This window comes from Streptomyces sp. NPDC051913 (assembly GCF_044593635.1).
Classification (GTDB): Bacteria; Actinomycetota; Actinomycetes; order Streptomycetales; family Streptomycetaceae; genus Streptomyces.
In genome coordinates this window covers 57,672-284,695 of sequence record NZ_JBIUCI010000001.1, presented here as the reverse complement: position 1 = coordinate 284,695, position 227,024 = coordinate 57,672, and the positions used below count along the sequence as shown (strand labels likewise).

Annotated in this window: 209 protein-coding genes, 3 tRNA genes, 2 pseudogenes and 1 riboswitch (2 of these 215 cut by a window edge); of the genes and pseudogenes, 117 read left to right on the top strand and 97 right to left on the bottom strand. The window is 70.4% G+C overall.

Features of this window, described 5'->3' with window-relative positions:
- From ACIHIX_RS01305 to ACIHIX_RS01290, 4 genes are all read left to right on the top strand, one after another.
- Positions 1–1,446: the end of a UPF0182 family protein gene (locus tag ACIHIX_RS01305; RefSeq protein WP_399950003.1), read on the top strand. 1,518 nt of this gene lie to the left of the window's left edge; the window shows 1,446 of its 2,964 coding nt (coding positions 1,519–2,964); the start codon falls outside the window, past its left edge; the stop codon is at positions 1,444–1,446.
- Between the two features lie 55 nt (positions 1,447–1,501).
- Positions 1,502–1,575 (top strand) — tRNA-Met (locus ACIHIX_RS01300).
- A 218-nt stretch (positions 1,576–1,793) separates the two neighbouring features.
- Positions 1,794–3,614, top strand: coding sequence for a sel1 repeat family protein (locus tag ACIHIX_RS01295; RefSeq protein ID WP_399948474.1), 1,821 nt, complete (start codon positions 1,794–1,796; stop codon positions 3,612–3,614).
- A gap of 90 nt (positions 3,615–3,704) precedes the next feature.
- Positions 3,705–3,778 (top strand) — tRNA-Met (locus ACIHIX_RS01290).
- 58 nt (positions 3,779–3,836) lie between these two features.
- On the opposite strand, the gene ACIHIX_RS01285 is transcribed toward ACIHIX_RS01290, so the two are convergent.
- The 6 genes from ACIHIX_RS01285 to hisN all read right to left on the bottom strand — a co-directional run bounded on the left by ACIHIX_RS01285 (position 3,837) and on the right by hisN (position 8,613).
- Positions 3,837–4,979, bottom strand: coding sequence for an ABC transporter substrate-binding protein (locus ACIHIX_RS01285; RefSeq protein ID WP_399948472.1), 1,143 nt, complete (start codon positions 4,977–4,979; stop codon positions 3,837–3,839).
- Positions 4,976–5,836, bottom strand: a complete 861-nt coding sequence (locus tag ACIHIX_RS01280) for an ABC transporter permease (RefSeq protein ID WP_399948471.1) — start codon at positions 5,834–5,836, stop codon at positions 4,976–4,978. Before ACIHIX_RS01280 ends, ACIHIX_RS01285 begins: the two co-directional genes overlap by 4 nt.
- Positions 5,833–6,600 (bottom strand): ABC transporter ATP-binding protein, encoded by a 768-nt coding sequence (locus ACIHIX_RS01275; RefSeq protein ID WP_399948469.1) that lies wholly within the window; start codon positions 6,598–6,600, stop codon positions 5,833–5,835. Before ACIHIX_RS01275 ends, ACIHIX_RS01280 begins: the two co-directional genes overlap by 4 nt.
- Positions 6,601–6,734: 134 nt before the next feature.
- The gene (locus ACIHIX_RS01270; protein ID WP_399948467.1) at positions 6,735–7,151 is read right to left on the bottom strand and encodes a Fur family transcriptional regulator; all 417 of its coding nucleotides are present in this window, start codon (positions 7,149–7,151) and stop codon (positions 6,735–6,737) included.
- Positions 7,152–7,241: 90 nt separating this feature from the next.
- Complete coding sequence (locus ACIHIX_RS01265; RefSeq protein ID WP_399948465.1) at positions 7,242–7,640, bottom strand: cyclic nucleotide-binding/CBS domain-containing protein; 399 nt, start codon at positions 7,638–7,640, stop codon at positions 7,242–7,244.
- A 172-nt stretch (positions 7,641–7,812) separates the two neighbouring features.
- The gene (gene hisN, locus ACIHIX_RS01260) at positions 7,813–8,613 is read right to left on the bottom strand and encodes a histidinol-phosphatase (protein ID WP_399948463.1); all 801 of its coding nucleotides are present in this window, start codon (positions 8,611–8,613) and stop codon (positions 7,813–7,815) included.
- A 275-nt stretch (positions 8,614–8,888) separates the two neighbouring features.
- Here hisN and ACIHIX_RS01255 point away from each other — a divergent pair, with 275 nt between their 5' ends.
- Positions 8,889–9,497, top strand: coding sequence for a TetR/AcrR family transcriptional regulator (locus ACIHIX_RS01255; RefSeq protein ID WP_399948461.1), 609 nt, complete (start codon positions 8,889–8,891; stop codon positions 9,495–9,497).
- 10 nt (positions 9,498–9,507) lie between these two features.
- Here ACIHIX_RS01255 and ACIHIX_RS01250 read toward each other — a convergent pair whose 3' ends face one another.
- From ACIHIX_RS01250 to ACIHIX_RS01235, 4 genes are all read right to left on the bottom strand, one after another.
- Entirely contained in the window at positions 9,508–9,831 is a 324-nt protein-coding gene (locus ACIHIX_RS01250; RefSeq protein WP_059192440.1) for a multidrug efflux SMR transporter, read from the bottom strand.
- Positions 9,832–9,907: 76 nt separating this feature from the next.
- On the bottom strand, positions 9,908–10,918 hold the full coding sequence (rsgA, locus tag ACIHIX_RS01245) for a ribosome small subunit-dependent GTPase A (protein ID WP_399948459.1): 1,011 nt from the start codon (positions 10,916–10,918) through the stop codon (positions 9,908–9,910).
- A gap of 12 nt (positions 10,919–10,930) precedes the next feature.
- Positions 10,931–12,256 carry a 3-phosphoshikimate 1-carboxyvinyltransferase gene (gene aroA, locus ACIHIX_RS01240; RefSeq protein ID WP_399948458.1) on the bottom strand — a complete coding sequence of 442 codons (1,326 nt, stop codon included), beginning with the start codon at positions 12,254–12,256 and terminating at the stop codon, positions 10,931–10,933.
- 98 nt (positions 12,257–12,354) lie between these two features.
- Positions 12,355–13,068 (bottom strand): M50 family metallopeptidase, encoded by a 714-nt coding sequence (locus tag ACIHIX_RS01235; protein WP_399948456.1) that lies wholly within the window; start codon positions 13,066–13,068, stop codon positions 12,355–12,357.
- Positions 13,069–13,118: 50 nt separating this feature from the next.
- On the opposite strand from ACIHIX_RS01235, the gene ACIHIX_RS01230 reads away from it, so the two are divergent.
- The 10 genes from ACIHIX_RS01230 to ACIHIX_RS01185 all read left to right on the top strand — a co-directional run bounded on the left by ACIHIX_RS01230 (position 13,119) and on the right by ACIHIX_RS01185 (position 23,200).
- Positions 13,119–13,934, top strand: coding sequence for an SOS response-associated peptidase (locus ACIHIX_RS01230; protein WP_399948454.1), 816 nt, complete (start codon positions 13,119–13,121; stop codon positions 13,932–13,934).
- Position 13,935: 1 nt separating this feature from the next.
- Complete coding sequence (locus ACIHIX_RS01225) at positions 13,936–14,574, top strand: alpha/beta family hydrolase (protein ID WP_399948452.1); 639 nt, start codon at positions 13,936–13,938, stop codon at positions 14,572–14,574.
- Positions 14,575–14,819: 245 nt separating this feature from the next.
- Positions 14,820–15,503 (top strand): RNA polymerase sigma factor SigR, encoded by a 684-nt coding sequence (gene sigR, locus ACIHIX_RS01220; RefSeq protein WP_399950000.1) that lies wholly within the window; start codon positions 14,820–14,822, stop codon positions 15,501–15,503.
- Positions 15,500–15,811, top strand: a complete 312-nt coding sequence (gene rsrA, locus ACIHIX_RS01215; RefSeq protein WP_399948450.1) for a mycothiol system anti-sigma-R factor — start codon at positions 15,500–15,502, stop codon at positions 15,809–15,811. Before sigR ends, rsrA begins: the two co-directional genes overlap by 4 nt.
- 108 nt (positions 15,812–15,919) lie before the next feature.
- Complete coding sequence (locus ACIHIX_RS01210) at positions 15,920–17,212, top strand: HD-GYP domain-containing protein (RefSeq protein ID WP_399948448.1); 1,293 nt, start codon at positions 15,920–15,922, stop codon at positions 17,210–17,212.
- A gap of 77 nt (positions 17,213–17,289) precedes the next feature.
- Positions 17,290–18,564 (top strand): HD-GYP domain-containing protein, encoded by a 1,275-nt coding sequence (locus ACIHIX_RS01205; protein WP_399948446.1) that lies wholly within the window; start codon positions 17,290–17,292, stop codon positions 18,562–18,564.
- A gap of 105 nt (positions 18,565–18,669) precedes the next feature.
- The gene (locus ACIHIX_RS01200; protein WP_399948445.1) at positions 18,670–19,650 is read left to right on the top strand and encodes a tetratricopeptide repeat protein; all 981 of its coding nucleotides are present in this window, start codon (positions 18,670–18,672) and stop codon (positions 19,648–19,650) included.
- A gap of 150 nt (positions 19,651–19,800) precedes the next feature.
- Positions 19,801–20,451, top strand: a complete 651-nt coding sequence (def, locus tag ACIHIX_RS01195; protein WP_399948443.1) for a peptide deformylase — start codon at positions 19,801–19,803, stop codon at positions 20,449–20,451.
- A gap of 290 nt (positions 20,452–20,741) precedes the next feature.
- The gene (cyc1, locus tag ACIHIX_RS01190) at positions 20,742–21,827 is read left to right on the top strand and encodes an epi-isozizaene synthase (protein ID WP_399948441.1); all 1,086 of its coding nucleotides are present in this window, start codon (positions 20,742–20,744) and stop codon (positions 21,825–21,827) included.
- Positions 21,824–23,200, top strand: coding sequence for a cytochrome P450 (locus tag ACIHIX_RS01185; RefSeq protein WP_399948439.1), 1,377 nt, complete (start codon positions 21,824–21,826; stop codon positions 23,198–23,200). Before cyc1 ends, ACIHIX_RS01185 begins: the two co-directional genes overlap by 4 nt.
- 9 nt (positions 23,201–23,209) lie before the next feature.
- Here the strand turns inward: ACIHIX_RS01185 and ACIHIX_RS01180 are convergent, their stop codons facing one another.
- A complete protein-coding gene (locus ACIHIX_RS01180; RefSeq protein ID WP_399948437.1) occupies positions 23,210–24,175 on the bottom strand; it encodes a helix-turn-helix domain-containing protein in 966 nt (321 codons plus the stop codon).
- 92 nt (positions 24,176–24,267) lie between these two features.
- On the opposite strand from ACIHIX_RS01180, the gene ACIHIX_RS01175 reads away from it, so the two are divergent.
- Complete coding sequence (locus ACIHIX_RS01175; protein ID WP_399948435.1) at positions 24,268–24,480, top strand: hypothetical protein; 213 nt, start codon at positions 24,268–24,270, stop codon at positions 24,478–24,480.
- 73 nt (positions 24,481–24,553) lie between these two features.
- Here ACIHIX_RS01175 and ACIHIX_RS01170 read toward each other — a convergent pair whose 3' ends face one another.
- From ACIHIX_RS01170 to ACIHIX_RS01140, 7 genes and pseudogenes are all read right to left on the bottom strand, one after another.
- On the bottom strand, positions 24,554–25,567 hold the full coding sequence (locus tag ACIHIX_RS01170; protein WP_399948433.1) for a ribonucleotide-diphosphate reductase subunit beta: 1,014 nt from the start codon (positions 25,565–25,567) through the stop codon (positions 24,554–24,556).
- On the bottom strand, positions 25,567–27,933 hold the full coding sequence (locus ACIHIX_RS01165; protein WP_399948431.1) for a ribonucleoside-diphosphate reductase subunit alpha: 2,367 nt from the start codon (positions 27,931–27,933) through the stop codon (positions 25,567–25,569). The genes ACIHIX_RS01170 and ACIHIX_RS01165 overlap by 1 nt, the downstream gene beginning before the upstream one ends.
- A 123-nt stretch (positions 27,934–28,056) precedes the next feature.
- A riboswitch (cobalamin riboswitch) is annotated at positions 28,057–28,217 on the bottom strand.
- 22 nt (positions 28,218–28,239) lie between these two features.
- Positions 28,240–28,743 (bottom strand): GNAT family N-acetyltransferase, encoded by a 504-nt coding sequence (locus ACIHIX_RS01160; RefSeq protein WP_399948429.1) that lies wholly within the window; start codon positions 28,741–28,743, stop codon positions 28,240–28,242.
- 73 nt (positions 28,744–28,816) lie between these two features.
- The gene (gene mctP, locus ACIHIX_RS01155) at positions 28,817–30,445 is read right to left on the bottom strand and encodes a monocarboxylate uptake permease MctP (RefSeq protein WP_399948427.1); all 1,629 of its coding nucleotides are present in this window, start codon (positions 30,443–30,445) and stop codon (positions 28,817–28,819) included.
- Complete coding sequence (locus ACIHIX_RS01150; protein WP_329334890.1) at positions 30,442–30,696, bottom strand: DUF3311 domain-containing protein; 255 nt, start codon at positions 30,694–30,696, stop codon at positions 30,442–30,444. The genes mctP and ACIHIX_RS01150 overlap by 4 nt, the downstream gene beginning before the upstream one ends.
- Before the next feature lie 321 nt (positions 30,697–31,017).
- Positions 31,018–31,179, bottom strand: a pseudogene (locus tag ACIHIX_RS01145) (carbon starvation CstA family protein); the annotation flags it as partial.
- A 150-nt stretch (positions 31,180–31,329) separates the two neighbouring features.
- A complete protein-coding gene (locus ACIHIX_RS01140) occupies positions 31,330–32,094 on the bottom strand; it encodes a GntR family transcriptional regulator (RefSeq protein ID WP_329334889.1) in 765 nt (254 codons plus the stop codon).
- 308 nt (positions 32,095–32,402) lie between these two features.
- Between ACIHIX_RS01140 and ACIHIX_RS01135 the strand changes: the two genes are divergently transcribed.
- From ACIHIX_RS01135 to ACIHIX_RS01120, 4 genes are all read left to right on the top strand, one after another.
- Positions 32,403–33,683 (top strand): extracellular solute-binding protein, encoded by a 1,281-nt coding sequence (locus ACIHIX_RS01135; RefSeq protein ID WP_399948424.1) that lies wholly within the window; start codon positions 32,403–32,405, stop codon positions 33,681–33,683.
- Between the two features lie 72 nt (positions 33,684–33,755).
- Positions 33,756–34,736, top strand: a complete 981-nt coding sequence (locus tag ACIHIX_RS01130) for a carbohydrate ABC transporter permease (RefSeq protein ID WP_399948422.1) — start codon at positions 33,756–33,758, stop codon at positions 34,734–34,736.
- On the top strand, positions 34,733–35,563 hold the full coding sequence (locus ACIHIX_RS01125) for a carbohydrate ABC transporter permease (RefSeq protein ID WP_399948420.1): 831 nt from the start codon (positions 34,733–34,735) through the stop codon (positions 35,561–35,563). Before ACIHIX_RS01130 ends, ACIHIX_RS01125 begins: the two co-directional genes overlap by 4 nt.
- A gap of 9 nt (positions 35,564–35,572) precedes the next feature.
- Positions 35,573–37,060, top strand: coding sequence for a glycoside hydrolase family 3 protein (locus ACIHIX_RS01120; RefSeq protein WP_399948418.1), 1,488 nt, complete (start codon positions 35,573–35,575; stop codon positions 37,058–37,060).
- A gap of 73 nt (positions 37,061–37,133) precedes the next feature.
- Here the strand turns inward: ACIHIX_RS01120 and nagB are convergent, their stop codons facing one another.
- The gene (gene nagB, locus ACIHIX_RS01115; protein WP_399948416.1) at positions 37,134–37,919 is read right to left on the bottom strand and encodes a glucosamine-6-phosphate deaminase; all 786 of its coding nucleotides are present in this window, start codon (positions 37,917–37,919) and stop codon (positions 37,134–37,136) included.
- A 332-nt stretch (positions 37,920–38,251) separates the two neighbouring features.
- Here nagB and ACIHIX_RS01110 point away from each other — a divergent pair, with 332 nt between their 5' ends.
- Positions 38,252–39,328, top strand: coding sequence for an SIS domain-containing protein (locus tag ACIHIX_RS01110; RefSeq protein ID WP_399948414.1), 1,077 nt, complete (start codon positions 38,252–38,254; stop codon positions 39,326–39,328).
- A 37-nt stretch (positions 39,329–39,365) separates the two neighbouring features.
- Here ACIHIX_RS01110 and ACIHIX_RS01105 read toward each other — a convergent pair whose 3' ends face one another.
- The gene (locus tag ACIHIX_RS01105) at positions 39,366–40,118 is read right to left on the bottom strand and encodes an SDR family oxidoreductase (protein ID WP_399948413.1); all 753 of its coding nucleotides are present in this window, start codon (positions 40,116–40,118) and stop codon (positions 39,366–39,368) included.
- A gap of 96 nt (positions 40,119–40,214) precedes the next feature.
- On the opposite strand from ACIHIX_RS01105, the gene ACIHIX_RS01100 reads away from it, so the two are divergent.
- Positions 40,215–40,844 carry a TetR/AcrR family transcriptional regulator gene (locus ACIHIX_RS01100; RefSeq protein WP_399948411.1) on the top strand — a complete coding sequence of 210 codons (630 nt, stop codon included), beginning with the start codon at positions 40,215–40,217 and terminating at the stop codon, positions 40,842–40,844.
- Between the two features lie 422 nt (positions 40,845–41,266).
- Complete coding sequence (locus tag ACIHIX_RS01095; protein ID WP_399949997.1) at positions 41,267–42,733, top strand: sensor histidine kinase; 1,467 nt, start codon at positions 41,267–41,269, stop codon at positions 42,731–42,733.
- 200 nt (positions 42,734–42,933) lie between these two features.
- Here ACIHIX_RS01095 and ACIHIX_RS01090 read toward each other — a convergent pair whose 3' ends face one another.
- Positions 42,934–43,191 (bottom strand): WhiB family transcriptional regulator, encoded by a 258-nt coding sequence (locus ACIHIX_RS01090; protein WP_006142322.1) that lies wholly within the window; start codon positions 43,189–43,191, stop codon positions 42,934–42,936.
- A 319-nt stretch (positions 43,192–43,510) separates the two neighbouring features.
- Complete coding sequence (locus tag ACIHIX_RS01085; protein WP_399948409.1) at positions 43,511–44,479, bottom strand: diacylglycerol/lipid kinase family protein; 969 nt, start codon at positions 44,477–44,479, stop codon at positions 43,511–43,513.
- Positions 44,480–44,647: 168 nt separating this feature from the next.
- Between ACIHIX_RS01085 and ACIHIX_RS01080 the strand changes: the two genes are divergently transcribed.
- A complete protein-coding gene (locus ACIHIX_RS01080) occupies positions 44,648–45,097 on the top strand; it encodes a hypothetical protein (protein WP_399948407.1) in 450 nt (149 codons plus the stop codon).
- 45 nt (positions 45,098–45,142) lie between these two features.
- On the opposite strand, the gene ACIHIX_RS01075 is transcribed toward ACIHIX_RS01080, so the two are convergent.
- The 3 genes from ACIHIX_RS01075 to ACIHIX_RS01065 all read right to left on the bottom strand — a co-directional run bounded on the left by ACIHIX_RS01075 (position 45,143) and on the right by ACIHIX_RS01065 (position 47,219).
- Positions 45,143–46,267 (bottom strand): RNA polymerase sigma factor SigF, encoded by a 1,125-nt coding sequence (locus tag ACIHIX_RS01075; RefSeq protein WP_399948406.1) that lies wholly within the window; start codon positions 46,265–46,267, stop codon positions 45,143–45,145.
- Complete coding sequence (locus tag ACIHIX_RS01070) at positions 46,264–46,677, bottom strand: anti-sigma regulatory factor (protein WP_004925829.1); 414 nt, start codon at positions 46,675–46,677, stop codon at positions 46,264–46,266. Before ACIHIX_RS01070 ends, ACIHIX_RS01075 begins: the two co-directional genes overlap by 4 nt.
- Positions 46,678–46,958: 281 nt before the next feature.
- A complete protein-coding gene (locus tag ACIHIX_RS01065) occupies positions 46,959–47,219 on the bottom strand; it encodes a UBP-type zinc finger domain-containing protein (protein ID WP_194079752.1) in 261 nt (86 codons plus the stop codon).
- Between the two features lie 87 nt (positions 47,220–47,306).
- On the opposite strand from ACIHIX_RS01065, the gene ACIHIX_RS01060 reads away from it, so the two are divergent.
- The gene (locus ACIHIX_RS01060) at positions 47,307–48,902 is read left to right on the top strand and encodes a Na+/H+ antiporter (RefSeq protein ID WP_399948403.1); all 1,596 of its coding nucleotides are present in this window, start codon (positions 47,307–47,309) and stop codon (positions 48,900–48,902) included.
- A gap of 19 nt (positions 48,903–48,921) precedes the next feature.
- Here ACIHIX_RS01060 and ACIHIX_RS01055 read toward each other — a convergent pair whose 3' ends face one another.
- Positions 48,922–49,824 carry a 1-aminocyclopropane-1-carboxylate deaminase/D-cysteine desulfhydrase gene (locus ACIHIX_RS01055; RefSeq protein WP_399948401.1) on the bottom strand — a complete coding sequence of 301 codons (903 nt, stop codon included), beginning with the start codon at positions 49,822–49,824 and terminating at the stop codon, positions 48,922–48,924.
- A 10-nt stretch (positions 49,825–49,834) separates the two neighbouring features.
- Complete coding sequence (locus tag ACIHIX_RS01050; protein ID WP_399949994.1) at positions 49,835–50,425, bottom strand: N-acetylmuramoyl-L-alanine amidase; 591 nt, start codon at positions 50,423–50,425, stop codon at positions 49,835–49,837.
- A 301-nt stretch (positions 50,426–50,726) separates the two neighbouring features.
- Between ACIHIX_RS01050 and ACIHIX_RS01045 the strand changes: the two genes are divergently transcribed.
- On the top strand, positions 50,727–52,133 hold the full coding sequence (locus ACIHIX_RS01045) for a family 2B encapsulin nanocompartment shell protein (protein ID WP_399948399.1): 1,407 nt from the start codon (positions 50,727–50,729) through the stop codon (positions 52,131–52,133).
- 249 nt (positions 52,134–52,382) lie between these two features.
- Positions 52,383–52,997: a GNAT family N-acetyltransferase gene (locus ACIHIX_RS01040; RefSeq protein ID WP_399948397.1), complete on the top strand. Its 615-nt coding sequence runs from the start codon at positions 52,383–52,385 to the stop codon at positions 52,995–52,997.
- 18 nt (positions 52,998–53,015) lie between these two features.
- On the opposite strand, the gene ACIHIX_RS01035 is transcribed toward ACIHIX_RS01040, so the two are convergent.
- Positions 53,016–53,606, bottom strand: a complete 591-nt coding sequence (locus tag ACIHIX_RS01035) for a TetR/AcrR family transcriptional regulator (RefSeq protein ID WP_399948395.1) — start codon at positions 53,604–53,606, stop codon at positions 53,016–53,018.
- Positions 53,607–53,748: 142 nt separating this feature from the next.
- Here ACIHIX_RS01035 and ACIHIX_RS01030 point away from each other — a divergent pair, with 142 nt between their 5' ends.
- From ACIHIX_RS01030 to ACIHIX_RS01010, 5 genes are all read left to right on the top strand, one after another.
- Positions 53,749–54,333 carry a dihydrofolate reductase family protein gene (locus ACIHIX_RS01030; protein WP_399948393.1) on the top strand — a complete coding sequence of 195 codons (585 nt, stop codon included), beginning with the start codon at positions 53,749–53,751 and terminating at the stop codon, positions 54,331–54,333.
- 26 nt (positions 54,334–54,359) lie between these two features.
- On the top strand, positions 54,360–54,605 hold the full coding sequence (locus tag ACIHIX_RS01025; RefSeq protein WP_399948391.1) for a hypothetical protein: 246 nt from the start codon (positions 54,360–54,362) through the stop codon (positions 54,603–54,605).
- A gap of 99 nt (positions 54,606–54,704) precedes the next feature.
- Positions 54,705–55,118 (top strand): YciI family protein, encoded by a 414-nt coding sequence (locus ACIHIX_RS01020; protein WP_399948389.1) that lies wholly within the window; start codon positions 54,705–54,707, stop codon positions 55,116–55,118.
- A 5-nt stretch (positions 55,119–55,123) separates the two neighbouring features.
- The gene (locus ACIHIX_RS01015; protein ID WP_399948387.1) at positions 55,124–56,329 is read left to right on the top strand and encodes an RNA polymerase sigma factor; all 1,206 of its coding nucleotides are present in this window, start codon (positions 55,124–55,126) and stop codon (positions 56,327–56,329) included.
- A 9-nt stretch (positions 56,330–56,338) separates the two neighbouring features.
- Entirely contained in the window at positions 56,339–56,677 is a 339-nt protein-coding gene (locus ACIHIX_RS01010; protein ID WP_399948385.1) for a DUF952 domain-containing protein, read from the top strand.
- On the opposite strand, the gene ACIHIX_RS01005 is transcribed toward ACIHIX_RS01010, so the two are convergent.
- The 5 genes from ACIHIX_RS01005 to sodN all read right to left on the bottom strand — a co-directional run bounded on the left by ACIHIX_RS01005 (position 56,664) and on the right by sodN (position 61,014).
- Positions 56,664–57,395: a VOC family protein gene (locus ACIHIX_RS01005; RefSeq protein ID WP_399948383.1), complete on the bottom strand. Its 732-nt coding sequence runs from the start codon at positions 57,393–57,395 to the stop codon at positions 56,664–56,666. The genes ACIHIX_RS01010 and ACIHIX_RS01005 overlap by 14 nt on opposite strands.
- A gap of 15 nt (positions 57,396–57,410) precedes the next feature.
- A complete protein-coding gene (locus tag ACIHIX_RS01000) occupies positions 57,411–57,821 on the bottom strand; it encodes a VOC family protein (protein WP_399948382.1) in 411 nt (136 codons plus the stop codon).
- A gap of 27 nt (positions 57,822–57,848) precedes the next feature.
- On the bottom strand, positions 57,849–58,241 hold the full coding sequence (locus tag ACIHIX_RS00995; protein WP_329334842.1) for a helix-turn-helix transcriptional regulator: 393 nt from the start codon (positions 58,239–58,241) through the stop codon (positions 57,849–57,851).
- 37 nt (positions 58,242–58,278) lie between these two features.
- Positions 58,279–60,435 (bottom strand): N-acetylmuramoyl-L-alanine amidase, encoded by a 2,157-nt coding sequence (locus tag ACIHIX_RS00990; protein ID WP_399948381.1) that lies wholly within the window; start codon positions 60,433–60,435, stop codon positions 58,279–58,281.
- Positions 60,436–60,618: 183 nt separating this feature from the next.
- Positions 60,619–61,014 carry a superoxide dismutase, Ni gene (sodN, locus tag ACIHIX_RS00985; RefSeq protein WP_059192389.1) on the bottom strand — a complete coding sequence of 132 codons (396 nt, stop codon included), beginning with the start codon at positions 61,012–61,014 and terminating at the stop codon, positions 60,619–60,621.
- Between the two features lie 145 nt (positions 61,015–61,159).
- On the opposite strand from sodN, the gene sodX reads away from it, so the two are divergent.
- Positions 61,160–61,597, top strand: coding sequence for a nickel-type superoxide dismutase maturation protease (gene sodX, locus ACIHIX_RS00980; protein WP_399949991.1), 438 nt, complete (start codon positions 61,160–61,162; stop codon positions 61,595–61,597).
- Here the strand turns inward: sodX and ACIHIX_RS00975 are convergent.
- On the bottom strand, positions 61,480–62,130 hold the full coding sequence (locus ACIHIX_RS00975) for a CGNR zinc finger domain-containing protein (RefSeq protein WP_399948380.1): 651 nt from the start codon (positions 62,128–62,130) through the stop codon (positions 61,480–61,482). The genes sodX and ACIHIX_RS00975 overlap by 118 nt on opposite strands.
- An 87-nt stretch (positions 62,131–62,217) precedes the next feature.
- Here ACIHIX_RS00975 and ACIHIX_RS00970 point away from each other — a divergent pair, with 87 nt between their 5' ends.
- The gene (locus ACIHIX_RS00970) at positions 62,218–62,982 is read left to right on the top strand and encodes a class I SAM-dependent methyltransferase (RefSeq protein WP_399948378.1); all 765 of its coding nucleotides are present in this window, start codon (positions 62,218–62,220) and stop codon (positions 62,980–62,982) included.
- A gap of 59 nt (positions 62,983–63,041) precedes the next feature.
- Here the strand turns inward: ACIHIX_RS00970 and ACIHIX_RS00965 are convergent, their stop codons facing one another.
- Genes ACIHIX_RS00965 through ACIHIX_RS00955 form a run of 3 tightly spaced genes read right to left on the bottom strand, consistent with a single transcriptional unit; the run spans position 63,042 to position 65,762 of the window.
- Positions 63,042–63,803 (bottom strand): amino acid ABC transporter ATP-binding protein, encoded by a 762-nt coding sequence (locus tag ACIHIX_RS00965; protein WP_399948376.1) that lies wholly within the window; start codon positions 63,801–63,803, stop codon positions 63,042–63,044.
- Complete coding sequence (locus ACIHIX_RS00960; RefSeq protein ID WP_399948374.1) at positions 63,800–64,765, bottom strand: amino acid ABC transporter permease; 966 nt, start codon at positions 64,763–64,765, stop codon at positions 63,800–63,802. Before ACIHIX_RS00960 ends, ACIHIX_RS00965 begins: the two co-directional genes overlap by 4 nt.
- A gap of 31 nt (positions 64,766–64,796) precedes the next feature.
- Positions 64,797–65,762: an ABC transporter substrate-binding protein gene (locus tag ACIHIX_RS00955; RefSeq protein WP_399948372.1), complete on the bottom strand. Its 966-nt coding sequence runs from the start codon at positions 65,760–65,762 to the stop codon at positions 64,797–64,799.
- 617 nt (positions 65,763–66,379) lie between these two features.
- Between ACIHIX_RS00955 and ACIHIX_RS00950 the strand changes: the two genes are divergently transcribed.
- The 4 genes from ACIHIX_RS00950 (at position 66,380) to ACIHIX_RS00935 (ending at position 69,624) form a co-directional block, all read left to right on the top strand.
- Positions 66,380–67,603: an NADP-dependent malic enzyme gene (locus ACIHIX_RS00950; RefSeq protein WP_399948370.1), complete on the top strand. Its 1,224-nt coding sequence runs from the start codon at positions 66,380–66,382 to the stop codon at positions 67,601–67,603.
- 165 nt (positions 67,604–67,768) lie between these two features.
- The gene (locus ACIHIX_RS00945) at positions 67,769–68,734 is read left to right on the top strand and encodes a zinc-binding dehydrogenase (protein ID WP_399948368.1); all 966 of its coding nucleotides are present in this window, start codon (positions 67,769–67,771) and stop codon (positions 68,732–68,734) included.
- A 108-nt stretch (positions 68,735–68,842) separates the two neighbouring features.
- On the top strand, positions 68,843–69,052 hold the full coding sequence (locus tag ACIHIX_RS00940) for an HTH domain-containing protein (protein WP_059192380.1): 210 nt from the start codon (positions 68,843–68,845) through the stop codon (positions 69,050–69,052).
- A complete protein-coding gene (locus tag ACIHIX_RS00935; protein ID WP_399948366.1) occupies positions 69,052–69,624 on the top strand; it encodes a Clp protease N-terminal domain-containing protein in 573 nt (190 codons plus the stop codon). Before ACIHIX_RS00940 ends, ACIHIX_RS00935 begins: the two co-directional genes overlap by 1 nt.
- A 342-nt stretch (positions 69,625–69,966) precedes the next feature.
- Here the strand turns inward: ACIHIX_RS00935 and ACIHIX_RS00930 are convergent, their stop codons facing one another.
- Positions 69,967–71,049 carry a helix-turn-helix transcriptional regulator gene (locus ACIHIX_RS00930; RefSeq protein WP_399948364.1) on the bottom strand — a complete coding sequence of 361 codons (1,083 nt, stop codon included), beginning with the start codon at positions 71,047–71,049 and terminating at the stop codon, positions 69,967–69,969.
- A 1-nt stretch (position 71,050) separates the two neighbouring features.
- A complete protein-coding gene (locus tag ACIHIX_RS00925; RefSeq protein WP_399948362.1) occupies positions 71,051–72,202 on the bottom strand; it encodes a DUF4097 family beta strand repeat-containing protein in 1,152 nt (383 codons plus the stop codon).
- A gap of 169 nt (positions 72,203–72,371) precedes the next feature.
- On the opposite strand from ACIHIX_RS00925, the gene ACIHIX_RS00920 reads away from it, so the two are divergent.
- The 9 genes from ACIHIX_RS00920 to fxsT all read left to right on the top strand — a co-directional run bounded on the left by ACIHIX_RS00920 (position 72,372) and on the right by fxsT (position 85,327).
- On the top strand, positions 72,372–73,205 hold the full coding sequence (locus tag ACIHIX_RS00920; RefSeq protein ID WP_399948360.1) for a hypothetical protein: 834 nt from the start codon (positions 72,372–72,374) through the stop codon (positions 73,203–73,205).
- A gap of 190 nt (positions 73,206–73,395) precedes the next feature.
- Positions 73,396–73,575, top strand: coding sequence for a DUF6104 family protein (locus ACIHIX_RS00915; RefSeq protein ID WP_329334820.1), 180 nt, complete (start codon positions 73,396–73,398; stop codon positions 73,573–73,575).
- Positions 73,576–73,715: 140 nt separating this feature from the next.
- Positions 73,716–74,120: a CU044_2847 family protein gene (locus ACIHIX_RS00910; protein WP_399948357.1), complete on the top strand. Its 405-nt coding sequence runs from the start codon at positions 73,716–73,718 to the stop codon at positions 74,118–74,120.
- Positions 74,117–76,249, top strand: coding sequence for a trypsin-like peptidase domain-containing protein (locus ACIHIX_RS00905; protein WP_399948355.1), 2,133 nt, complete (start codon positions 74,117–74,119; stop codon positions 76,247–76,249). The genes ACIHIX_RS00910 and ACIHIX_RS00905 overlap by 4 nt, the downstream gene beginning before the upstream one ends.
- A 153-nt stretch (positions 76,250–76,402) precedes the next feature.
- Positions 76,403–77,419, top strand: coding sequence for an AAA family ATPase (locus ACIHIX_RS00900; RefSeq protein WP_399949989.1), 1,017 nt, complete (start codon positions 76,403–76,405; stop codon positions 77,417–77,419).
- Positions 77,420–77,426: 7 nt separating this feature from the next.
- Positions 77,427–80,591 (top strand): SAV_2336 N-terminal domain-related protein, encoded by a 3,165-nt coding sequence (locus tag ACIHIX_RS00895; RefSeq protein ID WP_399948353.1) that lies wholly within the window; start codon positions 77,427–77,429, stop codon positions 80,589–80,591.
- Positions 80,592–80,682: 91 nt separating this feature from the next.
- A complete protein-coding gene (fxsA, locus tag ACIHIX_RS00890) occupies positions 80,683–80,958 on the top strand; it encodes an FxSxx-COOH cyclophane-containing RiPP peptide (RefSeq protein ID WP_399948352.1) in 276 nt (91 codons plus the stop codon).
- Entirely contained in the window at positions 80,955–82,247 is a 1,293-nt protein-coding gene (locus ACIHIX_RS00885) for an aKG-HExxH-type peptide beta-hydroxylase (RefSeq protein ID WP_399948350.1), read from the top strand. Before fxsA ends, ACIHIX_RS00885 begins: the two co-directional genes overlap by 4 nt.
- 77 nt (positions 82,248–82,324) lie before the next feature.
- Positions 82,325–85,327, top strand: coding sequence for an FxSxx-COOH system tetratricopeptide repeat protein (gene fxsT / locus ACIHIX_RS00880; RefSeq protein WP_399948348.1), 3,003 nt, complete (start codon positions 82,325–82,327; stop codon positions 85,325–85,327).
- 69 nt (positions 85,328–85,396) lie between these two features.
- Here the strand turns inward: fxsT and ACIHIX_RS00875 are convergent, their stop codons facing one another.
- The 4 genes from ACIHIX_RS00875 to ACIHIX_RS00860 form a co-directional block, all read right to left on the bottom strand.
- Positions 85,397–89,197: a multifunctional oxoglutarate decarboxylase/oxoglutarate dehydrogenase thiamine pyrophosphate-binding subunit/dihydrolipoyllysine-residue succinyltransferase subunit gene (locus ACIHIX_RS00875; RefSeq protein ID WP_399948346.1), complete on the bottom strand. Its 3,801-nt coding sequence runs from the start codon at positions 89,195–89,197 to the stop codon at positions 85,397–85,399.
- A gap of 291 nt (positions 89,198–89,488) precedes the next feature.
- Complete coding sequence (locus ACIHIX_RS00870) at positions 89,489–90,625, bottom strand: ATP-binding protein (protein WP_399948344.1); 1,137 nt, start codon at positions 90,623–90,625, stop codon at positions 89,489–89,491.
- Positions 90,622–91,362 (bottom strand): response regulator transcription factor, encoded by a 741-nt coding sequence (locus ACIHIX_RS00865; protein WP_399948342.1) that lies wholly within the window; start codon positions 91,360–91,362, stop codon positions 90,622–90,624. The genes ACIHIX_RS00870 and ACIHIX_RS00865 overlap by 4 nt, the downstream gene beginning before the upstream one ends.
- Before the next feature lie 132 nt (positions 91,363–91,494).
- Positions 91,495–92,172 carry a spermidine synthase gene (locus ACIHIX_RS00860; RefSeq protein ID WP_399948341.1) on the bottom strand — a complete coding sequence of 226 codons (678 nt, stop codon included), beginning with the start codon at positions 92,170–92,172 and terminating at the stop codon, positions 91,495–91,497.
- Positions 92,173–92,342: 170 nt separating this feature from the next.
- On the opposite strand from ACIHIX_RS00860, the gene ACIHIX_RS00855 reads away from it, so the two are divergent.
- The gene (locus tag ACIHIX_RS00855) at positions 92,343–93,071 is read left to right on the top strand and encodes a rhomboid-like protein (protein WP_399948339.1); all 729 of its coding nucleotides are present in this window, start codon (positions 92,343–92,345) and stop codon (positions 93,069–93,071) included.
- Here the strand turns inward: ACIHIX_RS00855 and ACIHIX_RS00850 are convergent.
- The 4 genes and pseudogenes from ACIHIX_RS00850 to ACIHIX_RS00835 form a co-directional block, all read right to left on the bottom strand.
- Positions 93,034–93,564 (bottom strand): toll/interleukin-1 receptor domain-containing protein, encoded by a 531-nt coding sequence (locus tag ACIHIX_RS00850; RefSeq protein ID WP_399948337.1) that lies wholly within the window; start codon positions 93,562–93,564, stop codon positions 93,034–93,036. The genes ACIHIX_RS00855 and ACIHIX_RS00850 overlap by 38 nt on opposite strands.
- Positions 93,565–93,835: 271 nt before the next feature.
- A complete protein-coding gene (locus ACIHIX_RS00845; RefSeq protein WP_399948335.1) occupies positions 93,836–95,263 on the bottom strand; it encodes a sulfatase in 1,428 nt (475 codons plus the stop codon).
- 231 nt (positions 95,264–95,494) lie between these two features.
- Positions 95,495–95,614: pseudogene (locus ACIHIX_RS00840) on the bottom strand (GNAT family N-acetyltransferase); the annotation flags it as partial.
- 139 nt (positions 95,615–95,753) lie between these two features.
- Positions 95,754–96,404 (bottom strand): GNAT family N-acetyltransferase, encoded by a 651-nt coding sequence (locus ACIHIX_RS00835; RefSeq protein WP_399948333.1) that lies wholly within the window; start codon positions 96,402–96,404, stop codon positions 95,754–95,756.
- A gap of 175 nt (positions 96,405–96,579) precedes the next feature.
- Here ACIHIX_RS00835 and lon point away from each other — a divergent pair, with 175 nt between their 5' ends.
- Positions 96,580–99,000 carry an endopeptidase La gene (gene lon, locus ACIHIX_RS00830; protein WP_399948332.1) on the top strand — a complete coding sequence of 807 codons (2,421 nt, stop codon included), beginning with the start codon at positions 96,580–96,582 and terminating at the stop codon, positions 98,998–99,000.
- A gap of 434 nt (positions 99,001–99,434) precedes the next feature.
- On the opposite strand, the gene ACIHIX_RS00825 is transcribed toward lon, so the two are convergent.
- Positions 99,435–100,247: a lysozyme gene (locus tag ACIHIX_RS00825; RefSeq protein WP_399948330.1), complete on the bottom strand. Its 813-nt coding sequence runs from the start codon at positions 100,245–100,247 to the stop codon at positions 99,435–99,437.
- 239 nt (positions 100,248–100,486) lie between these two features.
- On the opposite strand from ACIHIX_RS00825, the gene ACIHIX_RS00820 reads away from it, so the two are divergent.
- The gene (locus tag ACIHIX_RS00820; protein ID WP_399948328.1) at positions 100,487–100,981 is read left to right on the top strand and encodes a MarR family winged helix-turn-helix transcriptional regulator; all 495 of its coding nucleotides are present in this window, start codon (positions 100,487–100,489) and stop codon (positions 100,979–100,981) included.
- Positions 100,982–101,033: 52 nt separating this feature from the next.
- Entirely contained in the window at positions 101,034–105,266 is a 4,233-nt protein-coding gene (locus ACIHIX_RS00815; protein WP_399948327.1) for a tetratricopeptide repeat protein, read from the top strand.
- Between the two features lies 1 nt (position 105,267).
- On the opposite strand, the gene ACIHIX_RS00810 is transcribed toward ACIHIX_RS00815, so the two are convergent.
- Complete coding sequence (locus ACIHIX_RS00810; RefSeq protein WP_399948325.1) at positions 105,268–106,053, bottom strand: hypothetical protein; 786 nt, start codon at positions 106,051–106,053, stop codon at positions 105,268–105,270.
- A gap of 368 nt (positions 106,054–106,421) precedes the next feature.
- Here ACIHIX_RS00810 and ACIHIX_RS00805 point away from each other — a divergent pair, with 368 nt between their 5' ends.
- The 5 genes from ACIHIX_RS00805 to ACIHIX_RS00785 are packed head-to-tail and all read left to right on the top strand — an operon-like array spanning position 106,422 to position 111,881.
- Positions 106,422–109,097, top strand: coding sequence for a nitrate- and nitrite sensing domain-containing protein (locus ACIHIX_RS00805; RefSeq protein WP_399948323.1), 2,676 nt, complete (start codon positions 106,422–106,424; stop codon positions 109,095–109,097).
- Positions 109,094–109,600, top strand: coding sequence for a roadblock/LC7 domain-containing protein (locus ACIHIX_RS00800; RefSeq protein ID WP_399948321.1), 507 nt, complete (start codon positions 109,094–109,096; stop codon positions 109,598–109,600). Before ACIHIX_RS00805 ends, ACIHIX_RS00800 begins: the two co-directional genes overlap by 4 nt.
- Entirely contained in the window at positions 109,597–110,004 is a 408-nt protein-coding gene (locus ACIHIX_RS00795) for a DUF742 domain-containing protein (RefSeq protein WP_399948319.1), read from the top strand. Before ACIHIX_RS00800 ends, ACIHIX_RS00795 begins: the two co-directional genes overlap by 4 nt.
- Positions 109,985–110,608: a GTP-binding protein gene (locus ACIHIX_RS00790; protein WP_399948317.1), complete on the top strand. Its 624-nt coding sequence runs from the start codon at positions 109,985–109,987 to the stop codon at positions 110,606–110,608. The genes ACIHIX_RS00795 and ACIHIX_RS00790 overlap by 20 nt, the downstream gene beginning before the upstream one ends.
- 25 nt (positions 110,609–110,633) lie before the next feature.
- On the top strand, positions 110,634–111,881 hold the full coding sequence (locus ACIHIX_RS00785; RefSeq protein WP_399948315.1) for a styrene monooxygenase/indole monooxygenase family protein: 1,248 nt from the start codon (positions 110,634–110,636) through the stop codon (positions 111,879–111,881).
- On the opposite strand, the gene ACIHIX_RS00780 is transcribed toward ACIHIX_RS00785, so the two are convergent.
- The 4 genes from ACIHIX_RS00780 to ACIHIX_RS00765 form a co-directional block, all read right to left on the bottom strand.
- The gene (locus tag ACIHIX_RS00780) at positions 111,860–112,930 is read right to left on the bottom strand and encodes an NlpC/P60 family protein (protein ID WP_399948313.1); all 1,071 of its coding nucleotides are present in this window, start codon (positions 112,928–112,930) and stop codon (positions 111,860–111,862) included. The two genes, ACIHIX_RS00785 and ACIHIX_RS00780, sit on opposite strands and share 22 nt — an antisense overlap.
- A 103-nt stretch (positions 112,931–113,033) precedes the next feature.
- On the bottom strand, positions 113,034–113,348 hold the full coding sequence (locus ACIHIX_RS00775) for a hypothetical protein (protein ID WP_399948311.1): 315 nt from the start codon (positions 113,346–113,348) through the stop codon (positions 113,034–113,036).
- Entirely contained in the window at positions 113,341–113,988 is a 648-nt protein-coding gene (locus ACIHIX_RS00770; protein WP_399948309.1) for a TetR/AcrR family transcriptional regulator, read from the bottom strand. Before ACIHIX_RS00770 ends, ACIHIX_RS00775 begins: the two co-directional genes overlap by 8 nt.
- A gap of 167 nt (positions 113,989–114,155) precedes the next feature.
- A complete protein-coding gene (locus ACIHIX_RS00765) occupies positions 114,156–115,094 on the bottom strand; it encodes a diiron oxygenase (protein ID WP_399948307.1) in 939 nt (312 codons plus the stop codon).
- Between the two features lie 89 nt (positions 115,095–115,183).
- Here ACIHIX_RS00765 and ACIHIX_RS00760 point away from each other — a divergent pair, with 89 nt between their 5' ends.
- Positions 115,184–116,287: a ferritin-like domain-containing protein gene (locus ACIHIX_RS00760; protein WP_399948305.1), complete on the top strand. Its 1,104-nt coding sequence runs from the start codon at positions 115,184–115,186 to the stop codon at positions 116,285–116,287.
- A gap of 22 nt (positions 116,288–116,309) precedes the next feature.
- Here ACIHIX_RS00760 and ACIHIX_RS00755 read toward each other — a convergent pair whose 3' ends face one another.
- From ACIHIX_RS00755 to ACIHIX_RS00725, 7 genes are all read right to left on the bottom strand, one after another.
- On the bottom strand, positions 116,310–116,816 hold the full coding sequence (locus ACIHIX_RS00755) for a DUF3291 domain-containing protein (protein ID WP_399948303.1): 507 nt from the start codon (positions 116,814–116,816) through the stop codon (positions 116,310–116,312).
- Between the two features lie 44 nt (positions 116,817–116,860).
- Positions 116,861–118,318 (bottom strand): peptidoglycan D,D-transpeptidase FtsI family protein, encoded by a 1,458-nt coding sequence (locus ACIHIX_RS00750; protein WP_399949986.1) that lies wholly within the window; start codon positions 118,316–118,318, stop codon positions 116,861–116,863.
- 14 nt (positions 118,319–118,332) lie between these two features.
- Positions 118,333–119,694 carry an FtsW/RodA/SpoVE family cell cycle protein gene (locus ACIHIX_RS00745; RefSeq protein ID WP_399948302.1) on the bottom strand — a complete coding sequence of 454 codons (1,362 nt, stop codon included), beginning with the start codon at positions 119,692–119,694 and terminating at the stop codon, positions 118,333–118,335.
- A gap of 43 nt (positions 119,695–119,737) precedes the next feature.
- A complete protein-coding gene (locus tag ACIHIX_RS00740) occupies positions 119,738–120,145 on the bottom strand; it encodes an SH3 domain-containing protein (protein WP_399948300.1) in 408 nt (135 codons plus the stop codon).
- Positions 120,146–120,242: 97 nt separating this feature from the next.
- Entirely contained in the window at positions 120,243–121,493 is a 1,251-nt protein-coding gene (locus ACIHIX_RS00735; RefSeq protein ID WP_399948298.1) for an ATP-binding protein, read from the bottom strand.
- A complete protein-coding gene (locus tag ACIHIX_RS00730) occupies positions 121,493–122,191 on the bottom strand; it encodes a hypothetical protein (protein WP_399948296.1) in 699 nt (232 codons plus the stop codon). The genes ACIHIX_RS00735 and ACIHIX_RS00730 overlap by 1 nt, the downstream gene beginning before the upstream one ends.
- Positions 122,192–122,325: 134 nt before the next feature.
- The gene (locus tag ACIHIX_RS00725; protein WP_399948294.1) at positions 122,326–122,832 is read right to left on the bottom strand and encodes a dual specificity protein phosphatase family protein; all 507 of its coding nucleotides are present in this window, start codon (positions 122,830–122,832) and stop codon (positions 122,326–122,328) included.
- 111 nt (positions 122,833–122,943) lie between these two features.
- Between ACIHIX_RS00725 and ACIHIX_RS00720 the strand changes: the two genes are divergently transcribed.
- Positions 122,944–123,750, top strand: a complete 807-nt coding sequence (locus ACIHIX_RS00720) for a nuclease-related domain-containing protein (RefSeq protein ID WP_399948292.1) — start codon at positions 122,944–122,946, stop codon at positions 123,748–123,750.
- Between the two features lie 205 nt (positions 123,751–123,955).
- On the opposite strand, the gene ligD is transcribed toward ACIHIX_RS00720, so the two are convergent.
- Entirely contained in the window at positions 123,956–124,846 is an 891-nt protein-coding gene (gene ligD / locus ACIHIX_RS00715) for a non-homologous end-joining DNA ligase (protein WP_399948290.1), read from the bottom strand.
- A gap of 62 nt (positions 124,847–124,908) precedes the next feature.
- Between ligD and ACIHIX_RS00710 the strand changes: the two genes are divergently transcribed.
- Positions 124,909–125,967 carry a Ku protein gene (locus tag ACIHIX_RS00710; RefSeq protein WP_399948288.1) on the top strand — a complete coding sequence of 353 codons (1,059 nt, stop codon included), beginning with the start codon at positions 124,909–124,911 and terminating at the stop codon, positions 125,965–125,967.
- A gap of 142 nt (positions 125,968–126,109) precedes the next feature.
- On the opposite strand, the gene ACIHIX_RS00705 is transcribed toward ACIHIX_RS00710, so the two are convergent.
- Together ACIHIX_RS00705 and ACIHIX_RS00700 are read right to left on the bottom strand one after the other, a co-directional pair.
- Positions 126,110–127,912: a beta-ketoacyl-[acyl-carrier-protein] synthase family protein gene (locus tag ACIHIX_RS00705; RefSeq protein WP_399948286.1), complete on the bottom strand. Its 1,803-nt coding sequence runs from the start codon at positions 127,910–127,912 to the stop codon at positions 126,110–126,112.
- Between the two features lie 263 nt (positions 127,913–128,175).
- Positions 128,176–128,247, bottom strand: a tRNA-Arg gene (locus ACIHIX_RS00700).
- Between the two features lie 106 nt (positions 128,248–128,353).
- Between ACIHIX_RS00700 and ACIHIX_RS00695 the strand changes: the two genes are divergently transcribed.
- The 26 genes from ACIHIX_RS00695 (at position 128,354) to ACIHIX_RS00570 (ending at position 156,237) form a co-directional block, all read left to right on the top strand.
- The gene (locus tag ACIHIX_RS00695) at positions 128,354–128,878 is read left to right on the top strand and encodes a response regulator (RefSeq protein WP_399948284.1); all 525 of its coding nucleotides are present in this window, start codon (positions 128,354–128,356) and stop codon (positions 128,876–128,878) included.
- Positions 128,879–128,998: 120 nt separating this feature from the next.
- Positions 128,999–130,078 carry an ArgS-related anticodon-binding protein NrtL gene (gene nrtL / locus ACIHIX_RS00690; protein WP_399948282.1) on the top strand — a complete coding sequence of 360 codons (1,080 nt, stop codon included), beginning with the start codon at positions 128,999–129,001 and terminating at the stop codon, positions 130,076–130,078.
- Positions 130,079–130,106: 28 nt separating this feature from the next.
- The gene (gene lysA / locus ACIHIX_RS00685) at positions 130,107–131,498 is read left to right on the top strand and encodes a diaminopimelate decarboxylase (RefSeq protein WP_399948280.1); all 1,392 of its coding nucleotides are present in this window, start codon (positions 130,107–130,109) and stop codon (positions 131,496–131,498) included.
- Positions 131,499–131,668: 170 nt separating this feature from the next.
- Complete coding sequence (locus tag ACIHIX_RS00680; protein ID WP_329334697.1) at positions 131,669–132,961, top strand: homoserine dehydrogenase; 1,293 nt, start codon at positions 131,669–131,671, stop codon at positions 132,959–132,961.
- A 6-nt stretch (positions 132,962–132,967) separates the two neighbouring features.
- Positions 132,968–134,026 (top strand): threonine synthase, encoded by a 1,059-nt coding sequence (gene thrC, locus ACIHIX_RS00675; protein ID WP_399948277.1) that lies wholly within the window; start codon positions 132,968–132,970, stop codon positions 134,024–134,026.
- Positions 134,027–134,276: 250 nt separating this feature from the next.
- Positions 134,277–135,206 (top strand): homoserine kinase, encoded by a 930-nt coding sequence (gene thrB / locus ACIHIX_RS00670; protein WP_399948275.1) that lies wholly within the window; start codon positions 134,277–134,279, stop codon positions 135,204–135,206.
- A gap of 408 nt (positions 135,207–135,614) precedes the next feature.
- Positions 135,615–137,633, top strand: coding sequence for a transcription termination factor Rho (gene rho, locus ACIHIX_RS00665; protein WP_399948273.1), 2,019 nt, complete (start codon positions 135,615–135,617; stop codon positions 137,631–137,633).
- 170 nt (positions 137,634–137,803) lie between these two features.
- Positions 137,804–139,573, top strand: a complete 1,770-nt coding sequence (locus ACIHIX_RS00660; protein WP_399948271.1) for a trypsin-like serine protease — start codon at positions 137,804–137,806, stop codon at positions 139,571–139,573.
- 205 nt (positions 139,574–139,778) lie between these two features.
- Positions 139,779–140,915, top strand: coding sequence for an LCP family protein (locus tag ACIHIX_RS00655; RefSeq protein WP_399948269.1), 1,137 nt, complete (start codon positions 139,779–139,781; stop codon positions 140,913–140,915).
- 138 nt (positions 140,916–141,053) lie between these two features.
- Positions 141,054–141,272, top strand: a complete 219-nt coding sequence (rpmE, locus tag ACIHIX_RS00650; protein WP_059192332.1) for a 50S ribosomal protein L31 — start codon at positions 141,054–141,056, stop codon at positions 141,270–141,272.
- A 104-nt stretch (positions 141,273–141,376) separates the two neighbouring features.
- Positions 141,377–142,453 (top strand): peptide chain release factor 1, encoded by a 1,077-nt coding sequence (gene prfA, locus ACIHIX_RS00645; protein WP_399948267.1) that lies wholly within the window; start codon positions 141,377–141,379, stop codon positions 142,451–142,453.
- 76 nt (positions 142,454–142,529) lie between these two features.
- Complete coding sequence (gene prmC / locus ACIHIX_RS00640) at positions 142,530–143,375, top strand: peptide chain release factor N(5)-glutamine methyltransferase (protein WP_399948265.1); 846 nt, start codon at positions 142,530–142,532, stop codon at positions 143,373–143,375.
- A gap of 52 nt (positions 143,376–143,427) precedes the next feature.
- Positions 143,428–144,075: an L-threonylcarbamoyladenylate synthase gene (locus ACIHIX_RS00635; protein WP_399948263.1), complete on the top strand. Its 648-nt coding sequence runs from the start codon at positions 143,428–143,430 to the stop codon at positions 144,073–144,075.
- On the top strand, positions 144,072–144,743 hold the full coding sequence (locus tag ACIHIX_RS00630) for a protein-tyrosine-phosphatase (protein WP_399948261.1): 672 nt from the start codon (positions 144,072–144,074) through the stop codon (positions 144,741–144,743). The genes ACIHIX_RS00635 and ACIHIX_RS00630 overlap by 4 nt, the downstream gene beginning before the upstream one ends.
- A 69-nt stretch (positions 144,744–144,812) precedes the next feature.
- Entirely contained in the window at positions 144,813–146,078 is a 1,266-nt protein-coding gene (glyA, locus tag ACIHIX_RS00625) for a serine hydroxymethyltransferase (protein ID WP_399948259.1), read from the top strand.
- 138 nt (positions 146,079–146,216) lie between these two features.
- Positions 146,217–147,551 carry an MraY family glycosyltransferase gene (locus tag ACIHIX_RS00620; RefSeq protein ID WP_399948257.1) on the top strand — a complete coding sequence of 445 codons (1,335 nt, stop codon included), beginning with the start codon at positions 146,217–146,219 and terminating at the stop codon, positions 147,549–147,551.
- Between the two features lie 310 nt (positions 147,552–147,861).
- Positions 147,862–148,293 carry a hypothetical protein gene (locus ACIHIX_RS00615; RefSeq protein ID WP_109496059.1) on the top strand — a complete coding sequence of 144 codons (432 nt, stop codon included), beginning with the start codon at positions 147,862–147,864 and terminating at the stop codon, positions 148,291–148,293.
- A 216-nt stretch (positions 148,294–148,509) separates the two neighbouring features.
- The gene (gene atpB, locus ACIHIX_RS00610) at positions 148,510–149,349 is read left to right on the top strand and encodes a F0F1 ATP synthase subunit A (protein WP_165951172.1); all 840 of its coding nucleotides are present in this window, start codon (positions 148,510–148,512) and stop codon (positions 149,347–149,349) included.
- 78 nt (positions 149,350–149,427) lie between these two features.
- Positions 149,428–149,658 carry an ATP synthase F0 subunit C gene (atpE, locus tag ACIHIX_RS00605; protein ID WP_006381669.1) on the top strand — a complete coding sequence of 77 codons (231 nt, stop codon included), beginning with the start codon at positions 149,428–149,430 and terminating at the stop codon, positions 149,656–149,658.
- Between the two features lie 43 nt (positions 149,659–149,701).
- The gene (locus ACIHIX_RS00600; protein WP_399948254.1) at positions 149,702–150,253 is read left to right on the top strand and encodes a F0F1 ATP synthase subunit B; all 552 of its coding nucleotides are present in this window, start codon (positions 149,702–149,704) and stop codon (positions 150,251–150,253) included.
- Positions 150,250–151,065: a F0F1 ATP synthase subunit delta gene (locus ACIHIX_RS00595; RefSeq protein WP_399948253.1), complete on the top strand. Its 816-nt coding sequence runs from the start codon at positions 150,250–150,252 to the stop codon at positions 151,063–151,065. The genes ACIHIX_RS00600 and ACIHIX_RS00595 overlap by 4 nt, the downstream gene beginning before the upstream one ends.
- A gap of 126 nt (positions 151,066–151,191) precedes the next feature.
- Positions 151,192–152,781 carry a F0F1 ATP synthase subunit alpha gene (gene atpA / locus ACIHIX_RS00590; RefSeq protein WP_399948252.1) on the top strand — a complete coding sequence of 530 codons (1,590 nt, stop codon included), beginning with the start codon at positions 151,192–151,194 and terminating at the stop codon, positions 152,779–152,781.
- A 21-nt stretch (positions 152,782–152,802) separates the two neighbouring features.
- Positions 152,803–153,717 (top strand): F0F1 ATP synthase subunit gamma, encoded by a 915-nt coding sequence (locus ACIHIX_RS00585; protein WP_399948250.1) that lies wholly within the window; start codon positions 152,803–152,805, stop codon positions 153,715–153,717.
- A complete protein-coding gene (gene atpD / locus ACIHIX_RS00580; protein ID WP_399948248.1) occupies positions 153,717–155,153 on the top strand; it encodes a F0F1 ATP synthase subunit beta in 1,437 nt (478 codons plus the stop codon). The genes ACIHIX_RS00585 and atpD overlap by 1 nt, the downstream gene beginning before the upstream one ends.
- Before the next feature lie 134 nt (positions 155,154–155,287).
- Positions 155,288–155,662: a F0F1 ATP synthase subunit epsilon gene (locus ACIHIX_RS00575; protein ID WP_046262507.1), complete on the top strand. Its 375-nt coding sequence runs from the start codon at positions 155,288–155,290 to the stop codon at positions 155,660–155,662.
- Between the two features lie 128 nt (positions 155,663–155,790).
- Positions 155,791–156,237 (top strand): DUF2550 domain-containing protein, encoded by a 447-nt coding sequence (locus ACIHIX_RS00570; RefSeq protein ID WP_329334657.1) that lies wholly within the window; start codon positions 155,791–155,793, stop codon positions 156,235–156,237.
- A gap of 11 nt (positions 156,238–156,248) precedes the next feature.
- Here the strand turns inward: ACIHIX_RS00570 and ACIHIX_RS00565 are convergent, their stop codons facing one another.
- The 3 genes from ACIHIX_RS00565 to ACIHIX_RS00555 all read right to left on the bottom strand — a co-directional run bounded on the left by ACIHIX_RS00565 (position 156,249) and on the right by ACIHIX_RS00555 (position 160,004).
- Positions 156,249–158,078, bottom strand: coding sequence for a glycosyl hydrolase family 18 protein (locus ACIHIX_RS00565; RefSeq protein WP_399948245.1), 1,830 nt, complete (start codon positions 158,076–158,078; stop codon positions 156,249–156,251).
- Positions 158,079–158,196: 118 nt separating this feature from the next.
- Positions 158,197–158,838: a response regulator gene (locus tag ACIHIX_RS00560; protein ID WP_399948243.1), complete on the bottom strand. Its 642-nt coding sequence runs from the start codon at positions 158,836–158,838 to the stop codon at positions 158,197–158,199.
- A complete protein-coding gene (locus ACIHIX_RS00555) occupies positions 158,835–160,004 on the bottom strand; it encodes a sensor histidine kinase (RefSeq protein WP_399948242.1) in 1,170 nt (389 codons plus the stop codon). The genes ACIHIX_RS00560 and ACIHIX_RS00555 overlap by 4 nt, the downstream gene beginning before the upstream one ends.
- Before the next feature lie 161 nt (positions 160,005–160,165).
- Between ACIHIX_RS00555 and ACIHIX_RS00550 the strand changes: the two genes are divergently transcribed.
- On the top strand, positions 160,166–160,699 hold the full coding sequence (locus ACIHIX_RS00550; RefSeq protein WP_399948240.1) for a hypothetical protein: 534 nt from the start codon (positions 160,166–160,168) through the stop codon (positions 160,697–160,699).
- Here ACIHIX_RS00550 and ACIHIX_RS00545 read toward each other — a convergent pair.
- The 3 genes from ACIHIX_RS00545 to ACIHIX_RS00535 are packed head-to-tail and all read right to left on the bottom strand — an operon-like array spanning position 160,696 to position 162,824.
- Complete coding sequence (locus ACIHIX_RS00545) at positions 160,696–161,268, bottom strand: cob(I)yrinic acid a,c-diamide adenosyltransferase (RefSeq protein WP_399948238.1); 573 nt, start codon at positions 161,266–161,268, stop codon at positions 160,696–160,698. The two genes, ACIHIX_RS00550 and ACIHIX_RS00545, sit on opposite strands and share 4 nt — an antisense overlap.
- A 13-nt stretch (positions 161,269–161,281) precedes the next feature.
- Entirely contained in the window at positions 161,282–162,031 is a 750-nt protein-coding gene (locus ACIHIX_RS00540; protein WP_399948236.1) for an ABC transporter permease, read from the bottom strand.
- Between the two features lie 10 nt (positions 162,032–162,041).
- Positions 162,042–162,824: an ABC transporter ATP-binding protein gene (locus tag ACIHIX_RS00535; RefSeq protein WP_399948234.1), complete on the bottom strand. Its 783-nt coding sequence runs from the start codon at positions 162,822–162,824 to the stop codon at positions 162,042–162,044.
- 80 nt (positions 162,825–162,904) lie between these two features.
- Here ACIHIX_RS00535 and ACIHIX_RS00530 point away from each other — a divergent pair, with 80 nt between their 5' ends.
- The 4 genes from ACIHIX_RS00530 (at position 162,905) to ACIHIX_RS00515 (ending at position 167,829) form a co-directional block, all read left to right on the top strand.
- Positions 162,905–163,546, top strand: a complete 642-nt coding sequence (locus ACIHIX_RS00530; RefSeq protein WP_399948232.1) for a TetR/AcrR family transcriptional regulator — start codon at positions 162,905–162,907, stop codon at positions 163,544–163,546.
- 136 nt (positions 163,547–163,682) lie between these two features.
- A complete protein-coding gene (locus ACIHIX_RS00525) occupies positions 163,683–164,531 on the top strand; it encodes a 3-hydroxyacyl-CoA dehydrogenase family protein (RefSeq protein WP_399948230.1) in 849 nt (282 codons plus the stop codon).
- A gap of 184 nt (positions 164,532–164,715) precedes the next feature.
- The gene (locus ACIHIX_RS00520) at positions 164,716–165,039 is read left to right on the top strand and encodes an STAS domain-containing protein (protein ID WP_059192313.1); all 324 of its coding nucleotides are present in this window, start codon (positions 164,716–164,718) and stop codon (positions 165,037–165,039) included.
- 276 nt (positions 165,040–165,315) lie between these two features.
- Positions 165,316–167,829 carry an ATP-binding protein gene (locus tag ACIHIX_RS00515; RefSeq protein WP_399948228.1) on the top strand — a complete coding sequence of 838 codons (2,514 nt, stop codon included), beginning with the start codon at positions 165,316–165,318 and terminating at the stop codon, positions 167,827–167,829.
- A 78-nt stretch (positions 167,830–167,907) separates the two neighbouring features.
- On the opposite strand, the gene nucS is transcribed toward ACIHIX_RS00515, so the two are convergent.
- Positions 167,908–168,579: an endonuclease NucS gene (gene nucS / locus ACIHIX_RS00510; protein ID WP_399948226.1), complete on the bottom strand. Its 672-nt coding sequence runs from the start codon at positions 168,577–168,579 to the stop codon at positions 167,908–167,910.
- 254 nt (positions 168,580–168,833) lie between these two features.
- Between nucS and ACIHIX_RS00505 the strand changes: the two genes are divergently transcribed.
- Positions 168,834–169,226, top strand: a complete 393-nt coding sequence (locus ACIHIX_RS00505) for an SCO5389 family protein (protein ID WP_059192310.1) — start codon at positions 168,834–168,836, stop codon at positions 169,224–169,226.
- Positions 169,227–169,308: 82 nt separating this feature from the next.
- Here the strand turns inward: ACIHIX_RS00505 and ACIHIX_RS00500 are convergent, their stop codons facing one another.
- Entirely contained in the window at positions 169,309–170,343 is a 1,035-nt protein-coding gene (locus ACIHIX_RS00500; protein WP_399948224.1) for an LLM class flavin-dependent oxidoreductase, read from the bottom strand.
- Between the two features lie 223 nt (positions 170,344–170,566).
- Here ACIHIX_RS00500 and ACIHIX_RS00495 point away from each other — a divergent pair, with 223 nt between their 5' ends.
- Positions 170,567–170,896, top strand: a complete 330-nt coding sequence (locus tag ACIHIX_RS00495; protein WP_399948223.1) for an ATP/GTP-binding protein — start codon at positions 170,567–170,569, stop codon at positions 170,894–170,896.
- 16 nt (positions 170,897–170,912) lie between these two features.
- Here ACIHIX_RS00495 and ACIHIX_RS00490 read toward each other — a convergent pair whose 3' ends face one another.
- From ACIHIX_RS00490 to mce, 7 genes are all read right to left on the bottom strand, one after another.
- Positions 170,913–171,800 (bottom strand): ABC transporter permease, encoded by an 888-nt coding sequence (locus ACIHIX_RS00490; RefSeq protein ID WP_399949983.1) that lies wholly within the window; start codon positions 171,798–171,800, stop codon positions 170,913–170,915.
- Between the two features lie 47 nt (positions 171,801–171,847).
- Complete coding sequence (locus ACIHIX_RS00485) at positions 171,848–173,263, bottom strand: ABC transporter ATP-binding protein (protein ID WP_399948221.1); 1,416 nt, start codon at positions 173,261–173,263, stop codon at positions 171,848–171,850.
- A 103-nt stretch (positions 173,264–173,366) separates the two neighbouring features.
- The gene (locus ACIHIX_RS00480) at positions 173,367–174,137 is read right to left on the bottom strand and encodes an ABC transporter permease (protein ID WP_399948219.1); all 771 of its coding nucleotides are present in this window, start codon (positions 174,135–174,137) and stop codon (positions 173,367–173,369) included.
- A gap of 2 nt (positions 174,138–174,139) precedes the next feature.
- Positions 174,140–175,093, bottom strand: coding sequence for an ABC transporter ATP-binding protein (locus tag ACIHIX_RS00475; RefSeq protein WP_399948217.1), 954 nt, complete (start codon positions 175,091–175,093; stop codon positions 174,140–174,142).
- Between the two features lie 118 nt (positions 175,094–175,211).
- Entirely contained in the window at positions 175,212–176,150 is a 939-nt protein-coding gene (locus ACIHIX_RS00470; protein ID WP_399948215.1) for a cellulose-binding protein, read from the bottom strand.
- A 203-nt stretch (positions 176,151–176,353) separates the two neighbouring features.
- Positions 176,354–180,265 carry a polarized growth protein Scy gene (gene scy / locus ACIHIX_RS00465; RefSeq protein WP_399948213.1) on the bottom strand — a complete coding sequence of 1,304 codons (3,912 nt, stop codon included), beginning with the start codon at positions 180,263–180,265 and terminating at the stop codon, positions 176,354–176,356.
- Positions 180,266–180,475: 210 nt separating this feature from the next.
- Positions 180,476–180,916, bottom strand: coding sequence for a methylmalonyl-CoA epimerase (gene mce, locus ACIHIX_RS00460; RefSeq protein ID WP_126274402.1), 441 nt, complete (start codon positions 180,914–180,916; stop codon positions 180,476–180,478).
- Positions 180,917–181,063: 147 nt separating this feature from the next.
- On the opposite strand from mce, the gene ACIHIX_RS00455 reads away from it, so the two are divergent.
- The 3 genes from ACIHIX_RS00455 (at position 181,064) to ACIHIX_RS00445 (ending at position 184,668) form a co-directional block, all read left to right on the top strand.
- Positions 181,064–182,260 carry an acetyl-CoA C-acetyltransferase gene (locus tag ACIHIX_RS00455; RefSeq protein ID WP_399948211.1) on the top strand — a complete coding sequence of 399 codons (1,197 nt, stop codon included), beginning with the start codon at positions 181,064–181,066 and terminating at the stop codon, positions 182,258–182,260.
- A gap of 40 nt (positions 182,261–182,300) precedes the next feature.
- Positions 182,301–183,257: a methylmalonyl Co-A mutase-associated GTPase MeaB gene (gene meaB / locus ACIHIX_RS00450; protein WP_399948209.1), complete on the top strand. Its 957-nt coding sequence runs from the start codon at positions 182,301–182,303 to the stop codon at positions 183,255–183,257.
- A gap of 151 nt (positions 183,258–183,408) precedes the next feature.
- A complete protein-coding gene (locus ACIHIX_RS00445) occupies positions 183,409–184,668 on the top strand; it encodes an MFS transporter (protein ID WP_399948207.1) in 1,260 nt (419 codons plus the stop codon).
- Here the strand turns inward: ACIHIX_RS00445 and ACIHIX_RS00440 are convergent, their stop codons facing one another.
- Positions 184,669–185,223, bottom strand: coding sequence for a PepSY domain-containing protein (locus tag ACIHIX_RS00440; protein WP_399948205.1), 555 nt, complete (start codon positions 185,221–185,223; stop codon positions 184,669–184,671). It lies immediately after the preceding gene.
- 131 nt (positions 185,224–185,354) lie between these two features.
- Here ACIHIX_RS00440 and ACIHIX_RS00435 point away from each other — a divergent pair, with 131 nt between their 5' ends.
- Positions 185,355–186,026, top strand: coding sequence for a response regulator transcription factor (locus ACIHIX_RS00435; protein WP_399948203.1), 672 nt, complete (start codon positions 185,355–185,357; stop codon positions 186,024–186,026).
- Complete coding sequence (locus ACIHIX_RS00430) at positions 186,023–187,432, top strand: sensor histidine kinase (protein ID WP_399948201.1); 1,410 nt, start codon at positions 186,023–186,025, stop codon at positions 187,430–187,432. Before ACIHIX_RS00435 ends, ACIHIX_RS00430 begins: the two co-directional genes overlap by 4 nt.
- 8 nt (positions 187,433–187,440) lie before the next feature.
- Here ACIHIX_RS00430 and ACIHIX_RS00425 read toward each other — a convergent pair whose 3' ends face one another.
- From ACIHIX_RS00425 to ACIHIX_RS00410, 4 genes are all read right to left on the bottom strand, one after another.
- Entirely contained in the window at positions 187,441–187,917 is a 477-nt protein-coding gene (locus tag ACIHIX_RS00425) for a MarR family winged helix-turn-helix transcriptional regulator (RefSeq protein WP_399948199.1), read from the bottom strand.
- Between the two features lie 95 nt (positions 187,918–188,012).
- Entirely contained in the window at positions 188,013–188,810 is a 798-nt protein-coding gene (locus ACIHIX_RS00420) for an AIM24 family protein (RefSeq protein WP_399948197.1), read from the bottom strand.
- Complete coding sequence (locus tag ACIHIX_RS00415) at positions 188,807–189,457, bottom strand: AIM24 family protein (RefSeq protein WP_399948195.1); 651 nt, start codon at positions 189,455–189,457, stop codon at positions 188,807–188,809. The genes ACIHIX_RS00420 and ACIHIX_RS00415 overlap by 4 nt, the downstream gene beginning before the upstream one ends.
- A gap of 1 nt (position 189,458) precedes the next feature.
- Positions 189,459–190,091, bottom strand: a complete 633-nt coding sequence (locus ACIHIX_RS00410) for an AIM24 family protein (protein WP_399949980.1) — start codon at positions 190,089–190,091, stop codon at positions 189,459–189,461.
- Between the two features lie 239 nt (positions 190,092–190,330).
- Here ACIHIX_RS00410 and ACIHIX_RS00405 point away from each other — a divergent pair, with 239 nt between their 5' ends.
- The 8 genes from ACIHIX_RS00405 (at position 190,331) to ACIHIX_RS00370 (ending at position 198,656) form a co-directional block, all read left to right on the top strand.
- The gene (locus ACIHIX_RS00405) at positions 190,331–190,678 is read left to right on the top strand and encodes a DUF3817 domain-containing protein (RefSeq protein WP_399948193.1); all 348 of its coding nucleotides are present in this window, start codon (positions 190,331–190,333) and stop codon (positions 190,676–190,678) included.
- Positions 190,675–190,968 (top strand): MTH1187 family thiamine-binding protein, encoded by a 294-nt coding sequence (locus tag ACIHIX_RS00400; RefSeq protein ID WP_399948191.1) that lies wholly within the window; start codon positions 190,675–190,677, stop codon positions 190,966–190,968. The genes ACIHIX_RS00405 and ACIHIX_RS00400 overlap by 4 nt, the downstream gene beginning before the upstream one ends.
- A 157-nt stretch (positions 190,969–191,125) precedes the next feature.
- Positions 191,126–191,887 (top strand): hypothetical protein, encoded by a 762-nt coding sequence (locus tag ACIHIX_RS00395; RefSeq protein ID WP_399948190.1) that lies wholly within the window; start codon positions 191,126–191,128, stop codon positions 191,885–191,887.
- Between the two features lie 617 nt (positions 191,888–192,504).
- Positions 192,505–193,239 carry a DUF4166 domain-containing protein gene (locus tag ACIHIX_RS00390; RefSeq protein ID WP_399948188.1) on the top strand — a complete coding sequence of 245 codons (735 nt, stop codon included), beginning with the start codon at positions 192,505–192,507 and terminating at the stop codon, positions 193,237–193,239.
- Positions 193,236–193,886, top strand: a complete 651-nt coding sequence (locus ACIHIX_RS00385; protein ID WP_399948186.1) for a TetR/AcrR family transcriptional regulator — start codon at positions 193,236–193,238, stop codon at positions 193,884–193,886. The genes ACIHIX_RS00390 and ACIHIX_RS00385 overlap by 4 nt, the downstream gene beginning before the upstream one ends.
- 31 nt (positions 193,887–193,917) lie before the next feature.
- The gene (locus ACIHIX_RS00380; protein ID WP_399948184.1) at positions 193,918–194,826 is read left to right on the top strand and encodes an SMP-30/gluconolactonase/LRE family protein; all 909 of its coding nucleotides are present in this window, start codon (positions 193,918–193,920) and stop codon (positions 194,824–194,826) included.
- A 104-nt stretch (positions 194,827–194,930) separates the two neighbouring features.
- Positions 194,931–196,697, top strand: coding sequence for a glycosyltransferase family 2 protein (locus ACIHIX_RS00375; RefSeq protein ID WP_399948182.1), 1,767 nt, complete (start codon positions 194,931–194,933; stop codon positions 196,695–196,697).
- Between the two features lie 3 nt (positions 196,698–196,700).
- Positions 196,701–198,656 (top strand): galactose oxidase-like domain-containing protein, encoded by a 1,956-nt coding sequence (locus ACIHIX_RS00370; protein ID WP_399948180.1) that lies wholly within the window; start codon positions 196,701–196,703, stop codon positions 198,654–198,656.
- A 1-nt stretch (position 198,657) separates the two neighbouring features.
- On the opposite strand, the gene ACIHIX_RS00365 is transcribed toward ACIHIX_RS00370, so the two are convergent.
- Both ACIHIX_RS00365 and ACIHIX_RS00360 read right to left on the bottom strand, forming a co-directional pair.
- On the bottom strand, positions 198,658–199,668 hold the full coding sequence (locus ACIHIX_RS00365; protein WP_399948178.1) for a glycoside hydrolase family 6 protein: 1,011 nt from the start codon (positions 199,666–199,668) through the stop codon (positions 198,658–198,660).
- 77 nt (positions 199,669–199,745) lie between these two features.
- On the bottom strand, positions 199,746–200,747 hold the full coding sequence (locus ACIHIX_RS00360; RefSeq protein ID WP_399948176.1) for a DUF5937 family protein: 1,002 nt from the start codon (positions 200,745–200,747) through the stop codon (positions 199,746–199,748).
- A gap of 84 nt (positions 200,748–200,831) precedes the next feature.
- Here ACIHIX_RS00360 and ACIHIX_RS00355 point away from each other — a divergent pair, with 84 nt between their 5' ends.
- The 3 genes from ACIHIX_RS00355 to ACIHIX_RS00345 all read left to right on the top strand — a co-directional run bounded on the left by ACIHIX_RS00355 (position 200,832) and on the right by ACIHIX_RS00345 (position 203,258).
- Positions 200,832–202,037, top strand: a complete 1,206-nt coding sequence (locus ACIHIX_RS00355) for an MFS transporter (RefSeq protein WP_399948174.1) — start codon at positions 200,832–200,834, stop codon at positions 202,035–202,037.
- A 69-nt stretch (positions 202,038–202,106) separates the two neighbouring features.
- Positions 202,107–202,616, top strand: coding sequence for a MarR family winged helix-turn-helix transcriptional regulator (locus ACIHIX_RS00350; protein WP_399948172.1), 510 nt, complete (start codon positions 202,107–202,109; stop codon positions 202,614–202,616).
- Between the two features lie 162 nt (positions 202,617–202,778).
- Positions 202,779–203,258 (top strand): hypothetical protein, encoded by a 480-nt coding sequence (locus tag ACIHIX_RS00345; RefSeq protein WP_399948170.1) that lies wholly within the window; start codon positions 202,779–202,781, stop codon positions 203,256–203,258.
- A gap of 3 nt (positions 203,259–203,261) precedes the next feature.
- Here the strand turns inward: ACIHIX_RS00345 and ACIHIX_RS00340 are convergent, their stop codons facing one another.
- Positions 203,262–203,603 (bottom strand): DUF3817 domain-containing protein, encoded by a 342-nt coding sequence (locus tag ACIHIX_RS00340; RefSeq protein ID WP_399948168.1) that lies wholly within the window; start codon positions 203,601–203,603, stop codon positions 203,262–203,264.
- Between the two features lie 65 nt (positions 203,604–203,668).
- Here ACIHIX_RS00340 and ACIHIX_RS00335 point away from each other — a divergent pair, with 65 nt between their 5' ends.
- Positions 203,669–205,369, top strand: coding sequence for a methylmalonyl-CoA mutase (locus ACIHIX_RS00335; protein ID WP_399948166.1), 1,701 nt, complete (start codon positions 203,669–203,671; stop codon positions 205,367–205,369).
- 66 nt (positions 205,370–205,435) lie between these two features.
- Here the strand turns inward: ACIHIX_RS00335 and ACIHIX_RS00330 are convergent, their stop codons facing one another.
- Entirely contained in the window at positions 205,436–206,059 is a 624-nt protein-coding gene (locus tag ACIHIX_RS00330) for a TetR/AcrR family transcriptional regulator (RefSeq protein ID WP_399948164.1), read from the bottom strand.
- A 219-nt stretch (positions 206,060–206,278) separates the two neighbouring features.
- On the opposite strand from ACIHIX_RS00330, the gene ACIHIX_RS00325 reads away from it, so the two are divergent.
- The 4 genes from ACIHIX_RS00325 to ACIHIX_RS00310 all read left to right on the top strand — a co-directional run bounded on the left by ACIHIX_RS00325 (position 206,279) and on the right by ACIHIX_RS00310 (position 210,530).
- Positions 206,279–207,259: a tetratricopeptide repeat protein gene (locus ACIHIX_RS00325; protein WP_399948162.1), complete on the top strand. Its 981-nt coding sequence runs from the start codon at positions 206,279–206,281 to the stop codon at positions 207,257–207,259.
- Positions 207,260–207,917: 658 nt separating this feature from the next.
- Complete coding sequence (locus ACIHIX_RS00320) at positions 207,918–208,550, top strand: DUF6230 family protein (protein ID WP_329334577.1); 633 nt, start codon at positions 207,918–207,920, stop codon at positions 208,548–208,550.
- 137 nt (positions 208,551–208,687) lie between these two features.
- Positions 208,688–209,254, top strand: coding sequence for a DUF6114 domain-containing protein (locus ACIHIX_RS00315; protein WP_399948160.1), 567 nt, complete (start codon positions 208,688–208,690; stop codon positions 209,252–209,254).
- Positions 209,244–210,530, top strand: a complete 1,287-nt coding sequence (locus ACIHIX_RS00310; RefSeq protein WP_399948158.1) for a hypothetical protein — start codon at positions 209,244–209,246, stop codon at positions 210,528–210,530. The genes ACIHIX_RS00315 and ACIHIX_RS00310 overlap by 11 nt, the downstream gene beginning before the upstream one ends.
- Positions 210,531–210,624: 94 nt before the next feature.
- On the opposite strand, the gene pyk is transcribed toward ACIHIX_RS00310, so the two are convergent.
- The 3 genes from pyk to pta all read right to left on the bottom strand — a co-directional run bounded on the left by pyk (position 210,625) and on the right by pta (position 215,448).
- A complete protein-coding gene (pyk, locus tag ACIHIX_RS00305) occupies positions 210,625–212,049 on the bottom strand; it encodes a pyruvate kinase (RefSeq protein WP_399948156.1) in 1,425 nt (474 codons plus the stop codon).
- A gap of 82 nt (positions 212,050–212,131) precedes the next feature.
- Positions 212,132–213,346 carry an acetate kinase gene (locus tag ACIHIX_RS00300; protein WP_399948154.1) on the bottom strand — a complete coding sequence of 405 codons (1,215 nt, stop codon included), beginning with the start codon at positions 213,344–213,346 and terminating at the stop codon, positions 212,132–212,134.
- The gene (pta, locus tag ACIHIX_RS00295; protein ID WP_399948152.1) at positions 213,343–215,448 is read right to left on the bottom strand and encodes a phosphate acetyltransferase; all 2,106 of its coding nucleotides are present in this window, start codon (positions 215,446–215,448) and stop codon (positions 213,343–213,345) included. The genes ACIHIX_RS00300 and pta overlap by 4 nt, the downstream gene beginning before the upstream one ends.
- Before the next feature lie 182 nt (positions 215,449–215,630).
- Here pta and ACIHIX_RS00290 point away from each other — a divergent pair, with 182 nt between their 5' ends.
- Positions 215,631–216,656: an ATP-dependent 6-phosphofructokinase gene (locus ACIHIX_RS00290; RefSeq protein WP_399948150.1), complete on the top strand. Its 1,026-nt coding sequence runs from the start codon at positions 215,631–215,633 to the stop codon at positions 216,654–216,656.
- Positions 216,657–216,683: 27 nt separating this feature from the next.
- On the opposite strand, the gene ACIHIX_RS00285 is transcribed toward ACIHIX_RS00290, so the two are convergent.
- From ACIHIX_RS00285 to ACIHIX_RS00260, 6 genes are all read right to left on the bottom strand, one after another.
- Positions 216,684–217,397, bottom strand: coding sequence for an XRE family transcriptional regulator (locus ACIHIX_RS00285; RefSeq protein WP_399948148.1), 714 nt, complete (start codon positions 217,395–217,397; stop codon positions 216,684–216,686).
- A gap of 368 nt (positions 217,398–217,765) precedes the next feature.
- On the bottom strand, positions 217,766–218,605 hold the full coding sequence (locus ACIHIX_RS00280) for a carbohydrate ABC transporter permease (RefSeq protein ID WP_399948146.1): 840 nt from the start codon (positions 218,603–218,605) through the stop codon (positions 217,766–217,768).
- 4 nt (positions 218,606–218,609) lie between these two features.
- On the bottom strand, positions 218,610–219,470 hold the full coding sequence (locus ACIHIX_RS00275) for a carbohydrate ABC transporter permease (RefSeq protein ID WP_399948144.1): 861 nt from the start codon (positions 219,468–219,470) through the stop codon (positions 218,610–218,612).
- 7 nt (positions 219,471–219,477) lie between these two features.
- On the bottom strand, positions 219,478–220,851 hold the full coding sequence (locus ACIHIX_RS00270) for an extracellular solute-binding protein (RefSeq protein ID WP_399948142.1): 1,374 nt from the start codon (positions 220,849–220,851) through the stop codon (positions 219,478–219,480).
- Positions 220,852–220,960: 109 nt separating this feature from the next.
- Positions 220,961–221,659 (bottom strand): response regulator, encoded by a 699-nt coding sequence (locus ACIHIX_RS00265; protein WP_399948140.1) that lies wholly within the window; start codon positions 221,657–221,659, stop codon positions 220,961–220,963.
- The gene (locus tag ACIHIX_RS00260) at positions 221,656–223,362 is read right to left on the bottom strand and encodes an ATP-binding protein (protein ID WP_399948138.1); all 1,707 of its coding nucleotides are present in this window, start codon (positions 223,360–223,362) and stop codon (positions 221,656–221,658) included. The genes ACIHIX_RS00265 and ACIHIX_RS00260 overlap by 4 nt, the downstream gene beginning before the upstream one ends.
- 121 nt (positions 223,363–223,483) lie before the next feature.
- Here ACIHIX_RS00260 and ACIHIX_RS00255 point away from each other — a divergent pair, with 121 nt between their 5' ends.
- Both ACIHIX_RS00255 and ACIHIX_RS00250 read left to right on the top strand, forming a co-directional pair.
- Positions 223,484–224,914: a cation:dicarboxylate symporter family transporter gene (locus tag ACIHIX_RS00255; RefSeq protein WP_399949977.1), complete on the top strand. Its 1,431-nt coding sequence runs from the start codon at positions 223,484–223,486 to the stop codon at positions 224,912–224,914.
- A 167-nt stretch (positions 224,915–225,081) separates the two neighbouring features.
- A complete protein-coding gene (locus tag ACIHIX_RS00250) occupies positions 225,082–225,846 on the top strand; it encodes a DUF2127 domain-containing protein (RefSeq protein WP_399948136.1) in 765 nt (254 codons plus the stop codon).
- On the opposite strand, the gene ACIHIX_RS00245 is transcribed toward ACIHIX_RS00250, so the two are convergent.
- Positions 225,843–226,283, bottom strand: a complete 441-nt coding sequence (locus ACIHIX_RS00245) for a MarR family winged helix-turn-helix transcriptional regulator (RefSeq protein WP_399948134.1) — start codon at positions 226,281–226,283, stop codon at positions 225,843–225,845. The two genes, ACIHIX_RS00250 and ACIHIX_RS00245, sit on opposite strands and share 4 nt — an antisense overlap.
- A 107-nt stretch (positions 226,284–226,390) precedes the next feature.
- Between ACIHIX_RS00245 and ACIHIX_RS00240 the strand changes: the two genes are divergently transcribed.
- Positions 226,391–227,024 carry the 5' portion of a maleylpyruvate isomerase family mycothiol-dependent enzyme gene (locus ACIHIX_RS00240; RefSeq protein WP_399948132.1) on the top strand. 5 nt of this gene lie beyond the right edge of the window, so the window shows 634 of its 639 coding nt (coding positions 1–634); the start codon lies at positions 226,391–226,393; its stop codon lies beyond the right edge, outside the window.

Sequence of the window (227,024 nt, the reverse complement as noted above, 5' to 3'; positions counted from 1 at the left end):
GACAACGGCGAGAAGACCTTCAGCTACACCGGCGACAGCGGGGTCAACCTCTCCAACCCGATCAACCGGGCCGCGTACGCGGTGGCGTTCAGCGAGCCGCAGATCCTCTACTCCGGCGCGATCGGCGAGGGTTCGCGGATTCTGTACAACCGCACGCCCAAGGAGCGCGTCGAGGCGGTGGCGCCCTGGCTGACGATCGACGGTGACGCCTACCCGGCGGTCGTCGACGGCAAGATCCAGTGGATCGTCGACGCGTACACGACGACGAACGGCTACCCGTACTCGTCCCGCACGACCCTCGGTGACACCACGGCCGACTCGCTGACCGCGACGAACAACTCGCGCGCGGTGGTGGCCCAGCAGAACCAGGTCAACTACATCCGCAACTCGGTGAAGGCGACCGTCGACGCGTACACCGGTCAGGTCAAGCTCTACCAGTGGGACACCCAGGACCCGGTCCTGAAGACCTGGATGAAGGCGTTCCCGGGCACGGTGAAGGACAAGAGCGAGATCTCGCAGTCGCTCATGGACCATCTGCGCTACCCGCAGGACCTGTTCAAGGTCCAGCGCGAGCTGCTCAGCCGCTACCACGTGAAGGACGCCACGACGTTCCTGTCGGGCTCCGAGGTGTGGCAGGTGCCGGACGACCCGACCAACACCTCGGGTGACGCGGTGCCGCCGTACTACCTCAGCATGAAGATGCCCGACCAGTCGTCGCAGGCGTTCTCGCTGACGACGACGTTCACGCCCAACGGCCGGGACAACCTCAGCGCGTTCATGTCGGTCGACGCCGAGGCGGGAACCGGTGGGTACGGCAAGATCAGAATCCTGAAACTGCCGACGAACACCACCGTCCAAGGTCCCAAACAGGTACAGAGCCAGTTCAACTCCGAACAGGAGATCGCCGAGACCATCAGCCTCCTCAACAGAGGCGATTCCAAGGTGGAGTACGGCAACCTGCTGACGGTGCCGCTCGACGGGGGACTGCTCTACGTGGAGCCGGTCTACGTACGCGGGGGTGGACTGAAGTACCCGCTGTTGCGGAAGGTGTTGGTGACCTACGGAGGCAACACCGCCTTCGAGGACACCCTCGGCGAGGCCCTCAACAAGGTCTTCGGCGCGGAGGGCGACACCACCACGCCACCGGAGGACGGCGGCGGGGACACCACGACGAAGCCACCGACGTCCGACAACCCGACGGTCCAACAGGCGCTGGACGACGCCCAGAAGGCCTTCGAGGACGGTCAGGAAGCCCTGAAGAAGGGCGACTGGGAGGCGTACGGCGTGGCGCAGAAGGACCTGGAGGACGCGCTCCAGCGAGCCGAGGAGGCGCAGTCCAAGCAGGACAAGACCACGCCGAAGCCCGGCGCGAGTCCCAGCGCCAGTCCGAGTTCCAAACCGAGTTCCAAACCGAGCTCCAGCCCGAGCAGCAGTCCCAGCGGCTGATCAGCTGTTGATCGAATGACCGCCCCCGCGCCGTGATACGGTTGCTGCACAACGGCGCGGGGTGGAGCAGCTCGGTAGCTCGCTGGGCTCATAACCCAGAGGTCGCAGGTTCAAATCCTGTCCCCGCTACTGAAAACGAAGGCCCGGATCCTGATCAAGGATCCGGGCCTTCGTGATGTGCGAACGGTCTACGAACGCGTGTGCCGCAAGGAGGGATGGACGTGCCGCCGTGGGGAGTTGGGGGAACTGTGTTTGACTTGTCTCTCTGTGGGCATGTCGACAAAACGCTGAAGTGACCTCACTGGCTGCGGTATACCAGGTGTACCCAGGTTGCAGGTGGTGCGACGATGGATGTTATGGGGGACAAGGCAACTCTGTACGGGACAGGGCGATTTGCGCAGCCCTCCGATCGCGACGGGGCGGTGGAGGGCGCCGAGGAAGCTGCCGAGGAAGTGCGTCGGCGCCTCGCCGCGGAAGCCGGCGACGTCGAGGCGATGAGCGTCCTCGGGGCCATGCTGCTGCGCCGCGGTGATCTCGACGGAGCCGAGCCCCAGTTGCGTGCCGCCACGGCCGCGGGCGACCGGGCCGCGGCCAACAACCTGGGTGTCCTTCTCCATCAGCGTGGTTACGCCGACGAGGCCGCCGGATGGTGGCGGATCGCCGCCGTCGCCGGCTCCGCCGCAGCCGCGCACGCCCTCGGCCGGCACCACCGCGAGCGGGGCGACGAACCCGCCGCCCAGTACTGGCTCCAGCAGTCCGCCGAGCAGGGCCACGCGCTCGGCGCGTACGCCCTCGCCGACCTGCTGGAGCACCGCGGGGACGCCGGGGCCGACCAGTGGATGCGCGCCGCGGCCGAACGCGGGCACCGCGAGGCGGCGTACCGGCTCGCGCGCGCCCTTGATCGACAGGTGTCGAGCGCGGACGACGACGGGGCTGACAACGGTGTCTCCGCGGCGGAGGCCGAGAACTGGTACCGGCAGGCCGCCGCGCGCGGACACCAGCGGGCCGCGCTGCACCTCGGCGCGATCCTGGAGAAGCGCGGTGAGCTCAAGGAGGCCGGGCGCTGGTACCTGACCTCCGCCAAGGACGGCGAGGCCCGGGCCGCCTGTGCGCTCGGGTTCCTGCTGCGTGACGCCGGGGACACCGAGAGCGCCGCCGTGTGGTGGCTGCGGGCCGCGCAGGACGGTGACGGCAACGCCGCCAACGCGCTGGGCGCGCTGCACGCCGAGCGGGGCGAGACCCAGACCGCGGAGCGCTGGTACCGGGCCGCGATGGACGCCGGTGACGTGAACGGCGCGTACAACCTCGGGCTGCTCTGCGCCGAGCAGGGGCGGACCGCCCAGGCCGAGCAGTGGTACCGGCGGGCCGCGTACGCAGGGCACCGCGAGGCGGCGAACGCGCTGGCGATCCTGCTGCTCCAGGTCGGGGACGCGACCGGGGCCGAGCCGTGGTTCTCCAAGGCGGCCGAGGCCGGGAGCGTGGACGCCGCGTTCAACCTCGGCATCCTCTTCGCCGGGCGGGGCACCGTGGAGGACGACGTCGTCGCGCTGCGCTGGTACGAGCGGGCCGCCGCCGCCGGGCACACCGAGGCCGCCCTCCAGGTCGGTATCGCCCGGCTGCGGGACGGGGACGAGCCGGAGGCCGAGCGGCATCTGCGGTGCGCCGCCGGAGGCGGCAGCGCGGAGGCGGCGTACCGCCTGGCGACCGTGCTGGACGCCAGGCGGCCGCCAGCGCCCGCGCACGAGCTGGGCGAGTCCGTGCACCTGTCCAAGACCGAGTGCGAGGAGTGGTACGAGCGGGCTGCCTCTCAGGGGCATCGGCGGGCACAGGTGCGGGTGGGCATGCTCGCGGCGGCTCGGGGCGATGTCGTGGAGGCGGCTCGGTGGTACCGGGAGGCGGCGGAGGCGGGGTCGCGGAACGGGGCCTTCAATCTGGGGCTGCTGCTGGCGCGCGAGGGGAGTGAGCCGGAGGCCGCCGTGTGGTGGACGCGGGCCGCTGACGCCGGGCACGGGCGGGCGGCGTTGCGGTTGGCCCTGGTCTACGCGCGTCGGGGGGAGCTGGCGGAGGGGCAGCGGTGGGCGGACCGGGCGGTGTCGCTGGGGCCGGCGGAGGTTTCGGAGCGGGCGACGCGGTTGCGGGACGCGTTGCGGGAGGAGCTGTCGGCGTGACGCCGCGGTGGCGGGCGGGCTGGGCGCTGGGGCCTCGTGCCTATTGATTTGCCTCCGCTCTTGTCCTTGACGTAGTGTTCAGTTCATCGACGCGGGGTGGAGCAGCTCGGTAGCTCGCTGGGCTCATAACCCAGAGGTCGCAGGTTCAAATCCTGTCCCCGCTACTGAAGGCTGAGGGCCGGAATCCGAAAGGGTTCCGGCCCTCGGTGCGTCCAGGTGTGCTCAGGGTGTCTGGCCCACGGCCTCCTCGTAGAAGGAGCGGTCCACCGTCCTGGACTCGGGCAGGGCCGCCCCCTCCGTCACACCCTGCGCCTTGTACGCCGCCTGGAGGCGGTCCGTCGTGCCCTTGCGGATCTCCCAGTCCATGCGGAGGGGCGGGGTGGCGGCGAGGATCGCCTTGTCGGTCTTCAGGAGCTTCGCCAGATAGGTGACGAAGGTCTCGTCGTGTTTGTAGTCCGTGGCGAAGTACGAATTGACCGTGCGGATGTACGCCCGCAGCAACGCCACGCCCGCGTCCACGTCGTCCTGGAGCAGGCTGCGGCCGTACAGCATGCCGCCCAGGGGCTCACCCGCGGGCTGGCCGCCCAGGAAGGCGTAACCCGGCTCACCGTCGACCTTGCGCCACACCGGGTCGAGGAGCCAGGCGGAGTCGACCCCGCCGTTCTGGAGGGCGGTGAGGACGTCGGCGGAGCCGAGCTGCTGGTAGGTGATCTTGTCGAGGGCGCCGCCGTGCCGTTCCAGGGCCTTCTCCATGGGGTACGCGATGACGGAGCCCTTGCCGATCATCGTGCCGAGCTTGCGGCCGGCCATCGACACGGCGTTCGCCGTCTCGCCGTCCTTCAGCCGCACCCACAGGCCGCTCTTCGACCCCGGGTCGGGTGAGAAGTTCCCCGCGACCCACCGGATGTCGAAGCCGCCCCTGATGCCGTTCATCACGGCCGCTTCGGGCGCCGCCCAGACCGCGTCGACATCGCCCTTGGCGAGGAGGGGGAGCGCGTCGGGAGTGGGGAGGACCTTCAGGGTGACGTCCAGTCCCTCCTTCTCGAACTCGCCCTTGTCGAGGGCCACTCGTAGCGGCGCCACGTACTCGGCGCTCAGCGTGCCCGTCGCGATCGTCAGCTTGCGCCGCTCGGTGAGGGGTCGCGCGGGCGGGGCGCCCTGCTGGCAGCGGGCCGGTTCCCGGGTCGGGGAGAGGTCGGCGGGGTCCGTCAGGGCCGTGTCGCCACAGCCCTCCACCGGGCTGATCGTGCGGTGGCCCGCCCTGGTCCCGGGCCGTGTGTCCGAGTCGTACGGCGATCCGCCACAGGCCGATGCCGTCAGGAGTACGGCCGTCGCGGCGGCCAGCGCGCAGGCGTGCTTGCTCATGACTGCCCCCGGCCACGGTCCCGCGGTGCCCATGGCGTGAGCAACCGGCCCACCACCCGCACCAGTTCGGAGAAGACGACGCCGAGCACGGCCACGCACACGATGCCGACGAACATCACGTCGTTCTGGAACAGGGCCCGTGAGTCGAAGATCAGATGGCCGAGGCCGTTCGTCGCGGCGATCTGCTCCGAGGCGACGATCACCAGGACCGCAACGCCCGCCGCGATCCGCGCGCCGACCAGGACGGCGGGGAGGGAGGCGGGGAGCAGGACATGGCGGAACATCTGCCAGGGAGAGGCGCCGAAGACCTGGCCGGCGTCGCGGTGGCCGGAGGGGATCGCCATGACCGCGGACATCGTCGAGATCCAGACGAAGAAGAAGACGGTCGTCGCCACCAGGGCCACCTGCGGGCCCTCGCCCAGGCCGAACATGTTCAGGAAGATCGGGAGCAGGGCGAGTTTCGGGACCACGTACAGAGCGTCCAGGAGCGGTTCCAGGGCTGCTCGGAGCAGGGAGAGGGAACCCATCAGGAGGCCCAGCAGACAGCCCGCCGCCGTGCCCAGCGCGTAGCCGGCGAGGACGCGTTTCAGGGTCGCCCACACGTCCGGCCACAGGTCGCCCGCCGCCGCCCGGTCCCAGCCGTCCGCGAAGATCGTGGACGGTGCCGGGTAGACGCGGGCGTCGATCCAGGACCGGGTGGCGGCCAGTTGCCACAGGAGGAGCAGGAGCAGGGGGACGGCGGCCGCGAGGGACAGTTCAACGGTCCTTCGGCGGCGGTGGGTTCGTGCTGGGTGGAGCTCCCGTGGGCCCGGGGCGCGGACCAGCACCGACTCCCGGTCGGGGGCGAGCGTCGTCATGCCGGTACCGCCTCCTTGCGCAGCAGGTCCCACAACTCGCTCTTCAGGGACGTGAATTCGGGGGTGTCACGGATGTCGCCGGTGCGAGGGCGGGGGAACGGCGGGCGGTGCTCGGCGATGACACGGCCCGGGCGGGCGGACATCACCAGCACCCGGTCGCCGAGGACGATCGCCTCCTCCAGGCTGTGCGTGATGAAGAGGGTGGTCGTGCGCAGTGCTTGGGTCAGCTCCAGCAGCTCGTCCTGGAGGATCACGCGCAGTTGGGCGTCCAGCGCGGCGAACGGCTCGTCCATCAGCAGGAGTTCGGGCTCCACCGCGAGCGCCCTGGCGATCGCCACGCGCTGGCGCATGCCGCCCGACAGCGCGGCCGGATAGGCGTCGGCGAAATCGGCCAGGCCCAGCCGGGCCAGCCAGGCGTCGACGTGGGCGTTCGCTTCCGGGCGGGGGACGCGTTGGACGTCGAGGCCGAAGCGGACGTTGGCGCGGACCGTCTTCCAGTCGTGGATGCCGTAGTCCTGGAAGATCATGGCGGCCGGGTGGCGGCTGGTGGTGCGGATCTCCAGGCGGCCCGTGCTCGGGCGCAGCAGGCCCGCCGTGATGCGCAGCAGGGTGGACTTGCCGCAGCCCGACGGGCCGACGACACAGACGAACTCACCGGCGGTCATGGACAGGTCCAGCGGGCCGAGCGCGGCCACCGCGCCAGGGCCCCGGCCGAAGGTTCGGGTCAGGTCATGTGCGTGGAGTTTCGGATACGGCTCTCCCACGGGGTCTCCTCGCGGAGTGCGGAACGGACTGGTGGGTGCCGTAGACCATATGACGGTCCGTCAGATCCGGGAAGCCCGTGGGCAGCACAAAGCCCCGGTGCCGCGGAGGGCGCCGGGGCCTTGCGTGTGCTCGCTTACACCGCCGCGCAGTTCGGGCAGATGCCGCGGTACGTCACCTCGACGTCCGAGACCTTGAAGCCGAAGCGCTCGGAGTCGGGGAGGTCCGCCAGCGGGTTGCCGCCGGGGTGGACGTCCTTGATCGCGCCGCACTGGGCGCAGACCAGGTGATGGTGCGGACGGTGCGCGTTGGGGTCGTACCGCTTGGCGCGCTTGTCGGTGGCGACCTCGAGGACCTCGCCGAGCGAGACCAGCTCGCCCAGCGTGTTGTAGACGGTGGCGCGGGAGATCTCGGGCAGCTTGGCGACGGCCCGTGAGTGGACCTCGTCGGCCGTCAGGTGGACGTGATCGCCGTCGAGGACCTCGGCCACGACGCGCCGCTGCGCGGTCATCCGCCATCCACGTCCGCGAAGCCGTTCCAGAAGGTCACTCATAGGCGCCAGCCTAACAGAAGGGGACCAGGTCGCGAATGAGTTTGACTTTGGACTTTGTCTAAGTTGGCGGCCTCGATGGGTTCGGTGGGTTCAGTGGGAGAGGGTCATCTGCTGTCGCGCGGGCGCCCAGCAGCGGATGATGTCGCGTACCGAGACGATGCCGATGGGCTCGCCCCGGTCCAGGACGATGAGGTGGCGGAAGCCGCCGTGGGCCATCGTCCGGGCCGCCTCTTCCAGGGTCCAGGACGGCGCCGCGAAGACGACGTCGGTGGTGGTGTGGGCGTGGCTGGGTTCGCTGTCCGGGTTCTGGCCCAGGCCCACGGAGTTGAGGACGTCGCGTTCGGTGAGGATGCCGATGCCGGTGCCGTCGGGGTCGAGGACCACGGCCGCACCGACGTGCCGGGCGGACATCAGGGCGGCTGCCTGGCGGAGGGTGTGGGTCGGGCCGATGGTGAGGACGACGGTGCTCATGGCGTCGCGAACGAGCATGGGTGCGGAGTCACCTCCTGAGGAATCGCTGACTTGGTTCAGCGATTCACAAGTTCACAAATGAGGGTCTCCCCAGAGTCGCAGGTAAAGCGAGGGTCAACAAGGGGGCGCGTGCGGCCAATTGAGGGCGCACGCGGTCATCTGCGCTTTTGGGTGAAGAGGGACGGAACGATCAGTACCGCTGGTTCAGGTAGCCCAACAGCTCGTCGTGCAGGAGCCCGTTCGAGGCGGCCGCGTTGCCGCCGTGCGGGCCGGGGCGGCCGTCGAGGCCGGTGAAGCTGCCGCCGGCCTCGGTGACGATGATCGCGTTGGCGGCCATGTCCCAGAGCGAGAGCTCCGGTTCGGCGCAGATGTCGACGGCGCCCTCGGCGACCAGCATGTAGGGCCAGAAGTCGCCGTACGCGCGCGTGCGCCACACCTCGCGGGTCAGGTCGAGGAAGCCGCCCAGGCGGCCCTGCTCCTCCCAGCCGGAGAGGGAGGAGTAGGAGAAGGAGGCGTCGGAGAGCTTGGAGACCTGGGAGACGCGCAGCCGGGAGGCCGAGGAGAGGCTGCGGCCGGTAAAGGCGCCGTGGCCCTTCGCGGCCCACCAGCGGCGGCCCAGGGCGGGGGCGGAGACCACGCCGACGACGGGCTGGTAGCCGCCTTCGCCCGCCTCCATCAGGGAGATGAGGGTGGCCCAGACAGGGACGCCGCGGACGTAGTTCTTGGTGCCGTCGATCGGGTCGACGACCCAGCGGCGGGGGCCGGTGCCCTGGAGGCCGTACTCCTCGCCCAGGACCGCGTCGCGCGGGCGGGCGCGCTGGAGATGGGTGCGGATCAAGTCCTCCGCGGCCTTGTCCGCCTCGCTCACCGGCGTCATGTCCGGCTTCGTCTCGACCTTGAGGTCGAGGGCCTTGAAGCGGTCCATGGTGGCCGCGTCGGCCGCGTCGGCGAGGACGTGGGCGAAGCGGAGGTCGTCGAGGTAGTCCGGCATGCGACGAACGGTATCTGCCGGGTGAGGTACGGGGCTACAGGGGCCGGAGTGTGGACAGTGTGCGCGCAGTGGACGGAACCTGGCCGACCGGCGACCTCCGCTCCCCGCGGGCCCGGCGGACCGGAGGCCGTCGCCCACCTGCGGAGCCCGGTGGAGCGGCGGGGGTGCGGCGGCGTACGGCGGATCAGGGGCGCCCCCTCGTGCCCTCGCGAACCCTTGACAGTGCCATCACGCGCGTCAAATCTGGGCGCAGAGCCGCTCGCCCCTAGGAGGCGATGATGCCTGCAGCGAGGGAGTCCCTGCTGGACGCCGCGTACACGGCGCTCGCGCGCCGGCCGTGGTCCGCGGTGCGGATGGTGGACGTCGCCGCGGCGGCCGGGGTGTCCCGGCAGACGCTGTACAACGAGTTCGGGAGCAAGGAAGGGCTGGCCCGCGCGCTCGTCAGAAGGGAGGCCGACGGGTATCTCGCCGGCGTCGAACGCGCGCTCGCCACCCACGCCGACGCCCGTGACCGGCTCACCGCCACCGCAGAGTGGACGGCCGGCACGGCCCGCGAGAACGCGCTCGTACGGGCCATGCTCACCGGCTGCTGGAGCGAGCGCCTGCCCGCGCCGGCGCTCACCGCGGTCCCGTCCTCCTCCGCGGTGCCGGCCCAGCGCCGGGCCGACGGTCCGCTGCCCTCGCCCGGCGACTTCGTGGCGCTGGTGCGCGACCGTGCCGTGGCGGCACTGGGCGGACCCGGCGCGGCCAAGCAGGACACCGCCGAGCTGGCCCGCTCCTGCGAACTCGTCGTACGGCTCGCCCTCTCCTGTGTGTCGGCACCGCCGGGGGAGGGCGGCGTCACCGACCTCGTGCGTGCCGCGCTGTATCGGCAGCCGGTCTAGCGAGCGGCCTTCAGTGCGCCGAGCCCGACAGCTGGAGGCCGATCACTCCGACGATGACGAAGCTGATCGAGACGAGCTTCAGGGTCGAGACCAGGTCGCCGAGGAAGATCATTCCGTAGATCGCCGTCCCGGCCGCGCCGATGCCCGTCCACACCGCGTACGCCGGGCCCACGTCGAGCTTCCTCAGCGACAGCGTCAGCAGACCGAAGCTGCCGAGGGCGAAGATGCAGAAGGCGACCGTGGGCCAGAGCCGGGTGAAACCGTGGGAGAGCTTGAGACACACGGCGAATCCGGTTTCCAGCAACCCGGCCACCACTACCAGCAGCCACGCCATGTGCTGTCCTCCCGTAGGTCCGGCTCGGTGCGATTATGCACTTACCGGACTCGCGGGCCCACAAACAACGCGGAGGTCAGTCGCCTTCCTTCCGCTCCCGGGTGGCCAGCAGCCGACGCAGCGAGTAGAGGCGGGCGGGATCCGCGTGGCCGTCCGCCACCCACTGGTCGAGCGCGCAGTCCGGCTCATCATGACTGCACGCGCGCGGACAGCCCTCGGTTCCCGGTTCCAGGTCCGGGAACGCGTGGATCACCCGGGACGGGTCCACGTGGTGCAGACCGAACGACCGGACACCCGGAGTGTCGATCACCCAGCCGTCGTCGCCGTCCAGGGGAAGCGCCAGCGCCGAGGTCGTGGTGTGCCGGCCGCGGCCGGTCACCGCGTTGACGTGGCCCGTCAGACGGCGGCGGTCCTTCGGCACCAGCGCGTTCACCAGGGTCGTCTTGCCGACGCCGGAGTGGCCGACGAACGCCGTGATCTTGCCGTCGAGCTGCTCGCGCACCCGGCCCGCCGCATCGCCGTTCTCCAGCTCCTCGCGGCTGGTGACGACGTAGGGGATGTCGAGGTCGCCGTACAGCTCAAGCAGCTTGTCCGCCGGGGCGAGGTCCGACTTCGTCAGGACCAGGAGCGGTTCCAGGCCGCCGTCGTACGCCGCGACCAGGCAGCGGTCGATCAGGCGGGGGCGGGGTTCGGGGTCGGCGAGGGCGGTGACGATGGCGAGCTGGTCCGCGTTGGCGACGACCACCCGCTCGTAGGGGTCGTCGTCGTCCGCCGTGCGGCGCAGCACCGAGGTGCGCGGCTCGATCCGGACGATCCGGGCCAGGGTGTCCTTCTGGCCGGAGAGATCGCCGACGATGGCCACCCGGTCACCGACGATCGCCGCCTTGCGGCCCAGCTCGCGGGCCTTCATGGCCATCACGACCCGGTCCTCGACCAGACAGGTCAGCCGGCCCCGGTCCACGGTGAGGACCATGCCCTCGACCGCTTCCTCGTGCTTCGGGCGGATGTTCGTACGCGGCCGGTTGCCCTTGCGGTTGGGGCGGGAGCGGATGTCGTCCTCGTCGGTGTGCTTGCCGTAGCGACGCATGGCGGTGTGTCCCTACGCCCCGTCGCTCCCGAGCATCCCGGTCCACAGGTCGGGGAAGTCCGGCAGTGTCTTGGCGGTCGTCGCCACGTTCTCGATCTGCACGCCCTCGACCGCGAGGCCGATGATCGCGCCGGCCGTCGCCATGCGGTGGTCCTCGTAGGTGTGGAAGATCCCGCCGTGCAACCGGCGCGGACGGATGTGCAGACCGTCGGCGGTCTCGGTGACGTCACCGCCGAGTTCGTTGATCTCCTTGGTGAGCGCGGCCAGCCGGTCCGTCTCGTGCAGTCGGAGGTGGGCCACCCCGCGCAGCGTCGAGGGGGAGTCGGCGAGGGCGGCGACCGCCGCGATACCGGGGGTCAGTTCACCGACCTCGCTCAGGTCCACGTCGATGCCGTGGATCGCACCCGAACCGGTGAACACCAGCCCGTACTCGGTGAGTTCGCAGGAACCACCCATCTCGGTGAAGATCTCCCGCAGCTTGTCGCCGGGCTGTGTGGTGCGGGCCGGCCAGTCCGGGACGACGACCTTGCCGCCGGTCACCAGGGCCGCGGCCAGGAACGGCTGGGCGTTGGAGAGGTCAGGCTCGATGGTGAGGTCCCGGCCGAGCAGCGCGCCCGGCGTCACCCGCCACACGTTCGGCTCGCCGCCCGACTCCGGGGTGTCCACCTGGGCACCGACCGCGCGCAGCATGTCCACGGTCATGCGGATGTGGGGCATGGAGGGCAGCGTGGCGCCCACGTGGCGGACCTCCACGCCCTGGTTGAAGCGGGGGCCGGAGAGCAGGAGGGCGCTCACGAACTGGGACGAGCTCGACGCGTCGATCTCCACCGGACCGCCGTCCAGCGCGCCGCCGCCGTGGACCGTCAGCGGCAGGGCGCCACGGCCGTCGTCGTCGATACGGGCGCCGAGGACACGGAGGGCGTCGATCACGCCGTTCAGGGGGCGCTCGTACGACCTCGGGTCACCGTCGAAACAGATGGGGCCGTCGGCCAGGGCGGCGACGGGCGGCAGGAAGCGCATGACGGTGCCGGCGTTGCCGACGTTGACGGTGGCCGGGCCGCGCAGCCCCGCGGGGAGCACGCGCCACGTCTCGCCGGTGCCGTCGGGACCCACGCCCTCCTCGATGCCGACGCCCATCTCGCGGAGCGCGGCGGCCATGAGGAGGGTGTCGCGGGAGCGGAGGGGGCGGCGCAGCCAGCCGGGTTCCGAGGCGAGGGCGGCCAGGACGAGGGCTCGGTTGGTGACGGACTTCGACCCCGGGACGTGGACCGTTGCGTCGACGGCTCCGCGCGCGTGGGGGGCGGGCCAGAGGGCGGTTTCTGCGGGGTTCAAAGCCATGGGGTCCACTTTAGTGGTGGGCGGTCTTTCGGGTGCGCCGCCGTTGTGGCTGGTCGCGCAGTTCCCCGCACCCCTGACGCCTGCCCCTCCGGGGCGCGTCACACCTCCAGCAACCACCTGCCGCCACCTATCAACGAACACAGGCTCACCGCGTGGAACAGGAACAACCACAGGCCCGCCGGTACATGCGTCAGCCTCGACAGCTGGTCCGCGTCCGAGTCGCCCGCGCCTCCGCGCGACCGCTTCGCCTGCAACTCGAATGCCGGTCGAACTCCACCGAGCAACAAGAACCACACGACCGCGTAGGCGAAAGCGGCCTGCACCTGAGGGCCCGCGAGCCACGACACCACCACGAACGTGCCGCCCGTGAGCACCACCGTCAGGGCGCCGTACGCGTTGCGGATCATCACCAGCATCGCCACCAGGAGCGCCGTGGCCAGCCACAGGAGCAGGGTGATGCGGCCGGCCGCGAGGAGGGCCGCGCCGCCCAGGCCCAGCAGCGGGGGAGCGGTGTAGCCGGCGGACGCGGTGAGGATCATGCCGATGCCGTACGGCTTGCCCTTGCTGACGGTCAGGCCGCTGGTGTCGGAGTGCAGCCGGATGCCGGTCAGCGTGCGGCCGGTGAGCAGCGCGACCAGCCCGTGGCCGCCCTCGTGGGCGATGGTGATGGCGTTGCGCGAGACACGCCACAGGGTGTGCGGGACGACTATGGCGAGCGCCGCGCCCATGGTGGCGAGGACCACCCACAGGTCGGGGTCGGGCTGGGTGCCGATCAGCTCGTCCCAGAGAGAGGTCGCGGTGTTGGCGTCCATGTTCGGTGGTGGCTCCCTCTGGTCGTACGGAGTCTGGCAGTGTGGCACGTATGTGCGGACGGTATGCAGCTAGTCGTGGGCCCGAGGATCTCGCAGGAATCTTTGAGATCGAGAAGTGGGAGCCCGAGGAGACCCTGGCCCCCGACTACAACGTGGCCCCGACCAAGGAGGTCTACGCCGTCCTCGACCGTCCTCTTAAGGACGCCGAAGATCCGCGCCCGGTTCGGCAGCTCCGCAAGCTCAAGTGGGGACTGGTGCCGAGCTGGTCGAAGACCCCCGAGGGCGGCGCCCGGATGATCAACGCCCGCGCGGAGACCGTCCACGAGAAGCCCTCCTACAAGCGGGCCTTCTCCTCGCGTCGCTGCATCATCCCCGCCGACGGCTACTACGAGTGGGTCACCGCCGCGGCCGAGCGGGATCTGGAGGTCGAGGGCAAGAAGAAGCGGCCGCGCAAGCAGCCGTACTTCGTGCTGCCCGCCGACGGGTCGGTGTTCGCGATGGCCGGGCTGTACGAGTTCTGGCGCGACCGGACCCTGCCCGACGACCATCCGCAGTCCTGGTGGGTGACCTGCTCGGTGATCACGACCGAGGCCGAGACGAGCCCGCTGGCCGTGGCCCCCGCCGACGGACCGCACGCGCTCGCCGACATCCACCCCCGGATGCCGCTGATGCTGACACCGGACCGCTGGGACTCCTGGCTGGACCCGTCCCGCACCGACGTCGAGGACCTGCGCTCCCTGCTCGCGCCGCCCCCGCCCGGGCTGATGCGCGCCTACCCCGTCTCCACCGCCGTCAGCAACGTCCGCAACAACGGGCCGGAGCTGCTGAAGGAGCTGGAGGGGCCCGAGGAGGGCACACTCTTCTGACGTGACCACCACTGAGATCGTCAGCACGGACGCCGGGGACGCCCGCATCACCTGGCACGAGGCCAAGAAGCAGGCCCGCCTCGTCCTCGCCGTCAGCCATGGGGCGGGCGGCGGCATCGAGGCGCGGGATCTCCAGGCCCTCGCGCAGACCCTCCCGGCGCACGGCGTGACCGTCGCCCTCGTCGAGCAGCCCTGGCGGGTGGCGGGCAAGAAGCTCGCCCCCGCGCCCAAGACCCTCGACATCGGGTGGCGCGGGATCTGGCCCGCCGTCGCGCAGCCGGGGCTCCCCGTCGTCTCCGGTGGGCGCAGTGCCGGAGCCCGGGTGGCCTGCCGTACCGCCGTGGAGCTGGGCGCCGCCGCCGTGCTCGCCCTCAGCTTCCCGCTCCACCCGCCGGGCAAGCCGGAGAAGTCCCGCGCCGAGGAGCTGCTCGGGTCCGGGGTGCCCACCCTCGTCGTACAGGGCGGCAACGACCCCTTCGGGAGACCGGACGAGTTCCCCGCCGGGGGCGCTTACGAGCTGGTCGAGGTGCCCTGCGGCGATCATGGATTCGCGGTGCCGAAGAGGGCGGAGATCGGTCAGGACGAGGCCGTGACGGTCATCACGGACGCGGTCCTGAAGTGGGCCCAGTCACTCGGGTAAAGAGCCGGGAATGTTGTGCGGCGGACCTCTGTTGAGCGGGACAGAAGTGCTCACACGTCTGAGGAGAGGAAGTCCGCCGCATGGGTTCGACCTTCTGCCCGACCCGCAGCAGCCGCGCTGACCTGGACTGGACGGTGCTGCACGCGGGCAAGACCACGCCTATTCGAGGCGCGGCGGGCACGGGTAGTCGTCTATCCTCCGATTCTGGTGGCATCGGCTTCGAGGCCGCCCAGAAACTTGAGGAGGTGGGTCCGGTTCCCGGTACCGACGCAGGGACCGAACACGGCCAGGCGGAGCAGCCCGAGGGCCAGGGCACGGGCACGGAGTCCACGACGGAGCGCAGCGCGCGCTTCGAGCGGGACGCGCTCGAATTCCTCGACCAGATGTACTCGGCCGCCCTGCGGATGACGCGCAACCCGGCCGACGCCGAGGACCTGGTGCAGGAGACCTACGCCAAGGCGTACGCGTCCTTCCACCAGTTCCGCGAGGGCACCAACCTCAAGGCGTGGCTGTACCGGATCCTGACCAACACGTTCATCAACTCGTACCGCAAGAAGCAGCGTGAACCCCAGCGCTCCGCGGCCGAGGAGATCGAGGACTGGCAGCTGGCGCGCGCCGAGTCGCACATGTCGACCGGTCTGCGCTCCGCCGAGTCGCAGGCGCTGGACCACCTGCCCGACTCGGACGTGAAGGAAGCGCTCCAGGCGATCCCCGAGGAATTCCGTATCGCCGTGTATCTGGCGGACGTCGAGGGCTTTGCCTACAAGGAGATCGCGGACATCATGGGGACACCCATCGGTACGGTGATGTCCCGGCTGCACCGGGGCCGCCGTCAACTGCGCGGCATGCTCGAGGACTACGCCCGTGAGCGCGGGCTGGTCCCGGCCGGCGCCGGGGAGTCGAACGAAGTGAAAGGTTCGGGCTCATGAGCTGCGGAGAGCCGCACGAGACGGACTGCAGTGAGGTACTCGACCATCTCTACGAGTTCCTCGACAGCGAGATGCCGGACGTCGACCGGGACAAGTTCAAGCAGCACTTCACCGAGTGCTCGCCGTGCCTGGAGAAGTACGGGCTCGAAGAGGCCGTGAAGAAGCTGGTCAAGCGGTGCTGCGGACATGACGACGTCCCCACGGACCTGCGTTCCAAGGTGCTCGGTCGGCTCGACCTGATCCGCTCCGGACAGGCCGTGCCGGACCACGACGTCGCCGCCGCCCCGACCGCCCCGCAGGAATCCTGAACGCACGGTCGTCACTCGAACGTGCTAATCCACGGGTCATAAGCCCGCGGACCTCCCCCTCACCGCCCTAGGCTCCCGTGCTGGAAGCGCGTGCCCGGGGAGGGGTGTATGGAGGCGATACCCGCACGGGCCCGTGTGTACCTCGGCTGTGTGGCCCTCGCCGCCCTGTACTGCCTGCACCTGCTGCCGGCGGTACGTGCCCCGTGGTGGGCGGTGGCCCTGCTCGCCGTCCTCTACGCGGGCGGCGAGCGGCTCTCCGGCTCGTTCTACCCCGTGCTGCTCGCCGGTGCCTTTCTGCTGCCGCCGCCCGCCGCCGCGCTCGTCGCGGTGCCGGGGGCGCTGCTCTCCCCGGTCGTCCGACGGCCACGGCTGCCGCGCCGGATCTGGCGGGCCTCCCAACTGGCCCTCGCCGCCTGGGTCGCGTCCCGGGTGCACTGGGCGCTGGACGGTCGCGACGCCGTCGTGCACTCCGACTTTCCCTACGCGCTCGTCCCGGCGGGGGCGGCCGTCGTCGCCTTCTGCCTGGTGCTGACCGTGCTCGACGGCGGCATCCTGGCGCTCGCGGACGGCGTCCCGGCCCGGCTGGCCTGGCGGGGGCTCTTCGTACGGTCCCTCGCGCCGATCGCCGTGCACGGGCTCGCCGGGCTCATGATGGCCGTCCTGTGGCGCAGCCCGTACGGGCCCGTCGCCGCGCTGCTCGTGCTGCTGCCGATGTGTGTGTCCTGGTGGGCGTTCGCGCAGTACCACCGGGAGCGGGCCGCCCACCAGGCGACCATCCGCGCGCTGGTGCAGGCCGTCGACATCAAGGACGAGTACACGCGCGGACACAGTGAACGCGTCGGCCAGGCCTCGATGATGATCGCCCGTGAGCTGGGGATGGACGAGGGCCGCATCGAGGTCCTCCGCTTCGCCGGCATCCTGCACGACGTGGGCAAGCTGGGCGTTCCGACGCGGCTGCTGCGCAAGGACGGGCCGCTGACGCCCGAGGAACGCCGGATCATCGAACTGCATCCCGAGTACGGGCACGAGATGGTGCGGGGCATCTCCTTCCTCGGGGAAGCCCGGGCGGCCGTACTGCACCATCACGAACGGCTGGACGGCAGCGGGTACCCGTACGGGCTGGTCGGGGCGCAGATCCCCGAGTCGGCGCGGGTGGTCGCGGTCGCCGACGCCTTCGACGCGATGACGTCCACCCGGTCCTACAGCAGGGCGCGGCCCGTGGGGACGGCGCTGGAGGAGCTGGAGCGGTGCGCGGGGACGCAGTTCGACCCACGGATGGTGACGGCACTCGTCCGGGCGCTGGGACGGCACGGCTGGCATCCCGCGGTGACGGCGGACGAGGCGACTCCGCTGCCGGCGCCGCGACGGCCGACGGGCACCCGATCCGGGGCACGGCGATGAGCGCGGCGGTGCCGGACGGTGCTGGTCCGGCGAGGAACGCGCCTGTGCCGGGTGGGTCGGATGTGGCGATGGGTGCTGTGAGTGATGTGCCTGTGGTGGGTGCGGCTCGGGTGTGCCGGGCGCCGCTGCTGTTGAGCCTCGTCCACACCTCCGCCGCCCTGGTCGCCGGTGTCTCCCTCGCCGTCACCCTCTGGAGCGGCCTGGAGGAGCGGGGCGTCGCGGTCGCCTTCGGGGCGCTGATCGGCGTGGGGGAGCTGACGCGGTGGACCGGCGCCCAGGTCAGGGAGGCCGCGCCGCTCGGGGCCGCCGGGGCGCTGTCGTACGCGCTGCTCGGGGCGGACGCCGGGCGGGCCACGCAGCACGGGGTGGCCCAGGTGGTGGCGGTCGTCGTCGCGGCCGGGCTGCTGGGCAGCGTGCCGCACATCTGGCGGGGCAGCGGACGGGCACCGGACCATCTCGCGCGGCGCGTTCTCAGCACCGGCTTCGCCGCCGTCTGCTTCCAACCCCTCTACAACCAGGGCGTGTTCACCGCCTGGGGCGGGCCGGCGTACGCCCTGCTGCTGATCGCGATCCTCGCCCTCACCGCCCTGTGCGACGCCGTGCTCGCCGCCGCGCTACGGCACTCCCGCACCCGCTGGCCCTTCGGCCCCCTGCTGCGCGACGAGCTGCGGGCGCTGCTCGGCATCGGCTCCGCCGTCTGCGCGACCGGCGCCGTCATGGCCCTCGCGGTCGCCGTCATCGGCCTGTGGGCGCTGCCGGTGTTCTGTGTGCCCCTGCTGCTCACCCAGCTCTCCTTCCGGCGCTACGCCGCCGTCCGCACCACCTACCGGCAGACCATCGCCTCCCTCGCCCGCGCCACCGAGATCGCCGGATACACCCCCGCCGGACACGCCCGCCGCGTCGCCGCGCTCAGCCGTGCCGTCGGCCGGGACCTGGGGCTGTCCGGGCGGGACCTCACCGTCCTGGAGTACGCCGCCCTCATGCACGACATCGGACAGCTCAGCCTCGTCGACCCGGTGCCCGCCGGGGCCACGGCCGCCCTGCCCGCAGCGGAGCAGCAGCGGATCGCGCTGCTCGGCGGGGCCGTCGTACGGCAGACCGGGGTGGACGGCGCGGTCGCCGTCGTCGTGGAGCGGCAGGCCGACCCGTACCGGCAGCAGCCGGTCGCCGCGCGCATCGTACGGACGGTGAACGCCTATGAGGAGAAGGCGCGGGACGCCGGGCCCGGCGGGCCCTTCACCGCACTGGAGGAGCTGCGCCTCGCGACCGCGGGGGATTACGCGCCGGAGGTCGTGGAGGCGCTGGCCAGGGTGCTGGCGAGAGACTGTCTGACCCTGCCCTCGGCTGGGTAACCCATGGGTAATGAGCGCCCCTCCAGCCGCACGTGGTTGGATGCGAAGGAGAGGGATTCCGGGGGCAGTGGCGAGGTCACTGAGGGCAACTGGCAGGCGGGAATCGTGAGGATCTTCGGCAAAGGACGGCACCGGCCCTCCGCCTCCTGGCGGCAGGCCACCGACCGCGCGTTCACGCTGATCGGCGACGGTCGGTACGAGGACGCCGGCGCGCTGCTGACGCGCGCCGCCGATCTGGAACCGTGGCTGTCCGAGTCCTGGTTCAACCTCGCCCTGCTGCACAAGTTCCGGCACGACTGGGAGCAGGCCCGTGCGGCCGGGCTGCGTGCGGTCGCCCTCCTCGACCGGGAGACGGGCGCACCCGACTGGTGGAACGTCGGCATCGCGGCCACCGCGCTCCAGGACTGGCCGCTGGCCCGGCGTGCCTGGCAGGCCTACGGGCTGCGGGTGCCGGGCGGCGCGGCCGACCCCGGTGAGCCGGTCGGCATGGACCTCGGGAGCGCGGCCGTACGGCTGTCGCCCGAGGGTGAGGCCGAGGTGGTGTGGGGGCGTCGGCTGGATCCGGCCCGGATGGAGGTTCTGTCCATTCCGTTGCCGTCGTCCGGGCGGCGATGGGGTGAGGTCGTGCTGCACGACGGGGTGCCTCATGGGGAGCGGACGACCGCCGCCGGGCACTCCTATCCCGTCTTCGACGAGATCGAGCTGTGGGCGCCTTCGCCGGTGCCGACGTGGGTCGTGCTCCTTGAGGCCGCCACGGAGGCGGATCGGGACGCGCTGGAGCAGCTCGCGGCCGACGCGGGGTTCGCGGCGGAGGACTGGTCTTCCTCGGTGCGGCTGCTGTGCCGGATGTGCTCGGAGTCGCGGATGCCGTCCGATGAGGGGGACGGGGAGCATCTGGATCCGCACGATCACAGTGAGCCGGGGCATCCGGGGCCGCTCGGGCATCGGACCGATGGGCAGATGTGGGTGCCGGAGCGGGAGTGTGGGGTTGCGGCGCCGGCTTCGCTGGTGCGGGGGTTGTTGGACGGGTGGGTTGCCGACAGCCCTGATTCTCGGGACTGGCGGGATTTGGAAGAGGTCTGTTAGGTCGTCTTTCAGCTGCGGGCCGGTGAGGGCTGGTCGCGCCCACGTGGCGGAGCCGCATATCGGACACGGTCCCGCGCCCCTGAAGGGGCGCGTCCACGTACCCTGTATCAGCAACTTCACCCCTGATTGTTTAGGAAGGCATCGTCGGTCATGGCGCAGCAGGACACCGATCAGCAGCACGCGGGCGTGCTTCCCGTGGACGACGAGGGTTTCGTCATCGACACCCAGGACGCCGAGGAGCGCGAGAACGCGTGGCGTGAGCGGGGCACCTCGCGGCCCATCACCGTCGTCGGGAACCCGGTGCTGCACAAGGAGTGCAAGGACGTCACCGAGTTCGGCGCGGAGCTGGACCAGCTGGTCGCGGACATGTTCGCCTCGCAGCGCACCGCCGAGGGCGTGGGCCTGGCCGCCAACCAGATCGGGGTCGATCTGAAGGTCTTCGTCTACGACTGCATGGACGACGAGGGCGCCCGGCACGTCGGTGTCGTCTGCAACCCCAAGCTCGTCGACCTGCCCGCCGAGAAGCGTCGTCTGGACGACAGCAACGAGGGCTGTCTGTCGGTGCCGACGGCGTACGCGCCGCTGGCGCGCCCCGACTACGCCGAGGTGACCGGGCAGGACGAGAAGGGCAACCCGATCAAGGTGCGCGGCACCGGGTACTTCGCGCGGTGTTTGCAGCACGAGACCGATCACCTGTACGGGTACCTCTACATCGACCGGCTCTCCAAGCGTGAACGCAAGGACGCGCTGCGGCAGATGGCCGAGAACGAGCCCCGCTACCCTGTCGTCGCGAACGACTGAGAGCAACCGGGGCCCCACAAGTCCCTTCCGTACGGCGTCTGTTCAGGAACCCCTTCCTGAACAGGCGCCGTTCGTCTGTCCGTCGTACGTTCGATCGCTTGTGCTCCCTTACTGATCCAGAATCAGTCACACAAGGGGAGATTCTCGGCACTGTGGGGTAGTGAATGGTGCAAATCCGTTCCCAGACCGGTCAGTTGTAGGGCTGAATGGGAAGTGCGGGGATACGCAACGGCGCACGCCCGGTACAGCGGGAGGGGCGTGCGCAACTGGCGGCTGAGAGGGGTTAGTTCGTGCATGCTTTCTCACACGGCACCACATCGACACCGACAGCGGTCGCGGTCCCACCCTCGCTCCATCTCTCGGTGATCGAGGCGGCGTTTCCCCGGCAACTCCACCCGTATTGGCCCCAGCTCCAGGAGAAGACACGCACCTGGCTGCTGGAAAAGCGGCTCATGCCGGCGGACAAGGTGGAGGAATATGCCGACGGTCTTTGCTACACGGACCTCATGGCGGGCTACTACCTGGGCGCCCCCGACGAGGTCCTCCAGGCGATAGCGGATTACAGCGCGTGGTTCTTCGTCTGGGACGACCGGCACGACCGCGACATCGTCCACGGCAGGGCCGAGGCCTGGCGGCAGCTCAGGTTCCGGCTGCACGCGGCCCTCGACGCCCCCAGGGACCATCTGCACCACGAAGATCCGCTGGTCGCCGGGTTCGCGGACAGCATGGTGCGGCTCTACTCCTTCCTGCCGCGAACGTGGAACACCCGATTCGCCCGGCACTTCCACGAGGTGATCGAGGCGTACGACCGGGAATTCCACAACCGCACCGAAGGCGTGGTGCCGACCGTCGAGGAATACCTCGCCCTGCGCCGCCTCACCTTCGCGCACTGGATCTGGACCGATCTGCTGGAACCGAGCGCGGGCCGAGAACTCCCCGACCGGGTCCGGAAACACCCGGCCTATCGGCAGGCGGCACTTCTGAGTCAGGAATTCGCCGCCTGGTACAACGACCTCTGCTCGCTGCCGAAGGAAATAGCCGGTGACGAGGTCCACAATCTCGGAATAAGCCTCATCAAACACGAGGGAATGAGCCTCAAACAGGCGGTCCGCGATGTCAGGCGGCGGGTGGAGGAATGCATCGACGCATTCCTCGTCGCCGAGAACGACGCCTTACGGTTCGCGGATTCCCTCGCCGACGGAACGGTCCTGGGAAAGGAGCTGAGTCACACCGTGCGCGCCTGCGTCGGCAATATGCGCAACTGGTTCAGCACCGTCTACTGGTTCCACCACGAGTCCGGCCGCTACACGGTCGACAGCTGGGACGACCGGTCCACGCCCCCGTACGTCAACAACGAAGCGGCAGGTGAGAAATGACCGTCGAGTCTGTGAAGCCCGAAGCGCCGGCGACCCCGGCGTCCGGGCTGCGTGAAGCACCCCTGGCGGGCGGCGGCGTCCCGCTCCTCGGACACGGCCTGAAGCTGCTGCGCGACCCGCTGGCCTTCATGTCCCAGCTCCGCGACCACGGCGACGTCGTACGGCTCAAACTGGGCCCGAAGGAGGTCTACGCGCCGACCACGCCGGCCCTCACCGGAGCCCTCGCGCTCAACCCCGACTTCGTCATCGCCGGGCCGCTGTGGGAGTCCCTGGAAGGCCTGCTCGGCAAGGAGGGCGTGGCCACCGCCAACGGCCCGCAGCACCGGCGTCAGCGGCGCACCATCCAGCCCGCCTTCCGGCTCGACGCGATCCCCGGGTACGGGCCGATCATGGAGGAGGAGGCGCACGCGCTCACCGAGCGCTGGCAGCCCGGCGAGACCATCGACTGCACCACCGAGTCCTTCCGGGTCGCCGTCCGCATCGCCGCCCGCTGTCTGCTGCGCGGCGACTTCATGGACGAACGCGCGGAGCGGCTCTGCGTCGCCCTCGCCACCGTCTTCCGCGGGATGTACCGGCGGATGGTCGTGCCCCTCGGGCCGCTCTACAACCTGCCGCTGCCGCCCAACCGGAAATTCAACGCGGCCCTGGCCGATTTGCATCTCCTCGTCGACGAGATCATCGCCGAGCGCCGCGCATCTGGTCAAAAGCCGGACGATTTGCTGACGGCATTGCTGGAGGCGAAGGACGACAATGGCGACCCCATCGGGGAACAGGAGATCCACGACCAGGTCGTCGCGATAGTCACCCCGGGCAGCGAAACGGTGGCGTCCACGATCATGTGGCTGCTCCAAGTCCTCGCGGAACATCCGGAACACGCGGACAGGGTGCGCGACGAGGTCGAATCCGTAACGGGCGGCCGTCCCGTCGCATTCGACGACGTCCGGTCGCTCCGGCACACCAACAATGTCGTCGTCGAGGCCATGCGTTTGCGTCCCGCGGTGTGGATATTGACGCGCCGCGCGGTCACCGACACGGAACTCGGTGGCTATCGCATTCCGGCCGGTGCGGACATCGTCTACAGCCCGTACGCGGTCCAGCGCGACCCGAAGTCGTACAAGGACAGCCTCGGCTTCGACCCCGACCGCTGGCTTCCGGAACGGGTGAAGGAGGTGCCGAAATACGCCATGAGCCCGTTCAGCGTCGGCAACCGCAAGTGCCCGAGCGACCACTTCTCGATGGCGCAGCTGACGCTGATCACGGCGGCGCTCGCCACGAAGTACCGCTTCGAGCAGGTGGCGGGGTCGAACGACGGCACCCGGGTGGGCATCACGCTCCGCCCGCACAGGCTGCTGCTGCGGCCGGTGGCGCGGTGAGCGGGCGGATCAGGCGGCTTCCGGCCCTCTGAACGTCCTTCGATAGGCGTTCGGGGTGGTCCCCAGCGCCCGTACGAACTGATGGCGCAGTGCGGCCGCGGTGCCGAACCCGGTTCGGCCCGCGACCGCGTCCACCGTTTCGTCCGTCCCTTCCAGCAACCGCTGGGCGAGCAGGACGCGTTGTCGCAGGATCCAGCGGTAGGGCGTGGTCCCGGTCTCCTGCTGGAAGCGGCGGGCGAAGGTCCGCGGGGACATGTGCGCACGCTCGGCGAGCTGCTCGACGGTGACCTCCTCGTCGAGATGGCGCTCCATCCAGACGAGGACCTCGCCCACGGTGTCGCAGCGGTCCTTCGGCAGCGGCCGCTCGATGTACTGCGCCTGTCCGCCGTCCCGGTGCGGCGGTACGACCATCCGCCGGGCGATCTTGTTGGCGACCTCGGGGCCCTGTTCCTTGCGGACGATGTGCAGACAGGCGTCGATACCGGCGGCGGTGCCGGCGGAGGTGATCACCGGGTCCTCGTCGACGTAGAGCACGTCCGGTTCGATGATCGCCCGTGGATTCCTGACGGCCAGCTCGTCCGCCTGCCGCCAGTGGACGCTGCACCGCCGCCCGTCGAGCAGTCCGGCGGCGCCCAGCACGAAGACGCCGGAACAGACGCTGAGGACCCGGGCGCCGCGGTCGACGGCCCTGCGCAGGGCGTCGAGCAGCGCGGGCGGATACTCCCGTACGACGTAGTCCGCCCCCGCCGGTACGGCGATCAGGTCGGCCTCCTCCAGCCGCTCCAGGCCGTACGGCGTGGAGACGCTGAGCCCGCCGACATGGGTGCCGAGCGTCGGCCCCTCGGCCGAGGCGACGGCGAAGTCGTACGTCGGCAGCCCCTCGTCGCTGCGATCGATGCCGAACACCTCACAGACGACACCGAGTTCGAAGGGATGCACTCCGTCGAGCAACACGGCGACCACGTTCTTCAGCATGCTTCCAGTGTGCCTCGCCTATGGCAGTAAATCGAGGGTGTGCGGCAGTCCTGCCACTGTTTGTAAGGAGTGTTCAGCGTGAGAGTGGTGTCATGACTACCGCACAGACAGAAGGACTGATCGGAATGCTGACCGTGCTGGCCATCCTGTTCGTGCTGGTCCTGCCGTCGGTGATCGGCATCGCCCGCGACCGGCGCATCGACCGCGAGATCAGGGAGGCCGAACAGAGCCGCCCGAAGAGCGCCGCCCCCCAGGCACAGCCGCGGCGCCGCTACGTCACCGCCACGGTGACCCACCGCTCCTGAACCCCCTGGCACGCGACGGATCCCTCCTCGCCGCACGACGTACCGGCGGCGAGAAGGGATCCGTCGCGTCGGGCTAGAAGTCCTCGTCCAGGTCGACCGTGCCCTCCACGGCCACCTGGTACGCGGACGGGCGGCGCTCGAAGAAGTTCGTCAGTTCCTGGACGCCCTGGAGTTCCATGAAGGAGAAGGGGTTCTCCGAGCCGTACACCGGGGCGAAGCCCAGGCGGGTGAGGCGCTGGTCGGCGACGCACTCCAGGTACTGACGCATCGAGGCGGTGTTCATGCCCGGCAGACCGTCACCGCACAGGTCGCGGCCGAACTGGAGCTCCGCCTCGACCGCCTCCCGCATCATGTCCGTGACCTGCTGCTGGAGCTGCTCGTCGAAGAGCTCCGGCTCCTCCTTGCGGACGGTGTCGACCACCTCGAACGCGAAGCTCATGTGCATGGTCTCGTCGCGGAACACCCAGTTGGTGCCGGTGGCGAGACCGTGCAGCAGACCCCGGCTGCGGAACCAGTAGACGTACGCGAAGGCACCGTAGAAGAACAGGCCCTCGATGCACGCGGCGAAGCAGATGAGGTTGAGCAGGAAGCGGCGGCGGTCGGCCTTGGACTCCAGGCGCTCCAGCTTCTCGACCTCGTTGATCCACTTGAAGCAGAACTCCGCCTTCTCGCGGATCGACGGGATGTTCTCCACCGCCGCGAAGGCCGCCGTCCGGTCCTCCGGGTCGGGGAGGTAGGTGTCGAGGAGCGTCAGGTAGAACTGGACGTGGACTGCCTCCTCGAACAGCTGGCGCGACAGGTACAGGCGCGCCTCGGGGGAGTTGATGTGCTTGTAGAGCGTCAGCACCAGGTTGTTGGCCACGATCGAGTCGCCCGTCGCGAAGAACGCGACCAGGCGGCCGATCAGGTGCTGCTCCTCCGGCGTCAGCTTGGCCAGGTCGGCGACGTCCGAGTGGAGGTCGACCTCCTCGACGGTCCAGGTGTTCTTGATGGCGTCCCGGTAGCGCTCGTAGAAGTCCGGGTAGCGCATGGGACGCAGAGTCAGCTCGAAGCCCGGGTCGAGCAGGTTCTTCTGGGTGGAGCTCATTACTGGCAGGCCTCGCAGGACTCGGGGTTCTCAAGGGAGCAGGCGATCGCATCGGGGTCAGCGGCCTGCTGTACGGGGACAGTTGCCTGTGCGGCGCGGGCGATCCTCGTCGCCGGGCGCGAACGCAGGTAGTACGTCGTCTTCAGGCCCTGCTTCCAGGCGTACGCGTACATCGAGGAGAGCTTGCCGATGGTCGGCGTCTCCAGGAACAGGTTCAGCGACTGGGACTGGTCCAGGAACGGGGTGCGCGCGGCGGCCATGTCGATGAGGCCGCGCTGCGGGATCTCCCAGGCCGTGCGGTACAGGTCGCGGACGTCCTGCGGGACCCAGGTGAAGCCCTGCACCGAGCCGTTGGACTCGCGCAGCGCCTCCCGGGTCTGTGCGTCCCAGACGCCGAGCTTCTTCAGCTCGGCCACCAGATAGGAGTTGACCTGGAGGAACTCGCCGGACAGCGTCTCGCGCTTGAAGAGGTTCGAGACCTGCGGCTCGATGCACTCGTACACGCCCGCGATCGAGGCGATCGTGGCGGTGGGCGCGATGGCGAGGAGCAGGGAGTTGCGCAGGCCCGTGGTGGCCATCCGCTCGCGCAGCGCCGCCCAGCGCTCCGGCCAGGTCAGCTCGACGCCGTAGTGGTCGGGGTGCAGGACGCCCTGGGCGGTACGGGTCTTCTCCCATGCCGGGAGCGGTCCGTTGCGCTCGGCGAGGTCGGTGGAGGCCTCGTACGCGGCGAGCATGATGCGCTCGGCGATGCGTGTGGAGAGAGCCTTGGCCTCCGGCGAGTCGAAGGGCAGCCGCAGCTTGAAGAAGACGTCCTGGAGGCCCATCGCGCCCAGGCCCACCGGGCGCCACTTCGCGTTCGACCGGCCGGCCTGCTCGGTCGGGTAGAAGTTGATGTCCACCACGCGGTCGAGGAAGGTGACGGCGGTACGGACGGTCTCGTCGAGCCGCTCCCAGTCGAGGTCGCCGGTCCTCTGGTCGACGAACGCGCCCAGGTTCACCGAGCCCAGGTTGCAGACCGCCGTCTCCCCGTCGTCCGTGACCTCCAGGATCTCCGTGCAGAGGTTGGAGGAGTGGACCACGCTGCCGGGCAGCGCCGTCTGGTTGGCGGTGCGGTTGGCGGCGTCCTTGAAGGTCATCCAGCCGTTGCCGGTCTGCGCCAGGGTGCGCATCATGCGGCCGTAGAGGTCACGGGCCGGGATGGTCTTCTTGGCGAGCCCCGCCGCCTCCGCCTTGCGGTACGCGGCGTCGAACTCCTCGCCCCACAGGTCGACCAGCTCGGGCACGTCGGCCGGGGAGAACAGCGACCACTCGGCGTCGGCGTTCACGCGGCGCATGAACTCGTCCGGGATCCAGTGCGCGAGGTTCAGGTTGTGCGTACGCCGGGCGTCCTCACCGGTGTTGTCGCGCAGCTCCAGGAACTCCTCGATGTCGGAGTGCCAGGTCTCCAGGTACACCGCGGCCGCACCCTTGCGCCGACCGCCCTGGTTCACCGCGGCGACGCTCGCGTCCAGCGTCTTCAGGAACGGCACGATGCCGTTGGAGTGCCCGTTGGTGCCCCGGATGAGGGAGCCGCGGGAACGAATCCTGCTGTACGACAGCCCGATGCCACCGGCGTGCTTCGACAGCCGTGCCACCTGGTGGTAGCGGTCGTAGATGGAGTCCAGCTCGTCCAGCGGGGAGTCGAGGAGGTAGCAGGACGACATCTGGGGGTGCCGGGTGCCGGAGTTGAAGAGCGTGGGGGAGGACGGCAGGTAGTCGAGGCGGCTCATGAGCCCGTAGAGCGCGGCGACTTCGTCCAGGGCGCGGGTCGTGTCGTCCTCGGCGAGGCCGGAGGCGACGCGCAGCATGAAGTGCTGGGGCGTCTCGATGACCTGGCGGGTGATCGGGTGCCGCAGGAGGTAGCGGCTGTGCAGGGTGCGGAGCCCGAAGTAGCCGAAGCGGTCGTCGCCGGCCGGGTCGATCAGCGCGTCGAGCCGCGCCGCGTGGACCCGTACGAACTCCGCCGTGCGGTCGGCGATCAGGCCCTCGCGGTGGCCGACCTCGACCGACTCGGTGAAGGACGTGACGCCCTGGGAGGCGGCCTCGGCGGCGATGCTGATGGTCAGCAGCCGGGCGGCCAGCCGGGAGTAGGCGGGGTCCTCGGAGATGAGACCGGCGGCGGCCTCCGTCGCCAGCTCGCGCAGCTCCGCGCCGCCATCGGAGTCCGCCCGGCCGGAGCGGCCGCGCAGCGCGGCGGCGGCGACCCGTCCGGGGTCGGCGTCGGGCAGGTCGGCGGTCAGCTCGGTCAGGGTCCGCAACAGGGCGGTACCGGCACCGTCGTTCTCCGCCTGGACCGCTGAAGCCGGATCGGCTGGCGCGATGGTCACTGGGGGGCTCTCCCTCGCTCGGCACGGGGCCTGGCGGAGAGCAGGGGGCAGCACGAGCGCACACGGCGTCGCGTCCACCGGCCCACTCCACGAGGCCCGGACGTCATGGCACCCGGGCCACGGCGGCCTGGGCACGCTGTCGGCAGGTCCTCGGACTGACTCCCGTACACGCACAAGACATGCACAAGTACACCGTTGCGGGACAGTTCCGGATTCGCACCGGATTCCCCTGCGGCGACAGCGAGCATGAGCATACATCTTGTGCCGGGTTCGGGTGGCACCCCTAGATGTTGTGTCGCGGCGACTTCAGAGCGTCAACTCATAGGTGAGAAGCGTGAACTCCGCACCCGGGATCGGCTGCCAGTCGCGCTCGGGTGCGCGGACGAAGCCGAGGCGTTCGTAGATGCGGTGGGCGGCGTACATGATCTCCTGGGTCGACAGCACGATGCCCGTGCAGCCGTCCGCCGCCCTCGCCCGGTCGACGCAGGCGCGGACGAGGGCCTCGCCGGCCCCTCTGCCACGCGCCGCGCGGCCGACGGCGAGCATGCGGATCACGGCCTCGTCGGGCCGGGCGTGCTCGGCCATGGCACCGCCGGCGGCGACGTAGGTGACGGTGCCGACGGGCTCGCCGCCCAGGGTGGCCACGAGTACCTCGGCGGAGGCGGCCCGCTTGGCGACGTCTCTCAACTCGCCCAGATACCAGTCGCTCTCACCGAAGGCCAGGAGGTCGTCCAGGAGATAGGCCTGGGCCGTGATCTCGCCGATGGTGTCGTATTCGCCGGGTTCCGCTGCCCGGATCTCGATGTCCATGGGAGCGAGTGTGCCCGACCTGCACGACAACGGGCCGCCGGATGTTCCGGCGGCCCGCTGATCAGGGAAACACTCAGTGCGAGGTGCCCGCGGTCGCCGGCGGCAGCTCGACCTGGACGCCGGGGTCGCCCGCGTCCGCCGTGTAGTCCTCCGGCTTGGTCTCGTCGACGCCCTCGGGGGCCTTGAGGGCCTTCAGGACGAAGGTGAGGACCACCGTGACCACGACGTTGAGCACGAAGGCCGTCAGGCCGATGTAGCCGATCTCGCCGATGCCCGGGATCTCCTTCGACGAGCCGCCGAAGTGCTTCTGGGTCGGGGAGGCGACGCCGTACGCGGCGACCGTGCCGTAGATCATGCCGACCGCCCAGCCGGCGAGCAGGGCCCAGCGGTGGAACCAGCGGGTGAACAGACCGCCGACCAGGGCCGGGAAGGTCTGGAGGATCCAGATGCCGCCCAGGAGCTGGAAGTTGATGGCGACCGTCTTGTCCATGGTCAGGACGAAGACCAGCGCGCCGACCTTCACCAGCAGGGACACCAGCTTGGAGACCTTGGTCTCCTGCTCCGGAGTCGCGTCCGGCTTGATGAAGTCCTTGTAGATGTTGCGGGTGAAGAGATTCGCCGCCGCGATCGACATGATGGCGGCGGGCACGAGCGCGCCGATGCCGATCGCCGCGAAGGCCACGCCCGCGAACCACGCCGGGAACATGTCCTCGAACAGCTGCGGGATCGCCAACTGGCCGTTGGTGACCTTGACCCCGGCCGCGATCGCCATGAAGCCCAGCAGCGCCAGCAGACCCAGCATCAGCGAGTACAGGGGCAGGATCGTGGTGTTGCGGCGGATCACCTCACGGCTCCTGGAGGAGAGCGTCGCGGTGATCGAGTGCGGGTACATGAAGAGCGCGAGCGCGGAGCCCAACGCCAGGGTGGCGTACGTCCATTGGCCCGGCTCGCCCGGCACCAGCGCACCGCGTGGCGCGCCCGTCGCCGGGTTGGTCTGGCTGTACGCCTCGCCCGCCTTGGCGAAGATCTCGTCGAACCCGCCCAGCTTGATCGGGATGTAGATGATCGCCACCGCGATGACGATGTAGATCAGCGTGTCCTTGACGAACGCGATCAGGGCGGGGGCCCGCAGACCGGACGAGTACGTGTACGCCGCGAGCACGCCGAACGCGATCAGCAGCGGCAGGTCCTTCACGAACCAGTTGGTGTCCTCGCCGCCGCCGACGCCCATGACGTCCAGAACGGCCTGGATACCCACGAGTTGGAGGGCGATGTAGGGCATCGTCGCGAGGATGCCGGTGACGGCGACCGCGAGCGACAGGCCCTTCGAACCCCAGCGTCCGCGCACGAAGTCGGAGGTCGTCACATAGCCGTGCTTGTGCGAGACCGACCACAGGCGGGGCAGGAAGGTGAAGATCAGGGGGTACACGAGGATCGTGTACGGCACCGCGAAGAAGCCGGCCGCGCCCGCGGCGTAGATCGCCGCCGGGACGGCCACGAAGGTGTACGCGGTGTAGAGGTCGCCGCCGAGCAGGAACCAGGTGACCCAGGTGCCGAACGACCGGCCGCCCAGGCCCCATTCGTCCAGCGAGTGCTCGTTCTCGGCCTTGCGCCAGCGCGCGGCGAGGAAGCCCATGACCGTGACGGCCAGGAAGAAGAAGATGAAGACGCCGAGCGCGACGCCGTTCACGCCGTCGTTCACTTGGTACCTCCACGACGGGCGCGCTGGTCACGCTGCCAGAGCTTGTACGCGGTCATCGTCAGCGCGGTGGAGATGAGCACCCACAGCATCTGGTACCAGTAGAAGAACGGGATGCCGATGAAGGTCGGGTCGACCTTCGCGTACGACCCCACCCACAACATCGCCACGAAGGGCGCGAAGAGGCACAGGGCGATGACCACGCGGACGGGTGTCACCACCGGTGGTCTGGCCTCGGGCGAATCTGATGACATGCGGCGGCTCCATCCCCTCACTGATCACCGTGTAACGCGCAGGCAATCTAGGTCACGGTGTAACAGGAGTGGAAGACCTCGTCCGCATATCGGTATGTCGATTCGGTGAAGGTCCGACATCGGTGTCGACGGCGGCCTTCAGCGGCAGCGGAAGCCCTGACGCGGGTCCTCCTCCCGCCGGTCCGTCCGCATCCCTTCTCGTCCCGGGTCGGGAACAGCCCGGCCGGGTCGACGAGTTTCGACTCGACGTACGGCGGCGATCACCACCACGATCAGCAGGGCCAGCACCGCGGTGAGCACGCCGTCGACCGTGGAGTTGGTCTGGACGGCACCCGCGAGGACGACGCCCGCGATGATCCGGACGGTGCCGGGCAGGTACCCCGTCTGCGCGGCCAGTACGGGGCCGACGAGCGGTCCCGCGCCGGCGATCGCGGCGAGGACGAGGGTCCAGATGACGGTGGTTCGGACGTTCGCGGTAAGCACAGGGCGGTCCTCCCGTCCATACGGAGACGGGAGGACCGTAGAGCAGGATGTGCGCTTTCGCTGCACCGTGTGCACTAGGTCGTGTCCGGCGCCTCATCGACGCCGGTGAGGCGCCGCGGCTTTCCTGTGACCTGATCCGCCCAACGCGACCTAGTCGAGGGGCCGCTTCAGCCGCGCCACGAACTTGTACCGGTCGCCCCGGTACACCGAGCGCACCCACTCCACCGGCTCCCCGTCCTTGTCGATGGAGTGGCGGGACAGCATCAGCATCGGCAGGCCCACGTCGGTGCCGAGCAGGCCGGCCTCGCGCGGGGTGGCCAGCGAGGTCTCGATGGTCTCCTCGGCCTCGGCGAGATGGACGTCGTAGACCTCGGCCAACGCCGTATAGAGAGAGGTGTACTTGACCAGGCTGCGCCGCAGCGCGGGGAAGCGCTTCGCGCTGAGGTGGGTCGTCTCGATGGCCATCGGCTCGCCGTTCGCCATGCGCAGCCGCTCGATGCGCAGCACCCGGCCGCCGGCGGTGATGTCGAGGAGCTCGGCGAGGCGGTCGTCGGCGGTGATGTAGCCGATGTCGAGGAGCTGCGAGGTGGGTTCGAGGCCCTGGGCGCGCATGTCCTCGGTGTAAGAGGTGAGTTGCAGCGCCTGGGAGACCTTCGGCTTGGCGACGAACGTGCCCTTGCCCTGGATGCGTTCGAGGCGGCCCTCGACGACGAGCTCCTGGAGGGCCTGGCGCACGGTGGTGCGCGAGGTGTCGAACTCGGCCGCGAGCGTGCGCTCGGGCGGGACGGGCGTGCCGGGCGCCTGGGTCTCGGTCATGTCGAGCAGGTGCTTCTTCAGGCGGTAGTACTTGGGCACGCGCGCGGTACGGACGGTCGCCCCACCCTCGTTCTCCGCGCTGCTGACCTCGGTGCTCATGCCTCTGCCTTCCCGGCTCCGGATGCGGATCACATCGTGATCCCCTCTGTATACCGTCGCCGACTCTTTTGGTCTAGTCCATAGCCTCAAGTGGTCTAGTGGAAGACAGTACTCCGGCGGCGCTGTTTTCGCTGGCTTCTTACTTAAAGGTTCCTGCATATGTAGGTCGGATAACGGCTGGTCAGAGGCTGTTCGGACGCCCTTGACAGGCCCCGTGGTCTGGTCCAAGCTCCCGGTACTGGTCTACACCATTGGTCCAGGGCCCCAGCTTCGTGGGCGGGGGGTGTGGGCATCCTGAGGAGGATGGCGTGAAGCGCAAGCTGATTACCGCGATCGGTGTCGCGGCCATGTTGGTCTCCGTCGCGGCGTGTGGGGGCGACGACGGCGGCGACAGTGGTGACAAGGCGGGGGCGGACGGTTACGCCGGCCAGACCCTCACCGTCTGGGTCATGGACGGCTCCTCGCCGGACCAGTGGCAGAAGGACGTGCAGGCCGCCTTCGAGAAGAAGACCAAGGCCAAGGTCAAGTTCGAGATCCAGCAGTGGAACGGCATCCAGCAGAAGCTGACCACCGCCCTGTCGGAGGAGAACCCGCCGGACGTCTTCGAGATCGGCAACACCCAGACCCCGGCCTACGCCAAGACCGGCGGCCTCGCCGACCTCGCCGACCTCAAGTCGTCGATCGGCGCCGACTGGACCGAGTCGCTGAACAAGTCCTCGATCTACGACGGCAAGCAGTACGCGGCGCCCTGGTACTTCGCCAACCGCGTCGTCATCTACAACAAGAAGGTCTGGGCCGACGCCGGCATCAAGGACACCCCGAAGACCCGGGACGAGTTCTACACCGACCTCAAGCAGATCGGTGAGAAGACCAAGGCCGAGCCGATCTACCTGCCCGGTCAGAACTGGTACCACTTCGTCGGTCTCACCATCGGTGAGGGTGCCGAGCTGGTGAAGAAGGACGGCGACAAGTACGTCTCCAACCTCGACGACCCGAAGGTCGCCGCCGCCATGGAGACCTACAAGAAGTTCCAGGCCCTGTCCAAGGCCCCCAAGGACAAGGACGAGGCCACCCCGCAGCAGGCCGAGGTCTTCGCCAAGGGCAACGTCGGTGCCTTCATCGGCATGGGCTGGGAGGCCGGCACGGCGATCGCCGCCAACAAGAAGATCGAGTCGGACATCGGCTACTTCACCATCCCGGGCGCCACGGCCGACAAGCCCGAGGGCGTCTTCCTCGGCGGTTCCAACCTCGCGGTCGCCGCGGGCAGCAAGAAGCAGGCGCTCGCCAAGGAGTTCCTGAAGATCGCGCTGTCCGACAAGTACGAGGGCGAGCTGGCCAAGCTCAACGGCGTCATCCCGAACAAGGAGTCGCTCCAGACCAACCTGACGGGCAACGCCGTCGCCGAGGCCGCGGCTCCCGCCGCCGCCGGCGGTGGCACCACGCCGCTGATCCCGGAGTGGGCCGCGGTCGAGAACGCGCCCAACCCGGTCAAGACCTACATGACCGCCGTCCTCAACGGCAAGACGCCGGCCGAGGCCGCCAAGCAGGTCGAGAGCGAGTTCAACAAGCGCCTCGCCCAGCAGCAGTAAGGGCATCGGGGCGGGGGCCGGTCAAGGGTCCCCGCCCCGCGTTCCGGTAGGTCGAGTAGAGAGAACGCGAGCATGACCGTGCAGACCGAACGGCCGCCCTCCGGTCCGGTGGACGTGACGAAAGTGGACCAGCGAGGGCCAGGTGAGCAGCGACCGGCGTCCCGCGCGGGCGCGCTCGCCCCGTACCTCCTGCTGCTGCCCGCCTGCGCGGCCACCGTGCTGCTGCTCGGCTGGCCGCTGCTGAAGGACCTCCTGCTGTCGTTCCAGAACCTCAACATGGGACAGCTGATCCAGCATGTCACCGAGTGGAACGGCATCGAGAACTACAAGCAGGCCCTCACCGGCGAGGACTTCTGGCGCGTCACCGGCCGCTCGATCCTCTTCACGCTGGTCAACGTCGTCCTGACCATGTTCCTCGGCGCCCTGGTCGGCCTGCTCCTGGCCCGCCTCGGCAAGCGGATGCGGGTCACCCTGATGATCGGGCTCGTGCTGGCCTGGGCGATGCCCGTGGTCGCCGCGACCACCGTCTACCAGTGGCTCTTCGCCCAGCGCTTCGGCGTCGTCAACTGGGTCCTGGACAAGCTCGGTTGGCACTCCATGGCCGACTACAGCTGGACCAGCAGCCAGCTGTCGACGTTCTTCGTGGTGACGGTGCTGATCGTCTGGCAGTCGATCCCGTTCGTCGCCATCAACCTGTACGCCGCCACGACCACGATCCCCGGCGAGCTGTACGAGGCCGCGGCCCTGGACGGCGCGGGGGCCTGGAAGAGCTTCACGACCGTGACGCTCCCCTTCCTCCGCCCCTTCCTCTACGCCACGACGTTCCTCGAAGTCATCTGGATCTTCAAGGCGTTCGTGCAGGTCTTCACCATCAACGGCGGCGGCCCCGACCGGCTCACCGAGATCCTGCCCGTCTACGCCTACATCGAGGGCGTCGGCAACCAGCACTACGGCATGGGCGCCGCGATCGCCGTCCTGACCATCCTGATCCTGCTGGTCATCACCGCGTACTACCTGCGGATCGTGCTCAAGCAAGAGGAGGACGAGCTGTGAAGCGCTCGCTGTTCAGCCGCATCTGGCCCAACGCGACGGCCGTCATCCTGTTCATCGGCTTCGTCTTCCCCGTGTACTGGATGTTCGCCACGGCCTTCAAGCCGACCGGCGACATCATCTCCGAGGACCCGGTGTGGTTCCCGACCCACATCACCCTTGAGCACTTCAAGACCGCCACGGGCGTCGACCACTTCTGGACGTACGTCTCCAACTCGCTGATCGTCACGGTCTGCGCGGTGGCCCTGTCCCTGACGGTCGCCCTGCTCGGCTCCTTCGCCCTCGCCCGGATGCGGTTCAAGGGGCGCCGGGGTTTCATCATCGGGTTCATGCTGGCCCAGATGGCGCCCTGGGAAGTCATGATCATCGCGATGTACATGATCGTGCGGGACGCCTCCATGCTGAACAGCCTGGTCCCGCTGACCGTCTTCTACATGATGATGATCCTGCCCTTCACGATCCTGACGCTGCGCGGCTTCGTCGCCGCCGTGCCCAAGGAACTGGAGGAGGCGGCGATGGTCGACGGCTGCACGCGCAGCCAGGCCTTCCGCAAGGTGATCCTCCCCCTGCTCGCCCCGGGCCTGATGTCCACCTCGCTCTTCGGCTTCATCACCGCGTGGAACGAGTTCCCGCTGGTCCTGGTGCTGAACAAGGAGGCGGAGGCACAGACCCTGCCGCTCTGGCTGGGCAGCTTCCAGACGGCCTTCGGCGACGACTGGGGCGCGACGATGGCCGCCTCGTCCCTCTTCGCCGTCCCGATCCTGATCCTCTTCGTCTTCCTGCAGCGCAGGGCCGTCAATGGTCTGACGGCCGGCGCGGTGAAGGGATAACGCCACCCGATGACGACTTTCGCCAAGGGCACCGACACCCTCACGCGCGACGCGCTCACGGTCCTCCAGCCCGGCTTCACCGGCACCACCGCCCCCGACTGGCTGCTGCGCCGCCTGGGCGAGGGCCTGGCCTCGGTGGGCCTGTTCGGCCGCAACATCGCCTCGCCCGACCAACTCTCCGCCCTCACCGCCCAGTTGCGCGCCGAACGCGACGACGTCCTGGTCGCCATCGACGAGGAGGGCGGCGACGTCACCCGTCTGGAGGTGCGGACCGGCTCCAGCTTCCCCGGCAACCACGCCCTGGGCGCGGTGGACGACGTGGAGCTCACCCGCGAGGTCGCCTTCGAACTCGGCCGCCGCCTCGCCGCCTGCGGGGTGAACCTCAACTGGGCCCCGTCGGCCGACGTCAACTCCAACCCGGAGAACCCGGTGATCGGCGTCCGCTCCTTCGGCGCCTCCGCCGACCTGGTCGCCCGGCACACGGCCGCCTATGTCACCGGCCTCCAGTCGGCGGGCGTGGCGGCCTGCACCAAGCACTTCCCCGGCCACGGCGACACCGCGACCGACTCCCACCACGCGCTGCCCCGCATCGACGCGGACGCCTCGGTCCTGCCGGAGCGCGAACTGGCCCCGTTCCGCGCCGCGATCGCCGCCGGCAGCCGCGCGATGATGAGCGCCCACATCCTGGTCCCGGCGCTTGACCCCGACCACCCGGCGACCCTGTCCCGCAAGGTCCTGACGGACCTGCTCCGCGGCGACCTCGGCTACGACGGCCTGATCGTCACCGACGGCATGGAGATGCAGGCCATCTCCGCCACCTACGGCATCGAACGCGGCAGCGTCCTCGCCATCGCGGCCGGCGCGGACGCGATCTGCGTCGGCGGCGGCCTCGCCGACGACGAGACCGTACGGCGCCTGCGCGACGCGCTGGTCGCGGCCGTCCGCTCCGGCGACCTCCCCGAGGAACGCCTCGCGGACGCCGCCGAACGCGTCCGCTCCCTCGCCCGCTGGACGGCGGCGGCGTCCGCGGCGGACGCCTCGGCCACCGGCGACCCGGACGTCGGCCTGCGCGCGGCCCGCCGCGCCCTGACCCTCACCGGCGCCGCCGCCTTCACCCCGCTCACGGAGGCCCCGTTCGTCGCCGCCTTCACCCCGGTCGCGAACTTCGCGGTCGGCGACGAGACCCCGTGGGGCGTGGCCGCGGAACTGACCCGCCTCCTCCCCGGCACCGACACCGGCAGCTTCGCGGGCGACGGCGCCGGCATGGCCGCCCTGGCCGCCGCGGGGCGCCGCCGCATCGTCGCCGTCGTCCGCGACGAACACCGCCACCCCTGGATGACCTCGGCCCTCGACTCGGTCCTGCGCACCCGCCCGGACACGATCGTGGTCGAGATGGGCGTCCCGCAGGCACCGCCCCGAGGCGCCCTGCACATCGCCACGCACGGCGCGGCCCGGGTCTGCGGCCGGGCGGCCGCGGAGGTCATCGCGGGGGAGTAGGACGTCGTACGACGGAACAGGCGCCGGTTCCCACGAGGGGACCGGCGCCTGCGACGTATTCCTGACCCGGCGGCTAAATCCCCTGCCAGTCAGGCTTGTTGACGTACGTGTGCCGGAAGTAGTCCGCCAGCTTCAGCTTGGAGGCCGCTGCCTCGTCCACCACGACCGTGGCATGCGGATGCAGCTGCAACGCCGACGCCGGGCACACCGCCGCCACCGGCCCCTCCACCGTCGCCGCCACCGCGTCCGCCTTGCCCTCACCGGTGGCCAGCAGCACCAGGTGCCGGGCCTCCAGGATCGTCCCGATGCCCTGCGTGATCACGTGATGCGGGACCTGCGCGATGTCCCCGTCGAAGAACCGCGCGTTGTCGATTCGGGTCTGCTCGGTCAGCGTCTTGATCCGGGTCCGGGAGGCCAGCGAGGAACACGGCTCGTTGAACCCGATGTGCCCGTCGGTCCCGATCCCGAGCAACTGCAGATCCACGCCACCGGCCGCGGCCAGCGCCGCGTCGTACGCCTCGCAGGCCCCCGGGATGTCCTCCGCGGTCCCGTCCGGCCCCATGAACGCGTCCATCCCGACCCCGAGCGGCTCCAGCACCTCACGGCGCAGCACCGAGCGGTACGACTCCGGATGCTCCGCCGGCAGCCCCACATACTCGTCGAGCTGGGCGATCCGCGCCCGCGAGGCATCCACGGCACCGGACCGCACCTTGGCCGTCAGCGCCTGGTAGATGGGCAGCGGCGTCGAGCCGGTGGCCACCCCGAGCAGGGCGTCGGGCTTGCGCCGCAGGAGTTGCGCCATGGCCTCGGCGATGAGCTCGCCACCCGCCTTGGCGTCCGGAACGATGACAACTTCCACGCTGGGCCTGCCGATCTGAGAGACGGTCTGTGAGAGGGCTCGACTGGACCCGAAATGGGCCATGTGGTTTAGACCAATCTAACAGAATCAGGCCAACGGGCCCAGGGGTCCAAGGGGTGGGCGGAGCCGCCGGCGACGAGGGCCGGACGGCGCCCCACCAGCCGAACGCCGACCCTGCGTCACCCGGAGGACAGGCGCCGTTCCGCCTCGGGGAGTGAAATGGGACTGCCGGTGCACTGCCCGTGCACGGCCGGTCCACTGCCGAACCCGTACGCACCCCCGTACAGAATCCCTACGCACCCCCTACCTCACGCCCCGGGAGGCCCCCCGCGATGACCGCCCCGACTCCGCCCCAGGCCCCCCAGGACGACCTCCCCGGCCGGATCATGGCCCGCGAGATGGCCGAGCAACCGGCGGTGCTGCGCCGCATCCTGGAGCAGGGCGCCCCCGGCATCCGGCGGACCGCCCAGGAGATCGCCGCCCGCCGCCCCCGCTTCGTGCTGCTCACCGCCCGCGGCACCTCCGACAACGCCGCCCTCTACGCCAAGTACCTCCTGGAGATCCGCCTCGGCCTGCCCTGCGGCCTCACCTCCATGTCCACGACCACCGCGTACGGCGCCCACCCCGATCTCACCGACGTCCTCGTCGTCACCGTCAGTCAGTCCGGCGGCTCCCCTGACCTGGTGGCCTCGACCCGGGCCGCCCGCGAGGCCGGTGCGATCACCCTCGCCGTCACCAACAACCCCGACTCACCGCTGGCCGGCGTCTCCGAGTACCACCTCGACATCATGGCCGGACCGGAGAAGGCGCTCCCCGCGACCAAGACCTATACCGCCTCCCTTCTCGCGCTCTATCTCTTCGTCGAGGGACTGCGCGGCGGCGACGGGGCCGGCGCCAAGGCCCTGCCGGACCTCGCCGAGCAGCTCCTGGCCCGGCAGGACGAGATCCGCGCCCTCGCCGCCCGCTACCGCTTCGCCGAACGCATGGTGATCACCTCGCGCGGCTACGGCTATCCCACCGCCAAGGAAGCCGCCCTCAAGCTGATGGAGACCAGCTACATCCCCGCCCTCTCCTACTCAGGCGCCGACCTGCTGCACGGCCCCCTCGCCATGGTCGACAACGTCTCCCCGGTCATCGCGGTCGTCACCGACGGCAAGGGCGGCGAGGCGCTCCAGCCCGTCCTCGACCGGCTCCGCGGGCGGGGCGCCGACCTGGTCGTCATCGGGCCGCGCGGCCAGGTCGAGCAGGCCTCCGCCGGTTTCGTACTGCCCACCGAAGGCGTCCCCGAGGAACTCCAACCCGTGCTGGAGATCATCCCGTTGCAGCTCCTGGCCTACGAGGTCACCATCGCCCGCGGCCAGGACCCGGACGCGCCCCGCGCGCTGGCCAAGGTGACGGAGACGCGATGAACACGGGGTGAGTGAGGGGCGAGGAGGCGGGAGACTCCTACGTCAGGGAACCTCCCGTCGCATCGACCCAGCTCCCCGTCACCCACCGGCCCGCGTCCGACGCCAGGAACGCCACCACGTCCGCCACGTCGGCCGGCTCGCCCACCCGGCCCAGCGCGGAGTAGGCCGCCGCCTGTGCCCACGCCTCCTCGCTCGCGTGCAGCAGCTCATGCGTGTTGTCGGTCGCGATGATGCCCGGGGCCACCGAGTTCACCGTGATGTTCCGCGGGCCCAGCACCTTGGACAGGTCCCGGGAGAAGACGTCCAGCGCGCCCTTCGTCATCGCGTAGGCCATGTTGTCGGGCATCGCGGCGGTGCGGGCGAGGCCCGAGGAGATGTTGATGACGCGGCCGCCGTCCCGCAGGCGGGTGATGCCGTGCCGGACGAGGAAGAAGGGTGCCTTCACATTGACGGCGAAGACACGGTCGTACTCCGCCTCGTCTATCTCCTCGATCGGGCGGGACACCCCTATCCCCGCGTTGTTCACCAGGATGTCCACCCCGTCCGCGTGCCGGTCGAACTCCTCCCACAGCGCCTCGGCGTCACCCGGCCGCCCCAGCTCCACCCCGATCGCGAACGCCGAGCCGCCCGCCTCCTCGATCGCGGCGACCGTCTCCTTCGCCGCCGTCTCGTTCGTGCCGTAGTGCACGGCGACCCGCGCCCCGTCGCGCCCCAGCCGCTCGGCGACGCCCCGCCCGATACCCCTGCTCGCCCCCGTGACGAGAGCCGTCCTGCCTGCAAGCACGCCCATGTCGGCGCCCCCTTCGCATTTGCCTAGCGGTCGCTACAGAAAGACCGTACAACAGCCCGCCGACATTTCTCTAGCAGCCCCTATAGAATTCACCCCATGGAGCGCATCGAGGAGATGAACCCGCAGGTCAAGCAGGCCAAGCCGCGTGGCCGACCCCGCTCCTTCGACCGTGCCACCGCCCTGGAGAAGGCGATCCTCGCCTTCTGGGAGCACGGCTACGAGGCGACCTCCGTCTCCGACCTCACCCGTGCCATGGGCATCGGCGCCCCGAGCCTGTACGCCGCGTTCGGTGACAAGCGGGCCCTGTTCGAGGAGGTCGTCCTCGAGTACGGCAGGCGCTACGGCTCCTTCGGTGACCGGGCCCTCGCCGAGGAGCCCACCGCCCGGGCCGCCGTCGAGCGGATGCTGCGCGAGGCGGCCGTCGAGTACACCGCCCCCGGCCGCCCGCACGGCTGCCTCGTCATCCACGCGGCCACCAACTGCACCAGCGCCGAGGTCGAGGAGTCCCTGCGTGACCGGCGCAACGCGAACATCGCCGCCTTCGAGAGCCGTATCAGGGCGGACGTCGCCGCGGGGGAGCTGCCGGCCGACACCGACGCCGCGGCCCTCGCCCGGCATGCGGGGGCGATGATCCAGGGCATGTCGCAACAGGCGCGGGACGGGGCGAGCCGGGAGGAACTGGAAGCGCTCGCGGAAATTGCCATGGCCATCTGGCCCCGCACATGAACCCACACGGGTTAGGCTGCGTGGTGGATGCTAGGGCGTCCCAGTAGTTCTCCAGCACGGGTCGAGGCGCTCGCGGGACCCTCGGGGAACTGACAACAACAAACAGCCTCCAACGCATGGACACACCGAGTGGTCTAGTCCACAATGCGTGAAGAGAGTTGAAAACAGAACACGACAGACTTCCGCCCTCCCCGCACAGGAAGGCGGACCGAGGAACCGGTGCTCTCTGCCCTGACTGCCCCGGATCCTCATCCTTCGGCCGTCCGGGACCGCACACCCCGTGGCCGATATTGCTCCGGGCTGCGGTGCCGGGAGGGCTGAGGGTCCCTCCCAGGCGCCGCGGCCCGCGGGTGTTCTCAGGGCCGGGTGACTGATTTCCGGCCTTGTCCGTACCGCCAGGTACGCTCGCACACGTGCCCTCCATGAACGAACTGGTCCGCCAGCACACCGCCCTCGACGACTCCGACCTCGAGTGGCTCCATCTGCTGGTCTCGGAGTGGCAGCTGCTCTCCGACCTCTCCTTCGCCGACCTCGTCCTGTGGGTCCCCACCCGGGACGGCGCCCGCTATGTGTCGGTGGCCCAGATGCGGCCCAACACCGGCCCCACCTCCTACCAGGACGACATGGTCGGCCACCTCGTCCCGCGCGGCCGCCGCCCCCTGCTCGACGCCGCCGTCGACGAGGGCCGGATCGTGCGCGAGGGCGACCCCGAGTGGCGCGAGGAGGTGCCGGTCCGGGTCGAGTCGATTCCCGTACGACGAGAGGGCCGCGTCCTCGGTGTCATCGCGCGCAACACCAACCTGCTCACCGTGCGCACCCCGAGCCGTCTCGAACTGACCTATCTCCAGAGCGCGTCGGACCTCGCGCAGATGATCGCGGCCGGCTCCTTCCCGTTCGCGAACCAGCAGATGGACATGGACGCCGCCCCGCGCGTCGGCGACGGCCTGATCCGCCTCGACGCCGACGGCGTCGTCCAGTACGCGTCGCCGAACGCACTGTCCGCCTACCACCGCCTCGGCCTCGCCTCCGACCTCGTCGGCCACCACCTCGGCATGACCACCGCCGAACTCGCCCCGACCCGAGGCCCGGTGGACGAGGCGCTCGCCAAGGTCGCCAGCGGCTGGGCCCCGCGCGAGTTCGAGATCGAGTCGGGTGACGGGGTCATCCAGTTCAGGGCCATTCCGCTCAAGCCCAAGGGCACCCGCATCGGTTCCCTGGTGCTGCTCCGCGATGTCACCGAACTGCGGCGCCGCGAGCGCGAGTTGATCACCAAGGACGCCACCATCCGGGAGATCCATCACCGGGTGAAGAACAACCTCCAGACGGTCGCCGCCCTGCTCCGCCTCCAGGCCCGCCGGATCGACTCCGACCGGGGCCGTGAGGCCCTCGAAGAGGCGGTCCGCCGGGTCGGATCGATCGCGATCGTGCATGAGACGCTGTCCCAGAACCTGGACGAGCGGGTGGAGTTCGACGAGATCGCCGACCGGGTGCTCGCGATGGTCGCGGAGATCTCGCCCGGCAAGGTGACCGGTCGGCGCACCGGACGCTTCGGCATCCTCGACGCCGAGGTCGCCACCCCGCTGTCGATGGTCCTGACCGAGATCCTCCAGAACGCCCTGGAACACGGCTTCCGCGAGGGCGAGACCGGCACGGTCGAGGTCTCGGCGGTCCGCGGGGGTACGACGAAGGAGGCCCGCCTGCTCGTCACGGTTCAGGACGACGGGGTCGGCCTGCCCGAGGGCTTCGACCCGCACACCGCGGGCAACCTCGGTCTCCAGATCGTACGGACGCTGGTGGAGGGGGAGTTGGGCGGCACGTTCGACATGGTCCCGGCGCCCGGGCGCGGCACGCGGGTCATCCTCGACGTCCCGGTACGCGCCAACAAGTAGGGCCGGAGTCGGCAACTCAGAGTGAAACAGCCTGTGTTCAGAACAAGGGCACAGCAAGAAGCCCCGGACCAGAATCGGTCCGGGGCTCGAATGCTCGTTGCCAGCTTGTGCTGCGCACCGGGGGTACTGCGCGCTGCGGCTCGGGGGCGGGAGATGCGTACTCGCTGTACGCGCCGCCAAGCTCAGGCGGGGTGGGTGGGTCAGGCAGAAGCCTGACGGGCCCGGTTGCGGGCGGCGCGGCGCTTCATCGCACGACGCTCGTCCTCGCTGAGACCACCCCAGACGCCGGAGTCCTGACCGGACTCGAGCGCCCACTGCAGACACTGATCCATAACGGGGCAGCGACGGCAGACGGCCTTGGCTTCCTCGATCTGCAGCAGCGCAGGACCGGTGTTGCCGATGGGGAAGAAGAGCTCGGGGTCTTCCTCGCGGCAAACGGCGTTGTGACGCCAGTCCATGGCTGCTACCTCTCCTTGGTATTACGTGCAAGTTGCTTGTGAATGTGAACGCTTTCACGAATCCCTCAACAAGTGAAGGGCCGCCCGTCAGGTTTCCCTGGCGAGGTCCTGTGAAGTGAAGAGGGGTTCCGGTGATCTGTGGAGCCGGTGTTGCGGGCTGTCCCGATCGCCACGTAGAGACTCGCAAACCTCAGCGGCGGATACAACCCCTTCTGGAAAGTTTTTTTTGATTCCTCGGTGTCGACTAGGTCACAGCCGTACTTCCATGGGGTGGATGCTGGCCTAAACGTTCGAGTGAAAGGACTTCAGCCCTTTCTGCTCACACAATCACACGCAGTGCATGGCGTACGCCTGTGAACGTCACGCTCGTACGCAGCCCGAGGTGGTCGCCGTCCATCTGAAGGGGCAGAGGGACCTTCGAATGCAAGGTGAACTGGTCCAGGTCGTGCAGGGACACCGCGTGCTTGCCATGGGGTCCACGCTCGGGGGACGAAGTGAGCAACTGGGTGCCATACCGGGCGACAGCGGTCGTCGTCATACGGCTGAGACCGAGTACGTCGAGGCCTTTATCGAACGACGCCTTAGGTGATGCGTACATCGGGTGATTGCCCAGGAAGGTCCACGGAGACGTGTTCGAGACTATGGAGAGGACCAGATCGGTCACCGGCTCCGCGTCCGGACGCTCCAGGGTGATCGTCCCGTGCCGGCGGTGGGCCTCGCCGAAGAACTGGCGCAATGCCTGGCGGACGTAGAGGGCGTGTGTGGATTTCCTGCCGCGCTCACGCTGCTGCTCCACCCGCCCCACCACGCCGGCGTCGAATCCGAGCCCCGCGTTGAAGGTGAACCAGCGGCCCGGGACGGCCTCGTCCTCGGTGCCGGGTGTGCCGGAGGTCAGCCCCAGGCCGACCGTGCGCTCGCTGCCCTCGCGCAGGGCGTCGAGCAGGGCGCCGGTCGCCTCCACCGCGTCGTTGGGCAGGCCCAGGGCGCGGGCGAAGACGTTGGTGGAACCGCCGGGGACCACGGCGAGTCCGGGCAGGTGCTGGGGGTTCGGGCCGGCGTGCAGCAGGCCGTTGACCACCTCGTTGACCGTGCCGTCGCCGCCCAGGGCCACGACCAGGTCGATGTCCTCGCTCTCCGCGGCCTGCCGGCCGAGGTCGCGCGCATGGCCGCGGTACTCGGTGGTGACCGCCTCGAGTTTCATCTCGCTCGCGAGCGCGTGGATCAGGACATCGCGCGTACGTGCGCTTGTGGTGGTTGCCGCCGGATTGACCACGAGAAGTGCACGCATGAGTTGCAGCGTACCTACTGGGGGGTACCGGGCACAGGCCGAGGTAGGGATCACGTAAGACTTCGGTGCGTGAATCTTGCCACGGGCGGGCCGGGCAACCCCGGCGAGCGGCGGTGCGTCGCCCCGCCTGGCCGGGGGAGCCGGAGGGGCGACGGATACCCTTCAGGGGTGACCAGAGAGCAGACGCCAGCCCCCGAGGAAACCGCAGGACCGCGCCCGCGGCGCCTGATCTACGCCGCCGCCCTGGCCGCACTGGAGGGGCTCGCGCTCGTCGTCGGCGGGGTCTGGATGCTCGTGGAGGGCTTCACCGGCGACCCCGACGACCGGCAGACCGCTGTCACCGGCGGTATCACGCTCGTGGTCCTCGCCCTGCTGCCGCTGCTCGCCGCGCGCGGTCTGCTCGCGCTGCGGAGCTGGAGCCGGGGGCCCGCCGTCATCACCCAGATCCTGGCGCTGCCGGTGGCCTACAACCTGCTCCAGGCCGACAGCATGGCGATCCCGGCGGGCATCGCGCTCGCGGTCGTCGCGGTGACCGCGCTGGTCCTGCTCGTCAACCCGGCGACGACCCAGGCCCTCGGGATCAAGGGGCCGGGTCGCGCACAGGACGGGGAGCGGTAGTCGGTCGTACGGCGTCACGGGCGCCGGAGAACCCGGACCGGACCGTCACTCCTCCACGAGGAGCTTCTCCCGCAGCTGGGCCAGGGTGCGGGCCAGCAGACGGGAGACGTGCATCTGGGAGATGCCGACCTCCTGCGCGATCTGCGACTGGGTCATGTTGCCGAAGAAGCGCAGCAGCAGGATCCGTTTCTCCCGCGGCGGCAGGTCCTCCAGGAGTGGCTTGAGGGACTCGCGGTACTCGACGCCCTCCAGCGCCTCGTCCTCGGCGCCGAGGGTGTCGGCGACCGCCGGGGACTCGTCGTCGGTGTCGGGGACGTCCAGCGAGAGGGTCGAGTAGGCGTTCGCCGACTCCAGGCCCTCCAGGACCTCCTCCTCCGAGATGGCCAGCTTCTCGGCCAGCTCGTGCACGGTCGGGGAGCGGCCGTGCTGCTGGGAGAGCTCGGCGGTGGCCGTCGTCAGCGCGAGGCGCAGCTCCTGAAGCCTGCGCGGGACGCGGACCGCCCAGCCCTTGTCGCGGAAGTGCCGCTTGATCTCGCCGACGACCGTCGGGGTCGCGTACGTCGAGAACTCGACGCCGCGCTCCGGATCGAAGCGGTCGACCGACTTGATCAGGCCGATGGTGGCGACCTGGGTGAGGTCGTCCAGCGGCTCGCCACGGTTGCGGAAGCGGCGCGCGAGGTGCTCGACGAGCGGCAGATGCATCCGGACCAGCCGGTTGCGCAGCTCCGCGTACTCCGGGCTGCCGTCCTGCAGCTTGCGCAGTTCGATGAACAGCGCGCGCGCTCCGCTGCGGTCCTGAGGGTGATGCTGGGTGGCCTGGCCGCTCTGCTCGCCCTGCTGATCGTCTCGCTCGTGCTCGCTCATCGTCCTGCCCGTCGCCCTTCCCCGAGCCGGCGTCTCCGCTCGGACAGGGGAGACCCCGATCCGTCCGTCCAGAGGCGTGCTCCGCACGGCACCTTCCTGATCCCGCTGCCCGTCGTCCAGGAAGCCGGCCCCGGGGGAGCCGTCCTCCGGATGCGGCCGGGCCTGTTCGGGGATGCCGGCGACTCCGGCCGCATCGACAGCGCCGTCGATGGAATCCCCCGTGTGTCGGGACCCGCCTGTGCCCTCGGCCGGCAGCTCCCGTGTGCCGCGCTCTTCGTCACGCACCGGCCCGTCCCCTGTCCTCACGCCGGCCCGGGTCCCGCGCCGCGCTGTTTGTAGAGGCTGATCGAAACGGTTTTGTCCTCGTCCACCGCGGAGGAGACCTTGCCCGCGAGCGCGGACAGCACGGTCCAGGCGAAGGTGTCCCGCGAAGGGGCATGACCGTCCGTGGTCGGCGCCGAGACGGTGACCTCGAGCGAGTCGTCGACGAGGCGGAAGACGCAACTGAGCACCGAGCCGGGCACGGCCTGCTGGAGCAGGATCGCGCAGGCCTCGTCCACCGCGATGCGCAGGTCCTCGATCTCGTCGAGGGTGAAGTCCAAACGGGCCGCGAGGCCGGCAGTCGCCGTACGCAGCACCGACAGGTAGGCACCCGCAGCCGGCAGCCGGACTTCCACGAAGTCCTGGGTCGCGGGCTCGCCTGCGATCTGGGACACCCTCACCTCCAAGGTGGTACAAGCTTTTCGGGGCCGAGGGTCGCCCCCCGGAGTAACGCGAAGTGTGGTTCAGCGGTGACGCTATCGCGCTCTCAACTTTCCTGTCCCCGGGACCCCGACCCCTTGCCGTCACTCACAGTAAAACTGTGGACACGCTCCGTGTCTAGGGGTCTGCGGCTCCAATTGGGAAGAACGCGCGCCGGGTTGACGTACCCAGACGTCAGACCGTCGAACCGTCCGGAAACGGAGTCGGTACCGGCCTGGTCGCGACCCGGACCCGGTCACACGAGAACGTGGTCCTCGAAGCACCAGCGCCAGTCCTCACCGGGCTCGAACGTGCGCATGATCGGGTGGCCGGACTCCTTGTAGTGCGTGGTGGCGTGTCTGCCGGGCGAGGAGTCGCAGCAGCCGACATGACCGCAGGTGAGGCAGAGCCGCAGCTGCACCGGGTGGGTACCGTCGCGCAGACACTCGGGACATGTGTCGTTGAGCGGAGCGGGTTCCGGGTGCGGCAGCGCGTCGGCGTGCGTGCACTGTTTCATGATTGCCAGGTTACGACGGGTGTGCGGACGGCCGCGCGGAAAATCGACGGCGGGGCGGATGACGATGGACGAGGGCGGGCGAGGGTCATGGACGTGATGCCACTGCTGTTGCTGGTGGCGGGGAGCGCCGCGATCGCCGCGGCGGCCCGGCGCACCCCGGTGCCGGCGCCGCTGCTGCTGGTCGCCGCCGGGCTGGTCTTCTCGTACGTCCCAGGGGTCCCTGAATACACGCTCGACCCGGATGTGGTCCTGCCTTTGGTCCTGCCCCCGCTGCTGCACTCGGCGGCCACCGACAGCTCGTACCTCGACCTGCGGGCACAACTGCGGCCGGTGGCGTTGCTGTCCGTCGGGTACGTGCTGTTCGCGACCCTCGTGGTGGGCTGGGCCGCGTACCGGATCGTGCCGGGCCTGTCGCTGACCGGGGCGCTCGTACTTGGCGCGGTGGTGGCGCCGCCGGACGCGGTCGCGGCGACGGCGGTGGCCCGCCGGGTCGGACTGCCCTCCCGGATCACCACGATCCTCCAGGGCGAGTCCCTGGTGAACGACGCGACCGCGATCACCGCCTACCGGGTCGCCCTCGCGGCGGCGGTCGGCGAGGGCGCGTCCTGGGTGGGCGGCATCGGCGAGTTCCTGCTCGCGGCGATCGGCGGTGTGGTGGTCGGCCTGGTCCTGATGGTGCCGATCCACTGGCTGCGCACCCACCTGAAGGAGCCCCTCCTCCAGAACACCCTCTCCCTCCTGATCCCCTTCGTCGCGTACGCGGCCGCCGAGCAGTTCCACGCCTCCGGGGTCCTCGCGGTCGTCGTGGTGGCGCTCTTCCTCGGACACCGCGCGTGGGAGGTCGACTTCGCGACGCGCCTCCAGGAGGACGCCGTGTGGAAAATGGTTGCCTTCGTTCTCGAATCGTCGGTGTTCGCGCTGATCGGACTCCAGTTGCCGGTCGTCCTCAAGGGCCTTGGGGAGTACGAGGGGGTCAGCGCCGCCTGGTACGCGCTCGCCGTCTTCCTCGTGGTCGTCGCCTCCCGGTTCATCTGGGTCTATCCGGCGACGTTCCTCCCGCGCGCCCTGTCCGCGCGGATCAGGGAACGCGAGGAGAACCCCACCTGGAAGGCCCCGTTCGTGATCGCCTGGGCCGGCATGCGCGGCGTGGTCTCTCTGGCCATCGCCTTCTCCATCCCCGAGCAGCTGGACGGCGGTGAGCCCTTCCCCGGCCGCAACCTGATCCTCTTCCTCACCTTCACGACCGTCATCGGCACGCTCGTGGTCCAGGGCGTCACCCTGCCCCCGCTCATCCGCCTCCTCAAGCTCCCCGGCCGTGACGCCCAGGCCGAGACCCTCGCCGAGGCCAACGCCCAGGCGCAGGCCTCCCGGGCCGCCGAACGCCGCCTGGACGAGCTGCTGTCCGACGAACGCAACGCTCTCCCGCCCCCGCTCGCCGACCGCCTCCGCACCGTCCTGGAGCGCCGCCGCAACGCCGTCTGGGAGCGTCTCGGCGCGGTCAACCCGGTGACCGGCGAAACCGTCGACGACACCTACCGCCGCCTCTCCCGCGAAATGATCAGCGCCGAGCGCACGGTCTTCGTGAAACTCCGGGACGGCCGCTACATCGACGACGAGATGCTGCGCACCTTGCTGCGCCGGCTGGACCTGGAGGAGGCGGCGGCTTACCGGGAGGCGGAGTGAGCCGGAGGCGACGGCCGGGTCAGTCCGCGAACGGGGCCCCGGTGATCACCGCGGCCACCCGGGCACCGGGCGGGAACGCCCCTTCCCCGGCCAGGGTGACAAGTCCGTACAGCAACTTGGCGACATAGAGACGTTCCACCGCCACTCCGTGCCGGTCCTCGAAGTCCTTCGCGAAGGCGTCGAGTTCGGGGGTCGTGCGGGCGTAGCCGCCGAAGTGGAAGCGGTCGTCGAGGGACCAGTCACCGCGGGGTTCCCCGAAGGCGGCCTCCTGGAGGCCCCGTATGTCGGCGGTCAGGAAACCCCCCTTGAGCACCGGTATTCCCAGGGCCCGCTGCCCCGCCCCCAGTCCCGCCGCCAGCCCCGCGAACGTGCCTCCGGTGCCGCACGCGACCGCGACCACCTCCGCCCGGTCCCGCAGCTCCTCGCCGAGCGCCCGACACCCTCGTACCGCGAGGGTGTTGCTGCCGCCCTCGGGGACGACGTACGCGTCCTCCGCCCCCGCCGAGCGCAGGATCTCCCCGAGCGCCGGCGGCTCGCCTTTGCGGCGGTACGTCGATCTGTCGACGAAGTGCAGACGCATGCCGTCGGACACGCAGCGGGCCAGGGACGGGTTGAGGGGCCGGTCCGCCAGTTCGTCGCCGCGTACGACCCCCACCGTCGGGAGGCCGAGCAGACGGCCGGCGGCGGCTGTGGCGCGGAGGTGGTTGGAGTAGGCGCCGCCGAAGGTCAGGAGGGGGCGGCCGGCCGCGGCGGCCAGGTTCGGGGCCAGCTTGCGCCACTTGTTGCCGACCAGGTCCGGGTGGATCAGGTCGTCGCGCTTGAGGAGCAGGCGGACGCCGTGGCGGGACCAGCGGTCGTCCTCGATCTCCCGCAGCGGCGACGGGAGCCGAGGGCGCAGAGAGGCGAGGTCGAGGCCGGTCACACCCCCATTGTCACCGGAGGCGGTCTGCGATGCGCTCCCGCATCGACGCCATGGTGAAACCGCGGGGATCCACCTTGCCGGGCTGCCACTCCAGGTGGCCGATGACCGACCGCTCCGTCCAGCCGTGGTGGCGGCAGATCGCGGCGGCCACCCGTTCGATCGCCTCCAGCTGGGCGTCCGGCCAGGGGTCGTGGCCGTCGCCGAGGTTCTCGCACTCGAAGCCGTAGAAGTGACGGTTGCCGTCGGTGTTCGCCTCGTTGTCCGGCGGGAGGCGCTTCTCGGCGATCACCGCGCGGAGGACGTCGTCGTCGCCGAGGCCGGCGTGGTTGGCGCGGCCGTAGCCGACCAGGTGGACCCGGCCGTCCTTGGTGATGACGCCGTGGCAGAGCGGGCCGGGGAGCTCCGCGTAGCCGTCGCGGCAGAGTTCGACCGTGTGTTCGCTGCCCTGCGTGACCGTGTGGTGGATCATCACCCCGTGCACCGGACCCCACGGGCCCTTGTGGTTGCGGTTGTGATGTCTCCAGTCGCCGACCTCTACGACGGTGACGCCCTCGTCCCTCAGGGCGTCCAGGAAATCCGCCGCGGACATGGGTGGGGCCATGGCCGCCTCCTTCACCTGCGCGGCGACGGCCGCCTGCCGCGGACGTCTCGTCACGGTGCTTGTACCGAAAGCGGACGGCCGGGACTCCTTGTTCGTACGGCGTGCGAGCCGTTTCGGACAAAGGCCGTGGAGTCGACCGGAAAAGTACGCATGTGCGAGAGCTGCATCAATGCCCAGCAATCGAAGATCCAGTCCCCCTCTTTCGGGTAATACCACCGCCACGCTCCGTGAGGAAGGCTTGCGCGTACAGATGCCCCGGCGCAGACCGGCGCCCGGGCATGTACGGGAGGGCGTTTCTCATATGTCGGTAGGCGAAGAGGTCCGTGCGGAGCAGGGCCGTCCGCAGCAGAGTCTCGGTACGGCAGCCGCGCGGAACCTGGCCACCACGACCAAGTCCGCACCCCAGATGCAGGAGATCAGCTCCCGCTGGCTGCTGCGCACGCTGCCATGGGTGAACGTCCAGGGTGGTACGTACCGCGTCAACCGCCGACTGACCTACGCCGTGGGGGACGGCCGGGTCACCTTCGTCAAGACGGGCGACCGCGTCGAGGTCATCCCGGCCGAGCTGGGCGAACTGCCGGCACTCAGGTCGTACGAGGACGAGGAGGTGCTCGGCGAACTCGCCCGGCGCTGCCAGCAGCGTGAGTTCGCGCCGGGCGACGTGATCGCCTCCTTCGGCAGCCAGGCCGACGAGGTCTATCTGCTGGCGCACGGCAAGGTGGAGAAGATCGGCACGGGCCCCTACGGCGACGACGCCGTGCTCGGAGTCCTCGCCGACGGCGCCTACTTCGGCGACCAGGCCCTGCTCGACCCCGACGCCATCTGGGAGTACACCGCCCGCGCGGTCACCGCCTGCACGGTGCTGGTCCTGGCGCGGGGCGATGTCGACCAGGTCGCCGAGCGCACCGACACCCTGCGCGAGCACCTCCAGGAGCTGCGCTCGATCCCGGAGCAGAGCACCAACAAATACGGCGAGAAGGAGATCGCGCTCGCGGCGGGCCACAGCGGTGAGCCGGACATCCCGCACACCTTCGTCGACTACGAGGCCCGGCCGCGCGAGTACGAACTGAGCGTCGCCCAGACCGTCCTGCGCATCCACTCCCGCGTCGCCGACCTCTACAACCAGCCGATGAACCAGACCGAGCACCAGCTCCGGCTGACCGTCGAGGCGTTGAAGGAACGCCAGGAGCACGAGCTGGTCAACAACCGTGAGTTCGGACTGCTCCACAACTGCGAGTACGACCAGCGCCTCCAGCCGCACGACGGTGTGCCCAGCCCCGACGACCTGGACGAACTCCTCAGCCGGCGGCGCGGCACCAAGCTGCTGCTCGCCCATCCGCGCGCGATCTCCGCGATCGGGCGTGAGTTCAACAAGCGCGGACTCGTCCCCGAGACCATCGACGTCGGCGGCAACCGCATCCCGACCTGGCGCGGGATCCCGATCTACCCGTGCAACAAGATCCCGGTCACCGAGGCCCGTACGACCTCGATCATCGCCATGCGTACCGGTGAGGCCGAGCAGGGCGTCATCGGACTCCAGCAGGCCGGCATCCCGGACGAGATCGAGCCGAGCCTGTCCGTCAGGTTCATGGGCATCAACGAACAGGCGATCATCAAGTACCTCGTGACCGCCTACTACTCCGCGGCGGTCCTCGTACCGGACGCGCTCGGCGTCCTGGAGAACGTCGAGATCGGCCGCTGGCGCTGACCCCGCTCCACTGCTGGACCTCGCGGAGTACGTGACACGGCGCGGCGGACTCAGGCGTCCGACCCCAGACCCCGGAACCCCCGGGGCCGCGCGGCTCCTGACCCCGCACGGCCCCGAGGGGCTCCGGTCCGGCGGGTCCCGCACATCCCCACGGCGTGCGGGCCCCGCCCCTTCGGCGCGCCCGCCACACCCTCCCCGATAGAGTCAACGGCCGGACGATCTCGGCCAGTTGAGAAAAAGGGGCGGACCATGGGTGGGGCGATACGGGCGGCGGGCCAGGACGACCGCGATCTGGTCGTACGGCTGCTGGACAGGGCCTTCCAGAACGACCCCGTCAGCCGCTGGGTCTTCCCGGGCGAGGAGTACCGCCGCGCCACCCACCACAAGCTCATGGCGGCCTTCACCGACATCGTGCTGGCCGACGGCCGCATCGACATCGCCGAGGACGGCGCGGCCTGCGCGCTGTGGCTCCCGATGCCGGCCGAGGCGCACGGCGAGGGCGGTGACATGGAAGGCGAGGGTGACGACGGCCCCGCCCGGATGCGCGCGAGCATCGACCCCGCCAACGAGCGGATCGAGCTGATCGCCCGGCTCACGGAGGACATCCACCCCGTCGGCCGCGCCCACGAGTACCTCTGGATGATCGGCGTGAGCCCCGACCGCCAGGGTGAGGGCCTCGGTACCGCCCTCATCGGCTCCGTCCTCGACCGCTGCGACCGTGAAGGGCTGCCCGCCTACCTGGAGGCCAGCAGCGCCCGCAGCCGCGTCCTCTACGAACGCCTCGGCTTCGCCCTCCAGAACCGCCCACTGGACCTCCCCGACGGCCCCCGGATGTGGCCGATGTGGCGCGAACCCCGCCCCTGACCGAGCGGCCGTCACCCCTCACCCCTCCGGTACCACCGTCTCCACGATCCGTTCCACCAGGCCCTCCGGTACCCCCACCCCCGGCAGTACCCCCTCCAGTACGCCGGGCAGGGTCAGATGTTCCAGGAGCAGGCCGAGCATCGCGAGATAGAGGACGGTGACCGTCTCGTCGCCGCCGGGCAGCCCCGCGGCGCGGTGGAACTCCATGCCCTGCTCCAGGTCGGCGCGTACCGAGCGGGTGTAGGACTGCCGGAGGTCGGGGCGGCGGGTGGCCTCCAGGCGCATCTCCAGGAGGGCCAGATAGCCGGTGCGGTCGGCGGTCGCGCGGGACATCAGGTCATGCATGAACGCCGTCACCAGCGCCCGGTCCTTCGGTCTCGCCAGCAGCCCGGCGAGCACCTCGGGATCGGGCGCCAGCCGCACATGCAGCCGCGCGTCGATCTGCCGCAGCAGCTCGTCGCGCCCGGTGAAGTAGTTGGAGGCCGTGCCCACCGGCACCCCGGCCTCGGCGTCCACCGCGCGGAACGTCAGCCCCCGCGCCCCCTCCCGGGCGAGCACCGTGACCCCGGCGTCGACCAGCGCCGCCCGCCGCTCCGGATTGCCGGCCATGCGGAATCACCTCTCCTCTTTCCAGTACTTCCACCCACGCACGGAAAAACCCTTGCAACCACTACAAGTGAAGTACTACAAATGAAGCACTACATCTGGAGTGGTTCTCACGACAGAGCGCAGCCTACGAAAAGAGACCAGCTTGCGAAAGCTCACGTACTTCGTCGCCTGTTCGATCGACGGCTTCATCGGCGACGAGAGCGGCGACGCCTCCTTCATGTACCCGTTCGTCGACGAGGAGTTCATCGCGTTCCTCACCGCCGAGTACCCGGAGACCATGGCCGCCCACGGCCGCAGGGCCCTCGGCGTCCACGACCTGCCGCCCAGGCGGTTCGACACCGTCATCCAGGGCCGCGGCAGCTACGACGTCGGCCTGAAGGAGGGCTTCACCAGCCCGTACGACCATCTGCGCCAGTACGTCGCCTCCCGCACCCTCACCGAGTCGCCCGACCCGCACGTCGAGATCGTCGCCGCCGACCCGCTCGGAAAGGTCCGCGAACTCAAGGCGGAGGAAGGCGAGCTGGGGATCTACCTCTGCGGCGGCGCACAGCTCGCCGGCCAACTGCGCGACGAGATCGACGAGCTCGTCATCAAGACCTACCCGGTCGCCCTCGGCACCGGCATGCCGATGTTCGCCGCCGGCTTCTCGGTCGCCGAGTTCGCCCTCGACGAGGTCCGCGTTTTCAAGAACGGCGTCGTCGTGCGCGCGTACAGCAGGAAGCGCTGACGCCCGGGCCGCCCTACCCTGAAGGCATGGGCAGCGAAGAACGCGTCTGTCCCGTCTGCGGACAGCCTGTCGAAACAGTCGTCCACCGTCACAAGACGCTGGGCGCGTGGGTCCCGGTCTGGTTGGCAGGGCCCTGTCGCAATCCGGACTGCGCGGCGTACGCCGAGGAGGGCATCGAGCCCGACGACGAGCGGGCGAGGAGGGCGGCGGGGAAGGCGGCAGGGAAGTCCGCCGGCCAGGTCGGCGGAGGATCCGCCGGAACGAACTCCTGAACCCGTGTCGTGAAACTGTCGAGAACCCCGGCCCGGCTCCGACGTCCCCGATGAGAAGCCGCCCACGGAAGGCGCGGCCGGAGCCGAGGGAGCGGACCCATGAAGTACCTGATGATGGTGCAGGGCACGCAGCAGGACTACGAGGCCATGCGCGGCAAGGCCTCCGAGAACTCTCCCGCCTGGAACGAGGGCGAGATCCAGGCGATGTACGCCCACATGTCCGCGATCAACGACGACCTCGCCGAGACCGGTGAGTTCATCGACGCACAGGGCCTGGCCGAGCCCGCGAAGATCCGTCACGTCACGCTCGGCGCGGACGGCAAGGCCGTGATCACCGACGGGCCGTACAGCGAGACCAAGGAGCTGATGGCCGGCTACTGGGTGCTGGACTGCGCGAGCCTGGAGCGGGTCACCGAGATCGCCGACCGGGTCACCCGCTGCCCGCAGCCCGAGGGCGCGCCCGTCTACGCGGTGGTGATCCGTCCCATCCTGGACGGCGCCGGCGACATCTGAGCCCCGTGCGAGGGACGACCGAGGTCGAGGACCTGCTGCGCCTGCACGCGCCGCAGGTCCTCGGCGCGCTGATCAGGCGGTACGGCCGTTTCGACGCCGCCGAGGACGCCGTACAGGAAGCGCTGCTCGCCGCGGCCGGGCAGTGGCCCGCGGCCGGGATCCCGGACAACCCGCGCGGCTGGCTGATCCGGGTGGCCTCGCGGCGGCTCGTGGACGTGCTGCGGGCGGAGGACGCCCGGCGGGCGCGGGAGGAGCGGGCGGCGGCGCTCGGCGAGCGGCTGGCATCCGGCCCGGACCGGGCACCGCGCGAGGACGACACCCTCACCCTGCTCTTCCTGTGCTGCCACCCCGACCTGCCCCAGCCCGCCCAGATCGCCCTCACCCTGCGCGCGGTCGGCGGCCTCACGACGGCCGAGATCGCCCGCGCGTACCTGGTGCCCGAGGCGACCATGGCGCAGCGGATCAGCCGCGCCAAGCAGAAGGTGCGGGGCGTGTCCTTCGGGCGGCCGGACCACTGGGAGGCACGGCTGCCGGCCGTCCTGCAGACCCTGTATCTGATCTTCAACGAGGGCTATACGGCGACCTCCGGACCGGCCCTGCAACGCCGTGACCTCGCCGGTGAGGCCGTCCGGCTGACCCGCGCGGTCCACCGGCTGCTCCCCGGCACCGGCGAGGTGACCGGGCTGCTGGCCCTGATGCTGCTCACCGACGCCCGCCGCGAGGCCCGCACCGACCCGGACGGCGACCTCGTGCCCCTCGACGAACAGGACCGTGAGCGCTGGGACAAGGCCGCGATCGAGGAGGGCGTCGCCCTGATCACCGCGGCCCTCGCGCACGGCCCGGCCGGCCCCTACCAACTGCGCGCGGCCATCGCCGCCGTCCACGACGAGGCGCCGTCCGCGGACACCACCGACTGGCGGGAGATCCTCGGCCTCTACGACCTCCTGGTCCGCCTCGTCCCCGGCCCCGTCGAACGCCTCAACCGCACGGTCGCCGTCGCCATGGTCCACGGGCCGGCGGCGGGCCTCGCGGAACTGGACGCGCTGGAGGGCGGGTTGGGGCATCGCCGGGACGCCGTACGGGCGCACCTGCTGGAGCGCGCCGGGTCGTACGACGAGGCCCGCGCCGCCTACGAGTCGGCCGCCGCGCAGACCCTGAGCCTGCCCGAGCAGCGGTATCTGCGGAGGCGGGCCGCCCGGCTGAGGCCGTAGCGTGGCGGCATGTCCCAACGCATCGTGCACCTCACCGAACGCTCCCTCTGGGAGGAAGCCCGCGCCCGGGGAACGTACGAGATGTCGACCCGTGGCAAGACCCTTCAGCAGGAGGGCTTCATCCACTGCTCGACCCGCGCCCAGCTCCCCAAGGTCGCGGCCTTCCTGTACGGCTCCTACGACGGTCCCGACGAACTGGTGCTGCTGGTCATCGATCCCGACCGGCTCGGAGTTCCCCTGAAGTGGGAGGCCCCGGAGCCCGGAGCCGACGAGTTCCCGCACATCTATGGGCCGCTCGCGGTGGACGCCGTGGTCGACGTGGAGCCGTGGGAGGTCACCCCGCGCTAGGCAGCCCGCCGGTCTCGGGGTCCCGGCCGGTCAGGCAGTACGTGCCGCCGGCCGGGTCGCGCAGCACCGTCCAGTGCCGGCCGTGGGCGACGGTCTCGGCGCCCAGCTTCTCGTGCCGCAGCCGAGTCGCCTCGATGTCGGCGCAGGCCAGGTCCAAGTGGGCGGAGACGGGGCGGTCCTCGCCGAGGCGCTGGAGGAGGATACGGACCGGGAGACCGGGTGGTGGCGCGAGGACGTGGAACTCGGGGAGGGAACCGGCGCGGGACCGCCACTCGGGCAACAGGGCGGTCCAGAAAGCCACTTCGGTGTCGTAGGCCGAAGGCGCGAGGTCCAGGCAGACCTGGTCGAGGCGGGAGCCGTCGACCACGGGCGGGCGGACGGACTCGCCGTGCCAGGGCACCACGCAGAACAACTGCCCGGCGGGGGACCGCAGTACGGACCACCCCTCGTGCTCGGCGGCCGTCGACGCCCCGAGCCGGAGCGCCGAGCGCACGAACTCCGGTACGCCGTCCACGCAGAAGTCCAGGTGCGCCCCACCCGCGCCCGAGTCGACGCCCTGCACCTTGACGCACGGGTCGGCGCCGGACGGCATCAGGGTCACGAACTCGCCCCGGAACGGGGAGAGTCGCGTGTCCGTGACCGTCGTCCAGAACTCATGGGCGCGGGCGACGAGTTCGGCGGGGCGGTCGATGAAGGCGTACGTCCAGCGGATGCTCATGCCGGGGATCGTAGGTCAGGGGGCCTGCATGAACCGCAGCATATTTCCGGCGGGGTCACGGAACGCGCAGTCGCGCACGCCGTACGGCATGTCCGTCGGCTCCTGGAGCACCTCGGCGCCGGACTCCTGGACGCGGGCGAAGAGGGCGTCGCAGTCGGCGGTGGTGAAGTTGACCCCGCGCAGCACGCCCTTGGCCAGCAGCTGCTCCATCACGTCCCGGTCGGCGGGGGAGAGGTCGGGGTTGGCGGCCGGCGGCTCCAGGACGATCGACACGTCCGGTTGCAGCGGTGACCCGACGGTCGTCCAGCGCATCCCCTCGTACTTGACGTCGTTGCGGACCTCAAGGCCCAGGACGTCGCAGTAGAAGGCGATCGCCTTGTCGTGGTCGTCGACGGCGATGAAACAGGTGTGGAGTCTCAGGTCCATGGGGCCAACCTATGGCCGACACCGTCCTCACGCCCGTCTCGGCCGGGTGTACGCCCGCACCACACAGGGCGGGATCTCCGCGCTCTCCTCGTGCGACCGGGCCCGGTAGGAGCTCGGTGTCTCGCCCACGAGCTCGGTGAAACGGGAGCTGAACGAGCCGAGGGACGTACAGCCGACGGCCATGCACACCTCGGTGACGGTGAGGTCACCGCGGCGCAGCAGCATCTTCGCGCGCTCGACGCGGCGGGTCATGAGATAGCCGTACGGGGTCTCTCCGTAGGCGTCCTTGAAGCTGCGCTGGAAGTGGCCCGGGGACATCAGCGCGGTGCCCGCGAGGGCCGCCATGTCGAGCGGCTCGGTGTACTCGCGGTCCATACGGTCACGGGCCTTGCGCAGTCGCACCAGATCCTCACGGTTCACCCGGCCAGCATCGCACGGTCGTGCGGGCGCGGTCAGCTCACTTCAGGTACACCAGGCCGTCCGTCGTCACCGTCGGACGGCCACTGGTGGCGGCGACCACGATCTTGACGGTGTGCTTGCCACTGCTCGACCAGGTCTTCGCCCAGATCGCGTTCCGGTACGAGGTCGTCGTCGACCTCAGATCGACGGTGGCGACCTTCGTGCCGTCCACGTAGACGTACGCCTGCCCCGAGGCCGAGGTCCGCGAGACCACCCAGGCCGCCGAACGGCCGGTGAACGTCCAGCTGAGCGAGGAGTTCCTGGTCCTGCTGGTGTACGACTTGCCGCCCAGGTAGCTGTACGAGGACTTGGCGCTCCAGGTGCCGGACCTGGTCGCCGAGGTCTCCTGGAGGATCACCGGGGTGCCGCTGACCGAGGCCGTGGCGGTGTTGCCGGCCTGGTCGTAGGCCTTCAGCGACCAGGTGGTGGCCGTACCGGACCTGGCGTTCTGGAGGGTGCTGGTCGTCGTGGGGCCGTAGGTCGCGGTGGCCGGGGCGGTCAGTCTGACCTCCTTCAGCGCGGCCGAGTCCGTGGCCTTCCACTTCAGGGTGAGGGGGACGGCCGTGGCGCTCACCGTGCCGGTGCGAAGGGCGGGGGCGGGCTTGCTGGAGAACGTGGGCGCGGTGGTCTCCGCGACGACCGTGGCCGTCGCGGAAGTGGTCGACCTGCCGGACTGGTGGACGGCCCGTACGGCGACCTTGTGCGTCCCCACGGCCAGCGTGACCTTGGCCGAGGTGGCGGTGCCGGCGGTGGTGGCGGCCACCTCGCCGTCGACCAGCACCTCGTACCGGGAGACGAAGGCGGCCGGGCTGGTGATCGACCAGTTCAGGGTGACCGAGGCATTGGTGTACGCCGTCGAGCCGACCGTGCCCGAACCGGTGACCGACTTCAGGGCGAGGCCGGTGACCGGGCCCGCGGCCCAGGAGCGGATCGTCGGCAGCTCGGCGTAGAAGGCGGTGCCGGGGCACTCGGTGTTGAAGCCGTCGCGGTGGCCGATGATCGTCGGGAACTCCAGCCGGGTGCCCAGCGCCCAGGTCTTGCCCGAGAAGTTCCCCCCGGTCGCGCCGGCCGTCAGCGTGGTCGTGCCGTTCGGGTCGACGCCGTACAGGCCCAGCTTCCACGCGGCGATCCGGGCGACGGAGGTCATCGCCGCCGTGCTCGGGGCGGTGTCCGTGTAGGTGCCGAGGACGGAGACGCCGGCCGTCTGCGTGTTGAAGCCGTAGGTGTGCGCGCCCAGCACCGGCTGGTCGACGCCTCCCTTGCGGCCCTCGTAGACGGTGCCGCACTTGTCGACCAGGAAGTTGTAGCCGATGTCCCTCCAGCCCAGTGTCTTCACGTGGTACGCGTAGATGCCGCGGACGACGGCCGGGGCCTCGGCGCACGTGTAGGCGTTGGAGCCGACGGTGTGATGGACCGTCACCGCCTTGATCCTGCCGCTCGGCAGATACTCCGGCTCCTGCGGGCTGATCGACTCGTCGGCGCCCCAGCCGGCCCGGGAGGTGATCGCGGGCCGCGGGACCGTGGACGCCGGGGCGCCGGCCGACGCGGTGGGCGTCGCCGAGGCCGAACCGGCGGCCGGGGCGGCGGGTGACGGCGTGGCCGTGCCCGGCGAGGAGCCGTTCGTCGGGGTGGCGGCGGTCGACGACGCGGTGGCGTCCGGTTCCACGTCGGAGCCGGTGGCGGAGCCGGGGTCGATCATGTCGAGGCGCAGGCCCGCGGGCAGCTTGGCGGAGGCCTTGCCGTCCACGCGTACCTCGACGCCGTCGGAGGGCCCGACCCAGGCCGGTTCCGTACCGCCGCGCGTGGCTCCGTCCTCGCCCGGCCCGTTGTCGGTGTCCAGCGTCAGCCACTGGGACCAGGTGCCGGTCCTCGCGTCCCGGGCGCGGGCCTCGATCCTCGCGGCCACGCGCGCGGACGGGTCCGACCAGCTGAGGCCGAGCAGGCTGAAGTCCGCGGTGTCCCGCTGGGCGAGCCGGGCCGAGGTGCCGTCGGCGGCCACGGTCAGCTCGGCCGCGCGGTCGGTGCTTCTGACGGGCCGTGACTTGCCGTCGTCCGCGGCGCTGTCCGACGAATCACCGGGCACGCCCTGGACGACCAGTGCCCCGGTCACCGTCGCCGCCGTCAGCGCGGCCGCACACCACCAACGACGTCTCATCGCGACGCGCACACCTTTCGCAGCAGTGTTCCCAGGGACATCACAGGTGTGACGCCAAGGGAAAGGTATGCGGAACGTAAACGATCAAAAGGCCATAGAACCGGATGAACACGCCCGGTTACGCACGACGGCGGCGCAGTGATCTGCATCACTGCGCCGCCGTACGGCGAGACTTGGCGAGGCTCAGGCCTTCTTGGTCTCCCAGAAGATCTTGTCGATCTGGGCGATGTAGTCCAGCGCCTTCTGGCCGGTGGCCGGGTCGGTGGACGCCTTGGCGGCCGAGAGGGCCTTCAGGGTGTCGTTGACCAGCTGGTGCAGCTCCGGGTACTTCTCGAAGTGCGGGGGCTTGAAGTAGTCGCTCCACAGCACCGACACGTGGTGCTTCGCGAGCTCGGCGCGCTGCTCCTTGATGACGGTGGCGCGAGCCTGGAAGTGCGGGTCGTCGTTGGCGGCAATCTTTTCCTGGACGGCCTTCACCGACTCCGCCTCGATGCGGGCCTGGGCCGGGTCGTACACGCCGCAGGGCAGGTCGCAGTGGGCGCTGACCTTGACCTTGGGGGCAAACAGGCGGGAAAGCATGGAGCATTCCTTCCTCGTGATCGTCTTCTCAGGTGGGACATTACTCCCTGCGAGACGGGTTTTCGCGAGTGCCCCCATGGGCTTAGGACAAAAGTCCGGGGTCAGACTGAGACTGGTGGATGAACGTACCGGGGAGGTGCCGGGGATGCCGGAGCTGTCGCAGGAGACCGAACACGGAGCGCCGCTCCCGCCCTTCGGGTGGGTGGAGGTGACCGGACCGTCGATGGTGCCCACGCTCTATCACGGGGACCAGCTCCTGATCCGCTACACGGGCCGGGTCCGGTCCGGCGACATCGTCGTGCTGCGTCATCCCCTCCAGCAGAACCTGCTCGTGGTGAAGCGGGCGGCGGAGCGTCGGCCGGGGGGCTGGTGGGTGCTGGCCGACAACCCGCTGGGCGCGACCTCCGACAGCAATGACTTCGGCGTCGTGCCCGACGACCTGATCCTCGGCAAGGTCCGCTTCCGCTACCGCCCGCCGGAGGCAGGCCGGCGCTCGCCGCTCGCGCTGGCCCGCTGGGTGCTGTCGGCGGCCAGGCCCGTCTTCTCCGACCGGTCCGCCTCCAGGCGCTTGCGGGCGCGGTAGGCGGCCACGTTGGCGCGGGTCGCACAGCGGTCGGAGCAGTAGCGCCGGGAGCGGTTCGTGGAGGTGTCGAGGTAGGCGTTGCGGCAGGGCGCTGCCTCGCACAGGCCGAGGCGGTCCACGCCGTACTCGGTGAGGTGGAAGGCGAGCCCCATCGCGGCGATGGCCGCGTAGCCGGCGGTCACGTTGGACGGGTGGTCGGCCAGGTGCATGTGCCACAACGGGCGGCCGTTGTCGTCCCGGTGGTCGTGCCCGGAGATCTGCGGGCTGACCGGGAACTCCAGCAGGAGCGCGTTGAGCAGGTTGACCGCCAGGCTCTCGTCGCCGGAGTCGGCGGCCTCGAAGACCGCGCGCAGCCGGCCGCGGACCGAGCGGAAGCGGGTGACATCGGAGTCGGTGGCCCGCCGGGCCGCCTCCTGGCTGCCGCCGAACAGCTCGCGGATGGCCTCGACCGAGGTCAGCGTGTCCTTGCCCCGGGCCGGGTCCTCGCTGTTGACGAGCCGCACGGCGTAATCCGAGTAATAGGCCAGTTCCACTTGTAGTCCTTACGAGGGTGAACTAGGGTCGGTAACAGCTGATCGTGCTTCCAGGGTATTACGTATGCACAGGAAGAGGGGGATCCCTTGACGACCGGAACCGGAACCCACACCGACTGGCAGGCCTGGCAGGAGAGCTGGGACCGGCAGCAGGAGTGGTACATGCCCGACCGCGAGGAACGCTTCCGGATCATGCTCGACATGGTCGAGGCCCTCGTCGGACCCCGCCCGCGCGTGCTGGACCTGGCCTGCGGCACGGGAAGTATCACGGCCAGGCTGCTCGCCCGGTTCCCGGAGGCCACCAGCACCGGCGTCGACCTCGACCCGGCGCTCCTCGCCATCGCCGAGGGCACCTTCGCGGGCGACGACCGGGTCACCTTCGTGACCGCCGACCTCAAGGACCCGCACTGGCCGGCGAAGCTGCCGTACGACGCGTACGACGCGGTCCTGACCGCCACGGCCCTGCACTGGCTGCACAGCGAACCCCTCGCGGCCCTCTACGGTCAGGTCGCGGAACTCGTCCGCGACGGCGGTGTCTTCATGAACGCGGACCACATGATCGACGAGACGACGCCCCGGATCAACGCGGCCGAGCGCGCCCAGCGTCACGCCCGCATGGATCAGGCCAAGGCGGACGGCGCCCTCGACTGGGCCGAGTGGTGGGAGGTCGCCGCCCAGGACCCGGTCCTCGCCGGCCCGACCGCCCGCCGCTTCGAGATCTACGGCGAGCACGCCGACGGCGAGATGCCCTCCGCCGCCTGGCACGCGCGCGTGCTGCGGGAGCGGGGCTTCGGGGAGGCCCGGCCGGTGTGGGCCTCGCCGTCGGACACGCTGCTGCTCGCGGTCAAGTGACCATATGACGAAGGGGCGGTACGGGAATCCGTACCGCCCCTTCGTCGTCGTACGACCCGCTACAGGACCTTCGACAGGAACGCCTGCGTCCGCTCGTGCTGCGGGTTGGTCAGGACCTCGCGGGGGTTGCCGGACTCGACCACCACACCGCCGTCCATGAAGACCAGGCTGTCGCCGACCTCGCGGGCGAAGCCCATCTCGTGGGTGACGACGACCATCGTCATGCCCGACTCGGCGAGGTCGCGCATGACGTCGAGGACATCACCGACCAGCTCCGGGTCGAGGGCCGAGGTCGGCTCGTCGAACAGCATCAGCTTCGGGTCCATGGCGAGGGCCCGGGCGATCGCGACGCGCTGCTGCTGGCCGCCGGAGAGCTGCGAGGGGTAGTTCTTCGCCTTGTCGGCGAGGCCCACCTTCTCCAGGAGCTCGCCCGCCCGCTCCCTGGCCTGGGCCCGGCTCGCGCCCTTGACCTGGATCGGGGCCTCCATGACGTTCTCCAGCGCCGTCATGTGCGGGAACAGGTTGAACCGCTGGAACACCATGCCGATGTCCCGGCGCTGGAGCGCGACCTCGCTGTCCTTGAGCTCGTAGAGCTTGTCGCCCTTCTGGCGGTAGCCGACGAGCTGGCCGTCGACGTACAGCCGACCGGCGTTGATCTTCTCCAGGTGGTTGATGCACCGGAGGAACGTGCTCTTGCCGGAACCGGAGGGGCCGATGAGGCAGAACACCTCGCCCTGCTTGACCTCCAGGTCGATGCCCTTGAGGACTTGCACCGGGCCGAAGGACTTGTGCACGCCCTCGGACTTCACCATGGCGGTCATGCCGTGTTACCCCTCTCGCGGCTGAAGGCCATCATGTTGACCTTGATCTTCTGCCACGGTGTGGGCGGCAGGTTCCGGGACGAGCCGCGGGCGAAGCGCCGCTCCAGGTAGAACTGGAAGACGCTGAACACGCTGGTCATGACCAGGTACCAGATGCACGCCACGAACAGCATCTCCATGACGGCGTACGACGTGGAGCCGATCGTCGACGTGGCGCGCAGGAGTTCGTTGTACGTCACCGCGTACACCAGCGACGAGGTCTTGAGCATGTTGATGAACTCGTTGCCGGTCGGCGGCACGATCACCCGCATCGCCTGCGGGATCACGATCCGGCGCAGCGTCTTGGCGTGGCTCATGCCGAGCGCGTGCGAGGCCTCGGTCTGGCCCTCGTCGACGGCCAGCAGACCGGCGCGGCAGATCTCCGCCATGTACGCGGCCTCGTTCAGACCCAGGCCGAGGAGCGCGGCCATGAACGGGGTCATGACGTCGACCATCTCGTCCTTGTAGATCGGACCGAGATTCAGCATGGGGAAGATCAGCGCCAGGTTGAACCAGAGCAGGAGCTGGACGTAGACCGGGGTCCCGCGGAAGAACCAGATGTAGACCCAGGCCACCCAGCTCGTCACCGGGTTCTTGGAGAGCCGCATGACGGCCAGGATCACGCCCAGGACCACGCCCATGATCATCGCGAGCACGCTGATCAGCAGGGTGCGGCCGGCACCCTGGAGGACCGTCTTGTCGAAGACGTAGTCGCCGACCGCGGACCACTGGATCTTGTCGGCCGTGGCGAAGGCGTTGACCAGCAGGCCGACGAGCGCCAGCACGACGACCGCGCTGACGTAGCGGCCCCAGTGGCGCACCGGGACGGCCTTGATCGCCTCGGGGGCGACGGAGGCGGTGGAGGCCTCCTTGGACACCGGCGGCGTCGCGTCCGCCGGCTCCTTCTCGAACTTGTCAGTCACCGTGACTGCCCTTCAGTGGTGCTGAGGTCCGTCACTTGCCGCCGTTGATCACGGCCTTGTCGATGGCGCCGGACTGGGCACCCCACTTGTCGAGGATCTTCTTGTACGTGCCGTCCTCGATGATCGCGTTGACGGCCGCCTCCAGCGCGGAGGTGAGCTCCTTGTTGTCCTTGTTCACGGCGATGCCGAACGGACCGGCGTCGACCTGCTCGCCGACGACCTCGAAGGCGTTGCCGCCGTCGGCCTTGCGGGCCAGGTCCACCGCGACCGGGTAGTCGTTGACACCGGCGACGGCGCCGCCCGACTTCACACGGGTCTGGGCCTCGGTGTCGTTCTCGAACGACTCGATGTTGATCTTCTTCTTGCCGTCCTTGGTGCAGGCCTTGGACTGCGCCTGGAGGGCGGCCTCGTACGTCGTGCCGCGCTGCACGGCGGCGGTCTGGCCGCAGAGGTCCTCGATGGACTTGATGCCCTTCGGGTTGCCCTTGGCGACGTAGACGGCGGTGCCGGCCTTGAAGTAGTCGACGAAGTCGACACCCGGACCGAGCTTCTTGCCCTTGTCGTCCAGGCCCTCCTGACGCTGCTTGGTGTCCGTCATGGAGGACATCGCGAGGTCGTAGCGGCCCGAGTTCAGGGCGGTGATCAGGCCGTCGAAGGAACCGGAGGTGAACTTGAACTCCACGCCCAGCTGCTCGCCCAGGGCGTTGGCGATGTCGATGTCGACACCGACGATCTTGCCGCCCTCCTGGTACTCCATGGGCGCGTACTCGGCGTTGGTTCCGGCCTTGATGACGCCGGCCTTCTGGATGTCCGCGGGCAGCTTGTCGAAGAGCGGCGCCTTGCTGGAGGACGCGCTCTCCTTCGAGCCGCTGTCGTTGCCGCTGTCCGTCTGGTCACCGCAGCCGGTGAGAATCAGGGCGCCTGCGACCGCGATCGAGCCGACCGCTGCGAGCCGGGAGCGGGCGGCGGTCGTACGACGGGTGGAGCTTGCGGTCATGGTGGGTTCCTCCGGCGGATGGGTGGAGTTGCCGATGGGGCGGGCTTCTGCCGATGGGGTCGGCAGGGGCCTTGGTTTCCTAGGTCGACGAGAGCACACGCCTTCGAGTGCCGCGACCTCGTGTGATTACGGCATCTTGCCATTCGGACTGCGCCATTCAGGGGGCCAGCCATGTCAAAATCGGATAACGGGTTACCCCCGAACCGCATCAGGTCGGACATCATGACGGCACCTCTTGCGGGAATCCATCCTTCCGGCCGAAGGATCTCCGGCGCATCTCACGATGTGAGCGCCAACCTCCCGGCGTGAACCGCGGCTCGACTCGCTGTCAAGAGGGTGTCGAGCGTGTGTCCACATATTTGTTCATGATTCATGTCACCGATATGTGATGTGCGCGGTCCGTCATGTGACCTTGCACGTATTGGACTCGTCGCAGGTGCCGTCCGTCCGGTAAGAAGGTTCTTTACACCCCTCATCCGGGGCTCAGGGCGCGTGTGCGGCGCGCCCGTCGTGTACGGCCCGTACGCATCACCGACACAGGGCCGTACGCGGTGCCCGCCCACTTCTCAACCAGGAGTGGCCACCCTCAAACCATGAATATCTAAGGGGTAGAACAAGTGGCAGCGGAGATCGTCAATCCTCGCAGCGACAGCGATACGGGCCAGGACGGAGGGGCGGAGCCCCTCGATTCCTTCGACCCCGCGTTCGCGCTGCACCGCGGCGGCAAGATGGCAGTGCAGGCCACCGTGCCGATCCGTGACAAGGACGACCTGTCCCTCGCGTACACGCCCGGCGTGGCGAAGGTGTGCAGCGCCATCGCCGAGCAGCCCGAGCTCGTCCACGACTACACGTGGAAGTCGTCCGTCGTCGCCGTCGTGACCGACGGCACGGCGGTCCTCGGACTCGGTGACATCGGGCCCGAGGCCTCCCTTCCGGTCATGGAAGGCAAGGCCATCCTCTTCAAGCAGTTCGGCGGCGTGGACGCGGTGCCGATCGCGCTGGACTGCACGGACGTCGACGAGATCGTCGAGACCGTGGTCCGCCTCGCTCCCTCCTTCGGCGGGGTCAACCTGGAGGACATCTCGGCGCCGCGGTGCTTCGAGATCGAGAAGCGCCTCCAGGAGCGCCTCGACATCCCGATCTTCCACGACGACCAGCACGGCACGGCCGTCGTCACGCTGGCGGCGCTGCGCAACGCGGCGCGGCTGAGCGGGCGGGAGATCGGGCAGCTCCGCGCGGTCATCTCGGGCGCTGGCGCGGCCGGTGTCGCGATCGCCAAGATGCTGGTCGAGGCCGGCATCGGGGATGTGGCGCTGGCCGACCGCAAGGGCGTCATCTCGGCGGGTCGTGCGGACCTGACGGACGTCAAGCGCGAGGTCGCCTCCTTCACCAACAAGGCCGGGCTGACCGGTTCCCTCGAGGACGCCCTCGCCGGCGCCGACGTCTTCATCGGCGTCTCCGGCGGCACGGTGGCCGAGGAGGCGGTGGCGTCGATGGCCGAGGGCGCGTTCGTCTTCGCCATGGCCAACCCGAACCCCGAGGTGCACCCCGACGTCGCGCACAAGTACGCGGCGGTCGTGGCCACGGGTCGTTCCGACTTCCCGAACCAGATCAACAACGTCCTCGCGTTCCCCGGCATCTTCGCCGGCGCGCTCCAGGTGCGGGCCTCCCGGATCACCGAGGGCATGAAGATCGCGGCGGCGGAGGCACTGGCGTCGGTGGTCGGCGACGACCTCGCCGCGGACTACGTCATCCCGTCCCCGTTCGACGAGCGGGTCGCTCCGGCGGTCACCGCGGCGGTCGCCGCCGCGGCTCGCGCGGAGGGCGTGGCGCGCCGCTGAGGCGGGTGAATGTGCGGGTGACCCCGTTCGGCTCAATGCCGGGCGGGGTCACTTCTTTACTCGGGGGCGGGGCCGTTCGGGTGGTGGTGAGGGCGATGGCAAGAGGGTGTGTGTCACAGCGCCCCACGGTTCCGTCGGGACGCCGCGGACCCTATCGTCACCTTCATGTTCGCCGCCTACGCCGCCCGCATCGACCGTGACCAGCCGCTGACCGGCCTTGAGTTGGGAGAGCGCCCGGCTCCCGAGGCCCGCTCGGGGTGGAGTGTCATCGACGTCAAGGCCGCCTCCCTCAACCATCACGACCTCTGGTCCCTGAAGGGCGTCGGCCTGTCCGAGGACAAGCTGCCGATGATCCTCGGGTGTGACGCCGCCGGTGTCGACGCGGACGGCAACGAGGTCGTCCTGCACTCGGTGATCGGCCAGAGCGGCCATGGCGTCGGTCCCAAGGAGCCGCGCTCCATCCTCACCGAGCGCTACCAGGGCACGTTCGCCGAGCAGGTCGCCGTGCCGACCTGGAACGTGCTGCCCAAGCCCAAGGAGCTCTCCTTCGCGGAGGCCGCCTGTCTGCCCACGGCCTGGCTGACGGCGTACCGGATGCTCTTCACCAACGCCGGTGTGCGGCCCGGTGACTCGGTCCTCGTCCAGGGCGCCGGCGGCGGGGTCGCCACGGCCGCGATCGTGCTCGGCAAGGCGGCCGGCCTGCGGGTCTTCGCCACCAGCCGTGACGAGGCCAAGCGCAAGCGGGCGCTGGAGCTGGGCGCCGTGGAGGCGGTGGAGTCCGGGGCGCGGCTGCCGCAGCGCGTGGACGCCGTCATCGAGACGGTCGGCGCCGCCACCTGGTCCCACTCGGTGAAGTCCCTGAAGCCGGGCGGCACGCTCGTCATCTCCGGCGCGACCAGCGGCGACCGCCCCTCGCACGCCGAACTGACCCGGATCTTCTTCCTCGAACTCAAGGTCGTCGGCTCCACGATGGGCACCAAGGACGAGCTGGAGGACCTGCTGTCCTTCTGTGCCGCGACGGGGGTCCGTCCGGTCATCGACGAGGAACTCCCGCTGGACCGGGCCCGGGAGGGCTTCGAGCGGCTGGCCTCGGGGGAGCAGTTCGGGAAGATCGTGCTGACGAACGCCTGAGTTCGCGGGAGACGGTGGAGGCGGGTCCGGTCGGCCGGGCCCGCCTTTCTCGTGCCGGGGTTGTCAACTCTGGTTGACATCACCCGTGTGTCAACGTAGGTTGACATCATGACCGAAGCAACGGATCTCGCCGAGCGCGCGGGCGACCGCGACCCCAGGGTCGGTCTGCGGGCCGTCGCCGCACTGCGCCGCCTCCTTGAGCAGTTGGAGTCCGTGCAGGTGCGCAGCGCGCGCAACCAGGGCTGGTCGTGGCAGGAGATCGCCGCGGAACTCGGTGTGACCAGGCAGGCCGTGCACAAGAAGTACGGGAGGCATTGATGTTCGAGCGGTTCACGAAGGACGCCCGTGCCGTGGTGACCGGTGCGGTCGCGCATGCGGAGCGGGGTGGGGCGGAGACCGTCGACGCCGAGCACCTGCTGCTCTCGCTGCTCGACCGGGAGGGCGGCCGGGCGTCGTTCGCGCTCGCCTCGGTCGGCGGTGCGGGATGGCTCGACTCGGTACGGCGGGCGCTTGATGAAGCCCGGCGCCGCGGCGGGCTGTCCCAGGCCGACACCGACGCGCTGGCCGGCCTCGGGATCGATGTGTCGGAGATCGTCGCCCGGGTGGAGGAGGTGCACGGTGCCGGCGCGATGTCCGGCGACCGGCCGGGAGCGGGACGGTGGTCGGGGTGGTCGGGGCGCCGTCCGTTCAGCCGGAGCGCCAAGGACGTGCTGGTACGTGCTCTGCGCGTCGCCGTCGGCCGCAAGGACCGGCATGTCGGCGACGAGCACATCCTGCTGGCCCTCGCCTCGGGCCCCGGCGTGCCCGCCGAGGTCCTCGCCGATCAGGGGGTCACGTACGGGGCGCTGATCCGTGTCCTCTACGGCGGGGGAGAGGCGAAGGCCGGCTGAGCCGAGCGGCTCGCAGGCTCAGCGGCCCGGCGATCCAGCGAGCCAGTGGCTGGCGGTCCGGCGGCTCAGTGGTCCGGCGGTCCAGCGAGCAAGCGGTCCGGCGGTCCGGCGGCTCAGTGGTCCGGCGAGCTAGTGGCTGGCGGCCCAGTGGCTCAGCGGCCCAGTGGCCCAGTGGCTCAGCGGCCCAGTGGCTCGGCGGCCCAGTGGCTCGGCGGTCCGGCGGCCCAGTGGCCCAGTGGCCCGGCGGCCCGGCGAGCAAGCGGCCCGGCGGTCCGGTGGGCCGGCGTTGTCCGGTGGCGTCGGCGAAGTCGACGGCGCCACCGGAGGTGACCTCACCGGTTCTCAGGCCTTCGGTGTCCGCAGCAGCGCTCCGATGTGGGCCGCCGCCGCCGACAAGTGGCGGCGCGCGTCCCGGAGTTGGTCCGACGTGACGCCGTGGTCGCGAGCCGCGTCCCGGATGTCGTCGCGGAAGCGGTCGAGGAGGCGGTCCAGGTCGCGGGCCGGGTCGCCGGTGCCCGTCTCGTGGGCCCAGGACGGCTCGTGGTCGGCCGGGAAGTCCTCCGGGGTCTGGCCGTACTCGGGCTCCGGTGCCGACTTCGCCGACTTCCGGCCGTGCCCCGTGTCACCGCCCCGGCCGAACCCGAAGTCCTTGCCGAACCCCTTGCCGTAGTCCTTCCCGAACTCGCCGAACTCCTTGGCCAGTTCCGTCAGCCCCTCACGCACCCCCGTGGGCCAGTCGCCCCGCGCGAAGTGGTCCTGCACCTGCTCCTGGACCCGCCGGGCGATCCGCTGCACCTCCTCCTGGGCCTGCTCCCGCGCCCGCTCCTGCGCCTCCTTGGCCTGGCGCCGGGCCCGCTGGGCCTCCTCACGGGCCCGCCGGCTCTCGTCCTTGGCGCGCCGGGCCTGCTCCTTCCACTCCTGCTTGACGCGGCGCATCTCCTCCTTGGCGGCACGCCACGACTCGTTGTCGGTGTGCTCCGCGAAGTCCCCGGGGGCGCCGTCCGGTACGCGACCGCTGTCACCGCCCGCGCCGCCGCGCCGGGCCTCGGAGGCGGCGGCGCGCATCTCGCGGCGCAGATCACCCGCCGCGCCCCGCACATCGGCCCGGATCTCGGCGGCGAGCTCCGCGACCGACTCCCGGATCTCCAGTTCCAGGTCGGCCAGTTCACCGCTGCGGTCCGCCAGTTCGGCGCGGCCGGCGTCCGTGATGGCGTACACCTTGCGGCCGCCCTCGGTGGTGTGCGTGACCAGGCCCTCGGCCTCCAGCTTGGCGAGCCGGGGATAGACGGTGCCGGCCGAGGGCGCGTACAGCCCCTGGAAGCGCTCCTCCAGCAGCCGTATCACCTCGTAGCCGTGCCGCGGGGCCTCGTCGAGGAGCTTCAGCAGGTAGAGGCGGAGGCGGCCGTGAGCGAAGACGGGGGGCATGTCAGAGCACCTTCTTGTCGGTCGTGCCGTCGGCCGGGGCGGGGGCGGGGGCCGCGGCGTCCGTGCTGTCGATGCCGTCCGTGCCGTCACCCGGGCCGGAACCGGAATTGTCCCCCGAGGCGCCCCGTGGCCCGTCCACCGGGTCGGCGGTGTCCGTCGTGCCGCCGCTCTCCGGCCCGGCGTCCGTCTCCGCATCCGGTTCCGAGTCCACCACGAGGTGTTCCACCCGGCGGTCGGTGTGATCTCCCGCGCGGTCCTCCGTCACGCGCTCGACCCGGTGCTCCGCGTGGGCGTCGAAACCGCGCGTGTCCTCCCGGCCTCCGTCCGCCGCCGCCTCCTCCTCGTCCTCCCGGGCCGGCCGGTGCAGCAGGGCGATCGAGCCGGAGACCGTGGTCGCGCGGAGCTTTCCGGTGCCGGCGCCGAGGCGGCCGGTGACCTTGTGGGCACCCCACTGGCCGTGGACCCGGAGGCCGTCGAAGGCGTTGGAGATGGTGCCGCTGGCGGTGTTGGCCTCGACGTCGGCGTCGGCCGGCTGGGGCAGCCGGATGGCGATCTCGCCCGAGACGCTGGTCAGTCGGATGTCGGTGGGGCCGTCGGGATCGAGGTCCACGATCATCGAGCCGCTGACCGAGTCGGCCTTCACGGAGGAGCCCGAACCCTCGACGACGGTGAGGTCGCCGGAGACGGAGTTGAAGCGCAGGTCGCCGGTGACGGCCTGGGCCTCCAGGTTCCCGGAGACGGTGTCCGCGCGGACCGGGCCGGAGAGGCCCACGAGCGTGGTGTCGCCCGTGACACCCTTCACCGTCGAGGGGCCGCGGATGCCGGAGACGACGGCCCCGGCGCCGACCACCCCGAGTTCGACGCGGGTGGCGGCCGGCACGGCCAGGGACACCACGGCGCTGCGCCGCCAGCCCTTGCGGTCGAGCCACTTGAGGAAGCCCTTCCAGGGCAGGTCGTCGTAGGCGACCGTGAGGGTGCCGGCCTCCTGGCGCACGACCAGGGGTGGGCCCTCCAGTTCGGAGACCTCCAGACGGGCGGAACCTTCGTCCGTCCCCACCACGTTCACCGTTCCGTTGACGATGCGTACATGGAGCTCGCGCACCGGCTCGTCGAACGAGAGCTTCCCGGGCTCTGAGACGGACCACTCGGACATGGCACTGACCTCCCCGTGACAACGACACACGACATCACGCCACACACGCCATATCGCGTCTTCTGTCATTCACGATATATCGCGGACCCGGAAAGTCAAGACACCCGTTTCGGGCACGCCCGGCGCCCCGGAAATGCCCAAACCGCACAAACCCCCCTAGCGTGTGAACATGCCGACGGATCGCTCCGCTCCCACCCCCGCCCCCGGTGCCCTGCTCCTGTGCCGTGCGGAGCCCGAGGCCGTCGCCCCCGTCGCCCAGCTGCTGCGCGAACCCATGCTGCTCACGCGCGCGGGCCGGGACTGGAGCGTCCTCGTCCCCGAGGGCAAGCCCTGGCGGGACGGCGCCGAACCGGTCGACCGCGTCCTCACCGGCTGGGCCGGGGCCCTCGCCGTCGGCGCTCCATGGCCGGTCCTCGCCCTGTGGTGGGACGCCGACCGCGGCGGCTACACCCTCGCGTCCGGCTTCCGCCGCCCCGTCGGCTACGTCTGGCTCGCCAACGGCACCCCGGCCGGCGAGGACGAGGCGATGCGCACCTTCGCCGCTCGTCTCGGCCTCGACCCGGTCCTGGACGTGCAGTCCCTGGACCAGCTGACGAAACCGGACTCCGCCGCCGACGCCCGCGCCCGGCTGACGGGCCTGCTCGCCGTCCTCGCGCGCGCGGGTCTCACCCTTCCCGCCGGCCTCGCCCCCGGCGAACCCGCCGACCGGCTCCGCGAGGCCGCCCGCGCCCAGCCCGACACCCGGCCCGTCGAGTGGGAGGGCTGGCGCGAGACGGTCCGCGGCGAGCTCGAAGCCGTCGCGGGCCACCGCCTGGCGCCATGGCTCCCCTGGTCCGGCGACCCCAGGGCCCGCGCCCTCGCCCTCGCCCAGGTGGCCGTCGGCCTCCCGGTCACCGCCCTCGGCCTACGGCGCCGCAGCGGCGGCTGGATCGCGGCGGGCGCCCTGCTGCTGGCGCACGGGACGCTGGGACTGGCGTACGACCTCAGCCACCCGCGCGACTGAGGGAGCCCGCCGCGCGACCGGCGCACGCGCGCGTGCGGAGCGCGGCCCCCGGCCGGGCGCCCCCCGCACCGGGCCCGGCGTCCTGGCCCGCGCGGCTTGCATAGGCTGTCCACGGAACCCGAGACAGGGAACCCGGCACCGGCGTCACGGAACCCGGAACCCGGAACACAGACGTACGCAGGAGAACCCCATGTACTTCACCGACCGCGGCATCGAGGAACTGGAGAAGCGGCGCGGCGAGGAAGAGGTCACCTTCGAGTGGCTTGCCGAACAGCTGCGGACGTTCGTCGATCTCAACCCCGACTTCGAGGTGCCGGTCGAGCGGCTCGCGACCTGGCTGGCCCGTCTCGAGGACGAGGACGACGAGTAGGAACCGCCCCGCGACCACGGACGATCGCCCAACTGCGCCCCCTCGCGCTCCACTTCACGGGGAGTTAGCCTTCTCCTCCCATCGGGGCAGGGATGCTTCCCTCGATGCGGGGGAGCCGGAAGCGAACGGACGGGGGCGCCGTGGGCGGAGGGATCGAACGGATAAGGCTCGACGACGGAACCGTCGTATGGGCCAGAATCGGCGCGGCGGACGGCGCCGCGTCGCACGGGGGCGGTTTCCGGGACACCAGCGCCGGAGAGCGGATCTCCTCACTCGCGGGCGGGCTCGCCGGCACCGTCGGCGGAGTCGTGCGCTCCCTGCGCGCCGGGCTGGAGACCACGGCACCCGTGGAGGTGTCCGTCACCTTCGGCATCGAACTGTCGGCGCAGGCCGGACGGGTCGTGAGCGCCATCGCGGGAGCGGGCGGCCAGACCTCCTTGACGGTGTCGCTGACCTGGACGGAGCCCGCCCGCGACGGCGCCGGGCAGGATCCGGGGCAGGGGAGCGGCGGCACCCCCGAACCCTCACCCCCCACCGGCGGATGACCGCCTTCGAGGAGCCCCTGAGCTCCCTCGAGGCGATGGTGCGCCCCACGCTCGCACGAATCGTGGCGTGCGGTGACGGGTATGCACCTGACGGTGACGGCTACTGGGGCAGTGGTTTCTTCGTCGCACCGGGTTGGCTGCTGACCTGTGCGCATGTCGTGGGGGAGGGGGGAGCGGCCGTGATGCGAGAGGGCGGCCCGGTCGGTGTCAGCTGGCAGGGCGGCACCACCACCGGCCAGGTGATCCTCGCCAAGCCCGGCCACGAGGCGCTCGGCAGCGGCCGCGGCGCCTGGAAGTTCCCGGACATCGCCCTGGTCAGGGTGCGCGGAGCCGACGACGCGCGGTGCGTGTGGCTGAGCGACCGGGCGCCGGCGCTGCACGCGAGCGTCAGTCTGCACGGCTGGTCGCGGGAGACCGGTGACCTCGGCGTCCGCTACGGCACCGGACAGATCAGCGGCGTGGACGGCAAGGCGCTGCTGCTCAGCGGCGCCCTGCCGGTCGGCGGGCTGTCCGGGGGGCCGGTGCTCGACCGGCGGTCCGGCGCCGTCATCGGCATGAACAAGGGACGCGGGGAGCACGAGGGAGCCGCGGTCCCGATCACCGCCCTGCGTGAACTGTTCGACCTGGCCGGCGGTGACGTCCTGCACACGGTGGTGCGCGAGCACGACCGCCACCATCTGCGCCGCTTCACCGAGGCCCCGGCCGCCGCCTGGACCACGGCCCAGACCGAACTCCACCGCTCCGGGGTCCCCGGCGTCGACCCCGCCCTGCGGGTCCGCCTCTACGGGTACTTCGCGGAACTCCGCCCGCCCACCGGCCCGGGCCCGGTCCTCGACCTCGTCGGCCGGGTCAAGGCCACGGTGACCGGCGAGGACAACCCCCCGCTCCTCCTGCACGATCCACAGACCTGGCGTGAGGGCGCCGGCCTGCTGCACGGCCTGCGCGACCGCAGCGGCAGCCGCACCAGCGCCGACGTCGAACTCGACGCCGTACTCCTGTACGCGGCGCAGGTGGCCCGGCGCGCGGCCGGGCAGGATGCCCGGCTCCTGCGGGCGTTCGCCGGCTGGATCACCGAACAGGCCGAGCGGCACGCGTACTGGCCGGTCGGCGAGGCGATCCGCGCCCTGCTGGCGGACCTCGCCGGCGCTCCCGGCCCGGCCGCCGCACCCCTCGGAACCGCCGACGCGCCCCACCGGACCGCCACGGCCCTCGCGGCCGTCGCCGCCCCCGAGACCACGCAGGCGCCGGCGACCCGGATCGACGTGCTCGTACGGATCGGCGACATCCAGTACGGCGACCGGTATCCATGGAGCGTCCAGCTCCTCTACGACGGCCAGGTGGTCACCCCCGTCGACGGCGACGACATCGGGGTCCCGCTCGGACAGCTGGAGGAGTCCGTGCGGGGAGCGCTGGCGAAGGCCCTCAGCCTCGGCGACCACGACGAACACCTCGCCGCCGTCGAGGTGTTCCTGCCGCGCCGCCTGTTCGACCTGCCGGTCGACGAGTGGCAGCTCACCCCGCCCGGAGCGGCGGACGACGACTCCGACGCGCTCGACGAGCAGTCCATGCCCATCGGTCTGCGCAGGACGGTCGTCGTACGCGCCCAGCACCGCAACACCCGGCCGCCGAGTCCCGAATGGCGCCGCCGCAGGCGCGGGGTGGCGCGCGGTCCGCTGACCGCCGTACCCCTGCGGGCCGAGGCGTCGGCGGAGGGCCATGTGCCCGGCGCGCACCGGGAGGGCGCGCTCGCGGTGTACGGCCGCCTGGGCGGCGCGGACGACGCGTGCGTGCCGGTGCACTGTGGGCCCGTGGGCAGCGGCGACGGGCTCGAGGCCATGGGGCGCGCGCTGCTCGCCGGGCACGCCGTCGCGCTGTGGCGGCGGGACGCCCATCCGCCGGAGGAGTGTGCGGCGTTCCACGCGCAGGCGGCCCGGCTGCTGGAGTCGGCGGGCCGGGCGGACGGTCTCGCCCGCCACGTACGGGAGTTGCGCATCCGTCTGTCCGACCCCGACACCGCCCGGACCCAAGGGCTCAAGGGGAGGATCGCCGTACTCCTGGACCCGCCCGACCGGCCCCGCCACGGAACCGAGTCCATCCACCCCCCGGCCCTGGCCGGGCCTGAGTCGTAAGCCCATGTCAACTCACCTGTTCGACAAGGTGGTTGAGCGGATCCAAGCGATATTCGACACGCCGGGATCTCGGCAGGCCCGGCCGCCGGGCGGTAACGTGGCGGCGGACGGCCGGGACCGCTGCATGATCACCAGAGCCGGGAGGAGCCCATGGTGAACGACTGGCGGATCTACCGCGGTGCGGGGCAACCGCACGACGGTCTGCGGCAGTTACCCGCACCCCCGCCCTGGCGGGACTTCGCGGCGGCGCGCGACGGTGCCGAGGCCGGCCCGGAGGACCCCAGCAGCGCCCGCCGACTCGGCGTCCAGCGCCGGCTCGTGGAGAACTACGCCCCCCGCCCCGCCGAGGTCGACGCCGTCAACGCGGCCCTCTATCTGCGCCGCCCGCTCCTGGTCACCGGCAACCCCGGCACCGGCAAGTCCACCCTCGCCTATGCGATCGCCCACGAACTGGGCCTGGGCCGCGTCCTGCGCTGGCCGATCGTCAGCCGCACCGGCCTCCAGGACGGCCTCTACCGCTACGACGCCATCGGCCGCCTCCAGGACGTCCAACTGGAGCGCGCCCAGGGCACCGAGAGCCCCGCGGCCACCGCGTCCGGCATCGGTTCCTACCTCCGTCTCGGCCCGCTCGGCACCGCGCTGCTGCCCGCCGAACGGCCCCGTGTCCTGCTCATCGACGAACTCGACAAGAGCGACCTCGATCTGCCCAACGACCTGCTGAACACCCTGGAGGAGGGCGAGTTCGGCATTCCCGAGCTGGAACGCCTCGCGGACCGCGAGCCCGTCGTGGACGTCCTCACCGACGACGGCGAGCGGGTGGCCGTGCACGGCGGCCGCATCGCCTGCGCCGCCTTCCCGGTGATCGTGCTGACGTCCAACGGCGAACGCGACTTCCCCGCACCCCTGTTGCGCAGGTGCGTCCAGCTGGAGCTGGAGCCGCCCGGCGAGGAGCAGCTCACCGCCATGGTCGAGGCGCACCTGGGCGCCGAGGGCGCCGCCGCCGGACGCGATCTGATCGCCCGGTTCCTCGCCCGTGACCCGGGCGAAGTGGTGGCCGCAGACCAGCTCCTCAACGCCCTCTTCCTCACCCAGCACACCCCGCACGCGGAACGCCTCACCCGGGAGCGGATCGCGGACATGCTCATGCAGCCGCTCGACCGTTCGAGGTGATGGCCGGATGCAGGGGACGCATCTGGACGAACTGATCGCCCGGCTGCGCCGCGCGGGCCTCGACCTGTCCGCGGAGGAGGTGGCGGACGCGGTGTGGCTGGCCCGCAATCTGGAGCGGTCGGCACCCCGCGACGCCCCGGTCGGCCCGCCGCCCCCACCGCCCGCCCCGGGCACCGCTGAACCGGGCACGCCCGCACCGCGGCCCGCCGACGCCGAAGACCCGTACACCCCCGGAAGCGGCCCGGACCCCCGGGCGGGCGCCGTCCCCCTGCACACGGCGGGCGCCGGCCCGCGGCAACGCGCCGAGGGCGGCAGCAGGCCCGCCTTCCCGGTGCGCGCCCCCGCGGCCACCGCACTGCCCGGACTGCTCGGCCTGGAGAAGGCCCTGCGCGCCCTCGGCCGCTACCGTGCGGCCTCCGCGGCCCCCCACGACGAGCGCATCGACGAGGAGGCGACCGCCCAGCACGCCGCCGCCAGCGGCGTCCTGCTGCCCGTGCTGCGCCCCGACCGCCACCGCCGGTGCGACATCCAGCTCCTCATGGACACCGGCCCCGCCATGTCCGTGTGGGGTCAGATGGTCGAGGAACTGCGGCAGGCCTGCCAGCAGTCGGGCGCCTTCGCCTCCGTCCGGGTCCACCAGCTCTACGACGACGGATCCGGCACCCCGCTCGTCGGCACCACCGCGGGTCCCGGCCGGCACACCAGGCTGCGCGGCGCCGACGAACTCCACGACCCCACCGGCCGCCGTCTCACCCTGGTGATCAGCGACTGCGTGGGACCCCTGTGGCAGCGGGGCGGCGCCCAACGCCTGCTGCACCGCTGGCCGCGCACCTCCCCGCTCGCCGTCGTCCAGCCGCTGCCGCCGCGCCTGTGGGGCCGTACCGCACTGCCCGCCGAACCCGGGGTGCTGCGCAGGCCCGCCGAACTCGGCGGCCGGCTCGCCTTCGCACCCGACGAGGACCCCTGGGACGAACCCGCCGCGTACGCCCGACCGATCCCGGTGCTGCAACCGACCCCCGAGGCCTTCGAGGCCTGGGCCCGGCTGCTGTCCGGCACCGGCCCCACCAGCGAGCGCGCCTGGGCCGCCTGGACCACCCCCGACGCCGTACGGCCACCAGCGGGCCCCGCACCCGTGCGGCGCTCCGACGACGAACTGCTGCGCGCCTTCCGGGCCGGCGCCTCCCCCGGCGCCCTCCGCCTCGCCGTGTATCTCGCCGCGGCCCCCCTCACCCTGCCGGTGATGCAGCTCGTCCAGCGCGCCATGCTCCCCGACACCGGCCCGATGGAACTGGCCGAGGTGCTCCTCGGCGGCCTCCTGCGCCGCCTGCCGGGCTCCGGCGACCAGCCCTGCTTCAGCTATCCCGGACGCGTACAGGACCTGCTCCTGGGAGACCTGGAGCAGGAGACGGCCGGACTCGTCCTCAAGCACTGCTCCGCCTACGTGGAACGCCACTTCGGCAAGGGCACCCGCAACTTCGCCGCCCTCGCCGCAGCCCGCCTCGCCGACCACGACCCGGCCGCCGCCGCCCCGGCCGGCGAGAACGACATCCCGGCGGACGCCGAGGGCAGCGTCGAGGCCGAGCTGTTCGCCCGTATCCCGGCCCGGGTCCTGCGCTTCTACCAGCCCGACCTGGTGACGCCCGAACCTCTCGACGAGGCGGCGCGCCTGCTCGGCCAGTGGCGCACCCTCGGCGACCCGGCGGTCCTGCACCGTGCCAGGGAACAGGCCGAGGCCGCGGTACGGGCCCGGGTGCCGGCCGAGGACGAGGGCGTACGGGCCCGACTCGTCCTCGCCCGGGTGCTGCGCGCGGAGGCGGGCACCGTCGCGGCGCGGGTGGGGGAGCGGCGGACGGAGCTGCTGCGGGCCGCGGTCGCCGAACTCGCCACGGCCCACGGCGTGGCGCCCGACGACAGCGCCGAACAGGCCGAGACAGCACTTGAACTGGCCGCCGTCCGGCATGAGTTGTGGCAGCTGACCGGCGAACCGGAGCAGCTGTCCGCGGCACTCGACGTACTGGCACCCGACCTGCCGCCCTGGCCGGCGGCGGCCCGCCGGGCCGGCGCCCCGGGCGAACCCGGGCCCGCGTCCTGGCCGGCCACCGCCCACCGCTCGCGACTGCTGCGCCGCGGACGCCTCCTGCTCGACCTGGCCCGCCCCGGCGAGGCCGTGCCCGAACTGCGGGAAGCCTGCGCCCTGTTGGACCGCGAGAACGCCCCCGCCACGGTCCGCAGCCCGGCCCTGCTCGACCTGGTACGGGCACTGCGCGCCGCCGGGGCCGAGGACGCCGAGACACGCGACACCCTGCTGCGAGCCGAGCAGGCCGCGGCAGGCGAACCCGGCCTCCTCCAGCCCTGCTACGCCGCCCGGGCCGCGTTCCTCGACGCGACCGGCGCACCCGGGGAAGCGGACGAGGCGTACGAGAAGGCCGCGATGCTCGCCCCCGCCGACAGCCCCCGGCGCGGTGAACTCCTCGCCGCCTGGGGCGAGTCGCTGCTGCGCCGCGCCTCACTGGCGGACGGCGAGGGCCTCGTGGACCGCGCGGAGAACGTCCTGCGCGAGGCGCTGAAGACGCTCCCCGCCCGCTCCTCCCAGCGCGGCCGGCTCCAGGCCCTGGTCGCCTCCGCGCTGGCCCAGCGCTTTCGCCATCTCGGCTTCCTGCCCGACCTGTTCGAGAGCCGCCACCTCCTCGGCCAGGCGGTCCGTGTCGCCGCCGACGCCGGCGTCCGGGCCGAGGCCTGGCTCCAGCTGGGCCGGGTCCGCCTCGAAGGCTGGTACCGCGCCGGGGCGCCCGTGCTGGTCGAGGCGCTCCAGGCGTACGAGAACGCCGAGCGCGAGGCCCACCTCGCCCACGGCGTCCACCCCGGGTCGGTCACCGCGGCACGCGCCCGGCACGGCTGCGGGGCGGTCCTGACGCTCATGGGGCGGTCCGGCGCCGGGCGGGCGGCCTATCAGGCGGCCAGAGAACAGTGGCAACGGCTGGTCGGGGCGTTGCGGGAGGTGGACTGGTCCGATGTGGAACTGACCCGCCGGATGGACGAGGTCCCGGCGCGGGACGACGCACCCGCGGCGCTCGGCCGGGGGATGTCGGAGGCGCAGTGGCGGGCGCTGGCGCCGCCGTGGTGGCCCTGGACCGAGGAGTGGGTCAACTCGGCTGATCGTGACCTGAGTTGATCTGGGTCGGGTTTCTGGTTCCGGCCTGTCGGGAAGAAGTGGTCAGCCGCTGCGCCGCGCGGGGGCGGGCCGAGGCAGGGAGGAGCCGAGGGTGGGGGACCAGAGGAAACGGGCAGCCGGTCCCGGTGGCGAGGATGCGCGGGGCGCCTTCCTGCCCGACCTCACCGACGTCGACCTGCGGACCTTGCGTGCCATGGACGACCCGGGCCTCATCGCGGCCGTCGCCCGCGTCCTGCGAAGCTCCGCCAGGTCCCGGGAGATGTGGTACGGCGACACGGATCCCGAGGTGACCCGCGCGAAGGCCGGTGAACGTACGTTTTCGGTCGGCCTTGCCGACCCGGAGCGGGGCAAGGACGCCGGCGGGTGACCGGGACACCGGTGCTCTCCGAGGTCCTCACGTCACTCGCGACGACCCGGCCCGCGCGCGTGGGAACGGCGGCACTGCGGGCCGCACTCCACGCGCGTCGCATGCTGCTCCTGAAGTCCCTCCTCGTCAGGGTCGAACAGCAGCGCCGGCTGCTGTCCGCCCCGGTCCGGCGCCGTTTCGAGGAGGACTGGGCCCTGTTGGTCAGGGCCGAGCAGGCCGACCCGCGCGCGGCCCGTGACGTCCTCGACTACCCGCTCACCGGCGCATGGCTCGTGGAGGCGCTCGCCACGCCGACGGGCGCAGCCTTCGACCGGCACCTGGCCCACCTGGGCGGCGTCGCGCTCGCGGCCGCCGTCCGCGCGGGCTGCGGGGTCGGCGGAACCCTCCCGGTGCCGTCGGGAACGCTCGCGCTGCCCGGCCTCGGTGTCCTGCGCTGCCCGTCCGGTGCCGTCCGGATCAGCGGCGGCGCGGGGCTGGTGCACCTCGCGGACACCCAGGGGCACAGCAGCGTCGTGCTGCAGAGCCCGGCGGCGCGGCCGGCCTCCGGGATGTCCCGCGGCGTCGGCAGCGGCCCCGGCTGGTCCGCGCTGCGCACCCTGCCGGGCGCCACCGTCGTCCTGGACGACCTCGACCCGTACCGGGTGCCTCCGCTCGGCATCGGGCCACGGGCCCTGCGCGCGACCGAACGCCCCGACTGTCCGCGCCGGCTGTGGGCCCGCCGGTGGAGCGAGGCCCACGAGCTGCTCGCCGGGATCGACCCGGAGCGCGCCGTCGAGACCGGCGCCGTGCTGAGAGCCGTCGTACCGCTGGCCACCGCGGTGCCCCGCGGAGCCGCACCGGTGGGCGCCACGCTGCGGGCCGCCCCCGGCGCCGCGCTCGCCCAACTCCCGGCCCAGCCCTGGGAGCTGGCCGAGACCCTGGTGCACGAGACCCATCACACCAAGCTGGCCGTGCTCGACGAGCTCGTCCCCCTGAGCCGGACCGGCGGCCTCACCACCCATCGCGTGGGATGGCGCCACGACCCGCGGCCCGTCCCGGCCGTGCTCCAGGGCGCCTACGCGCACCTCGCGCTCACCGACCTGTGGTGGCGGGTACGGAACGAACCGGCCGCCCCGCCCGCGTGGCGGCACCGGGCCGGCGAGCGCTTCGAGGTGTTTCGGGACGACGTCGGACAGGCCTTGTCCCTGCTCCTCGAATCCGATGAACTGACCTCTCCTGGAAGGGAGTTCGTTCACGAGATGGGCAGGCATCACGCCGGTCTCGGCGTGGCGACCCATTGCGGGAGATGACACTACGTGGGCAAACGACCGCTGTGCGTTAGCGTGGGCGCGAGAGTGCGGCGGATGCGGGAACAGGGGAGCATGCGATGGCGGAACAGCGGCGGTCGGACAGCGATGGCGCATCGGCGTCCGAGCGTGTCCTGGTGGTCTTCCCGGGCTACCACCGCTCTTGGGCGACCTGGATCGCCCAGTGCCTGGAGAGCCACGGGCACCAGGCCACACTCCAGCGCTGGGACCCGCCCCGCGAGACCCCGCTGGAGGACTCGCTCGGCGACCTGCTGCTGTCCTCCGGCCCGATCCTGCTCGTGCTGGACGACTGGTTCTTCGAACTGGGCCCGCGCCCCGCGGGCGAGTGGAACGACGCCCTGCGCGGATTCGTCGCGGCCCACGCCGACCGGTTCGCCGCCGTCAACCTCACCAACCGGCCGCTGCTCCCGGCCACCGCGGTCCTCGAACCGGCCAGCCTGTGGGGACTGAACGAGGAAGCGGCGGAGGAACGCCTGCTCAGGCGCCTGGGACTGCAACGCCGACGCGTCCCCAGGACCATCGCCGACCGGGCCCGCTACCCCGAGACGCGCTGCGAGATCTGGGGTGAGGTGCCGCGCCGCAACCCCCGCTTCACCGGCCGCGACGACCTGCTGACCACGCTCCACCAGCGCCTCGCCGACGCCGAGCGCGGCGCCGCCGTGTGCACCCTGCTCGGCATGTCCGGCATCGGCAAGACCCAGCTCGCCGCCGAGTACGCGCACCGCTTCAGCCCCGACTACGACGTGGTCTGGTGGATCAACTCCGACGACCGCAACATCCAGCGCGACCGGCTCGGCGAACTCGCCGTGGAGCTGGGGCTGCGCATCGGCAGCGAACCCGGTGAGCGCATCCGCGCCGCCCGGGAGGCGCTGCGCCGCGGGGAGCCGTACACCCGCTGGCTGGTGATCTTCGACGGCTGGGACGACACCGACGGCATCAACACCCTGCTGCCGCAGGGGCCCGGACACGTCCTGGTCACCTCGCGCAACCGCGGCTGGAGCGAGCACAGCGACGTCGTCGAGGTCCCCGCCTTCCTGCGCCCGGAGTCCACCGGCTACCTGATGCGCAGGGCCCCGCACATCACCGCGGAGCAGGCGGACGAGGTCGCCGCCGAGTTCGGTGACGTACCGCTGCCGCTGGTGCAGGCCGCCTCCTGGCTCGGTGAGTCACGCATGGAGGTGCCCGAGTACCTGCGGATGGTCCGCGAGCGCCGGCTCACCACGGTCGACGAGCCGGCCACCGGCGACGGTTTCCCGCAGTCGTCGATGACGTCCTGGTCGATACTGCTGAACCGGCTGCGCAACGCACAGCCGCAGGCCATCGACGTCCTCGGACTGTGCACCTCGTTCGCGCCCGGCCGTATCCCGCTCGGCCTCATCCGCGCCTATCCGCAGACCGATCTGCCCGAGGAGCTGCGGTGGATGTCCACCGACCTGCCCTCCTGGACCCGGGCCCTGGACACCCTCGTCAACTACTCCGTACTCACCCGCGAGACCCGCGGACCGGTCGGCGTCGAGATGGGCCCGCACCAGGAGTCGGTGCACATGCACCGCCTCGTCCACGACATCGTCTCCAAACTGACCAGCGAGGACGGCCGCACCACCCACCGCCAGGCGGTCCGCAGCCTCCTCGCCCAGGCCGACCCCGGCAACCCGCTGGACAGCCGCAACTGGCCCCGCTACGCCGAGCTGCTGCCGCACCTGGAACCCTCGGGCGCGCTGAGCAGCACCCAGCCGCGCATCCAGGAGACCGTCCTCAACTGCCTCCGCTACTGCATGCGCAGCGGTGAGTACAAGAGCGGACTGGACCTCGCCCAGCGCATCCGCGACCACTGGTCGCACATCATGGACCCGCTGGCCCAGCCGATGCTCGACCTCACCACCCAGGAGGGCAACATCCTGCGGGCCAGCGGCAGGTTCCGCGAGGCGTACGAGCTCGACCGCACCGTCCACGCCCGGCTCCAGAGCGCCGAGCCGCGGATGGAACTGCCCGAACTGTCGGTCAAGGGCGCCATCGCCGCCAGCCTGCGCCACCTCGGCCGCTACGACGAGGCGCACGACCTCCAGCTGGAAGTCCGCGACGGCTACAGCCGCATGCTCGGCCCGGAGGAGAACCTCACCCTCATCGCCCGGCACAACCTCGGCGTCGGCCTGCGTCTGCTGGGCCGCTACCAGGAGGCGTACGACCTCGACCTGGACACCCTCGCCCGCCGGGAGAGCGTGCTGCGCGCCCGGCACATCAGCACCCTCAGCTCGGGCAACGCCGTCGCCCAGGACCTGCGCCTGCTGGGCCGCTACCGGGACGCCCTCGCCCGCCAGGAGCCGGTGGTCCGCCTCCATGTGCAGGTCCTCGGCGCCCAGCATCCGCAGACGCTCTCGGCCCGCGGCCAACTGGTCATGTGCCGCCGCCGCGAGGGCGGTCACGCCCAGGACGTGGGCCCCGAGATGGCGAGCCTGCTGGACCAGTTGGCCCGGGTGCACGGCCGTGAGCACTACCGCACCCTGGCCTTCATCACCAACTACGGCAACTACCTGCGCGAACACGGCGATCTGAACCAGGCCCGCGACCACATCGACGAGGCCGAGGCCGGCTACCGCGCCCTTCTCGGCCCGGCCCACCCCGTGGCCACCGGCATGGTCGCCAACACCGGCCTGGTGATGCAGGCCGCGGGTGAACGCGCCGAGGCCATGGCGATGTTCGAGGCCGCCCTCGCCGGGCTCTCCGCCACCCTCGGCCCCGACCACCCCTGGGTGCTGGGCTGCGCCCTCAACGCAGCCAGCGCCCGCAATCTCAACGGCCGGATCGCGGACGCCGTCGAGCTGAGCCGGGACACCCTGCGCCGGGTGCGGCACGGACTGGGCCACGAGCATCCCCTCACCCTGTCCTGCCAGGTGGCGCTCGCCGCGGACCTGCGGGCGGCGCGGGAACAGGAGGAGGCCGGGAAGCTGGAGGAGGACGGGCTGCTCGGCCTCACCCGCACCCTGGGCGCCCAGCACCCGCACACCATCTCCGCCCGCCAACGCACCAGGCCCTACTGGGACTTCGAACCCTTCCTGGGCTGAGCACGACAGCGAAGGGCCCGGCCCCTCACAGAGGGACCGGGCCCTTCGGCCTGCGCGGTGCGCCGAGACCTACGCCTCGAACACCTCACGCACCAACTGCTCCTGCTCGGCCTGGTGCCGCTTCGCGGAACCCACCGCCGGGGACGAGCTGTGCGGGCGCGAGATGCGCCGCAGCCGCTCGCCGTGCGGGACGTCCGCGCCGACCGCCAGGTCGAGGTGGTCGATCAGGTTGAGCGCGATGAACGGCCAGGCACCCTGGTTCGCCGGCTCCTCCTGGGCCCACAGGTACTTCTCGACGTTCGGGTACTTGGCGATCTCCGCCTGGAGCTCGGCACCCGGCAGCGGGTACAGCCGCTCGACGCGGACGATCGCGATGTCCGTGGCGCCGCGCTTCTGCCGCTCGGCCTCCAGGTCGTAGTACAGCTTGCCCGCGACGAACACGACCTTGCGGACCGCCGCCGGGTCCACCGACGCGTCGCCGATGACCGGGCGGAACTGACCCGACGTGAACTCCTCCGTCTTCGACGCGGCGGCCTTCAGGCGCAGCATCGACTTCGGGGTGAAGACCACCAGCGGCTTGTGGTGCGGGTTGTGCACCTGCCACCGCAGGAGGTGGAAGTAGTTCGACGGCAGGGTCGGCATCGCGACCGTCATGTTGTTCTGCGCGCAGAGCTGGAGGAAGCGCTCGATGCGGGCCGAGGAGTGGTCCGGGCCCTGGCCCTCGTAACCGTGCGGGAGCAGCAGGGTGACGCCGGACGTCTGGCCCCACTTCTGCTCCGCCGCCGAGATGTACTCGTCGACCACCGTCTGGGCACCGTTGACGAAGTCGCCGAACTGCGCCTCCCACAGCACGAGCGCGTCGGGGCGGGCCAGCGAGTAGCCGTACTCGAAGCCCATGACCGCGTACTCGGAGAGCAGGGAGTTGTAGACGTTGTAGCGGGCCTGCTCCTCGGCGAGGTACTGGAGCGGGGTGTACTCCTCGCCCGTCTCGCGGTTGATGAGGACCGCGTGACGCTGGCCGAAGGTGCCGCGCTGGGAGTCCTGGCCCGACAGGCGGACCGGGGTGCCCTCCAGGAGCAGCGAGCCGACGGCGAGGGTCTCGCCCATGCCCCAGTCGATCGTCCCGTCCTCGACCATCGTCGCCCGGCGCTGCAACTGGGGCAGCAGACGCGGGTGGACGTGGAAGGTGTCGGGGATGTTGACCTGGGACTCGGCGATCCGCTTGACGACCTCCGAGGAGATCGCGGTGTTCACGGCGACCGGGAACTCCGCCTGCGGGTCCGAGATCGGGCCCTCGGCCGGCTGGGCCGTGATGGCCTCGCGGACCTCGGTGAAGACCTTCTCCAGCTGGCCCTGGTAGTCCTGGAGCGCCTGCTCGGCCTCTTCCAGGGTGATGTCGCCGCGACCGATGAGGGACTCGGTGTAGAGCTTGCGCACCGAGCGCTTCTTGTCGATCAGGTCGTACATCAGCGGCTGGGTGAAGGCCGGGTTGTCCGACTCGTTGTGACCGCGGCGGCGGTAGCAGATGAGGTCGATCACGACGTCCTTGTTGAACGCCTGACGGAACTCGAACGCCAGCCGGGCCACGCGGACGACGGCCTCGGGGTCGTCGCCGTTCACGTGGAAGATCGGCGCCTCGATCATGCGGGCCACGTCGGTGGCGTACATGGAGGAGCGCGACGACTCGGGGGCCGCCGTGAAGCCGACCTGGTTGTTGATGACGATGTGGACCGTGCCGCCGGTGCGGTAGCCGCGCAGCTGCGACATGTTCAGGGTCTCGGCCACCACGCCCTGGCCCGCGAAGGCCGCGTCACCGTGCAGGGCGACCGGCAGGACCGTGAAGTCCGTGCCGCCCTTGTTGATGATGTCCTGCTTGGCGCGGGCGATGCCCTCGATGACCGGGTCGACCGTCTCCAGGTGGGAGGGGTTCGCGGCCAGCGAGACGGTGATCTGCTCGCCGTCGAGGCCCGTGAAGGTGCCCTGGGCGCCCAGGTGGTACTTCACGTCGCCGGAGCCGTGCATCGACTTCGGGTCGAGGTTGCCCTCGAACTCGCGGAAGATCTGCGCGTACGACTTGCCGACGATGTTGGCGAGCACGTTCAGCCGGCCGCGGTGGGCCATGCCGATGACGACCTCGTCCAGGCGCGACTCGGCCGCGGAGTCGATGACCGCGTCGAGCAGTGGGATGACGGACTCGCCGCCCTCCAGGGAGAAGCGCTTCTGGCCGACGTACTTGGTCTGCAGGAAGGTCTCGAAGGCCTCCGCCGCGTTCAGCCGGCGCAGGATGCGCAGCTGCTCCTCGCGCTCCGGCTTGGAGTGCGGGCGCTCGATGCGGTCCTGGATCCACTTGCGCTGCTTGGGGTCCTGGATGTGCATGAACTCGATGCCGGTGGTGCGGCAGTACGAGTCGCGCAGCACGCCGAGGATGTCGCGCAGCTTCATCAGGGACTTGCCGGAGAAGCCGCCGACCGCGAACTCGCGCTCCAGGTCCCACAGGGTGAGGCCGTGCTCGGTGATGTCGAGGTCGGGGTGCTTGCGCTGGCGGTACTCCAGCGGGTCGGTGTCGGCCATGACGTGGCCGCGGACCCGGTAGGAGTGGATCAGCTCGAAGACACGGGCGGCCTTCGTGACGTCGTCGTCGTGGCTGGCGTCGATGTCCTTGAGCCAGCGGACCGGCTCGTAGGGGATGCGCAGCGCCTCGAAGATCTCGTCGTAGAAGTTGCCCTCGCCGAGGAGGAGGTTCGCGACGATCCGCAGGAACTCGCCGGAGGCCGCGCCCTGGATGACCCGGTGGTCGTAGGTCGACGTGAGCGTCATGACCTTCGAGATGCCGAGCTTGTTCAGGGTGTCCTGGGAGGTGCCCTGGAACTCCGCCGGGTAGTCCATGGAGCCGACGCCCATGATGACCGACTGGCCGGGCATGAGGCGCGGGACCGAGTGGACGGTGCCGAGGCCGCCGGGGTTGGTCAGGGAGACCGTGACACCGGAGAAGTCGTCCATCGTCAGCTTGCCGTCACGGGCGCGGCGGACGATGTCCTCGTAGGCCTGCCAGAACTCGAAGAAGTTCAGCGTCTCGGCCTTCTTGATGCCCGCGACGACCAGCTGGCGGTCGCCGTTGGGCTTCACCAGGTCGATGGCGAGGCCGAAGTTCACGTGGGCCGGCTTCACCAGGGTCGGCTTGCCGTCCTTCTCCTGGAAGGAGTAGTTCATCGACGGCATGGCCTTGATGGCCTGCACCATCGCGTACCCGATGAGGTGGGTGAAGGAGATCTTCCCGCCCCGGGCGCGCTTCAGGTGGTTGTTGATCACGATGCGGTTGTCGAAGAGCAGCTTCACCGGGACCGCGCGCACGGACGTGGCCGTGGGCACCTCGATCGAGGCGTTCATGTTCTTCGCGACCGCGGCGGCGGGGCCGCGCAGCGTGACCAGCTCGGGACCCTCCGCGGACGCGGCGGCCGGCGCGGCCTTGGCGGCCGGCTGGGCGGCGGCGGGCTTGGCCGGAGCCGGAGCGGCGGCCGGAGCCGGGGCGGCGGCCTTCGCGGGCGCCGGGGCGGCGGCAGCGGGCTGCGCGGCCGCGGGGGCCGGCGCGGGCACCGAGGGCGCCGCAGGAGCCGCGGGGGCGGCAGGAGCCGCCGGAGCCGGGGCGGCGGGGGCCGGAGCAGCAGCCGCGGCCGGGGCGGCGGCCGCACCCGGCTTGTAGTCGGCGAAGAAGTCCCACCAGGCTCGGTCTACCGAGTTCGGGTCCTGGAGGTACTGCTGATAGATCTCGTCGACGAGCCACTCATTGGCGCCGAACGCGGCAGCGGGGTTCTTTCCCGCTTGGTCTGCGTCGGTCGAGATGCTCGAGTTACTGGGGGACTGTGGCGACACGGCGGCAACCGCCCTCTTCCGCTTCACAAGGTGATGGACAGCGGGAATAAAGGCTACGCCTCCCCGGCCGGGAAGGTCAGGCCGGGCATGGTCATCGTCGTGTAAGTCACATCGGAAAGCGTGTTTCGGGGCCAGAAATGGCGGGAAACAAGCGTGGTTCCGCTTCTCACGGCGGCACCTGGCAAGGGGTGAGCACGGCCCCGGACGCCGATGGCGCGGGCCTGTGGCCGATCACACGTGTCCGTCAGCGCGGACGCCCGTGGATCTTGGGGCTCCGCTTCGAACTTTACGTCAACTTGGCAGAGATGGAAGTCCCGGGAGAGTGACAAGAATCCGGCAGCCACGCTCGGATTCGGCCACTCCGATCCCGCCACCGTGCAGATCCACCGCCCAGCGGGCGATCGCCAGACCGAGCCCGGTACCGCCGTCGCTGCCCGGACCGTGCGGCCGGGTGATGTTGCCGCGGTTGAACCGCTCGAAGACCCGATGCCACTCCGAGCGCGGAATGCCGGGGCCCTCGTCGAGAATCTCCAGCTCAAGGGATTCGGGCAGCGGGCCGCGCCGGGCCTTCACGGTGACCCGGCCGTGCGGCGGGCTGTGCTTGACCGCGTTGTCGATGAGATTCGCCACCACCTGGTGGATCCGCTCCGGGTCCGCGTGCGCGGTCAGCTCCGGCGGGGTCACGTCCAGGTGCAGATGCACGTCGGTGCGGGTGTGGCTGCCGGATCCGGAACCGATGCCCGCGCGGGCCGAGGCGACCATGTTGGCCTCCTTCAGCACGCCCGACAGATACGGCCACACCTCGAAGCGGCGCCGCTTCAGCGGGACGACGCCGTTGTCCAGGCGGGAGAGGTCGAGGAGCGTCTCGACCAGCCGGCCGAGCCGCTCCGTCTGCTTCAGGGCCGTACGCATCGTCTCGGGGTCCGCGGGCGAGACGCCGTCCACGATGTTCTCCAGCACCGCCCTGAGGCCCGCGATGGGCGTGCGGAGCTCGTGGGAGACGTTCGCCACGAGCTCCTTGCGCTGCTGTTCCTGGGCCTCCAGGTCGTCGGCCATGCGATTGATCGTCTCGGCCAGGTCCCCGAGCTCGTCGCGGCGGTTCTCGCGCACCCGGCGGGTGTAGTCGCCGTGCGAGATGGAGCGGGCGACCGCGTTCATCTCGTCCAGCGGGGCCGTGAGCGAGTGCGCCACGAACTGGGTGATGAGCAAGGTGGCGATCATGGAGAAGACCGTGATGAACCGGATCTCCGTCTTGGTCTGCACCGCGATCATCGACAGACCCGTGGTGATCAGGACCGAGGCGACGACCAGCGCCCCCAGCTTGGTCTTGATCGAGAACGGGCGCACGCTGCCCCAGGGCTCACCGGGAGCACCCTTGGGGTCCCCGGGCCCCCAGGGGCCTCTCCGTCCGGCCGGACCCTCGCTCATGGCGTCGGCGTCTCCAGGGCGTAGCCCACGCCGTGCACCGTGCGGATCCGCTCGGCGCCGATCTTCCGCCGCAGCGCCTTGATGTGACTGTCGACCGTGCGGGTGCCGGAGGCGTCCGCCCAGTCCCACACCTCGGCCAGCAGCTGCTCCCGGGAGAGCACCGCGCGCGGGGTGTTCGCCAGGCACACCAGCAGGTCGAACTCGGTCGGCGTGAGGTGAACGTCCTCACTGCGCACCCGCACCCGGCGCTGCGCGTGGTCGATCTCCAGCTCGCCCAGGCGCAGGATGCCCGAACGGGGTGTGGCGGCGGCCAGCGCCGCCCGCTCCACGCGCCGCAGCAGGACGTGCACCCGGGCCGCCAGCTCACGCATCGAGAAGGGCTTGGTCATGTAGTCGTCGGCGCCCACGCCGAGCCCGACCAGCATGTCGGTCTCGTCGTCCCGGGCGGTCAGCATCAGCACCGGCACCGGACGGGCGGCCTGCACCCGGCGGCAGACCTCCAGGCCGTCGAAGCCGGGCAGCATGATGTCGAGGATCAGCAGATCGGGCTGCCAGGCCTCGGCCGTGTCGACCGCGGCCGGACCGTCGCCCGCGGTCTGCACGACGAATCCCTCGGCGCGCAGCCGGTTCGCGATGGCCTCCACGATCGTCGGGTCGTCCTCGACCACCAGCACCCGGCGCTGTGCGCCCGGGGTGGCCGTAGCCGTGCCGTTGTGGGAGGTGTGTGTCTGCTCCATCGCCCGCCCCAAAAGTTGCTTTCCGGAATCAGTGGGGTGATTCCGCTCTCTGGCTTGCCTGCGCATGCTTGCGATTGACGCTTGAATGATCTGCGTCAGGGAAGCAGAGTACGGGGAGTCACCGGGCCACGGCTATCCAGGTCGGACGCCGAGATGAACGACGTCCGGAACGCCCCGGGCAACCGGGATCTCTTCGGTACGCACCTGTTGGAACCCGGCATTCCGTAGGGAACTTTCAAATTCCGGAGAGGGCTGCGCCGACCACACGGCCAGCACCCCGCCCGGTGTCAACGCCCTTGCGCAGCTGGCCAGTCCGGCCGACGAGTACAGCCCGTCGTTGCCCTCGGTGACCGTCCAGTCCGGTCCGTTGTCGATGTCCAGGCACAGAACGTCGTACGTGTCCGATGTCTCATTGACGTAAGTGACAAGATCCGTTTCCAGAATCTTTGCGCGTGCATCCGCCAGGGCGTGTGCGGTGAGCGCGGACAGCGGGCCGGTCCGGTGCCAGTCGATGATGGCGGACTCCCGCTCCACGACCGTGATCCGGCCCCAGCGCGGATTCCCGGCGGCGTGCACGAGCGAGAAGCCGACGCCGAGGCCGCCGATCAGCACGCTCGGCGCGGCCCGGTCGTCCAGCGCGGCGAGCGCGGCGTCGACCAGCAGCCGCTCGGAGCGGCCGTCGGAAGTGTCCATCAGGAAACAGCCGTTGGCGATGATCTGCAGCAACTCCCCGTGCCGGCGCAGCACGACCTCGCCGTGCGGGCCCTCGCGACGGTCCAGGACTTCGGGGATGTCGTACGAGAGAGGCATCGGCCCATCCTGGCAGGTCGGTTGGCCGCGCACCGAGATTTACGGGCGGGTGCCGGGCCGCCGGACGGTTCTTGAGAACTGCCTGTGAATCGACCTCCGCGTGGCGCCGGTCACAGACAAGGGTGTGGCCGGGGGCGAATCGTGGGGCGAAACGGAAGGAGCGCCTCGCGGTGGAACGGACTGAGACGGCCGGCCTTCCCGATGCCGCCGAGCTGCTCGACGGCATCCCGAGTCAGCGAGGGTCGACGCCGGCGGCTCGCACCGCTCCGGCACGCCCCCGCCCCTGGCGCCTGCTCCCCACCCCCACCGGGACCCCCTTCACCTTCGGGTACGCCGCCGTCCTCGCCGTGACCTCACTGGTCACCGAGTACGCCGACCCCGACCTCGTGCACACCATGCTCCAGGGCTCCAGCACCGATGTGGCCCACCTCGTGCGGACGCCGGTGCTCGTGCTGCTCGCCAGCGCGCTGTGGATCGCGGGCGGGCTGCTGGCGCCGTACACCCTCGGCTTCCTGCTGGTGCTGACCGCCCTGGAGCGGCGGATCGGCGGGGCGCGGGCGGCCGTGGTGTTCCTGCTCGGGCATGTCGGGGCCACGCTGCTCACCGAAGTGCCGGTGGGGCTGGCGGTGTTGGCCGGGCGGCTGCCGGACAGCTCGCTGCACCGCCTGGACTACGGCATCAGCTTCGGCGTCGCCGCGAGCTTCGGGGCGCTCGCCGGGTTGCTGCGGCCTTGGCTGCGATGGCCACTGCTGGTGCTGTTCGGCGGGATGCTGGTCCAGGACCTGCTCGCCTTCACCGATCCGCTGAGCAACTGGGGGCATCTGTTCTCGCTGGCGATCGGGGTGGGCGCGTGGCCGTTGGTCAGACGGTGGCGGAGAGTTGGGAGAGCAGTTCGGTGACGATGGTCTGCGGGGTGTGACGGGAGAGGTTGCGGTACTGGGTGCGTTGGAGGAAGTCGGGGAGTTCCATCCGCTCCAGACAGACCGGCACCAGCCGTACGTCGCCCTCGACGGAGTACCGGTGCAGCTCGCGCGCCTCCAGCATGCAGTACTTGCTCTCCAGGTACTCCTTCGACAGCAGCAGCACCCCGACCGCGGACTTGGCCAGGTTCCCCATCAGATCGTCGAGCCAGTCCTCGCCGACACCGATGGCGCCGTGCTGCCGGAAGTCGAAGACGTTCTGGAAGCGGTCGTTCAGCAACTGCGCGAACGTGGCCGCCTGGTCCTGGTTGGCGGACGCGTAGCTCAGGAAGACGCGTTCGTTGCGCTTGGCGGCGGAGCGGAAGTACTCCAGCGCCTGCGCGGTGCTGCCGATGTAGCGGGGCTGTTCGTCGATCACCCGCAGATGGGGTTCGACGGCCGCGACGAGGTCGTCGGGATCGGCCCAGCGCACGATCGCCTTGCGATGGCCGGTCGGGATCTCGCCGTAGAGCGTCTGCTCCAGCGTCCCGGAGGCCCGGGGCGAGACAAGACGATCCGACAGTCACCCGCGGCCAGCGCCGCCCCGATCTCCTCACCGGCCGCCAGCGCGGCCTCGGTGTCGCCCATCGGCGGGTCGTACGACCGCCCCGGGTCCGCACTCCCCAACACCGCGATCAACGGCCCCATGGGCCATCCCCCCTCCGCGCCGGCTCGGAACACGGCGCGCAGGAGGTTCCCTTCCGTCAGTTCCCGTCCCGCAAACGGGCTTTCGCCAGCGCCGCCGCCAACGCCGGCACACCGAGCCTCTGTTCGTCCTCCGGGCCTGCGCCGTGCAGCCGGTTCCTGAGCTGATACGGATCGGCGCGCAGGTCGTAGTACTCGCGGAAGAGCACCTTGCCGTCACCGTGCGGGCGGCCGTCGGTGCCGAGGCGGGTGCGGTAGTACTCGGTGTACTGCTCGGTCCTGCCGACGTACGACGCCCAGGTGTGGATCGGCTGCTTGTCCTGCCGGTTCCACCACCACTCGGCGAGCAGATGGGTGCGGTCGTTGTCCCGGTCGAGCAGGGAGTGACCGTCGTGCGGGGTGTCCGGGGCGACGCCCGCCGCGGCGAGGAGGGTGGGCGCGATGTCGACGTGGCCGGTGAGCCGGTCGTCGGTGCGGGCGCCGCCGTGGCCGCCGGCGGGCCAGGAGAGGTGGAAGGGCACCTCCAGGCTCGGCCGGTACGGCACCGACTTGCGCAGCCAGCCGTGGTCGCCCCAGCACAGGCCGTGGTCGCTGGTGAACAGCACGAGCGTGTTGTCGAGTTGACCGAGCGCGCGCAGCTTGTCGCGGAAGTCGCGCATCGCGTCGTCCACCGAGAGCAGCGTGCGCAACTGACGGGTGCGCAGGGCGCTGCCCTCGGCGAAGGTGTGGCGGGCCCGGCGGAGGTAGGGCGGTTTGTCGCCCTTGCTCGGTTCGAGGACCGACGGGCGGCCCTGCCACTCGGGCACGCGCGTGTGGGCGTACTTCCGCTCCGGGATGTTGACCTCGTGCGCGGAGCGCGTGGCGACGAACGCGAACCAGGGCCGGGTGTCGTCGCGGCTGCGCTCGATGAAGTCGAGGGCGCGGTCCTTGATGACGGTGGTGTTGTAGCCGGGGACGGTCCGGACGGTGCCGTTGTCGTTGTAGTGGCCGTTGTAGTAGCGCACCGGCTCCTGGAGCAGCCACTCGTCGAAGTGGGGCGGGTTGTGGCCGGTGGGCCAGTAGTTGAGGTACTTGCCGAACAGGCCGGTGCGGTAACCCGCCTCGTGCAACCGGCGCTGGACCGTGGTGCGTTGGTCGAGGTGGCCGGGGTGGCGGGTGTCGAGGAGACCGTGGTTGTGGGCGTACCGGCCCGACATGATCGACGCCCGGGACGGCGCGCAGAGCGGGGTGTTGGCGTGCGCCCGCCCGAAGGTCGTACCACTGCCGCCGAGCCAGTCCAGGGTCTGCGGGAGCGCCCAGTCCGTGCCTTTCGGCTGGTCGTCGGTGAGGACCAGGAGGATGTTGGGGCGGGTGTCCCCACGGGTGGCGGGGGAGGGGGCGCGGCTCGCGACGGGGGCGGCGGGGCGGGCGGGGGTGGCGCCGCCGGTGGGGGAGTCGTCTCCGGTGGCCCTGAGCAGGAGCGGCAGCGCGGCCCCCGTCGCCGCCACGGCTGCCCCCGTCAGCACCGCCCGCCGCCCGGGCCCCCGCCGCTCATCCGTTTGTCCAACTCCCCGCAAAACCCCGTATTAACGCTCAATCGAGCTGTGAACGAGCTTGCAGTCTGCGGGCACTTCCTGTGAACGGCGTTGCGGGGATGTCGCGGCGGGCTTGCGATGACGTGGCGATCAGGGCCGGTCAGCGGGGTCGGCGGCCTCCGGTGCAGGTGTCGGTGTGGCGTCCGTGTCGGCGGAGGCGTCGACGTGCAGACAGGTCACGCCCCGGACGACGGCGAGGGCGTCGCGGGTCGCGACGGGCGCACGGTGGACGCCGCGGCCCCGCCACGCGGCGAGCGTGGAGCCGTCCGCAGGCTCGCGATGTTCGCGACACTACGCGGCAGCGGCCTCGGAGCCGTCCTCCACCCCACCGCCTCACCCCGCGCGGCGAAGAAGTCCCGAAGTCCCGCTGCCACGCGATCGGCCGGTCTTCCCCGCCCCCGTTTCAGTTTCCGGTGTACTTCGCGCTCGTCAGCACCGCCGACACCGTCCAGCCCAGCGACTCGTACAGCGCCCGTCCCGCGGGCGTGCCCGCCAGTACGCATCGCTCCGCCCCCGCCTCCAGCGCCGCTCGCTGGAGGGTGCGCATGACGAGGGTGGCGAGACCGCGGCGCTGGTGGGCGGGGGAGGTGGCGATCTGGTCGGCGACCGCGGTGGCGCCGGTCGGGGCGAGCTGGCCGCGGGCCGCCCAGGAGCCGTCGGGGCCGGCGACCATGGTGCGGACGACTCCGCCGCGCGACCAGGTGTGCTGCCGGTAGCCCTCCGGGAGCGGGGGCACCTCGGCGGTCGCCGGGGTGAGGGGGAGCGTCATCAGATAGCCGGGCTCGGGGTCGATCCACCAGCGGTCGTCCAGCCAGCCGGAGACCACGGCCGGATGCCGGAACGCCTTGAGCCAGACCCCGGCCCCGGTCACGCCCTCGGCGACCTTCCGTACGGCCGCCCGCTCGACGCCCTCGCCGGTCCCGCCGAGGACATGGCGGGTGACGTGCCCGTCCATGCCCATGTCGATCGTGCAGCCCCAGGGCTCCAGCACCGGAGGGGCCGCCCCGCGCGAGACGACCCACCCGTCCACCCAGGCGCGCACGGTCTCGTCCACGACATCTCCTCGTAATGACTGAAAGGCTTGAGTGGCTATTACTAGGGAGACGATACGCGGCTCCCCACGCACCCCGACAGACGTGATCGCTCACAGCGAACGCGTCCGGGGGAACATTCGGAGGCTCACGTGCATTGAGTCGGCATAGCTCAACTTGAGTGCCGAAGGGGAGATCATGGCTTCGACGTCCACACTGCTCACTCTGCCTGTGCTGCCGCTCGACGACGAGGTCGTGCTGCCCGGAATGGTGGTCCCGCTCGATCTGAACGACGCCGATGTGCGCGCCGCGGTGGAGGCCGCCCAGGCCGCCGCCCGCTCCGAGCCCGGAAAGCCCAAGGTCCTGCTGGTGCCCCGGATCGACGGCACCTACGCGAGCACCGGTGTCCTCGGCACCGTCGAGCAGGTCGGCCGGCTCGCCGACGGCGACCCGGGCGCGCTCATCCGCGGTCGCGGCCGTGTGCAGATCGGCGCCGGCACCACCGGCCCGGGCGCGGCGCTGTGGGTCGAGGGCACGCGGATCGACGAGACGGTCCCCGAGCCGCAGCCCGGCCATGTCACCGAACTGGTCAAGGAGTACAAGGCCCTCGCCACCGCCTGGCTGCGCAAGCGCGGCGCCTGGCAGGTCGTGGACCGCGTGCAGGCCATCGACGACGTCTCCACGCTCGCCGACAACTCCGGCTACTCGCCCTTCCTGACCACCGAGCAGAAGGTCGAGCTGCTGGAGACCGCCGACCCGGTCGCCCGTCTCAAGCTCGCCACCCAGCAGCTGCGCGACCACCTCGCCGAGCAGGACGTCGCCGAGACCATCGCCAAGGACGTCCAGGAGGGCGTCGACAAGCAGCAGCGCGAGTTCCTGCTCCGCCGCCAGCTGGAAGCCGTACGCAAGGAACTGCGCGAGCTCAACGGCGACTCCAAGGACGCGGCCGAGGAGTCCGACGACTACCGCGCGCGCGTGGAGGCAGCCGACCTGCCCGAGAAGGTCCGCGAGGCCGCCCTCAAGGAGGTCGACAAGCTGGAGCGGTCCAGCGACCAGTCCCCGGAGGGCTCCTGGATCCGCACCTGGCTGGACAGCGTCCTCGAACTCCCGTGGAACGAGCGGACCGAGGACGCGTACGACATCCAGGGCGCCCAGTCCGTGCTCGACGCCGAGCACGCGGGCCTGGAGGACGTGAAGGAGCGGATCACCGAGTACCTGGCGGTGCGCAAGCGCCGCAGTGACCGTGGGCTCGGTGTGGTCGGCGGCCGGCGCGGCGGCGCCGTACTGGCCCTCGTCGGTCCGCCCGGTGTCGGCAAGACGTCCCTCGGCGAGTCCGTCGCGCACGCCATGGGCCGCAAGTTCGTCCGTGTCGCCCTCGGCGGCGTCCGCGACGAGGCGGAGATCCGCGGCCACCGGCGGACCTACGTCGGCGCGCTGCCCGGCCGGATCGTGCGGGCCATCAAGGAGGCCGGGTCGATGAACCCGGTGGTCCTGCTGGACGAGATCGACAAGGTGGGCTCCGACTTCCGCGGCGACCCGGCCGCGGCGCTCCTCGAAGTCCTCGACCCGGCGCAGAACCACACCTTCCGCGACCACTACCTGGAGGTCGAACTCGACCTGAGCGACGTGGTGTTCCTGGCGACGGCGAACGTGCTCGAAGCCATCCCGGAGGCCCTGCTCGACCGTATGGAGCTGGTCCGACTCGACGGCTACACCGAGGACGAGAAGGTCGTCATCGCCCGTGACCACCTGCTCCCGCGCCAGCTGGAGCGGGCGGGACTCGCGGCGGACGAGGTGACGCTGGACGAGAGCGCGCTGCGCAAGCTCGCCGGCGAGTACACCCGCGAGGCGGGCGTCCGCACCCTGGAGCGGGCGATCGCGAGGCTGCTGCGCAAGGTCGCCGCCCAGCACGAACTGGGCGAGCGGAAGCTGCCGTTCACCGTGACGGACGGGGAGCTGCGCGACCTGATCGGCCGCCCGCACCACGTCCCCGAGTCCGCCCAGGACCCGGCCGAGCGTCGTACCGCGGTGCCGGGTGTGGCGACGGGCCTCGCGGTGACCGGAGCCGGCGGTGACGTCCTGTTCGTCGAGGCGTCCCTGGCCGACCCGGAGACGGGCGCGGCGGGCCTGACCCTCACCGGTCAGCTGGGCGACGTGATGAAGGAGAGCGCGCAGATCGCCCTGTCCTTCCTGCGCTCGCACGGCGCCGAACTCGAACTGCCGGTCGGCGACCTGAAGGACCGGGGCGTGCACATCCACTTCCCGGCGGGCGCGGTCCCGAAGGACGGCCCGAGCGCGGGCATCACGATGACGACGGCGCTGGCGTCGCTGCTGAGCGGACGCCAGGTCCGCACGGACGTGGCGATGACCGGCGAGGTCTCCCTGACCGGCCGGGTCCTGCCCATCGGCGGCGTGAAGCAGAAGCTGCTGGCCGCGCACCGGGCGGGCGTCACGACCGTCATCATCCCCAAGCGCAACGAGGCCGATCTGGACGACGTCCCGTCCGAGGTGCTGGACAAGCTGGAGGTCCACCCGGTGACCGACGTCCGCCAGGTCCTGGAGCTGGCGCTGTCCCCGGCGACGGCCGGGGCGACGCCGGAGGTTCCAGTGGCGGCGTGACGCCTGGTGGCGGAGCGGCGCCGGGTGGCGACGTGCCGTCCGGTGGCCGTGTGACTTCCGGCCGCGGCGTGACGGACGCGGCCGGATGAGGTGAAGGCCCGGGTTCTCGTGAGGGAGGCCCGGGCCTTCGCCGTACGTTCGTGGGTCACCCGTCGGCGAGGGCGTCGACCGTGTCGAGGGCCCCGTTGCTGCATCTTCCGGGGGGCGACCCCCGGGCCCCCGGCCGGAGGTGGTGTTGTACTAGCCGTTGGCGAGGGCGACGACCCTGTCGAGGGCCTCGTTGCTGCATCTTCCGGGGGGCGACCGCCGGGCCCCCGGCCGGAGGTGGTGTTGCACTAGCCGTTGGCGAGGGCGACGACCCTGTCGAGGGCCCCGTTGCTGCATCTTCCGGGGGGGGGGCGACCCCCGGGCCCCCAGCCGGAGGTGGTGTGGCACTAGCCGTTGGCGAGGGCCACGACCCTGTCGAGGGCCCCGTTGAACTTGTTGTGGTCGCCGACGGTCGGCCCGGAGGAGGTGTACTGCCACATGGTCTGGTAGGCCCACCCCGCGGGCAGCGTCCCCACGGTCGTCGCGTACCGCGCGATCCACAACGGGTTGGCGGCCGCGAACCCGCCGTAGTTCCCCGTGCACTCCGTCCACCAGGTGGTGGCGGTGTAGATGACGGCGTCACGTCCGGTCCGCGCCTTGTACCGGTTCAGGAAGTCACGGATCCAGGTCACCATCGCGCTCTGCGTCTTGCCGTAGCAGGAGGCGCCGTACGGGTTCCACTCGATGTCGAGCGCCCCGGGCAGCGTCCTGCCGTCCCGGGACCAGCCGCCGCCGTGGTCGACGAAGTAGTCGGCCTGTGTGGCGCCACCGGTCGTGTCCGGGGTGGCGAAGTGGTAGGAGCCGCGGATCATGCCGACGTCGTAGGAGCCGTTGTACTGCTGGGCGAAGTACGGGTTCGTGTAGTACGTCCCCTCCGTCGCCTTCACATACGCCCACTTCACGCCGCTGCTCCACAGCGTGGACCAGGCGACGTTGCCCTGATGGCTGGAGACGTCCACGCCCTCGGTCTGCGCGGCACGCGTGTCACGCGGGGTGCCGCTCTGGCCGTCGTGGGCGAGGACACCGACACCCATGTAGGCGGAGCCGCGGGCCGGGGTGTCGGCGGCGGTGGCGGTGGTGGGGAGGGAGACGGCGGCGAGGAGCGTGGTGAGAACGGCCGTGAGGAAGAGGCGAACCGGTCTGAGTCTGTGCACGGGCATGCGTGCCTCCGAAGGCTCGGTGGGGGGACGTGCCGGAAACGTGGGGGGTGGTCTCCTGTGACTTCTGGCGTGGCCATGCCAGTAAGTGCCTGGTAAAGAAGCTACGCACGTAGAAGAGGGCGGGGGAAGAGGGACCGGGGGCTGCCGTTGGTCTTGACCTGCGAAATACTGACCGAGCTGCGGCGATGACGGCATTTGGCGGAAACTTTCACGACCCGAAAACCGAGGCAGGGACTGACGTGCACGAAGACGCGAACGGCGGCGGACGCGGAGCCGGCTCCGCCCTGCCCGGGAGTGGTGTGGACCAGCCCGAGTTCCTGGCGCTGGAACGCGAGTTGACCGTGCTGCTGCGGCGCGCCCGGGCCAACCAGGGCGAGATGGCCCGCGAGGTCCACCCGGACCTGGAGTCCTCCGCGTACGGCCTCCTGGTCCGCCTCGACGAACACGGCCGCCAGCGGGCCACGGAACTCGCCGCGTACATCGGCGTGGGCAAGGCGACCATGTCCCGCCAGCTCCGGGCCCTGGAGGACCTGGGCCTCGTCACCCGCGCACCCGATCCCGCGGACGGCCGGGCGTGGCTCGTCGAGCTGACGGAGGAGGGGCGGTCGCGGGTGGGGCGGGTACGGGACGCGCGGCGGGCCCGGTATGCGGGGCGGCTGGCGGACTGGGATCCGAAGGAGGTCTCGGAGCTGGCGCGGCTGCTGAACCAACTGAACCTGGGCATGGAGAAATAGGCGGCCGACCTGCGGTACAGCGCACCTCGTAGGGGGAATTGGGCCGTTACGAGTGCTGGGGCCCGGGTGGCGCTCTAGCATTCACTTCTCAGCTTCGGGGGCGGCTGACAGTGTTCCCTCGGCTCCGGGGCGCTGGGTACGGAGGTGCGGGGTGGCCGGAGCCGGGGCCGAGCGGTACGACGTCTTCTTCTCCTACGCACACGGCGACGGGGAATGGCCCATCGCGCTCGCGGAGAATCTTCAGCGGCTCGGGCTGAGGGTGTGGTTCGACCGTTGGGAGATGGTCGGCGGCCAGCTGGTGCCGATGCGGTTGCAGGAGGGACTGGCGGCGGCCGACTCGGTGGTGGCCGTGGTGACCCCCAAGTGGATCGCCTCCAAGTGGTGCAACGAGGAGTTCGCGGCGGCCATCACGGGCGCGGTGGAGGGCCGGCAGCGGCTGATCCCGGTTCTGTGGGGTCGCGAGGCGACGATCCCGCCCTTCCTCGCCTCGCGCTTCGGCGTCGACTTCCGCACGGTGGCGACACCGGACCAGTACCGGACGAAGGTCCGCGAACTGCGCGACGCGGCGAACGAGTTGCCGATGGCTCCGCCGCCGGGCGCCACGGGCCTGGTGATCCCGCCCAAGGGACTGCCGTACCGTTCGGACGGGCCCATCCATGCCGAGTTACGGGTGGGAGCGGCGTCGGTGGCGTTCTCCACCGAGGGCGCCGAGACGTCCGCCGGGGGGCCTGAACCGGCGGCAACGCAGTTGGACGAGCGGATCCGCGAGCTGCGTCGGGCACGGCAGCGCGAGCGCGGCGATCGCGTGACCCGGACCGCGCCCCCGACGGAGAGCCCCGCCGTCACGGCAGGCGTGAACAGCGCCCTTGACGCCGTGGGCCGGGCCCTGGGCGAGCGGTTCCTGAACGGCGAGGTGGCGGACGCGCTGCGGCGCGAGGTGGAGCTGGCCCGCGGCTGCAACGCGCCGCTGCGGATCGGCCTTCAGGTCGACCAGCCGGAGTGGCGGGACCTGCCGTGGGAGAGTGTGGTGGTGCCCGGCGCACAGAGCCCGCTGGCGCTCTCCGAGAACGTCGACTTCTACCGCACGGTACGGCGGGACGCCCCGCCCGTGGCCATGTCCGTCCCGGGACCACTGCGCATCCTGGCGGTGGTCGCGAGCCCGGAGTCGGGCAGCGGGGAACTTCTCGACTACGAGAAGGAGTTGGCGCTCATCCTGGACGCGGTCGGTTCGGCGCGGACCAGGCAGGGCGCGTACGTAAGAGTCCTGAACTGGGGCGGAGTCGCCGAGATCCGGGCTGCTCTGGAGGAGGAGCGTTTCCACGTCCTGCACCTGTCGTGCCATGCCGGTCCGGGCGTGCTGCACCTGGAGAAGGACGACGGCCGGGTGGACGAGGTCGACGCCGGGCGCTTCATGGACGAGGTGCTTCCTCCGGGACGCGGCGTGCCCTTGGTCGTCCTGTCCGGTTGCTCCACGGCCCAGGCACCGGAGCCCGCCGCCGAGGACGCGGCGGCCGAGGCCAGGGCCGGGCTGGCCCGGGAACTGCTGGGCCGGGGCGTGCCGAGCGTGCTGGCCATGACCGAGTCGGTCACCGACCCCTACGCCACCGAACTGGCGGCCTGCGTGTACGAGGAGCTGGCCCGGGCCGAACATCCCGTCCCGCTGACGGCGTTGTCCCGCGCGCGACGACGCCTGGAGGCAGCACGGCGGAAGCTTCAGGTCGGCGACCCGCGCGGTGACTGGCCGGAATGGTCCATCCCGACGCTCTTTCTGGCCGGTCCGCCGGTGCCGCTCTTCGATGCGGGGGAGGGTATGCGGCCGGTGACGCCGACGCCGGAACGGGTGCCGGAAGAAGGGATGGTGGTCCGCAAGGTCGGTGAGTTCGTCGGACGCCGTGCGGAGCTGCGGCGCCTGCTGGCCGTACTGCGCGACTCCCGTCAGGCCGGCGCCCTGATCCACGGCATCGGAGGGGTGGGCAAGTCGACGCTCACCGCCGAGCTCCTCCACCACTTGGGCGCCGAGTCGGGGTTGGTGGTCCCGGTACCGGCCGGGACCGCCCCGACAGTCGACTCGGTGCTGGAGATCCTGCGCAAACGGCTCCTCGCGCACTGCGTCTCAGCGGGAGTGTCGGATGACGACCCACTGCGCCGGGCCGCGGCCGAACTCGTCAACGCCTCCCCGCCGTGGCGGGACCGCTGGGAGCTGATCCGGCAGGTGGTCCTGCCGCGGTTGCCTGCGTTGCTGGTGCTGGACAACGCCGAGGACCTGTTGACCGGTTCCGGTTCCGAACGCCGGCTCTCCGACCCCGAACTGGCCGACTTCCTCGCCGCGTGGGCGTCGGCCGCGCCACACGCCCGGCTGCTGGTCACCAGCCGGTTCCCGTTCGCGCTGCCGCAGCGCATGCACCGGCGCCTGACGGCACATCATCTCGGCCCGCTGTCCTTCGCCGAGACCCGCAAACTGATCTGGCGCCTGCCGGGCCTGGATGCCCTCGACCGCACGGACCTGCGCCGCGCCTACACCGACGTCGGCGGCCACCCCCGCGCCCTGGAGTACCTCGACGCCCTGCTGCGCGGCGGCGAGGCCCGCTTCCCGGACATCGCCGACCGTATGGAGGAGGCGTTGGAGCGGCGGGGGGTGCGTGATCCTCGACGGTGGTTGGCCGGGGTGGCGGGCGACCTGGACAAGGCGCTGGCGGAGACGGTGACGTTGGCGGTGGATGATGTGCTGCTGGATGCGTTGCTGGGGCAGTTGGATGCGGTTCCGCGGGCTCGTCGGATGTTGGACGGGCTTGCTGTGAATCGGCAGCCGGTGGACTGGGCTGGGGCGGCATGGCAGTTGTCGGAGCTGACGGCAGTGCCGGAAGCTGACCCTGGGCTATTGGCTCGGATAGGACACCTCAACGAAGAGATCGCCGAAGCCGAAGCGGCGCGTGGTCAAAGCGCGGATGGCGGGGATCCCCCACTGCAGGCGCTCGAACAGCACGCGCGGCTCAGCGTGGAGTTGTACGTGTTCCCGGTCCGGCAGATCGAGGGTGCCGAAGAATCCTTGAGCCTCCTGCTGGAGCTGGGGCTTGTATCCCCGACCTCGACAACCAACTTGGTGGTGCACCGCTGGACGGCGGACGCCCTCCAGCAGCGCAGCACTCCGGAGGCCCTCACGGAAGCCCATCGCAGGGCTGCCACTTACTGGCAGTGGCGCTTCGAGGTGCTACCGCAGGACAAGACCGCGGATATCGTCGATCTCCTTGAAGCCCGGTACCACTTTCATCAGGCTGATGACCTCAATGGAGCGTCGTTGGCAACTGATCATGTGTGCTTGCAATTGCAGGACTGGGGTGCATGGGATTGGGAAGAGCAGCTCCTCAAGGAGAGCATTTCCTGGTTCCCGACTGTCTCCAACGAGGCCGCTGCCTACCTCCATCAAATGGGTATCGTCGCACATTCGAGGGGCGACTTTTCCGAGGCTGAGGCACGCTGCCGTGAGGCACTCGCCATCAAGGAGGAGTTGGGCGATCAGGTGGGAATGGCCAACAGTCATCAGCACCTCGGCGTGATCGCGCAGGAGCGGGGGAATCTAGACGAGGCCGAGAGATACTACCGGAAGTCCCTGCGCCTCTACGAAGAGTTGGACCTTCGATACAACATCTCCAACACTTTGCATCACCTCGGAATTGTTGCGCAGCTGCGGGGGAACCTTTCCGAGGCCGAGACGTACTATCTCAAATCTCTCGCCCTGAAGGAGGAGGTGGTCGACCGGTCGGGTATGGCCGGCAGCTACCACCACCTGGGCATGATTGCGATGGAGCGAGGGAATCTCGACGAGGCCGAGGAATACTCCCGCAATTCACTCACCATCAGCGCGGAGTTCGGCGTGCGATCGAGCATGGGCGCGGCACATCATCTGCTCGGCAGGATCGCGCAGAAGCGGCGGAATTTCGACGAGGCCGAAGGGTACTACCGTAGTTCGCTCGACATCAGCGAAGACCTGGGAGACCGGAACGCCATCGCCAACGCCGTAGGGCAACTCGGCGTACTGCATACCGTGACCGACCGGCCCGCCCAAGGCGTTCCGTACAGCCTTCAAGCGCTCGCCATCCACCTTGAGATCGGAATGTCACCGGGTGTGGACCTCGGATGGTTGGCCCACCAGCGATCCCTCCTGGGGGACGACGCTTTCGAGGAGACCCTCCGTGCGCATGTGACCGAAAGGGATGCAGAGATCATCATGTCGGCCACACTTCCGAACACAGACCCCTCAGAGCCCGACACCGCCCCCACCCCCTGACTCACCACTCCACAAACACCACCGAAGCATCGTCATGCCGCTTGCCCCGCCCCAGAAACACCCCCTCCACATCCGCCCCCTCCAACTCCCGCACCTGCCCCACCAACGCAGCAGCCCCCTCCTTCCGCACCACCCGCAAGCAGTCCCCCCATCCCCCCTCCCGGAACTTCTCCACCCACCGAGTAGCCCCGTCCGTCATCGCGGCCAACGCCCGCACCGACGCCCCCGGCAGCACCCCCGTCACCGCCCGCCCCGCCACCCCGGGATCCGCGGCCGCAGTGAAGAAGCCGCCCTCCTTGTTGCGGAGGTGTGCGTCGATGAAGGTGTCGGTTGTCAAAGACGCCCGCGGCAGCAGGGCCAGGCGGTCGTCCTCCAGGGTTGTGACCGCTCCGTCGGGGGCCTCTACCAGCAGGACCGAGTCGGAGAGGATCAGGTACTCCACCGCCTCGGAGGACCACCGCGCCACCACCACCGTGGCCTGAGGTGTGCGTGAGTGAGAAAGGTCACACGTGTGTGCGTGGGCATCGGCGGTACGTGCGATCGCGAGGCTCAGCGCCTCGGTCAGCGGCACATCCGGGAGGGAAACGGTCAGTTCGGTCAGCGCGCCGCCCAGGCGTGAGACGAACCAGGGGACGGAATGCAGACAGCCCGTGGGGCCGTTCGGTGGCGTCACGCCGTCGAGGAGCACCAGCACCCCACCCCGCCCGGACGCGGGAAGGCTCACGCTCGCGAAGTCCTCGTTGGGGCGGGTCGGATCGCCGGGTTCCGAGACGAGTTCAGTACGCATCCAGCCAGTCTGCACGAGCCCTTCACAGCGTTCACGAAAGGCTGGCATCGCTCGCCGAATCGGTGCAGGCGCGCAGGTCAGGCGTCTGATTTGGGCTGGAATGCTTCACTCCGGCAGCGCGTGGCGGCAGATCATGCCATCGTGCGCCCCGGACGTCCAACCGGCCCGCCGCGCAAGGCCCCTGACTGTGCCACGGGAACTTGCTCCCCAACTCCCCTCCGGGGTTCACTCCTTCGAGTGGCGGGTCGGGTGATGCACGACCACTGCCCACTGGCGCTGGGAGGGTCGGGAACCGTACCGGGAGTACCCGTCAGTTGACGGAGCGTCACCCGGGCCCATGGGTACACGAGTCAGGAATGCGAGCACCGGTGCAGAAGACGCGGCCTCGTCGTACGAGCAAGCAGACGGCCTCCGCCGACACCACCTCCGCCCCCGCCCCTGACGGGGCCGTCGTGGGCAAGGGTCGCCCCACCCACGTACGCAACCGGCTCATCGTGGCCGTCGCCGTCGTGGCCGCCGCCATCGCCGGGGCCGGAGCCCCGTCCGTACTCGCCGCCTCCCAGGACCTCAGCGACTCCCAGGACCTGGTGACCCTCGCCGAGCAGACCCAGGACGCGCTCGCCCTCGCCCACGCGCTCGCCGACGAGCGGGACGAGGTGACGTCGTACGTCGCCGCCGGGCGCCCTCGCTCCAAGGCGCCGTCCGAGCAGCGCAGCGCCCGCGTCGACCGGCAGGTCGAGGAACTGCGCGCCGACACCGACACCCCGGCCGACCTCCGTGCCGACCTCGACGGGATCGCCGCCCTGCGCAGAGCGGTGCTCACCGGCAAGAGCACCGCTCTCGAAGCGCACGCCTCCTACTCCGCCACCATCACCGAGCTGCACCGCCTCGCCGAGCAACTGGCCGAGCAGCTGCCGCCCCGCGCAGGCTCCGGCGCGTACTCCCTGGCCGAGCTGGACTCCGCCGTCCAGCAGGCCGCCGCCACCCGCGGTCTGCTGCTCGCCGCCCTGAGCGTGCCCAGCAGCACCCAGACGGTCACCGACCCCATCACCGGGATCGCCTCCACCGTCACCACCACCTCCGAGGCCGACGCCAAGCAGCGCGCCGCCCTCACCGCCGCCGCCCAGCAGGCCCGCCTCCGCTCCGACGCCGCGCTCGCCGACTTCCACGAGACCGCGCCCAAGGACACCGCGGCCCGCTACGACTCCACCGTCACCGGCCCCGAGGTCAACTCCGCCGAGAAGTACCTGGCCTCCCTCACCGACCAGCCCACCCTCTCCGACCGCGAACTCGACACCAGCGCCAAGAAACTCGACGCCGCCCTCTCGGCCCGTGTCGAGCTGATGCGCGGCGTGGAGTCCGCGCTCTACCACCAGCGCACCGAGGACCTCGCCCAGCTCCGCGACGACGACGTGACCGCCTGGGAGATCCGCATCGCGGTCCTCGGCGCCCTCATGCTGCTAGCCGTCGGCATCGCCACCGCCATGGCCCGCACCCTCACCCGCCCGCTGGCGGTCCTGCGGCTGGGCACCGCGCGCCTCGCCACGACGGAGGACCCGGCCACCGCGGAACCCGTCAAGTTCACCGGCCGCAACGACGAGTTCGCCCAGGTCGTCCGCTCCGTCAACACGCTGCACGCGCACGTCCTCGGCGTCCAGGGCCGGATCACCACCCTTGAGGCCGACCGCAAACACCTCGTCGCCCAGCGCCAGAAGATGGCCGACGCCCGCGAGGAACTCCGCGCCGAACTCGCCGACTCCGCCGCCCAGCTGACCCGGCTCAGGGAGAGCATCGGCGGCACCTTCGTCAACCTCGCGCTGCGCACGCTCGGCCTGGTCGAGCGCCAACTGGCCGTCATCGAGGGCCTGGAGGAGCGCGAGCAGGATCCCGACCGCCTCGCGACCCTCTTCAAGCTCGACCACTTCGCCACCGTCATGCGCCGCCACAGCGAGAACCTCCTGGTCCTCGCGGGCACGGAACACGTCCAGCAGCACGCGGGCCCGGTCCCGCTGGTGGACGTCGTCCGGGCCGCGGTCAGCGAGATCGAGCGCTACGAGCGGGTCCGCATCGCCGCCCTGCCCCCGCACGCGCACGTCGCGGGTTTCGCCGCCGACGACCTCTCCCACCTCCTCGCCGAACTGATGGAGAACGCCACCTCGTTCTCCCCGCCGGACATGCCCGTCGAGGTCTCCGGCTGGCTCCTGGAGAGCGGCGAGGTCATGCTCTCCGTCCAGGACGAGGGCATCGGCATGACCGAGGACCGTCTGGACCGCCTCAACTCCCGCCTCGCCGAGTTCGACCCTGACTCCCCGTACGACCAGGAGGGCGAGGAGGGTCTCGGCCTCGGCCTCTACGTCGTCGCCCGCCTGGCCCACCGCCACGGCGTCCGCGTCCGGCTGCGCGAGCAGAAGCAGGGCGGCATCGCGGCGGTCGTGGTCCTGCCGAAGTCGCTGCTGGCGGCCGCGCCCTCGGCGGCGGTACCGTCCGCGACCTCCCCGCTGTCGGCCACGACCCACTCCTTCTCCCTCCCGGGCGCCGACGCGGAGGCCAACTCCAACGTCCTGCCGGGCCGTTCGGGGGGCGCGGGGGACCCGCTGGTGGAGCTGGCGGAGAAGACCGTACGGGAGCAGGGGCCGGCGGCGGAGAAGGCCGTACGGGAGCGGGAGCCGGCGGCGGAGGAGACCCCGTCGGAGACGACGATGGAGCTCCTGGCCCCGGTGCCGGAGCCCACCGCCGAACCACCAGCGGCCGGCGAAGGCGAGGCCGAGGCGGAACACCACCGCGCCCCCGACGACGAACAACTCACCGCCAAGGGCCTCCCCAAGCGCACCCCGAAGATCACGGCACCGGCGGAACCGCCCCGCCAGCGCAGCGCCTCCGTCGACGCCGAGGCCCTCCGCCGTAGGCTCGGTGGCTTCCGCCGGGGGGCGGATGCCGGCTACCGCGACGTGGAAGCAGAGATCGCCGAACAGACGGGGCAGACGAGGACGCCCGCACAGTCCGAAGAAGCCACGGGGGGCACTCCCGAGGAGGCAAGCAGTTGACCGCGCCCAGTACCTTCGGACTGAGCAGTGAAGCCCGCAACCTGCACTGGCTGCTGACGAACCTGGTCGAGGAGGTGCCGGGCATCCAGTCAGTAGCGGTGGTCTCATCGGACGGCCTGCTCCTGCTCTCCTCCGACCCCGGCCGAAACGACGAGGCCCGCACCCGCGCCCCCGAGATCAAGGGCCCGCGCGGATCGTCGGCCGACCTCGCCACCATCGTCTCCGGCATCGGCAGCCTGACCATCGGCGCCGCCAAGCTCATGGAGTCCGGCCCGGTCAAGCACACCATGGTCGCGATGGACGAGGGCAGCCTGTTCGTGATGTCGATCAGCGACGGCTCGCTGCTCGGAGTGCACGGCTCCGCGGACTGCGACATGAGCGTCGTGGCGTACCACATGGCCCTGTTCGTGGGCCGCGCCGGCCATGTCCTGACGCCCGAACTCCGCAGCGAGCTACGAAAATCCCTGGAGAGCGAGACCCAATCGGCAGGGAGCACCCGATGACCGATCGCCCCCACCTTCCCGTCCGCGGCGGCGACCGCAAGCCCGCCCGCGTCCGCCCCTACTCGCTCACCGGCGGCCGTACGCGCTTCGGCCACGTCCTCCTCGTGGAGACGTTCGTCGCGGCCCTTGAGGCCCCGGAAGAGCGGAAAGAACTGACGAATGGTTCCCTCAACACCCGGGTCATGCCCGAGATGCGGGCCATCGTCGAACTCTGCCGCCGGATGCGTACGGTGGCCGAGATCGCCGCGCTGCTGAAGATGCCGCTCGGCGTGGTCCGGGTGCTGCTCAGCGACCTCGCGGACCAGGGAAAGATCCGTGTGTACGGCACCGGCACCGGTCACGGCACCGGCCGTCCGGACCGCGCTCTGCTCGAAAGGGTGCTGAATGGACTCCGTCGTCTTTGAGAACGTCGGTGCGGACACCGACGAGGACCTGAAGTCCTGGCAGACGGACCGAACCCGGGCCCCGGTCGCGACGAAGATCGTGGTCGCCGGCGGTTTCGGCGTCGGCAAGACCACCCTCGTCACCGCCGTCTCCGAGATCACGCCTCTGCAGACCGAGGCGCTGATGACCGAGGCGAGCGAGGAGACCGACGATCTCACCGCCACGCCCGGCAAGCTGACGACCACCGTGGCCATGGACTTCGGCCGCCTCACGCTCGACGACGACCTGGTGCTCTACCTGTTCGGCACGCCGGGCCAGCAGCGCTTCTGGTTCATGTGGGACGACCTGGTGCGCGGTGCGATCGGCGCCGTCGTCCTGGCCGACACACGCCGCCTGAAGGACTGCTTCCCGGCGCTGGACTACTTCGAGAGCTGCGGACTGCCGTACGTCGTCGCGGTCAACCACTTCGACGGCAGCGAGCTCTTCGAACCGGAGGACGTGCGGGAGGCGTTGACGATCCCGGCGCACATACCTGTAATGATCATGGACGCGCGCCGCCGGATCTCGGTGATCGAGACCCTGCTCTCCCTGGTCGGCCACGCCCTGGACGAAACCCCCGAGTAGCACCCACCAAGGAGTCACCACCCGCATGCGGAAGATACTCGTCGTAGGAGCCGGTCAGTCCGGACTCCAGCTCGCCCTCGGACTCCAGTCGCACGGGTACGAGGTCACCCTGATGTCGAACCGGACGGCGGACGAGATCCGCTCCGGCCGCGTCATGTCGACGCAGTGCATGTTCCACACGGCACTGCAGCACGAGCGCGATCTCCAGCTGAACTTCTGGGAGTCCCAGGCCCCGAAGATCGAAGGACTCGGCGTCTCGGTCGCGGCCCCCGGGTCGTGGGGGGAGGGCCCGGCGGCCCGTGCCATCGACTGGGTGGGCAAGCTCGACGGGTACGCGCAGTCGGTCGACCAGCGGGTGAAGATGGCCGGCTGGATGGAGACCTTCGCCCAGCGCGGCGGCCAACTCGTCATCCACGGCGCGGCGGTCTCCGACCTCGACTACTTCTCCCGTACGTACGACCTGGTGCTGGTCTCGGCGGGCAAGGGCGAGCTGGTCTCGATGTTCGCCCGGGACCCCGAGCGCTCCCCCTACACCGAACCCCAGCGCGCCCTCGCCGTCTCCTACGTCCACGGCCTCGGCCCGCGCCCCGAGCACCCGGAGTTCGACGCGGTCCGCTGCAACCTCGTCCCCGGCGTCGGCGAGCTGTTCATCATGCCGACGCTCACCACCTCGGGCCGCGCCGACATCCTGTTCTGGGAGGGCATACCCGGCGGCCCGCTCGACGTCTTCAACGGCGTCAAGGACCCGGCGCAGCACCTCTCCCTGACCCTGGAACTCATGGAGCGGTACACGCCCTGGGAGCACGCGCGGGCCACGAACGTCGAACTCACCGACGCGGGCGGCACGTTGGCCGGGCGCTACGCCCCGACCGTCCGCAACCCGATCGGCCGCCTCCCTGGCGGCGGACTCGTCCTCGGCGTCGCGGACGTCGTCGTCGCCAACGATCCGATCACGGGACAGGGCTCCAACTCGGCCTCCAAGTGCGCGGCCTCCTACCTCGCCTCGATCCTGGAGCGCGGGGAGAAGGAGTTCGACGAGGAGTGGATGCAGGGCACGTTCGACCGCTACTGGGACACCGCCCAGCACGTCACCAAGTGGACGAACGCGATGCTGGCCCCGCCGCCGGAGCACATCCTCAACCTCATCGGCGCGGCGGGCCAGTTGCAGCCCGCCGCCGACCGCTTCGCCAACGCCTTCAACGACCCGTCCGACTTCGAGAACTTCTTCTACGAGCCGGAGAAGACAGCGGCCTACCTGGCGTCCTTGTCCTGAGCTCCGTCCGGGCGCACCGCCCCCAGGATCGGGTGGGAAGCGAGAGGGGAGACCTTGACCTTCTCACCCGTCCGCGGGGCCTGCACGACCTGCCCGCCGCCCAGATACATGGCCACATGGGTCGCCTTCGGGAAGTAGACCACCAGGTCGCCGGGCCGGAGCTCACGCAGCGGAACCCGCGGCAGCCGGGCCCACTGCTCCTGACTGGTCCGCGGAACGGGCCTGCCCGCATGCCCCCAGGCCTGCGACGTCAACCCTGAGCAGTCGTACGCCTCGGGCCCCTCGGCCCCCCACTCGTACGGTTTCCCGAGCTGTTGGACGGCGTACCGCACGGCCCGGTCCGCCGCCCGCGTCGGCTCGCCCGAGTCCTCGCCACTGCCCAGGGCGCCCGAGGTGACGAGGTCCTCCTGAGCCGCCTCGACGTCCGTCCGCTCCAACTCGGCGACGGCGCCGAGCTGTTCCTCCGTCAGGGAGGCGAGCAGCTCCTCGACGTCGTCCAGCTTCCTCCGTACGCCGTCCCGGTCCTTCTTCTGCCGTACGGCGAGGGTGAGTTGCCGGTCGAGAGCCTTGCGCGCGGCGCGGGCCAGTCCGTCGGCCTTCTTCTCGCTTCCCGTCAGCCGGCCCACCGCTTCGGCCCGCTCCCGCGCCAACTGCCCGATCACATGGCCCTGATCGAGCGCGTGCTGCGGATCACGGGCCAGGAGCAGGCGTACGTACGGCGAGATGTCGGTGCTGTTCTGGTACTGCTGCCGGGCGAGGCGTCCCGCGGCCCCCCGGCTGTCGTGGAGCGAGAGCCGGGCCCGCGCCAGCCGGCCGTCGAGCCGGCGCACCTCGGCCCGCTGCTCCTTCAGCTTCTCCGCGGTGGCGTTGTACGTCTCGGTCGCCTCCTCGGCCTCCTGGTACAGCCGCTGAAGATCCGTCAGCAGCTCGGAGACGCTTCGGTCGTCGGGCGCGGGCGGCTCCGGTACGGCCGCCGCGGGCAAGGGCGCGAGGACGATGCCGGCCGCCACCGCCGCCGTACACACCAGACGCAGAAGCCTTCCTGACACGTCATCACCTCCGGTGCGTAGCAGCCTCTCTGCTCCGCACCGCGAGCATGGGACGGGCGCCCCGCCCGCGCGCGCCGGGTGTACGCGGTTCGGCGCAACCAGGTCACCCGTCGGTGTCGTCCGGCTTGCCGCCCGGCGTGGCGTCGGGCTTGGACCACGGCCACCTGAGCCGCGCCGGCCTGCCCTCGGGTTCGTACGCGTACTTCCACCCCTGCTGGAGTCCCAGCCTGCTGTGCCCGCGCGGCACCCGGCGGTAGATCAGCACGGTGGGCGGACCGCCGTCCGGGTCCGGGACGGGGATGCGGTACTGCTTGGGCGGGTGCCCGGTCGGGCCGAGGAGGACCGGAAGGACGCGGCCGTCCATGGGACCGCCCTCGAAGGGGGTGTCTTCGCTCTTCACGCCACCAGTGTCAGCCATCCGCCCCGAGGGCCCGCACCAGCGCCTCGGTCTGCGGGTCGCGCCGCGCGGTCACCGACAGCACGGCGACGAACTGCTCCACCAGCCAGTCCCGCAACTCCTCGACCGGCGGTTCCTTGTCGTCGTCCAGCCACAGCAGCGAGGCCGCCTCAACGGCCGTGATCCACATCCGTACGGTCATCCGCAGCCGCCGGCTGGGCTCGGTGACCCCGAGATGGCTGAGGATGTGCTGGGCGGCGGCCCGCCGTACGCCGTCCACGATGGCCGTCGTGCGCGAGGTCTCCACCACGCTTCCGCCCTGGAGCAGCGCGCTGAACCCGGCGTCGTGCTGATCGACGAACGCGAGATACCGGTCGAGGGCCCGCGAGAGCCGGTCGAGCAGCGGGCCTTCGTGAGGCTCGTCGAAGCACTGCTGGAGCTCTTCGGAGGCGGACCGCAGAGCGGCCTCGTAGAGCTGCTGCTTGCCGCCGGGGAAGTACCGGTACACGAGGGGACGGGAGACCCCGGCCGCCTCGGCCACGTCGTCGAGGGAGACGTCCTCGGGTACGCGGTGCGCGAAGAGCCCTAGAGCGGCCTCAAGAAGCTGACTGCGCCGCTCCTCGACACTCAGGCGGCGATAGGCGGGCGCGGCAGGGGTCATGAGTGCAGCGTAGTCGTGCGTCTGCGGGTGCGTCGTGGCTGGTCGCGCAGTTCCCCGCGCCCCTTTGGGGCGCGTCCGGTGCACTCACCTCAAGGGGCGCGGGGCTGTATCGATGTGCGGCTCCGCCGCGTGGGCGCGACCAGCCCCCACCGGCCCGCAGTCAACACTCAAGCCAGCAACCCCGAAGACTTCCAGAGCCGCCGCCCTACCCCCCGCAGCACCCCGATGTCATCCAGGAAGTCCGTCAGCCTCTTCGCCCCCGTCTGCATGACCTCCCGCCGATGCCCACTCTCCTTCACCTGAGCCAGCGCCTCCCGCCGGTCCAGCCCCACGTTCGTGTAGACCTCGGGATTCACGAACGCCACCGAGAACACCCGCGCGAACTCCCCGGACGTCACCCGCGTGAACTCCTGCGACCAGCGCGGCGCGGTCACCATCTGCCGCCGCAGCTCCTCGCGGGCGTACCGGACATGGCGTGCCTCCTCCACGACATGGATCCGCGTGACCCCCCGGATCAGCGTCTGCACCCGCTCGTCCGGGAACGTCAGCCGCTGCATCCAGTCGAGGACCTCCTCGCCGAGCAGCGTGGCGGTGAACGACCCCGGCGTCGTCGAGATGGTCTTGAACAGCCGGCCCAGCTGCTGGTGCGCCCGGCTCACCGGGTACCACGGAGTGTCTCCGTGCGAGATCAGCCGCGCGAACATCTTCGAGTGCCGGCACTCGTCCTCGATCTCGGTGAGCGCGTAGCGCACATGCGCGCTCGTAGCGGCCTTGTCGTAGATGTGCCGCACGAGCAGCTGCATGAGGATGAGCTCGAACCAGATGCCGAGCGAGGCCAGCGCGGCGGCCTCGTGCTGGGAGAGCAGGATGCGCTGCTCCTCGCTCATCCGCTTCCACAGCGGGGTGTCGTACAGCGACACCAGCTCGGGCGGCCAGAACCACTTGCCCTCTTCGAAGGGCGCGTCCCAGTCGAGTTCCTTGTCGGGGTCGAAGGAGTGCTTGGCGGAGGAGTCGAGCAGCCGCTCGGCCACCTGCTCCCGGTCCTTGAGCAGGCCGAGCGCATCGCGCAGCCCCGCGAGCGCATCGGCTTCCGTGAGCGTCGTCATGAGGTTATGAGACTGCTTGTCAGCAAGCTCGTCAATCCCTTGCGCACGACTTGTTGACCGCCGGTCTACGAAGGGGCAGCCTGCGGGACATGCCGACTTTCGACCTGTACGCCACGGATCCGGGAGACCCCCACTGGCAGGTGCCGGCGACCGGCGCGGCGCGTTTCAGCTGGGAGTACGACGATGGACGCGAACGTCTCCTCGCGCTCTACCAGAAGGGCAAGGACAAGCAGTGGGACGGGCAGAAGCGCATCGACTGGGAGCTGGAGGTCGACCCGTACGACCCGCTCGGCACCCCCGACGAGTCCATGTCCCTCTACGGCACCAAGCACTGGGCGAAGCTCACCGAGAAGGACAAGGGCGAGCTGCGACAGCATTACGCCTCCTGGCAGTTCAGCCAGTTCCTGCACGGTGAGCAGGGAGCCATGGTCTGCGCCGCGCGGATCGTCGAGTCCGTCCCCGACCTCGACGCGAAGTTCTACTCGGCGACCCAGGTGATGGACGAGGCCCGGCACGCGGAGATCTACGGCCGGTTCCTGCACGAGAAGATCGGGACGCTGTACCCGATCAACGACAACCTCCGGTCCCTGCTCGGCGACACGCTCCGGGACAGCCGCTGGGACATGCCCTACCTCGGTATGCAGGTCCTCATCGAGGGCCTCGCGCTCGCCGCCTTCGGCATGATCCGCGACACCACCGACAAGCCGCTGCCGAAGCAGATCCTCGCCTACGTCATGCAGGACGAGGCGCGGCATGTGGCCTTCGGGCGCATGGCGCTGCGCGACTACTACAAGCAGCTGTCCGACGCCGAACTCCGCGAGCGCGAGGAATTCGTCATCGAGGGCTGCTGGTTGATGCGCGACCGCCTCCGGGGCGTCGAGGTCCTGGAGAACTTCGGCATCCCCACCGCCGAGGCCGAGGAGTACAGCGAACAGTCCGAGTTCCTCGCCCTCTTCCGTCAGTTGCTGTTCTCCCGGATCGTCCCGTGCGTCAAGGACATCGGCCTGTGGGGCAAACGGCTCCAGCAGGCCTACGTCGACATGGGGGTCTTCGGGATGGGCGACTCGAACCTCGACCTGCTGATGGCGCAGGACGAGGAGATCGCCGAGAAACTGGACGCGGAGCGGTTCGCCGCGGAGGAGCACGACCGGGTCGCCGAAGTGCAGAACATGATCGACCGGGGGACTCCATGAACACCGAGACCCCGGACACCACCTAGACCCCGCAGCCCAGATCCTCCGGCACCGCGAGCGACACCGGATCCGAAGCCCCCGCCGGGAACGACGTCCGCAGGGTGAAGGCGTACGAGGTGGGGCCGTTGGCCCGCAGATGCAGCAGGCGGGATTCGGCCTCGGCGACCGTCGGACGGTGGCCGGCCGGTACCCACCACAGCGCCGTCATCGCCTCCGTCACCTTCTCGAACCACTCCCGGCGGCGGGAGAGCAGCTCGCGGTGCTGCCCCTGGTACATGAAGGCGGTCAGTGCGTCGGTGTTGCGCCACACCGTGAGGTTGATGATCAGCCAGTCGTCGCCGAAGACCTTGATGTCGGTCGCGTCGCCGCCCTCCGACTGAAGGCGCCAGACATAGCCGTCGGCTGCCTCCGCGGAGGCGTTGACCGGGTCCAGCGCATCGACGAAGTCCTTCAACTCCGGTGAGTCCAGCGGGAACTTGAGGCGGGAGATGTTGACCTGGGCGAGTTCGTACGCGGCGGCTGAAGTCATGTACCGAACGGTAGGTCGGGAGTCCGGGCGGCGGTACCCCCGTCTCAGTCGGTGAGCACCGCCTCCATCACCGCCCGCGCGATCGGCGCCGCGTCCCCGCCCCCGCTGATCTCCCCCCGGTCCGCCTCCGCGTCCTCCACCACCACGGCGACCGCGACCTTCGGCTCCAGGTCACGCTCGCCCTGCGCCCAGGAGATGAACCAGGCGTACGGCGTACCGGAGTTGTCGACGCCGTGTTGCGCGGTACCGGTCTTGCCGCCCACGGTCGCCCCCGGGATCGCGGCGTTCGTGCCGGTGCCCTCGGTCACCACCTCCTCCATCAGCTCCTTCAGCCGCACCGCCGTCGCCGGATGCATCGCCTGCCGCACCGGCCGCGAACCCGCCGTCGCCACCGTCGTCCCGCCCGACCGCGTCGTCCGCTCCACGAGGTACGGCGAGCGGATCTGCCCGCCGTTCGCGACGGCCGCCGACACCATCGCCATCTGCAACGGCGTCGCCCGCGTGTTGTACTGCCCGATCGACGACAGCGCGAGCTGTGCCTTGTCCACGGACACGTCGAAGGTCGACTCGGCGACGGAGTACGGGATCCCGAGACCGGTGTCGTTGAAGCCGAACCGCGCCGCCGTGGCCGCCATGTCGCTCACCCCCACCCGCACACCGAGCCGTGCGAAGACCGTGTTGCAGGACCACATGAACGCGGCCCGGATCGGCGCGTCCTCACACCCCGTGGACTCGTTGGTGAGCGAGGTCGTGGTGCCCGGCAGGGTGTACGGATCGGGGGAGTCGGTCGCCTCGTCGACGTCCGTGACCACCCCCGCGTCCAGCGCGGCGGCCAGGGTGACGACCTTGAAGGTCGATCCCGGCGGATAGGTCTGCCGTACCGCCCGGTTGAGCATCGGCTTGTCGGGGTCCGCGTTCAGCCGCGCCCAGGACCGCTCCACCGCCGCGTCGTTCCCCGACAGCACCTGGGGGTCGTACGACGGGCTCGTCACCAGCGCGAGAACGCGCCCGGTCGACGGCTCCACCGCGGCGACCGCGCCCTTGCGCCCGGCGAGCCCCTCGTAGGCGGCCCGCTGGGCGGCCTTGTCGATGGTCGTGACGACGTCGCCGCCCGGGTTCTGGCGCCGCGTCAGGTCGTTCCACAGCGGGAACGCCGACAGCATCGGGTCCGTGCCGGAGAGGAGGTCGTCCTCGGCGTGCTCCAGGAAGGTCGTGCCGTAGATCTGCGAGGCGAAGCCGGTCACCGGCGCGTACAACGGGCCCTTCGGGTAGGTCCGTTCATAGCGCAGCCGCCCGTCCGTGTCCTTCGAGCCGGTGACCGCCGAGTCACCGACCAGGATGTCGCCCCGCGGCTGGCCGTAACGGGCGATCTCGGTACGGCGGTTGGCCGTGTTGTCGTCGTAGGACTGGGCCTGGAAGACCTGGATGCGGGTGGCGTTGACGAGGAGCGCCACCAGCAGCAGGGCGCAGAAGCAGGCGGCGTGGCGGATGTAGCGGGTCATCCGGATGTTCCGGGTCATGCCGCGGCCCCCCCGTCGTACTGGCTGCGCGCCGAGTCGCTCACCCGGATCAGCAGGGCCACGATCGCCCAGTTGGTGACCACCGACGAGCCGCCCTGGGCCAGGAACGGCATCGCCATGCCGGTCAGCGGGATCAGCCCGGTCACCCCGCCAGCGATGACGAACACCTGCAACGCCACGATCGACGCGAGCCCGACCGCGAGCAGCCGCCCGAACGGGTCACGCAGGGAGAGGCCCGCCCGGTAGCCGCGCTCCACGAGCAGCCCGTACAGCAGGAAGATCGCCGAGAGGCCCGCGAGGCCCAGCTCCTCGCCGGCCGTCGCCAGGATGAAGTCCGACTTGGTGGCGAAGCCGATGAGCGTCGAGTGCCCGAGCCCCAGCCCGGTGCCCATCGTCCCGCCGGCGGCGAAGGCGAACAGCGACTGCGACAGCTGGTTGGGGCCCTGACCGGCCTCGATGGTGGCGAACGGATGCAGCCAGTCCTGCACCCTGCTGTGCACATGCGGTTCGAGCCAGCCGACGGCGACCGCTCCCAGCGAGGCCAGCAGCAGCCCCACCGCGATCCAGCCGGTGCGCCCGGTGGCGACGTACAGCAGCACCACGAAGAGTCCGAAGAACAGCAGCGAGGTCCCGAGGTCCCGCTCCAGGACCAGCACCAGCACACTCAGCAGCCAGATCGCCACGATCGGCCCGAGCACCCGCCCGGTCGGCAGCTGGAGCCGCCAGATCCGGCGTCCGGCGTAGGCGAGCGCGTTGCGGTTGGCGGCGAGGTAGGCGGCGAAGAACACCGCGAGGAGCACCTTCGCGAACTCGCCCGGCTGGATGGAGAATCCGGCGATCCGGATCCAGATCCGGGCCCCGTTCACGGCGGGGAAGGCGATGGGGAGGACCAGCAGCACGAGCGCGGCGGCGACGCACACGTACGCGTACCGCTGGAGCACCCGGTGGTCCCGCAGGAACAGCACGGTCACGATGAACAGCGCCACACCGACCGTGGACCACACGAGCTGGGTGGGCGCCGCCCGGTCGTCCGGCGTCTCCAGGTCGAGCCGGTAGATGAGGACCAGACCGAGGCCGTTGAGCAGCACGCCGATCGGCAGCAGCAGCGGATCGGCGTACGGCGCCCGGTAGCGCACCGCGAGATGTGCGACGAGCGCGAGCACGCCGAGCCCGGCGCCGTAACCGGCGGCGCCGGGCGGGACGGTGCCGTGTCGGGCGAGGCCGACCGCGCAGTAGCCGTACACGGAGAGCAGTACGGCGACGACGAGGAGGGCGAGTTCGATGCCACGGCGCCGGGGGAGACGTACAGCGGGAGCGGGGGGATCCGCTTGAGCCACGGTGGTTCCGGCCTTGGTCATGTCCGGAACCTACCCAAATAGGGAGACTTGTCTTCCTAGTCTCCTAGCACCAGCGTGGCGCCGCCCCGATGTTGTCGATGTACCGCGCGGCACCCCACGCCCAGGTGCCGTCCGTGAGGAGGTACCAGAGCGGGTTGCCCTGGACGGTCTGGCCGGGCGTCTTGCAGAAGATCGACACGACCTCGCCCCGGTAGGCGGTCCGGATGATCTGCGATCCGCGGTTCGGCGCGCTGCGCAGATTCAGCGTGCTCGCCGTGACGACACCCCGGTACAGGCGCGGGTTCTGGTGCTGCTGGTGCTGCTGCTGGTTGCTCCCCCACTGCTGCTGGTTGTTTCCCGAGTCGCCGCGCTCGCCTTCCCAGTCGTCGTTCGCGACGGCGGGCACGGCGGCGGTGGCGGCGAGCAGGGCGCCGGCGACGAGGGATATGGAGAGACGGGAGCGCAGGGACATGGCGGAACCTCCACGAAGGGGGCGAACTTGACTAATCGCCACATTAAGAGGGGTGTGTCAGGGGCGCCCTTTTGACTGGGCCATAGGAGAACGCCGCTCAGGGGTGCGGGGAACCGCGCAGGGTGAGTACGGCGACGGCTCCTCCGTCGACGGCGTTCCGGAAACTCAGCTCCGCCCCCAACACCTCCGCCTGCCCGACCGCGATGGTCAGCCCCAGCCCATGCCCCTTCGCCCCACCCTCCGTACGGAACCGCTGCGGACCATGCTCGACCAGGTACTCCGGATACCCGTCCCCATGGTCCCGAACGGTCACCATCGCCCCGTCGACCGTCAGCGACACCGGCGTCCGCCCATGCCGGTGCGCGTTGGCCACCAGGTTCCCCAACACCCGTTCGAGGCGCCGCCGATCCGTCTCCACGACGACACTCCGCACGACCCTGACCTCGGTGTCGGTCCCCGACGCCCGCACCACCCGCTCCGCCAGCGCCCCCAGCGGCACCGCGTCCAGATCCAGCCGCTCCCGCCCCGTGTCCAGGCGCGAGATCTCCAGCAGATCCTCCGTCAGCGTCCTGAGCGCGGCCACCCGGTCCCGCACCAGCTCCGTCGGCCGCCCCGGCGGCAGCAGCTCCGCCGCCGCGTGCAGCCCCGTCAGCGGCGTCCGCAACTCGTGCGCCACGTCGGCCGTGAACCGCTGCTCGCTCAGCAGCTTGCCCTGCAACGAGGCCGCCATGGAGTCCAGCGCGGCGGCGACCGCGGCCACCTCGTCCTGAGGCCGCGTCGGATCCTTGGTGCGCGGATCGTCGACACGGGCGTCCAGGTCACCGCCGCTGATCCGCCGGGCCACCCGCGCGGTGGCGTGCAGCCGCCGGGTCACCCGGGTCACCGCGAACGCGCCGACCAGCAGCGTCGCCCCGATGGCGAGAGCCGAGGACCACAGGATCGCCCGGTCCAGGGCGTTGATCGTACGGGCCTGCTGGGAGTAGTCGACGACGACGGCGAGGGCCCGGTCGCCGTCGGCCGGACCGGCCGCCCACATCGTGGGGCGCCCCTCGTGATCGGCGACCATCGTGCCGCGGTCGCCCGCCACCGCGAGGGCCCGCAGCGACGCGGGCAGCCCGGGCGGGTCGACGCCCGCGCCCGGCAGCAGCGTGTCCCCGGCCTCGTAGGCCGAGGTCGCGTCCGCCAGCCGGGACAGCGCCAGGTCACGGGCCTGCCCCACGGTCTGGTTGGTCACCGAGACATGCACCAGGATGCCGAGCAGCGCGGCCAGCCCACAGCACATGACCGTGATGAAGACGAGGGCCTTCAGGGCGAGCGTGCCGGTCCACCGCGGCAGCGCGAGCCGCATCAGGGGCTCGCCGAGGGGGTGGGGGAGGCCTTCGGCCTCTTGCCGATGTGCAGCATCTCGTCGTGGGTGAGCAGAAAGACGTGCTGGTCCGGGTCCCAGGTCCACTGGAACCGGTACTCGTAGTCCGCGAGGGCGGACGGCGCGTGGATGATCACGGAGTGCCCGGCCAGCTCGACCTCGCTCACCGAGTCGTCGTTGCTCATGACCTGGACCAGCCGGCCGCCCTGCACGGTGTAGACGCGCACGGCGGTCTGGTTGCCCGGCAGCAGCCGGAAGCCCAGCGTCAGATCCGCGTGTCCGTCGCCGGTGAGGTCGCGGTAGTACGCCCTGAGGACGGGGCACCGGCTGTCCGCGGGCGTCTCGCCGCAGTACGCCATCCGGCGGGTCGTCTCGCGGTAGGTCGCCTTGGCGCCGGTGTAGGCCTCCGGGTGCTGGCGGATCTCCGCCCGCACGACGGCCACAGGATCCACCGCGCGGACGTCGTCACCGGGCACGGTGACGCCCTTCATGACCTCGGCCTCGCCGTCGTCGTAGTCCCAGGCGGGGCTGGACGCCGGGGTCAGCTGCGGCCAGAGCTTGGCCGGGCTGGTCGCGGTCGGGGTGGAGCCCGCGCCCTGGAGGCCGCCCGCGTCACCGCAGCCCGCGGCGGTGGCCAGCAGCAGGGCGGTGGCGAGGGCGGTACGGAAGGGGCGTGGCACTGTGCTCCAGGGGCGGGCAGGTGGGGCGGGCGGGGCGGAACAGGCGAGGGACGACTACCGGCCCGTACACCTTATTCGTACGCAAGTCCTTTTTGCGCACCCGTCGTGCCCGTCGCACCCGCCCGGGACGGGAACTATTCGGCCAGCTCCTCCAGCAGCCGTGCTGTGGGCAGTCCGGCCCGCAGATAGTCGACGAACAGGTCGTTGTGCAGCGCCCAGGGTGAGCGGCGGTCCCGGATCGTGCGGATCGCCTCCTCGGCGGAGTGCCCGGCTCGGACCAGGGCGTGCGCCACGACCAGCCCCGAGCGGTTGTAACCGTGAAAACAGCGGACGAGGACCTTGCGGCCCTCGTCGACGGCTTCACTCGCGGCCCGCGCCAGGCGGATCACTCCCGCGAGCTGGGTCCCGTCCAAAGGCCCGTCAGGTATCGGCCACACATGGTGTTCCACGCCGGGGTCGGGCCCGTGCCCCGGCAGCCTGAGCAGAGTCTGGACGAGATCGAACTCGTCCCGTACGACGGCCAGTTCCCGTTGCCCCGAGGGTCCCCTGAACTCGTGTCCGCCCATCCACAGGCCAGGCACGATCTCGTTCCAGGGACGGTCCGGGGCCGGTACGTCGGGCTGCTTCCTGCGGGTACGCAATAACGCCTCCCCAACTCCCCCTCCCAACTACCTCCCAACCACCCCCAAAGGTATCCGCCTTCTTGCCCCTGGAGCACCCCGCCTGTTCCCATGGTCAGGGGGTGATGGTGCATGAGCGGACTGCGCGTCGTACCGACCTGGCGCCATGGTCAGGAGCGGCTCTACGTGTGCCTGACGGACGGGCGGAACGTCGCCTGGTACGACAGGGAGGCGGCCCGGGTCAACCTGCTCAGCGAGGCGAGCAGGGAGGACGTACTGGAGGTGCTCGGCCCGTTCCTGACGGGCCCGGTCGCGGTCGGACCGCCCGCCGTGCCGACCCCCGCGGAACTGGCCCGGCTCACCCTCCACCCGGACGACGACCTGGCGCCCAACCGTCCCGGCGAGGCCCTCCAGATCGCCCTCGACCGCGACCCGGGCCCGCCGCACCGGCTGCGCCCGGACCCGCGCCGCCGGGCCCTGCTGGCCGAGCAGACGGTGGGGGACGCCCTCGACCGGCTCGACGGGGCGGGCTGGCACGCCCTCCACTCGCTCCCGCTCCCCGGCGGCGACCGCGTCCACCACCTCGCGATCGGCCCCGGCGGCCTCTTCGCCATCCACACCCTGTACGCCCGCAAGCAACGGGTGACGGTCGCCGACCCCATGGTCACCCTGGGCCGCCACGACCCCCACCCGCTGCTGCGCCGCGTCCGCGCCGACGCCGACCGCGCCTCCTACGCCCTGACCGCCGAGGTCCACCCGGTCCTCGCCCTCGTCGGCCCGACGGACGTACGCGTCACGGCCCCGCTGCGCGAGGTCCGCGTCATCGAGGACACCGAGGTGGAGTCCCTGGCCCGGCTCGGCGGGGTGCTGAAGCCGGCGGACGTGGAGGCGCTGCACGCGATGGCACGGGACCGCACCACGTGGGCGTCCGCGGGCTGAGTGGTGCCCGGCGGGTGGTGGTGCCGGGTCCCGTGGCGGTGCGGGCGCTGAGCCGGCTGAAGCACTGATCCGGTCGTGCCCGTGGGCGTCGCTGTCCCGTCCGGGTACGGCGTCGGCGTCCCCTCCGGGTCGGCCGTGGTGGCCGGGCTGCCGTCGGTGCGGGCGCGCCGGGCCGCGTGGATCGGGCGCGCGGCGGGGCGGGCCGTCAGGGGAGCGGGGGCAGCCGTCCCGCGGAGCGCGCGTCGAGGAGCGGCGCGAGCAGATCGCCGTAGTCCTGCAACCGAGGCCCGATGTCCGGTGCCAGGAAGGCGAGTCGACGGGCCGACCGGCACTCCTCGACCTCAGTCCAGGTGACCGGCGCGGAGACGCTGGGCTCGGGGCGGGCGCGCAGGGTGTACGGGGTGGCGGTGGTCTTCCGGGCGGCGTTCTGGCTCCAGTCGACGAACACCTTCCCGGGCCGCAGGCTCCGCGTCATCCGGTGCACGACCCGCTGCGGCATCGCCCGCTCGGCGGCCACGGCGAGCTCCTTGGCGTACTCCGACACCCGTTCGGACGGCGTCGGCCGCACCGCCGCCAGCAGATGCAGCCCCTTCGACCCGGACGTCTTGGCGTACGCCGCGATCCCGTCCGCCGCGAGCCGCTCCCGCAGCCACAGCGCCACCTCGCAGCACTCGACGACGGAGGCGGGCGGCCCGGGATCGAGGTCGAAGACCATCCGGTCGGCCTCGGCCGGCGCGCCGACGACCCACTGCGGTGTGTGGAACTCGGTCACCAGGTTGGCCGCCCACATCAACGACGGCAGATCCTGTACGACGACCATCCGGGCCGGCCCCTCCGACCTCGGCACCTCGGCGGTGGTGACCCAGTCGGGCGTACCCGGCGGCACGTTCTTGGCGAAGAACACCTGCCCGTCGGGCCCGTCCGGGTAGCGCAGGAAGGAGACCGGGCGGCCCCGCAGGTGGGGGAGGAGGGCGTCGGCGGTCGTGGCGTAGTAGTGCAGCACCTCGCCCTTGGTGAACCCGGTCGCGGGATACAGCACCTTCTCCAGGTTGCTGAGCGCGAGCCGGCGGCCCTCCACCTCCGTGATCGGCGTCATACGATGAGAATCTCATGCAAATAATGTGATACCGACCGTTATGTGTCGAAAGGGTACTGACCGTGCGATCCATATGGAACGGTGCGATCTCGTTCGGGCTGGTCAGCATCCCGATCAAGCTGGTCAACGCCACCGAGAGCCACTCGATCTCCTTCCGCCAGATCCATCTGGAGGACGGCGGCCGCATCCGCTACCGCAAGGTGTGCGAGCTGGAGGAGAAGGAGGTCAGCGGGGCCGAGATCGGCAAGGGCTACGAGGACGCGGACGGCACGATCATCCCCATCACCGACGACGACCTCTCCCACCTCCCGCTGCCGACGGCGAAGACGATCGAGATCGTGGCCTTCGTTCCGGCCGACCGCATCGACCCGCTCCAGATGGACGCCGCGTACTACCTCGCGGCGGGTGGCGCCCCCGCGGCGAAGCCGTACACGCTTCTCAGGGAAGCGCTGAAGCGCAGCAACAAGGTGGCGATCGCCAAGTACGCGCTGCGGGGGAGGGAGCGGCTCGGGATGCTGCGGGTGGTCGACGACGCGATTGCCATGCACGGCCTGCTGTGGCCGGACGAGGTCCGCGCCCCCCAGGGCGTCGCCCCCGACACCAAGGTCACCGTCAACGACAAGGAACTCGACCTCGCCGACGCCCTCATGGACACCCTGGGCGAGATCGACCTCGAAGACCTCCACGACGAGTACCGCGAGGCACTGGAGGAGGTCGTCGCCGCGAAGGCCGCCGGCGAGAGCCCGCCGGAGTCCCCGGAACCGGCCAAGGGCGGCAAGGTCCTCGACCTCATGGCTGCCCTGGAGAAGAGCGTGCGCGAGGCGAAGGAGTCCCGCGGCGAGGAACCGGCGGAGGTCAGACAGCTCCCGCAGCGCAAGACGTCCCGCACGACCCCGAAGCCGGCGACCGGCAGGAAGTCGACGTCGAAGACGACGCCGAAGAAGACGACTTCGGCATCGGCGTCGGCATCGGCATCTGCGAAGAAGTCGACGGCGGCGAAGAAGACGGCGTCGGGCTCGGCCAAGAAGACGGCGGCGGCGAAGAGGACGGCGTCGGCATCGACGGGTACGGCGAAGAAGACATCGGCGAAAAAGACCACACCACGCAAACGCTCGGCCTGACCCTGACCCTGACCCTGACCCGGACCCTGACCCGGACCCGGACCCGGACCCGGACCCGGACCCGGACCCGGACCCGGACCCGGACCCGGACCCGGAACCGGCTTCGGACCCGAACCCGAACCCCGCTGGGCCCCGCCGCCCCTCACTCCACCGTTTCTCGGCCCATCCGCCGCAGGGCCAGCACCGCGTTGTGCCCCCCGAACCCGAACGAATTACTGAGCGCCAGATCCCCGCTCACCGGCAACTCCCGCGGAGCCTCCGTCACCACGTCCAGTTCCACGTCGTCGTCCACGTCCGCACACCCCACGGTCGGCGGCACGACTCCGTGATGCAGCGTCAGTACGGTGGCCACGGCCTCCACCCCGCCCGCTGCCCCCTGCAGATGCCCGAGGTGTCCCTTGAGCGCGGTCACCGGCACGGCCCCGGACATCGACCGGTTCCCGAACACGGCCCGCAGCGCGCCCGCCTCGGCCAGATCCCCCTCCACGGTCGCCGTGGCGTGCGCGTTCACATGGACGACGTCCACGACATGCCCCCCGGCGTCCCGCACGGCCCGCCGCAGCGCGAGCGCGACCCCGCTGCCCGAAGGATCGGGCGCGGCCATGTGGTGCGCGTCGGCGGACAGCCCCCACCCCGCGGCCTCGCAGTAGATGCGCGCGCCCCGGGCGAGGGCGTGCTCCTCGGCCTCCAGGACCAGCACCCCCGCGCCCTCGCCGTTCACGAACCCGCCCCTGTCCTTGGCGAACGGCCGTGAGGGCGAACGCCCGTCCTCCAGCCCGGCCTGGGACAACGCCCGCATCGAGGCGAACGACGCCATGATCGCGGGCGTCACGACGGCCTCCGCACCGCCCGCGAGGGCGACGTCGACGCGGCCGTACCGTATGCGGTCGATGGCCTGCCCGATCGCCTCGGTGCCGGAGGCGCACGCGCTGGTCACGGTCCGGGCCTCGCCGGTGATGTGCAGATCGAGGGAGACCTGCGAGGCGGCCTGAGAGGGCACGGTCATCGGCGTGGTGAGCGGTGAGACGCCCCGGGGCCCCTTCTCCCGCAGCTTCCGATCGCCGCCGACCAGCACGGAGGCGTCCCCGAGGATGGCCCCCAGACTCACCCCGACCCGCTCGGGCGCGAGCCCGCTCTCCCGGGTCCCCCCGTCCACGAACCCGGCGTCGGCCCATGCCTCGCGCGCGGCGAGCACGGCGAACTGGGCGGCCCGGTTCATCCGCCGCGCAGCGGCCCGTGGCAGCAACGCGGCAGGATCGACAGGCACGGTCCCGGCCACCCGCACGGGCAGCTCACCGAACTCGTCCCCGTCCAGCTCCCGTATCCCGTGCCGTCCGTCGAGCAGCCCCCGCCACAACTCATCGACCCCCACCCCGAGCGGAGTCACGGCCCCGAGCCCGGTGACGACCACCCGCCGCGGCCCACCGGCGGCGGCTTCCCGCGCCGGCCGGGGGTGATGCCGTACGACATACCCCTCCCGGTCGGCGTCACGAGCCCACCCCCGCACCTCCGAGTCCGTCACCGACTCCTCCGCACACACGTCGAGATCCCGGTGCCAGGCGCCCCAACGCCGCACGTACGTCACCTCGACGGCACGCGGATCGACGGCCCGCACCGAGCCGACCCGGTCGCCGTCCCGGAACGCCACGTCGTCGAGCGGCGGCGAGGACAGCCGGGGCACGGCCGCCGCGTCCAGCCGGTGACAGGCGACGGTGACGGTCCCCTCCCGGCCGAGCACCACGTCCCGGTCCACCCCGCCGAGCGGCGGCCGGAGCGACATCCGGATCGTCTCCGGCGACTCGGGCAGCGTGTGCGTCACGACGTACCAGCGCTGCCGTTCCACGTCCCCGGGTGACAGGGCCACCAGGTCGCCGGGGATCACCTCGGCGACGCCAACTGTGTGTGGATTTATCGGGACTTCAGACGTCTCGGACGAATTGGACATAGCCGTACATGCTTCCCGTAGTCTGAACTGCCTTGCGGGGGACGGTTCTGAGTGAACGGGACGAAAGCCGGAAAGGCCATTGTTGAAACAAAAACCGGCCCGTTCCTTACGTTCCGCAAACGATCAACGAACGAAGAAACGCCTCAACTACCCAACCCGGCAGCGAAGTTGACCCACACCTGCGAACGATCTGTGGCAAAGCTCACGACCCCAAAACAAAAAAGAGCGGGACCCAGTCGGACTGGGTCCCGCTCTCAGTGCTGTGCCCACGGCAGGATTCGAACCTGCGCACACGGTTCCGGAGACCGTTGCTCTATCCCCTGAGCTACGCGGGCGTCCGCTGCGCTGTGCGCGGCGACGGGTAGAACCCTACCAGCTTCGATGGGGTCTTCATGAACAGGTATTTCCGGCGGTCAGAGGGGGTCGCGGTCCCTGGTACGGGTGGAAGTCGGGAAAACCCGGACGCGGTGGCCGGTCCGGACCTACTCTCGAGTTGTGCCAGGCGCGTCGGGCCGGGTGCTTGTTGTGGACGACAACAAGGTCATCCGGCAGTTGATCAGGGTCAATCTCGAGCTGGAGGGTCTCGAGGTCGTGACCGCGGCCGATGGTGCCGAGTGTCTGGATGTCGTGCATCAGGTGCGGCCCGATGTGGTGACCCTTGATGTCGTGATGCCCCGCCTTGACGGGCTTCGTACCGCCGCTCGGCTGCGCTCCGACCCCCGGACCCGTGATCTGCCGCTCGCCATCGTCAGCGCCTGTACGCAGTACGAGGTCGAGAGCGGCCTCGACGTCGGTGTCGACGCCTTCCTCGCCAAGCCCTTCGAGCCGGCCGAACTCGTCCAGCTCGTGCGGGAGTTGATGGAGCGCAGGCACGGCGCGGACCAGGCGGACGGGGGTGCGGACGCGGTCTTCGACGGTGTCCTCGGCGCCGGTGAGGCAGAGCGCGCCGGGCGGGCCGGCGGCTGATCGGCGCTGCCGCTCCAGTTGGTGGCTGGCTCTTTCCTGGCTGTCCACGGGCGTCCACATCCCGGACCTTCCGCTAAACCGACTCGCCTACCCACCCCCCTCCTCCCCTACGCTTGTCCCGTGACCCCCGTCGATCTCTCCCGCACCGTGCTGCGCGCGGTCCGTCGCGCTGTCGACGGGGGAGAGCTGACCGTGTCCGTGCCGGGACGGGCTGTCGTCACCATCCCTGGACCCGGGGGGTGTGGTGACTACGCCACCAACATCGCCCTCCAGCTCGCCCGCCCCGCCGGACAACCGCCCCGCCGTGTCGCCGAGATCCTGCGGCCGCATCTGAGCGGCACCGACGGCATCGCCGACGTCGTCGTCACCGGGCCCGGCTTCCTCAATTTCATCCTGAGCGACGGCCATGCCCTCCCCACCGCCCTCGTGGCGGAGATTCTGGCGAGCGGGGCGCGGTACGGGTTCGCGGACGGACCCAGCGGCCAGGTCGTCCAGCTGCACGCGGCCCGCGAGGTACGTGCCGTCGTCGTCATGGACGCCGTCTCCCGCATCCTCCGCTCCCAGGGCGCCCTCGTCCGCAGCAGCTGCGAAGGGCCTCCCGCGGCCGAGTGGACCGACGTCCTCGGTGTGCGCGTCGACGCCTACGGCACCCCCGAGGCCCCCGCCCCCCTCGACATCGGCATCCGCCCCGTGCCCGCCCCGGCCGACCCCGTCCCCCTCGGCCGGGACGCCGCCCGCTGGGCCCTGCTCCACCCCGCCGCCCACGACCGGCCCCGGATCACCGACGAGCACCTCGTCCAGCGTGAGGGCAACCCCCTCTTCCGCGTCCGCTACGCCCACGCCCGCACCCGGGCCCTCAGCCACAACGCCGCCGAGCTGGGCTTCACCGCCGTACCCGGTGCACTCGGCGATCCCGCCGCAGTCACCGAACTCACCACCCCCGGGGACCTCGCCCCTCTCCTGGCCGACCACCCCCGCATCCTCGCCCAGGCGGCGGCCCACCAGGCCCCCGACCGTCTTGCCCGGCACCTCGTCACCGTCGCCGATGCCGTGCTCGCCGTCCTGCCGACCGTGCTGCCGCGCGGCGACGAGAAACCCTCGGCCGCCCACCGCGCCCGGCTCGCCCTCGCCGAAGCCGCCGGGACGGTGCTGGCCGGTGGCCTGTCCCTGCTCGGCATCGACGCACCCGAACACCTCTGAGACAGCGAACAGAGAGCCAGCGAAGAACATGAGCCGTTCCGCCCACCCCGCCGGGCCCCGCCACGCAGACGTCCTCACCGAGGGCCACTACTCCGCGCCGCCCGCCGACCTCAACACCCTCGACCCCAAGGTCTGGGCCCAGACGGTCACCCGTGACGAGGACGGTGTCCTCACCGTCGGCGGTATCGACGTCAAGACCCTCGCCGAGGAGCACGGCACCCCGGCCTACGTACTCGACGAGGCCGACTTCCGGGAGCGGGCCCGCGCGTGGCGTACCGCCTTCGGGGCCGACGCCGACGTCTTCTACGCGGGCAAGGCGTTCCTGTCCCGCGCCGTCGTGCGGTGGCTGCACGAGGAGGGACTCAACCTCGACGTCTGCTCCGGCGGCGAACTCGCCACCGCCCTCTCCGCCGGCATGCCCGCCGACCGCATCGCCTTCCACGGCAACAACAAGTCCAAGGACGAGATCCGCCGGGCGATCGAGGCAGGTGTCGGCCGGATCGTGCTCGACTCCTTCCAGGAGATCGTCCGTGTCGCGCACATCGCCCAGTCCGAGGGCAAGCGACAGCGTGTGCAGATCCGGATCACCGTCGGGGTCGAGGCGCACACCCACGAGTTCATCGCCACCGCCCACGAGGACCAGAAGTTCGGCATCCCGCTCGCCGGCGGCCAGGCCGCCGAGGCCGTGCGCCGTGCGCTCCAGCTGGACTCCCTCGAACTCATCGGGATTCACAGCCACATCGGGTCGCAGATCTTCGACATGTCCGGCTTCGAGGTCGCCGCGCACCGCGTCGTCGGGCTGCTCAAGGACATCCGGGACGAGCACGGGGTCGAGCTTCCCGAGATCGACCTCGGGGGCGGGCTCGGGATCGCCTACACCTCCGACGACGACCCCCGCGAGCCCCACGAGATCGCCAAGGCGCTCACCGAGATCGTCACGCGTGAGTGCGAGTCGGCCAAGCTCCGGACCCCCCGCATCTCCGTCGAGCCCGGTCGTGCCATCGTCGGCCCCACCGCGTTCACCCTCTATGAGGTCGGCACCGTCAAGCCCCTCGACGGACTGCGCACCTACGTCTCCGTCGACGGCGGCATGTCCGACAACATCCGTACCGCGCTGTACGACGCCGAGTACAGCGTCGCTCTCGTGTCCCGGACGAGCGACGCCGAGCCGATGCTCGCCCGCGTCGTCGGCAAGCACTGCGAGAGCGGCGACATCGTGGTCAAGGACGCGTTCCTGCCCGCCGACATCGCGCCGGGCGACCTGATCGCCGTACCGGCGACCGGGGCGTACTGCCGTTCCATGGCGAGCAACTACAACCACGTCCTGCGACCGCCGGTCGTCGCCGTGCGCGACGGGGAGTCCCGCGTGATCGTCCGCCGGGAGACGGAGGAGGACCTCCTGCGTCTCGACGTCGGATGAGACGTCGGATGAGACGTCGGACAGCCGACGTAGCCCGGGGGCGGAAGATCTCCTGTCTTCCACCCCCGTACAAATGAAATAGATGTCTCACGATCCGGACGAAGGGTAGAAACTCCCGTCCGGTGAGTGAGACTGGACCAACCGTAGACGGTATGAGGAAACGAGGTCGGATGATGCGTACGCGTCCGCTGAAGGTGGCGCTGCTGGGCTGTGGGGTTGTCGGCTCAGAGGTGGCGCGCATCATGACGACGCACGCGGAAGACCTCGCCGCGCGCATCGGCGCCCCCGTCGAGCTGGCGGGGGTCGCGGTACGGCGGCCGTCCAAGGTCCGCGAGGGCATCGACCCCGCCCTCGTCACCACCGACGCCACCGCCCTCGTCAAACGCGGGGACATCGACGTCATCGTCGAGGTCATCGGCGGCATCGAGCCCGCCCGCACCCTCATCACCACCGCCTTCGAGCACGGCGCCTCGGTCGTCTCCGCCAACAAGGCCCTCCTCGCCCAGGACGGCGCCGCCCTGCACGCCGCCGCCGAGGAGCATGACGCCGACCTCTACTACGAGGCCGCCGTCGCCGGCGCCATCCCGCTGATCCGCCCGCTGCGCGAGTCCCTCGCCGGCGACAAGGTCAACCGCGTGCTGGGCATCGTCAACGGCACGACCAACTTCATCCTCGACAAGATGGACAGCACGGGGGCGGGGTATCAGGAGGCGCTCGACGAGGCCACGGCGCTGGGGTACGCGGAAGCCGACCCGACCGCCGACGTCGAGGGCTTCGACGCCGCCGCCAAGGCCGCCATCCTCGCCGGTATCGCCTTCCACACGCGCGTGCGGCTCGACGACGTCTACCGCGAGGGCATGACCGAGGTCACCGCCGCCGACTTCGCCTCCGCGAAGAACATGGGCTGCACCATCAAGCTGCTCGCCATCTGCGAGCGCGCCGAGGACGGGGGGTCGGTCACGGCTCGCGTGCACCCGGCGATGATCCCGCTCACCCACCCGCTGGCCTCCGTGCGCGGCGCGTACAACGCCGTCTTCGTGGAGTCCGACGCGGCCGGGCAGCTCATGTTCTACGGTCCCGGCGCCGGCGGCGCCCCGACCGCCTCCGCAGTCCTCGGCGACCTCGTCGCCGTCTGCCGCAACCGGCTCAACGGCGCGACCGGTCCCGGCGAATCCGCGTACGCGGCCCTTCCCGTCTCAGGGATGGGCGAGGTCGTCACGCGGTATCACATCAGTCTCGATGTCGCGGACAAACCGGGTGTTCTCGCCCAGGTCGCGACCGTGTTCGCCGAGCACGGGGTTTCCATCGATACGGTTCGCCAGACGGGCAAGGACGGCGAGGCCTCCCTCGTCGTCGTCACCCACCGAGCCTCCGACGCCGCCCTGGGCGGGACCGTCGAGGCGCTGCGCAAGCTCGACACCGTGCGCGGTGTCGCCAGCATCATGCGGGTTGAAGGAGAGTAACCAGCAATGACCCACCAGTGGCGCGGAATCATCGAGGAGTACCGGGACAGGCTGCCCGTCTCCGCCACCACGCCGGTCGTGACGCTCCGCGAGGGCGGTACGCCCCTCGTGCCCGCGCAGGTGCTCTCCGAGCGCACGGGCTGCGAGGTCCACCTCAAGGTCGAGGGCGCGAACCCCACGGGGTCCTTCAAGGACCGCGGCATGACCATGGCGATCACGCGGGCCAAGGAGGAGGGCGCCAAGGCGGTCATCTGCGCCTCCACCGGCAACACCTCGGCCTCCGCCGCCGCCTACGCGGTGCGCGCCGGCATGGTCTCCGCCGTGCTCGTCCCGCAGGGCAAGATCGCGCTCGGCAAGATGGGCCAGGCGCTGATCCACGGCGCGAAGATCCTCCAGGTCGACGGCAACTTCGACGACTGCCTCACCCTGGCCCGCGCGCTGAGCGACAACTACCCCGTGGCGCTGGTCAATTCGGTCAACCCGGTGCGTATCGAGGGCCAGAAGACCGCCGCCTTCGAGATCGTCGACATGCTCGGCGACGCCCCCGACATCCACGTCCTCCCGGTCGGCAACGCGGGCAACATCACCGCGTACTGGAAGGGCTACAAGGAGTACGCCGCCGACGGCGTCGCCGCGAAGACCCCCCGTATGTGGGGCTTCCAGGCCTCCGGCAGCGCCCCGATCGTCCGCGGCGAGATCGTCAAGGACCCCTCGACGATCGCCACCGCCATCCGCATCGGCAACCCGGCGTCCTGGCAGTACGCGCTCGCCGCGCGGGACGAGTCCGGCGGCCTCATCGACGAGGTGACGGACCGTGAAATCCTGCGCGCCTACCGCCTGTTGGCCGCGCAGGAGGGCGTCTTCGTGGAGCCCGCCTCGGCCGCGTCCGTGGCCGGTCTGCTGAAGGCCGCCGAGCAGGGCCTGGTCGACCCGGGTCAGAAGATCGTGTGCACGGTCACCGGCAACGGCCTCAAGGACCCCGACTGGGCCGTCGCGGGCGCCCCGCAGCCCGTCACCGTCCCGGTCGACGCGGCGACGGCCGCCGAGCGCCTCGGTCTCGCATAAGGGCATCCCGGGGCATCCCCGAGCGACATCCGCATAAGGGGGTGCACAGGGGGCTTACGACACGCATCGTGCGCCTCCTGTGCGCCCTATGTCGCCACAGAACCTTCCTTCGATAGGCTGTACCGAACCCGCCCGCCGCATATGCCCGAGCGCATGGCCGGGAGCCGCGTCATCTCCGTGGCCCGCGGGGTCTCCACGTACGTATCGAATGTCTTCGACAATCACGCAGCTCAAGGAGAGTCATCGAGCGATGGCCGGTCCAGCGTTCCGCGCCGCCGCCGTCCGGGTGCGCGTCCCCGCCACCAGCGCCAACCTCGGCCCGGGCTTCGACAGCCTCGGCCTGTCGCTGGGGCTCTACGACGACGTCGTCGTCCGGGTGGCCGACTCAGGGCTGCACATCGACATCGCGGGTGAGGGCAGCGAGACCCTCCCGCGCGACGAGAAGCACCTGCTCGTACGGTCCCTGCGCACCGCCTTCGACCTGCTCGGCGGACAGCCGCGCGGCCTCGAGATCGTGTGCGCCAACCGCATTCCGCACGGCCGGGGCCTCGGCTCCTCCTCCGCCGCCATCTGCGCCGGCATCGTCGCCGCGCGTGCCGTGACCATAGGCGGCGAGTCCAGGCTCGACGACGCCGCGCTCCTGGAGCTGGCGACCGAGATCGAGGGCCACCCCGACAACGTCGCGCCGTGTCTGCTCGGCGGCTTCACCATCGCCTGGATGGAGGCCGGCGCCGCCCGGGCCATCCGGCTGAAGCCCGCCGATTCCATCGTTCCGGTGGTTTTCGTGCCCGGAAAGCCGGTTCTGACGGAGACCGCGCGCGGTCTCCTCCCGCGCACCGTGCCGCACGTCGACGCCGCCGCCAACGCGGGCCGTGCCGCCCTGCTCGTCGAGGCCCTCACCCGGAGCCCCGAGCTGCTGCTGCCCGCCACCGAGGACCGGCTGCACCAGGAATACCGGGCTCCGGCCATGCCGGAAAGCGCCGCACTCGTCGAGCGCTTGAGGGCGGACGGAGTTCCCGCGGTGATTTCCGGAGCCGGGCCCACCGTTCTCGCCCTGGTCGACGAGGAGAGCGCCGACAAGGTCGCCCACCTGGCAGGCGAGGGCTGGGCCGCCAACCGGCTGGAACTCGACGCCCACGGGGCGAGCGTCTTGCCACTGGCACCTTCCGGCGACATTTAAAAGAGCTCGGTTGCCGGATTTCGAGAGGGGGAATGTTTGTTGGATCCGGTAGTGTTAACCTCAAGTCTGCACCCGACCCCACCATGGCGAGGTGCTTCACGTCCCCGTCCGGGACAGACATTCTTCCGGGAGCCTCCCAAGCCGCACTGTGTTTCGTACGACGTACGCGGGCAGTACGTCGTACGCGAGCACTGAGCGACTTGCCGGGCACGCTCCGGAACCGGTGCGACCGAGCCATGCGACGCAGATAGTCGGTGTCGCTGCTCTGGGAAGCGCCATCACCAGATTCCTCCGCCGCCCAGGCGGACCACCGCCCCGGCACGGTCCACAAGGATGGGACCGACGTCGGACAGCACAACCGGTCGCCGAGCCAGACAGGCCGACGTCCGCTCCAGGGAAGGACCCTTCGTGAGCGACACCACCGATCTGATGGGCGCACGTGTCGAGGAGACCGCTGCCGCGCCCGCCACGGACGCCTCCGCGCCTGCCAGCGGTGCCGGCTCCCGGCGGCGCCGCGGTACCGGCCTCGAGGGCATGGTGCTGGCCGAGCTGCAGCAGGTCGCATCCGGCCTCGGTATCAGGGGCACCGCGCGGATGCGCAAGAGCCAGCTGATCGAGGTCATCAAGGAGGCGCAGGCGGGAGCGGGTGCCGCGGCTCCCAAGGCGGACGCCGCTGCCGAGACCAAGCCCAAGCGCCGCGCCACCTCCAAGGCCCGCACCGGCGAGAGTGCCGAGAAGAAGGCGGACGCGAAGGCCGAGGCCCCCGCCGAGAAGGCGACGGCCCAGCAGCAGATCGAGATCCCCGGTCAGCCGGCCTCCGACGACGCCCCCGTGGAGCGCCGCCGTCGCCGCGCGACCGCCGAGGCGGGCAGCCCCGAGACCGTGGTCGCCGAGGCGAAGAGCGAGCCGAAGGCCGAGACGCCCGCCGCGCAGGCGCAGGGCGGCGAGGCCAAGGGCGACGCCGGTGACGCCGAGGGCCGCCAGGGTCGTCAGGGCCGTCGTGACCGCGGCGACCGCGGTGGCGACCGTGAGCGTGGCGGCGACCGTGACCGTGGTGGCCGCGACCGCGACCGCCGTGGCAAGGGCGACGACCAGCAGGGTGGCGGCCAGCGCGGCCAGCAGCAGAACCAGCAGCAGGGCGGCGGCCGTCAGGACCGCAACGCCGGCCCGCAGGACGACGACGACTTCGACGGCGGACGCCGTGGCCGTCGGGGCCGTTACCGTGACCGTCGTGGCCGTCGCGGCCGTGACGAGATCGGCGCCCCCGAGCCGCAGCTCGCCGACGACGACGTCCTGATCCCCGTCGCGGGCATCCTGGACATCCTCGACAACTACGCCTTCATCCGTACGTCGGGCTACCTGCCGGGTCCCAACGACGTGTACGTCTCCCTCGCCCAGGTCCGCAAGAACGGTCTGCGCAAGGGCGACCACATCACCGGTGCGGTCCGTCAGCCCAAGGACGGCGAGCGCCGCGAGAAGTTCAACGCACTCGTGCGTCTCGACTCCGTCAACGGCATGGCGCCCGAATCCGGGCGCGGGCGCCCGGAGTTCAACAAGCTGACGCCGCTGTACCCGCAGGACCGCCTCCGTCTGGAGACGGACCCGGGCGTCCTCACCACCCGCATCATCGACCTCGTCGCGCCGATCGGTAAGGGCCAGCGCGGTCTGATCGTGGCCCCGCCGAAGACCGGCAAGACCATGATCATGCAGGCGATCGCCAACGCGATCACGCACAACAACCCCGAGTGCCACCTGATGGTCGTCCTGGTCGACGAGCGTCCGGAAGAGGTCACCGACATGCAGCGGTCGGTCAAGGGCGAGGTCATCTCCTCGACCTTCGACCGCCCGGCCGAGGACCACACCACGGTCGCCGAGCTCGCCATCGAGCGCGCCAAGCGGCTGGTGGAGCTGGGCCACGACGTGGTCGTGCTGCTCGACTCGATCACGCGTCTGGGCCGTGCGTACAACCTCGCCGCCCCGGCCTCCGGTCGCATCCTGTCCGGTGGTGTCGACTCGACCGCCCTGTACCCGCCGAAGCGCTTCTTCGGTGCGGCCCGCAACATCGAGGACGGCGGCTCGCTGACCATCCTCGCCACCGCGCTGGTGGACACCGGGTCCCGCATGGACGAGGTCATCTTCGAGGAGTTCAAGGGCACGGGCAACGCCGAGCTCAAGCTCGACCGCAAGCTCGCCGACAAGCGGATCTTCCCGGCGGTGGACGTGGACGCGTCCGGCACCCGTAAGGAAGAGATCCTGCTCGCCAGCGACGAGCTCGCCATCGTCTGGAAGCTGCGCCGGGTGCTGCACGCGCTCGACCAGCAGCAGGCGGTCGAACTGCTCCTCGACAAGATGAAGCAGACGAAGTCGAACGCCGAGTTCCTGATGCAGATCCAGAAGACCACGCCGACGCCGGGCAACGGCGACTGACGTAAGTCTTGGTAAAGGGCCACCCCTGTTGCAGGGGTGGCCCTTTCTGCTCTGTGCGACCGGTGTACGATCGCGCTCTTCGGTCACTTATTCGACCATTGAACTCATGATCCCGAGGGGGGACTTGCGTGGGTACAGCCATGTCCGGGGGCGGCCGGCACAGACGTCGGATGCGGATCGCCCTGCCCATCGGCGCGGTGGGTGTCGCCGCCGCCGTGGCAGCCGCGCTGATGACCACGTCGGCCGGGGCCGCGACCGCGCTGCCGACGCCGACGGTCAAGCCGGCCGTCACCACGGTGTCGCAGGCCGAGCTGACCAAGCGCGTCGCGGGCGCGGTCGTCGGTGACGACACCGCGGGGGAGACGACCTCGAAGTCGGCGCAGAGCTCCAGCACCAGCAGCGGCAGTGTCGACGCGAAGATCATCGGTGGCTCCACCACGACGATCAGCTCCGCGCCGTGGATGGCCCAGCTCTGGTATTACGACGACAACGGCACCACCTCCGACACCTCCGACGACATCGGCTTCTTCTGCGGTGGCTCCGTCGTCACGCCGACGAAGATCCTCACCGCCGCGCACTGCGCCAAGGGCTACGACTGGGCCAAGTACGGCGCGATCGTCACCGGTACCACGACGCTGCCCGACGAGAACGGCAACACCAACGGCACGGTCACCGGCGTGGTGCGGCAGTGGACCCACCCGTCGTACAGCGCGCGGACCATCGACAACGACATCGCCGTCCTCACCCTGAGCAGCCCGGTCAAGGCGACGCCGATCCGGATGACGACGTCCACGGACACCACCTCGTACAAGGCCGGGACCAGCGCGAAGGTCTACGGCTGGGGCCGTACCAGCTCCACCACGCAGGACATCTCCGAGACGCTGAAGACGGCCACGCTGCCGATCCAGTCGGACACCACCTGCGCCAACTACTACAGCGCCGACTTCATCAAGGGCCACATGGTCTGCGCGGGCAACCCCGCCACCGGCAGCGACACGGGCACGACGTCCGCCTGCAACGGTGACTCCGGTGGTCCGCTGGTCGTCGCCGGCCGCATCGTGGGTGTCGTCTCCTGGGGTGTCACGGACTGCGTCGAGAAGGGCGCGTACAGCGTCTTCTCGAAGGTCAGCACCTACCTCGGCGCCGCGTACGCGCAGGTCGACGACGCCAACATGAGCTACACCGACGCCAAGGCCGACCTGTTCGTCCGCAACAAGAGCACCGGTGTCGCCTACGAGAAGGACTCCAAGGGCACCTCGTTCGGCGCCCGGCAGTCCCTCGGCGACTGGGGCGGGGTCAACCTCGTCACGCAGACCGACCTGAACCGGGACAGCGTCCAGGACTTCGTCTTCCGCCAGAGCTCCACCGGCGACGTCTACTGGCTGCGCTACGTCTGGTCCACCGAGACGTGGACCGAGAAGAAGATGTTCTCCGGCTGGAAGACCCGCACCCGCATCATCACCCCCGGCGACCTGACCGGCGACTACAAGCCCGACCTGGTCTCCGTGGACTCCGCCGGCAAGGCGTGGCTCTACCCGAGCAACGGTGACGGCACCTTCGCGGCCCGCAAGCAGATCGGCACCGGCACCGGCTGGAACGCGTACAACATGGTGCGCGGCAAGGGCGACTTCAACGGTGACGGCAAGGCCGACCTGATCGCCCGCAACAAGAGCACCGGCGCCATCTACCTCTACAAGGGCACCGGCAGCGCCTCCAGCCCCTTCTCCGCCCGCGTGAAGGTCCGTACGTGGAGCAACACCACGTACAACGCCTTCGACGCCGTCGGTGACGTCACCGGCGACGGCAAGGCCGACTTCCTGGCCCGTACGCCCGGCGGCACGCTCTACCTGTACAAGGGCACCGGCAAGGCCACCAGCGAGATCTTCGCCACAAGGATCTCGGTCGGTACCGATTTCAAGCAGTACGACATCTTCGGCTGAAATCGCTGGTGAGCGGGGCCTGACCTCGTTCGGCGACTACGCAATGTGCCCACCCGTCCACCGGGTGGGCACAGTGCGTTGTGCAACCCTTTTCCCGGTTTCCCCGTCTGACCCGACGGAGCGACCATGGTGAGGTCCGGGTCGCGCGCGACCACGTCTGACCCTGAAAGCAGGGGGTAACCGACCGGACGAGAACGAGGAGCACATGACGGCCGAGAGCACGCCGGAGCCCGGTATACCGGGCGAACCCGGCACCACGGGCCCGCGCCACCGCGCCAAGGGCCGACGCCGCAAGACCTCCGGCAACCACCGAGGCCTGAAGATCGCGGCCTGGACCGCCGCGGGCATCGTCGTGCTGGGCGGCACCGGCGCCGGATACCTGTACTTCAAGCTCAACGGCAACATCAAGAGCGTCGACATCGACCAGGCCCTCGGCACCGACCGGCCCACCAAGGTCGACAACGGCTCCGAGAACATCCTCGTCCTCGGCTCGGACACCCGCTCCGGCAGCAACAAGAAGCTCGGCGGCGGCGCCGACGACGGCAGCGCCCGCTCGGACACCGCGATGGTCGTGCACATCTACGAGGGCCACAAGAAGGCCAGCGTGGTCTCCATACCCCGCGACACCCTCGTCGACCGCCCCGAGTGCACCGACAGCAACGGCACCGAGCACGACGCCGCGTCGATGGCCATGTTCAACTCCGCGTACTCCACGGGCGGCGCCGCCTGTGCCGTGAAGACCGTCGAGTCGCTCACCGGCATCCGCATGGACCACTATCTGGAGGTCGACTTCTCCGGCTTCCAGAAGCTCATCGACGAGCTCGGCGGCGTCGACGTGACGACCACCGAGAACATCACCGACCCCGAGAGCCACCTGAACCTGAAGGCCGGCACGCACACCCTCACCGGCAAGCAGGCCCTCGGCCTGGTCCGCACCCGGCACGGCGTCGGCGACGGCTCCGACCTGGGCCGCATCCAGCTCCAGCAGGCGTTCATCAAGGCGCTGATCGACCAGATCAAGCACGTCGACGTGTTCGGCAGCCCGAAGAAGCTGTACGACCTCGCCAACACCGCCACCAAGGCCGTGACGACGGACTCCGACCTGGGCTCCGTCAACAAGCTCATGTCCTTCGCGAACGGCCTCAAGGGCATCAGCTCCAAGAACATGACCATGATCACCATGCCGGTCCAGTACGACCCGGCGGACGCCAACCGCGTCCTCGTCGACGAGGCCAAGTCCAAGGTGGTCTGGAAGGCCCTGGAGAACGACCGGGCGATCCCGAAGAGCGCGACCAAGGGCACGGCCACCGGCCAGGCCGAGGGCGTGGTCACCGCCTCGTAGGCCGGTCGGGAATAGTTCACGGCCACCCCCCGTTTTGGGGGATGCGGCCAGTCCTGGCAGACTGGTACGTCGGCCCCGGTTCACGCCCCCGCAACCCGCGGACGGCGACCCGGTGCCCTCCCGAAACTAGGAGACACCTTGAAGCGCGAGATCCACCCCGAGTACGTCGAGACGCAGGTCAGCTGCACCTGTGGCGCCTCGTTCACCACCCGGAGCACCATCACCAGCGGCACCATCCGTGCCGAGGTCTGCTCCGAGTGCCACCCGTTCTACACGGGCAAGCAGAAGATCCTCGACACCGGTGGCCGTGTGGCCCGCTTCGAGGCCCGCTTCGGCAAGGCTGCTGCCAAGAAGTAGCGAGCCACCAGCGCCGGTCCACGGTCGCGCTCCTCGGAGCGCGCCGGGACCGGCGTTTTTGGTCGCCCGCCTTCCCCCGTCATACGCCGTACAGGAGCCCCAAGATGTTCGAGGCCGTCGAGGAACTGGTCACTGAGCACGCCGACCTGGAGACGAAGCTCGCCGACCCGTCGGTCTTCGCCGACCAGGCCAACGCGCGGAAGCTGAACAAGCGCTACGCCGAGCTCACCCCGATCGTCGCCACGTACCGCTCCTGGAAGCAGACCGGCGACGACATCGACACGGCGAAGGAACTCGCCGCCGACGACCCGGACTTCGCCGCCGAGGTCAAGGAGCTGGACAAGCAGCGCGACGAGCTCACCGAGAAGCTGCGCCTGCTGCTCGTCCCGCGCGACCCCAGCGACGACAAGGACGTCATCCTCGAGATCAAGGCGGGCGCCGGCGGTGACGAGTCCGCCCTGTTCGCCGGTGACCTGCTGCGCATGTACCTGCGCTACGCCGAGCGCGTCGGCTGGAAGACCGAGATCATCGACGCCACCGAGTCCGAGCTGGGCGGCTACAAGGACGTCCAGGTCGCCGTGAAGACCAAGGGCGGCCAGGGTGCCACCGAGCCCGGCCAGGGCGTCTGGGCGCGGCTGAAGTACGAGGGCGGCGTGCACCGCGTGCAGCGCGTCCCGGCGACCGAGTCCCAGGGCCGCATCCACACCTCCGCCGCCGGTGTGCTGGTCACGCCCGAGGCCGAGGAGGTGGACGTCGAGATCAACCCGAACGACCTCCGCATCGACGTGTACCGCTCCTCGGGCCCCGGCGGGCAGTCCGTCAACACCACCGACTCCGCCGTGCGCATCACGCATATTCCCACCGGAGTCGTCGCTTCCTGCCAGAACGAGAAGAGCCAGCTTCAGAACAAGGAGCAGGCCTTGCGTATCCTGCGCTCCAGGCTGCTCGCCGCGGCGCAGGAGGAGGCGGAGCGGGAAGCCGCCGACGCCCGCCGCAGCCAGGTCCGTACCGTCGACCGCTCCGAGAAGATCCGTACGTACAACTTCCCGGAGAACCGCATCTCGGACCACCGCGTCGGCTTCAAGGCGTACAACTTGGACCAGGTCCTGGACGGCGACCTCGACGCGGTGATCCAGGCCTGTGTCGACGCGGACTCGGCGGCGAAGCTGGCGGCCGCGTAAAGGCACGTGTGAAGGCACGCGTGGGGGCCGTGAACGAGGCACCTGCGCACGACCGAGTACGACACGGAGGACTTGCGTGAACCTGCTGCTCGCAGAGGTGGCCCAGGCCACCCAGCGGCTGGCCGACGCCGGCGTGCCCTCGCCGCGCAACGACGCGGAGGAGCTCGCCGCGTTCGTGCACGGCGTGAAGCGGGGCGAGCTGCACTCCGTGAAGGACGCGGACTTCGACGCCCGCTACTGGGAGGTCATCGCCCGCCGTGAGCAGCGCGAGCCGCTGCAGCACATCACCGGGCGGGCGTTCTTCCGGTACCTGGAGCTCCAGGTCGGGCCCGGTGTCTTCGTGCCCCGGCCCGAGACCGAGTCCGTCGTCGGGTGGGCGATAGACGCCGTCCGCGCGATGGACGTCGTCGAGCCGTGCATCGTCGACCTGTGCACGGGCTCCGGTGCCATCGCGCTCGCCCTCGCGCAGGAGGTCCCGCGCTCCCGGGTGCATGCCGTGGAGCTGTCCGAGGACGCCCTCCAGTGGACCCGCAAGAACGTGCAGGGCTCCAGGGTCGACCTGCGCCAGGGCAACGCCCTGGACGCCTTCCCCGACCTCGACGGCCAGGTCGACCTGGTCATCTCCAACCCGCCCTACATCCCGCTGACCGAGTGGGAGTACGTCGCTCCCGAGGCGCGGGACTACGATCCCGAACTCGCCCTGTTCTCGGGCGAGGACGGCCTCGACCTCATCCGCGGCCTGGAACGCACCGCGCACCGGCTGCTCCGCCCCGGTGGCGTCGTCGTCATCGAGCACGCCGACACCCAGGGCGGCCAGGTGCCGTGGATCTTCACCGAGGAGCGGGGCTGGGCCGACGCGGCCGACCACCCCGACCTCAACAACCGACCGAGGTTCGCCACGGCACGCAAGGCGCTGCCGTGAGCGCCGTAAAGACTTTCGACCAGAAGTACGTGTACGAGGAGGCCCGCTAGATATGGCACGGCGATACGACACCAACGACGCGACCGACCGCTCGACGGGTCTGCGCGAGGCCGCGTCCGCCGTCCGTCGTGGCGAGCTGGTGGTCCTCCCGACCGACACGGTGTACGGCATCGGCGCCGACGCGTTCTCCTCGGAGGCCGTCGCCGATCTGCTGGAGGCCAAGGGCCGGGGCCGCAACATGCCCACGCCCGTCCTCATCGGCTCCCCGAACACGCTCCACGGCCTCGTCACGGACTTCTCCGAGATGGCGTGGGAACTGGTCGACGCGTTCTGGCCGGGCGCGCTCACGCTCGTCGCCAAGCACCAGCCGTCCCTCCAGTGGGACCTGGGCGACACGAGGGGCACGGTGGCGGTACGCATGCCCCTGCACCCGGTCGCCATCGAGCTCCTGACCGAGGTCGGCCCCATGGCGGTCTCCTCGGCCAACCTCACCGGCCACCCGGCCCCGGAGGACTGCGACGCCGCCCAGGACATGCTCGGCGACTCGGTCTCGGTCTACCTGGACGGCGGCCCGACCCCCGGCAACGTCCCGTCCTCGATCGTCGACGTGACGCGCGAGGTGCCGTTGCTGCTGCGCGCGGGTGCCATCTCGGCCGAGGAGCTGAGGAAGGTCGTACCCGACCTCGAGGTGGCGAATTGACGGCCCCTGACGCGGGGCGTGGCATATGGGACATGGAAGAGACGCGGACCTTCACCGGCCTCCCGCGTGACACCTTCCGCATCCTCCACGTCAGCACCGGCAACGTGTGCCGCTCGCCGATCACCGAGCGGCTGACTCGCCATGCCCTGGCCAACCGGCTCGGCGACCCGCTCTGGGGCGGCCTGGTGGTGGAGAGCGCGGGCACCTGGGGCCACGAAGGGGCACCCATGGAGGCCAACGCGGAGGCGGTCCTGGCCGACTTCGGCGCGGACGCCACCGGCTTCACCGGCCGGGAGCTCCTCGACGAGCACGTCATCATGGCCGACCTGGTCCTGACGGCCACCCGCGACCACCGCCAGCAGGTCATCTCCATGGGCCACTCGGCGGGCCTGCGCACCTTCACCCTGAAGGAATTCACCCGCCTGGTCCGAGCCATAGACCCGACCACGCTGCCCCCTCTGGAGGACGGCGTGGTCGACCGCGCCCGTGCCCTGGTCCGTGCGGCGGCGGCTCTACGCGGGTGGCTCCTCGCGCCCACGGCGGAGGCGGACGAGGTGTACGACCCGTACGGGGCGCCGTTGACGTTCTTCCGGTCGATCGGGGACGAGATACATCAGGCGGTGGATCCGGTGGTGACGGCGTTGACGGGGGTTGCCGCGCGGGCGTGACGGGCGAGCACCTCGGGGGTACCGGGCCTACATTGGTCGTACGTCATCGTCGACGCCCCGGAGTCCACCATGTCGGTCACCCATGCGCCCGAGACCGCCGATGTCCTGCGGCGGCAGGATCCCGAGCTGGCTGAGATCCTGCTCGGGGAGCTCGAACGGCAGTCGACGTCATTGCAGTTGATCGCCGCCGAGAACTTCTCGTCGCCCGCCGTGCTGGCCGCCCTGGGGTCGCCGCTCGCCAACAAGTACGCCGAGGGCTATCCCGGCGCCCGGCACCACGGTGGCTGCGAGATCGTGGACGTCGCCGAGCGGGTCGCCGTGGACCGGGCGAAGGCGCTGTTCGGGGCCGAGCACGCCAATGTACAGGCCCACTCGGGGTCGTCCGCCGTGCTGGCCGCTTATGCGGCGTTGCTGCGACCCGGGGACACCGTCCTTGCTCTTGGGCTGCCGTACGGCGGGCATCTCACGCATGGCTCGCCCGCGAACTTCTCCGGACGCTGGTTCGACTTCGTCGGCTACGGCGTGGACGCCGAGACCGGGCTCATCGACCACGAGCAGGTGCGGACGCTGGCGAGGAATCACCGGCCCAAGGCGATCGTGTGCGGGTCCATCGCCTATCCCCGCCACATCGACTACGCCTTCTTCCGCGAGGTCGCCGACGAGGTGGGCGCCTATCTGATCGCCGACGCCGCCCACCCCATCGGGCTCGTCGCCGGGGGAGCGGCGCCCAGTCCGGTGCCGTACGCCGATGTCGTCTGCGCCACCACGCACAAGGTGCTGCGCGGGCCCCGCGGCGGGATGATCCTTTGTGGAAGCGAGCTGGCCGAGCGGGTCGACCGGGCTGTCTTCCCGTTCACCCAGGGCGGCGCGCAGATGCACACCATCGCCGCCAAGGCCGTCGCCTTCGGCGAGGCGGCAACTCCGGCGTTCACGGCGTACGCCCATCAGGTGGTCGCCAATGCGAGGGTGCTCGCGGCGGGGCTGGCCGGCGAGGGGCTCGTCGTCACCACCGGCGGAACGGACACGCATCTGCTCACCGTCGATCCCGCGCCGCTCGGCGTCGACGGGCGCACCGCGAGGGGGCTGCTGGCCGCGGCCGGCATGGTCCTCGACTGCTGTGCGCTGCCGCACGCGGACGTCCGCGGACTGCGCCTCGGGACCGCCGCCCTGACCACGCAGGGCATGGGGGAGGGGGAGATGGCCCAGGTCGCCGCCCTGCTCGCGGGGGTGCTGCGCGGGGAGACCGAGGGGCAGAAGGCCCGTGAAGAAGTGCGGGAGCTGGCGGGCAGATTTCCGCCCTATCCCGCTCAGCAGGGGGTAGGCGCAACCCCGTAGAACCCGTCGGACACCTGGTTTCAACCCTGGTGCACAGCCACACGTGCAACCATCGTCGCTACCCGGAAGTCCCCAACCATATGCGTCCGTCGCTAGGGTGTGGGGCTGAGATGGCCAGCGAGACCTGTGGGGAAGCCTGTGCGTGAATACCTGCTGACGCTCTGCATCACGGCCGCGGTGACGTATCTGCTGACAGGGCCGGTACGGAAGTTCGCGATCGTGGCCGGAGCGATGCCGGAGATCAGGGCCCGTGACGTGCACCGGGAACCGACTCCGCGGCTCGGCGGTATCGCCATGTTCTTCGGCCTGTGCGCCGGACTGCTGGTCGCCGACCACCTCACCAACCTCAACGGGGTCTTCTCCCAGTCCAACGAGCCGCGTGCGCTGCTCTCCGGCGCCGCCCTGATCTGGCTGATCGGCGTCCTGGACGACAAGTTCGAGATCGACGCCCTGATCAAGCTCGGCGGGCAGATGATCGCCGCCGGCGTGATGGTCATGCAGGGTCTGACGATCCTGTGGCTGCCCATCCCGGGCTTCGGCTCGGTCGCGCTGACCCAGTGGCAGGGCACCCTGCTGACGGTGGCGCTGGTGGTCATCACCATCAACGCGGTCAACTTCGTGGACGGCCTCGACGGTCTCGCGGCCGGCATGGTCTGCATCGCGTCGGCCGCGTTCTTCCTTTACGCCTACCGCGTCTGGGTGTCGTACGGCATCGAGGCCGCCGCTCCGGCGACGCTGTTCTCGGCGATCCTCATGGGCATGTGCCTGGGCTTCCTGCCGCACAACATGCACCCCGCGCGGATCTTCATGGGCGACTCGGGCTCGATGCTGATCGGGCTGGTGCTGGCCGCCGGCGCGATCTCCATCACCGGACAGGTCGACCCGGACGCGTTGAAGCTGTTCGCCGGGTCCGAGAAGGCGGCGGTGCACCAGACGGTGCCGGTCTACATCCCGCTGCTGCTGCCGCTGACCATCATCGCCATCCCGGCCGCCGACCTCGTGCTGGCGATCGTGCGGCGCACCTGGCGCGGTCAGTCGCCGTTCGCGGCCGACCGGGGGCATCTGCACCACCGGCTGCTGGAGATCGGGCACTCGCACAGCAGGGCCGTCCTGATCATGTACTTCTGGTCGGCGCTGATCGCGTTCGGTGCCCTCGCCTACTCCGTGAACTCCGCGTCCATGTGGATCGTGCTCGGTGTGGTGATCCTCTCGGCGATCGGGCTGCTGCTCCTGCTGCTGCCGCGCTTCACGCCGCGTGCCCCGATGTGGGCGCAGGCCTTCGTGCCGCCGCGATATCGCCGTCGCGGCAAGGCCGTTGCGGAATCCGCTCCGGTCGCCGAGCCGGTCTCCGCCGAGGCGGAGGAGGAAGAGCGCACTCCGGTCGCGGTCGGGGTGTCCGGCGTCAACGGGGCGACCGCCATCGGCGCCCGTTCGCGCTTCCTGGACCGGCGGAAAGCTGAATCGTCGCGCTGACGCGGCAAGGTAAGAATCTGACTAGAGCATTGCCAAGTCGTGGGAGTGAGTTGGGGGTGCAAAGCGCCCCAATACCAGACATTTTGGCCGTGTTCTTGCACAGACGCGCACTGTCACTCTCATGTGTGACAGCGAGCACACCAACCAGGTAAAGACCTCATCAAATAGTTTGTGATACGGTTCACGAGAACCCGGGATAGAGCCGAAGGACCGTAGTGCGACGGTCCATTGGTGTGAGGTCCCCTCTCGACCCGGGACTACGCTCGTCCATGACGACACCCCTTCCCCCTTTGAAAGCGGAGTTGCCGCCATGCCGTCCAACGACGTCCGGATCCTGGCCCAGGCTGCTGTGCCCACAGCTGCCGTCGGCGCGATTGCCGCCGTCGTCAGTGGTGTGGTCGCCGGCGGCAAAGGGGCGATCGGGGCCGGCGTCGCGACGCTGATCGTGATCCTGTTCATGGGAATCGGTCTCTACGTACTGCAGCGCACTGCCAAATCGCTTCCGCACCTGTTCCAGGCGATGGGCCTGATGCTCTACGCGGCTCAGATCCTGCTGCTGTTCGTGTTCGTCGCTGCTTTCAAGAACACGACGTTGTTCAACCCCAAGGCTTTCGCACTGACTCTGGTCGCCGGCACCCTCGCCTGGATCGCCGCGCAGACACGTGCCCACATGAAGTCCAAGATCCTTTACGTCGAGCCCGATTCGGGTAACAAGCCCGAAAAATCGGGGCACTCGTCGTGAGGGGTAGGGGCGGGATAAAGGGGCACGAGAAGTCCTGCTATCGTCCGGTGCCAACTGCGGCATCGCGGGCGCGGGCATCTGAGCTGACGCCTGCTCGATCTCACTCGCGAGGCGAGATGCCCCCCAGCCGCCCCCACATCCGTAACACCAGTCCCGTGCCGAACCGCGGCCCTGCGCCGCGCCGACACAACGAGGTTGCCGTACCTATGCGCCACGATGAAGGAGCCCGCGGTGAGTGCTGACCCGACGCAGACGCTCGCTTTCGACACGAGCTGTCACCTGTTCGACGGGTGTGGCTTCCCGGCTCCGGGCCTGCACTCGTTCATGTTCGAGCCGCTGTGGGGCGACGCCGACGGCAACGGCGCGTACTTCAACAAGCCGATGCTGCTGGCCCTCCTGGGCTCCATCATCATCGTGGGCTTCTTCTGGTCCGCCTTCGCCAAGCCGAAGCTGGTCCCGGGCAAGCTCCAGATGGTCGCCGAGGCCGGCTACGACTTCGTACGCCGCGGCATCGTCTACGAGACGATCGGCAAGAAGGAGGGCGAGAAGTACGTTCCGCTCGCCGTCTCGCTGTTCTTCTTCATCTGGATCATGAACCTCTGGTCCATCGTGCCGGTGGCGTCCTTCCCGGTGACATCGATCATCGCCTACCCCGCCGTACTGGCCGCGATCGTCTACGTCACCTGGGTCTCGCTCACCTTCAAGCGGCACGGCTTCGTGGGCGCCTTCAAGAACTTCACCGGCTACGACAAGTCGCTGGGCCCGGTGCTCCCGCTGGCCATGACCATCGAGTTCTTCTCGAACCTGATCGTCCGTCCGTTCACGCACGCGGTGCGACTGTTCGCGAACATGTTCGCCGGTCACACCCTGCTGCTGCTCTTCACGATCGCCAGCTGGTACATGCTCAACGGCATCGGCATCGCCTACTCCGCCGTGTCGTTCGTGATGGTCATCATCATGACCGCCTTCGAGCTGTTCATCCAGGCGGTTCAGGCGTACGTCTTCGTCCTCCTGACCTGCACCTTCATCCAGGGCGCGCTCGCCGAGCACCACTGAGCACCGCCCCCGCGACACCCCCTAGAGACATCCGGTGGCCAACCCCCACCGGTCACTGAAAGAGAAGGAAGAACCGGCATGTCCGCTCTCCAGACCCTCGCTGCGGTCGAAGGCAACCTCGGCTCCATCGGTTACGGCCTCGCCGCGATCGGCCCGGGCGTCGGCGTCGGCATCATCTTCGGTAACGGCACGCAGGCCCTCGCCCGCCAGCCCGAGGCGGCCGGCCTCATCCGCGCCAACCAGATCCTCGGCTTCGCCTTCTGTGAGGCGCTCGCCCTCATCGGTCTGGTCATGCCGTTCGTCTACTAAGACGAACCAGACGACCAGCCGTAATTAGACGAAAGGCACTGATGTGAACCACGCACTGGTTCAGCTGGCGGCCGAGGCGGAGAAGGAAAACCCCCTCATTCCGCCGTGGCCGGAGCTCGTCATCGGCCTGATCGCCTTCGTCATCGTCTTCGGCTTCCTCGCCAAGAAGCTCCTCCCGACCATCAACAAGGTTCTGGAAGAGCGGCGCGAGGCCATCGAGGGCGGTATCGAGAAGGCCGAGGCCGCACAGACCGAGGCCCAGAGCGTCCTTGAGCAGTACAAGGCCCAGCTCGCCGAGGCCCGCCACGAGGCCGCGCGCCTGCGCCAGGAGGCGCAGGAGCAGGGCGCCACGCTCATCGCCGAGATGCGCGCGGAAGGCCAGCGGCAGCGTGAGGAGATCATCGCCGCCGGTCACGCGCAGATCGAGGCCGACCGCAAGGCCGCCTCGTCCGCGCTCCGCCAGGACGTCGGCAAGCTCGCCACCGACCTGGCCGGCAAGCTCGTCGGTGAGTCCCTCGAGGACCACGCCCGGCAGAGCCGCGTGATCGACCGCTTCCTCGACGAGCTCGAGGAGAAGGCCGAGGCCGCGCGATGAACGGAGCGAGCCGCGAGGCCCTGGCAGCCGCACGTGAGCGTCTGGACGCGCTGACGGACAACACGTCCGTGAACGCCCGCACGCTCGCCGACGAACTGGCCGCCGTCACCGCGCTGCTCGACCGCGAGGTGTCGCTGCGTCGGGTCCTGACCGACCCGGCGCAGGCCGGCGAGGCCAAGGCCGAACTGGCCCGGCGTCTCCTCGGCGGCCAGGTCGGCGGCGAGACCGCGGACCTGGTGTCCGGCATGGTGCGCTCCCGCTGGTCGCAGTCGCGCGACCTGGTGGACGCCCTTGAGGAGCTGGCGGTTCTCGCCGACCTCACCGCCGCGCAGCAGTCCGGCGCGCTCGACGACGTGGAGGACGAGCTGTTCCGGTTCGGCCGGATCGTCGCCTCGAACACCGAGCTGCGGGCCGCGCTGACCGACCGCGCCGCGACCGGTTCGGCCAAGGGCGAGCTGCTGCGCAGCCTGCTCGGCGGTCGTGCCGACGCTGCCACCGAGCGTCTGGTGACGCGTCTTGTGACCGCGCCGCGGGGACGTAGCCTGGAAGCGGGACTGGAGTCCCTGTCCAAGCTCGCCGCGGACCGACGCAACCGCCTGGTCGCCGTCGTCACCTCGGCGGTACCGCTGAGCGACGCGCAGAAGCAGCGCCTGGGCGCCGCACTCGGGAAGCTCTACGGCCACCCGGTCCACCTGAACATCGACGTGGACCCCGAGGTCCTCGGCGGTATCCGCGTTCAGGTCGGTGACGAGGTCATCAACGGCTCCATCGCGGACCGCATCGAGGACGCCGGCCGCCGCCTGGCGGGCTGAGCAGCAACTTCATAGCAGTACGTACTTACGACGGCCCTGGTTGGGCCGTACATGAAGAATCCTGGGGGTCGCCCCCAGACCCCCAAAGTGAAACTTCGGGCCCAACAAGGAGAGCAGGGAACCCAGATGGCGGAGCTCACGATCCGGCCGGAGGAGATCCGGGACGCGCTGGAGAACTTCGTCCAGTCGTACAAGCCGGACGCGGCCTCGCGCGAGGAGGTCGGTACGGTCACCCTTGCCGGCGACGGCATCGCGAAGGTCGAGGGTCTGCCCTCGGCCATGGCCAACGAACTGCTGAAGTTCGAGGACGGCACCCTCGGCCTCGCGCTCAACCTGGAAGAGCGCGAGATCGGCGCCATCGTCCTCGGTGAGTTCAGCGGCATCGAGGAGGGTCAGCCGGTATCCCGTACCGGTGAGGTTCTCTCCGTGGCCGTCGGCGAGGGCTACCTCGGCCGCGTCGTCGACCCGCTCGGCAACCCGATCGACGGCCTCGGCGAGATCGAGACCAGCGGTCGTCGCGCCCTTGAGCTGCAGGCTCCGGGCGTCATGGCCCGTAAGTCGGTGCACGAGCCGATGGAGACCGGCTACAAGGCCGTCGACGCGATGACCCCGATCGGCCGTGGCCAGCGTCAGCTGATCATCGGCGACCGCCAGACCGGCAAGACCGCCCTGGCCGTCGACACGATCATCAACCAGCGCGACAACTGGCGCTCCGGCGACCCGTCGAAGCAGGTCCGCTGCGTCTACGTCGCCATCGGCCAGAAGGGCTCGACCATCGCCTCCGTGCGTGGCGCCCTCGAAGAGGCCGGCGCGCTGGAGTACACGACCATCGTCGCCGCCCCGGCGTCCGACCCGGCCGGCTTCAAGTACCTGGCGCCGTACACCGGTTCGGCCATCGGCCAGCAGTGGATGTACGAGGGCAAGCACGTCCTCATCATCTTCGACGACCTCTCGAAGCAGGCCGACGCCTACCGCGCCGTGTCCCTGCTGCTGCGCCGCCCGCCGGGCCGTGAGGCCTACCCGGGTGACGTCTTCTACCTGCACTCCCGTCTCCTGGAGCGCTGCGCGAAGCTCTCCGACGAGCTGGGCGCCGGTTCCATGACGGGTCTGCCGATCGTCGAGACGAAGGCCAACGACGTCTCCGCGTTCATCCCGACCAACGTCATCTCCATCACCGACGGCCAGTGCTTCCTGGAGTCGGACCTGTTCAACGCCGGTCAGCGCCCCGCGCTGAACGTCGGTATCTCCGTCTCCCGAGTCGGTGGTTCCGCGCAGCACAAGGCGATGAAGCAGGTCTCCGGCCGACTGCGCCTCGACCTGGCCCAGTACCGCGAGCTGGAGGCGTTCGCCGCCTTCGGTTCCGACCTGGACGCCGCGTCGAAGTCCCAGCTGGAGCGCGGTCAGCGTCTGGTCGAGCTGCTCAAGCAGCCGCAGTACCAGCCGATGCCGACCGAGGACCAGGTCGTCTCCGTGTGGGCCGGTACCACCGGCAAGATGGACGACGTCCCGGTCGCCGACATCCGCCGCTTCGAGAAGGAGCTGCTTGAGTACCTGCACCGCAAGGAGCAGGGCCTCATGACCTCCATCAAGGAGGGCGGCAAGATGTCGGACGACACCCTCACCGCTGTTGCCGACGCCATCGCCGAGTTCAAGAAGCAGTTCGAGACCTCGGACGGCAAGCTTCTCGGCGAGGACGCCCCGGCCGCCGCCAAGTGACGTAAGGAAGGGACCTGACTCATGGGAGCCCAGCTCCGGGTCTACAAGCGTCGCATCCGATCCGTCACCGCGACCAAGAAGATCACCAAGGCGATGGAGATGATCGCCGCCTCGCGCGTCGTCAAGGCGCAGCGCAAGGTGGCGGCCTCCACGCCGTACGCGACCGAGCTCACCCGCGCGGTCACGGCGGTCGGTACCGGCTCGAACACGAAGCACCCGCTGACCACGCAGGCCGAGACGGTCGTGCGATCCGCGGTGCTGCTCCTGACGAGCGACCGTGGTCTCGCCGGCGCCTTCAACGCCAACGCCATCAAGGCCGCGGAGCAGCTGACCGCGCGTCTCGAGGCCGAGGGCAAGCAGGTCGACACGTACATCGTCGGCCGGCGCGGTCTGGCCCACTACAACTTCCGCGAGCGCAAGGTCGTGGAGTCGTGGTCGGGCTTCACCGACGAGCCCTCGTACGCGGACGCGAAGAAGGTCGCGGGCCCGCTGATCGAGGCCATCGAGAAGGACACGGCCGAGGGCGGCGTGGATGAACTCCACATCGTCTACACCGAGTTCGTCTCGATGATGACGCAGACGGCGATCGACAGCCGTCTGCTGCCGCTCAGCCTCGAAGAGGTTGCGGCGGAGGCGCCCAAGGGCGAGATCCTTCCGCTGTACGACTTCGAGCCGTCGGCTGAGGACGTCCTCGACGCCCTTCTGCCGCGGTACGTCGAAAGCCGTATCTACAACGCGCTGCTCCAGTCGGCTGCCTCCAAGCACGCCGCCACCCGCCGCGCGATGAAGTCGGCCACCGACAACGCCGGAGAGCTCATCACGACGCTCTCCCGGCTTGCCAACGCGGCCCGCCAGGCCGAAATCACCCAGGAAATCAGCGAGATCGTCGGAGGCTCCGCAGCCCTGGCCGACGCGACCGCGGGGAGTGACCGCTAATGACCACCACTGTTGAGACCGCGACGGCCACGGGCCGCGTCGCCCGGGTCATCGGCCCGGTCGTCGACGTGGAGTTCCCCGTCGACGCGATGCCCGACATCTACAACGCCCTTCACGTCGAGGTGGCCGACCCGGCCCAGGACGGCGCGAAGAAGACGCTGACCCTGGAGGTCGCCCAGCACCTGGGTGACGGCCTGGTCCGCACCATCTCGATGCAGCCCACCGACGGTCTGGTCCGCCAGGCCCCGGTGACCGACACGGGTGCCTCCATCACCGTGCCGGTCGGCGACTTCACCAAGGGCAAGGTGTTCAACACCCTCGGTGAGGTGCTGAACGTCGACGAGCAGTACGAGGGCGAGCGCTGGGGCATCCACCGCAAGGCCCCGAACTTCGACGAGCTCGAGTCGAAGACCGAGATGTTCGAGACCGGCGTCAAGGTCATCGACCTTCTCACCCCGTACGTCAAGGGTGGAAAGATCGGTCTGTTCGGTGGTGCCGGCGTCGGCAAGACGGTGCTCATCCAGGAGATGATCTACCGCGTCGCCAACAACCACGACGGTGTCTCCGTGTTCGCCGGTGTCGGTGAGCGCACCCGTGAGGGCAACGACCTCATCGAGGAGATGGCCGACTCGGGCGTCATCGACAAGACCGCCCTGGTCTTCGGCCAGATGGACGAGCCCCCGGGCACCCGTCTGCGCGTGGCCCTCGCCGGTCTGACCATGGCGGAGTACTTCCGCGATGTGCAGAAGCAGGACGTGCTGTTCTTCATCGACAACATCTTCCGCTTCACGCAGGCCGGTTCCGAGGTGTCGACCCTGCTCGGCCGTATGCCCTCCGCGGTGGGTTACCAGCCGAACCTGGCCGACGAGATGGGTCTCCTCCAGGAGCGCATCACCTCGACCCGTGGTCACTCGATCACCTCGATGCAGGCGATCTACGTCCCCGCGGACGACCTGACCGACCCGGCCCCGGCCACCACCTTCGCCCACCTCGACGCGACGACGGTTCTCTCCCGTCCGATCTCCGAGAAGGGCATCTACCCGGCCGTGGACCCGCTGGACTCGACGTCCCGCATCCTCGACCCGCGGTACATCGCGGCGGACCACTACAACACCGCGATGCGCGTCAAGACGGTCCTGCAGAAGTACAAGGACCTTCAGGACATCATCGCGATCCTCGGTATCGACGAGCTGGGCGAAGAGGACAAGCTCACCGTCCACCGTGCCCGTCGCGTGGAGCGCTTCCTGTCCCAGAACACCCACGTCGCCAAGCAGTTCACCGGCGTCGACGGGTCGGACGTCCCGCTGGACGAGTCGATCGCGGCCTTCAACGCGATCATCGACGGCGAGTACGACCACTTCCCGGAGCAGGCGTTCTTCCTGTGCGGTGGCATCGAGGACCTGAAGGCCAACGCCAAGGAGCTCGGCGTCTCCTGAACTCAACCGAGTTCGAAGTGAGCCCTGTGGCTCACACCTGAGGGGGCGGGGCACGTCCCGCCCCCTCTTTCACGCCTACTAGACTTGTAACCCACACCCGGCAGAACCGCCGGGTGGTGACCCGAGGAGCCACCTTGGCTGCTGAGCTGCACGTCGCGCTGGTCGCGGCCGACCGAGAGGTCTGGTCCGGCGAGGCCACCCTGGTCGTCGCGCGCACCACGTCCGGCGACATCGGCGTCATGCCCGGTCACCAGCCGCTGCTCGGTGTGCTGGAGTCGGGCCCGGTGACCATCCGTACGAGTGACGGTGGAACGGTCGTCGCCGCGGTGCACGGCGGTTTCATCTCGTTCGCCGACAACAAGCTGTCGCTGCTGGCCGAGATCGCCGAGCTGTCGGACGAGATCGATGTCCAGCGCGCCGAGCGTGAGCTGGAGCGCGCGAAGGCGGAGGGTGACGCCGCCGCCGAGCGTCGCGCGGACGTACGCATCCGTGCGGCGGCGACGCGCTAGCCTGCGCAAGACCGTATGACGTCACTCAGCCGCGGCTGGGACCGGAGAAATCCGGCCCCGGTCGCGGCTGAGGCAAATGTGGATGTTTTTTCCATTCCGTTACCGAGTAGACGAGGAGGTCGGTGTCGATGGTCCTCGCTCTGACTGTGTGCGGAATCGTGGTCGCCCTGGTGGTGCTCGGGCTGTTCGTCTTCGGCCTGCGCCGCAGACTGATCCAGCGCTCGGGCGGCACCTTCGACTGTTCCCTGCGCTGGGACGTCCCGGAGAAAACCGACACCAGCGGCAAAGGCTGGAGCTACGGCGTAGCCCGCTACAACGGCGACCGCATCGAGTGGTATCGCGTCTTCTCCTACGCCTACCGCCCGCGCCGCGTCCTGGAGCGCGCCGCGATCGAGGTCGCGGGACGCCGGCTGCCCGAGGGCGAGGAGGAGCTGGCGTTGCTCTCCGACGCCGTCGTCCTCACCTGCCTGCACCGGGGCACGCGCCTTGAGCTCGCCATGAGCGAAGACGCGCTGACCGGTTTTCTCGCGTGGCTTGAGGCAGCCCCGCCCGGTCAGCGCGTCAATGTCGCGTAGTACGGGTACCGCTAGCTGAGCCCGCTGTTGATGGCGCTCACCAGCTCACCGTTGGAGCTGTCGCCGCTGAACTCCCAGAAGAAGGCGCCGCCGAGACCCTGGCTCTTGGCCCAGGCCATCTTGGTGCCGATGGTGGCGGGGGTGTCGTACGACCACCAGTTGCTGCCGCAGTAGGCGTACGCGGTGCCGCCGACGGTGCCGGTGGCGGGGCAGGACGTCTTGAGGACCTTGTAGTCCTCGATGCCCGCCTCGTAGGTGCCGGTCGCCGGTCCGGTCGCCGTGCCGCCGGGGGCGGCCTGGGTGACGCCGGTCCAGCCGCGGCCGTAGAAGCCGATGCCGAGCAGGAGCTTGCTCGACGGCACGCCCTTCGCCTTCAGCTTGGCGATCGCGTCGGCCGAGTTGAAGCCGGCCTTCGGGATGCCGGAGTACGAGGTGAGCGGGGAGTGCGGGGCGGTGGGGCCGGTCTTGTCCCAGGCGCCGAAGTAGTCGTACGTCATCACGTTGTACCAGTTGAGGTACGCCGAGGCGCCGCCGTAGTCGGCCGCGTCGATCTTGCCGCCGCTGGAGGCGTCCGCGGTGATCGCGGCGGTGACGAGGTAGTCGCTGCCGAACTCCGAACGCAGCGCCGCCACCAGGTTCTTGAAGGCCGCGGCACCGGAGGTGTCACAGGTCAGACCGCAGGCGTTCGGGTACTCCCAGTCGATGTCGATGCCGTCGAAGACGTCCGCCCAGCGCGGGTCCTCGATGACGGACTTGCAACTCGCGGCGAACGCGGCCGGGTTGGCGGCGGCCTGGGCGAAGCCGCCGGAGTAGGTCCAGCCGCCGAAGGAGTAGAGGACCTTGATGTTCGGGTACTTGGCCTTCAGCTCACGCAGTTGGTTGAAGTTGCCGCGCAGCGGCTGGTCCCAGGTGTCGGCGACGCCGCTGACGGACTGGTCGGCGGTGTAGGCCTTGTCGTAGGCGGCGTAGGTGTCGTCGACGACGCACTTGCCGTCCTTGACGTTGCCGAAGGCGTAGTTGATGTGCGTGATCTTCGAGGCGGAGCCCGAGGTCACCAGGTTCTTGACGTGGTAGTTGCGGCCGTAGACGCCCCACTCGGTGAAGTAGCCGAGCTTGACCTTGTCGCCGCCGGTGCCCGGGTCGGTGGTGCCGCCGCCCGTGGTGGTCACCGAGACCGCGCCGCTGACCGGGCCGGTCTGGTCGGCGGTGTCGCGGGCCTGGACCGTGTAGGAGTAGGAGGTGCCGGCGGTCAGACCGGTGTCGGTGTACGAGGTCGTCGTCACCGTCGCGACCTTGCTGCCGTTGCGCAGGACGTCGTAGTTCTTGACGCCCTTGTCGTCGGTGGCCGCGCTCCAGGAGAGCTTCACCGAGGTGTCGGTGACGCTCGACGTGGTCGGGGTGCCGGGGGCGCTGGGCGCGCTGTCGCTCGGGTTGGTGGTGCCGCCGTCGCAACTGCCGCCGTTCAGCTTGCAGTTGGAGGGGGAGCCGGAGCCGGAGCCGTTGAAGCCGAAGGAGACGGAGGCGCCGGGGGCGAGGGTGCCGTTCCAGGACTTGTTCTTGGCGGTCCAGTGGGTGCCGGAGGAGGTGACGTCGGCGTCCCAGGCGGAGGTGACCGAGGTGCCGGAGGGGTAGTCCCACTCCACGGTCCAGGAGCTGATGGTGGTGTCGCCGGTGTTCTTGACGGTCCACTTGCCTTCGAATCCGGTGCCCCAGTCCTGGGGCTTGGCGAAGGTCGCGGTCGCGGACGTCGCGGCCTGGGCGGGACTGGCCAGCCCGACCAGTCCGGCGAAGGGGAGCAACAGCGTCGCGAACCCTGCCGCGGCTCTGTGTCTGAAGCGCATACCGCGCCTCCTTCTCGGGGATGGGGGCACGACTGAGCCTTCGTGCCCACGGTGCCGCGAGAATAGAAAGGTCTGGACCACGGGTCAATAGGTCTGGACCACTCTCGTATGCAACCGCTCAGACACCCAACTCCTGCGCGAGTACGGCCGCTTGCACCCGGCTCCGCAGCTCCAGCTTGCCCAGGAGACGGCTGACGTGCGTCTTTACCGTCGCCTCCGCCATGTCGAGGCGGCCCGCGATGTCCGCGTTGGACAGCCCCTCGCCGAGGCAGGACAGCACCTCGCGTTCACGGCGGGTGAGGGAGTCCAGGATCGCTGGGTCCGCGCTCGACTGCCGTACGGGCTTCGCCGCGAACTCGGTGATCAGGCGCCGGGTGACGGCCGGGGCCACGATCCCCTCCCCCCGGGCCACCGTCCGCACGGCCTCGACGAGGTCCTTCGCCTCCGTGTTCTTCAGCAGGAACCCGGCCGCACCCGCCCGCAGCGCCCCGAACACATACTCGTCGAGGTCGAAGGTGGTCAGCACGAGGACGTCCGTGAGCCCCTCCTCCGTGACCTTCCGGGTCGCCGACACCCCGTCCAGACGCGGCATCTGCACGTCCATCAGGACGAGGTCCGGCCGCAACTCCCTGGCCAGTGCCACCGCCCGCTCCCCGTCGGCGGCCTCGCCCACCACGTCGATGTCCGGGGCGCTGCGCAGGATCAGGACGAGCCCGGCGCGCACGGCGGACTGGTCCTCGGCGACGAGCACACGAATCATGCGAGGTCTCCATCGGTGAGGGGGAGGGTGGCGCGTACGGCCCACAGGGCGCCCTCGGGGCCGGCCGCGAAGGTGCCGCCCAGCAGCGCGACCCGCTCCCGCATGCCGACCAGGCTGGCGCCGGAACCGGGGGCGCCCGGGCCCTCCCGACGGCCGTACGGGCTGCTCACGAGCACGTCGAGCGAACCGTCGCGCCGGGCCAGGGCGACGGTGACCCGGCCGGGGCAGGCGTGCTTGAGCGCGTTGGTCAAGGACTCCTGGACGATGCGATAGGCGGCGAGCTCTACGGGGGCGGGCACGGTCGTGCCGTACCCGGGGTCCAGCGTGACGTCGAGGCCGTTGGTGCGGGCGTCCTCGACGAGGGCGCTGAGGCCGTCGAGGGTCGGGACCGCGCTCGGCTCCTCGTCGCCGTCGCGCAGGATGCCGATCAGCCGGCGCATCTCCTCCAGCCCCTTGACGCTGTTCTCGCGGATGACGCCGAGGGCCTCCGCGGAGGTCTTCGGGTCGTCCAGGGACAGCGCGGCGGTGGAGTGGATCGCGATCGCGGAGAGGTGGTTGGCGACCATGTCGTGCAACTCCCGCGCCATCCGGGCGCGTTCGGCGACGACGGCCTGGTTGCGGTCCATCTCGGCCAGCAGTGCGGTCTGTTCGGCGCGCAGCCGGGCCGCCTCGGCGGCGTCGCGGTGGTTGCGGACGATCCAGCCGGTGGCGGCGGGCCCGTACGCCACGACGCCGACGACCACACCGATCAGCAGCGCCTCCGGCACCCGCCACACCGCGAACGGCACCAGCGTCGCGACCACGGTGAGCAGGCCGGTGATCCACTGGATGCGGCGGGCCGAGGCGAGCGGGCCGTACAGGACGGCCGCGTAGACCAGGTCGGTGAACATCAGCACCGACGCCAGGCTGCCCTGCGTGGTCAGGTCCGCGCAGATCGCGACCGTGCCGGTCAGCAGGGCCGCGCGCGGTGCCGTGCGGCGCAGCAGTTCGCAGCCGGCCAGCACGGTGAGCGGCAGCAGCACCGGCCAGGGGCCGTCGAAGAGGGTGATCGGGTCGTCCGAGCGCCGGGTGCCGAGCCCCAGCAGCACGAGCAGCAGACCACCGAGCAGTCCGCCGGCCGCGACGTACACGTCGAAGCGGTGCGGGCGGGGGAGTCGTACGGCCATGTCCTTATGAAACACGGCCGCCGCGCCACCCGCCTGATCCCCGGGGACGGTCCTGGACTGCATCTTTCGATGTACGGCGAGTTCGTCGTCGGTGACGAGGAAAGCGGGGGAATCCGGGCCGAGCCTGGAAGGGTGACGGACTTTTCTGTGAGGAGCGAGCCGTGCTGGTCGCGTTGATCATCGCCTGCGAGGTGGCGTTCTGGGTGCTGCTGGTCGGAGGGCTGGGCTTCCGGTACCTGCTCAAGATGCCGCGTACCGGGCTGGCCCTGCTGCTGTGCGAGCCGCTGCTGGAGGTGGTGCTGTTCACGGTCACCGCGATCGACCTCCGCAACGGCGCCGAACCCGACTGGAAGCACGGCCTGGCCGCCGTCTACATCGGCTTCACGGTGGGGCTCGGCCACTCCACGATCCGCTGGGCCGACGCCCGGTTCGCCCACCGTTTCGCGGGCGGCCCGCCGCCGGTGCGGCCGCCGAGGTACGGCACGGCCCGCGCCGTCCACGAATGGAAGGTCGCGGGCCGCTGGATCGTCGCCGCGGTGGTCGCCATGGCCCTGCTCCAGGCCGCGATCTGGTACGTCGGAGGCGCCGGCGACACCGATTCGCTCCAGGCGTGGCAGCAGCGCATGCTCTGGCTGATCGGCATCAACGTCGTCATCGCCGGCAGTTACACGCTGTTCCCCAAGCGCGAGGGTTAGCGCTCCCCGCCGGGCACCCACAGCACGTCACCGACGTCCTTGTTCGCTGTCCGCGCCAGGATGAACAGCAGGTCGGACAGGCGGTTGAGGTAGGTCGCGGTCAGGGGGTTCATGACGTCCCCGTGGGCCTCCAGCGCCGCCCACGTCGACCGTTCCGCCCGGCGGACGACCGTGCAGGCCTGGTGCAGCAGGGCCGCGCCCGGCGTGCCGCCCGGGAGGATGAACGACCGGAGCTTCTCCAACCGCTCGTTGAAGTGGTCGCAGTCGGCTTCCAGCTTGTCGATGTAGAACTGCTCGACCCGCAGCGGTGGGAACTCCGGGTTCTCGACGACGGGCGTGGACAGGTCGGCGCCGACGTCGAACAGGTCGTTCTGGACGCGCGTGAGGACCTTCACGACCTCCTCGGCGAGCCCGCCGAGCGCGATCGCCGTCCCGATCACCGCGTTCGCCTCGTTGGCGTCGGCGTACGCCGAGATCCGCAGATCGGTCTTGGCGACCCTGCTCATGTCGCCGAGGGCGGTGGTGCCCTGGTCGCCGGTCCTGGTGTAGATGCGCGTCAGATTGACCATGCGACCAGCCTAGTTACGCCCCGGCCGTCCGGAACACGCGTGTGCCCACTGTCACGGCGAGGGCCGAGAAGCCGAGGGCGACCAGGACGCCGTACGCCATGTGCGGCGTCGTGTACTCACCGACGTACGCGTCCCGCATCGCGTCCACCAGATAGCGGAACGGCATGAAGTGGGAGAGGACGTCCAGCCAGGCGGGGCCGAGGGTCATCGGGAGCATCAGCCCGGACAGCAGCATCGACGGCATCGACACGGCGTTGATCAGCGGACCGAACTCCTGAGGCGTGCGGACCTTCATCGCCACCGCGTAGGACAGCGAGGCGAGCGAGACGGTGAGCAGCCCGACGAAGGCGAAGCCGATCAGGATGCCGGCGAGCGGTGCCCGCAGCCCCATCACCAGCGCGGCCAGCACCAGCAGCACCGCCTGGAAGACGAAGACGGTCGCGTCCCGCAGCACCCGCCCGAGCAGCAGCCCGAGCCGGCTGACGGGCGTGACCCGCATCCGGTCGACGATGCCCGAGCCCTTCTCCAGGATGATCATGAATCCGGCGAACAGGGCCCCGAACAGCCCGAGTTGGAGGAGCAGCCCCGGCACCAGCACCTGCCACGAGCTGCCCTGTCCGCCGAGCGGCAGATCGGTCAGGAGGGGACCGAAGAACAACAGGTACAGCAGCGGCATCAGCACCCCGAAGAGCAGCGCGAAGCGGGAGCGCAGGGACTGGCGCAGATAGCGGCCGTAGATCAGCGCGGTGTCGTGGAGAAGCATGAAGCGGGTCCTATACGGCTACGGGGGCGGCGTCGGCCTCAGGTGCGCTGCGGCCGGTGATGGCGAGGAACGTGTCCTGGAGCGTGGCGTCGATCGAGCCGCCGTACTCCAGCTTGAGCGCGGTCGGCGTGCCCTCCGCCACGACCACGCCCTGGTCGACGATCACCAGGCGGTCGGCGAGGGCGTCGGCCTCGTCGAGGTAGTGGGTGGTGAGGAAGACGGTCGTGCCGTGCTCGGCGCGCAGGCGTCGGATCAGGTCCCACAGGTCGGCACGGCTGCCGGGGTCGAGGCCCGTGGTCGGCTCGTCGAGGAAGAGGACCTTCGGGCGGTGGGTCAGCGCCATCGCGATGTCCAGGCGGCGGCGCTGACCGCCCGACAACTCCCCGCACCTGCGGTCGAGCAACTCGGTCAGGCCCAGGTCGCGGGCCAACTCCTCGGCGCGGTCGGCGGCCCGGGGCTTGGTCAGCCGGTACAGGCGGCCCTGGGTGACCAGTTCCTCGCGCACGCCGATCTGCGGGTCGACGCCGCCGGACTGGGCGACGTATCCGCAGGCCCGGCGCACTCCGGCGGGGTCGGTGGCGAGGTCGTGCCCTGCGACGGTGGCCGACCCGCCGGTGGGTTTCAGCAAGGTCGTGAGCATGCGCAGGGTGGTGGTCTTCCCGGCGCCGTTCGGGCCGAGGAAGCCGAGGATCTCGCCCTCGCGGACGGTCAGGTCGATGCCGCGCACGGCCTCCACGGGGCCGCGCTTGGTCGGGAAGGTACGGGCCAGTCCGGCCGTACTGATGACGGTCATGGCTCCAGAAAAACAGAGTCTCTTAAATTTTGCAATGACTCCAAAGTTTAAAAGAGCCCAGCGAAGCTAGGATGTGGACCATGGTTGAAGGGCTCAGGGAGCGGAAGAAGCGCGAGACGAGACAGCGGATCTCGGACATCGCCACCGGGCTGTTCCTGGAACGCGGCTTCATGGACGTGACCATCGCGGACGTGGCGGAGGCCGCCGACGTCTCCGTCAACACCGTCTACAACTACTTCGCCACCAAGGAGGACCTCTTCCTCGACCGCAGCAAGGGCGTCGTCGACCGCCTCGCCCGCTGGGTGCGCGGCCGGGACGCCGGCGAGTCGGCCGCCACCGCGCTGCTGCGCGAACTGCGCGACGAGGTCGAGGCGGTCTCGCCCCGGGTCGGGCTGATGGCGGGCTACGACCGGTTCATGCGGGTCATCCATGACGCGCCGCCGTTGCGGTCCCGGCTGTGGAGCATCCAGCAGGAGGTCCAGGAGAACCTGGAGAGGGCCCTGCGCGAGGAGACCGCCGCCGCCGACGACGACCCGGTCCCCACCCTGATGGCCGGTCAGCTCAACTGGATCCATCACACCGTCATGGGTGTTATCGGGCGTGAGATGGTCAAGGGCCGCAATCCGGATGAAGTGTCCCGAGAGGTGCTCGTACTGATGGACGAGATCGAGGGGCTGTTGAGCGAGAAGGTGCTCAACTACGCCGTACGGGACCCGGCGTGAGGTCTGCCGGTGTGATGTCCGTCAGATGAGACGTGACGCGCATTACTTACCGGTCACACAGCACCTCACGAACGCTAAGGTCCGCCGGAGAAGCAATCTCAACAGTGGGCAAGGCGTACAAAGGGGAGTCACAACAGTGGCACGGAAGCTTGCCGTCATCGGCGCCGGCTTGATGGGTTCCGGGATCGCCCAGGTCTCCGCTCAGGCGGGCTGGGACGTCGTCCTGCGGGACGTCACCGACGAGGCTCTCAAGCGTGGCACCGACGGCATCAAGGCCTCGTACGACAAGTTCGTCAGCAAGGGCAAGATGGAGGCGCACGACGCCGACGCCGCCCTCGGCCGGATCACCGCGACCACGGATCTGGACGCCGCGGCGGACGCCGACATCGTCGTCGAGGCGGTCTTCGAGAAGCTGGAAGTGAAGCACGAGATCTTCCGCGCGCTCGACAAGATCGTGCGGCCGGACACCGTCCTCGCCTCCAACACCTCCGCGATCCCGATCACCAAGATCGCGGCGGCCACCGAGCACCCCGAGCGGGTCGTCGGCGTGCACTTCTTCTCGCCGGTGCCGATGATGAACCTCGTCGAGCTGGTCCGCGGCTACAAGACCAGCGACGAAACCCTCGCCACCGCGCGGGAGTTCGCCGAGTCCACCGGCAAGACCTGCATCGTCGTCAACCGGGACGTCGCCGGCTTCGTCACCACCCGGCTCATCTCCGCCCTCGTCGTCGAGGCCACCAAGCTCTACGAGTCGGGCGTGGCCACGGCCGAGGACATCGACCTCGCCTGCAAGCTGGGCTTCGGGCACGCCATGGGCCCGCTCGCCACGGCCGACCTCACCGGCGTCGACATCCTGCTGCACGCCACCGGCAACATCTACACCGAGTCCCAGGACGAGAAGTTCGCTCCGCCGGAGCTGATGCGCCGGATGGTTGACGCCGGTGACATCGGGCGCAAGAGCGGGCAGGGCTTCTACACGTACTGATCACCACCCGGTACACGTACTGATCAACGCCCGAATTCACTTACGCCCCTCAGGTGTCACACCGAGGGGTGAATTCGGTATCGGTTCGCTTACAGACGGCAACCTCTGACCGCCTCGCGCAGTCAGAGGTTGCATCACCGGACATCACATTCGCGGAGCACGAGACGCACCACGGGGAGCGCATATGTTCATCAGGGGCGACCACGTCGAGCTGGTCGTCGGGGGCCGCCTCGACGTCCGCAGCGCGGCGGACGCCCGTACGGTCCTGCACTCGGCCGTCGACGACGGAGTCGGCGATCTCGTGCTCGACCTGTCCGAGCTCGACTCCTGGGACGCCACCGGACTCGGGGTGATCATGGGGGCCCACCGCAGGGCCGGCCGCTGCGGCCGACGCCTGGTGCTGCGCGACGTACCGCCGCAGATGCAGCGCCTGCTCGTGGCCACCCGACTGCACCGGATCCTGGCGATCGAGGGCGGCATCGGAGTGGAGTCGCTGCCCCGGGTGTGAACCCTCGTGTGCGTGCGATGTGAGCGCCCGGTGTTGCAAAGGTGAAAGGCGCGCCGCGCACAATCCTCACGAGACTGTGACGTCTCGGACGGCGCGGTACCCCGGGCTGTCGTAGATACTGTGCGAAGGTTTAGGGTTCGGTCGCCCGCTGGATGTACGTCCCTGAACGAGCGGGCCCGGACCAGAAGCGACAGCGCGGTGTGCAGCAGGCCGGAGGGGGCCTGGGTCCCGGCCGGACCCACGACACACGAGACGCTTTTGGGGGGCTTGAAACCTATGGACCCGAACAACCGGGGACCCGAGGAGTACGGCCACGACGGCGACGGCAGCCCGTCGCGCCAGCGTCCGCCCAGGGACCCGCTCACACCCGACTTCGGCCAGAGCGCACCCGCCCTGGCCCGCGCCGTGCAGCTGGTCTCCGGTGACCACCTGCTCACCGTCAACCCCGTCGACGGCAGCGAGATAGAGGTTTGCCCGCCCGGGGAACGGCCCGCCCGGCCGCGGAAGCTCACCGCCGCCGACCGTGCCGAGAGCGACCGCGCGGCCCGCCCGCCGGTCCCGCCGGGACCGACCCCGCCCAGGCTGCCGCTGCTGGCCCGCCAGGACGAGCGCGAGCGCCTCGTGCGCCTGCTCGCCCGCGGCCGCTCCGTCCGCCTCACCGGCCCCGCCGGATCGGGCCGCACCAGCCTCCTCGACGTCGTCGCCGACGACTGCTCGGACCTCGCGCCCGACGGCGTCGTCCGCCTCAGCGGCTTCCACCGCACCCCGGACGACCTCCTCCACGACCTCTTCTACGCCGTCTACGACGCGCCGCTGCACCGCCCGGGAACCGAGGAGCTGCTCACCCTCGTCCGGGAGATCGGCGCGGTCGTCGTCCTCGACGACGTCGAGTTCGGCGGTGCCGCGCTCGACGACCTCCTCGACGCCACCCCCGAGTGCGCCTTCCTGGTCGCCGCGACCCCCGACGTCCCCGCCCCGTCCGCCGACTCGGCCCTTGAGGAGGTCTTCCTCGACGGCCTGGACCGGGCCGGCGGGGTGGAGCTCCTGGAGCGTGCCGTCGGCCGGGTCCTCACCGAGGAAGAGGCCAACTGGGCCGGCGACCTCTGGTTCGAGTCCGAGGGCCTGCCGCTGCGCTTCGTACAGGCCGGCGCCCTGCTGCGGCAGCGCGACGAACTGCGCGCCAGCGCCGAGGCCTTCGACGAGTTCGGCGTCTTCCAGGAAGCCCAGATCGACGCCCCCTTCGAGGCCGGCGACGGCCACGACGTGCCCCTGCCCTCGCTCGCCGAGGGCGCCGCACCGGCCACACTGCTCGCCGGGCGGCTCAGCGACTCGGCGCGCACCGCCCTGCGGTTCGCCGTGGCGCTCGGCGGCGAGGTGCCGCACCAGGCCCATCTGCCCGCCCTCGTCGGCGACACCCACGCGGACGCCGCCCTCGGCGAGCTGCTGAGCTCCGCGCTGATCACCCCGGTCGGTGCCCGCTACCGGCTCGCCGCCGGTGTGCAGACCCAGCTGGAGGGCGCCGGATACGGCGACGACACCGAGGCCCGGGCGCTGGCCGCGGGTCGCCACTACGCCTGGTGGGCCGGGCATCCCTCGGTCACGCCCGAGCGCGTGTGCGCCGAGGCCGACGCGGTGCTCGCCGCCCTCGCCGTGCTCGTGCCGGTCGCGGAGCCGCCCGCCGAGGACGAGGAGAACGTCCCCGTCCAGCTGGCCCGCACCGCCGCGCCCGCCTTCGCCGCGGGGCTGCACTGGAGCGCCTGGGAGCGGGCCCTGAGGTTCGGCGCCGAAGCCTCCCGGGCCTCCGGCGAGGTCGGCGAACAGGCCTATTTCCACCACGAGTTGGGCATCCTCGCGCTCTGCGCCGACCAGCTCGACCGGGCCCGTGCCGAGCTGGAGGCCGCCATCGCGCTGCGCGGCGCCCTCGCCGACAAGCGCGGCACCGTCGCCGGCCGCCGTGCCCTCGCCCTGGTCTCCGACCGGTCCGGGGTGCCGCTCGGGATCACCGCGACCGCCGGCGAGGAGGTGCCCGACGCCCGCCGTGAGGAGTCGCAGTCGCCGCCCGGCGGCGTCCCGATGGCCTTCCCGCCGCTCCAGCCGCCGAACGAGACGGCGACCCTGGTCACCCATCGGGCCGCGGCCCCCGCGGGCCCCGTCCCGAACCGCAAGGCCCGCGGCGGCCTCAAGGGCCTCGCCCGGCGCAACCTCGTCGCGGCCGGAGCCGGCGCGCTCCTCGCGGCCGTGCTCGGCACGGTGGTGACGCTCGGCGCGACGTCCGACAACGACGCGAACAACCCCTCCGACAAGGTCGGCGTCAACCCGTCGGCCAGTCAGGGCGTGGACGACGGCAGCCTCGGCGCCGACGTCCCGAAGAACGACGACGGCAAGGGCGACACCGGCAAGGCCACCAGCCGTCCGACCGACCCGGGCCCCGACGGCACGTTCGGCACGTCCGACGACCCGACGCCGACGGAGAGCGCGGAGCCTTCGGACGACCCGAGCGGGACGAAGAAGCCGTCGTCGTCGAGTTCGCCGTCGAAGACGGCCACGTCGAAGCCGCCGTCGTCGACTTCCAAGCCGCCGTCGAACACGCCCACCCCGACGCCGACCGAGACCGAACCCTCGGACACGCCGACGCCGACGACAAGCCCGACGCCGGAGCCGTCGACCACGCCGTCCACCTCCGACTCCGCCAGCGGCCCCGCGTCGTCCAGCGCGCCCGCCAGTGCCACGGAGAGCAGCGCCGCCGGGACGCCCAGCAGCTCGGGTTCGGCGTCGGACGCGGTGATCTGACGCGCGTACGCCAGCAGTGAGGGCCGGGTTCCCCGCGGGAACCCGGCCCTCATCGTCGTAGAGCCTCGAAAACCGCTGTCAGAACAGCCGCAGCTTGTCGTCCTCGATGCCGCGCAGGGCGTTGTAGTCGAGGACCGTGCAGCCGATGCCGCGGTCCGTGGCGAGGACGCGGGCCTGGGGCTTGATCTCCTGGGCCGCGAAGATGCCGCGCACCGGGGCGAGATGGGGGTCGCGGTTCAACAGCTCCAGATAGCGGGTGAGTTGCTCGACGCCGTCGATCTCGCCGCGCCGCTTGATCTCCACCGCGACGGTCTGGCCCTCGGAGTCCCGGCAGAGGATGTCGACCGGGCCGATGGCGGTCATGTACTCGCGGCGGATGAGGGTGTAGCCGTCGCCGAGGGTCTCGATGCGGTCCGCGAGGAGTTCCTGAAGGTGTGCTTCCACGCCGTCCTTGATCAGGCCGGGGTCGACGCCCAGTTCGTGCGAGGAGTCGTGGAGGATCTCCTCCATCGTGATGATCAGCTTCTCGCCGGCCTTGTTGATGACGGTCCAGACGCCGTCCTCGTCGCCGGAACCCTCCTTCAACGTGCAGGGCGGCGACATCCAGTTCAGGGGCTTGTAGGCCCGGTCGTCCGCGTGGATCGAGACGCTGCCGTCCGCCTTCACGAGGATGAGGCGGGGCGCGGACGGGAGGTGGGCGGTGAGCCGGCCCGCGTAGTCGACGGAGCACCGGGCGATGACGAGACGCATGGTGGGCAACGCTACTCGACGGCCCGCCGTCGAAGCGATTCGGCCCGTACCACCCGGAACGACCCTTGTTCGTTTGTGGCCGATTGTGTGCCCATTGGGGACCCTCTATGTACGCAATCTCCTGGTGCCGTCACGGTCCGTTGCCTACCGTAGTAAACGGGAGGTCGCGAGGCATGTACTCAGCGTGTTCGGCGTCGCGGACTCCCTCAACTGTCCGGCAACCCCTGTTGCTTGGGGGTGCGAGAGGAGAACCCATGTCGCTCGACGTCTCACCGGCCCTACTCGAGAAGGCCGAGCGAGGCGAGGTCGACGAAGCGGAATTCGTCGACTGCGTCCGGACCTCCCTGCCCTACGCATGGGAGATGATCAGCTCCCTGGTGGCCCAGCTGAAGGTCGACGGCGGTGCGTTCGCCGACAACCAGACGCCTCCGCCGGACGAGCAGGCACGCGGTCAGCTGCTGCGTGCGCTCGCGAGTGACGCGATACGCGGCGCGCTGCAACGGCACTTCGGAGTACGGCTGGCCTTCCAGAACTGCCACCGGGTGGCGGTGTTCCCGCTGGACGCCTCGGTGGACGAGACGCTGGCCCGCTTCACCTCGGTCCGCAGTCAGCTGCTGAACCAGTCCCCGGAGTTCCGGGACTGCTGACGCGGTGAGCCGTTCGCTTGCCGCTCCGTACGCGGGAGGTGCATTCAGTACCGGGGCGGCAAGCTCTGCGCGGGTCTCACGGTCAGCCGAGGTGGGGGAGCACCTCGGCGCCCAGCCGTCGTACGTTCTCCTCGGTCGCCGCGAGGTCTCCCGAGCCCTCGACGAGCAGGGCGAAGCGGGAGATGCCGGTCCGCTCGCTGGTGGCGGCGAGCCGGTCGGCGCACAGCCGGGGGGTACCCACCGGGTGCAGCCCGCAGAGCAGTTCGGTGTACGCCAGCGGATCGCGCATCGAGCGATGGCGGCCGTCGACCGTCACATGCGCCTCAAGACCCTGCCGCAGCCAGCCCGGCATCGCCTTCACCAGCGCCTCCACGGCGTCCGTGCGCTTGTCCGCGATCTGGCAGACCCCGGCGGAGACATGGCCCGCGCCCAGGATCTCGTCCCGGGGACGGCCCGCCGCGCGCGCGTGCTGCCGCCACAGGCCGACCATCTCCGCCTTCTCCTCGTCCCCGACATGCATCCCGAGCAGCATCGGCAGCCCGCGCTCGGCGGCCAGCCGCACACTCGCCGGGGACGTGCACGCGACGACGACCTCGGGTCCCGACCCGGGCTCCTCCGTCAGGGACTCCGAGGGGCGCGGTACGACGGGGACCTCACGGAAGCGGTAGCGCTCGCCGTCGGCCGCCACGGAGGGCTCGCGCAGCCAGCGCACCAGCAGATCGAGTGATTCCGGGAACCCCTTCTCGTACGCCGCGAGCCCTGACCCGAAGACCTCCAGGTCGACCCACGGCCCGCCACGGCCGACGCCCAGCGAGAAGCGCCCGCCCGAGGTGAGATGCAGCAGCGCGGCCTGTTCGCCCAGGGCCACCGGGTGGGCGGTGGGCAGCACACTGACCGCGGTGCCGACCCGGAGCCGACGGGTACGCCCCAGCAGTAACGCGGCCAGGGTGATCGCCGACGGGCAGGTGCCGTACGGCACGAAGTGGTGCTCGGCCAGCCAGACCGAGTCGAGACCCGCCTCCTCGGCCACCTCGGCCGAGCGGACCGCGCGGTGCAGCGCCTCCCCCTGGCCCTGTCCCGGGAACTGGGCCGCCAACACGAAACTTCCGACACGCATGTGCTTTTCCTGCTTCCTTGGCTCCGACGCGGAGCTCCCCCATCCGGCATAACCGTCTGACACGTGCCGAGGACACGGCCTGGCGAAGAGATTTGCGGATTGTCTGCCGAATGCGGCGTCCGCGAGGGGGACTTGCGAGGGTTGGTGCCCTTCGCGTACCCCTGTCCGTGCCGCGTAGGCTGGACACGGCCCGTGCTTCCTGTATAGCCCCGAGAGGTGTTCCGTGTCCCCGCGTCGCAACCGACCCAAGGGTTCCGATTCCGGCCGGAGCGCCGAGGACGACCGGTCCGGCCGGTACGGCGGCTGGCAGTCCACGGAGAACTGGCAGGGCGAGGAGTGGAACATCCGGCATGTGGCGGGTGCGAGCGCGCAGGGCAAGTCCTACCGCTGCCCGGGCTGCGACCAGCTGATCCCGGACGGCGTCCCGCACGTGGTGGCCTGGCCGGAGCACTCGGGGATCGACGAGCGCCGGCACTGGCACAAGGCGTGCTGGAACGCGAAGGACCGCCGCACCACGCGGGTGCAGCGGTCCAGGAACGCGCCGAAGTTCTGAGAACTCCGGTACGGGTCTACACGTCCCGCTTCTCCAGCAGTGCGCATGCGCCCGCGAACGCGACGGCCGTCACGCCGAGCATGATCCACAGCGGGTCCCAGCCGGACGGGCCGCTCTCGGTGAGGGAGTTGGAGTAGAAGACGCTCAGCTGGTTCGGGATGGAGTACTCGAACAGGGCCTCGCGCAGCTTCTCCAGCGAGGAGGAGAACATGAACAGCGCGATGACCAGCGGGGCCAGCACCACGCCGATCATGATGGTGATCGCGCCCGCCGAGTGCCGGATGATCGAGCCGATGACGAGCGAGAGCAGGCCGAGCAGCGCGATGTAGAGCGAGATGCCGAGGGTGCCCTTGAGCCACTCGCTGCCCGAGGGGTCCCGGACGCCGCTGCTGTCGAGCAGGGCCACGTCCGCGAGGGCGACGAGCAGGACCGACGTGAAGGTGACCACGAAGGCGACGGTGAAGAACACGATCGACTTCGCCGCCAGCACGCGGACCCGGCTGGGGCACGCGGTCGTGGTCGTGCGGATCATGCCCGTGCCGTACTCGGAGGCGGTGGTCAGCACGCCGAGCGTGATGACGCACATGGTGCCGAGCAGCAGCCCGAAGAAGCCGAACGAGAGCGGGTTCTCACCGGCCAGGTCGGTCTCGCCGGCACTGCTGGACACGACCACCGCGGCCAGCAGCCCGATCCCGACGACGAGCAGGATGAACACGCCGAGCGTCCACATCGTCGACCGCACGGAACGGATCTTCGTCCACTCCGAGGCGATCGCGTGCCCGAGGTGCGTGCGCACGACGGGGATGGGCGAGGTGTACCCGGCGTACGCGGGGGCCGGCGCCGACTGCCAGTGGGGCGCGGGGGCCTGCGGCATCGGAGGCTGAGGTGCGGCGGCCTGCGGCATCGGAGGCTGGGGCGCGGCGGCCTGCGGCATCTGAGGCTGGGGCGTGCTCATCGGGCTTCCTCGGGCTTGGTCAGGTCGGCGGCGGGCTGCGCGGGGGCCGGGGCGGCGGGCGCGGATGCGGGAGCCGCGGCCGGGGCGGCCGCGGGCTGTGAGGCCGGCTGCGTGGGGGCGGACGGCGGGGCCGAGGGCGTTCCGGCCGCAGTGCCCGCCGCGGGCTGCTCGGTGAGGCCGGGGGCCTGGGCCGGGGCCTGCGGTGCCGGAGCGCCGCTCGGTGCGGCGTACGGATTGACGGCCGGGGCCTGGGCGCCGTGAGGAACGCTCGGCGGCTGCGCGGCCGTGCCGGGGGCACCCGGAGCGCCCGGGGCGCCGTACGGGCCCGCCGAGGGCTGTCCCGGGGCGTAGGGGCCTGCCGGGGCCTGGCCCTGCGGGGCGTACTGCTGCTGGGGCGGCGGCGGGGCGTACCAGTCGGGCTGGCCCTGGCCCGGCACCGGCATCGGGGGCTGGGCGCCGGGCGGGAGGGGCTGTTGCAGCCCGGCCTTCTGGTCGGTGGTCGAGCGGTAGTCGACGGCCCCCTGCGTCATCCGCATGTACGCCTCCTCCAGTGAGGCGGAGTGCGGGGACAGCTCCCACAGGCGTACGTCCGTGTCGTGCGCGATGTCGCTGATGCGGGGGAGCGGCAGCCCGGTGATCCGCAGGGCGCCGTCCTGCTCGGGCAGCACATGGCCGCCCGCGTCCGTCAGCGCGGACGTCAGCTTCTCGCGGAGCTGCGGCTCGGTGTCGGGGGTGCGGACGCGCGCGAAGCCGGCGGAGTTCGCCGCGATGAAGTCGTTCACGCTCATGTCGGCCAGCAGCTGCCCGCGCCCGATGACGATCAGGTGGTCGGCGGTCAGCGCCATCTCGCTCATGAGGTGCGAGGAGACGAAGACCGTACGGCCCTCCGCGGCCAGGGACTTCATCAGGTTGCGCACCCAGAGGATGCCCTCGGGGTCGAGACCGTTGACCGGCTCGTCGAACAGGAGGACCTGGGGGTCGCCGAGGAGCGCGGCGGCGATGCCGAGTCGCTGGCCCATGCCGAGGGAGAAGCCCTTGGAACGTTTCCGCGCCACGTCCTGGAGGCCTACCACACCGAGCACCTCGTCCACCCGGCGGGCCGGGATGCCGGACAGCTGGGCGAGGCAGAGGAGGTGGTTGCGGGCGTGCCGGCCGCCGTGGACCGCCTTGGCGTCGAGGAGCGCGCCGACCTGACGGGGGGCGTTCGGGAGCTTGCGGTACGGGTAGCCGCCGATCGTCACCTGCCCCGAGGTGGGGTTGTCCAGGCCCAGGATCATCCGCATCGTCGTCGACTTGCCCGAGCCGTTGGGGCCCAGGAAGCCGGTGACGGAACCGGGCCGCACCTGGAAGGAAAGGTTGTACACAGCGGTCTTGTCGCCATATTGCTTGGTCAGGCCGACTGCCTCGATCATGCTCCGCACCCATCGAAAGGTTCAGGACAGCAGGGCGCACGCCCCCGTAAGGGTTAGGAGCTTATCCGGGCGCTGACGGTTCCACTCAAGAGGCCGTAAAGCCTCAGGCGTCCCGCTTCTTCAGCAGCGCGTACCCGCCCGCGATCGCCGCCGCCACCCACAGCACCATGATCGCGAGCCCGCCCCACGGTCCGTAGGGAGTGTCGTCGTCGAGCGGTGTGACCACCTGCATGATCTTGCTGCCGGCCTGGTCGGGCAGAAACTGCCCGATCTTCTTGGTGGCCGGGACATTGCCCAGGATGTTGGAGATCAGGAAGAAGAACGGCATCAGGATGCCCAGCGACAGCATCGGCGAGCGCAGCATCACGGCGACGCCCATGGAGAACATCGCGATGAGCGTCATGTAGAGGCCGCCGCCGATGACCGCGCGCAGCACGCCCTGGTCGCCGATGTGCGCCCGGTGTTCGCCGAGCATGGCCTGCCCGAGGAAGAACGCGACGAAGCTGGTGACGAGGCCGACGACGAGGCAGAGGCCGGTCGCGACGGCGATCTTGCTGAACAGGAAGGTGCCGCGCTGCGGTACGGCGGCCAGCGAGGTGCGGATCATGCCGGTGCTGTACTCGTTGGAGACGACGAGCACTCCGAACACGATCATCGCGAGCTGGCCGAGGCTCATCCCGGCGAAGCTGATGAAGGTCGGGTCGAAGGAGAGCTGGTCCTTGCGGCTCATCTTGTCGAACTCGTTCTTCGACAGGGCCGAGATCAGCACGCCGAGGGCGAGCGTGACGACCACGGCCAGCGAGAGCGTCCACACCGTGGACGCCACCGACCGGATCTTGGTCCACTCGGACCGGACGACCTGGGCTGCCGGCATGGTCAGTTCCCCTTCCAGCCGTCGCCCCAGGGCTGCTGCTCCTGAGCAGGCTCGGTGTGTGCGTGGTACTCGACCGACTCGGCGGTCAGCTGCATGAACGCCTCTTCCAGGGAGGCCTGTTGGGGGCTGAGCTCGTGCAGCACGATCTGGTGCTGGGCGGCCAGCTCACCGATGTGCTCGGGCTTGCCGCCGTCGACCTCCAGCGCGCCCGCGCCGGTCTCCACGACCGTGATCCCGGCCCCGTGCAGCACGTCCAACAGCCGTTCGCGCTGGGGCGAGCGGATCCGGACGTACGACCGCGAGTTCTGCTCGATGAACTCGGCCATGGACGTGTCGGCGAGCAGCCGCCCCTGGCCGATGACGACGAGGTGATCGGCGGTCAGCGCCATCTCGCTCATGAGGTGGGACGACACGAACACGGTCCGCCCCTGCGCGGCCAGCGCTTTCATCAGATTGCGGATCCAGTGGATGCCCTCGGGGTCGAGGCCGTTCACCGGCTCGTCGAACATCAGGATCCGCGGGTCGCCGAGGAGCGCGCCCGCGATGCCGAGGCGCTGGCCCATGCCGAGCGAGAACCCCTTGGCCTTCTTCTTCGCCACCGCCGTCAGCCCGACGGTGTCGAGCACCTCGGCGACCCGGCTCCGCGGGATGCCGTTGCTCTGCGCGAGACAGAGGAGGTGGTTGTAGGCGCTGCGCCCGCCGTGCATGGCCTTCGCGTCCAGCAGGGCGCCGATGTAGGTGAGCGGGTCCTTCAGCCGGTCGTAGTGCCGGCCGTCGATGCGGACGTCCCCGGCGGTGGGCCGGTCGAGGCCGAGCATCATGCGCATCGTCGTCGACTTGCCGGCGCCGTTGGGACCGAGGAAGCCCGTGACGATGCCCGGTCTGACGGTGAAGGTCAGATTGTTGACCGCGACCTTCTCGCCGTACCGCTTGGTCAGGCCCTCGAGCTCGATCATGCGGCCACGCTAAGACGGGGCCTGGGACGCTGCCACCTGAGCCGGTCGCAGGCAGGACGAAGGGCCCGCACCGTTCGGGGGAGAGGGTGCGGACCCTTGTCGCTGCCGTCTGGCGGTGTTACCGGGACTGCTGAGCCGGAACCCCACGGGAGATCGGCTCGTCGTCCGTGGCCGGCGTGCCGGCCGCGGCCACCGCGGCGCCCGTGAGCGTCGCCAGCATCTCGCGGACGTTCGTCAGCTGGGCGTTGATCGAGTCGCGGCGGTTCGTCAGAGCCGCCAGCTCGCGCTCGGATTCCGAACGGATGCGGTCGGCCTTGGCATTGGCGTCCGCCACGATGTCCTCGGCCTGACGCTGAGCCGTCTCCACCGTCTGGCGGGCGCGGCGCTCGGCGTCCGTGCGCAGCTTCTCGGCCTCCAGGCGGAGCTGCTCCGCGCGGTGCTCGATCTCCGCGAGACGCTTCTCGGCCTTCTGCTGACGGGACGCCAGGTCGCGCTCCGACTGCTCGCGACGCTTGGCCAGGTTGGTCTCGAAGTCGGCCGCGGCCTGAGCGGCCTTGGCGCGGGTCTCCTCGAAGAGGGCGTCCGCCTCCTCACGCTTGGACTGCGCGTCCTTCTGGGCCTCGGAACGCAGCTGAGAGGCGTCGCTCTTCGCCTTCTCGACGATCCGGACGCCCTCGTCCTCGGCCTTGGCCTTGCGTTCGGCCGCGAACGACTCCGCGTCGTTGCGCACCTGCTGGGCCGCCGACTCGGCGAGTTCGCGGTGCTGCTCGGCCGCGCGACGAGCCTCCTCGCGCAGGTCCTTTGCCTCCTCCTCGGCGAGGCGGAGGATCTTCTCGACACGCGCGCCGAGGCCGGCGTACGACGGCTCCGCGTCGCTTACCTGAGCCTGGGCGTTCTGCGTTTCGAGGTGGAGCTCCTCGATGCGCTTTTCCAGAGCGGTGATGCGGGTGAGAGCGCTGTCACGGTCGGAGACGAGCTTGGAGATCCGTTCGTCCACCTGAGCGCGGTCGTACCCACGCCGCACAAGCTCGAAGCCGTAGGGGGAAGTGTCGCTCATGGGGTTCCTGTCAAATGAGACCGGTGAGGTGATAGGGGGAATCCTAGGGGCCGAAGCGGTGTGTCATCGAGCGGATACGTGTTTGATCTGGAGAATGACACCCCTTTTGAGTGGCTAACCCTCGGACGGCTTGCCAAAAACTTGGTCAAAGGCCCCAGATGACACCGGAGTTCGACCGGTCGTAACCGGTCGGAACCTGTCGGTTAGCTGTCCGAAGGCTTACCCGAACGAGGGGCGCCGACCGAAACGCCCGCCTTGACGCCCCCGTCCTTGCCCCCGGCGGGAGCCTCGAAGGATTCCAACGCCTCCAGGACGTCCTGGACACGGGAGATCTCGGCGTTGATGTCCTCGCGGCGCCGCACCAGGATCTCCAGCTCGCGCTTGCCCTCCTCGACCGTGCGCTTGGCCTCGCGGATCGCCTCCGCCTTGAGCTCCTCGGCCTCCTTCACGAGGGCCGACTTCTTCTGCTCGGCCTCCTTCAGCAGCAGCTCGGCCTTCTTCACGGCGGCGATCCGGACCTTGCCGGCCTCCGAATTGGCCTCCGACACCAGCTCCTTGGCCTTGGCCTGGGCCTTCGCCAGCTGCTCCTCGGACGCCTTGATGAGCGCGTCGCAGCGGTCGCCGGTCGACTTCATCGTCTCGGCGGCCTCGCGGCGGGCCCGCTCGTGCAGGTTCTCGATCTCGGTGGTGATGCGGTCGCGCAGCTCCTCGGCCCGCTCCCTTATGGCGGTGGCGTCCCGGCGGGCGCCGACGAGCAGTTCGTCCGCGTCCGTACGGGCCTTCTCGACCAGGGAGTTGCCCTCGACCGTCGCCTCGGAGACCAACCGGTCGGCCTCCTTGCGGGCCGCGCCGACCATCGTGTCGGCCTGGCCCTCCGCATCCGCGGTGGTCTTGTGGGCCTGCTGCTGCGCCTCGGTGAGCAGCTTGTCGGCCTCGGCGGTGGTCTCGTTGATGAGCGTGTCCACCTGTTCGGCCACGTCCTGACGCCGCTTGCCCGCATCCTTACGGGCCTCGTCGAGAGTGTGCTCGGCCTCCGCGCGCGCGGCGCCCAGCATGCGCTCCGCCTCGGCCAGAGCGTCGGCCTTGACCCGCTCGGACTCGCCGCGGACCCGCTCGGCGTGCTGCTGGGCGGAGCCGACCGTCTCGGCGGCCTCGGCCCGCAGCCGCTCCGCGTCGTCGGTGGCGTCCGCGATGAGCCGCTCGGCCTTGCTGACGGCCTCGGCCCGGACCCGCTCGGCCTCGGCGACCGTCTCCTGACGCAGCCGCTCCGCGTCGGCGACCGTGTCCTGCCGCAGCTGGTCGGTGTCCCGCAGTGTCTCGGTGGTGAGCCGCTCGGCCTCGTTGCGCGCCTCGGTGATCAGGGTGTCGGCCTGCGACGCCGCGTCCGAGCGGATGCGGTTGGCGTCCTCACGGGCGTCCGCCCGGGTCCGCGACGCGGCCTGGTCGGCCTCGGCGAGCGCGTCGGAAGCCTCCGTACGCACCCGCTGGGCGTACTCGGCCGCGTCCGTGCGCACCCGCTCGGACTCGGACATCGCCTCCGCCATGGTGCGCTCGGCGAGCGACTTGGCGGCCTCCGACTCCTCGTTCGCCTCGCGCCGGACGCGGCTCGCGTCCTCGCTGGCCCGCTCCCGCTCGGCGTAGGCGTCGGCGCGGACCCGGTCCGCCTCCTCCTCGGCCTCGCGCCGGGTACGGTCCGCGGCGTGCTCGGCGGCACTGCGCAGCCCGGTGATCTCCTCCTGGGCCTGCTCGTGCAGCCCGGCCACCGAGTCGCGCACCTGCTGGGCGTGGAGCTCGGCCGCCGACACCATCTCGGTGGCGCGCCGGTCGGCCTCCTCGACCAGCCGCACCGCCTCGGCCTGCGCCTCCTCGACGCGGCTGCGCGCCGCGGCCAGCAGCTCGTCGCTCTGCTCGCGGGCCCGCTCACGCTCCTGGTCGGCCTCCTGACGCGCGGCGCCCAGCGTCTCCTCGGCCTCACGACGACGCCGTACGGCCTCCTCCTGCGCGGCGGCCAGCGTCTCGGACGCCTCCGTCGCGAGGCGCTCCGCGGCGGCCTGCGCCTCGGTGCGCACCCGGTCGGCGGTGTCCTGGGCCTCTGTCCTGAGCCGCTCGGCCTCGGCCGCGGCCTCCGAACGCAGCCGTACGGCGACGGCCTCGCCCTCGGCCCGGGACGCGGACGCGTCGGCGGCGGCCTCGGTGCGCAGCCGCTCCGCCTCCGCCTCCGCCTGCTGCTGCAGGGTGCGGATGCGGTCGGCGGCCTCGGAACGCAGCCGGTCGCTCTCCTCGGCGGCCTCGCGGCGGATCCGCGCGGCCTCCTCACGGGCCTCGGTCAGCGCCTGCTCGGCGGCGGTGAGCCGCTCCTCGGCCTCGGTCTGGAGCCGGGTGAGCCCCTCGGCGGCCTCGGCCCGGCGGGCCTCTATGGCCCGCTCGGTCTCCTCGTGCAGCTCGCGCGCGGCCTGTTCGGCGTCGTTCCTGATGCCCTCGGACTGCTCGATGACCTCTTCGCGGTGGCGCTCGGCCTCCTGCCGGGTGCGCTGGAGGGTCTCCTCCGCCTGCCGGCGCAGGGTGGTCGCCCGCTCGATGGCCTCGGTACGGACCTTCTCGCTGTCCGTCGTCGCCGTCTGACGCAGCTCGTCCGCGTCCTGCTTGGCCTTGGCCAGCAGCTCCTCGGCGGTCTTGGCCGCCTCCTCGATCTGCTGGACGGCTTCCTTGCGGGCCTCCGCGCGGATCTTCTCGCCCTCGGCGACCGCGTCGGCGCGCAGCTGCTCGGCCTCGCCGCGCAGCCGACGCGCCTCCTCCTGGAGCTCGACCGTCTTGGCTCGGTACTCCTTGGTGTCGTCCTTCGCGGAGCCCTTGAGCTGCTCGGCGATGTCATGCGCCTCGGACCGCAGCCGGTCGGCCTCGGCCTCCGCCTCACGGCGGATCCGCTCAGCCTCCTCGGCGGCCGCCTTGGTGGTGTTCCGCGCGTCCTCCTGCGCCTTGTTGAGGACGTCCTCGGCGGTCTTGGCCGCCTTCGACAGCTGGGTCGCGCTCTCCTCGGCGGTGATCGTGCGGGCCTTCTCGGAGGCCTCCTCGACGATCCGCTCGGCCTCCGCGCGGGCGTCCGCGACGACCTGCTCGGCGTCCGCCTTGGTGGTCTCGGCCTCCTGAGTGGCCTCGCTGACCAGCCGGGCGACCTGCTCCTTCGCCGTACGGACACGCTGTTCGTTCGCCGACTCGGCGCTGGACAGGGCCTTCTCGGCGGACGTCCTGGCCTCGGTGAGCACCTTCTCGGCCTCGGCCTGCGCCTTGCGCAGCGCCTCCTCGGCCTCCGTCATCCGCTGCTCGGCGGCACGGCTGAGCTCGGTGGCCTGACGGCGGGCGGTGTCCGACTCGGTCGCCGTGGACGTACGCAGCTGCTCGGCGTGGTCGGTGGCCTCCTGGGCCTGCGTCGACGCCGCGTTCAGCAGCCGTTCGGCGTCCGTGCGGGCCCGGCGCAGCAGCTGCTCGGCCTCCGCGCGGGCCGCCTCGGCCTCGCTCTGCAGGCGCTGGCGGGCCTCGCTCGCGACCCGCTCGGCCTCGGCGCGGGCCGTGGCCACGGCCTGCTCGGCCTCCGCACGGGACTCCTCGACGAGCCGGCGCGCCTGCTGCTCGCTGCGGGCGCGCAGCTGCTCGGCCCACGCCACGTTCTCGTTGACGTGCGACTCGACGGTCTGGCGGCGCTCGGCGAGCTCCTGGTCCAGCTGCTGGCGGCGGGTGACCGCCTCCTGGTGCAGCTCCGCCTGGAGCCGCGCCGCGTTCTCGGCGTGCTCCTGGAGGATGCGCTGGGTCTGCGCCCGCGCCTGACTCAGCTCTCGCTCGGCGTCCTGACGCAGCTGGTCAGCCTGCATCTGGGCGTTACGGAGCAGCTGTTCGGCCTGATAGCCGATGTCGCCGCCCGTGAACTCGGGCCGGGACATGATGGTGCGGCGCGCCTCGTGCAGCTTGGCGCGCAGCACCTCGACCTGGTAGCCGAGGTCCTCGGCGTGCTGGATCGCCTTCTCCCGCTCGGTCTTCAGCCGATCCATCTCGGCCTCGAACCGAGAGAGGTGGTCGACGTCAGCCGCCGGCTCTCGCTCCTGGCGTTCGTAGCCCCGCACTGCGCGGTCCCATCCGTCCCCTGGTCGCAAGTCTGGCCAAACGAGCTCCGTCCGTCCGCCGAACGGGGCCCCCGGGGAATGGTGTCAGATCAACGGCGGAGCACGGGCTGCTGCCCCGACGCTCGCCCCCCGAAACCGGGCCCCGGCATGCGGACACCCCCCTTTCCGGGAGCGACCGCCCCCAACCCTACCGGCCCATATGTACGAGGGTCAGTGCTCAGGTGACTCAACCGGCGCCGAAGTGACCAGTTCTGTCAGTACGCCATGGCAATCCTTGGGGTGCAGGAAGGTGATGCGTGACCCCATGGAGCCACGTCGCGGCTCCTCGTACAGCACGCGTACGCCCTTGTCCTTGATGTCCGCGGCGTCCGCATCCACGTCCGCCGTACCGAAAGCGATGTGGTGGACACCTTCGCCGTTCTTGTCCAGCCACTTGGCGACGGTCGAGTCGGGGCGGGTCGGCTCCAGAAGCTGCAGGTAGGAGGCGCCGCCGTCGGAGGTGTCGTTGATCTTGAGCATGGCCTCGCGCACGCCCTGCTCCTCGTTGACCTCGGAGTGGAAGACCTCGAAGCCGTAGGTGGCCCGGTAGAACTCGACAGTCTTGTCGAGGTCGAAGCAGGCGATCCCGATGTGGTCGATTCGCGTCAGCATGGTGTTAGTGCAGCGCTCGGGAGGTGGTTACGCAACGTGCCAGCGATCACACTGACGGGCCGGTGACGGCACGGAGTGCCACTCAGTACATTCGAAGTAAACCCTCGTTCACTCCTCGGCTGTCCAGCTGGAAGGGGATCGCACCTCATGTCTTCCGGAACTACTTCGGTGATCGTCGCGGGCGCTCGTACGCCCATGGGACGGTTGCTCGGTTCGTTGAAGTCCTTCTCCGGGGCCGACCTCGGCGGCTTCGCGATCAAGGCCGCCCTCGACCGTGCGGGGATCGGTGGCGACCAGGTCCAGTACGTGATCATGGGTCAGGTCCTCCAGGCCGGGGCGGGGCAGATCCCGGCCCGCCAGGCCGCCGTCAAGGGCGGCATCCCGATGAGCGTCCCGGCGCTGACCATCAACAAGGTGTGTCTGTCCGGCCTCGACGCCATCGCGCTGGCCGACCAGCTGATCCGCGCCGGCGAGTTCGACGTGATCGTCGCGGGCGGCCAGGAGTCCATGACCAACGCCCCGCACCTGCTGCCCAAGTCCCGCGAGGGCTTCAAGTACGGTGCCATCGAGATGCTCGACGCCATGGCGTACGACGGCCTGACCGACTCCTTCGAGGGCATCGCCATGGGCGAGTCCACGGAGAAGCACAACACCCGCCTCGGCATCCAGCGTCCCGAGCAGGACGAGATCGCCGCCCTGTCGCACCAGCGGGCCGCCGCCGCGCAGAAGAACGGCATCTTCGAGGCCGAGATCACCCCGGTCGAGATCCCGCAGCGCAAGGGCGAGCCGGTCGTCTTCAGCAAGGACGAGGGCATCCGCGGCGACACCACGGCGGAGTCCCTGGGCAAGCTCCGCCCGGCGTTCACCCGGGACGGCACCATCACGGCCGGTTCCGCCTCGCAGATCTCGGACGGTGCGGCGGCCGTGGTCGTGATGAGCAAGGCCAAGGCGCAGGAGCTGGGCCTGGAGTGGATCGCCGAGATCGGCGCCCACGGCAATGTGGCGGGCCCGGACAACTCCCTCCAGTCGCAGCCCTCCAACGCGATCCTGCACGCCCTCAAGAAGGAGGGCCTGGAGGTCGCCGACCTCGACCTGATCGAGATCAACGAGGCCTTCGCCGCCGTCGCGGTCCAGTCAATGAACGACCTCGGCGTCTCCACCGAAACGGTGAACGTCAACGGCGGAGCCATCGCCCTGGGCCACCCCATCGGCATGTCCGGCGCCCGTCTGGTCCTCCACCTGGCGCTGGAGCTGAAGCGGCGGGGCGGCGGCGTCGGTGCGGCGGCGCTGTGCGGCGGCGGCGGTCAGGGTGACGCGCTGATCGTGCGGGTACCCAAGGCCTGAGTTCCCGTACGTTGTCGAGTTCGAGCTGATCGGAGCTGTGATGCAGGACGTCTCCACCCTGGTGGCCCAGGCCAGGGAAGGCCGGCCACGGGCCGTGGCCCGGCTGATCTCCCTCGTGGAGGGGGCGTCCCCGCAGCTCCGTGAGGTCATGGCGGCGCTGGCCCCGCTGACCGGTGGGGCCTACGTCGTGGGTCTGACGGGATCTCCGGGCGTCGGCAAGTCCACGTCGACGTCCGCCCTCGTGACCGCGTACCGCAAGCAGGGCAAGCGGGTCGGCGTCCTGGCCGTCGACCCGTCCTCGCCGTTCTCCGGCGGCGCGCTGCTGGGCGACCGGGTGCGGATGTCGGACCACGCCTCCGACCCCGGCGTCTACATCCGCTCGATGGCGACCCGAGGCCATCTCGGCGGTCTCGCCTGGGCCGCCCCGCAGGCGATCCGGGTCCTGGACGCGGCGGGCTGCGACGTGATCCTGGTGGAGACCGTCGGCGTCGGCCAGTCCGAGGTGGAGATCGCCTCCCAGGCGGACACCTCGGTCGTTCTCCTGGCCCCCGGCATGGGCGACGGCATCCAGGCGGCCAAGGCCGGAATCCTGGAGATCGGCGACGTGTACGTCGTCAACAAGGCCGACCGTGACGGCGCCGACGCCACCGCCCGCGAGCTCAACCACATGCTGGGCCTGGGCGAGTCCCGCGGCCCCGGCGACTGGCGCCCCCCGATCGTCAAGACGGTCGCCGCCCGCGCGGAGGGCGTCGACGAGGTCGTCGAGGCCCTGGAGAAGCACCGCGCGTGGATGGAGGAGCACGGCGTCCTGACCGAGCGCCGCCGGGCCCGCGCCGCCCGCGAGGTGGAGACCATCGCGGTCACCGCCCTGCGCGAACGCATCGGCGACCTCCACGGAGACCGCCGCCTCGACGCGCTCGCGGAACGGATCGTGGCGGGGCGACTGGACCCGTACCGGGCGGCGGACGAGCTGGTGGCGGGCCTGACCGAGAGCTGAATCCTCTGGTCGACCCGCTGTTGACCTTGGTACGTTGACCCGCATGTTCCTCCTCTTGGCATAGAGCGCGCCCCCGCTCGCGACCCGCTGACCCCAGCCGTCGCGGCCTTCGGCGTCCCTTGCTCATGCCTTCCGCAGAGGAACCTCTCCCATGTCCGCGTCCTCCACGCGGCGGCCCTCGTATGCCGCCGTGCTGTCCGTTCCCCATGCCCGCCGCATCTTCACCGCGGCCCTCGTCGGCCGCCTGTCCTACGGCGTGGCCCCCATCGCCGTGATGCTGGCCGTGGCCCGCGCGACCGGGTCGTACGCCGTCGCGGGCGTCGTCATGGCGCTGTTCGGCGCCACGGTCGTCTTCCTGTCCCCGTACCGCGCGGCGCTGGTCGACCGCTACGGCCCCCGGCGGGCCCTCCTCCCCATGGCGCTGCTCCACTCCGGCCTGCTCTGCGCGCTCGCGGCGTTGAGTTGGCGGTCGGGTGCGTCCGCGGTGGTACTCGGTGCGACGGCCGCCGTCGCGGGCGCCAGTGCGCCGCCGCTGGGCCCCACGATGCGTGCCGTGTGGGGCGAACTCGTCGGCGACCGACGGCTGTTGCAGCGCGCGTACAGCCTGGACGGGGTCGCCGAGGAACTGCTGTACGTCGTCGGCCCGTTGCTGGTCGGCGCGGTGATCGCTGTCGCGGCACCGGCGGTCGGTGTGGTGCTGGGCGCGCTGCTGATGGCCGGCGGCACGCTGGCCTTCGTCATGTCGCCTGCGATGACGGCGGTACGTCCCGCGGGGCGGCCCAAGTCCGCTTCGGACGAGGCGGGTTCGCTGCGTGGCCGGGGTCTGCTGCAACCGGTGGTGGTCGCGGCCGGTACGGGGCTGGCGCTGAGCGCCGTGGACCTGCTGGTCGTCGCCTTCGCCGCGGAACGCGGGCAGGGCGACGACACCGTGGCGTGGGTGCTGGCGGCGTTGTCGGCGGGCAGTGCGGTGGGCGGGCTGGCGAACGGTGCCGTCGACTGGCGTTCGCCCGCCCGGGTCCGACTCGCCCTGCTCGCCGCGGGGTTGGGGCTGACCCTGTGCCTCGCCGGGCTCGCCCCGGGCGTCGGCGTCCTCGCGGTTGCCGCCGCCTGCGCCGGGTTCTTCGTCGCACCGGCGCTGACCACGGCCTATCTGATCGCCGACGAGGCCGCTCCGGAGGGGTTCCGCACCCGGGCCGGCGCCTGGGTCAACACCGCCGTGAACGCGGGGAGTTCGACGGGGGCGGCGACGGCGGGACTGCTGGTGGAACGGCTTCCGCTGGGGTGGTGCTTCGTGGTGGCGGGGAGCGTGGCGCTGGGGGCGGCCGGGGTGGCGGGCCTGAGTGCTCTTCACCCCCGCCACCCTTACCCGACCGGCCCGAAGGGCCTCGTCCTCAAGCGCCGGACCGGCTGATCAGTCGTCCAGGTCCGCGGTGACCTCGCCCGTGCGGAGGTCGACCTTCCAGTCGCCCTTCGTGGTGTCCACGCTCCACACCACCGCGCGGCTGTCGTCATCGTCGTCGAGGCTCACCTCGGTGACCGTGCCCTTGGCGGCGGCAGCCAGGGCGGCCTCGCCGGCGTCGGTCTTCGCGTTCTTCAGGGCGGCGAGCTCGGCGCGGTCGTCGGCGTCGTCGGTGTCGTCGTCGTGGTCCCGGTGCGCGCCGACGACCTTTCCGGTGTCCGGGGAGACCTTCACGGTGTACTCGGTGCCGTCGCCCTTCAGCACGTCCACGTCCCACACCCCGGCGCCGTCGTCGTCCAGATCCACGGAGGCGACGGTGCCCGGGGTGTGCCTCAGCGCCGCGCCGACGGCGTCGGCGGCCGTCGCGCGGTCCGCCTCCGCCGCCACCCGCACGTCCGCCCGCTGCGACGCGCTCTCCCCGTCCGAGGCCACCGCGAGGGCCGTGGCCGTGCCGCCCCCGATCAGAGCGGTCGCGGTGAGGGCGGCGATCACGATGTTGCGCTTCATGAGAGTTCCTCCAGATACGTCACGTCACGTCTCGTTTCGCTTTCGACGTGCACCACCGTCTCCGACCGACGCTGAGGAGAAGCTGAAGCCACCTGAAGGGATCTTCAGGTTGGCTTTGTCACGCTGTACTCATGCGTCTGTTGATCGTCGAGGACGAGAAGCGGCTGGCCCTGTCGCTCGCCAAGGGACTCACCGCCGAGGGTTACGCCGTGGACGTCGTCCACGACGGCCGCGAAGGCCTGCACCGGGCCACGGAGGGGTCGTACGACCTCGTGATCCTCGACATCATGCTGCCGGGCCTCAACGGCTACCGCGTCTGCGCCGCCCTGCGGGCCGCGGGCCACGACGTGCCGATCCTGATGCTCACCGCGAAGGACGGCGAGTACGACGAGGCGGAGGGGCTGGACACCGGCGCGGACGACTACCTCACCAAACCCTTCTCGTACGTCGTCCTCGTCGCCCGCGTCAAGGCCCTGCTGCGGCGCCGCAGTTCGAAGGGGAGCGCCTCGCCGGTGCTCGTGCACGGAGACCTCAAGGTCGACACCGCGGCCCGCCGGGTCTTCCTCGCGGAGAACGAAGTGACGCTCACCGCGAAGGAGTTCGCGGTCCTGGAGCAGCTCGTCACGCGCGCGGGGGAGGTGGTGTCCAAGGCGCAGATCCTGGAGCACGTCTGGGACTTCGCGTACGACGGCGATCCCAACATCGTGGAGGTCTACGTCAGCGCCCTGCGGCGCAAACTGCGCGCCGGGCTCATCCAGACGGTGCGCGGCGCCGGGTACCGGCTGGAGGCGGAGGAGCGATGAGACGTCTCTTCGGGTCCGTGCGGGCGCGGGCCACGCTCGGCGCCGCCCTGGTCGTGGCCGTCGCCCTGGTGGCGGCCGGCACGGCCGTGCTGCTGTCGCTGCGGTCCAACCTCATGGACCAGGCGGACACCCAGGCGGAACGTTCGGCGCGGAGCGTCGCCACGCTGATCAGCAACGGGACGTCGCAGGCCGGACTGGACCTCGACGACGACCGTCCGGTGCAGGTCGTCGACGAGGGCGGCAGGCTGGTCGCGGTCAGCGACGGCCTGGAGCGGATCGGCGGCACCGCCACCGACGCGGTGAAGCCGCAGGCCGGCTCGGGTTCCGCGGCGGGCGACTCCGAGGACGACGACGCGGACGACGACAGCGCCGACCTCGAACCCGGCGAGATCGGCGACGACGCCGTGCTCTCCGACGGCACCGCGACGATCGACGGCGACAGCGCCGACTACCGCTTCGCGGCCCTGGAGGTGGAGACCCGGGACGGCGTCCCGCTCACCGTCTGGGCCGGGGAGTCCCTGGATGCCGAGCAGGGCGCCGTGCACACCGCGCTCTCCGTCATGCTGGTGGGCTTCCCGCTGCTGCTCGGGGTCGTCGCCGCCGTGACCTGGCTGGTCACCCGGCGGGCGCTGCGCCCGGTCGAGGGCATCCGGCGCGAGATGGCCGCGATCACCGCGTCCGAGGACCTCGCCCGGCGGGTGCCCGAGCCGGACACGCACGACGAGGTGGCGAGGCTCGCGCGCACCACCAACGAGACGCTCGCCGCCCTGGAGGCCTCCGTCGAACGCCAGCGCCGCTTCGTCGCCGACGCCTCGCACGAACTCCGCAGCCCCGTCGCCAGCCTGCGCACCCAGCTCGAAGTGGGCATCGCGCACCCCGGGCTGCTGGATCTGGAAGGGGCCGTCGAGGACACCGTACGACTTCAGCGGCTCGCCGCCGATCTGTTGCTGCTCGCTCGGCTGGACGCGGGGGAGCGGCCCGGGGACGGGCGGTTCGACCTGGGGGAGCTGGCGCGGCGGGAGGCCCGGGGGCGGGACGGGATGTCGGTCGAGGCGGAGGCCGTCGAAGTGGCCGGATCCCGGGGGCAGGTGGGGCGGATTCTGGGCAATCTGCTGGACAACGCCCAGCGGCACGCCCGGTCGGCGGTCACCGTGTCCGTGCGCCGGGACGGGGCCTGGGCCGTGGCCGAGGTCGCCGACGACGGGGACGGGGTGGCCGAGGCCGACCGGGAGCGGATCTTCGAGCGGTTCGTCCGGCTCGACGAGGCCCGCAGCCGCGACGACGGCGGCGCCGGGCTCGGTCTCGCCATCGCCCGGGACGTCGCCACCCGCCACGGGGGCACCCTCACCGTCCGCGACGCGCCGGCAGGCGGAGCCCTGTTCGCGCTCCGCCTGCCGCTCGCCTGATCAGTGCGTCACGGGCGCCCGCGGTGCCCCCGCAGGTGCTCCGCGATGGGCTTCAGGGACTTGTCCAGCTCCGCCAGCGCCTCGGGGGAGACCAAGTCGATGAAGTGCCGCCGCACGGACGCCACGTGGTGTGGCGCGACCTTCTTCATCGTCTCCATGCCGTGCTCGGTCAGTACCGCGTACAGGCCGCGGCGGTCGGACTCGCAGTTCTCCCGGCGGACCAGGTCCGCGTTCTCCATCCGGGTGATCTGGTGCGAGAGCCGGCTCTTGGACTGGAGGGTGGCGGACGCGAGATCGCTCATCCGCATCCGGACATCCTCCGACTCGGAGAGGTTCACCAGGATCTCGTAGTCGTTCATAGTCAGGCCGAACGGCTGGAGGTCCTTCTCGAGTTGGTACGTCAACAGCCTGTTGACCTCCAGGTGGGTGCGCCAGGCGCACTGCTCCGCATCGGTCAGCCAGCGCGTGGCCGTCTCGGTCTCCATGAATGAAGTCTACCTAAGAAGTTGAAAGGCGAACTAGTGAGGGTTTGTTCGTGACGGCGTGCACACGTTCGACGTCACACTCCGCAGACTACCGCTCACAGCCCGAAGCGACGCTGGAGGTCTCCCAGCTGTCCGGGAAGGCGCGGTGTGCCCGCAGGCTGTGAAGGGCCTGTGGACGGCACTCCGGAACCGGGCACTCCGGCCTGCTGGGGAACCATTCCCGTCGCCTGCTCCGCCATCAGCGTCTCCGACGACTGGAGCAGTACGGTGCCGGCGCCCACGAACTCGAACTGGTGCTCCTCCCCGGAGGCCCCACCGAGGCCCGTCATCGCACGTAGACCGCCCATCAGGCCGGTCATGTAGCCGTGGTCGTAGTGATGGCACGGCGACGGGCAGTCGGCCCAGCCGACAAGCGCCTGCGGGTCCACCCGGATCGGCGGTTCCATGAACACCACCGGACCGTTAGATGCGGCCACGAACTTTCCGGTTCCGATCAGCGTCAGAAAACCCGGCACGATCGACTGCTTGAGCGCGAGACTTGGCTGAAAAGCGAGCAGATTGCCCGAGCGAATGGTCAGATTGCCGTTCTCCAGGTCGTACGAGTTCACGTCGAAGGCCCGGTCGGCGAGGAGCATCTTGCCCGAGCCCTCCGCCACGACCCAGTCGCTCGCGTGCAGAGGCGAATGGAAGGACGTACGGACAAGTCGGTCCAGTCGCCCGTGCCCGACGCCGTTGAAGTCGATCGAGCCGTAGTAGGCGATCATCTTCCCCTTCTGAAGGAACCACTGGCTCCCCTTGAGCTCCACGCAGAAGGTGTAGTTGTTGACGTTGTCGTCCGAGGGCAGCGTCGTCGGGTCGTGCACGGTCGGACCCGCGCCCGGGTAGTGGCTCACAGCTTCTCCTCCGAGGCCTGGACGTACACCGCTCCACTGCCGCTTAGCTCCAGCTGGAAGGCCTCGCCCGAGCCGCGGCCCACCATGTCGCGCCAGCCGAGCGCGGTCGACAGCTTGTTGCGCACGTCGCCGTGATGGGCGACGTACGCCTGCGGGTCGACGTGCACCGGGCGCTGGGGGGTGATGGGGAGTTCGATGACTCCGCCGTGCGCCATCACGGCCACCGCGCCGCGGCCCTTGAGTGTGGTGGTGAACAGCCCCTGCCCGGACACCTGGCCCCGCACCATGCCCATGACGCCGCCCTGGGAGCCCATGAACATCGTGCCCTGCTCCAGCGTGCCCTCGAAGGCGAGGAGACGGTCCGCCTCCACGTAGAGGGTGTCGCCGGAGAGGTTGATCACCTGGATGTGGTGGCCGCCGTGGCCGAACAGCACGGTGCCGCTGCCCTCGACCGTCATCAGCGGTGTCGCCTCGTTCGCCACCCGGCGACCGATCATCGACATCAGACCGCCCTGGCCGCCGCTCATGTTGGGGGTGAAGGACACCTCGCCCCGGTAGGCGAGCATCGCCCCGCGCTGACTGAACAGCCGCCGGCCCGGCGCGACGGTCGCTTCGACCATCTTCGAGTTGAGCTCCCGGAAGGTCATGTCAGACGTCCCCCGCGATCGTGTTCCGCTCGCTGGGCTGGACGTACACCAGGCCGTCGCCCTCGAAGCGGATCTGGAAGGCCTCGCCGCCGCCCTCGCCCATGAGAGTGCGGAACGTCACGCCCGACTGGAAGGACTGCCGCAGGTCGCCCTGGTGCGCGATGTACGCCCCCGGGTCGACGTTCAGCGGGAACCGGGGGCTGACCCGCAGCACCACGGCCGGGCCGTCCGAGGTGATCGCCGCCTGGCCGTGCCCCTCGACGGTCGTCGTGAACAGTCCGTTGCCCTGCGAGGCGCCGCGCAGTCCCGTGAAGCTGGTGCCCGTCCGCAGGCCGCCGTCGGTCGCGAGCAGGTTGCTCGACTCCACGTACAGCTTGTCCCCCTGGAGGGCGACCAGGTTGATCTCGGAGGCGCGATCGGCGAACCAGCAGGTCCCCTGCCCCCTCACCTCCATCACCGTCATCTGCTCACCGGTGATCCGCCGGGTCACCATCCCCCGGATCCCCTCGCCACCCCCGCTGAGCTTCTTGAACGCCATCTGTCCGTCGTACGCGACCATCGAGCCGTTCTTCGCCTTCACGGCGTCCCCGGTCATCTCGACGGCGAGCACCTTGCTGCCTTGAAGTCGGAACATCGCCACGCTGCGAAGGTAGCCCGCGGCAAGGCCTTGCCGACAGGGCCCGTGGGTGGAGAAGGACCCTGAACGAGCCCCTACGGGCACCGCACGGCCGGGGCGGCTCACCGTTCGCCCCCTGCTTCACCGACCCCCGGGCCTGCCTCCGCGCAGTCGTTTGCCACAATGGACGAACGTTTGTGCATGTGTTCACAAACCGGCAGGCCCCCTCTCGACGCAACTCCCACCGAAGGTGACCCGTGGACCTCAAGACCGCCAGCGCCCTCCGCCGCCTCCGTCTCGTCTCCGCCCCGGAGGCGGTCTCCTTCCTGCTTCTGCTCGTGTGCTCGGTGCTGAAGCGGACCACCGACTTCAACGCGGTCCCGGTCATGGGCATGGTCCACGGCGTTCTCTTCGTCCTGTACGTGATCTTCTGGGCGGACGCCTGGAACCGCGCGAAGTGGTCCGTCGGCACCGCCGCCCTCTACTTCGTCCTCTCCGTCCTGCCGACCGGCGGCTTCTTCGCCGAGCGCAAGCTCCGCCGCGAGTCCGAGGACGCGGTCATCGCCTCCCGTGCCCGGCAGGAGCAGGCGGTGAAAACCTCGTGATCGTCGCCTTCTCCGTGACGCCGCTGGGGGTCGGCGAAGAGGTGGGGGAGTACGTCGCCGACGCCGTCCGCGTCGTCCGCGAGTCCGGTCTGCCCCACCGCACCGACGCGATGTTCACCTCGATCGAGGGGGAGTGGGACGAGGTGATGGACGTGGTCAAGCGCGCCGTCGCGGCCGTCGAGGCGCGGGCCCCGCGCGTGTCCGTGGTCCTCAAGGCGGACATCCGCCCCGGGGTGACGGACGGTCTGACGTCGAAGGTGGCGACGGTGGAGCGGTACCTCGCCGAGTAGCTCCGAGCCTCCGTCTTTCCGTTTCCGGTGAACCCCGGCCCGCGCGGGCCGGGGTTTTCTTGCGCCTGCTGTTTGAGCGATTGCTCAAACAGGTGTAGCTTCTCCCGCAGAGAGTTTGAGCAGTCGCTCAAATGTCACGTTGACCTGGGGGAATCGAATGGGTCAGAGAAATCTCTACGTGGAGGCGCGCATCCGCGCCGATCTCGACGAGCTGTGGGCGCGTACCCAGGAGCCGTCCGAGCATCAGCGGTGGGACCTCCGTTTCACCGAGATCGGCTACCTCCCGCGCGAGGAGGGCGAGCCGCAGCACTTCCGGTACGCCACGCGTGTCCTGCCCGGCCTCACGGTCGCCGGGACCGGTGTCTCGGCCGGCGAGAAGGAGCGCCCCGACGGCACCCGTACGTCCGCCCTGCGCTTCTCGTCCCCGCACCCGCTCTCCCTGCTCGCCGAGGGCAGCGGCTACTGGCGATACGTGCCGGACGGCGACGGGGTCCGCTTCCTGACCGGCTACGACTACCGGCCCCGCTGGGGCGCGTTCGGCGCCTGCGCCGACCGGTTGCTGTTCCGTCCGCTCATCGGTTGGGCGACGGCCTGGTCCTTCGACCGGCTCCGGCTGTGGCTGGAGCGCGGGATCACCCCGGAGCGGGCGCGGACGAACTGGCTGCTGGAGATGGCGGGGCGGGCGCTCCTGCTGGTCCTCGCGTGCACGGGCTTCGGCTTCGGCAGCCTGCTGCGGCTGACCGGGCCGCTCGCCCCGCTCTTCTTCTACTGGATGCCCACGCTCGCCCTGGTCTCCCTGGCCCTGGCTCTCCTCGCGCCACCCCTGCCCGGCACCCCGGCGGCCCGCCGCTGCCTACGCCGACCGCCGACCCGCGTCCAGGCACCTCGCCTGCTGCGCACCCTGGAGAACCCACGGTGACCACGCCGGCAGCGTGCAGGGACGGGTCCGGGGCGAACGGGTCCTCCCCGCACCGAGGAACCCGCGCGGCGACGGCGCCGTCGCTCCGCGGAGGCGCTGCGACGACTGTGCCTCCGGGGCGCCTGAGAGTCCTGGCCGGGACCGGGTTTTCCACGTGCCGTGGAGACTCCGCGGTGACCGTGCCCCCTTCGCGCCGGACAGACCTCGCGGTGACCACGCCGGCCGCACGCCAGTGAGAGCCGGCGACGGCCGCGTCCCGCGCGCACGGGAGACCCGGCGGTGACCGCGCACCGGCAGGACCCCGTGACGACCGGCCCTTCCCTCGGCAGGACCCCGTGACGGCCGGCCCTTCCCCTGGCAGGACCCCGTGACGACCGGCCCTACCCCCCGGACGGACCCCGTGACGGCCGATCCTTCCCCTGGCAGGACCCCGTGACGACCGGCCCTTCCCCTGGCAGGACCCCGTGACCACCGATCCTTCCCCCGGACGGACCCGGCGGCGACCGGGCCCCGCCCACCCCAGCCCCCCAGCCCCCCAGCCCCCCAGCCCTCCAGCCCTCCAGCCCCCCGTGCCCACCGCGCCCCCCGCACCTTCCCGCCCACTCAGGAGCCCCGCGATGACCACGCCTCCCGTGCACTCCGAAACGCCCGCTCCCCCCGCGTCGCCCGCCCCGGCGTCGATCTTCCGTACCGCGATGGGCCCGGCCTTCGACACCCTCCACCCCGAGCTCCAGCGCCGTTTCTCGGTCGGCCTGGTGAGTGGGGAGGCCTGTGTCGGTCGGGGGGTCATGGATCGGATCTGGCACGGTGGGGCGTTCGTGAAGCCGTTCCTCGCGCTCGGGACCACCCGGAACATCCTGGTCCCGCGTACCGGACGGAACGTTCCGTTCGTCATCGAGAACGTGCCGTACGCCGACACCTACGGCCGTGAGACGGTGACCTTCGTGCGTACCTTCGACCTGCCCGGCCGCTCCCGTCGCTTCGACGCCCAGATGGTTCTGGGCCCCGGGGGCGACCGGATCCTCGACTACCTCGGCACCCACCAGCACCTGGCCACCGACCTCCGCTTCCACGCCGAGTCCGACGGCTCGCTCCTCATCCGCTCCGGAGAACACCGGTTCAGGGAGGGTGTGGTGGACGTCCGGGTGCCCGAGCTGATCGGTGCGACGGCCGAGGTCCGCGAGTCCTACGACGACTCGACGGGCCGTTTCCGTATCCGGGTCAGGGTCGTCAACAAGTACTTCGGGCCCCTCTTCGGCTACGAGGGCTCCTTCAAGGCGACGTACCGCGACGTCCGCTCCTGCGGCGTCCGGCCCGGCCTGCGCCCGGTCCGTGAGGAGTCGCGCGCGTGAGCCCGGAGACCGCGAAGTCGGCGGAGACGAAGACCAAGCTGCTGGAAGGCGCCCTGCGGACCCTCGTGGACCAGGGCATCGCCAAGGCGTCGGCCCGTACGATCGCCTCGGCGGCGGGGGTCAACCAGGCCCTGGTCTTCTACCACTTCGGCTCGGTCGACGAACTCCTCGCGGCGGCCTGCCGGTACGGCGCCGAGCAGGCCGTGGCCCGCTACCGCCCCCGCTTCGACCGGGTGGGTTCGCTCTCCGAACTCCTCGTGGTGGGACGGCGGATCCACGAGGAGGAGCGCTCCGGCGGCCATGTCGCCCTCCTCGGCCAGCTCCTGGCCGGTGCCCAGACCCATGAGAGCCTCGCGGCGGCCACGGCCGCGGGCCTCGACTCCTGGATCACCGAGATCGAGAAGGTTCTCAGGAGGGTGCTCGCGGGCACGCCGTTCGAGGAGTTCACCGATCCGGCGGGTCTGGCGCGGGCGGTCGCCGCGTCCTTCGTGGGCATCGAACTGTACGAGGGCGTGGACCTGCCGGGCGCGACGGCGGCGTTGGACGCGCTGGAGCAACTCGGTGTCCTGGTCGCCGCGTTGGAGGAGCTGGGGCCGGTGGCCCAGCGTGCGGTACGACTTCATCTGCGGCGCACGAACCGCCGTTGACCCGTAGGACCCGCCCAGCCGAGAGGACCCCATGGCCACCGACAGCCTGTACGAGATCCTGGACGACCGCTTCCGCAGCGGGCGTTGCACGAACGGCGACAGCAGGCTGGAGGTGTTGTACGACGACTGCCGCTGGGCCGAGGGGCCGCTGTATCTGCCCGCGTGGCGGCAGCTGATCTGGAGCGACATCCCCAACGACCGCATCCTGCGCTGGGACGAGGCCACCGGCGCGGTGGGGGTGTTCCGCAGCCCGGCCGGGTACAGCAACGGCAACACCCTCGACCGGCAGGGGCGGTTGGTGACGTGTGAGCAGGGCAACCGGCGTCTCACCCGTACCGAGGCCGACGGTACGGTCACCGTCCTGGCCACCCACTACGAGGGCAGGCGGCTCAACTCGCCGAACGACTCCGTCGTCCGCTCCGACGGCACCATCTGGTTCTCCGACCCGGACTTCGGCATCGTGACCGACTACGAGGGCCATCGCGCCGAATCCGAGATCGGCGCCTGCAACGTCTACCGGATCGACCCGGCGGACGGGCGGGTGCATCTGGCCGCCGACGGGTTCGAGGGGCCCAACGGCGTCATCCTGTCCCCGGACGAGCGGCGGCTGTACGTCTCCGACTCCCGGGCCGCCCGTATCCATGTGTACGACGTGCACGACGACGGCACGCTCGTCGGCGGCAAGGTCTTCGCCGAGGCCCGTGACGGCGTCCACTTCGACAACATCCGCTTCGACGACGAGGGCCGTCTGTGGGCCGCCGCGCTCGCCGACGGAGTTCACTGCTACGACCCCGACGGCACCCTCATCGGGCGGTTGCGGGTGCCCGAGCCGGTCGCCAACATCGCCTTCGGCGGGCCCCGGAACAACCGGCTGTTCATCGCCGCCGACACCTCGCTGTACTCGCTGGTGATGTCCGTGACCGGGGCCCCGCGCCTCTGAGTCCACGGTCGCCCGGCTGGACCCTCCCAGTTCGACACACCCAGGAAACTCCACTTTCGTTTCCATATCGGGCATATCGGATGTTTCGATCACTGGAGGGCGCTGTGCGGCCGGAGGGCTACGACTACGACACCTACAGCCGACTGGCCGGACCGCTGACGGAGCCGTCCGGCTCGTCGTACCGGGTGCAGTACACCTCGCTCCTCTCCGGCGAGCCGCACCGAATACGCGCCATCCTGCTGATGTCCCTCGCACCCGTGCTCACCGGCGTCCTGCTGGTGTACCTCGTCTGGCCGACCCACTGGGTCGAGCGCGAGGGCGGCGACGCCTGGATGGTCTGGCTCGACATCACGATGCTCATAGCCATCGGTCTCATCGAGCTCTTCATGGTCGTCAACGTGGCCTCCGTGGCCCACGCGACCCTCGTCGCCCGTGACCCCGTCCCCGTCACCCCCGAACCCGGCACCCGCGTCGCCTTCCTCACGACGTACGTCCCGGGCAAGGAACCCCTCTCGATGGTCCGCGCCACCCTCGAAGGCGCCACGAAGGTCACCCACACCGGCCCGCTCGACCTCTGGCTCCTCGACGAAGGCGACGACGAACAGGCCAGGGCCCTGTGCGCGGAACTCGGCGTCCGGCACTTCACCCGCCACGGCGTCCCGGAGTGGAACCGTGCCAGGGGCGTCCACAAGGCCCGCACCAAGCACGGCAACTACAACGCGTGGATCGCCATGCACGGCGCCGAGTACGAGTTCTTCGCCTCGGTCGACACCGACCACGTCCCGCTCCCCAACTTCCTGGAGCGGATGATGGGCTACTTCCGTGACCCGGACGTCTCCTTCGTCGTCGGCCCGCAGGTGTACGGCAACTACCACAACCCCGTCACCAAGGCCGCCGAGTCGCAGCAGTTCCTCTTCCACGCGCTGATCCAGCGGGCCGGCAACCGCTACCGCTCACCGATGTTCGTCGGCACCAACAACGTCGTACGGATCGCGGCCGTCAAGCAGATCGGCGGCCTGTACGACTCCATCACCGAGGACATGGCCACCGGTTTCGAGCTGCACCGCCACCGCAACCCGAGGACCCGACACCACTGGCGTTCCGTCTACACCCCGGACGTCGTGGCGGTCGGCGAGGGGCCGGCCTCCTGGACGGACTTCTTCACCCAGCAGATGCGCTGGTCGAGGGGGACGTACGAGACGCTGTTCAAGCAGTACTGGAAGGCACCGTTCACGATGCCGCCCGGGCGGCTGTTCTCGTACACGCTGATGCTCGTCTACTACCCGATGACGGCCGTCAACTGGTTCCTCGGCATCCTCAGCTGCTTCCTCTTCCTCTGGTTCGGCGCGTCCGGCACCCAGGTCGCCGCCTCCGTCTGGCTGATGCTCTACAGCGACGCGGCCGCCCTCCAGATCGGCCTCTATCTGTGGAACCGCCGCCACAACGTCTCCCCGCACGAACCCGAGGGCTCGGGCGGCCTCGCGGGCATGGCGATGTCGGCACTCTCGGCGCCCATCTACCTCAAGTCCCTCGGCGCGGCCCTGCTGCGCCGCCCCAGCCGGTTCGTCGTCACCCCCAAGGGCGGGGACGCCAGCCCGGACCGGCTCCTCACCTTCCGTATCCACCTCTTCTGGGCGGTCCTCCTCGGGACCTCGCTGGCCGCCTCGGTCGTCCTCGACCACACGCATGTGGCCATGCGCACCTGGGCGGTCCTCGCGATGGCCATCTCGCTGGCCCCGGTGGCGGTCTGGGCGGCCACGCTGCTGAAGGAGCGCCGCGAGCGGCAGGCGCTGCACGGCTCCGCCCGGGTCGTCGACGGCAGCGAGCCCGCCCTCGCCACCACCTCCAGCACCACGACAGGAGGCAACTAGGCCATGGCCTACCAGCCGTCCCAGAAGACCAAGAAGACCGTCCTCGGCATCGGCGGCATCGCCGTCCTCGCCGGCCTCAACGCCCCGGCCGCGCTGGACTTCGCCGGGAAGCAGTACCACGCGTACAAGATCGCGCAGCCCGAGTACCGGGCGAAGTACGGGAGTTGGGCCACGGTCGACATCCCTGAGCAGTACCGCACCAACGCCATCCACGCGGCGCTCCTGCACACCGGCAAGGTCCTGATCGTCGCGGGCTCCGGCAACGAGCAGAAGAAATTCGACGAGGGATCCTTCGACACGATCCTGTGGGACCCGAGGACGGACACCTTCAAGAAGATCCCCACGCCCGACGATTTCTTCTGCTCCGGCCACGCCCAACTCCCCGACGGCCGCATGCTCGTGGCCGGCGGCACCGCCCGCTACGAACTCCTCGACGGCGAGATCGACCGGGCCGGCGGCGGCATGCGGGTGAAGAACGAGAACCCCGACAAGGCCATGGTCCTGAAGAAGGGCACCCGTTTCCGCTCGCCGGCCGGAGTCGAGTACGTCACCAAGTTCGACGTCACCGTCCCCAAGGCGAAGAAGAAGTTCAAGGTCACGTACAACGCCAGTGGTGTGATGCAGCCCTGGCAGACGAAGGTGACGGCGAGCGAGGCCCGGGTCTTCGTCGAGGCCGTCGAGAAGGGCCCGATGTCGGTCACCGAGAAGCAGGCCCAGTACGAGGTCGTCGGCCTGAAGGGCAAGGACGCGGCCAACACGTACGGCCTGTCGGAGAAGATCACCCTCGACAAGCAGGACTTCCAGGGCATCCGCGCCGCCTACGAGTTCGACCCGGTCGCCGAGCGGTACATCCCCGTCGACCCGATGGACAAGGCCCGTTGGTACCCGACCCTCGTCGGCCTCGACGACGGCCGGGTCCTCGCCGTCTCCGGACTGGACGACGTCGGGGTGATCGACCCGGGCGACAACGAGATCTACGACCCGAAGACCAAGAAGTGGTCGCGCGGCCCCAAGCGGTACTTCCCCACCTACCCCGCGCTCTTCCTCACCAAGGGCGGCAAGCTCTTCTACCCGGCCTCCAACGCCGGCTACGGGCCCGCCGACCAGGGCCGCGAGCCCGGCCTGTGGGATCTGAAGACCAACACCTTCGAGAAGATCCCGGGCCTGCGCGACGCCGACGAGACCGAGACCTCGGCCTCCCTGCTGCTGCCGCCCGCGCAGGACCAGAAGGTGATGATCCTCGGCGGCGGAGGCGTCGGCGAGTCCAAGAAGTCGACCCCGCGCACCGCGGTCGTCGATCTCAAGGCGGACAACCCCGTCTTCAAGGACGGCCCCAACCTCCCCCAGGGCACCCGCTACCTGAACAGCGTGATCATGCCGGACGACACCGTCTTCACCTCGAACGGCTCCGAGGACTACCGCGGGCGCAGTGCCAGCAACATCCTCAAGGCGCAGTTCTACGACCCCAAGGACAACGTCTTCCACGAGGCCGCGGCCCCGACGGTCGGCCGCAACTACCACTCCGAGGCGCTGCTGCTGCCCGACGGCCGGGTCGCCACGTTCGGCTCCGACCCGCTCTTCGACGACCAGCAGAACACCAAGCTCGGTCACTTCGAGCAGCGGATGGAGGTCTTCACGCCGCCCGCCCTGCACCGGGCCGGCGACGACCGGCCCGTACTGCGGGGCGGTGCGGAGGTCCTCGACAAGACCCACCGCGCGACCTACCGCACCGACCACCCCGACCGGATCGTCAAGGCCCGGCTGATGCGGCCGAGCGCGGTCACCCACACCACCGACGTCGAGCAGCGCTCCATCGAACTGGGCCTGACCAAGGACGCCCACTCGGTGACGGTCGAGGTGCCGAAGGACCCCAGCCTCGTCCCGCCCGGCTGGTACATGCTGTTCGTGACGGACACGGACGGCACCCCGTCGCAGGCGAAGTGGATCCAGGTGAAGTGAGCTACGAGCCCTGGGTGTTGCGCGCCAGGCCCAGGGCGTACTCCGGCCACCACTGTCCGGCGGCGGGACCGCCCGCGCAGGTGCCGTCCGACTCGCCGGGCCGCTTCACCCAGAGATAGGCGTCGAGGGCGGGCTCGTCGGTCTTCGTGGTCGGCCGGGTCCCCAGGGCCCTGCCGGGCGGGTTGCACCAGGCCCCCGGCAGCGGCCCGTTGCCGTTGCGGCTGGAGTCGATGACGAAGTGCTTGCCGCCGAGGTCCCCGGACAACTGGAGGCCGTACTTCTTGGTGACGGCGTCGGTCTGGAAGTTGGAGACGTTGAGCGAGAACCCGTCCGCGGTCTCCAGCCCGGCCCGTTTCAACGGCTCGACCAGCCTTCCCGGGTCCCGGATCCAGGACGGGTTGCCCGCGTCCAGGTACACCTTGGTGTGCGGCTGCTGCTTGAGCCGACCGATCGCCTCGCCCAGCAACTCCTCGCGCTCGGCGTGGTACTCGCCGGGCGTGCACCCGTCCACGATGTGCGCGACGGCATCCGGCTCCAGCACCACCAGCGCCTTGGCGTCGCCGAGCGCCTGCGCGAACTTCCCGATCCAGTCCCGGTAGGTGTCCGCGTCCGCGGCCCCGCCCGCCGAGTGCTGACCGCAGTCCCGGTGCGGGATGTTGTACGCCACGAAGAGCGCGGTGCGGTCCTCGGCCTGCGCCGCCGAGGTCGCCGCCCGCACCGTCGGGCCGGGGTCGATCTCCCCGGCCGGCCACAGCGCGGCGGGCTGGTCGGCGATCTTTTGCAGCAGCGCCGCGTCCGCCCTACGCCCCTCCCGTCGCCACAGCTCGATCTGCTCGGCGGCGGGGCCGGCCGGGTCGACCCAGAACGGCGAGTTCGGGTCCGGGCTCGCGATTCCGCTGGCCGCGCCCGCGACGGAGGCCTCGCCGACCTCGGAGACGGACGAGCAGCCGGTGGTGAGCCCGAGGGCGGCGACGGTGGTGAGGACGGCGAGGGTGTGGGTCAGCCGGGACATGCTGCTCCCTTGCACGAGGGGACGTACGGTGGCGTATCAGGCCGATATGTGAGGTTTGTGACCCATCGTCACACGGGTCACATGTCCGGGCCGGACGCGACACCGGGCCCCGACCCCAGCGCGATCCCCAGCGGCGTCCGCTCGTACAGCACCTGGTGGCCGTACCGCCGCGAGGTCAGCAGGCCCGACGCGCGCAGCACGGTCAGATGCGCCGACACCGACGACGGGGCGAGCCCCAGGCGGTGGGCGAGCGCGGTGGTGCCGGCGGGTTCGTCGAGGGCGGTGAGCACGGACGCCCGGCCGCGCCCGAGGAGTCGTACGAGCGAGTCCGGCGTACGGTCGGCGGACTCCGTCCACAGGCCGCCGATGCCCCGCGCCGGATACACGAGCATCGGCTGCCACGGCGGATCGAAGGTGCTGACCACGTCCGGCCAGACGAAGACGCTGGGCATGAGCACGAGCCCCTGCCCGGCGAGCCGCCGCTCGTGCCGCCCGTTGCTCTCGACGGTCAGCGTCCCCGCGTCCCAGCCGCACCGCCGGTTGATCTCCGGCAGCAGCCCGCCCAGCCCCACCTCGGCCAGCCGACGCGAGTGGAACGCCACGTCGGCCTCCAGCAGGGCGCGCAACCGGGGCCAGTCCGGCTCGATGAGCCGGTGCCAGGCCACCTCCATGGCGTCCGCCAGCTCCCGCACCATCCGCGCAGGATCGGCCAGCCAAGCCCGCCCGTACGGCGAGTCCAGCGCGCCCGGGGTGTCCGCGAGGGACTTGGCGGTGTCCTCCCGGGCCGCCTCGGGATCGGCGGCCCGGACCGCCGCGATCTCCTCCTCGAACGTGGCCGCGCTGCTCGGCGGCGGGCACAGCCAGTCGGGGGAGTGGCCGCGGCGCGGCATCAGCAGCCACAGCGGGGTGAGGTCGAGCGTGGCGGCGGCGTCCCGGATCCGTCGCAGCCAGGGCGCGTGATAGCCGTGCCGGTCCGGCCGCTTGAGGGTACGGACCGCGTCCTGCGTCTCCCACAACGGCGACACGGCGAAGCGGCAGCGGAGGAAGTCGTCCTCACCGAAATGCAGACGGGATGGCATGGCGGTCCGTAACTGAGCGAGGGGAAGATTCGGCTGAAGCCGAAACTCTAGGGCGTGGGCCCGGTGCAGGTCACGCTGCTGCCCATGACGGACACCCTCAGCGCCCCACCCACCGGCTATGCCCGCGTCTTCGCCGTACGGGAGTTCCGCGCGGTCTTCGCGGCACACCTGCTCTCGCTCCTGGGCGTGGTGGTCGCCGAGATCTCGCTGTCCGTCCTCGTCTACGACCTGACCGGCTCGCCCCTGCTGAGCGCACTCGCGTTCGCGCTCGGTTTCCTGCCGTACGTCGTCGGCGGCACCCTTCTCGCGGGGGTCGCCGACCGTTTCCCGGCCCGGCGGGTGCTGGTCCTGTGCGATCTGGTGTGCGCGGCGTGCGTGCTGCCGATGACGCTGCCGGGCGCGCACATCGCGGTGCTGCTCGCGCTGCGGTGTGCGCTGGCCGTGGTGTCGCCGGTGTTCGCCGGGACGCGGATGGCGACGCTGGCCGACATCCTCGGCGACGGCGACCTGTTCGTGCTGGGCCGTTCCCTGCTGCGGATCGTGTCGCAGGGGGCGCTGCTGGCCGGGTACGGCGTCGGCGGCCTGCTCCTGACCGCCGTGTCCCCGCGCCACGCCCTGCTGATCACGGTGGTCACCTTCTGTGCCTCGGCGGGACTGCTGCGGTTCGGTACGCGGCGGCGCCCGGCGCGGGCGGGTGGGGGTTCGCTGGTGACGGACTCCCTGAAGGGTGCGCGGCAGGTGCTGGCGGACCGCAGGACCAGGGTGCTGCTGTTCCTCTTCTGGGTGCCGCCGATGTTCGCGGTGGTGCCGGAGGCGCTGGCGGCGCCGTACGCCGATGACCTGGGCGTCGGTTCGGTGGGGCTCGGGCTGCTGATGTGCGCGCTGCCGGTGGGCACGATCGCCGGGGAACTGTGGGCGGGCGCCCGCCTCCGCCCCGAGGCGAGGGAACGGATCGCGCTTCCGCTGGTGTGCGTGACGCTGCTCCCGTACGTGGGCTACGCCCTGCGTCCGGGCTTGCCGACGGCTCTCCTTCTCCTCTTTCTCTCGGGCGCCGGCTCGGCGTACACGCTGGGCCTGGACCAGTGGTTCGTGCGGGCGGTGCCGGAGGGGCTGCGGGGGCGGGCGATGACCTTGCTCACGGCCGGGCTGATGACGATCCAGGGGGTGGGCATGGCGCTCGCGGGGGTCGCGGCGGAGTTCGCGGGGGTGGCGTGGACGGTCGCGGGAGCGGGGGTGCTGGGGGCGGGGTGCTGTGCGCTGCTGGCGGTGGAGGCGCGGCGGACGGGGTGACGGGGGTGCGGTGGACCGAATACCAAGACGGGGCTGACCACCATGTGACCGGCCGGTAAGGTCGGAGCCGTGCCGAAGCCCCTCAGTCTCCCCTTCGATCCCATCGCCCGCGCCGACGAGCTCTGGAAGCAGCGCTGGGGAAACGTGCCGTCGATGGCCGCGATCACGTCGATCATGCGTGCCCATCAGATCCTGCTGGCCGAGGTCGACGCGGTGGTCAAGCCCTACGGACTGACCTTCGCGCGCTACGAGGCCCTGGTCCTGCTCACCTTCTCCAAGGCCGGCGAGCTGACCATGTCCAAGATCGGCGAACGCCTGATGGTGCACCCCACGTCGGTGACGAACACGGTGGACCGGCTGGTCAAGTCGGGCCTGGTCGACAAGAAACCCAACCCCAACGACGGGCGCGGCACGCTCGCCGTCATCACCGACAAGGGCCGCGAGGTCGTCGAGGCCGCCACCCGCGACCTCATGGCCATGGACTTCGGCCTCGGCGTCTACGACGCGGAGGAATGCGGCGAGATCTTCGCACTGCTGAGACCACTGCGGGTGGCGGCGAGCGACTTCGACGAGGACTGAGACTGCCGGTCAACGCGGGCGGGGCTGATCGCGCCTGAAGGTGATCTTCTCCGTGCATAATCGATCCGGCGGCAGGGGCCCGGCGTCCGCTCTGCGATCTTGTGGATCGACCGTGATCCGGTGATTCGGAATCCGGATCCGCGTGAAGCAGGGAGATGCGCGTTGTCGACGTTACGTAATGCCACCCGCCGTCTGGTGACCGCCGGAGGAGCGGTTGCTCTGATCGCCGCCGTGACCTTGGGGGCCGGAGGTCCGGCGCGGGCCAGTGCCACCGGGTCGACCCCGATCGGGACGTTCGACTACGACCTGCGGGGAGCGGGTGTGAAGGTGCCGGTGGGGTGCTTTCTGACGCACTCCATCGATGGTTCGGGCAGGCGGATCAAGAGCCAGCTGGCCGGTGTGGACTGCATGGGGCTGGCAGCGACCTTCTCCAAGTTCTGCAACTGGCGGATCGACTTCGCCTTCGCGGACACCGACAACAGGACGTACAGGACATCACGCGGCGCGACGCACCTGGAGTGCCGGGGCAATCCGCTGCGACGCGCCACGGCGCAGACGCTGCCGAAGTACGGCAAGGCCTGCGCGAAGTTCTATGTGAACGGGAAACTGCGCGCCGTGCAGTGTCACTTCATCACGAAGTGAGGTTCAGGCCGCGGCCGTCTTGGGGGTCGCGTCCTCGAGGACGAGTGGCGTGACCTCTCGGGTGACCTTGCGCTCGACGAAGAAGGCGGCGGTCGGGACCGTGCCGGCCAGCAGGACCCAGGCGAGACGGCCCAGCGGCATCTTCGCCTTCGTGCCCAGGTCGAAGGCGAAGACCAGGTAGAGCACGTACAGCCAGCCATGGGCGATACCGACGCCGGTGACGAAGCCGTCGAACCCGTCCAGACCCAGCACTCGCTTCCCGATCACGCCGATCGTCAGCAGGATGAGCAGCACGGCGGTGACGTAGGCCATCACCCGGTAACGGGTCAGGACGCTCTTCTTCATGCCGTCGAGAGTAACGGGTGGTTCGCCATCGACATTTACTAGGACGTCCTAGTAAATTCGAAGGTATGGACGCTGACGCCATCGAAGAGGGCCGCCGACGGTGGCAGGCCCGGTATGACTCCTCTCGTACGCGGGAGGCCGACTTCACCACGCTGTCCGGGGACGCCGTGGAGCCGGTGTACGGGCCTCGGGCGGGGGATCGGTACGAGGGGTTCGAGCGGATCGGGTGGCCCGGCGAGTACCCGTACACCCGCGGGCTGTACGCCACCGGGTACCGGGGGCGGACCTGGACCATTCGGCAGTTCGCCGGGTTCGGGAACGCCGAGCAGACCAACGAGCGGTACAAGATGATCCTCGCCAACGGCGGGGGCGGGCTGTCCGTGGCCTTCGACATGCCTACCCTCATGGGGCGGGACTCCGATGATCCGCGGTCGCTCGGGGAGGTCGGGCACTGCGGGGTCGCCATCGACTCCGCCGCCGACATGGAGGTGCTGTTCAAGGACATCCCGCTCGGGGACGTCACCACCTCCATGACCATCAGCGGGCCCGCTGTGCCGGTGTTCTGCATGTATCTCGTCGCCGCTGAGCGGCAGGGGGTCGATCCGGGGGTGCTCAACGGCACGCTCCAGACCGACATCTTCAAGGAGTACATCGCTCAGAAGGAGTGGCTCTTCCAGCCCGAGCCCCATCTGCGGCTCATCGGGGATCTGATGGAGTACTGCGCGGCGGGCATTCCCGCCTACAAGCCGCTCTCCGTCTCCGGGTATCACATTCGCGAGGCCGGCTCCACCGCCGCGCAGGAGCTCGCCTACACCCTCGCCGACGGGTTCGGGTACGTGGAGTTGGGGCTCTCGCGCGGGCTCGACGTGGATGTGTTCGCCCCCGGGCTGTCGTTCTTCTTCGACGCCCACGTCGATTTCTTCGAGGAGATCGCCAAGTTCCGCGCGGCCAGGAGGATCTGGGCGCGGTGGATGCGGGAGGTGTACGGGGCCAAGTCCGAGAAGGCGCAGTGGCTGCGGTTCCACACGCAGACCGCCGGCGTCTCGCTGACCGCTCAGCAGCCGTACAACAACGTCGTACGGACCGCCGTCGAGGCGCTCGCCGCCGTGCTCGGCGGGACCAACTCCCTGCACACCAACGCCCTCGACGAGACCCTCGCGCTGCCCAGCGAGCAGGCCGCCGAGATCGCGCTGCGCACCCAGCAGGTCCTCATGGAGGAGACCGGCGTCGCCAACGTCGCGGATCCGCTGGGCGGTTCCTGGTACGTCGAGCAGCTGACCGACCGTATCGAGGCCGACGCCGAGAAGATCTTCGAGCAGATCAAGGAGCGGGGGCTGCGGGCGCACCCCGACGGGCGGCACCCCATCGGGCCGATCACCTCAGGGATCCTGCGGGGCATCGAGGACGGATGGTTCACCGGGGAGATCGCCGAGTCCGCGTTCCAGTACCAACGGGCCCTGGAGAAGGGGGACAAGCGGGTGGTGGGCGTCAACGTCCATCACGGCTCCGTCACCGGCGACCTGGAGATCCTGCGGGTCTCCCACGAGGTCGAGCGGGAGCAGGTGCGGGAGTTGGGCGGCCGTAAGGCCGGGCGGGACGACGCCGCGGTGCGGGGGGCGCTGGACGCGATGCTCGCCGCCGCGCGGGACGGGTCCAACATGATCGGGCCGATGCTCGACGCGGTGCGGGCCGAGGCGACGCTGGGCGAGATCTGCGGGGTGCTGCGGGACGAGTGGGGGGTGTACACGGAGCCGCCCGGGTTCTGAGCACGGCTGGTGCAGCCGACCAAGGGGCGCGGGGCCGTATCGATGTGCGGCTCCGCCGCGTGGGCGCTACGCGGACGCCCCCGCCAGCCCCAGCAGCAGCACCCGGGTGAACCCCCGTACCCACTCCTCGTCCGCCGGTTCCGCGCTCACCAGGGTGCGGTGGACCACCGCACCCGCCACCACGTCGAAGATCAGGTCGACCGTGCGGGACGCCTCCCCGGGGTCCGTCTCGGGGGGCAGCTCGCCGCGCGTCTGCGCGCGCGCCCGGCCCTCCAGGACCAGGCGTTTCTGACGGTCGACGATCGAGGCGCGGATGCGTTCGCGCAGGGCGTCGTCCCGGGTCGATTCCGCTACGACCGCCATCAGTCCGCTCTTCGCCTCCGGGCGGGCCAGGATCGCCGCGAACTGGAGGACCACGCCCTCGATGTCGGCGGCCAGGGTGCCGCGGTCGGGGAGGCGCAGTTCGTCGAAGAGCTCCGCCACCGCGTCGACGACGAGTTCGTTCTTGCCGGGCCAGCGGCGGTAAAGCGTCGTCTTCGCAACCGCCGCCCGCGTCGCCACGTCTCCCAGCGTGAGCTTGGACCAGCCCAGCTCCACCAGCGCCTCCCGGGTGGCCGCGAGGATCGCGGCGTCCGCGGCGGCGGAGCGGGGGCGTCCGGTGGCGCGGGGGGCGGGGGTGCGGCTCTGCATCCACCGACCATAACCGGCGTTTCCTGTGAAGCCGTGAGGGAGATCACCGGGGAGTGGTCGCGAGGAGGCACTGAGTGCCATTACGCTACGACTCGTAGCGAAACCACTGGCGTGGGGTGGGGACCCGGCGTCGAACAACGCACCGCAGGACCGGTACAGAGCCTGACCAGCTTTCATGATGCTTTTCACGTACGCGCGCGAACGGGGGAGGATAGACGCATGCAGCCACGGAACATGTCCATGAGCGGAGTCGTCGACCTCGCCGCGGTGAAGGCGGCCCAGGAGGCCAAGGCGAAGGCGGAGCAGGCGCGGGCCGAGGCGGCCCGGCAGGGCGGCGGCCCGGGTGCCGTCTCGCCCGCCGATCTCGTCATCGACGTCGACGAGGCCGGGTTCGAGCTCGAAGTCCTGCAGCGCTCCACCGAGGTACCGGTCGTCATCGACTTCTGGGCCGAGTGGTGCGAGCCCTGCAAGCAGCTCAGCCCGGTGCTGGAGCAGCTCGTCCTGGAGTACAACGGACGCCTCCTCCTCGCCAAGATCGACGTCGACGCCAACCAGATGCTGATGCAGCAGTTCGGGGTCCAGGGGATCCCGGCCGTCTTCGCCGTCGTCGCCGGGCAGGCCCTGCCGCTCTTCCAGGGGGCCGCGGGCAAGGAGCAGATCCAGCAGACCCTGGACCAGTTGGTACAGGTCGCCGAGCAGCGCTTCGGCCTCACCGGCCTCACCGTCGACCCCGACGCCGCGCCCGGTGCCGAGCGGGCCGCCGCTCCGACCGTTCCCGCCGGGCCCTACGACGCCCTCCTGGAGGCCGCGGTACAGGCCCTGGACGCGGGGGACTTCGGCGGTGCGGTGCAGGCGTACAAGAGCGTCCTGAGTGACGACCCGGGCAACACGGAGGCCAAACTGGGCCTCGCCCAGGCCGAGTTGCTGTACCGGGTGCAGGGGCTCGACCCGCAGCAGGTCCGGCAGGACGCGGCCGCGAAGCCGCAAGACGTGGCGGCCCAGGTCGCCGCGGCCGACCTGGACCTGGTCGGCGGACACGTCGAGGACGCCTTCGGGCGGCTCATCGAGACCGTGCGGCGCACGGCGGGCGACGACCGGGACGCCGTACGCGTACGGCTGTTGGAGCTGTTCGAGGTCGTCGGGCCCGATGAGCCGCGGGTGATCGCGGCGCGCCGGGCGCTCGCGCGGGCGCTGTTCTGAGCGGGCCGTCGACCGGGGTGAGGACCCCGTTCTGAGCAGCCTCTAAACACTCGGGCATGTGGTGCCCGAGTGAAAGATTTGCCGATGGAGCATCACTGCGGCCGCGCTTTACCAAATCTTGGTAATCGCGGCCGCTGTTACTGGAAGTAAGTTCTGGGCGTTGTTCTGTCGGATTATGTCCAGCCGTCAACGTCTTTGTCCGGCCCCGGAGTGCTACCGGGAGTCGTCGTCCGAGACCGGCGGGTCGTTGTTCGGTTATCCGGCCGTTACTACCGAGTAACGAAGCCCCTTGTGCGGGCGGCGAGAATGCACCACGATCGGCGACGCTCGGTCCATTCCCGTACCCCGACAGCCGGTCGGGCCCGCGGGAACTCCTGGGTCCCCACCGAGTAGAGCCGACGGCAGTGGCGCCGGCTCTTGGACAGGGGGGTCTTCGTCCACTTGGCGAAGCCTGTCCAGGTTGTGCGTGATGTGCGTCAGGCGCGACCAGTGGTTGTCGCTCGGGGGTGATCGCCGGTGATCGGTGCGCGGTTCGCGCCTGAGTACGGGCGCTCCCCTTCCCGAGGACGTAGCACTTCTCCCATCCCTGCCCGGCTGAGCCGTCTTGTTCGACAGGGGCAGTCAGGGTCAGGAGATGTACGTCCGAGAAGGAGGAAATATGGAGTCCCAGGTGCGTGGCGGGACCAGATGGAAGCGGTTCGCCGTCGTCATGGTGCCCAGCGTGGCCGCCACGGCTGCGATAGGTGTCGCCCTCGCGCAGGGCGCTCTCGCCGCGTCGTTCAGTGTGTCGGGTCAGTCGTTCAAGGTGACGACCGACCAGCTCGACGGCAAGGGCTTCGTCCAGTACGGAGCCATTGACTCGGGTTACACGATGAGCGGCCAGAAGACGGCCCACCCGGTCGCGGTGTCGGGCTTCAAGTCCGCGACCATCAAGAACCTGTGCCAGTCGGTTGTCACCCCTGACATCCCGCTGCTCGGTTCCGTCAGCCTCATCCTGAAGGCCGGCGGTGGCGACACCCCGGTCGAGGCCGAGAACCTGTACATCGACGTCGCCGACCTCAGCGCCGACGCCACCTTCCGTGGCATCGACATCGGTGTGGCGGCCAAGGACGCGGCCAAGGGTCCGGGTATCGCCAAGGGCGACACCGCGAACCCCTACGGGTTCGCGCAGCAGGCCGACTCGGTCACCCTGACCGGTGTGAAGCAGACGGCGTGGGCGACCACCGCCGGAACCTTCAAGCTCAGCGGCCTGAAGATGTCGCTGGCGACGGGTGTCAAGGAGTGCTACTAAGCACTCGCTGACGGGCGGGGGAGCCGGTGGCGCCCCCGCCCGTCCACTCTCCGGCCGCTGTTCGCACGTTCTCCACAAGCGGTCGCACGAAGCACAACTCACCACCACAGCAACACCGTGACAGGGAGCTGTTTTCCATGAGCGCCGAGACTCCTGCCGTACCCGGCCACGATGAGCACTACCTCCGGGTCGCCAAGCGGAAGTTCCGCGGCTGGCGGGGTGACCGGCCGTTCTGGGCCGGCCTGTTCGTCATGCTCGGCGGACTCCCCATCGCTTACTTCCCGTACGCAAACCTCCAGATCGGCCATCTGACGCTGGCGATGGCCACCACCGCGGGCGCGGGATCCCTGATCATCGGTGTGCTGCTGGTCGTCCTCGGCATCAGCCTCTGGTTCCAGAAGCACGTCCGCACCTTCGCGGGCGTCGCGGCGATCCTGCTGGCCCTGGTGTCGATTCCGGTCTCGAACCTCGGCGGCTTCCTCATCGGCTTCCTCTTCGCCCTCGTCGGCGGAGCGATGGCCGTGGCGTGGGTGCCGGGCGAGGCGCCCGAGGCGCAGCCGGTGGCGGAGGCCGGCGCCGGGGAGAGTGACGCGCCGCAGGGCGCGGTCCCCACGCTCTCCAAGGACGCGTACGACGTTGAGCCGAACGATCTGTCAGGAACGAGCCCGGCGAACGGGGCGAACGGGAGGCACAGTGCCGGCTGACGAGGTGACCCACGGGACTGATGTGGACGAGTCCCGTGTGAGAACCGGGCCGCGGCACGCGGCACCCAAGAAGCCGCTGTTCACCCGGTTCCACATGCCGGCGGGCAAGGCGATAGCCCTGGCGGCGATGCCGACGGCGGTCCTCATGGGGATGGGATTCACGCCGACGCTCGCCAACGCCGAGGACCAGCCCGCCGCGAAGAGTCTCACGGCGGACGAGTACAAGGACTGTGTCGCGGCCCTTGAGGACGGCGCGTCCGCGTCGGCCTCGCCGTCCGCGAGCGCGAGCGAGTCCGAGGACGAGGCGACGCCGACCCCCTCGGCCTCCGAGTCCAAGGACTCCGGCTCCTCGGACAGCGGTTCCTCGGGCAGCGGCTCTTCGTCGGATTCAGGTTCCGACGACGAGGCCACGCCCACCCCGTCCGCGTCCGCCTCCAACGAGGCGCAGTCGGGCAGCACGGCCACGCCCTCGCCCTCGGCCTCCGAGAGCAGCGGCAACGTGCTGGACGAGATCGGCGACGCGATCACCGGCATCTTCACGGGTGGCGAGAGCGCTTCGCCGTCCGCGAGTGCCAGCCCGACGCCGTCCGCCTCGGCCTCCGCCTCCGCGACGGAGGACGGCAAGGACGACGCGAGCGACGCGGTCAAGGACACCACCGAGAAGGTCACCGACACGGTCGAGGACACCGTGAAGGACACGACCGACACGGCGACCAAGGCGGCCGAGGACACCACCGACGCGGTCAAGGAGGCGGCCGCCGAGGCCACCGCCAGCCCGTCGGCGAGCTCCACCACGGACCCCGACGACTGCCCGGTCGCCACGGACGCGGAGAGCGGCATCGACAACACCGTGCCGCTGCCCGACGACCCCTGGTACCTGAACGCCAGCTCGCTGCTGCTGAAGGGCGCCGACTACAAGGGCATCGTCGAGGTGAAGACGGCCAACGGCACCAAGAAGAAGGTGCTGAAGTACGTCATCTCCGACGGCACCGACATCGGCGACCTGCACCAGACGGTCAACGACGAGCAGTCCGGCAAGACCTACCACGTGCAGGCGGCCAAGGGCTCGACGTCGACCATCCGGGACGGCGAGACGGTGATGTACACGGAGTCCATCTCCGGGAACCTGCTGGGCCTGATCCCGGTCACGTTCGACCCGGACAACCCGCCGCCGCTCAACATCCCGCTGATCTACTTCACCAAGGTGAAGGTCGTGCAGGCCGGCCAGTTCGGCGGGACCCTGCACGTGCCCGGGCTGCATCAGTACATCGACTGAGCGTCCGCACAAGCCCGTTCGGGAGCCGCACAAGCGCTGAGGGCGCCCCCTGTCGCAGGGGGCGCCCTCAGCGTCGTACAGGACCCTTGTGGGGTTACTTCTCGCCGCCCAGGTGGTGGACCCGGACCATGTTGGTGGTGCCGGGGACGCCGGGGGGCGAGCCGGCGGTGATGATGACGATGTCGCCGTCACTGAAGCGGTTGAGCTTGGAGACCTCGGAGTCGACCAGGTCGACCATCTCGTCCGTGCTGTTCACGAACGGCACGACGTGCGACTCGACGCCCCAGCTGAGCGCCAGCTGGTTGCGGGTGCCCTCGTCGGTGGTGAAGGCGACGATCGGCTGGGCGGCGCGGTAGCGGCTCAGCCGGCGGGCGGTGTCACCGGACTTGGTGAAGGCGATCAGGCCCTTGCCGCCGAGGAAGTCGGCGATCTCCGCGGCGGCGCGGGCGACCGAACCACCCTGCGTGCGCGGCTTCTTGCCGGGGACGAGGGGCTGCAGGCCCTTGCTCAGCAGCTCTTCCTCGGCCGCCTGGACGATCTTCGACATCGTCTTGACGGTCTCGATCGGGTAGGCGCCGACCGAGGACTCCGCCGAGAGCATGACCGCGTCCGCGCCGTCCAGGATCGCGTTGGCCACGTCGGAGGCCTCGGCGCGGGTGGGGCGGGAGTTGGTGATCATCGACTCCATCATCTGGGTCGCCACGATCACCGGCTTGGCGTTGCGGCGGCACAGCTCGATCAGGCGCTTCTGCACCATCGGGACCTTCTCGAGCGGGTATTCGACGGCGAGGTCACCACGGGCGACCATCACGGCGTCGAACGCCATCACGACGTCCTCCATGTTCGCCACCGCCTGCGGCTTCTCCACCTTGGCGATGACCGGGACGCGACGACCCTCCTCGTCCATCACCTTGTGGACGTCCTGCACGTCCTGGGCGTCCCGGACGAAGGACAGCGCGACCATGTCGCAGCCCATGCGCAGCGCGAAACGGAGGTCCTCGACGTCCTTCTCGGACAGCGCGGGCACGTTGACGGCCGCGCCGGGCAGGTTGATGCCCTTGTGGTCGGAGACGACACCGCCCTCGATGACGATCGTCCTGACCCGGGGGCCCTCGACGTCCAGGACCTTCAGCTCGACGTTGCCGTCGTTGATGAGGATCTGGTCGCCGCGCGAGACGTCGCCCGGCAGGCCCTTGTAGGTGGTCCCGCAGATGGCCTTGTCACCCGGGACGTTCTCGGTGGTGATGACGAACTCGTCACCACGCTCCAGCTCGACCGGGCCCTCGGCGAAGGTCTCGAGACGGATCTTCGGGCCCTGGAGGTCGGCGAGGACACCGATGGCCTTGCCGGTCTCCTTGGCCGCGGCACGGACGCGGTCGTACCGGCCCTGGTGCTCGGCGTGGCTGCCGTGGCTGAAGTTGAAGCGGGCCACGTTCATGCCGGCTTCGATCAGGGACACGAGCATTTCGTGGGAGTCGACCGCGGGGCCGAGAGTACAGACGATTTTCGAACGGCGCATGGGGCGATCCTATCGGTTTGTTTCGCAACGGAATATTCCGTCTGGCGGAAGATACAAATGGGCGCCATTGCGCTCAGTCGTGTTACTGCCGTGTATTACTTCCGACCAGTGCGTAAGTCTGTGTCGCGATCTCCAGTTCCTCGTCGGTCGGCACCACGGCGACGGCCACGCGCGCGTACTCCGGCGAGATCAGCCGCGGCTGGTCACTCCGTACGGCGTTCAGCTCGCCGTCCACCGCGAGGCCCAGCTCCTCCAGGCCCGCCACGGCAGCCTCCCGCACCGGGCTCGCGTTTTCGCCGACTCCCGCTGTGAAGGCGACGGCGTCCACCCGGCCGAGCACCGCGTAATAGGCGCCGATGTACTTCTTCAATCGGTGAATGTAGATGTCGAAGGCGAGTTGCGCCTGTTCGTCACCCTCGTCCACCCGGCGGCGGATCTCCCGCATGTCGTTGTCACCGCACAGGCCGATCAGACCGCTCTTCTTGTTGAGAAGAGTGTCGATCTCGTCCGTGGACATTCCGCCAACACGCATCAAATGGAAGATGACGGCCGGATCCATGTCACCGGAGCGCGTACCCATCACGAGCCCCTCCAAAGGCGTCAGCCCCATGGAGGTGTCCACGCATCGACCGCCTCGTACCGCGGAGGCGGAGGCCCCGTTGCCGAGGTGCAGCACGATGATGTTGAGGTCCTCGGGCGCCTTCCCCAGCAACTTCGCCGTCGCCCGGGCCACATAGGCGTGCGAGGTGCCGTGGAAGCCGTAGCGCCGGATGCGGTGGGCGTCGGCGGTCTCGGTGTCGATGGCGTAGCGGGCGGCGGACTCCGGCATCGTCGTGTGGAAGGCGGTGTCGAAGACGGCGACCTGGGGCAGGTCGGGGCGCAGCGCCCGGGCGGTGCGGATGCCGGTGAGGTTGGCGGGGTTGTGCAGCGGGGCGACGGGGATCAGCCGCTCGATCTCGGCGAGCACGGCGCCGTCGACGACGGTCGGCGCGGTGAAGGACTGTCCACCGTGCACGACCCGGTGCCCGATGGCGGCCAGCTCCGGCGAGTCGAGGCCCAGCCCGTCCTTGGCCAGCTCCTCGGCCACGGCCTTCAGCGCGGCCTCGTGATCGGGGATCGGCCCGGACCACTCGCGGGTGGTGTCGGACTCGACGTGGGTGTGCTTGAGCCGGGAGGTCTCCTCGCCGATCCGCTCGACGAGCCCCACGGCCAGCCGGCTGCTGTCGCCCATGTCGAGCAGCTGGTACTTCACCGACGAGGAGCCGGAGTTGAGGACGAGGACGCGGGAGGCGCTCACTGGGCGGTGGCCTTCTCGATCGGGGACGGGGCGGGGGACTGGGCCTGGATGGCCGTGATGGCGACGGTGTTGACGATGTCCTGGACGAGGGCGCCCCGGGACAGGTCGTTGACCGGCTTGCGCAGCCCCTGGAGGACCGGACCGACGGCGATCGCGCCGGCCGAGCGCTGCACGGCCTTGTAGGTGTTGTTGCCCGTGTTGAGGTCGGGGAAGATCAGCACGCTGGCCTGCCCGGCGACTTCGGAGTCCGGCAGCTTGGTGGCGGCCACCGTCGGTTCGACCGCGGCGTCGTACTGGATCGGCCCCTCGATGCTCAGGTCGGGCCGCCGCAGCCGTACCAGCTCGGTCGCCTCGCGCACCTTGTCGACGTCGGCGCCGGAGCCGGACGTACCGGTGGAGTACGACAGCATCGCGATCCGCGGGGCCACGCCGAACTGCTCGGCGGTCGCGGCCGACTGGATGGCGATGTCGGCCAACTGCTCCGCGTTCGGGTCGGGGTTGACCGCGCAGTCGCCGTAGACGAGCACCTTGTCGGCGAGGCACATGAAGAAGACGGACGAGACGATGTCGGCGTCCGGCTTCGTCTTGATGATCTCGAAGGCGGGCCGGATGGTCGCGGCCGTGGAGTGCACGGACCCGGAGACCATGCCGTCCGCGAGCCCCTCCTGGACCATCAGGGTCCCGAAGTAGTTCACGTCGGAGACGACGTCGTAGGCCAGCTCCACCGTCACGCCCTTGTGGGCGCGGAAGCCGGCGTACTTCTCGGCGAAGGCGTCCCGCAGCTCGGAGGTGGCGGGGTCGATCAGCTGGGCGTCGGCGAGGTCGATGCCGAGGTCGGCGGCCTTCTTGCGGATCTGGTCCACCGGGCCGAGGAGGGTGAGCGCGCAGACCCCGCGGCGCAGCAGCACCTCGGCGGCGTGCAGCACCCGGGGCTCGGTGCCCTCCGGCAGGACCACGCGGCGCAGATCGGAGCGGGCCTGCTCCAGGAGCTTGTGCTCGAACATCATCGGCGTGAGCCGGTCACTGCTCGGCGCGGAGACCCGCTTGAGCAGGTCGCCGGTGTCGATGTGCCGCTCGAACAGCCCGAGCGCCGTCTCCGCCTTGCGCGGGGTGACCGCGCTCAACTTCCCCTCCAGGGAGAAGAGTTGCTCGGCGGTGGGGAAGCTGTTGCCGGGCACCGAGAGCACTGGGGTGCCGGGGGCGAGGCGGGCGGCGAGGGTCAGGACGTCGTCGCTCGGCACCTCGTCCAGGGTGAGCAGCACGCCGGCTATCGGCGGGGTGCCGGCGCTGTGCGCGGCGAGCGAGCCGACGACCAGGTCGGCCCGGTCGCCCGGCGTCACGACCAGGCAGCCCGGGGTCAGGGCCTTGAGGAGGTTCGGCAGCATCGCCCCGCCGAAGACGAAGTCCAGCGCGTCCCGGGCGAGCCCCGCGTCGTCGCCGAGGAGCACCCTGGCGCCGAGGGCGTGGGTGACCTGCGCGACGGTCGGCGCGGCGAGGGCGGGCTCGTCGGGCAGTACGTAGCAGGGCACGGGCAGCCGGGAGGCGGCCAGCCGCTCGGCGATGAGGTCGCGGTCCTCGCGGGCGACCCGGTTGGTGACCATCGCGAGGACGTCGCAGCCGAGGCCGTCGTAGGCGCGGTAGGCGTTGCGGGTCTCGGCGAGCACGGACTCGGCCGGCTGCTTGCGGCCGCCCACGACGGGGATCACGGACGCCCCGAACTCGTTGGCGAGGCGGGCGTTGAGGTTGAGCTCGTCCGGGAGCTGGGTGTCGGCGAAGTCGGTGCCGAGGACGAGGACGACGTCGTAGTCCCGCGCGACGAGATGGAACCGGTCGACGAGCGTCGACACCAGCTCGTCCGTGCCCTGTTCGGCCTGGAGGGCGGAGGCCTCGTGGTAGTCCATGCCGTAGACCGTGGCCGGGTCCTGGGAGAGGCGGTAGCGGGCGCGCAGCAGCTCGAACAGGCGATCGGGACTGTGATGTACGAGGGGCCGGAAGACACCCACCCGGTCGACCTGCCGGGTCAGGAGTTCCATGACCCCCAGCTCGACGACCTGGCGGCCGTCGCCGCGGTCGATACCGGTCACGTACACGCTGCGGGTCACGCGTGCTCTCCGTTCCGTCGGGTGTCATAAAAATCGCCCACCGAGGTGAGCAGAACCCTCTTGACAATACCTCTGACGGTGGTTAAGGCGCCCGTCAAGACCGGATGCGGCAGCGCACTGTGGGACGTGGAACAATCGGACAAGGCTCACCGGTATCAACAGCGAGCAGGAGACACAGCACGATGCGCATCGGAGTTCTCACCGCAGGCGGCGACTGCCCTGGCCTGAACGCAGTGATCCGGTCGGTCGTGCACCGAGCCGTCACGCAGTACGGCGACGAGGTCATCGGCTTCGAGGACGGATACGCCGGCCTCCTGGACGGCCACTACCGCACCCTCGACCTGGACGCGGTGAGCGGCATCCTGGCCCGCGGCGGAACCATCCTCGGCTCCTCCCGCCTGGAGCGCGACCGTCTGCGCGAGGCCTGCGAGAACGCCCCCGACATCGCCCGCGACTTCGGCATCGACGCGCTGATCCCGATCGGCGGCGAGGGCACGCTGACGGCGGCCCGCATGCTGTCCGACGCCGGTCTTCAGGTGGTCGGCGTCCCGAAGACGATCGACAACGACATCTCCTCGACGGACCGCACCTTCGGCTTCGACACGGCCGTGGGCGTCGCCACCGAGGCGATGGACCGTCTCAAGACGACGGCCGAGTCCCACCAGCGCGTGATGGTCGTCGAGGTCATGGGCCGCCACGCGGGCTGGATCGCGCTGGAGTCCGGGATGGCGGCGGGCGCGCACGGCATCTGCCTGCCCGAGCGCCCCTTCGACCCCACCGACCTGGTGAAGATGGTCGAGGAGCGCTTCGCCCGCGGCAAGAAGTTCGCGGTCATCTGCGTGGCCGAGGGCGCGCACCCCGCCGAGGGCTCGATGGACTACGGCAAGGGCGAGATCGACCAGTTCGGCCACGAGCGCTTCCAGGGCATCGGTACGGCCCTGGCGTACGAGCTGGAGCGCCGCCTCGGCAAGGAGGCCAAGCCGGTCATCCTCGGCCATGTCCAGCGCGGTGGCGTGCCGACGGCGTACGACCGCGTCCTCGCCACCCGCTTCGGCTGGCACGCGGTGGAGGCGGCGCACCGGGGCGAGTTCGGCCGTATGACGGCTCTGCGCGGGACGGACGTCGTGATGGTGCCGCTGGCGGAGGCCGTGACCGAGTTGAAGACGGTGCCGAAGGACCGGATGGACGAGGCCGAGTCGGTCTTCTAGGTCTTTCCTGGGTGTTCGCCCGGGTGGCTAGCCGGTGATCTCCTGGACGTTCGTCCAGAAGTGATCCACGATCCGGTCGAGGAAGTCCCGGCCCGACGCGCCCGCCGCGTTGTCGCCGCCGCTGCCGCCCCAGCTGAGGGTGGCCACCATCTGCCCCTGGTACTCGCGGTGCAGCTCCTGGAGGGCGTCCTCCAGGAGCCGCCGGTCCAGGGGCACGATCTTGCCGACCGGGCGGACATAGGCCTGCCAGCGTGTGGTGACCGCGCTGCGCAGATGCTCGGCGAGGCGCGGCTCGCGCCCGGTGACGGTGACGAAGTCCGGCAGGTCGAGTTCGAGCAGCTCGGCGAGGGCGGAGGCCTGGCGGTCGGTGCCGCGCCAGTCGTTGTTCTCCTCCATGCGCAGATACGCGAGGATCTCCAGGCCCAGGGCGCGGGCGACGTCGTCGGGGGCGAGGCCGCGGGTGATGCGGTGCTCGCGCAGGGTGCGCGGCCGCCCGATGAGTTCACCGGGGGAACACCACAGCACGCCCGCGAGGGCGGTCAGCTCCGGGCTGGTCGGCGAGACCATGCCCCGTTCCCAGGCGACCACGAGGTCCGGGGTGACGTACGGCATTCCGTACGAGGCCCGCATGCCGTAGGCGACATGCTCGGGCCCCATGTTGAGGGCGGCTCTGAGGCGGCGGGCGGCGGGGGCGTTGAAGGGAGGGCCTGGCTGGTTCGGGAGAGCTGGGGGTCGGCGCACGGGGCACAACGTAGGGGCGTGCGCCGGTGGTGACTACGGTCTGTTCGGCCAGGATCACGGATTGTAGGAACGTACGGTTTCGGCCAGGGGTTCGGGTGTCCGGAGAGCGGTCGGCGAGAAGGGCGCCCGAGGGCCGGCGCGTGCGTGCGCGGAAGGGCGGCGGCTCCGTGTACTAGGTGAAAGGCAAGGTAGAGGGGCATATTCGCGAGCGGCTGCCGGCACCCGACGCCTGGCACCTCGCGACGGTCGGCGCCGACGGGACGCCGCGGATCTCGCCCTGGTGAGCGGATCTCGAAGGCGAGTACGGCATGGTCGACACGCCGATCGGGCGCGTGAAGGGGGAGAATCCGCGGCGCAATCCCGCCGTCTCACCCCTTGACCGCCCCGCCCAGCGCGAACCCACCGCCCAACCGCCGTGCCACCAGCACATACAGCAGGATCACCGGCGTCGAGTAGACGACCGAGAACGCGGCCAGCTGCCCGTACGCCACCATGCCCCGGTTCCCGAAGAACTCGTTGATGCTCACCGCCGCCGGCATCTGGTCCGGGGTGAGCAGGAGCATGAAGGGCACGAAGAAGTTGCCCCACATCATGACGAACGAGAACACGGTCACGACCGCCAGTCCCGGACCCATCAGGGGGAGGACGATGCGCAGGAGGGACTGGAAGGGTGACGCGCCGTCCGTCCAGGCCGCCTCCTCCAGCTCCTTCGGTACGCCGTCCATGAAGTTCTTCATCAGCCAGATGGCGAAGGGGAGTTGGGAGGCGGCGAAGAAGAAGATCGTGCCCTGCACGGTGTCGATGAGGTTCACGCGGACGAACAGGGCGTAGACCGGGACCATGATCGCGGTGATGGGCAGGCTCGTCGCGAAGAGGATCGTCAGGAGGAAGGGGCGGTTCAGGCGGGAGCGGAAGCGGGAGAGGGGGTAGGCGGCGAGGGCCGCGCAGGCCACCGTCAGCGCCGTTCCGCCGCCGCAGAGGAGGAGGCTGTTGAGGAGGGGGGTGAAGGTGATGTCCGGTGTCAGGATCGCGTCGAAGTTGTCCAGGGTCAGGCTGCCGGGGACTTTCACCTTCAGATTCGCGTCCGGGTCCACGGCGGACAGCAGGACCCAGGCGAGGGGGAGCAGGAACGCGGCGGCCACGGCGAGGAGGCCGGCGTCGGCCGCCAGACGGCGGTGGGTTGTCGTTCTGCGGGACGGCGGGGCCACGGTGTCAGACCTCCGTCCGCAGCAGGCGTACGTAGATCATCGAGAACAGGCCGCCCACCAGGAGGAGCAGCAACGCCACGGCCGTGCCGTAGCCGATCATGCTCTTCTGGAACGCCTCCTCGTACATGAAGAGGGGCAGCGTCTGGCTCTTGCCGCTGGGTCCCCCTCTCGTCATCACCCAGATCAGGCCGAAGACCGACAGGGTCTGGAGGGTGATGAGCATCAGGTTCGTGGCGATGGAACGGCGGATCATCGGGATCGTGATGTGCCACAGACGGCGCCAGCCGCCGGCGCCGTCGACCTCGGCGGCCTCTGTTATCTCCTGGGGGATCTCGTTCAGGGCCGCCGAGTACACCAGCATCGAGAAGGCCGTGCCCCGCCAGACGTTCGCGAACGACACCGCGAGGATCGGGAGCGTGAACAGCCAGTTCTGGCTGGGGAGATGGAGCGAGTCGAGGATGCTGTTGAGCGTGCCCTCCTTGCGGAAGAAGGCGTAGAGGAGGAAACCCGCGACCACCTCCGGGAGTATCCACGCCGTGATCACTATCGCGCCGGTCAGGGTGCGCACCGGCTTCGAGGCGCGTTGCATGAGCGCCGCGAGCGCCAGGCCGAGGGTGTTCTGGCCGAGCAGCGCCGAGATGAAGGTGAAGACGAGGGTCAGCCATACGGCGTTGAGGAACGCCTCGTCTTTGAACGCCGTACGGAAGTTGTCGAAGCCGATGAACGACTCGTGGGCCTGGCCGGTGAGTTGGAGGTCGGTGAAGGCGATGTATGCGCAGTAGGCGATGGGGCCGGCGAGGAAGAGGAGCAGGAGGAGGGTGGCGGGGGTGAGGGGGAGGATGCGGGTGAGGGGGCGGGGCCTCATGTGTGGGTCATTTCTCTATCACTTGGCCGTCTGCCGCTTTTCGCAGTTCCTCGTCGTAAGCCTTTGCCGCGTCCGCCACCGCCTTGTCGCCCGTCGTGACTGCCTCCATCGCCTCCTGGATCGCCGTCGACACCTTCGGATACGCGGGGAACGCCGGGCGGTAGTGCGTGCTCGCGACCAGGTCCGTGAAGAACTTGATGCCGGGCTGGGCGGCCGTGTAAGCGGGGTCCTCGGCGACGTCCTCGCGGACGGCGATGCCGGAGTTGGCGATGTACCACTTCTGGGCGTTCGCCTTGGTCTGCATGGTCCTGATGAAGTCGAAGGCGAGGTCGGGGTTGGCCGCTTTGGCGGGGATCGCCCAGGTCCAGCCGCCCGACATGCTCACCTTGCCGGGGGCCTGGCCGTGCTGGGTGGGCATGGGAGCGAGCCCCAACTCCTTCGACCACTGCGGCCATTCGTGGCCGCTGCCCTCCAACCAGTCCTGCGGGAGCCAGGAGCCGTCGAGGTCGATGCCGAGCTTGCCGTTGGGCAGGAGGTCGCCGCGGACGATGGTCTGGATGTTGGGGTCGAGGGCGGTCTCGACGTCCGGCCCGAGCTTCTCCTTGTAGACCGTCTCCACGAAGGCGAGGGCGTCCTTGAAACCCTGGCCGCCGGCGATCCACTTCTTGGACGCCGAGTCGTAGAGGGGGTCGGTGCCGCCGGTGTCCGTGCCGTACAGGAGCATCTCGAAGCCCTGCATCGTCGCCGCCTCGCCCGCGGGTTTGCCGGTGTAGACGTTGAGGGGCGTGACGTCGGGGACCTTCGCCTTGATCGTGCGGGCCGCGTCGAGGACGTCGTCCCAGGTCTTCGGCTGCCAGTCGGTGGGCAGACCGGCCTTGGCGAAGACGCCCTTGTCGAACCAGAGTCCCCGGGTGTCGGTGCCGTCCGGGACGCCGTACGTCTTCCCGTCCTCACCCCTGGCCGCCGACTTCGCCGTGTCGATGAACTGGTTCCAGTCCGGCCACTTGGCGAGGTAGGTGTCGAGGGGCTTCAAGTACCCGCTGGTGATGTCGGAGTTGATGAGGAAGGTGTCCTCGTAGACCAGGTCCGGGGCGGTCTTGGGGGAGCGGAGCATCTGCTGGACCTTGGTGTAGTACTCCGAGTCCGGGGCCTTGATGGGGACCAGTTCGACCTTCTTGCCGGGGTACTTCTTCTCGAACTGCGTCTTGATACCGGCGAGGTAGTCGTCCATCACCTTGATGGAGTTGTCCGTCGACTGCTTGAAGGAGACCTTCAGGGTGTCCGGGTCGCTGCCGGAGCCGCTGCCGCACGCGGTGAGGGCGGTGGCGGCGAGGGCGGCTGCGAGGAGTGCGGGGAGGGCGGCGGTGGGGCGCACGGGCATGACCTCCTGCGGGCTCACGTGGGGGTGGGGCGCGGGATGGGTGCCTGGTGAAGGTAGGTGGGGTGGTCTAGTCAGGTCAATGCCCTCGACATCCTCACCCTCGCCCCCTCTAACGCCCCGACTCCCCCTTGACCCACCGATACTGCAACTCGGGCCGCCCCACAGTCCCGTACTGCGGCGCCCTCGCCGCCCGCCCCGCGTCCACCAGATGCTCCAGATACCGCCGAGCAGTGATCCGCGAGATCCCCACCACCTCGGCCAGCCCGGTCGCCGTAAGGCCCTCCCCGGAATCCCGCAGAGCGACCGTCACCCGTTCCAACGTCGGTGCGCTCAAGCCCTTCGGCAGCGCCGCAGGCCCCGGCGCCCGCAGCGAAGCCAACGCCCGGTCCACCTCGTCCTGTCCGCTCGCTTCTCCCACCGCCGCATGGAACTCGGCGTACCGCACGAGCCGGTCCCGCAGCGTGGCGAACGTGAACGGCTTCAGCACGTACTGCACGACCCCCAGCGACACCCCCTCCCGCACCACCGTCAGATCCCGCGCCGACGTCACCGCGATCACGTCCGCCTGATGCCCCGCCGCCCGCAGCGACCGCGCGAACTGCAAGCCGTGCACATCCGGCAGATGCAGGTCCAGCAACAGCAGATCCACCGCCGTACGGTCCAGCAGGCGCCGCGCCTCCGCGCCCGTGTGCGCCTTGCCGACCGCGACGAACCCCGGCACGCGCCCCACGTACATCACATGGGCGTCCGCGGCCACCGGGTCGTCCTCCACGACCAGGACGCGGATCGGCTGTGGCTGGGTCGTCATGCGTCGCCTCCGGATGCGGTGCTCTGCGCGGCCCGCCCGGTCCCGGCCGGTACGGCGGCTGTCGTCGAGGCATCTTCGGACACCCGCGCGCCCTCCGCACGCCCGGCCCCCCGCAACGGCACCCGCACCTCGAACTCGGCGCCGCCCCCGTCCGCCGCCGCGACCGCCAGTGTCCCCTCGTGCCGGTTCACCGCCTGCTGTACGAGAGCCAGCCCCAGCCCGCGCCCGCCCGGTCCCGCCGGCTTCGTCGAGAACCCCCGCCGGAACACCGCCTCCGCATGCGCCGGGTCCACGCCCGCGCCCGTGTCGACGACCCGCAGCACCAGCTCGTCCGCCTGTGTGTACGCGGTCACCGTCACCCGCGCCCCCACACTCCCCTGCGCCGCGTCCACCGCGTTGTCGATGAGGTTCCCGAGGATCGTCACCAGATCCCGCGAGGGAAGCGACGGCGGCAGCAAGCCGTCGTCCAGGCGGCTGTCCTCCGACACCACCAGCTCCACGCCCCGCTCGTTCGCCTGAGCCGTCTTCCCCAACAACAGCGCGGCCAGCACCGGTTCGCTCACCGCCGCGACCACCTGGTCGGTCAGCGCCTGCGCCAACTCCAGCTCCGCCGTCGCGAAGTCCACCGCCTCCTCCGCCCGGCCCAGCTCGATCAACGAGACCACCGTGTGCAGACGGTTCGCGGCCTCGTGCGCCTGCGAGCGCAGCGCCTGGGTGAAGCCCCGCTCCGAGTCCAACTCGCCCATCACCGACTGGAGTTCCGTCACGTCTCGGAGGGTCACCACCGTGCCCCTGCGCTCACCCCCGGACACCGGGGAGGTGTTCACCACCAGCACCCGGTCCGCCGCCAGATGCACCTCATCCACCCTCGGCTCCGACGCCAGCAGCGCGCCCGTCAGCGGCGCCGGCAGCCCCAGCTCCGCCACCGAGCGCCCGACGACCTCGCCCTCCGAGGCGACGCCCAGCAGCTCCCGGCCACCGTCGTTGATCAGCGCCACCCGGTACTGGCCGTCCAGCATCAGCAGCCCCTCGCGCACCGCGTGCAGGGCCGCCTGGTGGTAGTCGTGCATCTGGCTCAGCTCGGCCGCGTTCATGTTGTGGGTGTGGCGGCGCAGGCGGGCGTTGATGGCGTACGTGCCGATCGCGCCCAGCGCCAGCGAGCCCGCCGCGACGCCGAGCAGGGCCGTGAGCTGGCCCTGGACCCGCTTGCTGATCGCCTCGACCCTGATGCCGGCGCTGACCAGGCCGATGACCTTGCCGTCCTCCATGATCGGCGTGACCGCGCGGACCGAGCGGCCCAGGGTGCCCTTGTAGGTCTCGGTGAAGGAGTCGCCGGCCAGGGCCGGGGCGATACGGCCCAGGAACTTCTTGCCGATCTCCTTCTCCGTCGGGTGGGTCCAGCGGATGCCGTGCGTGTTCATGATCGTCACGAAGTCGACGTCCGCGTCACCCATGACCTGAAGGGCGTACGGCTGGAGCCGGGCCGACGGGTCGGCGGTGTGGATCGCCGCCCGGACGGAAGGGGAGTCGGCGACCGTGCCCGCCACCGCCATGGCCTGCCGGCCCGCCGCCTCCTCGGCCTGGCTGCGGTCGCTGACGTACGTGAACAGCGCGTATCCGGCCACGAGCACCGCTATCAGCACGGCCTGCATGGCGAAGAGCTGGCCGGCCAGGCTGCGGGGACGGGGGACGGAGAAGCGCATGTCGTCAGTGTGCCTCGCCGGTTAAGTGTGAACTAAATGAACGGAAGGGTGACCGCCCTCACAGGGCAGGAGATAGTCACCGCATTCCTCAAACAGCCCGGACGTGAGCCGCACGCCGGTCATGCCGACGAAGACGTCAAGGAGGGCAGCCGTGGCCGCCAGCACCCCCGGATCGACCGGATCACCCGATACGGCACCCGTGGTCAAGAAGGACCGCACGCACTATCTCTACATCGCGGTGATCGTCGCGGTCGCCCTCGGCATCCTCGTCGGTATGGTCGCACCGGACTTCGCCGTCGAGCTGAAGCCGATCGGTACCGGCTTCGTGAGCCTGATCAAGATGATGATCTCGCCGATCATCTTCTGCACGATCGTCCTGGGCATCGGCTCGGTACGGAAGGCCGCCAAGGTCGGCGCCGTCGGCGGTATCGCCCTCGGCTACTTCATGGTCATGTCGCTGGTCGCGCTCGGTATCGGCCTCGTCGTCGGCAACATCCTCGACCCGGGCACCGGCCTCGCCGTCACCGACGCCGTCAAGGACGTCGGCCACGCCCAGGTCGACGCGGAGGCCAAGGACACCACGGAGTTCCTGCTCGGCATCATCCCGACGACCTTCGTCTCCGCCTTCACCGAGGGCGAGGTCCTCCAGACCCTGCTCATCGCCCTGCTGGCGGGCTTCGCGCTGCAGGCCATGGGCTCCACCGGCCAGCCGATCCTGCGCGGTGTCGAGCACATCCAGCGGCTCGTCTTCCGGATTCTCTCCATGGTGATGTGGGCCGCCCCGATCGGCGCCTTCGGCGCGATGGCCGCCGTCGTCGGTTCGGCGGGTGTGGACGCGCTGAAGGATCTCGCCCTCCTCATGGTGGGCTTCTACATCACCTGTTTCCTGTTCGTCTTCATCGTGCTCGGCGCGCTGCTGCGGGTGATCGCGGGCCTGAACATCCTCAAGCTCTTCAAGTACCTGGGCCGCGAGTTCCTGCTGATCCTCTCCACCTCCTCCTCCGAGTCCGCGCTGCCGCGGCTCATCGCGAAGATGGAGCACATGGGCGTCAGCAAGCCCGTCGTCGGCATCACCGTCCCGACCGGCTACTCCTTCAACCTCGACGGCACCATGATCTACATGACCATGGCCTCGCTGTTCATCGCCGACGCCATGGGTACGCCGATGTCGCTCGGTGAGCAGATCCCGCTGCTGCTGTTCCTGTTCGTCGCCTCGAAGGGCGCCGCCGGTGTCACCGGTGCCGGTCTGGCCACGCTCGCCGGCGGTCTCCAGTCGCACAAGCCCGCCCTGGTGGACGGCCTCGGCCTCATCGTCGGCATCGACCGCTTCATGAGCGAGGCCCGCGCCCTGACCAACTTCGCCGGCAACGCGGTCGCCACGGTGCTGATCGGCACCTGGACCAAGGAGATCGACCGCACCCGGGTCGACCAGGTGCTCGCCGGACAGCTGCCCTTCGACGAGAAGACGCTGCTGGACGAGGACGGCGACGGCGCCGACGTGCACGCGCAGCTGCCGGAGCAGGGTGGCGAGAAGGAACTCGCCAAGGCGTGAGCGCCCGCTGAAACTCCGGGCGGCTGAACAACTCCCCCGTCGGTCAGCCGCCCGGGCCACACCCCGACAAGGGCCGTGGCCTCACCGAACTCTTACCCGCCCCCACTAGCCTGCCGCGCCTGCCCCCTACAGGCGCGGCAGGCTCTTTTGGTGGAAAGGCACGGGGGATGACGATCGACTGGGACCGGCGGACGTGTGCGCGCCGCGGCCATGTGACCTACGCGCCGGACGACCCCCGGCTGCGGATCCGGCTGCGTGCCGAGACCGCGCTCGGCGAGGTCTGGCGCTGTCTGCGCTGCGGTGACTTCGTGCTCGGGGAACCGCATGGCTCGGGTCCGGCCGCCGAGGCACCCCTCGTGCCGCGCGGCAAGGTGCTGCGGGATCTGTTCGTGCTGCGGTTCCTCGCGATCGAGCGGGGCGTGCGCGGGGTGTTCATCGTGCTGGTCGCGGCGGCCGTGTGGAAGTTCAGCAACTCCCAGGACGCGGTACGTCGGCTCTTCGACGAGTATCTCGACGTCTTCCGCCCCGTCTTCCGGCACTTCCACTACGACCTCGACCACTCACCGGTCGTCGGCACCATCCAGAAGACCTTCGGGTACCGGCACAACACCCTGCTCCTGGTGGCGGTGTTGCTCCTGGCCTACGCGCTCATCGAGCTGGTCGAGGCGGTCGGCCTCTGGTACGCCAAGCGCTGGGCGGAGTATCTGACGGTCGTCGCGACCGCCGCCTTCCTCCCCCTGGAGATCTACGAACTCACCGAGCACGTCAGCTGGTTGAAGATCGGCACCCTGGTGCTGAACATCCTCGCGGTGCTCTACATCCTCCTGACCAAGCGCCTGTTCGGCCTGCGCGGCGGCCACCTCGCCTTCGAGGAGGAGCGCCGGAGCGCGTCGCTCCTGGAGGTCGAGGAGGCCGCGAAAGCGCCGGCCTAGGCCCAAGGATCGGTGATCTCCCGCAACAGCGTCAGCGCCTCCCGCAGCTGCTTCATGCGCCGCTTGCCCAGGTGTTCCTCCCACTCCCTCTCCACCTCGGCCACCACCCCGTCGGCCACCTCCTTGGCCTCCCGTGCCTTCCGTGCCCCGCACACCAGCCGGGCCCGCTTGTCCGTCGGGTCCGGTAGCCGGGTCACATAGCCCGCCTTCTCCAGCTGGTCGACCAGGAAGCCCGCGGTCTGCTTGGTGATCTGGGCCTGTTCGGCCAGTTCGGTCAGCCGGGTGCCGTCGGGGCCGATGCGCTGCATGACCCGGGCCTGGGCGGGGGTGAAGTCGTCGAAACCGGCCTCGGCGAGCGCGGCGAAGACACGGTTCTCCAGGGCCCGGTACGGGAGGAACAGGAGCACGCCCGTGTTGAGCTCGCTCTCCGTCACCATCGTCGACGCTCCCTCGGTCTGTCCTGATCTGCTTGACATTGGTCAGAGGCTCTGACTAATTTGGTCAGAGAAGCTTACCACTTGAGTGGGTGATTCCCATGGGTGTCATGCTGGAGACCGACGAGTTGTGGCAGGTCGTCGACCGTGAGCGCGAGAGCCTCGCGGACCTGCTGGAGAGCCTGGACGCCGAGGAGTGGGAGACACCCACACGGTGCGGGGACTGGCGGGTGCGGGACGTGGCCGCCCATCTGACCCTCGCGGCGCGCATCACCCGAGGGCAGGCCGTACGGGAGATGATCCGCGCCCGCGGCAACTGGAACCGGATGATCCATGACACGGCCGTGGGTGAGGCCGAGGCCCCTGTCGAGGTGATCGTCGGCCACCTGAGGTCGATCATCGGCTCCCGGCGCCTCGCGCCCATGACCTCACCTCACGAACCCCTGCTCGACCTCCTCGTCCACGGCCAGGACATCGCCCTCGCGCTGGGCCGGGAGCGCGAGGTGTCACCGACGGCCGCCCGCGCCGCCGCCGAGCGCGTCTGGACCATGCGGCTCCCGCCCCGGCCCTGGCCCCTGCCGAGGGTGCGGCTCGTCGCCACCGACATCGAGTGGACGCGCGGGGCCGGGGGCGAGATCCGGGGGCCGATCGCCGCCCTGCTCCTGCTGCTCACCGGTCGCCCGGAGGCGGCCCGCGAGTGGGCGGGGCGCACCGGGGAGCCGTGGACGGGGGTCACGACTCCCC

Bases quoted from the DNA above. Each gene is read 5' to 3' on its own strand.
- ligD (WP_399948290.1), bottom strand. From the start codon at position 124,846: ATGACGCCGATCACGGAGGTGGAGGGCCGCCGGCTCGCGCTCAGCAAC.
- ACIHIX_RS01050 (WP_399949994.1), bottom strand. From the start codon at position 50,425: ATGGCCCCACCCATGTCCGCGGCGGATTTCCTGGACGCCCTGAGGGAC.
- ACIHIX_RS00595 (WP_399948253.1), top strand. From the start codon at position 150,250: ATGAACGGAGCGAGCCGCGAGGCCCTGGCAGCCGCACGTGAGCGTCTG.
- ACIHIX_RS00540 (WP_399948236.1), bottom strand. From the start codon at position 162,031: ATGCTTCTCCACGACACCGCGCTGATCTACGGCCGCTATCTGCGCCAG.
- ACIHIX_RS00935 (WP_399948366.1), top strand. From the start codon at position 69,052: ATGTTCGAGCGGTTCACGAAGGACGCCCGTGCCGTGGTGACCGGTGCG.
- ACIHIX_RS00260 (WP_399948138.1), bottom strand. From the start codon at position 223,362: ATGCGCTTCTCCGTCCCCCGTCCCCGCAGCCTGGCCGGCCAGCTCTTC.
- ACIHIX_RS01000 (WP_399948382.1), bottom strand. From the start codon at position 57,821: ATGGACCTGAGACTCCACACCTGTTTCATCGCCGTCGACGACCACGAC.
- ACIHIX_RS01085 (WP_399948409.1), bottom strand. From the start codon at position 44,479: ATGCGTGCACTTCTCGTGGTCAATCCGGCGGCAACCACCACAAGCGCA.
- rsgA (WP_399948459.1), bottom strand. From the start codon at position 10,918: ATGCGTCGCTACGGCAAGCACACCGACGAGGACGACATCCGCTCCCGC.
- ACIHIX_RS01285 (WP_399948472.1), bottom strand. From the start codon at position 4,979: ATGAGCAAGCACGCCTGCGCGCTGGCCGCCGCGACGGCCGTACTCCTG.
- ACIHIX_RS00915 (WP_329334820.1), top strand. From the start codon at position 73,396: ATGTACTTCACCGACCGCGGCATCGAGGAACTGGAGAAGCGGCGCGGC.
- ACIHIX_RS00785 (WP_399948315.1), top strand. From the start codon at position 110,634: ATGCGGAAGATACTCGTCGTAGGAGCCGGTCAGTCCGGACTCCAGCTC.
- ACIHIX_RS00535 (WP_399948234.1), bottom strand. From the start codon at position 162,824: ATGACCGTCATCAGTACGGCCGGACTGGCCCGTACCTTCCCGACCAAG.
- ACIHIX_RS01295 (WP_399948474.1), top strand. From the start codon at position 1,794: ATGGATGTTATGGGGGACAAGGCAACTCTGTACGGGACAGGGCGATTT.
- ACIHIX_RS01185 (WP_399948439.1), top strand. From the start codon at position 21,824: ATGACCGTCGAGTCTGTGAAGCCCGAAGCGCCGGCGACCCCGGCGTCC.
- ACIHIX_RS00415 (WP_399948195.1), bottom strand. From the start codon at position 189,457: ATGACCTTCCGGGAGCTCAACTCGAAGATGGTCGAAGCGACCGTCGCG.
- ACIHIX_RS00480 (WP_399948219.1), bottom strand. From the start codon at position 174,137: ATGCCGGCAGCCCAGGTCGTCCGGTCCGAGTGGACCAAGATCCGGTCG.
- ACIHIX_RS00545 (WP_399948238.1), bottom strand. From the start codon at position 161,268: ATGGTCAATCTGACGCGCATCTACACCAGGACCGGCGACCAGGGCACC.
- ACIHIX_RS00825 (WP_399948330.1), bottom strand. From the start codon at position 100,247: ATGCCCGTGCACAGACTCAGACCGGTTCGCCTCTTCCTCACGGCCGTT.
- ACIHIX_RS00745 (WP_399948302.1), bottom strand. From the start codon at position 119,694: ATGACCAAGGCCGGAACCACCGTGGCTCAAGCGGATCCCCCCGCTCCC.
- def (WP_399948443.1), top strand. From the start codon at position 19,801: ATGGCGCAGCAGGACACCGATCAGCAGCACGCGGGCGTGCTTCCCGTG.
- ACIHIX_RS01160 (WP_399948429.1), bottom strand. From the start codon at position 28,743: ATGGACATCGAGATCCGGGCAGCGGAACCCGGCGAATACGACACCATC.
- ACIHIX_RS00795 (WP_399948319.1), top strand. From the start codon at position 109,597: ATGACCGATCGCCCCCACCTTCCCGTCCGCGGCGGCGACCGCAAGCCC.
- ACIHIX_RS00930 (WP_399948364.1), bottom strand. From the start codon at position 71,049: ATGCCCCCCGTCTTCGCTCACGGCCGCCTCCGCCTCTACCTGCTGAAG.
- ACIHIX_RS00245 (WP_399948134.1), bottom strand. From the start codon at position 226,283: ATGGTGACGGAGAGCGAGCTCAACACGGGCGTGCTCCTGTTCCTCCCG.
- ACIHIX_RS00390 (WP_399948188.1), top strand. From the start codon at position 192,505: ATGACCACGCCTCCCGTGCACTCCGAAACGCCCGCTCCCCCCGCGTCG.
- ACIHIX_RS00255 (WP_399949977.1), top strand. From the start codon at position 223,484: ATGCCGACGAAGACGTCAAGGAGGGCAGCCGTGGCCGCCAGCACCCCC.
- ACIHIX_RS01040 (WP_399948397.1), top strand. From the start codon at position 52,383: ATGGGTGGGGCGATACGGGCGGCGGGCCAGGACGACCGCGATCTGGTC.
- ACIHIX_RS01100 (WP_399948411.1), top strand. From the start codon at position 40,215: ATGGAGCGCATCGAGGAGATGAACCCGCAGGTCAAGCAGGCCAAGCCG.
- ACIHIX_RS00410 (WP_399949980.1), bottom strand. From the start codon at position 190,091: ATGTTCCGACTTCAAGGCAGCAAGGTGCTCGCCGTCGAGATGACCGGG.
- ACIHIX_RS01170 (WP_399948433.1), bottom strand. From the start codon at position 25,567: ATGAGCTCCACCCAGAAGAACCTGCTCGACCCGGGCTTCGAGCTGACT.
- ACIHIX_RS00940 (WP_059192380.1), top strand. From the start codon at position 68,843: ATGACCGAAGCAACGGATCTCGCCGAGCGCGCGGGCGACCGCGACCCC.
- ACIHIX_RS00570 (WP_329334657.1), top strand. From the start codon at position 155,791: ATGGTCCTCGCTCTGACTGTGTGCGGAATCGTGGTCGCCCTGGTGGTG.
- ACIHIX_RS00330 (WP_399948164.1), bottom strand. From the start codon at position 206,059: ATGCAGAGCCGCACCCCCGCCCCCCGCGCCACCGGACGCCCCCGCTCC.
- ACIHIX_RS01210 (WP_399948448.1), top strand. From the start codon at position 15,920: ATGGAGGCGATACCCGCACGGGCCCGTGTGTACCTCGGCTGTGTGGCC.
- ACIHIX_RS00290 (WP_399948150.1), top strand. From the start codon at position 215,631: ATGCGCATCGGAGTTCTCACCGCAGGCGGCGACTGCCCTGGCCTGAAC.
- ACIHIX_RS01120 (WP_399948418.1), top strand. From the start codon at position 35,573: ATGACGACTTTCGCCAAGGGCACCGACACCCTCACGCGCGACGCGCTC.
- ACIHIX_RS00955 (WP_399948372.1), bottom strand. From the start codon at position 65,762: ATGACCGCAAGCTCCACCCGTCGTACGACCGCCGCCCGCTCCCGGCTC.
- ACIHIX_RS00810 (WP_399948325.1), bottom strand. From the start codon at position 106,053: ATGCGTACTGAACTCGTCTCGGAACCCGGCGATCCGACCCGCCCCAAC.
- ACIHIX_RS01150 (WP_329334890.1), bottom strand. From the start codon at position 30,696: ATGTCATCAGATTCGCCCGAGGCCAGACCACCGGTGGTGACACCCGTC.
- ACIHIX_RS00530 (WP_399948232.1), top strand. From the start codon at position 162,905: ATGGTTGAAGGGCTCAGGGAGCGGAAGAAGCGCGAGACGAGACAGCGG.
- ACIHIX_RS00615 (WP_109496059.1), top strand. From the start codon at position 147,862: ATGCCGTCCAACGACGTCCGGATCCTGGCCCAGGCTGCTGTGCCCACA.
- pyk (WP_399948156.1), bottom strand. From the start codon at position 212,049: ATGCGCCGTTCGAAAATCGTCTGTACTCTCGGCCCCGCGGTCGACTCC.
- ACIHIX_RS00860 (WP_399948341.1), bottom strand. From the start codon at position 92,172: ATGCCTCTCTCGTACGACATCCCCGAAGTCCTGGACCGTCGCGAGGGC.
- ACIHIX_RS00965 (WP_399948376.1), bottom strand. From the start codon at position 63,803: ATGACCGCCATGGTGAAGTCCGAGGGCGTGCACAAGTCCTTCGGCCCG.
- ACIHIX_RS00520 (WP_059192313.1), top strand. From the start codon at position 164,716: ATGTTCATCAGGGGCGACCACGTCGAGCTGGTCGTCGGGGGCCGCCTC.
- ACIHIX_RS01175 (WP_399948435.1), top strand. From the start codon at position 24,268: ATGACTACCGCACAGACAGAAGGACTGATCGGAATGCTGACCGTGCTG.
- ACIHIX_RS00770 (WP_399948309.1), bottom strand. From the start codon at position 113,988: ATGACCCCTGCCGCGCCCGCCTATCGCCGCCTGAGTGTCGAGGAGCGG.
- fxsT (WP_399948348.1), top strand. From the start codon at position 82,325: ATGGCGGAACAGCGGCGGTCGGACAGCGATGGCGCATCGGCGTCCGAG.
- ACIHIX_RS01065 (WP_194079752.1), bottom strand. From the start codon at position 47,219: ATGAAACAGTGCACGCACGCCGACGCGCTGCCGCACCCGGAACCCGCT.
- nucS (WP_399948226.1), bottom strand. From the start codon at position 168,579: ATGCGTCTCGTCATCGCCCGGTGCTCCGTCGACTACGCGGGCCGGCTC.
- ACIHIX_RS00660 (WP_399948271.1), top strand. From the start codon at position 137,804: ATGCGGATCGCCCTGCCCATCGGCGCGGTGGGTGTCGCCGCCGCCGTG.
- ACIHIX_RS00355 (WP_399948174.1), top strand. From the start codon at position 200,832: ATGACGGACACCCTCAGCGCCCCACCCACCGGCTATGCCCGCGTCTTC.
- hisN (WP_399948463.1), bottom strand. From the start codon at position 8,613: ATGCCGGACTACCTCGACGACCTCCGCTTCGCCCACGTCCTCGCCGAC.
- ACIHIX_RS01110 (WP_399948414.1), top strand. From the start codon at position 38,252: ATGACCGCCCCGACTCCGCCCCAGGCCCCCCAGGACGACCTCCCCGGC.
- ACIHIX_RS00250 (WP_399948136.1), top strand. From the start codon at position 225,082: ATGACGATCGACTGGGACCGGCGGACGTGTGCGCGCCGCGGCCATGTG.
- ACIHIX_RS01140 (WP_329334889.1), bottom strand. From the start codon at position 32,094: ATGAGCACCGAGGTCAGCAGCGCGGAGAACGAGGGTGGGGCGACCGTC.
- atpE (WP_006381669.1), top strand. From the start codon at position 149,428: ATGTCCGCTCTCCAGACCCTCGCTGCGGTCGAAGGCAACCTCGGCTCC.
- ACIHIX_RS00365 (WP_399948178.1), bottom strand. From the start codon at position 199,668: ATGTCCCGGCTGACCCACACCCTCGCCGTCCTCACCACCGTCGCCGCC.
- ACIHIX_RS01105 (WP_399948413.1), bottom strand. From the start codon at position 40,118: ATGGGCGTGCTTGCAGGCAGGACGGCTCTCGTCACGGGGGCGAGCAGG.
- ACIHIX_RS01270 (WP_399948467.1), bottom strand. From the start codon at position 7,151: ATGAGTGACCTTCTGGAACGGCTTCGCGGACGTGGATGGCGGATGACC.
- ACIHIX_RS00765 (WP_399948307.1), bottom strand. From the start codon at position 115,094: ATGACGACGCTCACGGAAGCCGATGCGCTCGCGGGGCTGCGCGATGCG.
- ACIHIX_RS00490 (WP_399949983.1), bottom strand. From the start codon at position 171,800: ATGCCGCAGGCCGCCGCACCTCAGCCTCCGATGCCGCAGGCCCCCGCG.
- ACIHIX_RS00735 (WP_399948298.1), bottom strand. From the start codon at position 121,493: ATGCGGCTCGCGCTGCCGCGGTGGACCGGCACGCTCGCCCTGAAGGCC.
- glyA (WP_399948259.1), top strand. From the start codon at position 144,813: ATGTCGGTCACCCATGCGCCCGAGACCGCCGATGTCCTGCGGCGGCAG.
- ACIHIX_RS00895 (WP_399948353.1), top strand. From the start codon at position 77,427: ATGCAGGGGACGCATCTGGACGAACTGATCGCCCGGCTGCGCCGCGCG.
- ACIHIX_RS00920 (WP_399948360.1), top strand. From the start codon at position 72,372: ATGCCGACGGATCGCTCCGCTCCCACCCCCGCCCCCGGTGCCCTGCTC.
- thrB (WP_399948275.1), top strand. From the start codon at position 134,277: ATGGCCGGTCCAGCGTTCCGCGCCGCCGCCGTCCGGGTGCGCGTCCCC.
- ACIHIX_RS01035 (WP_399948395.1), bottom strand. From the start codon at position 53,606: ATGGCCGGCAATCCGGAGCGGCGGGCGGCGCTGGTCGACGCCGGGGTC.
- lon (WP_399948332.1), top strand. From the start codon at position 96,580: ATGGCTTCGACGTCCACACTGCTCACTCTGCCTGTGCTGCCGCTCGAC.
- ACIHIX_RS00680 (WP_329334697.1), top strand. From the start codon at position 131,669: ATGATGCGTACGCGTCCGCTGAAGGTGGCGCTGCTGGGCTGTGGGGTT.
- ACIHIX_RS00500 (WP_399948224.1), bottom strand. From the start codon at position 170,343: ATGCGTGTCGGAAGTTTCGTGTTGGCGGCCCAGTTCCCGGGACAGGGC.
- atpA (WP_399948252.1), top strand. From the start codon at position 151,192: ATGGCGGAGCTCACGATCCGGCCGGAGGAGATCCGGGACGCGCTGGAG.
- ACIHIX_RS01250 (WP_059192440.1), bottom strand. From the start codon at position 9,831: ATGGCGTGGCTGCTGGTAGTGGTGGCCGGGTTGCTGGAAACCGGATTC.
- lysA (WP_399948280.1), top strand. From the start codon at position 130,107: ATGAGCCGTTCCGCCCACCCCGCCGGGCCCCGCCACGCAGACGTCCTC.
- ACIHIX_RS00315 (WP_399948160.1), top strand. From the start codon at position 208,688: ATGAGCGCCGAGACTCCTGCCGTACCCGGCCACGATGAGCACTACCTC.
- ACIHIX_RS01280 (WP_399948471.1), bottom strand. From the start codon at position 5,836: ATGACGACGCTCGCCCCCGACCGGGAGTCGGTGCTGGTCCGCGCCCCG.
- ACIHIX_RS00755 (WP_399948303.1), bottom strand. From the start codon at position 116,816: ATGACTTCAGCCGCCGCGTACGAACTCGCCCAGGTCAACATCTCCCGC.
- prfA (WP_399948267.1), top strand. From the start codon at position 141,377: ATGTTCGAGGCCGTCGAGGAACTGGTCACTGAGCACGCCGACCTGGAG.
- ACIHIX_RS00790 (WP_399948317.1), top strand. From the start codon at position 109,985: ATGGACTCCGTCGTCTTTGAGAACGTCGGTGCGGACACCGACGAGGAC.
- ACIHIX_RS00270 (WP_399948142.1), bottom strand. From the start codon at position 220,851: ATGCCCGTGCGCCCCACCGCCGCCCTCCCCGCACTCCTCGCAGCCGCC.
- atpB (WP_165951172.1), top strand. From the start codon at position 148,510: ATGAAGGAGCCCGCGGTGAGTGCTGACCCGACGCAGACGCTCGCTTTC.
- ACIHIX_RS00380 (WP_399948184.1), top strand. From the start codon at position 193,918: ATGGCCACCGACAGCCTGTACGAGATCCTGGACGACCGCTTCCGCAGC.
- ACIHIX_RS00870 (WP_399948344.1), bottom strand. From the start codon at position 90,625: ATGAGCGAGGGTCCGGCCGGACGGAGAGGCCCCTGGGGGCCCGGGGAC.
- sodN (WP_059192389.1), bottom strand. From the start codon at position 61,014: ATGCTTTCCCGCCTGTTTGCCCCCAAGGTCAAGGTCAGCGCCCACTGC.
- ACIHIX_RS00720 (WP_399948292.1), top strand. From the start codon at position 122,944: ATGAGCGGACTGCGCGTCGTACCGACCTGGCGCCATGGTCAGGAGCGG.
- ACIHIX_RS00425 (WP_399948199.1), bottom strand. From the start codon at position 187,917: ATGGAGACCGAGACGGCCACGCGCTGGCTGACCGATGCGGAGCAGTGC.
- ACIHIX_RS00485 (WP_399948221.1), bottom strand. From the start codon at position 173,263: ATGATCGAGGCAGTCGGCCTGACCAAGCAATATGGCGACAAGACCGCT.
- ACIHIX_RS00655 (WP_399948269.1), top strand. From the start codon at position 139,779: ATGACGGCCGAGAGCACGCCGGAGCCCGGTATACCGGGCGAACCCGGC.
- ACIHIX_RS00515 (WP_399948228.1), top strand. From the start codon at position 165,316: ATGGACCCGAACAACCGGGGACCCGAGGAGTACGGCCACGACGGCGAC.
- ACIHIX_RS01060 (WP_399948403.1), top strand. From the start codon at position 47,307: ATGGACGTGATGCCACTGCTGTTGCTGGTGGCGGGGAGCGCCGCGATC.
- ACIHIX_RS01020 (WP_399948389.1), top strand. From the start codon at position 54,705: ATGAAGTACCTGATGATGGTGCAGGGCACGCAGCAGGACTACGAGGCC.
- ACIHIX_RS00750 (WP_399949986.1), bottom strand. From the start codon at position 118,318: ATGACCCGCTACATCCGCCACGCCGCCTGCTTCTGCGCCCTGCTGCTG.
- ACIHIX_RS00430 (WP_399948201.1), top strand. From the start codon at position 186,023: ATGAGACGTCTCTTCGGGTCCGTGCGGGCGCGGGCCACGCTCGGCGCC.
- ACIHIX_RS00445 (WP_399948207.1), top strand. From the start codon at position 183,409: ATGTCCGCGTCCTCCACGCGGCGGCCCTCGTATGCCGCCGTGCTGTCC.
- ACIHIX_RS00945 (WP_399948368.1), top strand. From the start codon at position 67,769: ATGTTCGCCGCCTACGCCGCCCGCATCGACCGTGACCAGCCGCTGACC.
- ACIHIX_RS00340 (WP_399948168.1), bottom strand. From the start codon at position 203,603: ATGAAGAAGAGCGTCCTGACCCGTTACCGGGTGATGGCCTACGTCACC.
- ACIHIX_RS00585 (WP_399948250.1), top strand. From the start codon at position 152,803: ATGGGAGCCCAGCTCCGGGTCTACAAGCGTCGCATCCGATCCGTCACC.
- ACIHIX_RS00990 (WP_399948381.1), bottom strand. From the start codon at position 60,435: ATGAGACGTCGTTGGTGGTGTGCGGCCGCGCTGACGGCGGCGACGGTG.
- ACIHIX_RS01025 (WP_399948391.1), top strand. From the start codon at position 54,360: ATGGGCAGCGAAGAACGCGTCTGTCCCGTCTGCGGACAGCCTGTCGAA.
- ACIHIX_RS00470 (WP_399948215.1), bottom strand. From the start codon at position 176,150: ATGAGCGACACTTCCCCCTACGGCTTCGAGCTTGTGCGGCGTGGGTAC.
- ACIHIX_RS00370 (WP_399948180.1), top strand. From the start codon at position 196,701: ATGGCCTACCAGCCGTCCCAGAAGACCAAGAAGACCGTCCTCGGCATC.
- ACIHIX_RS00325 (WP_399948162.1), top strand. From the start codon at position 206,279: ATGCAGCCACGGAACATGTCCATGAGCGGAGTCGTCGACCTCGCCGCG.
- ACIHIX_RS00320 (WP_329334577.1), top strand. From the start codon at position 207,918: ATGGAGTCCCAGGTGCGTGGCGGGACCAGATGGAAGCGGTTCGCCGTC.
- ACIHIX_RS00705 (WP_399948286.1), bottom strand. From the start codon at position 127,912: ATGTCCAATTCGTCCGAGACGTCTGAAGTCCCGATAAATCCACACACA.
- ACIHIX_RS00395 (WP_399948190.1), top strand. From the start codon at position 191,126: ATGGGTCAGAGAAATCTCTACGTGGAGGCGCGCATCCGCGCCGATCTC.
- ACIHIX_RS00435 (WP_399948203.1), top strand. From the start codon at position 185,355: ATGCGTCTGTTGATCGTCGAGGACGAGAAGCGGCTGGCCCTGTCGCTC.
- ACIHIX_RS00925 (WP_399948362.1), bottom strand. From the start codon at position 72,202: ATGTCCGAGTGGTCCGTCTCAGAGCCCGGGAAGCTCTCGTTCGACGAG.
- ACIHIX_RS00455 (WP_399948211.1), top strand. From the start codon at position 181,064: ATGTCTTCCGGAACTACTTCGGTGATCGTCGCGGGCGCTCGTACGCCC.
- ACIHIX_RS01005 (WP_399948383.1), bottom strand. From the start codon at position 57,395: ATGAGCATCCGCTGGACGTACGCCTTCATCGACCGCCCCGCCGAACTC.
- rsrA (WP_399948450.1), top strand. From the start codon at position 15,500: ATGAGCTGCGGAGAGCCGCACGAGACGGACTGCAGTGAGGTACTCGAC.
- ACIHIX_RS01095 (WP_399949997.1), top strand. From the start codon at position 41,267: ATGAACGAACTGGTCCGCCAGCACACCGCCCTCGACGACTCCGACCTC.
- ACIHIX_RS00555 (WP_399948242.1), bottom strand. From the start codon at position 160,004: ATGGCCGTACGACTCCCCCGCCCGCACCGCTTCGACGTGTACGTCGCG.
- ACIHIX_RS01230 (WP_399948454.1), top strand. From the start codon at position 13,119: ATGTGCGGACGGTATGCAGCTAGTCGTGGGCCCGAGGATCTCGCAGGA.
- ACIHIX_RS00560 (WP_399948243.1), bottom strand. From the start codon at position 158,838: ATGATTCGTGTGCTCGTCGCCGAGGACCAGTCCGCCGTGCGCGCCGGG.
- ACIHIX_RS01255 (WP_399948461.1), top strand. From the start codon at position 8,889: ATGATGCCTGCAGCGAGGGAGTCCCTGCTGGACGCCGCGTACACGGCG.
- ACIHIX_RS00475 (WP_399948217.1), bottom strand. From the start codon at position 175,093: ATGATCGAGCTCGAGGGCCTGACCAAGCGGTACGGCGAGAAGGTCGCG.
- ACIHIX_RS00740 (WP_399948300.1), bottom strand. From the start codon at position 120,145: ATGTCCCTGCGCTCCCGTCTCTCCATATCCCTCGTCGCCGGCGCCCTG.
- ACIHIX_RS01235 (WP_399948456.1), bottom strand. From the start codon at position 13,068: ATGGACGCCAACACCGCGACCTCTCTCTGGGACGAGCTGATCGGCACC.
- aroA (WP_399948458.1), bottom strand. From the start codon at position 12,256: ATGGCTTTGAACCCCGCAGAAACCGCCCTCTGGCCCGCCCCCCACGCG.
- ACIHIX_RS01090 (WP_006142322.1), bottom strand. From the start codon at position 43,191: ATGGACTGGCGTCACAACGCCGTTTGCCGCGAGGAAGACCCCGAGCTC.
- ACIHIX_RS00275 (WP_399948144.1), bottom strand. From the start codon at position 219,470: ATGAGGCCCCGCCCCCTCACCCGCATCCTCCCCCTCACCCCCGCCACC.
- ACIHIX_RS01010 (WP_399948385.1), top strand. From the start codon at position 56,339: ATGTCCCAACGCATCGTGCACCTCACCGAACGCTCCCTCTGGGAGGAA.
- sodX (WP_399949991.1), top strand. From the start codon at position 61,160: ATGCCGGAGCTGTCGCAGGAGACCGAACACGGAGCGCCGCTCCCGCCC.
- ACIHIX_RS00505 (WP_059192310.1), top strand. From the start codon at position 168,834: ATGTCGCTCGACGTCTCACCGGCCCTACTCGAGAAGGCCGAGCGAGGC.
- ACIHIX_RS00440 (WP_399948205.1), bottom strand. From the start codon at position 185,223: ATGAAGCGCAACATCGTGATCGCCGCCCTCACCGCGACCGCTCTGATC.
- meaB (WP_399948209.1), top strand. From the start codon at position 182,301: ATGCAGGACGTCTCCACCCTGGTGGCCCAGGCCAGGGAAGGCCGGCCA.
- ACIHIX_RS00775 (WP_399948311.1), bottom strand. From the start codon at position 113,348: ATGGCTGACACTGGTGGCGTGAAGAGCGAAGACACCCCCTTCGAGGGC.
- ACIHIX_RS00865 (WP_399948342.1), bottom strand. From the start codon at position 91,362: ATGGAGCAGACACACACCTCCCACAACGGCACGGCTACGGCCACCCCG.
- ACIHIX_RS00635 (WP_399948263.1), top strand. From the start codon at position 143,428: ATGGCACGGCGATACGACACCAACGACGCGACCGACCGCTCGACGGGT.
- ACIHIX_RS01180 (WP_399948437.1), bottom strand. From the start codon at position 24,175: ATGCTGAAGAACGTGGTCGCCGTGTTGCTCGACGGAGTGCATCCCTTC.
- ACIHIX_RS00335 (WP_399948166.1), top strand. From the start codon at position 203,669: ATGGACGCTGACGCCATCGAAGAGGGCCGCCGACGGTGGCAGGCCCGG.
- ACIHIX_RS01130 (WP_399948422.1), top strand. From the start codon at position 33,756: ATGACCGTGCAGACCGAACGGCCGCCCTCCGGTCCGGTGGACGTGACG.
- ACIHIX_RS01045 (WP_399948399.1), top strand. From the start codon at position 50,727: ATGTCGGTAGGCGAAGAGGTCCGTGCGGAGCAGGGCCGTCCGCAGCAG.
- mce (WP_126274402.1), bottom strand. From the start codon at position 180,916: ATGCTGACGCGAATCGACCACATCGGGATCGCCTGCTTCGACCTCGAC.
- ACIHIX_RS00760 (WP_399948305.1), top strand. From the start codon at position 115,184: ATGCCGACTTTCGACCTGTACGCCACGGATCCGGGAGACCCCCACTGG.
- ACIHIX_RS00565 (WP_399948245.1), bottom strand. From the start codon at position 158,078: ATGCGCTTCAGACACAGAGCCGCGGCAGGGTTCGCGACGCTGTTGCTC.
- ACIHIX_RS01265 (WP_399948465.1), bottom strand. From the start codon at position 7,640: ATGCTCGTTCGCGACGCCATGAGCACCGTCGTCCTCACCATCGGCCCG.
- ACIHIX_RS00265 (WP_399948140.1), bottom strand. From the start codon at position 221,659: ATGACGACCCAGCCACAGCCGATCCGCGTCCTGGTCGTGGAGGACGAC.
- ACIHIX_RS00905 (WP_399948355.1), top strand. From the start codon at position 74,117: ATGACCGCCTTCGAGGAGCCCCTGAGCTCCCTCGAGGCGATGGTGCGC.
- ACIHIX_RS00360 (WP_399948176.1), bottom strand. From the start codon at position 200,747: ATGCCATCCCGTCTGCATTTCGGTGAGGACGACTTCCTCCGCTGCCGC.
- atpD (WP_399948248.1), top strand. From the start codon at position 153,717: ATGACCACCACTGTTGAGACCGCGACGGCCACGGGCCGCGTCGCCCGG.
- thrC (WP_399948277.1), top strand. From the start codon at position 132,968: ATGACCCACCAGTGGCGCGGAATCATCGAGGAGTACCGGGACAGGCTG.